Origin of the sequence: Dorea sp. YH-dor226, from assembly GCF_039832105.1 — a bacterium.
GTDB lineage: Bacteria > Bacillota > Clostridia > Lachnospirales > Lachnospiraceae > Dorea_A.
Genome location: NZ_JBDOHS010000003.1, coordinates 1 through 230,686, shown reverse-complemented (window position 1 = coordinate 230,686; position 230,686 = coordinate 1). Strand labels below are relative to the sequence as shown.

The 230,686-nt window shown below is 43.3% G+C and carries 193 protein-coding genes, 8 tRNA genes, 8 pseudogenes, 1 riboswitch and 1 other annotated feature (1 of these 211 cut by a window edge); of the genes and pseudogenes, 164 read left to right on the top strand and 45 right to left on the bottom strand.

Annotated elements, in window-relative coordinates:
* Positions 1-919 carry the 5' portion of an NCS2 family permease gene (locus ABE547_RS04375; protein WP_347377606.1) on the bottom strand. 140 nt of this gene lie to the left of the window's left edge, so the window shows 919 of its 1,059 coding nt (coding positions 1-919); the start codon lies at positions 917-919; its stop codon lies off the left edge, out of view.
* 160 nt (positions 920-1,079) lie between these two features.
* On the opposite strand from ABE547_RS04375, the gene ABE547_RS04370 reads away from it, so the two are divergent.
* The 6 genes and pseudogenes from ABE547_RS04370 (at position 1,080) to ABE547_RS04345 (ending at position 7,379) form a co-directional block, all read left to right on the top strand.
* The gene (locus ABE547_RS04370) at positions 1,080-2,003 is read left to right on the top strand and encodes a LysR family transcriptional regulator (RefSeq protein ID WP_347377605.1); all 924 of its coding nucleotides are present in this window, start codon (positions 1,080-1,082) and stop codon (positions 2,001-2,003) included.
* A 45-nt stretch (positions 2,004-2,048) separates the two neighbouring features.
* Positions 2,049-3,425: an ADP-ribosylglycohydrolase family protein gene (locus ABE547_RS04365; protein WP_347377604.1), complete on the top strand. Its 1,377-nt coding sequence runs from the start codon at positions 2,049-2,051 to the stop codon at positions 3,423-3,425.
* A 13-nt stretch (positions 3,426-3,438) separates the two neighbouring features.
* The gene (locus tag ABE547_RS04360; protein ID WP_347377603.1) at positions 3,439-4,035 is read left to right on the top strand and encodes a cyclase family protein; all 597 of its coding nucleotides are present in this window, start codon (positions 3,439-3,441) and stop codon (positions 4,033-4,035) included.
* A gap of 237 nt (positions 4,036-4,272) precedes the next feature.
* A pseudogene (locus ABE547_RS04355) lies at positions 4,273-5,556 on the top strand (extracellular solute-binding protein).
* Positions 5,557-5,653: 97 nt separating this feature from the next.
* Positions 5,654-6,544, top strand: coding sequence for a sugar ABC transporter permease (locus ABE547_RS04350; RefSeq protein WP_347377602.1), 891 nt, complete (start codon positions 5,654-5,656; stop codon positions 6,542-6,544).
* Position 6,545: 1 nt separating this feature from the next.
* The gene (locus ABE547_RS04345) at positions 6,546-7,379 is read left to right on the top strand and encodes a carbohydrate ABC transporter permease (RefSeq protein WP_347377601.1); all 834 of its coding nucleotides are present in this window, start codon (positions 6,546-6,548) and stop codon (positions 7,377-7,379) included.
* A gap of 76 nt (positions 7,380-7,455) precedes the next feature.
* On the opposite strand, the gene ABE547_RS04340 is transcribed toward ABE547_RS04345, so the two are convergent.
* Both ABE547_RS04340 and ABE547_RS04335 read right to left on the bottom strand, forming a co-directional pair.
* Positions 7,456-8,394: a helix-turn-helix domain-containing protein gene (locus tag ABE547_RS04340; RefSeq protein ID WP_347377600.1), complete on the bottom strand. Its 939-nt coding sequence runs from the start codon at positions 8,392-8,394 to the stop codon at positions 7,456-7,458.
* A complete protein-coding gene (locus ABE547_RS04335; protein WP_347377599.1) occupies positions 8,395-9,309 on the bottom strand; it encodes an AraC family transcriptional regulator in 915 nt (304 codons plus the stop codon).
* 212 nt (positions 9,310-9,521) lie between these two features.
* Between ABE547_RS04335 and ABE547_RS04330 the strand changes: the two genes are divergently transcribed.
* From ABE547_RS04330 to ABE547_RS04270, 13 genes are all read left to right on the top strand, one after another.
* Positions 9,522-10,337, top strand: coding sequence for a glycerophosphodiester phosphodiesterase family protein (locus tag ABE547_RS04330; RefSeq protein WP_347377598.1), 816 nt, complete (start codon positions 9,522-9,524; stop codon positions 10,335-10,337).
* Positions 10,338-10,471: 134 nt separating this feature from the next.
* A complete protein-coding gene (locus tag ABE547_RS04325; protein WP_347377597.1) occupies positions 10,472-12,052 on the top strand; it encodes a glucose-6-phosphate isomerase in 1,581 nt (526 codons plus the stop codon).
* A gap of 176 nt (positions 12,053-12,228) precedes the next feature.
* Positions 12,229-13,029, top strand: a complete 801-nt coding sequence (locus ABE547_RS04320) for a Uma2 family endonuclease (protein ID WP_347377596.1) — start codon at positions 12,229-12,231, stop codon at positions 13,027-13,029.
* 27 nt (positions 13,030-13,056) lie between these two features.
* Positions 13,057-13,674, top strand: a complete 618-nt coding sequence (locus ABE547_RS04315) for a bifunctional 4-hydroxy-2-oxoglutarate aldolase/2-dehydro-3-deoxy-phosphogluconate aldolase (RefSeq protein ID WP_347377595.1) — start codon at positions 13,057-13,059, stop codon at positions 13,672-13,674.
* A 63-nt stretch (positions 13,675-13,737) separates the two neighbouring features.
* On the top strand, positions 13,738-14,448 hold the full coding sequence (locus tag ABE547_RS04310) for a YARHG domain-containing protein (protein ID WP_347377594.1): 711 nt from the start codon (positions 13,738-13,740) through the stop codon (positions 14,446-14,448).
* Positions 14,449-14,475: 27 nt separating this feature from the next.
* Positions 14,476-15,390, top strand: a complete 915-nt coding sequence (locus ABE547_RS04305) for a serine hydrolase (protein ID WP_347377593.1) — start codon at positions 14,476-14,478, stop codon at positions 15,388-15,390.
* A complete protein-coding gene (locus ABE547_RS04300) occupies positions 15,387-16,220 on the top strand; it encodes an N-acetylmuramoyl-L-alanine amidase (protein WP_347377592.1) in 834 nt (277 codons plus the stop codon). Before ABE547_RS04305 ends, ABE547_RS04300 begins: the two co-directional genes overlap by 4 nt.
* 336 nt (positions 16,221-16,556) lie before the next feature.
* Complete coding sequence (locus ABE547_RS04295) at positions 16,557-18,680, top strand: hypothetical protein (protein ID WP_347377591.1); 2,124 nt, start codon at positions 16,557-16,559, stop codon at positions 18,678-18,680.
* A 117-nt stretch (positions 18,681-18,797) separates the two neighbouring features.
* Positions 18,798-20,993, top strand: coding sequence for a hypothetical protein (locus ABE547_RS04290; protein WP_347377590.1), 2,196 nt, complete (start codon positions 18,798-18,800; stop codon positions 20,991-20,993).
* Positions 20,994-21,021: 28 nt separating this feature from the next.
* On the top strand, positions 21,022-24,429 hold the full coding sequence (locus ABE547_RS04285) for a tubulin-like doman-containing protein (RefSeq protein ID WP_347377589.1): 3,408 nt from the start codon (positions 21,022-21,024) through the stop codon (positions 24,427-24,429).
* Positions 24,430-24,457: 28 nt separating this feature from the next.
* The gene (locus tag ABE547_RS04280; protein ID WP_347377588.1) at positions 24,458-26,494 is read left to right on the top strand and encodes a hypothetical protein; all 2,037 of its coding nucleotides are present in this window, start codon (positions 24,458-24,460) and stop codon (positions 26,492-26,494) included.
* Positions 26,491-30,711, top strand: a complete 4,221-nt coding sequence (locus ABE547_RS04275; RefSeq protein ID WP_347377587.1) for a hypothetical protein — start codon at positions 26,491-26,493, stop codon at positions 30,709-30,711. Before ABE547_RS04280 ends, ABE547_RS04275 begins: the two co-directional genes overlap by 4 nt.
* 13 nt (positions 30,712-30,724) lie before the next feature.
* Positions 30,725-31,936, top strand: a complete 1,212-nt coding sequence (locus tag ABE547_RS04270; RefSeq protein WP_347377586.1) for a hypothetical protein — start codon at positions 30,725-30,727, stop codon at positions 31,934-31,936.
* Positions 31,937-32,023: 87 nt separating this feature from the next.
* Here ABE547_RS04270 and ABE547_RS04265 read toward each other — a convergent pair whose 3' ends face one another.
* The 4 genes from ABE547_RS04265 to ABE547_RS04250 are packed head-to-tail and all read right to left on the bottom strand — an operon-like array spanning position 32,024 to position 35,945.
* Positions 32,024-32,662, bottom strand: coding sequence for a phosphoribosylanthranilate isomerase (locus tag ABE547_RS04265; RefSeq protein ID WP_347377585.1), 639 nt, complete (start codon positions 32,660-32,662; stop codon positions 32,024-32,026).
* 3 nt (positions 32,663-32,665) lie between these two features.
* Positions 32,666-33,979, bottom strand: a complete 1,314-nt coding sequence (locus tag ABE547_RS04260; RefSeq protein WP_235247972.1) for a prenyltransferase/squalene oxidase repeat-containing protein — start codon at positions 33,977-33,979, stop codon at positions 32,666-32,668.
* 5 nt (positions 33,980-33,984) lie between these two features.
* Positions 33,985-35,196: a toll/interleukin-1 receptor domain-containing protein gene (locus tag ABE547_RS04255; RefSeq protein ID WP_347377584.1), complete on the bottom strand. Its 1,212-nt coding sequence runs from the start codon at positions 35,194-35,196 to the stop codon at positions 33,985-33,987.
* 11 nt (positions 35,197-35,207) lie between these two features.
* Complete coding sequence (locus ABE547_RS04250) at positions 35,208-35,945, bottom strand: class I SAM-dependent methyltransferase (RefSeq protein WP_347377583.1); 738 nt, start codon at positions 35,943-35,945, stop codon at positions 35,208-35,210.
* Positions 35,946-36,111: 166 nt separating this feature from the next.
* Here ABE547_RS04250 and ABE547_RS04245 point away from each other — a divergent pair, with 166 nt between their 5' ends.
* From ABE547_RS04245 to ABE547_RS04160, 18 genes are all read left to right on the top strand, one after another.
* A complete protein-coding gene (locus tag ABE547_RS04245; protein WP_347377582.1) occupies positions 36,112-39,873 on the top strand; it encodes a TIR domain-containing protein in 3,762 nt (1,253 codons plus the stop codon).
* Positions 39,874-39,888: 15 nt separating this feature from the next.
* A complete protein-coding gene (locus ABE547_RS04240) occupies positions 39,889-42,171 on the top strand; it encodes a hypothetical protein (protein ID WP_347377581.1) in 2,283 nt (760 codons plus the stop codon).
* A gap of 131 nt (positions 42,172-42,302) precedes the next feature.
* Entirely contained in the window at positions 42,303-43,067 is a 765-nt protein-coding gene (locus ABE547_RS04235; RefSeq protein ID WP_347377580.1) for a sugar phosphate nucleotidyltransferase, read from the top strand.
* 2 nt (positions 43,068-43,069) lie between these two features.
* The gene (locus tag ABE547_RS04230; RefSeq protein WP_347377579.1) at positions 43,070-44,158 is read left to right on the top strand and encodes an NAD-dependent epimerase/dehydratase family protein; all 1,089 of its coding nucleotides are present in this window, start codon (positions 43,070-43,072) and stop codon (positions 44,156-44,158) included.
* A complete protein-coding gene (locus ABE547_RS04225) occupies positions 44,152-45,393 on the top strand; it encodes a nucleotide sugar dehydrogenase (RefSeq protein WP_347377578.1) in 1,242 nt (413 codons plus the stop codon). Before ABE547_RS04230 ends, ABE547_RS04225 begins: the two co-directional genes overlap by 7 nt.
* 18 nt (positions 45,394-45,411) lie before the next feature.
* Complete coding sequence (locus tag ABE547_RS04220; protein WP_347377577.1) at positions 45,412-46,875, top strand: radical SAM protein; 1,464 nt, start codon at positions 45,412-45,414, stop codon at positions 46,873-46,875.
* Position 46,876: 1 nt separating this feature from the next.
* On the top strand, positions 46,877-47,413 hold the full coding sequence (gene idi / locus ABE547_RS04215) for an isopentenyl-diphosphate Delta-isomerase (RefSeq protein ID WP_347377576.1): 537 nt from the start codon (positions 46,877-46,879) through the stop codon (positions 47,411-47,413).
* Complete coding sequence (locus ABE547_RS04210) at positions 47,410-48,432, top strand: UbiA family prenyltransferase (RefSeq protein WP_347377575.1); 1,023 nt, start codon at positions 47,410-47,412, stop codon at positions 48,430-48,432. The genes idi and ABE547_RS04210 overlap by 4 nt, the downstream gene beginning before the upstream one ends.
* Positions 48,422-49,495 carry a radical SAM protein gene (locus tag ABE547_RS04205; protein WP_347377574.1) on the top strand — a complete coding sequence of 358 codons (1,074 nt, stop codon included), beginning with the start codon at positions 48,422-48,424 and terminating at the stop codon, positions 49,493-49,495. The genes ABE547_RS04210 and ABE547_RS04205 overlap by 11 nt, the downstream gene beginning before the upstream one ends.
* A gap of 1 nt (position 49,496) precedes the next feature.
* On the top strand, positions 49,497-50,627 hold the full coding sequence (locus ABE547_RS04200; RefSeq protein ID WP_235247957.1) for a glycosyltransferase: 1,131 nt from the start codon (positions 49,497-49,499) through the stop codon (positions 50,625-50,627).
* Positions 50,628-50,637: 10 nt separating this feature from the next.
* Positions 50,638-51,747, top strand: coding sequence for a glycosyltransferase family 2 protein (locus tag ABE547_RS04195; RefSeq protein WP_347377573.1), 1,110 nt, complete (start codon positions 50,638-50,640; stop codon positions 51,745-51,747).
* A gap of 4 nt (positions 51,748-51,751) precedes the next feature.
* Positions 51,752-52,975: an AMP-binding protein gene (locus ABE547_RS04190; RefSeq protein WP_347377572.1), complete on the top strand. Its 1,224-nt coding sequence runs from the start codon at positions 51,752-51,754 to the stop codon at positions 52,973-52,975.
* Positions 52,976-53,015: 40 nt separating this feature from the next.
* Positions 53,016-53,861: a peptidase U32 family protein gene (locus tag ABE547_RS04185; RefSeq protein ID WP_347377571.1), complete on the top strand. Its 846-nt coding sequence runs from the start codon at positions 53,016-53,018 to the stop codon at positions 53,859-53,861.
* Complete coding sequence (locus ABE547_RS04180) at positions 53,858-54,610, top strand: hypothetical protein (protein ID WP_347377570.1); 753 nt, start codon at positions 53,858-53,860, stop codon at positions 54,608-54,610. Before ABE547_RS04185 ends, ABE547_RS04180 begins: the two co-directional genes overlap by 4 nt.
* Positions 54,607-55,467 (top strand): glycosyltransferase, encoded by an 861-nt coding sequence (locus ABE547_RS04175; RefSeq protein ID WP_235247952.1) that lies wholly within the window; start codon positions 54,607-54,609, stop codon positions 55,465-55,467. The genes ABE547_RS04180 and ABE547_RS04175 overlap by 4 nt, the downstream gene beginning before the upstream one ends.
* Before the next feature lie 35 nt (positions 55,468-55,502).
* Positions 55,503-56,525, top strand: coding sequence for an NAD(P)/FAD-dependent oxidoreductase (locus tag ABE547_RS04170; protein ID WP_328284189.1), 1,023 nt, complete (start codon positions 55,503-55,505; stop codon positions 56,523-56,525).
* Positions 56,492-57,541, top strand: a complete 1,050-nt coding sequence (locus ABE547_RS04165) for a macro domain-containing protein (RefSeq protein WP_347377569.1) — start codon at positions 56,492-56,494, stop codon at positions 57,539-57,541. Before ABE547_RS04170 ends, ABE547_RS04165 begins: the two co-directional genes overlap by 34 nt.
* Before the next feature lie 115 nt (positions 57,542-57,656).
* Positions 57,657-58,337, top strand: a complete 681-nt coding sequence (locus ABE547_RS04160) for a vWA domain-containing protein (RefSeq protein WP_347377568.1) — start codon at positions 57,657-57,659, stop codon at positions 58,335-58,337.
* A gap of 27 nt (positions 58,338-58,364) precedes the next feature.
* Here the strand turns inward: ABE547_RS04160 and ABE547_RS04155 are convergent, their stop codons facing one another.
* Positions 58,365-59,711 (bottom strand): MATE family efflux transporter, encoded by a 1,347-nt coding sequence (locus tag ABE547_RS04155; protein WP_347377567.1) that lies wholly within the window; start codon positions 59,709-59,711, stop codon positions 58,365-58,367.
* Between the two features lie 106 nt (positions 59,712-59,817).
* Between ABE547_RS04155 and ABE547_RS04150 the strand changes: the two genes are divergently transcribed.
* The 5 genes from ABE547_RS04150 to malQ all read left to right on the top strand — a co-directional run bounded on the left by ABE547_RS04150 (position 59,818) and on the right by malQ (position 64,908).
* Positions 59,818-60,810, top strand: coding sequence for a WYL domain-containing protein (locus ABE547_RS04150; RefSeq protein WP_347377566.1), 993 nt, complete (start codon positions 59,818-59,820; stop codon positions 60,808-60,810).
* Positions 60,811-60,827: 17 nt separating this feature from the next.
* Positions 60,828-61,787, top strand: coding sequence for a D-2-hydroxyacid dehydrogenase (locus ABE547_RS04145; RefSeq protein ID WP_347377565.1), 960 nt, complete (start codon positions 60,828-60,830; stop codon positions 61,785-61,787).
* Between the two features lie 61 nt (positions 61,788-61,848).
* Positions 61,849-62,475 carry a sugar O-acetyltransferase gene (locus ABE547_RS04140; RefSeq protein ID WP_235247941.1) on the top strand — a complete coding sequence of 209 codons (627 nt, stop codon included), beginning with the start codon at positions 61,849-61,851 and terminating at the stop codon, positions 62,473-62,475.
* Positions 62,476-62,595: 120 nt separating this feature from the next.
* The gene (locus tag ABE547_RS04135; protein WP_347377564.1) at positions 62,596-63,273 is read left to right on the top strand and encodes a helix-turn-helix transcriptional regulator; all 678 of its coding nucleotides are present in this window, start codon (positions 62,596-62,598) and stop codon (positions 63,271-63,273) included.
* Between the two features lie 132 nt (positions 63,274-63,405).
* Positions 63,406-64,908: a 4-alpha-glucanotransferase gene (gene malQ, locus ABE547_RS04130; RefSeq protein ID WP_347377563.1), complete on the top strand. Its 1,503-nt coding sequence runs from the start codon at positions 63,406-63,408 to the stop codon at positions 64,906-64,908.
* A 31-nt stretch (positions 64,909-64,939) separates the two neighbouring features.
* On the opposite strand, the gene ABE547_RS04125 is transcribed toward malQ, so the two are convergent.
* Together ABE547_RS04125 and ABE547_RS04120 are read right to left on the bottom strand one after the other, a co-directional pair.
* Positions 64,940-65,809 (bottom strand): YitT family protein, encoded by an 870-nt coding sequence (locus ABE547_RS04125; RefSeq protein WP_347377562.1) that lies wholly within the window; start codon positions 65,807-65,809, stop codon positions 64,940-64,942.
* Between the two features lie 406 nt (positions 65,810-66,215).
* Positions 66,216-66,803: a peptidylprolyl isomerase gene (locus tag ABE547_RS04120; protein ID WP_347377561.1), complete on the bottom strand. Its 588-nt coding sequence runs from the start codon at positions 66,801-66,803 to the stop codon at positions 66,216-66,218.
* Positions 66,804-67,011: 208 nt separating this feature from the next.
* Here ABE547_RS04120 and ABE547_RS04115 point away from each other — a divergent pair, with 208 nt between their 5' ends.
* The 3 genes from ABE547_RS04115 (at position 67,012) to ABE547_RS04105 (ending at position 69,600) form a co-directional block, all read left to right on the top strand.
* Entirely contained in the window at positions 67,012-68,013 is a 1,002-nt protein-coding gene (locus ABE547_RS04115; RefSeq protein WP_347377560.1) for an ABC transporter substrate-binding protein, read from the top strand.
* A gap of 99 nt (positions 68,014-68,112) precedes the next feature.
* Complete coding sequence (locus ABE547_RS04110; protein WP_347377559.1) at positions 68,113-68,790, top strand: hypothetical protein; 678 nt, start codon at positions 68,113-68,115, stop codon at positions 68,788-68,790.
* A gap of 12 nt (positions 68,791-68,802) precedes the next feature.
* Complete coding sequence (locus tag ABE547_RS04105) at positions 68,803-69,600, top strand: ABC transporter ATP-binding protein (protein WP_347377658.1); 798 nt, start codon at positions 68,803-68,805, stop codon at positions 69,598-69,600.
* A gap of 406 nt (positions 69,601-70,006) precedes the next feature.
* On the opposite strand, the gene ABE547_RS04100 is transcribed toward ABE547_RS04105, so the two are convergent.
* Positions 70,007-70,957 (bottom strand): 2-dehydropantoate 2-reductase, encoded by a 951-nt coding sequence (locus tag ABE547_RS04100; RefSeq protein WP_347377558.1) that lies wholly within the window; start codon positions 70,955-70,957, stop codon positions 70,007-70,009.
* Positions 70,958-71,129: 172 nt separating this feature from the next.
* On the opposite strand from ABE547_RS04100, the gene ABE547_RS04095 reads away from it, so the two are divergent.
* The 6 genes from ABE547_RS04095 (at position 71,130) to ABE547_RS04070 (ending at position 77,992) form a co-directional block, all read left to right on the top strand.
* Positions 71,130-72,059: a DMT family transporter gene (locus tag ABE547_RS04095; RefSeq protein ID WP_347377557.1), complete on the top strand. Its 930-nt coding sequence runs from the start codon at positions 71,130-71,132 to the stop codon at positions 72,057-72,059.
* Positions 72,060-72,196: 137 nt separating this feature from the next.
* The gene (locus ABE547_RS04090; RefSeq protein ID WP_347377556.1) at positions 72,197-72,913 is read left to right on the top strand and encodes a GntR family transcriptional regulator; all 717 of its coding nucleotides are present in this window, start codon (positions 72,197-72,199) and stop codon (positions 72,911-72,913) included.
* Between the two features lie 204 nt (positions 72,914-73,117).
* Complete coding sequence (locus tag ABE547_RS04085) at positions 73,118-74,485, top strand: aldehyde dehydrogenase family protein (protein ID WP_347377555.1); 1,368 nt, start codon at positions 73,118-73,120, stop codon at positions 74,483-74,485.
* Between the two features lie 20 nt (positions 74,486-74,505).
* Positions 74,506-75,423 (top strand): phosphate butyryltransferase, encoded by a 918-nt coding sequence (locus ABE547_RS04080; RefSeq protein ID WP_347377554.1) that lies wholly within the window; start codon positions 74,506-74,508, stop codon positions 75,421-75,423.
* Positions 75,424-75,434: 11 nt separating this feature from the next.
* Positions 75,435-76,544 (top strand): butyrate kinase, encoded by a 1,110-nt coding sequence (buk, locus tag ABE547_RS04075; protein WP_347377553.1) that lies wholly within the window; start codon positions 75,435-75,437, stop codon positions 76,542-76,544.
* Between the two features lie 68 nt (positions 76,545-76,612).
* Positions 76,613-77,992 (top strand): sodium:solute symporter family protein, encoded by a 1,380-nt coding sequence (locus ABE547_RS04070; protein ID WP_347377552.1) that lies wholly within the window; start codon positions 76,613-76,615, stop codon positions 77,990-77,992.
* Positions 77,993-78,113: 121 nt separating this feature from the next.
* On the opposite strand, the gene ABE547_RS04065 is transcribed toward ABE547_RS04070, so the two are convergent.
* Genes ABE547_RS04065 through ABE547_RS04055 form a run of 3 tightly spaced genes read right to left on the bottom strand, consistent with a single transcriptional unit; the run spans position 78,114 to position 80,660 of the window.
* Positions 78,114-78,851 (bottom strand): ABC transporter ATP-binding protein, encoded by a 738-nt coding sequence (locus ABE547_RS04065; RefSeq protein WP_347377551.1) that lies wholly within the window; start codon positions 78,849-78,851, stop codon positions 78,114-78,116.
* A gap of 20 nt (positions 78,852-78,871) precedes the next feature.
* A complete protein-coding gene (gene cbiQ, locus ABE547_RS04060) occupies positions 78,872-79,639 on the bottom strand; it encodes a cobalt ECF transporter T component CbiQ (RefSeq protein ID WP_347377550.1) in 768 nt (255 codons plus the stop codon).
* Entirely contained in the window at positions 79,632-80,660 is a 1,029-nt protein-coding gene (locus tag ABE547_RS04055) for an energy-coupling factor ABC transporter permease (protein WP_347377549.1), read from the bottom strand. Before ABE547_RS04055 ends, cbiQ begins: the two co-directional genes overlap by 8 nt.
* 211 nt (positions 80,661-80,871) lie before the next feature.
* On the opposite strand from ABE547_RS04055, the gene ABE547_RS04050 reads away from it, so the two are divergent.
* The 5 genes from ABE547_RS04050 (at position 80,872) to ABE547_RS04030 (ending at position 84,729) form a co-directional block, all read left to right on the top strand.
* Positions 80,872-81,951, top strand: coding sequence for a DNA/RNA non-specific endonuclease (locus tag ABE547_RS04050; protein ID WP_347377548.1), 1,080 nt, complete (start codon positions 80,872-80,874; stop codon positions 81,949-81,951).
* A gap of 51 nt (positions 81,952-82,002) precedes the next feature.
* Entirely contained in the window at positions 82,003-82,716 is a 714-nt protein-coding gene (locus ABE547_RS04045) for an HAD family hydrolase (protein WP_347377547.1), read from the top strand.
* Positions 82,717-82,788: 72 nt separating this feature from the next.
* Positions 82,789-83,298: a GNAT family N-acetyltransferase gene (locus ABE547_RS04040; protein ID WP_347377546.1), complete on the top strand. Its 510-nt coding sequence runs from the start codon at positions 82,789-82,791 to the stop codon at positions 83,296-83,298.
* A 15-nt stretch (positions 83,299-83,313) separates the two neighbouring features.
* Positions 83,314-84,450 (top strand): amidohydrolase family protein, encoded by a 1,137-nt coding sequence (locus ABE547_RS04035; RefSeq protein ID WP_347377545.1) that lies wholly within the window; start codon positions 83,314-83,316, stop codon positions 84,448-84,450.
* 123 nt (positions 84,451-84,573) lie between these two features.
* A complete protein-coding gene (locus ABE547_RS04030) occupies positions 84,574-84,729 on the top strand; it encodes a rubredoxin (RefSeq protein WP_235249138.1) in 156 nt (51 codons plus the stop codon).
* A gap of 84 nt (positions 84,730-84,813) precedes the next feature.
* Here the strand turns inward: ABE547_RS04030 and ABE547_RS04025 are convergent, their stop codons facing one another.
* Together ABE547_RS04025 and ABE547_RS04020 are read right to left on the bottom strand one after the other, a co-directional pair.
* Positions 84,814-86,178: a GH1 family beta-glucosidase gene (locus ABE547_RS04025; protein WP_347377544.1), complete on the bottom strand. Its 1,365-nt coding sequence runs from the start codon at positions 86,176-86,178 to the stop codon at positions 84,814-84,816.
* Between the two features lie 18 nt (positions 86,179-86,196).
* The gene (locus ABE547_RS04020) at positions 86,197-88,635 is read right to left on the bottom strand and encodes a glycosyl transferase (RefSeq protein ID WP_347377543.1); all 2,439 of its coding nucleotides are present in this window, start codon (positions 88,633-88,635) and stop codon (positions 86,197-86,199) included.
* Between the two features lie 307 nt (positions 88,636-88,942).
* Here ABE547_RS04020 and ABE547_RS04015 point away from each other — a divergent pair, with 307 nt between their 5' ends.
* The 12 genes from ABE547_RS04015 to iadA all read left to right on the top strand — a co-directional run bounded on the left by ABE547_RS04015 (position 88,943) and on the right by iadA (position 100,446).
* Entirely contained in the window at positions 88,943-89,950 is a 1,008-nt protein-coding gene (locus tag ABE547_RS04015) for a LacI family DNA-binding transcriptional regulator (protein ID WP_347377542.1), read from the top strand.
* Positions 89,951-90,010: 60 nt separating this feature from the next.
* A complete protein-coding gene (locus ABE547_RS04010) occupies positions 90,011-91,426 on the top strand; it encodes a carbohydrate ABC transporter substrate-binding protein (RefSeq protein ID WP_347377541.1) in 1,416 nt (471 codons plus the stop codon).
* An 87-nt stretch (positions 91,427-91,513) separates the two neighbouring features.
* Positions 91,514-92,473 carry a sugar ABC transporter permease gene (locus ABE547_RS04005; protein ID WP_347377540.1) on the top strand — a complete coding sequence of 320 codons (960 nt, stop codon included), beginning with the start codon at positions 91,514-91,516 and terminating at the stop codon, positions 92,471-92,473.
* Complete coding sequence (locus ABE547_RS04000; protein ID WP_347377539.1) at positions 92,473-93,321, top strand: carbohydrate ABC transporter permease; 849 nt, start codon at positions 92,473-92,475, stop codon at positions 93,319-93,321. Before ABE547_RS04005 ends, ABE547_RS04000 begins: the two co-directional genes overlap by 1 nt.
* Before the next feature lie 163 nt (positions 93,322-93,484).
* A complete protein-coding gene (locus ABE547_RS03995; RefSeq protein ID WP_347377538.1) occupies positions 93,485-94,738 on the top strand; it encodes a threonine/serine exporter family protein in 1,254 nt (417 codons plus the stop codon).
* A gap of 59 nt (positions 94,739-94,797) precedes the next feature.
* Positions 94,798-94,880, top strand: a riboswitch (ZMP/ZTP riboswitch).
* A 126-nt stretch (positions 94,881-95,006) separates the two neighbouring features.
* Positions 95,007-96,686, top strand: a complete 1,680-nt coding sequence (locus ABE547_RS03990) for a formate--tetrahydrofolate ligase (RefSeq protein ID WP_347377537.1) — start codon at positions 95,007-95,009, stop codon at positions 96,684-96,686.
* A gap of 150 nt (positions 96,687-96,836) precedes the next feature.
* Entirely contained in the window at positions 96,837-96,986 is a 150-nt protein-coding gene (gene rpmG / locus ABE547_RS03985) for a 50S ribosomal protein L33 (RefSeq protein ID WP_028086482.1), read from the top strand.
* A 17-nt stretch (positions 96,987-97,003) separates the two neighbouring features.
* On the top strand, positions 97,004-97,204 hold the full coding sequence (secE, locus tag ABE547_RS03980) for a preprotein translocase subunit SecE (protein WP_235249141.1): 201 nt from the start codon (positions 97,004-97,006) through the stop codon (positions 97,202-97,204).
* Positions 97,205-97,235: 31 nt separating this feature from the next.
* A complete protein-coding gene (nusG, locus tag ABE547_RS03975) occupies positions 97,236-97,751 on the top strand; it encodes a transcription termination/antitermination protein NusG (RefSeq protein WP_235249143.1) in 516 nt (171 codons plus the stop codon).
* A gap of 195 nt (positions 97,752-97,946) precedes the next feature.
* Positions 97,947-98,372, top strand: coding sequence for a 50S ribosomal protein L11 (gene rplK, locus ABE547_RS03970; RefSeq protein ID WP_235249144.1), 426 nt, complete (start codon positions 97,947-97,949; stop codon positions 98,370-98,372).
* Positions 98,373-98,430: 58 nt separating this feature from the next.
* Positions 98,431-99,123, top strand: a complete 693-nt coding sequence (rplA, locus tag ABE547_RS03965; protein WP_347377536.1) for a 50S ribosomal protein L1 — start codon at positions 98,431-98,433, stop codon at positions 99,121-99,123.
* 180 nt (positions 99,124-99,303) lie between these two features.
* Complete coding sequence (iadA, locus tag ABE547_RS03960; RefSeq protein WP_347377535.1) at positions 99,304-100,446, top strand: beta-aspartyl-peptidase; 1,143 nt, start codon at positions 99,304-99,306, stop codon at positions 100,444-100,446.
* A gap of 57 nt (positions 100,447-100,503) precedes the next feature.
* Here iadA and ABE547_RS03955 read toward each other — a convergent pair whose 3' ends face one another.
* Genes ABE547_RS03955 through ABE547_RS03945 form a run of 3 tightly spaced genes read right to left on the bottom strand, consistent with a single transcriptional unit; the run spans position 100,504 to position 103,180 of the window.
* Positions 100,504-101,562 (bottom strand): hypothetical protein, encoded by a 1,059-nt coding sequence (locus ABE547_RS03955; protein WP_347377534.1) that lies wholly within the window; start codon positions 101,560-101,562, stop codon positions 100,504-100,506.
* Positions 101,563-101,575: 13 nt separating this feature from the next.
* Complete coding sequence (locus ABE547_RS03950; RefSeq protein ID WP_347377533.1) at positions 101,576-102,328, bottom strand: class II glutamine amidotransferase; 753 nt, start codon at positions 102,326-102,328, stop codon at positions 101,576-101,578.
* A 9-nt stretch (positions 102,329-102,337) separates the two neighbouring features.
* Complete coding sequence (locus ABE547_RS03945) at positions 102,338-103,180, bottom strand: MurR/RpiR family transcriptional regulator (protein WP_347377532.1); 843 nt, start codon at positions 103,178-103,180, stop codon at positions 102,338-102,340.
* Between the two features lie 213 nt (positions 103,181-103,393).
* Here ABE547_RS03945 and ABE547_RS03940 point away from each other — a divergent pair, with 213 nt between their 5' ends.
* From ABE547_RS03940 to ABE547_RS03930, 3 genes are read left to right on the top strand one after another with little or no spacing between them, the layout of a single operon-like run.
* Positions 103,394-103,660, top strand: a complete 267-nt coding sequence (locus tag ABE547_RS03940; protein WP_235418089.1) for a hypothetical protein — start codon at positions 103,394-103,396, stop codon at positions 103,658-103,660.
* Positions 103,661-103,662: 2 nt separating this feature from the next.
* Positions 103,663-105,147: a sodium:solute symporter family protein gene (locus tag ABE547_RS03935; RefSeq protein ID WP_347377531.1), complete on the top strand. Its 1,485-nt coding sequence runs from the start codon at positions 103,663-103,665 to the stop codon at positions 105,145-105,147.
* A gap of 27 nt (positions 105,148-105,174) precedes the next feature.
* Positions 105,175-105,930, top strand: coding sequence for a creatininase family protein (locus tag ABE547_RS03930; RefSeq protein WP_347377530.1), 756 nt, complete (start codon positions 105,175-105,177; stop codon positions 105,928-105,930).
* 411 nt (positions 105,931-106,341) lie between these two features.
* On the opposite strand, the gene ABE547_RS03925 is transcribed toward ABE547_RS03930, so the two are convergent.
* Positions 106,342-107,295 (bottom strand): LysR family transcriptional regulator, encoded by a 954-nt coding sequence (locus tag ABE547_RS03925; RefSeq protein ID WP_347377529.1) that lies wholly within the window; start codon positions 107,293-107,295, stop codon positions 106,342-106,344.
* A 130-nt stretch (positions 107,296-107,425) separates the two neighbouring features.
* Positions 107,426-107,560, top strand: a sequence feature (ribosomal protein L10 leader region).
* Between the two features lie 31 nt (positions 107,561-107,591).
* Here ABE547_RS03925 and rplJ point away from each other — a divergent pair.
* The 5 genes from rplJ to ABE547_RS03900 all read left to right on the top strand — a co-directional run bounded on the left by rplJ (position 107,592) and on the right by ABE547_RS03900 (position 117,767).
* On the top strand, positions 107,592-108,149 hold the full coding sequence (rplJ, locus tag ABE547_RS03920) for a 50S ribosomal protein L10 (protein WP_347377528.1): 558 nt from the start codon (positions 107,592-107,594) through the stop codon (positions 108,147-108,149).
* Positions 108,150-108,230: 81 nt separating this feature from the next.
* Entirely contained in the window at positions 108,231-108,608 is a 378-nt protein-coding gene (gene rplL, locus ABE547_RS03915; RefSeq protein ID WP_347377527.1) for a 50S ribosomal protein L7/L12, read from the top strand.
* 288 nt (positions 108,609-108,896) lie between these two features.
* The gene (locus ABE547_RS03910; RefSeq protein ID WP_347377526.1) at positions 108,897-112,766 is read left to right on the top strand and encodes a DNA-directed RNA polymerase subunit beta; all 3,870 of its coding nucleotides are present in this window, start codon (positions 108,897-108,899) and stop codon (positions 112,764-112,766) included.
* A 15-nt stretch (positions 112,767-112,781) separates the two neighbouring features.
* Positions 112,782-116,465 carry a DNA-directed RNA polymerase subunit beta' gene (gene rpoC, locus ABE547_RS03905; protein WP_347377525.1) on the top strand — a complete coding sequence of 1,228 codons (3,684 nt, stop codon included), beginning with the start codon at positions 112,782-112,784 and terminating at the stop codon, positions 116,463-116,465.
* Between the two features lie 216 nt (positions 116,466-116,681).
* Positions 116,682-117,767, top strand: coding sequence for a Xaa-Pro peptidase family protein (locus ABE547_RS03900; RefSeq protein ID WP_347377524.1), 1,086 nt, complete (start codon positions 116,682-116,684; stop codon positions 117,765-117,767).
* A gap of 72 nt (positions 117,768-117,839) precedes the next feature.
* On the opposite strand, the gene ABE547_RS03895 is transcribed toward ABE547_RS03900, so the two are convergent.
* On the bottom strand, positions 117,840-118,601 hold the full coding sequence (locus ABE547_RS03895; RefSeq protein WP_347377523.1) for a TSUP family transporter: 762 nt from the start codon (positions 118,599-118,601) through the stop codon (positions 117,840-117,842).
* Between the two features lie 214 nt (positions 118,602-118,815).
* Between ABE547_RS03895 and ABE547_RS03890 the strand changes: the two genes are divergently transcribed.
* The 14 genes from ABE547_RS03890 (at position 118,816) to ABE547_RS03825 (ending at position 134,652) form a co-directional block, all read left to right on the top strand.
* Complete coding sequence (locus tag ABE547_RS03890; protein ID WP_347377522.1) at positions 118,816-119,379, top strand: HD domain-containing protein; 564 nt, start codon at positions 118,816-118,818, stop codon at positions 119,377-119,379.
* 35 nt (positions 119,380-119,414) lie between these two features.
* Positions 119,415-120,344 carry a sugar phosphate nucleotidyltransferase gene (locus ABE547_RS03885; protein ID WP_347377521.1) on the top strand — a complete coding sequence of 310 codons (930 nt, stop codon included), beginning with the start codon at positions 119,415-119,417 and terminating at the stop codon, positions 120,342-120,344.
* Positions 120,345-120,356: 12 nt separating this feature from the next.
* A complete protein-coding gene (locus ABE547_RS03880) occupies positions 120,357-120,842 on the top strand; it encodes a VanZ family protein (RefSeq protein ID WP_347377657.1) in 486 nt (161 codons plus the stop codon).
* 128 nt (positions 120,843-120,970) lie between these two features.
* Positions 120,971-121,390, top strand: coding sequence for a 30S ribosomal protein S12 (rpsL, locus tag ABE547_RS03875; protein WP_235249332.1), 420 nt, complete (start codon positions 120,971-120,973; stop codon positions 121,388-121,390).
* 149 nt (positions 121,391-121,539) lie between these two features.
* Positions 121,540-122,010, top strand: coding sequence for a 30S ribosomal protein S7 (gene rpsG, locus ABE547_RS03870; RefSeq protein ID WP_235249331.1), 471 nt, complete (start codon positions 121,540-121,542; stop codon positions 122,008-122,010).
* A gap of 17 nt (positions 122,011-122,027) precedes the next feature.
* Positions 122,028-124,145 carry an elongation factor G gene (fusA, locus tag ABE547_RS03865; protein WP_347377520.1) on the top strand — a complete coding sequence of 706 codons (2,118 nt, stop codon included), beginning with the start codon at positions 122,028-122,030 and terminating at the stop codon, positions 124,143-124,145.
* A gap of 116 nt (positions 124,146-124,261) precedes the next feature.
* Complete coding sequence (gene tuf, locus ABE547_RS03860; RefSeq protein ID WP_347377519.1) at positions 124,262-125,455, top strand: elongation factor Tu; 1,194 nt, start codon at positions 124,262-124,264, stop codon at positions 125,453-125,455.
* A 395-nt stretch (positions 125,456-125,850) separates the two neighbouring features.
* Positions 125,851-126,759, top strand: coding sequence for a carbohydrate kinase family protein (locus ABE547_RS03855; protein WP_347377518.1), 909 nt, complete (start codon positions 125,851-125,853; stop codon positions 126,757-126,759).
* Entirely contained in the window at positions 126,750-127,601 is an 852-nt protein-coding gene (locus ABE547_RS03850) for an AraC family transcriptional regulator (RefSeq protein ID WP_347377517.1), read from the top strand. Before ABE547_RS03855 ends, ABE547_RS03850 begins: the two co-directional genes overlap by 10 nt.
* A 105-nt stretch (positions 127,602-127,706) precedes the next feature.
* Complete coding sequence (locus ABE547_RS03845) at positions 127,707-129,191, top strand: L-fucose/L-arabinose isomerase family protein (RefSeq protein ID WP_347377516.1); 1,485 nt, start codon at positions 127,707-127,709, stop codon at positions 129,189-129,191.
* A gap of 25 nt (positions 129,192-129,216) precedes the next feature.
* Complete coding sequence (xylB, locus tag ABE547_RS03840) at positions 129,217-130,674, top strand: xylulokinase (RefSeq protein ID WP_347377515.1); 1,458 nt, start codon at positions 129,217-129,219, stop codon at positions 130,672-130,674.
* A gap of 132 nt (positions 130,675-130,806) precedes the next feature.
* Complete coding sequence (gene uraA / locus ABE547_RS03835; RefSeq protein ID WP_347377514.1) at positions 130,807-132,069, top strand: uracil permease; 1,263 nt, start codon at positions 130,807-130,809, stop codon at positions 132,067-132,069.
* A 197-nt stretch (positions 132,070-132,266) separates the two neighbouring features.
* The gene (locus ABE547_RS03830) at positions 132,267-132,791 is read left to right on the top strand and encodes a hypothetical protein (protein ID WP_347377513.1); all 525 of its coding nucleotides are present in this window, start codon (positions 132,267-132,269) and stop codon (positions 132,789-132,791) included.
* A gap of 127 nt (positions 132,792-132,918) precedes the next feature.
* Complete coding sequence (locus ABE547_RS03825) at positions 132,919-134,652, top strand: carbon starvation protein A (protein ID WP_347377512.1); 1,734 nt, start codon at positions 132,919-132,921, stop codon at positions 134,650-134,652.
* 27 nt (positions 134,653-134,679) lie between these two features.
* Here the strand turns inward: ABE547_RS03825 and rpiB are convergent, their stop codons facing one another.
* The 3 genes from rpiB to ABE547_RS03810 are packed head-to-tail and all read right to left on the bottom strand — an operon-like array spanning position 134,680 to position 136,604.
* A complete protein-coding gene (gene rpiB / locus ABE547_RS03820; protein ID WP_347377511.1) occupies positions 134,680-135,126 on the bottom strand; it encodes a ribose 5-phosphate isomerase B in 447 nt (148 codons plus the stop codon).
* Between the two features lie 46 nt (positions 135,127-135,172).
* The gene (locus tag ABE547_RS03815; RefSeq protein ID WP_347377510.1) at positions 135,173-135,820 is read right to left on the bottom strand and encodes an HAD family hydrolase; all 648 of its coding nucleotides are present in this window, start codon (positions 135,818-135,820) and stop codon (positions 135,173-135,175) included.
* 13 nt (positions 135,821-135,833) lie between these two features.
* Positions 135,834-136,604 carry an HAD family hydrolase gene (locus tag ABE547_RS03810; RefSeq protein ID WP_347377509.1) on the bottom strand — a complete coding sequence of 257 codons (771 nt, stop codon included), beginning with the start codon at positions 136,602-136,604 and terminating at the stop codon, positions 135,834-135,836.
* A gap of 110 nt (positions 136,605-136,714) precedes the next feature.
* Here ABE547_RS03810 and ABE547_RS03805 point away from each other — a divergent pair, with 110 nt between their 5' ends.
* From ABE547_RS03805 to ABE547_RS03790, 4 genes are all read left to right on the top strand, one after another.
* Positions 136,715-137,788 carry a Xaa-Pro peptidase family protein gene (locus ABE547_RS03805; protein WP_347377508.1) on the top strand — a complete coding sequence of 358 codons (1,074 nt, stop codon included), beginning with the start codon at positions 136,715-136,717 and terminating at the stop codon, positions 137,786-137,788.
* Between the two features lie 77 nt (positions 137,789-137,865).
* Positions 137,866-138,630, top strand: coding sequence for an N-acetylmuramoyl-L-alanine amidase (locus ABE547_RS03800; RefSeq protein WP_347377507.1), 765 nt, complete (start codon positions 137,866-137,868; stop codon positions 138,628-138,630).
* Between the two features lie 125 nt (positions 138,631-138,755).
* Positions 138,756-138,992 (top strand): hypothetical protein, encoded by a 237-nt coding sequence (locus ABE547_RS03795; RefSeq protein ID WP_347377506.1) that lies wholly within the window; start codon positions 138,756-138,758, stop codon positions 138,990-138,992.
* A gap of 135 nt (positions 138,993-139,127) precedes the next feature.
* Positions 139,128-139,832, top strand: a complete 705-nt coding sequence (locus ABE547_RS03790; RefSeq protein ID WP_347377505.1) for a sigma-70 domain-containing protein — start codon at positions 139,128-139,130, stop codon at positions 139,830-139,832.
* A 42-nt stretch (positions 139,833-139,874) separates the two neighbouring features.
* Here ABE547_RS03790 and ABE547_RS03785 read toward each other — a convergent pair whose 3' ends face one another.
* Positions 139,875-141,149, bottom strand: coding sequence for a hemolysin family protein (locus ABE547_RS03785; RefSeq protein ID WP_347377504.1), 1,275 nt, complete (start codon positions 141,147-141,149; stop codon positions 139,875-139,877).
* A gap of 161 nt (positions 141,150-141,310) precedes the next feature.
* Here ABE547_RS03785 and murB point away from each other — a divergent pair, with 161 nt between their 5' ends.
* The 28 genes from murB to ABE547_RS03645 all read left to right on the top strand — a co-directional run bounded on the left by murB (position 141,311) and on the right by ABE547_RS03645 (position 162,353).
* Positions 141,311-142,222, top strand: a complete 912-nt coding sequence (murB, locus tag ABE547_RS03780) for a UDP-N-acetylmuramate dehydrogenase (RefSeq protein WP_347377503.1) — start codon at positions 141,311-141,313, stop codon at positions 142,220-142,222.
* Position 142,223: 1 nt separating this feature from the next.
* Positions 142,224-143,105 carry an RNase adapter RapZ gene (gene rapZ / locus ABE547_RS03775; RefSeq protein WP_347377502.1) on the top strand — a complete coding sequence of 294 codons (882 nt, stop codon included), beginning with the start codon at positions 142,224-142,226 and terminating at the stop codon, positions 143,103-143,105.
* Positions 143,106-143,113: 8 nt separating this feature from the next.
* Entirely contained in the window at positions 143,114-143,995 is an 882-nt protein-coding gene (gene whiA, locus ABE547_RS03770; RefSeq protein WP_347377501.1) for a DNA-binding protein WhiA, read from the top strand.
* 16 nt (positions 143,996-144,011) lie between these two features.
* Complete coding sequence (locus ABE547_RS03765) at positions 144,012-144,269, top strand: HPr family phosphocarrier protein (protein ID WP_347377500.1); 258 nt, start codon at positions 144,012-144,014, stop codon at positions 144,267-144,269.
* A gap of 99 nt (positions 144,270-144,368) precedes the next feature.
* Entirely contained in the window at positions 144,369-145,304 is a 936-nt protein-coding gene (locus tag ABE547_RS03760) for a YegS/Rv2252/BmrU family lipid kinase (RefSeq protein ID WP_347377499.1), read from the top strand.
* A gap of 89 nt (positions 145,305-145,393) precedes the next feature.
* Positions 145,394-145,465 (top strand) — tRNA-Glu (locus ABE547_RS03755).
* 534 nt (positions 145,466-145,999) lie between these two features.
* On the top strand, positions 146,000-147,301 hold the full coding sequence (locus ABE547_RS03750; RefSeq protein ID WP_347377498.1) for a sugar ABC transporter substrate-binding protein: 1,302 nt from the start codon (positions 146,000-146,002) through the stop codon (positions 147,299-147,301).
* A 97-nt stretch (positions 147,302-147,398) separates the two neighbouring features.
* A complete protein-coding gene (locus ABE547_RS03745; protein ID WP_347377497.1) occupies positions 147,399-148,322 on the top strand; it encodes a sugar ABC transporter permease in 924 nt (307 codons plus the stop codon).
* A gap of 3 nt (positions 148,323-148,325) precedes the next feature.
* Positions 148,326-149,162 (top strand): carbohydrate ABC transporter permease, encoded by an 837-nt coding sequence (locus ABE547_RS03740; protein ID WP_347377496.1) that lies wholly within the window; start codon positions 148,326-148,328, stop codon positions 149,160-149,162.
* Between the two features lie 31 nt (positions 149,163-149,193).
* Entirely contained in the window at positions 149,194-150,519 is a 1,326-nt protein-coding gene (locus ABE547_RS03735; RefSeq protein WP_347377656.1) for an ADP-dependent glucokinase/phosphofructokinase, read from the top strand.
* A gap of 62 nt (positions 150,520-150,581) precedes the next feature.
* Positions 150,582-151,445, top strand: coding sequence for a ketose-bisphosphate aldolase (locus ABE547_RS03730; protein ID WP_347377495.1), 864 nt, complete (start codon positions 150,582-150,584; stop codon positions 151,443-151,445).
* 36 nt (positions 151,446-151,481) lie between these two features.
* Positions 151,482-152,330: a MurR/RpiR family transcriptional regulator gene (locus ABE547_RS03725; protein WP_347377494.1), complete on the top strand. Its 849-nt coding sequence runs from the start codon at positions 151,482-151,484 to the stop codon at positions 152,328-152,330.
* 113 nt (positions 152,331-152,443) lie between these two features.
* Positions 152,444-153,127 carry a D-lyxose/D-mannose family sugar isomerase gene (locus ABE547_RS03720; RefSeq protein ID WP_173901361.1) on the top strand — a complete coding sequence of 228 codons (684 nt, stop codon included), beginning with the start codon at positions 152,444-152,446 and terminating at the stop codon, positions 153,125-153,127.
* Between the two features lie 14 nt (positions 153,128-153,141).
* Entirely contained in the window at positions 153,142-154,014 is an 873-nt protein-coding gene (locus ABE547_RS03715) for an aldose 1-epimerase family protein (RefSeq protein ID WP_347377493.1), read from the top strand.
* A gap of 178 nt (positions 154,015-154,192) precedes the next feature.
* Positions 154,193-154,855, top strand: a complete 663-nt coding sequence (locus tag ABE547_RS03710) for a transaldolase family protein (protein ID WP_173901359.1) — start codon at positions 154,193-154,195, stop codon at positions 154,853-154,855.
* 195 nt (positions 154,856-155,050) lie between these two features.
* The gene (fba, locus tag ABE547_RS03705; RefSeq protein WP_347377492.1) at positions 155,051-155,917 is read left to right on the top strand and encodes a class II fructose-1,6-bisphosphate aldolase; all 867 of its coding nucleotides are present in this window, start codon (positions 155,051-155,053) and stop codon (positions 155,915-155,917) included.
* Between the two features lie 169 nt (positions 155,918-156,086).
* Positions 156,087-158,198 (top strand): glutamine synthetase III, encoded by a 2,112-nt coding sequence (locus tag ABE547_RS03700; protein WP_347377491.1) that lies wholly within the window; start codon positions 156,087-156,089, stop codon positions 158,196-158,198.
* Between the two features lie 103 nt (positions 158,199-158,301).
* The gene (locus ABE547_RS03695) at positions 158,302-158,757 is read left to right on the top strand and encodes a DUF1700 domain-containing protein (protein WP_347377490.1); all 456 of its coding nucleotides are present in this window, start codon (positions 158,302-158,304) and stop codon (positions 158,755-158,757) included.
* 272 nt (positions 158,758-159,029) lie between these two features.
* On the top strand, positions 159,030-159,248 hold the full coding sequence (locus ABE547_RS03690; protein ID WP_347377489.1) for a hypothetical protein: 219 nt from the start codon (positions 159,030-159,032) through the stop codon (positions 159,246-159,248).
* Between the two features lie 109 nt (positions 159,249-159,357).
* Entirely contained in the window at positions 159,358-160,515 is a 1,158-nt protein-coding gene (locus ABE547_RS03685; RefSeq protein ID WP_347377488.1) for a class I SAM-dependent RNA methyltransferase, read from the top strand.
* Positions 160,516-160,534: 19 nt separating this feature from the next.
* Complete coding sequence (rdgB, locus tag ABE547_RS03680) at positions 160,535-161,167, top strand: RdgB/HAM1 family non-canonical purine NTP pyrophosphatase (protein WP_347377487.1); 633 nt, start codon at positions 160,535-160,537, stop codon at positions 161,165-161,167.
* 7 nt (positions 161,168-161,174) lie between these two features.
* Positions 161,175-161,654 carry a metallophosphoesterase gene (locus ABE547_RS03675; RefSeq protein WP_347377486.1) on the top strand — a complete coding sequence of 160 codons (480 nt, stop codon included), beginning with the start codon at positions 161,175-161,177 and terminating at the stop codon, positions 161,652-161,654.
* A gap of 112 nt (positions 161,655-161,766) precedes the next feature.
* A tRNA-Pro gene (locus ABE547_RS03670) sits at positions 161,767-161,841 on the top strand.
* Between the two features lie 8 nt (positions 161,842-161,849).
* Positions 161,850-161,920, top strand: a tRNA-Gly gene (locus tag ABE547_RS03665).
* Positions 161,921-161,972: 52 nt separating this feature from the next.
* A tRNA-Arg gene (locus tag ABE547_RS03660) sits at positions 161,973-162,046 on the top strand.
* Between the two features lie 67 nt (positions 162,047-162,113).
* A tRNA-His gene (locus ABE547_RS03655) sits at positions 162,114-162,187 on the top strand.
* 14 nt (positions 162,188-162,201) lie between these two features.
* Positions 162,202-162,273: transfer RNA gene (locus ABE547_RS03650), tRNA-Gln, on the top strand.
* Between the two features lie 7 nt (positions 162,274-162,280).
* Positions 162,281-162,353, top strand: a tRNA-Lys gene (locus tag ABE547_RS03645).
* 105 nt (positions 162,354-162,458) lie between these two features.
* Here ABE547_RS03645 and ABE547_RS03640 read toward each other — a convergent pair.
* Positions 162,459-162,539 (bottom strand) — tRNA-Leu (locus ABE547_RS03640).
* Positions 162,540-162,706: 167 nt separating this feature from the next.
* Between ABE547_RS03640 and ABE547_RS03635 the strand changes: the two genes are divergently transcribed.
* From ABE547_RS03635 to ABE547_RS03625, 3 genes are read left to right on the top strand one after another with little or no spacing between them, the layout of a single operon-like run.
* Positions 162,707-163,429 (top strand): ATP-binding cassette domain-containing protein, encoded by a 723-nt coding sequence (locus ABE547_RS03635; RefSeq protein WP_347377485.1) that lies wholly within the window; start codon positions 162,707-162,709, stop codon positions 163,427-163,429.
* A 13-nt stretch (positions 163,430-163,442) separates the two neighbouring features.
* Complete coding sequence (locus ABE547_RS03630; RefSeq protein WP_347377484.1) at positions 163,443-164,369, top strand: SufD family Fe-S cluster assembly protein; 927 nt, start codon at positions 163,443-163,445, stop codon at positions 164,367-164,369.
* A 34-nt stretch (positions 164,370-164,403) separates the two neighbouring features.
* Positions 164,404-165,267 carry a hypothetical protein gene (locus ABE547_RS03625; RefSeq protein ID WP_347377483.1) on the top strand — a complete coding sequence of 288 codons (864 nt, stop codon included), beginning with the start codon at positions 164,404-164,406 and terminating at the stop codon, positions 165,265-165,267.
* Between the two features lie 77 nt (positions 165,268-165,344).
* On the opposite strand, the gene ABE547_RS03620 is transcribed toward ABE547_RS03625, so the two are convergent.
* Positions 165,345-166,124 carry a hypothetical protein gene (locus tag ABE547_RS03620; RefSeq protein WP_347377482.1) on the bottom strand — a complete coding sequence of 260 codons (780 nt, stop codon included), beginning with the start codon at positions 166,122-166,124 and terminating at the stop codon, positions 165,345-165,347.
* 190 nt (positions 166,125-166,314) lie between these two features.
* Between ABE547_RS03620 and ABE547_RS03615 the strand changes: the two genes are divergently transcribed.
* On the top strand, positions 166,315-167,205 hold the full coding sequence (locus ABE547_RS03615; RefSeq protein ID WP_347377481.1) for a hypothetical protein: 891 nt from the start codon (positions 166,315-166,317) through the stop codon (positions 167,203-167,205).
* Between the two features lie 52 nt (positions 167,206-167,257).
* On the opposite strand, the gene ABE547_RS03610 is transcribed toward ABE547_RS03615, so the two are convergent.
* On the bottom strand, positions 167,258-167,989 hold the full coding sequence (locus ABE547_RS03610; protein WP_347377480.1) for a hypothetical protein: 732 nt from the start codon (positions 167,987-167,989) through the stop codon (positions 167,258-167,260).
* A gap of 101 nt (positions 167,990-168,090) precedes the next feature.
* Entirely contained in the window at positions 168,091-169,182 is a 1,092-nt protein-coding gene (locus tag ABE547_RS03605) for a serine/threonine-protein kinase (RefSeq protein ID WP_347377479.1), read from the bottom strand.
* 117 nt (positions 169,183-169,299) lie between these two features.
* Here ABE547_RS03605 and ABE547_RS03600 point away from each other — a divergent pair, with 117 nt between their 5' ends.
* From ABE547_RS03600 to ABE547_RS03590, 3 genes are read left to right on the top strand one after another with little or no spacing between them, the layout of a single operon-like run.
* Positions 169,300-169,731 carry a helix-turn-helix transcriptional regulator gene (locus ABE547_RS03600; protein WP_347377478.1) on the top strand — a complete coding sequence of 144 codons (432 nt, stop codon included), beginning with the start codon at positions 169,300-169,302 and terminating at the stop codon, positions 169,729-169,731.
* Between the two features lie 41 nt (positions 169,732-169,772).
* Positions 169,773-170,390, top strand: coding sequence for a Gfo/Idh/MocA family oxidoreductase (locus ABE547_RS03595; protein ID WP_347377477.1), 618 nt, complete (start codon positions 169,773-169,775; stop codon positions 170,388-170,390).
* A 27-nt stretch (positions 170,391-170,417) separates the two neighbouring features.
* Positions 170,418-175,760: a DUF4062 domain-containing protein gene (locus ABE547_RS03590; protein WP_347377476.1), complete on the top strand. Its 5,343-nt coding sequence runs from the start codon at positions 170,418-170,420 to the stop codon at positions 175,758-175,760.
* A 490-nt stretch (positions 175,761-176,250) separates the two neighbouring features.
* On the opposite strand, the gene ABE547_RS03585 is transcribed toward ABE547_RS03590, so the two are convergent.
* The 6 genes from ABE547_RS03585 to ABE547_RS03560 all read right to left on the bottom strand — a co-directional run bounded on the left by ABE547_RS03585 (position 176,251) and on the right by ABE547_RS03560 (position 182,174).
* A complete protein-coding gene (locus ABE547_RS03585) occupies positions 176,251-177,072 on the bottom strand; it encodes an RNA methyltransferase (RefSeq protein ID WP_347377475.1) in 822 nt (273 codons plus the stop codon).
* 105 nt (positions 177,073-177,177) lie between these two features.
* Complete coding sequence (locus tag ABE547_RS03580; RefSeq protein ID WP_347377474.1) at positions 177,178-178,200, bottom strand: TRAP transporter substrate-binding protein; 1,023 nt, start codon at positions 178,198-178,200, stop codon at positions 177,178-177,180.
* Positions 178,201-178,211: 11 nt separating this feature from the next.
* Positions 178,212-179,501 carry a TRAP transporter large permease gene (locus ABE547_RS03575; RefSeq protein WP_347377473.1) on the bottom strand — a complete coding sequence of 430 codons (1,290 nt, stop codon included), beginning with the start codon at positions 179,499-179,501 and terminating at the stop codon, positions 178,212-178,214.
* Complete coding sequence (locus ABE547_RS03570) at positions 179,502-180,122, bottom strand: TRAP transporter small permease (RefSeq protein WP_347377472.1); 621 nt, start codon at positions 180,120-180,122, stop codon at positions 179,502-179,504.
* A 26-nt stretch (positions 180,123-180,148) separates the two neighbouring features.
* Positions 180,149-180,910 (bottom strand): type I 3-dehydroquinate dehydratase, encoded by a 762-nt coding sequence (gene aroD, locus ABE547_RS03565; RefSeq protein ID WP_347377655.1) that lies wholly within the window; start codon positions 180,908-180,910, stop codon positions 180,149-180,151.
* Positions 180,911-180,965: 55 nt separating this feature from the next.
* A complete protein-coding gene (locus tag ABE547_RS03560) occupies positions 180,966-182,174 on the bottom strand; it encodes an MFS transporter (protein ID WP_347377471.1) in 1,209 nt (402 codons plus the stop codon).
* A gap of 243 nt (positions 182,175-182,417) precedes the next feature.
* Here ABE547_RS03560 and ABE547_RS03555 point away from each other — a divergent pair, with 243 nt between their 5' ends.
* From ABE547_RS03555 to ABE547_RS03545, 3 genes are all read left to right on the top strand, one after another.
* Positions 182,418-183,323: a LysR family transcriptional regulator gene (locus tag ABE547_RS03555; RefSeq protein WP_347377470.1), complete on the top strand. Its 906-nt coding sequence runs from the start codon at positions 182,418-182,420 to the stop codon at positions 183,321-183,323.
* Positions 183,324-183,446: 123 nt separating this feature from the next.
* Entirely contained in the window at positions 183,447-185,468 is a 2,022-nt protein-coding gene (locus tag ABE547_RS03550) for an FAD-dependent oxidoreductase (protein ID WP_347377469.1), read from the top strand.
* 65 nt (positions 185,469-185,533) lie between these two features.
* The gene (locus ABE547_RS03545) at positions 185,534-186,424 is read left to right on the top strand and encodes a quinate/shikimate dehydrogenase (protein WP_347377654.1); all 891 of its coding nucleotides are present in this window, start codon (positions 185,534-185,536) and stop codon (positions 186,422-186,424) included.
* 147 nt (positions 186,425-186,571) lie between these two features.
* Here the strand turns inward: ABE547_RS03545 and ABE547_RS03540 are convergent.
* Positions 186,572-187,063, bottom strand: a pseudogene (locus tag ABE547_RS03540) (nitroreductase family protein).
* 260 nt (positions 187,064-187,323) lie between these two features.
* Here ABE547_RS03540 and ABE547_RS03535 point away from each other — a divergent pair.
* From ABE547_RS03535 to ABE547_RS03475, 13 genes and pseudogenes are all read left to right on the top strand, one after another.
* Positions 187,324-188,685 (top strand): solute carrier family 23 protein, encoded by a 1,362-nt coding sequence (locus ABE547_RS03535; protein WP_347377468.1) that lies wholly within the window; start codon positions 187,324-187,326, stop codon positions 188,683-188,685.
* 52 nt (positions 188,686-188,737) lie between these two features.
* The gene (locus ABE547_RS03530) at positions 188,738-189,715 is read left to right on the top strand and encodes a Gfo/Idh/MocA family oxidoreductase (RefSeq protein ID WP_347377467.1); all 978 of its coding nucleotides are present in this window, start codon (positions 188,738-188,740) and stop codon (positions 189,713-189,715) included.
* A 5-nt stretch (positions 189,716-189,720) separates the two neighbouring features.
* On the top strand, positions 189,721-191,874 hold the full coding sequence (locus ABE547_RS03525) for a WG repeat-containing protein (protein WP_347377466.1): 2,154 nt from the start codon (positions 189,721-189,723) through the stop codon (positions 191,872-191,874).
* Between the two features lie 182 nt (positions 191,875-192,056).
* A pseudogene (locus tag ABE547_RS03520) lies at positions 192,057-192,170 on the top strand (sporulation transcriptional regulator SpoIIID); the annotation flags it as partial.
* Positions 192,171-192,440: 270 nt separating this feature from the next.
* Positions 192,441-192,584, top strand: coding sequence for a hypothetical protein (locus ABE547_RS03515; RefSeq protein ID WP_347377465.1), 144 nt, complete (start codon positions 192,441-192,443; stop codon positions 192,582-192,584).
* Between the two features lie 225 nt (positions 192,585-192,809).
* Positions 192,810-194,405, top strand: coding sequence for an SWIM zinc finger family protein (locus ABE547_RS03510; protein ID WP_347377464.1), 1,596 nt, complete (start codon positions 192,810-192,812; stop codon positions 194,403-194,405).
* A gap of 8 nt (positions 194,406-194,413) precedes the next feature.
* Complete coding sequence (locus tag ABE547_RS03505) at positions 194,414-195,973, top strand: ATP-binding protein (RefSeq protein ID WP_347377463.1); 1,560 nt, start codon at positions 194,414-194,416, stop codon at positions 195,971-195,973.
* 27 nt (positions 195,974-196,000) lie between these two features.
* Positions 196,001-196,321, top strand: a complete 321-nt coding sequence (locus ABE547_RS03500) for a multidrug transporter (RefSeq protein WP_347377462.1) — start codon at positions 196,001-196,003, stop codon at positions 196,319-196,321.
* Between the two features lie 84 nt (positions 196,322-196,405).
* Positions 196,406-196,519: pseudogene (locus ABE547_RS03495) on the top strand (sporulation transcriptional regulator SpoIIID); the annotation flags it as partial.
* A 219-nt stretch (positions 196,520-196,738) separates the two neighbouring features.
* On the top strand, positions 196,739-198,292 hold the full coding sequence (locus ABE547_RS03490) for a transposase (protein ID WP_347377461.1): 1,554 nt from the start codon (positions 196,739-196,741) through the stop codon (positions 198,290-198,292).
* Positions 198,293-198,348: 56 nt separating this feature from the next.
* The gene (gene istB, locus ABE547_RS03485; protein ID WP_347377460.1) at positions 198,349-199,044 is read left to right on the top strand and encodes an IS21-like element helper ATPase IstB; all 696 of its coding nucleotides are present in this window, start codon (positions 198,349-198,351) and stop codon (positions 199,042-199,044) included.
* Between the two features lie 32 nt (positions 199,045-199,076).
* Positions 199,077-200,093 carry a hypothetical protein gene (locus ABE547_RS03480; protein ID WP_347377459.1) on the top strand — a complete coding sequence of 339 codons (1,017 nt, stop codon included), beginning with the start codon at positions 199,077-199,079 and terminating at the stop codon, positions 200,091-200,093.
* The gene (locus tag ABE547_RS03475) at positions 200,093-200,236 is read left to right on the top strand and encodes a hypothetical protein (protein WP_347377458.1); all 144 of its coding nucleotides are present in this window, start codon (positions 200,093-200,095) and stop codon (positions 200,234-200,236) included. The genes ABE547_RS03480 and ABE547_RS03475 overlap by 1 nt, the downstream gene beginning before the upstream one ends.
* A 26-nt stretch (positions 200,237-200,262) precedes the next feature.
* Here ABE547_RS03475 and ABE547_RS03470 read toward each other — a convergent pair whose 3' ends face one another.
* Entirely contained in the window at positions 200,263-201,888 is a 1,626-nt protein-coding gene (locus ABE547_RS03470; RefSeq protein WP_347377457.1) for an IS66 family transposase, read from the bottom strand.
* A 1,411-nt stretch (positions 201,889-203,299) separates the two neighbouring features.
* On the opposite strand from ABE547_RS03470, the gene ABE547_RS03465 reads away from it, so the two are divergent.
* From ABE547_RS03465 to ABE547_RS03455, 3 genes are read left to right on the top strand one after another with little or no spacing between them, the layout of a single operon-like run.
* Entirely contained in the window at positions 203,300-204,553 is a 1,254-nt protein-coding gene (locus ABE547_RS03465; protein WP_347377456.1) for a tyrosine-type recombinase/integrase, read from the top strand.
* On the top strand, positions 204,553-205,536 hold the full coding sequence (locus ABE547_RS03460; RefSeq protein ID WP_347377455.1) for a tyrosine-type recombinase/integrase: 984 nt from the start codon (positions 204,553-204,555) through the stop codon (positions 205,534-205,536). The genes ABE547_RS03465 and ABE547_RS03460 overlap by 1 nt, the downstream gene beginning before the upstream one ends.
* Entirely contained in the window at positions 205,529-206,551 is a 1,023-nt protein-coding gene (locus ABE547_RS03455) for a tyrosine-type recombinase/integrase (RefSeq protein WP_347377454.1), read from the top strand. The genes ABE547_RS03460 and ABE547_RS03455 overlap by 8 nt, the downstream gene beginning before the upstream one ends.
* A gap of 124 nt (positions 206,552-206,675) precedes the next feature.
* On the opposite strand, the gene ABE547_RS03450 is transcribed toward ABE547_RS03455, so the two are convergent.
* The 5 genes from ABE547_RS03450 to ABE547_RS03430 form a co-directional block, all read right to left on the bottom strand.
* Entirely contained in the window at positions 206,676-207,062 is a 387-nt protein-coding gene (locus tag ABE547_RS03450) for a transposase (RefSeq protein WP_347377453.1), read from the bottom strand.
* A gap of 199 nt (positions 207,063-207,261) precedes the next feature.
* Positions 207,262-207,447: a hypothetical protein gene (locus tag ABE547_RS03445; RefSeq protein WP_347377452.1), complete on the bottom strand. Its 186-nt coding sequence runs from the start codon at positions 207,445-207,447 to the stop codon at positions 207,262-207,264.
* 33 nt (positions 207,448-207,480) lie between these two features.
* Entirely contained in the window at positions 207,481-207,981 is a 501-nt protein-coding gene (locus ABE547_RS03440; RefSeq protein ID WP_347377451.1) for a cytidine deaminase, read from the bottom strand.
* Positions 207,982-208,067: 86 nt separating this feature from the next.
* Positions 208,068-208,745, bottom strand: coding sequence for a class I SAM-dependent methyltransferase (locus ABE547_RS03435; protein ID WP_347377450.1), 678 nt, complete (start codon positions 208,743-208,745; stop codon positions 208,068-208,070).
* 2 nt (positions 208,746-208,747) lie between these two features.
* A complete protein-coding gene (locus ABE547_RS03430; protein ID WP_347377449.1) occupies positions 208,748-209,644 on the bottom strand; it encodes a hypothetical protein in 897 nt (298 codons plus the stop codon).
* Between the two features lie 434 nt (positions 209,645-210,078).
* Between ABE547_RS03430 and ABE547_RS03425 the strand changes: the two genes are divergently transcribed.
* From ABE547_RS03425 to ABE547_RS03375, 11 genes and pseudogenes are all read left to right on the top strand, one after another.
* Positions 210,079-211,806, top strand: a complete 1,728-nt coding sequence (locus tag ABE547_RS03425) for an IS1634 family transposase (protein ID WP_347377448.1) — start codon at positions 210,079-210,081, stop codon at positions 211,804-211,806.
* Positions 211,807-212,372: 566 nt separating this feature from the next.
* Positions 212,373-212,744 (top strand): helix-turn-helix transcriptional regulator, encoded by a 372-nt coding sequence (locus ABE547_RS03420; RefSeq protein WP_347377447.1) that lies wholly within the window; start codon positions 212,373-212,375, stop codon positions 212,742-212,744.
* Positions 212,745-213,249: 505 nt separating this feature from the next.
* Positions 213,250-214,827, top strand: a pseudogene (locus ABE547_RS03415) (lactate permease LctP family transporter).
* A 44-nt stretch (positions 214,828-214,871) separates the two neighbouring features.
* Positions 214,872-216,284, top strand: a complete 1,413-nt coding sequence (locus ABE547_RS03410) for an FAD-binding oxidoreductase (protein WP_347375511.1) — start codon at positions 214,872-214,874, stop codon at positions 216,282-216,284.
* 53 nt (positions 216,285-216,337) lie between these two features.
* Positions 216,338-217,141 carry an electron transfer flavoprotein subunit beta/FixA family protein gene (locus ABE547_RS03405; RefSeq protein ID WP_347375512.1) on the top strand — a complete coding sequence of 268 codons (804 nt, stop codon included), beginning with the start codon at positions 216,338-216,340 and terminating at the stop codon, positions 217,139-217,141.
* Between the two features lie 12 nt (positions 217,142-217,153).
* Positions 217,154-218,164, top strand: coding sequence for an electron transfer flavoprotein subunit alpha/FixB family protein (locus ABE547_RS03400; RefSeq protein WP_347375513.1), 1,011 nt, complete (start codon positions 217,154-217,156; stop codon positions 218,162-218,164).
* Complete coding sequence (larA, locus tag ABE547_RS03395) at positions 218,164-219,441, top strand: nickel-dependent lactate racemase (RefSeq protein WP_347375514.1); 1,278 nt, start codon at positions 218,164-218,166, stop codon at positions 219,439-219,441. The genes ABE547_RS03400 and larA overlap by 1 nt, the downstream gene beginning before the upstream one ends.
* Positions 219,442-219,610: 169 nt before the next feature.
* Positions 219,611-220,318 (top strand): GntR family transcriptional regulator, encoded by a 708-nt coding sequence (locus ABE547_RS03390; protein WP_347375515.1) that lies wholly within the window; start codon positions 219,611-219,613, stop codon positions 220,316-220,318.
* A gap of 319 nt (positions 220,319-220,637) precedes the next feature.
* Positions 220,638-221,849, top strand: a complete 1,212-nt coding sequence (locus ABE547_RS03385) for a site-specific integrase (RefSeq protein WP_347377446.1) — start codon at positions 220,638-220,640, stop codon at positions 221,847-221,849.
* 1 nt (position 221,850) lies between these two features.
* A complete protein-coding gene (locus ABE547_RS03380) occupies positions 221,851-222,837 on the top strand; it encodes a tyrosine-type recombinase/integrase (RefSeq protein ID WP_347377445.1) in 987 nt (328 codons plus the stop codon).
* Between the two features lie 459 nt (positions 222,838-223,296).
* A complete protein-coding gene (locus tag ABE547_RS03375; protein ID WP_347377444.1) occupies positions 223,297-223,569 on the top strand; it encodes a hypothetical protein in 273 nt (90 codons plus the stop codon).
* Positions 223,570-223,675: 106 nt separating this feature from the next.
* Here ABE547_RS03375 and ABE547_RS03370 read toward each other — a convergent pair whose 3' ends face one another.
* Positions 223,676-224,434: a GntR family transcriptional regulator gene (locus tag ABE547_RS03370; RefSeq protein WP_347377443.1), complete on the bottom strand. Its 759-nt coding sequence runs from the start codon at positions 224,432-224,434 to the stop codon at positions 223,676-223,678.
* An 11-nt stretch (positions 224,435-224,445) separates the two neighbouring features.
* On the bottom strand, positions 224,446-225,474 hold the full coding sequence (locus ABE547_RS03365; protein ID WP_347377442.1) for a DegT/DnrJ/EryC1/StrS aminotransferase: 1,029 nt from the start codon (positions 225,472-225,474) through the stop codon (positions 224,446-224,448).
* 523 nt (positions 225,475-225,997) lie between these two features.
* On the opposite strand from ABE547_RS03365, the gene ABE547_RS03360 reads away from it, so the two are divergent.
* From ABE547_RS03360 to ABE547_RS03340, 5 genes and pseudogenes are all read left to right on the top strand, one after another.
* Complete coding sequence (locus tag ABE547_RS03360) at positions 225,998-226,759, top strand: creatininase family protein (protein ID WP_347377441.1); 762 nt, start codon at positions 225,998-226,000, stop codon at positions 226,757-226,759.
* Positions 226,760-226,771: 12 nt separating this feature from the next.
* Complete coding sequence (locus ABE547_RS03355) at positions 226,772-227,848, top strand: M42 family peptidase (protein WP_347377440.1); 1,077 nt, start codon at positions 226,772-226,774, stop codon at positions 227,846-227,848.
* 293 nt (positions 227,849-228,141) lie between these two features.
* Positions 228,142-228,566, top strand: a pseudogene (locus tag ABE547_RS03350) (GNAT family N-acetyltransferase).
* An 83-nt stretch (positions 228,567-228,649) separates the two neighbouring features.
* Positions 228,650-229,235: pseudogene (locus ABE547_RS03345) on the top strand (site-specific integrase); the annotation flags it as partial.
* A gap of 87 nt (positions 229,236-229,322) precedes the next feature.
* A complete protein-coding gene (locus ABE547_RS03340) occupies positions 229,323-230,423 on the top strand; it encodes a Fic family protein (RefSeq protein ID WP_347377439.1) in 1,101 nt (366 codons plus the stop codon).
* Positions 230,424-230,561: 138 nt separating this feature from the next.
* Here ABE547_RS03340 and ABE547_RS03335 read toward each other — a convergent pair.
* A pseudogene (locus ABE547_RS03335) lies at positions 230,562-230,686 on the bottom strand (IS3 family transposase); the annotation flags it as partial.

Below are 230,686 nucleotides of genomic sequence, written 5' to 3'. Positions count from 1 at the left end.
ATATTCCAAGCACGAATAAAAATCCGGCAATGGAAGAGGCCGGAACATATTTGCTGATTTTTGGCAGGATACCAAGAATCAGAATTACGCCGATCACAACCATCATTGCTACACCGGCCCAGACCGGATGCGGTGCGCTGGCAGTTGCGGAGATAATGGATTCTACAGGAGCCCCTCCAAAGAAGGAAGATCCCATATCAGCCAGAGAAGAGATTACTGTCAGATGATCAATGTTATAATTTCCGCTGGTTGCCATGCTGGCGGTGATGGATCCAAAAGAAATATTAGAACCGATATTCAGGCAGACCATACCGAGAGCACCCATGATAACATTTGTATTGATGGTAAATTTCTGACGGATGAATTTGTCGTCAACAACGACAATATTTTCTTTTTCTTTTTTGAAAAGGGCATTTGCGATACAGGATGCCACTACAGAGATAACGATGGTGTATACCAAAGTATTGCCATTGTTTCTGGTAATGTAATAAGTGATCATTGCAGCTGCAAGGGAGACCCCTCCTGCCAGCTTGTCCTTTGCAACCATATCGATGGCTGCTTTTGTCAAAATGATACCGACACCGGCCATCATTCCATAAGCGATATCCTCACCGACGAAGTTAACGATCTTTGTTAAAAGACCAAATACCCCGATCAGAGCCATGATGACTGCACCCAGAAAAATCATGGTGCATCGCTCGGAACGGTTTTTTCCGGCACTTCCGGCATAGGTGATTGTTTCTGCCTGGAATGAAATTGGTGCAACACTCTGCGTTACGGTGTTACCGATCGCGCCAATAAAAAAAGCCATTGCCGTAGGAATGGATGCAAATCCGAAAGTAAGGGCCAGTAATCCTTGTGGGAGTCCATTCAGTACAACTCCGATGACAGCCAGAACGTCTGTTAAAATGTTTGTCATATTTCCTCTCTTTCTGCATGTTTTCATGCTCTTTGGTATTCCGTGAATTCGGATAAATGATTAAATTCAAACGCTTGTATTATAATAGAAAGTGAATTATAATAAAATTACTAATATTACGTATGAAATATAATATTTTTATTATATGGAGGGTGATTGAATGACTCTGGAATCCTATCGGAATTTCGTTGCCATAGTAGAAAGCGGAAGTATTCTTGCAGCTTCAAAACGTCTCCTGATCGCACAGCCGTCATTGAGTAATCAGTTGAAAAATATTGAGCGTACCTACGGAGCGAAACTGATTAACCGGGGGAGTCGTTCCATTGAACTGACGGAAGCGGGTCGGATATTTTATATTAAGGCAAGGGAAATGTGCCGGATCGAAGAAAGTATTGGCACTTCCATTTCCTGCCAGCAGTCCGGATATCGGGAACAGCTCAAGATCTCTATCCCTGCCGGAAATTCGATTCATTATATCCATCGACTTTTTGAGAAGTTTGTGAAAAACAATCCGGACATCAATTATGATGTATACGAAATTCCCAGTGATTTTGTCGTTCCCAATGTTTTAAACGGCATCACGGAGATCGGATTAATCCGCGCCAGTATTCCTCAATATAACTCCCTTACAAGTTTCCCTTATGAAAAGGATGATATTGTGGCAATTATCCCAAAAGATCATCCTCTTGCGGCATCTGAGGAACCACTGGAAATTACAGATTTTATCGGAATTCCGCTTGCGATTCCATTTGATATTTTAAATATTGTTTATACGGTATTCGGGCAACATGCCGTTGCTCCAAATGTGTCCATTATCACATCAATTAACGAAACGGCTGTTGAATGGGCAAGATCCTTTCAAACGATTGCACTTATTCCATATGCAGAAGGTGATGAGAAGAAGACGTCCGATATGGTGGTACGATCTATTGCAAATGAAGGAATGTATGTTTTGAATGTTTTCCTGATTCGAAAGGACAGAGAACTTTCCCATGTCGGACAGATGTTTCTGCGGGAGATTGGAATTGAAGTGCAGCCATTGAGCGCTCCGGGAAAATCCCAAGACCCAGATGAAAGAATTTGACAGAAAATGATTGTACGATTCTAGAATAAATGAGGAGGAATAGCAATGTTAAAAGAAAAAATGTTGTGGATCTTTTATGAAGATATGTTGAAGGATGAGTATCGACAATGTATGGATGAAGGTCGGTGTGTGGAACCGTATGCACCGGAGATAGACCGAATCCTTGCAATCCAGGATGAAGAGGAGCGAAACCGGCAGGCGAAGGAGCTTCTGATCAGGATGGAAGAGGCGCCGATAAAGGAGGATTTCAGATATCAGGAACCGACAGCCCTTGAAGATATCAGAAACTGCCTGAGCAGCGAAGCCGAGAAAATCTATGCATATGATACAGAGGAACTTCGAAACAGAATCACCGGCGCGATCTATGGAAGGGTGATTGCCTGTGTGCTGGGAATGCCGGTGGAAGGCTGGATGCGCGGAAAGATTCATGCTTATCTGAAAGATACCGATCAGATGCCGCTTCAATATTATATCTCATCGTCCGGGAAGGAGGAGATCCGTCAGAAATACGACCTCAGGGAAATGGATCCCATGACCTCCTATGACAGACAGAAGGTATGCTGGTATCAGAATCTGAAGGGAACATTTCCAAACGACGATGATATCAATTATACAATGATTGCTCTCAAACTGCTGGAGCGTTATGGCAGGAATTTCACCAGAGAAGATGTTGCGGAAGCGTGGCTTCTGGGATTCCCGGCTTTCCATGCCTGTACAGCAGAGCGGGCTGCGATCCGTAATCTGATGAATGGAGTTCTGCCGCCGAAGTCAGCGGTGTTATGCAATCCGTACAGAGAATGGATCGGTGCGCAGATCAGGGGCGACTTCTTTGGGTACATCAATCCCGGAAACCCTGGCGAGGCTGCGCGTATGGCATATCTGGACGCATCTGTATCACACGTAAAGAACGGCGTATATGGAGAGATGTATATTGCAGCTCTGATCAGTATGTGCTTTGTACCGGAGCTTTCCATGAAGGAAAGGATCTGTGCGGCATTATTGCAGATTCCTCCCAGAAGCCGTCTGAAGGAAAGCCTGGATGAGGTATGCCGGTGGAAGGAAGACGGATGGACTTATGAGGCGATGGTCGATGAAGTACATAAGAGATACCGTGAGGAAGAGATGTATGACTGGTGTCTTACCATACCGAATGCGATGCTGGTAACTGCATGTCTGCTGTGTTATGAAGAGTTTGATGCTGCGATCACGGCTGCGGTACTGGCCGGGTTTGATACTGACTGTAATGGAGCGACCGTCGGCTCAGTGATGGGAGCACTGCATGGGTTTGAGGCAATCGATCCGAAATGGTATGAAGCGTTTGATGGAATTGCTCACACCAGTGTACATGGATATCACGAGATGTCATTAAAGGAGATGGCGGAACGAACCATTATGCAGGTAGAACACATGACGCGTATATAAATGGAGGGAATTCATGAAGATCTATGATATATCACAGGAAGTATTCGGATGCGAGGTATATCCCGGGGATCCGGTACCGGAAAAAGAGATGTTGTCCAGAATATCGGAAGAATCAGCGTGCAATCTGTCAGCATTCCGTATGTGTTCGCATAATGGAACACATGTAGATGCACCGTATCACTTTTTGGAAGACGGAAAAACCATAGATGAACTGGAACTTAAGCGATTTGTCGGGTATGCGTATGTGACAGAGCAGGAAGGAACTCTGACAGCGGAGGATGCGATCGGGATTCTCGAAAAGGCGAGGGAAGCGGACAGACAATCTGCAAAGCGAATTCTGATCAAAGGTGATGCTGTGGTGTCGGCGGAAGCGGCAGATGTCTTTGCGGAAGCCGGAATCCTGCTTCTTGGAAATGAATCGCAGACCTTTGGGCCGGCAGATGCACCGATGGAGGTACACCTGAAGATTCTGGGGGCGGAGATCGTACTTCTGGAGGGAATCCGCCTGGATATGGTGCCGGAAGGCGTTTATTTTCTGAATGCTGCTCCACTGAATCTTGGCGGAGGTGACGGGGCGCCGTGCAGAGCAATTCTGATGGAGATTGTGTGATATGTGGACAGAAATTGTATATGTGCAGTCGGTCATAGTTCGTTAAAAATTGTGCAATGCGCTGTAAACACGTTAATGTGGTAAAGATTTTTTGGTCAAATTATTACCCGTTGTAGGATAATTATATGTAATAACAGGACAATTATATGAAGCGCAGAGGGCCAAATGTATGTATAATTTATTATACAAGCAGCAGGGAGTGAGCTGGGCCCTGCACAAAAAAAGGAGGACAAAGATATGAAAAAGTTTTTATCAATGCTTCTTGTGACTGCAATGGTAGCTTCCATGTTAGTTGGATGCGGCGGAAAGAAAAGCGAGAGCGGAAGCGATGAATCTGGGGATGTGACATTAGATATTATCATTTCCCAGTATGGTAACTACACACAGGAGTGGTGGAAAGAGTTTGAAGAGAACTTTGAAAGCGCCAATGAAGGAATTGATCTTAACATCGAGATCGTTTCCTGGAATGACATTTATGAAGTTGTTAACACACGTATTTCTACACAGGAGCAGCCGGACATTCTGAACATCAGCGGTTTTGCTGATTATGTATCAGATGATCTGCTGATGCCTGCAGAAGAATATGTATCTGATGAATTATAGGCTAATTTCGTTCAGAGCTTCTGGGAGTCCAATGAAATTGACGGAACTGTATGGGCACTTCCGATTCTGGCATCCTGCCGTGCTCTGTTCTGCAACATGGATCTGTTAAATGGCGCTGGTATTGATGCTGCTCCGGAAACATGGGATGATGTTCTTGCAGCATGCCAGGCAATCAAAGATACTTATGGTGATGAGATTGTTCCTTGGGGTCTTGATATCTCTACTGATGAGGGTCAGGCTGCATTCTCTTACTATACATGGAACTTTGGCGGCGGATTTGTAGATGACAATGGTGACTGGGCTCTGAATTCAGAGGAGAACGTAGAAGCAGTTGAGTACATTAAGAACCTTATTGATTCCGGATACTGCAACTCTGCACCGTTCACAGATACACGTTATCCATTACAGGATGCATTCAGTGCAGGAACACTGGCTATGATGATCGGACCTATGAACATGGTTGCTGCAGATTCTACAGTAAATTATGAAGCTGCAGATATCCCGGGCGAGCATGTAGCACTTGGTGTATGTGACCAGTTAATGGTATTCAAGGATGAGGAAGCCGGCGACGCACGTACAGAAGCTATCACAAAATTCTTTGATGCATTCTATGAAGTAGAGACATATTCTGACTACATGGTATATGAAGGCTTCTTACCTGCAACTCAGGATGCTTCTGCAAACCTTGCTGAGAACGCAGAGAAATACATTGTAGGCGGAACAGAAGATACAACAGGAAACAGCGAATACTTCGCAACATTCTGTGCAGTTCTTCCTAACTGCAAGTTCTATCCAATGCAGAAGACAGAGTGGATGGATGTAAGAAATGGTGTTATTGATGTTGAGCAGCAGGTATGCAGCGGCACCATGGATGCTCAGACTGCTTTAGATAATCTTCAGGCTGAGGTTGCTGAGTAATTCGTTTATCAATAGTTGATATGATAATATAAATTGCGAGGGCCGGCAGATTCGGCCCTCGTTTTTTAAGAAAAGTGAATGAAGAGGAGGCGCTATAGTGAGTAAAAAGAACAAAGCATTGTTGGTACTTCAGCCGTATATCTGGCTGCTGCCAAGTGTGCTCCTGATGGTGACCATGATCGTAGTTCCGATTATTTCCGTATTCAAGATATCGTTTTCCGAGGTGGGACGAAGCGGTCTGATCAAAGGATTTAACGGTATTGAGAACTATCTGGAAGTATTTCGTCAGCCGGCATTCTTGACGACATTACGGAATACTTTCGTGTGGACGATCGCAGTTGTTGGTCTGTCGACGGTTATCGGATTTATCCTTGCGATGGTTTTGAATCAGGAGTTTTTCGGACGGAAGCTCGTCCGTGCAGTTGTCATCTTTCCGTGGGCAACCGCACTCGTAATTCAGTCTGTAATCTGGAAGTATATTGTGAATGCGGATTATGGTTCACTGAATGTTCTCTTGAAAAAATTAGGTGTTATCAAAAGTTTTGTAAACTGGACGGGAACTGCGCAGAGCATGTTTGCGTGGGAATGTTGGGTCGGTATCTTTGTAACATTTCCGTTTGTTACCTTCTGCGTGCTGTCCGGACTGCAGGGAATCGATGCTGCATTATATGAATCCGCGGCAGTAGACGGTGCCGGATTCTGGAGCAAGCTTTTCAAGATCACTCTGCCTCTGGTTCGCCCAAGTCTTACAGTATCTACAGTATTGAATATTATTTACGTATTTAACTCCTTCCCGATCGTATGGACGATCTCCAAGGGAGCACCTGCGGATCAGACACATACGCTGGTTACATACCTGTATAAGCTGTCATTTACAGAAGGAAAGAGCGGACAGGCAGCGGCAGTATCCGTGATCGGATTTGTGATTCTGGCAATCCTTGCAAGTATCTACATGTTCATGTCACTTCGCGGAGAGGGGGAAGATTAAGATGACAGCAAAGAAAAAAGGCTGGCAGAAAGTTGCCTTATATGTATTTGTAATACTTCTGTGTATCGTTATATTATATCCTTACTTCGTGATGTTTATTACGGCACTTAAGGACAAGAACGAAATGTACGCGATCGACCACATTCTCCCTGAGATATGGCGTTGGTCGAACTTCGTGGAGATCTGGGATGCAGCTCCGGTACTTCAGTACTTCATCAACTCCATGCTGATCGCGGGTGGAGCAACGCTTCTTGCGATCCTTTGCGGAATTCCGGCGGCATATGCACTGTCCCGTATGAAATTCAAGGGAAAAGGAATCTTCATGGGTGCTGTTATTATGAGTCAGATGTTTTCACCGGTTGTTCTTCTGGTTGGTATCTATAAGATGATGGTGAATATCAGTCTGAATAACTCGATCCTGGGTCTGATTCTTTTGAATGCGGCATTTAACCAGGCATTTGCCATCTGGCTGCTTCGTGGTACGTTTGTGTCCATCTCTCCTGAAATGGAACAGGCAGCGAAGATTGACGGATGTGGTACGGTAAAGGCACTGATCAAGGTTCTGCTTCCGGTAGCGGCTCCGGGTATTATTACCACTCTGATCTTTGTATTTATCAATTCATGGAATGAATATACGATCGCATTGACATTGATCTCTACAGATGCATTCAAACCGATCACGGTAGGTATCAATGTATTCTACGGCTTTAACTTCATACAGTGGCAGTATCTGTTTGCTACTTCCCTGTGTGCTACGATTCCGGTCGTTGTACTGTTCCTGCTGATCGAGAAACATCTGGTGGCAGGTCTTACATCCGGTGGAGTAAAAGGCTAAAACATAACATAATATAAAAGACTGTTGCAGAATCTGGATATCAATTCTGCAGCAGTCTTTTTTGTGGTAAGAAAATTTATTCTTCTGCCTGATTGGTATTGAAGTATTTGGTTGATGAACTGTATTCGGAAGGAGACATACGTGTATATTTTTTGAATTGCAAAGAGAAGTACTGGTAGGATGAATAGTTCAGAATATTCGCAATCTGTGAAAATGTATACTGGCCTTCCCGGATCAGCTGCTTTGCCGTCTCGATTTTCAGACGGGAAAAGAACTCGATGACACCACAGCCCTTGTGCTGATGGAATAATTGCTGAAGCTGTGTACGGCTGATGATGTTGTCACGGCATATGTCTGCGACAGTCAGAGTGTCATAGACATGATTGGAAAGGTAAAGAGTTACCTGTTCCAGTAGTTTTTTGTCATTTCGTTTGGTACGGGTAACTGCGCCCGTAGGAAATCGCTGAACATCTGTAGAATGCGCACAGCGGCGGAGCATGTTTAACAGAAGCAGTTCCAGGGAAGCCTTGATGATCTGCTCACTTCCGAAAGGTGTATTCGTGAATCGCCGGAGCCTGGAAACATAAGGGTGATTCAGCGGAGTGTAGAAGGTACGTTTCGCTTCCGTAATGATCTGGCTGAGGTACTGAGTCTCGAGATCATTTGCGCGAAGGACTTTATTTTCAAAAAAACTCATGCACGGAGCCGTACAGTCGAAGGAAACTACAATGAGGTTGGGAGCACTTTTCCCGTTGGAACGAAGTGCATGAAACTCATTGGGTTTGTGAAAGACGATCTCTCCGCTTTCGAGCGGAAACTTTTTCTCATCCGCCGTGACTTCGATCACACCGGAATCCACAAACAGCAGTTCCCAGAAGTTGTGGGATTCGCCTTCGAATACAAAGTCGCGGGAGTATTCAAAATAATGAATCGAATAGATATTGGTAATATTAATTTCCTGCTTGAGAATAATGCTCTGATATTCTTTCTGCTGCATAGATAATTTTTCCGCCATTTATTCAAAACCTCCTTTCGCCATTGCCTTAATAGAAGAAGCATACTCTGAAGGTGTCATACCGGCTATTTTTTTAAACTGCCGTGAGAAGTAGTGGATGGAAGAGTACCCAAGCTGTTGGGAAATCTGTGTAAAGTTCATATGCTCTGTGCGGATCATCTGTTTGGCCGCATCAATCTTCATCTCCGAAAAATACTCAATCACACCCTTTTGCGTCCTGTCGTGAAAGAGCTTCTGCAGCTGGGATCGCCCGATCAGATTGTCGCGGCAGATCTGTTCCAGCGAGATGTGACGGCTCAGATTCTGTTCCAGATAATGGATCACACGGTTGAATACCTCGCTGTCACTGTGACTTTTGGTGGTTTTCTGCAGTTGCCTTGGAATATCCTTCTGCAGAATTGCGGGCGTCGACAGGCGTCTTACAATATGGATCAGAAAATGTTCCAGAAGAATCCGGAGCATCTGTTCCGAACCGAAGACTTCCGGTGATTTTTTCACCATATGCGTAAGATATGGATCGTCCAGACGCATGGAAAAGCAGTTTCTGGCCTCCGTGATGATCTCTGCGAGCAGACTGCGTTCCGCCTCATCAATGTGGAAACATTTATTTTCAAAAAATCCCATTACCGGACTGGAAGAAGAGAAAGACACAACGACAAGATTCGGAGCAATCGTTCCGGTGGCTTCTACATTGTGAAATTCATTTGGCTTATGAAATATAATATCTCCTTTTTTCAGTGTTGTGCGAAGAGAATCGGCAGTGACGTGAATCTCGCCTTTGTCGACATAGAGAAATTCCCAGAAATCATGAGATTCTCCTGCAAATGAAAAGGTGCTCATGTATTCAAAATAATGGACGGTATATAATTCATCGATAGAAATAGAATTTTCCAGATGTACGCCGATGTATGCCATGGGGATCTCCTTTGTGTGTTGTTTTGTATTATTTGCACGTGATATTTGTACTATTATATCATGAATGAAAAAATTGTACAATAAATACATGCAGATAATGCAAAAACAAAACAATGTTACAAAGTGAAAGCATTTCTCTTTTTTTCCCTGTTTTTCAGTGCTATACTAGGTAACGACAATAAGAGACAATAAAATTGGATCAGAGGCGGAATATGAAGAGTTTGATGATTATTTTCGGGATTTTAATGATACTTTCGGCAGGTTATCTGTATATGATCTGCCCGCGGATATTCGGCAGGCCGGATATTTCCGGGTTTCTGGGCGTATATTATGCACACAGGGGTCTGTTCGACAATCGGACAAATGCGCCGGAAAATTCTGTAAATGCAATTCGAAAAGCAGTCGAAGCAGGATATGGGATCGAGTTTGACATTCAGCTTACAAAGGATGATGTTCCGGTGGTCTTTCATGATGCCTCCCTGAAAAGGATGTGTAATGTGGAGGGGAATATCTGGGAATATACGTGGGAAGAGCTGCAGAAACTAAGGCTTGCAGACTCGGATCAGACGATCCCTACGCTGGAAAAAGTACTCAGTGTAGTCAATGGAAAAGTACCACTGATCATTGAATATAAAATGGATCGGGCAGACACTGTCATCTGTGAGCTTGGCAACCGGATCCTGAAGCATTATAAGGGGAGATACTGTGTCGAATCGTTCCATCCGTTTGCGCTTCGGTGGTATCGGAAACATCGTCCCGATATCGTGAGAGGACAGCTGAGTGAAGACTTCGCAAAGGGTGGAAAAAAGAATCCGGTGCTGAAGATCGTGACGTATCTTCTCACGAATTTTGTGACCAGGCCGGACTTTATTGCTTACTGCCACAGGGATGCGGGAAATATTTCACGTCGTATCTGCCGGAAGCTCGGTGCACTGTCTGTTGCATGGACGGTGAAAAACCAGAAGCAGTACGAACGTGTAAGGTCACAGTTTGATCTGTTCATATTCGACAGTTTTCTGCTGCGGTAGTCTCTTCGGGAAGGATAGACGATTACAGGCTTTACTCTGTATTGACTTGAATTTGGGGATGTTTAATAGTATAATTTTTTTGTGAAATATTTCAGGAAGTAAAAGAACACTTTCGTAATGAGGAGGAATCTGATATGGTTACTTGGAACAATTTGGATACACTTGCTTCATATAAGGAGCTGCAGGCTGTGGAGCAGGTTAATCTTGCCGAGGCAATGTCCGGAGAAAACGGTGCAGAGCGTGTAAAAAAATACAGTGTGCCGATGGCAGAAGGTCTCGCATATAATTATGGGGCAAAGCAGGTGGATGATAATATCCTGAACGTCCTTGCAAAATTGGCGGAGGAAGCTCAGCTTACAGAAAAGTACGAAGCTCTTTATAATGGTGAGATGATCAATACCGGAGAAAAACGTCTGGTGCTTCATCAGCTGACCCGTGGACAGCTGGGAGAACCGGTTGTTGCAGATGGCGTTGACAAACGCGCTTTCTATGTGGAACAGCAGACAAAGATTGCAGAATTTGCTAATAAAGTACATGCCGGAGAGATCACCAATGCGGCCGGCGAAAAGTTTACAACGGTTGTTCAGATCGGTATCGGCGGAAGTGACCTCGGACCTCGTGCGATTTATATAGCGCTTGAAAACTGGGCAAAAGTAAATGATACATTGAAGATGAAGGCAGAATTCATCAGTAATGTTGACCCGGATGATGCATCCGGAGTTTTAAGTAAGATTGATGTTGCACATTCTATCTTTGTACTGGTATCAAAGTCCGGTACAACCCTTGAAACACTGACGAATGAATCTTTTGTGAAAGATGCTCTGGAAAAAGCAGGACTGGATCCGTCAAAGCATATGATCGCAGTTACCAGTGAGACATCCCCTCTGGCAAAGAGCGATGATTATCTTGCAGCATTCTTTATGGATGATTATATCGGCGGACGTTACTCTTCCTCATCTGCAGTAGGAGGAGCCGTACTGTCACTCGCATTCGGACCGGAAGTATTTGCACAGTTCCTGGCAGGTGCAGCAGCAGAGGATGAGCTTGCAAAAGAAAAGGATCTGTTAAAGAATCCGGCAATGCTGGATGCACTGATCGGAGTATATGAGCGTAATGTGCTTGGATATCCGGATACTGCTGTTCTTCCGTATTCACAGGCATTGAGCCGCTTCCCGGCACATCTGCAGCAGCTGGATATGGAATCCAACGGAAAGTCTGTAAACCGCTTCGGTGAGCCGGTAAATTACCCGACGGGTCCGGTGATCTTTGGTGAACCGGGAACAAACGGACAGCACTCCTTCTATCAGTTACTGCATCAGGGAACGGATATTGTTCCGCTTCAGTTTGTCGGATTTAAGAACAACCAGATGGAGCAGGATGTTGTGATTCAGGGCAGCACAAGCCAGCAGAAGCTGTGTGCGAACGTGGCAGCGCAGATTGTGGCATTTGCATGTGGAAAAGATGACGAAAACCGCAATAAGAAGTTTGAAGGCGGTCGTCCGTCCAGCATCATCATCGGAGAGAAGCTGACTCCGGAAGCACTGGGAGCACTCCTGTCACACTTTGAGAATAAAGTGATGTTCCAGGGATTCGTATGGAACCTGAACAGCTTTGACCAGGAAGGCGTGCAGCTTGGAAAAGTACTTGCAAAACGCGTACTTGCTCATGAGACAGACGGGGCGCTGAAGGTATACAGCGATCTGCTGAATATTTAAATTTACAGAAAAGTGATCTGAGATTGTAAAAACAGTCGTATAAGCAGGGTGTATGCTGTGGCATATGCCCTGCTTTGTTATGTCATGCGCCTGTGTGAAATGGATAAAAGATTGATAAATGGATAGAAATATGATAGAATATGGATAAATCAGAAAGTGATGGAGTGGTAAGGTATATGACAATAGAAGAAATGCGTGCCTGGAAAAAAGAATTGGGATATTCTTACGAAAAGATAGCTGAACTATCCGGACTCCCGGTCGGAACGGTACAGAAGGTATTAGGAGGCATTACAAAATCGCCGAGATATGAGACGCTGCAGGCACTGGAACTTGTCTTTCGTCCATTGCGATCCGTGCCGGATGCTTCTGTGATCAAAGAAGAATCGACAGAATATCAGGCGTCAAAGCGTCAGGGGGAATATGATGTTTTGGATTATCTGGCATTTCCACAGGAGGTGAGAGTGGAACTGATTGACGGAACAATCTATGAGATGGCTTCCCCCTCGGATGTGCATCAGCTGATCTGTGATGAGATTAATATGCGATTTCGTGAATATATCCGGAAAAAACATGGAAAATGTATTACAATAACTGCACCACTTGATGTACAATTGGATTGTGATGAAAAAACAATGGTTCAGCCGGATGTATCTATCATATGCGACCGGAGCAAGTTCCGGAATGGAAGAGTAGCCGGTGCACCGGATCTGGTGGCTGAAGTATTGTCTCCCGCAACACAGAGAAGAGACGTTTCACTCAAAATGGGGAAATATATGAATGCGGGAGTCAGAGAATACTGGATCGTAGATCCTGTAAAAAAAAGAGTGTATGTATACGAATTTGAAAAGGATATATTTCCGGTCATGTATACATTCGAGCACAAAGTACCGGTCGGGATCTTTGACGGTGAGTGTGAAGTGGATTTTACGGAAATATATGAATACGTCAGCTTTTTATATCCTGACAACAGTCTGTAAACAGAGAAGAAAAAGGAGGTAACGATAATGACATTTGGCAAGGTAACAATGATTCTCCGGAAATATACATACGAGCAGGTGAGGAGTGTGGCGGAAGTACTTCTGGACAGTCAGTATGTACGCAATATGGAGATCGCACTCAATACAGAGAATGCTTATGATATTATCCGGAAGATCTCCGCAGAATATCGCGGAAGACTGAATATCGGTGCCGGAACGGTTCAGACCTATGATGAGCTGTTAAAAGCAATTGACGCAGGAGCAGAATTTGTTCTGTCTCCGCGGATGATGACAGAGCAGATGCTGCAGCATTGCCGGGATCAGGGGATCCTCTCAGTGCCGGGAGCATTTACGCCGTCCGAGATCGCGGATCAGATAGAAAAAGGAGCGGACATCATCAAGGTGTTTCCGGCGAATGAATTAAGCTTCGGCTATGCAAAAAAGGTCTGTGAACCATTGGGAGATCTTGCTTTGATGGCAGTGGGAGGGATTCATCGGGATAATGTAAAGGAAGCCCTTGCATCCGGATATCGGTATGTCGGAACTGCCGGCGGTCTGTTTCCGAAGGAAGCGATTCTCTCCATGGATCAGGAGAAGCTGGCAGAAAATCTGAGATTATTTGAAACGGCGTTGAGTGGGGATTAGAGAAAGAGAAGAATACGAATCACAATATATCATGTGTCAGGTGTTTTATGAGGAGGAATGGATATGAGATGTACACAATGTGGAAAAGAGATGCCGGACGGCGCGAGATTCTGTACGAACTGTGGTGCGCAGATGAACCAGAATATGTATGATCAAAACACATATAACCAGAATACATATGATCAGAATCCGCCGGAACAGAATCTTTCTCCGATTCAGAAACTGAAGAAGGAATGGAAGGATCTGTATACGGTGGTTGCAATCGTTGTAGTTCTTCTGGTTGCTGCATTGATCGGTCTGGCGGTAAAGAAGATGAATGAACCAAAGAACACGAAGGAACTGGATGAGATACAGGCGATTCTGGATGAGGAAGACGAAGAGGAAGAGCCGAAAGAGGATGTGATGGAAGAGGAGACGGAAGAGGAAGAAATTGTGGAAGAGGAACCGGAGGTGCAGAGCCTTCTGGAGCAGGATTATATTCTTCCGAACAGTAATGCGACTTATCTGACACAGGCAGATCTTGCCGGAATGACGATACAGGAGATCAATTATGCCAAAAATGAGATCTATGCAAGACATGGAAGGCGGTTCAAGTCTCAGGAACTGACGAACTATTTCACTTCCAAATCCTGGTATCAGGGAACCTATGATCCGGATGATTTTGATGCGAATTACAGTGCTTCCGTGCTGAATGACTATGAGAAGAAGAATGCCGAACTGCTGCGTCAGGTGGAGTTCTCCATGAATCCAAACGGTTATCAGCTGGATCAGTAAGAGACAGACATATCAGGGGAGTTAAGTATGAAAAGGTATCTTGTAGGAATATTATGTGTGCTTATAGCGGTCGGAGGAGTCGGATGCGGTGCATCCGGATCCGGCGATGAGGATGCAGGAAAGAAGACGGAAAAACTGGTGATCGATACGCAGGAAGAGACAGAAGATTCGGCGGAGGAAACGACGAAAGAGCCGGAGTCTTCCGGGAAGCAGATGACAGATCTGGAACAAAAGATCACAGAGCTTTTAAATCCGTTGGCAGGAAAGGGAGATACGGCGGTATATATAGAAAAACCGGCGACCGGAGAATATGCATCGGTTTCGTCGCATCAGATGCAGGCGGCAAGTCTGATCAAGTTGTATATCGCCGGTTGCGTATACGAGAATTATGAGGAACTCTGTGCAAACGGGGTGAATGAAACACAGATCAGCAGTCTGATGCAGTCTATGATCACAGTAAGTGATAACGATGCTGCAAATCAGCTGGTAACGTATCTGGGGAAAGGAGACGGAGCTGCGGGGCGAGAAAAGGTAAATGCCTATTGTCAGTCCCACGGTTATGCAGAGTCGCATATGGGACGCATGCTTCTGGCGTCCAATGCCCAGGATGATAATTATACTTCTGTTGCGGACTGCGGAAAATTTCTGACGGATGTTTATCAGAATCAGATTGCCGGAGCTTCTCAGATTGTGGAATATATGAAGCAGCAGCAGCGTACCACGAAGATTCCGGCAGGCGTTCCCGCGGACGTTGTTGTAGCCAATAAGACCGGGGAGCTGGCGGATGTGGAAAATGATGTTGCAATCGTGTATCTGGAACAGCAGCCATACATTATCTGTATCATGACGCAGGGACTGTCAGATGTTTCAACAGCAAGACAGGTGATCGTCAACGTATCCGATGGTGTATATCAATATATGAAAGGCGGTGGGCAGTCATGAGAAAAAAATCTGCACGATATATTATGGTCATCTGTGTACTGGGAGCTGCGTTGTTCCTTGCTGCCTGTGGAAAGAAAGAGACAGAGCCGGAAGAGGATAAGGAGAGTACACAGGAGACAGCAGAAGAACTGGAAATCCAGGAAGAAGAACAGGAGACAGAAGAGGAAGAGCCCGGGGAGAGTGAAAAAAATCAGACAGAAGTCAAGGGAATCGTGGTGATTGATGCGGGTCATCAGAGTCAGGGGAATAATGAACAGGAACCGGTGGGACCGGGTGCGTCCGAGACGAAGGCGAAAGTAAGCAGTGGGACTTCAGGCGTAGCAACAGGTGTGCCGGAATATGAACTGAATCTGCAGGTGGCATTGAAGCTGAAGACGGAGCTGGAGAAGCGTTCTTACCAGGTCATCATGATCCGCGAGATGAATGAGGTGAATATATCCAATGCCGAGCGGGCAACAGTTGCCAATGAGGCCGGTGCAGATGTATTCGTCAGGATCCATGCCAATGGATCCGATGATCACAGTGTAAATGGAGCGATGACAATCTGCCAGACGCCGTCCAACCCATACAACGGAGCACTGTATGAGAAGAGTCATGCTCTGGCTGAGTGCGTACTGGAGGAATATGTTGCCGTGACCGGAGCAAGAAAAGAATATGTCTGGGAGACGGATTCCATGAGTGGAATCAACTGGGCGCAGGTTCCGTGTACGATTGTCGAGATGGGATATATGACCAATCCGGATGAAGATCAGAGGATGGCATCCGAGGACTATCAGAATCTGATCGTGACCGGAATTGCCAACGGAATCGACCGGTATATGACATTATAAAGTAACAATAACGTGTAATAAGGGACTGGAGCAAATATTGATGTGCTCATTTCGAAGTATATAATTTCCATAAGAACGCCTCGACGCTTACTCGCTTACCTCGGCTTTTCTTATGGAAATTATATATTCAGAATGATGACTCTATATTTTGCTCCAGTCCTTTATTTGCCACGGAACGCTGCATCAATATTGTATTTATGATATTCTGGCTAAGAGAAGATTTGCGATTCTTGTAATTTATGCGAGTTGGCAGTAATTACTTACAATTGCACCTTTTTGTTTAGATAAATGTGTTATAATAGCGACACTATAGTTGCATGAAATGGAGAAAATATTATGAAGAAGAAGAACCGTATTCGTGAGTGGCTGAGTGTACAGATTGCCAAGAGGCCGGCAACTGTGATTCTGGCAGCTATTTTCCTGCTCAATATCTGCTTTTTTATGATCGCTGCGGTGGTGATATCGAATCTTGCACCGGAGACACTGGAAAACAGAGGGTTTGGGGCATCTGTCTATTATACGATATCGATGATTCTGGACGCGGGATGTATCGGACTTGTCGTTGAAGATGTGGGAAAAGCCAATGTCTCCATCATCATTGCGTGTATTGTAGTCGCGGTTATCGGAATGATCACCTTTACCGGTGCAGTCATCGGTTATATTACCAATTATATTTCTGACTTCATCAACAGTGCCAATAAAGGTGAGAATAAGCTGTATGTTTCCAATCATATTGTGATCCTGAACTGGAATTCCAGAGCATCGGAGATTATCAATGATCTTCTCTACAGCGGACATCCGGAAAAAGTGGTCGTGCTGGTGGAGGATGGAAGAGAAGTCATTGAAAAAGAGATTGAAGAGCGCATCATGGCGACTCTGGAAAAGGAACGGAGTGATCTGCGCAGGGCCTGTGAGAAGATGGGCTGGATCAGAGGCAGAAGCTATTATCGGAAACATATGCTTCGAAACAGGATTACGGTGATTGTGCGGGAAGGGGATACATTTTCGGTGAAGAAGCTCAATGATATCTCCATCAGCAGAGCGCGGGCGGTGATTATTCTGGGAAAGACGTTTCAGAATAAATTGTGTAAGTACGATGTGCAGAAAGACATGGACCGATACCGTAAGGGCAATTCGCATACGGTAAAGACGCTGATTCAGGTGGCGGAGATGACGGGGAGCGCAGATTCGGCAGACAATCAGAAAGTTGTGGTAGAAGTGGAGGATGAATGGACTCTGGAGCTTGCGGGCAGAGTCATCCATCATAAAGAACAACTGGAAAAATGTAATATCGTGCCGATTGCCGTGAATAGAATTCTGGGCCAGATCTTGTCTCAGTTTGCGATCATGCCGGAATTGAATCTGGTGTACGGAGAGCTGTTTTCGAATAAGGGCGCTGCTTTTTTCAGCAGAAAATGTGACAGCCAGATAGAGGATATCGCTTACATTAACGAGTATATGAAAGAACATATGCATGCGATTCCGTTGACCTGTATGGATGGAAAAGAAGGAACGGAGTTCTACTACATTGCAGAAAAGGAAAAAGATCTGGATGATGTATCTGTCTGTGATACAGGAGAGTATCGGGTGAAGGTCAATCCGGATTACTGGCTGGAGAAGCGAAATATTATTATTCTCGGACATAACAGTAAGAGCGAGGCTGTCATGGAAGGATTCAACGCATTCCGTGCAGAATGGAACTATAAAGATCCGGAATGGATCCATGCAAACGGAGGACCTGAGATCCTGAATATCATGGTAATCGATGACGAAAAGAGTATGGAAAGAAATGGAGGATATCAGAAGTATCCGTATGTTAATCACAGGATTACGGCAGATGTATATGATAAACAGGCGATCTGTGATGCGGTCAATGAATTCGTGGACAACAGTGTCGGAGATACCAGTATTCTGATCCTGTCGGATGATCTGGTGGCAGTGGAAGAGCAGGATGCAAAAGCACTGACCTACCTGATCTATGTGCAGGATATCATCGCAGAACGGGTTGAGAAGAATCCGGATTTCGACAGAGAAAGTATCGATGTCATAGTTGAGATACTGAATCCAAAGAATTATGATATTGTGCGAAGCTACAGTATTAACAATATCGTTATCAGTAACCGGTATATCAGCAAGATGGTGACACAGATCGGAGAAAAAGAGGCAATCTTTAATTTTTACAGTGATATCCTGACCTATGATGAAGAGGGCGGTACCATATATGAAAGTAAAGAACTGTATGTAAAGAAGGTGAAGGATTTCTTTCTGGAAACACCGAAGCCATGCACTGCGGCGCAGCTGATCCGGGCAACCTACCAGGCATCCGGGGATGATAACAAGTCTATCATCTTCGGTTATGTACGCCAGGGAGGAGAACTGGTGATATTCTCCGGTGACCAGGAGGAGATCTGGGTGGAACTGAAGGATACTGATAAAATTATTCTGTTTAGTAATCATTAAGTAGTTGTAGAATATTTAGAAATAGTTTATAATTATTTTATGTGTTTTATACATTTTATACAATCGTGTGAGTATTATACAATTATTTTGGAATTTTTTATGAGGGTGGAGCAAAAGATGAAACGAATATTTTCAAAAGTTCTTAGTATTGTCATGGCTGTTGTTATGCTTGCCGGTATCGGATTTACCTCACAGGCGGAGAATACAAAGCAGGGCAAGACCAGAGCGATCTATGTAGTATTTGATAACTCCGGAAGTATGTATGGACCGGGGAATATGGCGTGGTCGCAGGCTACCTATGCAATGGAAGTATTTTCGGCGATGATGAATTTTGACAGTGGAGATGTGATGAAAATCTTTCCGATGCACGAAGTGACTACAGGTGGAAATAACGGGACAGACAGGACGTCTTCTATTACAATTCAATCCATTTCGGATATTGCTCAGATTCACAATATGTATACGCCTAGTCCTAAGGGAACTCCTTATACACAGGTAAATACAGCGGCCAATGAGCTTGCGGCTCTGATGGACGGAGGAGTGGTGAAAGAAGGCTGGCTCGTTGTACTGACAGACGGAGACTTTGACAGTGATGTACCTGCTGCAGGCCTGCAGGCGGATCTGGAGCAGAAGGCACAGCTGCGGGAAAATATGTATGTACAGTATCTGGCAATGGGAAGTGAGATCAAGAACGTGCCGGACGGCAATGAAGATCTGGGCTTTTACGCGCAGAAGGCAGGAGACAGTTCTGCGGTAATCAATGAACTTGCAGTGGTGAGCAATCGTATCTTTAAGCGAAATGAATATCAGGGATATAAAGAGGGACAGAGTATTGAGCTTGATATTCCGCTCAGTAAACTGATCGTGTTCGCGCAGGGCAGTCAGGTGAATATCAAGGGGCTTCAGAATAAAGAGGGCAGTGAAGTCAATATGGAGAGCTGCTATGAAGTGTCGTGCAGCAGTACAGATGGAGCAGGACTTACTTCTTATGTTACACAGACGCCAACAAAAGATACTTCATTAAAAGGTGCAGTTGCTGTTTTCTCAGATCCTTCTTCCATTATGGAAGGAAGTTATACGCTGGATGTGGAAGGAGCGGATTCCATTCAGATCTACTATGAGCCGAATGTAAAATTCGGCATGGAGCTTATCCGCGGAGATAAGAGTGTAGATGGGGATACCATTGAGGGCGGACAGTATAAAGTGCAGGTTGGATTTGTGAATCAGCTGTCCGGAAAGTTCATTAAGGATTCGAAGCTTCTGGGAGAACCGCAGTATAAGCTTGTTGTAAACGGAGAAGAATACGGGCTCGGAGGAGGAAAAGGGTCCACACAGTCGGTTGAGATCGAGGTGGATGGAGATACCCTGGAGCTTGGAGCAGATGTGGTCTATCTGAATGATTATACGGATCATATGGAAAAGTCTTATACGGTATGTACGCTGGATATGGAAGTGAAGGCGCCGTCCTCTGTGGCACTCAAGGCGATTGCAGACGATCCGGAAGAGATACAGATCAAGGCGATGAAAAACGGAGAGCCGCTGACGGAGGAACAGTGGAAGCAGGCAGAGGTCGATATCAGCAGCAAAGACAGTGAAGGCAATGAATTCCCGATTGAGTGGGAGATCAGTCAGGGCAGTGAGGTGTCAACCTGGCTGGCAACTCCAAAGTATAAAAACGGAGACATGTTTGATACAGGAACCGGAAAGGCGGATATTACCGTCAGCGTATCGACTGAGATTGACGGTGACAACTATGGAAAATCACAGACGGTTTCCATGGAGATCAAGGATGACAGAGGTCCGATTGATTATCTGAAGAAGTACTGGAAGCAGATTACGATCTGTCTGTTGATTCTGATCTTGCTGCTGGGATATGTACCGCCGTTTAAAAAACGGTTCCCGAGAAAGATGAAACGTCGTCCGACTATAGAGTGTACGGCGGAGAAGATCGGCATCCGTGATACGATGGTAAAGGGAAATTTTGAGAAGAATATGTTGTCGGTGATTCTTCCGTACAAAGCAGAGGTCGGAAGACTTACATTTTCACCGGCTCCGGTGAAGAAGACGGCACGGTTAAAGGCAGCCGGAGGTGGCGGAATGTGGATCCTCAATACGACGGCATTTGCAGGAAAAGAAGATACTACATTCAACGGAATGACGATCCAGGAGAATTACAAGGGCCACTATCGGATCTCGGCAAGTACGATCATTGTGGTATCGACTCCGGAATTTACATATACCTGTATTCCAAATGTACAGAGAACGGCAGATGGATCGATCAAAAAGAGTAAAGGGAAAAAGAAGAAAAAATAAAAGATATACTTAGTGAGGAGGAAATGACATGATTGCACCAACATTATTAGTGGGACTGGGAGGAACCGGATCAAAAATTGTATGCCGTGTATCGAAGATGGTTACGGAAGAACAGAGAAAGCGGATCGGGTTCGCTGTATTTGACACGGATATCAATGAACTTCGGGAGATTCGTGAAGAAAATCCGTATATTAAGACGATACAGACTTCTACCAAGCTGACGGTAGGAGAGTATCTGAATATTGATACACATGCAAGAGATACATGGTTTCCGGTAAACGGAATTCTGAACAGTAAGTCTCTTACAGAAGGAGCAGGACAGGTAAGAGCCATCTCCAGACTTGCCCTGGATACTGCGATTCGTGCCGGTAATATGGAACCGCTCCACAAGGCAATTGAAGAACTTTACAAACTGGAAGGAGACTCCGGTGAACAGGCACTCCGTGTTGTTATCGTAAGTTCACTTGCAGGAGGAACCGGATCCGGTCTGATTCTTCCGGTCGCTCTGTACCTGAAGAATTATCTGGCAACGAAGTTCCAGGCAAGTGCGAATATTACCAGAGGTTTCTTTATTCTTCCGGAAGTATTCTATGAAGTAATCCGCGGGCAGACCGAGAGAAACAATCTGAGATGTAATGCTTATGCAGCGCTTCGTGAGCTGGATGCATTCTTGATGAAGGGTGATAAGACACTGCCGGAAAAATATGAAAACAGTGTGCGCGTGGAATTTCCACGGGTAGGCTCTGCCGAAGTAGAAGAATACGATGTCAGACCATATGATTTCTGCTTCCTGTTTGATGCGCAGAATACAGAAGGCAAGAAGCTGAACAGCTTTAACCAGTATCTGGATCATGCGGCCAACTGTATCTATTCACAGTCCATTGGCCCAATGAATAAGAGAAGCAACTCTTCTGAGGATAATACGATCCGTGAACTGTGTGCACAGAGAGGCCGCAACCGTTATGCCGGTGCAGGATCTGCGATGCTGATCTATCCGACGGATGACGTGAAGGAGTATATTGCGCTGAACTGGGCAAAGGAATGTGTATCCAAGCAGTGGCTGGTATTTGATGATATGTACAGGGAAAAATGTCTGGCCAATTCAGAGATGCGTGCACAGGGATTCCATGTGCGTGATATTGATGCATCTGTAGATTACATTGAGTCGATCAATCAGCTGGCAAAGCAGAAGGATCCATTTGCCAAGGCCATTGAGGAAGCGTGTACCATCTATGATGACGGTGGCTATAAAAAGGTTGGTGACAAGTGGTCTGAGTACGTAGATCAGCTTAAGAAATTTGTAAAAGCAAGTACGACGACCGGACAGATGGATCTGGATTCCCAGAAGAGACAGGCAATCGGTCTGATCAATGATATTGAGGTGGGAAAGAAGGAGACGGCAGAAGATCTGCAGACAGCGTTTGGAGAAGTAGAAAAATACAAAGATATGGTGATGAAGCGCAGCGAGGATTCAGGAAGAACGATTGCCTATACGATCTTCAAGGCAAAGAATGATTCTGCGACCAAAGACAGACTGCCACACCAGATGGAGACATACTTAAGAGATCAGCACGGTGCATTTGTTCACCCGAATGCAGTCAGATATTTCCTGTATCAGGCGCTGGAACTTATGAAGCAGGAAAAGGTGCTCGTAGACAAAGAGAATAAGAAGAAAGAAAAATTCTTTGAAGATTTTTATAACATTTTTGATGATCCGAAGAGTGATGAAGTAGAGACTGTGGATCAGCTGACAGAGAGAAAACTTGACAAGAAGACGCAGCAGGAGATGAAGGATCAGTTCCGCTTCTACTTAAGTGAAGTGGACAAGTACAGAACCAGCAGCGTTCTTGCAGAGGTATTCCGTGAGGGTATTGACTATATCACCAGTCTCTGTGATGCATTCCAGACATTCTATGCTTCTTTTGAAGACAGAATCGGAAAACTGGATCGAAGAATCAGTTCTCTCCTGAAGAAATACGGCAATACAGCCGGCAAGACCACCCGATATGTCTGCGCTTCTCCGAATTGCTTTGCACGACTGTTAAAGGAGATGCCATATACCGGCAATACCATTACGATTGACAAAGAACTGGCAGAAAGCATCTATGCAAAAGTGCGCAGTTATTCCATGATGAAGGAAAAACCGGAGAACGGCGGCTATTTTGAAGAGTTGTTTGAAGACGGTATCATCGGCTATTTTGAAGATTCTCTGATGGAGATCTATGGAAGTACGGTGAATATGGACGTTCTTTCTGCACTGGAGAGAGAAGCAAAATATGAGGCAAATGAGTATGATTACGGACGGATCGAGCAGTATGTACGCCGTGTGATCGCAGAGACCAGAAATCTGTCGAACCCGTTCATCGAGCGTCCGCTTGGAGAACAGAGAGAACCAATTGCCGCATGTACATACAGCAAACAGCTGGATCCGAAGGATGATTCACCGAGATCTATGCTGATTGCTCAGGAACTGGGTAATTACGGTGGTAATCCGGATGAGGATATTCCGCTGAATATGATCATGTTCTATCAGGCTATCTACGGACTCCGTGCGAATGGATTATCCAAGTTCTCACCGGGAAGTGAAGCAGATGGAAGATGCGAAGGCGAGTATTACAAAGCATATTATGAACTGGTGAACCAGATTAAGCCGAAGTCCGATAAGACACCGGTCATCACTCCGCACATTGACCGTAACTGGCATATTGTTACCTGTCTGCCGGATCTGGACGATGAGAATCAGGAACGTCAGGAGAGAAGGATTTACCGTGCATTTATTCTGGGTCTGATCTTCAATCTGATCAGCTACAGAAAGATTGCAGAGGGCAAGTATCTGTACAGATTACAGCTGAATGGCATCGAGACAGAAGAATTTGTAGTGTCCAACGGTACACCTTGTGACCATTATTATGAGGTTCTGGACGCACTGATCATCAATCCGGTTGTGGTCAGAACGATCATCAGCTATATGGATAAGAAGTTTGCGGCAGAGAAAAACAGTGCAGGAAAGATCACACTGGAGACCAGTCTTCTCATGAAGAATCTTGGCAAATTAAAGAGTGATGAATTTAAGAAGGATCACCTGTCCGTCTTTGATCTTGCGCTTCTGCTTAAGGTATCTACTCCGGCTGCAGAATTTGATAAGAAGGTCGGCAAGGACATCATGAAAGAGACGCTTCAGATGATTTACGATTATATGAAGACGATCGTTCTGGGAGATGATCTTGACTGGGTATACGGCAACTTCGTATATGAACAGATCCAGTTGTTTGATAAAAATGTAGACTGGTATTTTGCAAACTGGAGAGATAATTTCAGCGATTATGTAGATGACCTGATGCAGATCGCAGCAAATGAACTTGAGAATAAAGGACAGGATGACCTTTGTGAAAAGATGCAGGTGCTGATTGAGGCTGCCAGAGAAAGAAGAGAGTAATTAGCTGATAATAAAGGCGGTGAAAGTAATGCATACAGTAATTATACTGAGTAAGCACTCATCGGATCTGCTGAGGGAGTTTCGATTTCTTTTTCAACCGTTCGTCAACAATGATACCATAAGTTTTTGTGATTGGAATGAGTCAGGAACAGATCTTTCTACATCTGTTCCCGACTTGTATAAGCTGATTAAGGGAAGAACAGAGTGGAGAGCTGTCATTATCAGTGCCGAGCCGGTATACGGGAAAAGGACCGGGCCGGTGCCGGATGAGAAGAATCCGTTTGATTTTCCGGGAGAGGTATCGGAAGATCCCATTCCGCGGGACAGTACGGTTCCTGTTATCCGACTGTCGCATATGATCTGCGGTTATCCTGCAGCCCCGGTCAGAAACTTTGAAGAGGGCTATGAGTATACAGATGAGATTACCGGGAAGACCTGCAGAGTGAGAGCATCGGAATTATCGAAAGAAGAGTTCTATTCGCTGTCAGAAACGTATAAGGACGGGCTCAGACCAATCTATTTGAAGGAAAAAGTATCAGAAGAGATTGAACAGACCAGAAAAGCACTGGAAGAGAAGTATTCTTTTACGGATGTACGTCCGCAGGAAGTATATCTGATCTCCATGCGCAGACATCCGGATGATGAAAATTATATATATGAATCGTGGAAATCACCGTTCGAGATCGAAAGTTCTGATTTTTGCCGCAGGAATAATTACCCTGGAATCTGTCGTTTTCTGTGTTACAGTATTACGAATCCGGAGAACAGCAGGTATGTGAAAGAGCTGACAGAATTCTGGCTGGCGGTTCTTTCGGTATCTGTGAATAAGATTCCGGCCAGTACACTGCAGGCTTATAAGCTGTACCGGCTGGGGGTAGATGTGTCAAAGGAAGAGTTGTCGGATCTGTTGAACAATCATCTGAATAAGATGGAGGCAGCTCTGACATTTGTTCAGCAGAGGCTTCGAATGAAGCCGGAAAATACCTTTGAGGAAGGCGCTGAAATCGTAGAAAAACAGCATATTCCGGTGATATTTTCGGAAAGCTCGGGAAAAGACCTGTATATTGACACGGGGCATGTCGGTCTGAGCAGGGATTATCCGAACGATGAGCTGGAATACTGGAATACACAGGTTCGGGAAAAGCAGGGAAGTGTGGATCGTTTCCTGAAGATGCCAAGACGTGCGATTGACAGGGCATCTTCGCATGTAAAAGGCCGCGCTGACAGTTTCTTTGAAGATGAATATGAACTGGACAGATTTCAGATTGAAGAGTTGCAGGATGAACTGGATATTCTGGAACTGGAACTGTTGACCAGCGATACACGCAGTGTGATCGATGAGCAGAGGATCCGAAAGGAGATGAAGAAGGTCGACAGTCAGGTGAAAAAAGACATTGCAGTGCGTATGCGAAGAAATGTTGTGATCAGCACAGGCGTTATCATCCTGCTGATCTACATGATTGGATATTTTCCTTATATTTTTAATTCGTTAAAGCTTGGAAAACAGCAGTTTTTTGCGTCTCTGGGACTTACTCTGGGAGCAACTGTCCTTGCATCGACCGGCGGAATTGCGGCACTGTTTCTGCTTCGGGGAAAGATCATTGCGAGTATGGAACGTTTTAATGATCTTATGAGAGAGCTGATTAACAGTGTGAACGGATCTGCCAAGAAATTTGAAGGATATTTTTCGACACTGTGTACTTACATGAAGGCACAGTCGATCTATGCAGGTCTGACAAAGAAAAATGATGCGGTTTCCGAGAGAACCTTAAGATTGAGAACACATAAACAGGCACTTAAAATGTCGATCGAGCGGGATGAGGAATTTGCTGCTGCATTCGGCGTAAAGCGAATTGCGGATTTTGAAAAAAATGTGACCCGTTTCTTTGATGAGGATAAGCTGCCAAAGGATAACAGACTCTATTATTATGAGCCGGATGGAGGAAAGTCCGAGATTCCACTGAATACGGCAGGCGATATGATTCGTCCGCCATATAAGTTTATCGCAGGTCTCGTGATTGAAAGAGAAGATCTGTACGAAGAAACGAAAGGAGAAGATTCATGACAGGGATATTACAGTTGATAAAAATCGTACTCTGTACGGCATCCTTCATCCTTCTCTGCACGGCTGCGTTGAAGATCAATCTGGATCAGACAGACAGGGCAAAGCAGTTTCTGATGCCGGTGGCAGCACTGGTGTATTGTGTGGTGGCGCTGATCTTTCTGAATCAAATGTATCATTCGGTGATACGTATGATCAATTTTATCGGGGGTGTGGTTCCGTTTATCAGCCGGATGAACCTGCAGAAATATCTGGTCTATATAGTGAATGTGCTGATGGCGGCCGGATTTTTACTGGTTAAGGTGATCATTCTCCCGATTCTGAAACGGATATGGGGATCTTCGGAAGAACTGACGGAAGCTACATCCGGCAGGTGTTATGAGTACGATAAAGAACTGGACAGGTGGTTCGTAAAGCCGGAGTATGGACAGATTAAGTTTTACTGTAAAGGGATCTATTACACGGCAGTTGCCGTATCAAGTATTGTCTTTGTTCTGTCGCAGTATTATCCGAAAATGCCGGCTTTTCAGACAACTTTTTATCCGATCTTCGGATTGCTTGTTCTGGGGGAAGTGCTGTGCTTCCTGTCCGGGCTTACGAAAAGTGAATTTATTGAAGATATCCTGGGTGAAGATGAGGAGTCCTATAAAGTGGCTAACTACGGGCTGCTTCGGGATATATTAAAGAGCCTGTTCGGAGATCATGTGCTGTATGATTCTACAGTGGACAATGGACTTGGCGTGCCGGCTACATTTGAGACGCTTGAGGAGATGTGCGAGAGCAAGGATGCTGCGGTCGCAAATCTGGGACAGTACTTCCGCGCTCTGAGGGAAAGTGGAAAAGAGATTGAGCCGGGATATGTGAAGAGCTGTATTAAGCTCATGAAAGGGCAGAGTGTACTGTTCTGCAATCCATTTTACCGGGATCTGACAGACTATCTCATGCTTCCTATGACCAGACAGCTGATGAAAAATCGAAAAAGCCTGATCGTTATGGGCAGAGATTCGGCTGTTGAGGATGTGGTGCAGTGGCTGAATGAAGGGATTGTCGAACAGATCAATACAGACAGTCTGTGGAAAGTTGAGATTCTGGATCAGAATGCCACAGAGGCAGACATTGGAATTCTGAAGTTCAGTGATCTGTTTAACATTGATATACAGAAAAATAATACAGAATTTTTTGAAAAAGTAGGATTTGTATTCATCGTAGAACCATCAAAGCTTCTGGCGACCGGTCAGATGGGACTGAACCTTCTGATCGGCAGATTCGACCGGCAGGACAGTGTAGTCTATGCGGCCTGTGACAGAAACTGTGACGGACTGGTGGATGCGTTATCACATACCCTGCGGACCAATATTACGGAGGTGGAGGCGACGAGCCAGAGCGGATCCGTTACTTCGATTATGTGCTGGGATGCAGATGGTGAATATATGCATCACAGAATCTTTTCCAATGTATCCCGGTATATGGGTATCGGAACAGAGATCAATGCAGTGGCTATGAAATACCAGATCGCCAATACAAGATGGATCAGCGGTGAGAAGTTTCCGGTATTGGATATGAAATGGATCGCGGGACAGTATTATAAAAAAATCTGTGGATACGCAGACCTTCCCGTGAGTCAGGAGAGCTTTAACAAAGCCTTTCAGGTAGATTCGAATCTCTGGAGTCCGAAGACACAGGAGAATTCCTTTCTGGTTGTAGAAGATGAGTTCCTGAATCTGTTTGAGATGGTGCGTCTGTACGCAACAAGGGCAAAACAGCAGGGATTTATCAATGTGATTAGCGAGAATTATCTTCTTCGTGATTATATGTTTGAAAATGCACAGACATTTCTTACGGATCCGAAGGCAATTCCGACGATTGTAGCTGATTACACACGCTCGGAACGTAATACGGTACTGAAGCTTCTGATGCGGATGGCCGGAGAACAGGTCAGTGAAGATGAGATTGCAGAGACACTGATGGTCAGCGGTATTGAATTTGACGTAGATGCTCCGCTTGAAACGTTGAAAACGCTGATCTACAAGCATTGTGATATTGAGGAGATCAACATCAGGATTTATTTCCGTGATGAGCTTCTGGCAGACGGTCTGAGGACAGAGACAAAGAAATATTATGCAATTGAAGAGCAGACGGAGATTGCGGAATTTGTCCGTAATCTGAAGAATGCATATTATATTGCGGAAGATGAAAAAGGGGAGACTTATTATATCGGAGCGAAGCTTTATGGACATGTGTTCCAGGCGTTGATTCCCGGACAGTTCCTGACTTACGCGGGCAAATATTATGAGGTGCAGTCTATCACTCCGCGTAACGGCGTAGTAGTAAGAAGAGCTGCTGATCATATTACAGAGAGAAAGTATTACCGGCAGATTCGGCATATCACGGTTACAAACTGGAAAGATGATACAAGTGTCGGAGGACAGAAGACACTGGGAGATATCCGGATTCTGAAGGGATACTGTCAGGTGGAAGTTCTGACTGATGGTTATCTGGAAATGTCGGATTATCACGATCTGAAACACGGACGTCACGTCTATGTCAGCAGTATTCCGAAGCGTTCTTATCGCAATAAGCTCGTGATGAAAGTAGAATTCCCGGGGGCTTCTGATCAGATTCGTTATACGATTGCACTGATGATGAATGAGATATTCCGGACCACTTATCCGGATGCATACCCGTATATCTGCGCGGTAACTCCGTTTGGTATGGAAAATGAGATTCCAAAGAATCTGAAGTATGCAATGTATTCTATGGAAAGTGATTCTGACATTCCGGGAATCTATTTTGTAGAAGACAGTGAGATAGACCTTGGTCTGATCGCTTCCGTGGAAAGAAATCTGGAGAGATATTTCGAGATTATCTCGGAGCTTCTGAACTGGCATGAGGTTAAGATGCAGGAAAAACCGGAAAAAGAACCGGAAGGTGAATTCGTACCGGAATTTCCGCCGGAAGAAGAGAGACCGGAGAATCAGACAAAGAAAAAAGGCTTTTTCCGACGTATCCTGGAGAAGATAAAATCCTTCTTTAAGAGAAAACCGAAAGCGGAGAAACCAAAAGTAGAAGAACCAAAAGCGGAGGAGCCAGAGTCAGAGGAGCCAAAAGTGGAGGAGCCAAAGACGGAAGAGCCAAAAGAGGAAGAGCCAAAAGCGGAGGAGCCAAAAGCGGAGGAGCCAAAGGCGGAAGAGCCAAAAGTGGAGGAGCCAAAGACGGAAGAGCCAAAAGAGGAAGAGCCAAAAGCGGAGGAGATAAAAGAAGAACCGAAAGAAGATGAAGCGACAGAAAAAGTGGGAAGATCCATGAGCATGCGCGATGTCAGCCCAACAGAGAAGCTTGATATTGAAGGAGAGGATGAAGAACTGATGCCGCAGGAGAGTGAGCAGACAGAATATCAGAAGCATTGTTTCCTGAAATACGGATATGAAGAGGTCGACAGCTTCCTGGATCTGTCCGGAACCGCAGCCTATCTGGCTGCATACGGATATGACCGCAACCCGCTTCAGCAGGTGCGGGACAATGAGAAAGCTGCGGAAGAATATGCAAAAGCATACGATCCGAATAAGGCAGGCGCTCATTTCTGCGATTTCTGTGGTGTTGAACTTGCAGGTGGAGAGTATGAAGTGTTAAAAGACGGAAGAGAGCGTTGTAATCACTGTTCCTCTACGGCACTTCGTACTGGAGAGGACTTCAAAGAAGTGTTTAAGATGGTACTTCGCAATATGGAGATCTTCTATGGAATCAAGATCAATGCTGCAATCAAAGTACGTATGACGGATGCAAAGAGTATTGCGAAGCATTTTGGAGAAGAATTCGTTCCGACACCGGGTGTGGATGGAAGAACACTTGGATTTGCACAGAAGGATGCTTCCGGATACAGTCTGTATATTGAAAACGGTTCTCCGAGGCTGGCAGCAATGGCGACGATTGCCCATGAGTTGACACATATCTGGCAGTACCAGAACTGGGATGACAAGGCAATTATTGCGGCATATGGTCCACAGAACAGGTTGGAAGTATACGAAGGAATGGCAAAATGGGTCGAGATACAGTATCTGTTGTACCTGAATGAGACTGCTTACGGAAAACGGGAACAGATTCGGACGATGCTTCGGCAGGACGAGTACGGAAGAGGATTTATTCAATATCTGAAAAAGTATTCGCTGTCTTATCAGCAGGAAAGAAAACGCACTCCGTTCCAGGAATTTCCGCCGCTGTAAGAGGAGAAATGTGATGAAAAGATTATTATCTTCTATCTCATATATTTTCATATCGATAGCCCTTTTTTTCAGTGGCGTGATGTTGGAGGTATCGCCGTCGGATCTCGTAAGGCAGGTGGTTCAGGATCAGATAGATATTGACGATCAGGATCAGGCGGATGACAGTAAAGATGCTTCTGATGATAAGGATGATGCGGTTGTTCAGGATGAAGCGGATAATCAGATCAACACGAGATACTATTATTCGCTGATGGACGATTCGAAAAAGGAGAACTATGACAGGATTCAGGAGGCTGTTGCCGGAGAGGAAAAATCAGTTGTCCTGGACGTAATGGATCAGGAGGAACTGAAACGGATATTTTTAAGTGTTTACTATGATTATCCGGAATATTTCTGGCTTGAATATTATTACAGCTACAAAAGTACTGATGAGGGCATGGAACTGATCTTTAATTATAACTGTACCGGATCTGAAAGAGAAAAACGAGAAGCAGAGATTGAACAACAGGCAGGAGCGATTCTTGCGGGACTTCCGGCCGGTGCGGGGGATTATGATAAGGTAAAATATGTGTTTGAGACATTGGTGGATATGACGAAATATGAGCTGGATGCGCCGGACAATCAGAATATCTACAGTGTCTTTGGAAATTGGACAACGGTATGTGCCGGATACGCCAAAGCAACCAAGTATCTTCTGGACCGTGCAGGAGTTGAGTGTTTCTATGTTACCGGATTGGCTGATGGAGAACCTCATGCCTGGAATATCGTGCAGTGTGACGGGCAGTATTATTATGTGGACACGACCTGGGGAGACCCTTTGTATCAGGAGACTCAGGGCGAAGAGATGCAAAAAAAGGGAACTGCCTATGAATATCTGTGTTGTTCCAGGGAGTTATTGTTCCGAACACATACTCCGGATGAGGAGTTTACGCTTCCGGAATGTACAGACAATTCTCTGGAGTATTACAGAATGGCGGGCAGATATCTGGAGTCCGCAGATCAGAATGCGATTCTGGAGATTATGAAAAAAGATATTGATAACGATGAGAAACAGACAGAGATCCAGTTTTCCGGAGGAGATGCGTTAGATCAGGCGGTGGCACAGATTGATTCAACCTTACAGCAGGTGCGAGAGTATACAAAATCAAAAAAAGGAAAATCACTGGGTGAACTTTGGTACACGTACAGGGATAACACGTCTATTTTGATTGTGTACTGGGAATAAGGCAATAAAGAGGGACTGCTGTAAGATCCAGAGATATATTCATGATGATATCTCTGGATCTTGCAGCAGTCCCTCTTCGTATGTCGATTAATATTGATGTGCAATTTCAATAAACTTGCGCACCTTTTCCGGATCCTTTTTCTGATCGGTTTCTACTCCGGAATTGACATCGACGGCATAAGGATGCACCGCATTGATGGCTGCTTCCAGATTATCCGGGGTCAGTCCGCCTGCAAGAATAACCGGGAGCGGCAATTCTTCGACGATCCTGCGGCTGATGCTCCAGTCATGAGTCAGTCCCGTACCGCCTAGACGGTCAGCGGTACGGCTGTCAAGAATGATGCCGTCCACTTCTCCGACAAAACGTTCGGCGTATGCAATGGCTTCTGTTCCGGTAACACTGACGGACTTTACAATTTTAAGGTAAGGAAGTGTTTCCCGGATTTTCCGGATCTCTTCCAGCAGGATGTCGTTATGCAGCTGGACGGTGTCGACAGCAAGCTCCTCCAGCATTGGGATGATGTCGGGAGCAGTCTGAAGATGAGTGACCGCAACCCTTGTAACGAAGGGAGGAATTGACCGGATCAGCTCTCTGGCTTTCGGGACGCTGACTTTGTCTTCTGCCAGATGTGTGATGCCTACAAGAAAACCAATGGCGTCACAGCCGGCGCCGAGGGCAATATTAAGTTCCTCAAGAGTATTCATTCCACATATTTTTGCTTTCATAGGCTAAGTGTCTCCTTTGATTAATATCATGATGGTGTCGATCAGAACCAGGATTCCAATCAGCAATGCGGCTTTCGGGCTGATCCATATGGCTGCCAGAAGAAGAAGATATTTCAGAATCAGAGCAATCCATGAAGGCTTTATTCCGAAGCGGATGTGTTCGTTCTGTTGTTGGGCACCGTCGGATGCTTCTTTGGCATCTGATGTTTTATCTGCGTGAAGATAGATGGACTGAATAACAACATCATTTACGTAATCCCGAAGTTCCGCACAGAATGCGTTGTCACAGATATACAGAAGCTTTGAAAGAATTGACAGCGCGTTAGCGGTAGACCATGTGTATACATCGGATTCCGGGGTACATTTCCATCCGCCGGTTGCATCATCCTGCAGCTGGATCAGATAATAGATCGCTTTGGAGATGCAGGGATCTGAAAAGGATACTTCGGTATTACGCAGCAGACCTTTTAAGGCCCATACAGTTCCAAAATGCCGGAAAGTAAAGACTACATCTTTCCGGATTCCGATCTCATAAAAGATGTCATAACTTCCGTCCGGATTCTGGGCAGAGCGCAGATAATCGACTCCACGGCGGATATTCTGATGATACTGATGGGGAAAGGTATGACCAAGTGCCATCAGTACATAGCCGGTAGAAACAGCCTGAGAGAGATACTGTTCAGAGATTGCTTTCCGGGAAAATGATTTTTCCATCTGGCTGAACTCTTTCACAATCTGCTGAACGGGCTGATTGCCCCATCCGCCATCTTCGTTCTGCGAACGAATGAGCCAGTCAACCGCTTTTTCGATTGCATGGTCGTATTTGTCGGCAGTTCCCAGACGCAGGGTATAAGACTTCAGACAATATACAACGAGGGCTGTTCTTGTGGAGGTGGAGTTTTCACCGTAATCATCGGCCCATCCACCATCTTCGTTTTGCAGGTCAGTGATAAGATCTGCACATTCTGTGGCAGCGATATAGATCTTTTCCAGAGGGAATTCAGGTTCGAATTCAGTGTATTTTTCACTGAACTGGATCAGAGCATACATGATCCATACATAATCAATTACGATCGCACCATTGATTGAAGGCTCCAAAAGCCAGTTTTCTATGGCCTCGCAGAGCAGTATCTTCTGGTTGGTATCGAGAAATTCAGATAACTGAGAACATACGCTTACGACTTCGGCAGTATTCTGTGAGTTGGGTGATACGTCGGAGATCCAGCTCCACCCGAAATTATCTTCATCCTGAACTGCGAACAGCCAGTTCAGAGCCCGGGAGATATTCCATTCAAACATGTTCTTTTGTGTTTTCATATCTTTTAGGTATCCTTTTCGTCGTTTAATATTAAAGTTGCGTTTTGTCGGAGAATGTACTGGCAGTATTTTCCGATCCCATTTCGTAATAATTCAAACACTTTATACTTTCGGAAAGGTCTGGGCATATTAATCTGCCGGATGTTATTGATCCCCAGATTGCATACATGACGATCCATACCCGAGAGAAGTTCCGGAATCTGCGGACAGCGGTAGCTTTCTTCGAAAAATGCCTCCAGAGTATTGGCAAGCAGGAGGATCTGGGACCAGGTTTTGTAGCTGTTTGCTTCTTCAAGGCTGGTGTCCCGGTTCAGGATACGGATTGTGCATTCCAGGTTGAAGAACTTCAGGATGTCCCGGATGCAGACAGCCATACATGCAACCGGAGATATCCGCAGGTTATTTTCTTCGAAAACAAGGAGCAGGATATTACCGTTCTGCGGGGCAGAGAGAATCTCTTTACTCCACCACTGATAAGCCTGACCAAGGAGTTCCTTGGATTTTCGGATGTCTCTGGAAGTGCCGTATCCCCGCCTGTACATTATGGAAGCCAGATAACCTCCCTTTACCGAATGAAGACGAAGCAGTTCCTGAAGAGCAGCCCAGCACTGATCAAAATTCCTCTGTCTGAAATAGTAATTTGCCTGGACAAAATGCATCATTTCCGGATATTCATCCAGATAAGCATTTACGGAAGTACAATCCATGGATTTCAGATGTCCGAAGATGCCAAATTCTCCATCCAGGATCTCCTGAGGTGTCTGCAGACTTCTGGACTCATGTGCGGATGCAGAGAGAGGGCTGGCTGTTTTCAGATATCGGATCGCTCTGTCCATGCCATTTTTGTGCTGGAATGACTGAAACGGTCCCAGCAAAGCAGGAAGATCGGATTCCTTCATATCGATCAGATAAGAAAAGAGTTTTTTGTTTTCATTAGTCATCATCAGATTCAGGAAAGCGCTCCATTCCTGAGCAACCCACCCGCTTAAGACATATTGCTTCTGACTGCACACCAGGAGAAAGGTACGGGCATCATTCAGTGCCTGGTTGATCTCTCCGATATACTTGGTGATTCCGTCTTTTTCCAGAATCTGTTCTGAGAAAAAGACATGATATCCCTCTGCTTCGAGCTGTCTGTAGAGGGCTTCGGCAATCTCTCGGTCTATGGTTGGCTTTCCGTTATCAGTACATTTAAAAGAAATAAAAAAATCATACATAATGTTTCCTTTTATCCGGCCTTGTGGCATCGGCACATCAGATAGCTTGGACGATGGATCTCCTGGTGCATTCTCGGAATCTGTTGCAGAAGTTTTGGATCAGGGAGAGGCTCTCTGATCTCGTCGATGAGAAAACCGGCACGAATCAGACTGTTTATGATATCTGAAACCGTACGGTGATACTTGATTACCGTAGTGTCCAGCCAGAGGACTTCTCTTCGTCCGGTATCTGCATAATGATCCAGCTTATAGTACACAGGTTCCCGATTGGCATCAAATTCACATACACATTCCTTTATGGCTGCAGTAACAATTGGGTGTTCCATGGAAAACAGAAGCGTACCCTTCGGGTTCAGAACACGGTAAATATTGGTGAACAGCAGGTCGAGATCCTGGATATAGTGAAATGCAAGAGAACTGAACGCAATATCCCAGGTCTGATCCAGAAGATGAAGATCATCCATATTCATACAGTGATATTCAATGCGATCCCGTTGATTCTCGGTGATTGCTTTATGAATCATCTTTTCGGAGATATCAAAAGCATATACGGATCTGGCACCCGCCTGGATGAATTTGATGCTGGTTGCGCCATATCCGCAGCCCAGTTCCAGAATGCGTTTTCCGGATACATCCGGGAGCATATCCATCATATGCGGCTGCTCGAACAGATCGTTGTAATTTTCCTCATCATTTCTAAGATCCAGATAATTTTGAAAAAAGACAGGATTATCATATAAATTTCCCAATCGAAACACCTCCTGGTCAATATACGACCGTTATCATAATTAATCATATTATACTATAAAAGGAAAAAAGATTCATTATCAAGATGAAAGAAAAGGCTTGGGTTTTCTGCTGGTAAGAGCATGAGCAACATGGTATACTGGAAACAGAAAATCTGAGGAGGGTGCTATGAAGAAAGCAAGGAAAAAGGCTCTGGTGATCCGGGCATTCAGACTTGGTGAAAAGAGCGAAGAGATAGAGAAACTGATGGCGGAAGGCAGAATCAGAAAGAAGAAAGACGGAAGCTTTGAGGTATTTTCACAGGAAGCAAAAAGCGGAGAGGGAGAGATCGCTTATCCTGGAGATTATATTAAGATCGATTCTTCTGGAACGCCATACCCGAACCGTGCAGAATATTTTGAAAAACATCACAGGCATTTGAAAGAAGAAACATATGAACAACTGCCGGAAGATCTTATGATCTGGACGGCGGAGGATGAGATATGTCCGGAAATCACATTTCTAATGGAAGAAAAGGGACTGACTTTGGAGCCGGGACATCCGGAATGCTTTTTTCAGGCACCGCTTTGGGGGACGAAGCTGTCTGCGGCCAGGGATGCTGTGCTGGTGTTTTATGAGACAGAGCGGGATTCGGAAGGAAATATCTGTGATGCAGAGTTTAACTTTGTGGACAGGGAAGAATTTGAAAAAACATATGAAGTGATTCCGGAAAAAGCAGCGGTTACTTATGATGCATTCATCAGCTACAGTCACAGTGAACCGGATGCTTTTGTGGCAAAGAAGCTGCATTCGATGCTGGAGCGTTACCGTGTGCCAAAGAAGATACAGGAATTGTCCGGAAAAAAGAAGATTGAAAGAGTGTTCCGGGACAGAGAAGAACTGCCTCTGTCTTCGAATCTTGCTTCCAATATCTGCGAAGCACTGGAGCATTCCGAGTATCTGATCGTGATCTGTTCTCCGCGTTCTCTGCGATCTGAATGGGTGCAGAGAGAGATCGAGACATTTCTTCTGACCCATGGAAAAGAGAAGGTGCTGACGCTTCTGGTGGAGGGGGAGCCGGAAGAGGCATTTCCGGAGATTCTCTGTTATGAAGAGGAGCGGATCCTTCGGATGGACGGAACAGAGGAAGTTGCGCGAAAAAAGATTGAGCCGATGGCCGCAGATGTCAGAGGGAAAGACAGGAAGGAGACAGAAAAGAAGTTAAAAGAAGAATTCCTGCGGATCCTTGCGCCGATGCTTTCCTGTACATATGATACTTTAAGGCAGCGGCACCGGGACTATGTGTTTCGAAGAATTCTTGCGGCAGTAGGAGGAATTGCAGTACTGGCAATCTTATTTACCATCTACGCATTTCATCAGGCGGCAGTTACGGATGAACAGTATCAGGAGGCAAGGCGTAACCAGGCAAGATATCTGGCGGGGATCTCGGGAGAGCTTCTGGATACCGGAGACAGGACGGGAGCTTTGAAGACGGCGCTTGCCATAGTGCCGGAGGATGAGGATGCCGAAGAGCCGGTGGTACCGGAGCAGATGTATGCACTAAATAATGCTCTGTATTCCTATAATAATACCCTTATGATAGATTTTAAAGCAGATAAATCTTATGAGATGGAAGGACAGACGGTGAATCTGATGCGTGACAAATCTCAGATGCTGAGTCCGGAAGGAACCGCATATTTCTGCCTGGATCAGATGGGAAATGCATATATTCTGGATATGGAATCGGGAGACTGTATCTGGAAGATACGTCCGGAAGACCTGGAAGATTACGACGACGGCGAGTTTGTATGGTTTGCACCGATGTCCGAGAAAGAGGCGGTTCTGGTATCGAAGCATGAGATCCGCTGTGTGAACTGGCAGGAAAAATGTGTGGAAAAGGTGATTCGGGAGAAAGATGGAGCTGCCTTTTACGCAGGATCTTTTCTGTGCACGGTTGATGATTCCTGCATCGCGCTGAGCAACGGAGAGACAGTCTGGGTGTATGATCTGGAGAGCGGAAGCTGTCTGCAAAAGGTGAATTATACAGAGGAAGAAACATATGGCTGCTATTCATCAAATGCGCTTTCCTTCAGTGACGACGGAACGATGCTGGCAATCGGTGTTTCTACGGATTATTCAAAACTGCCGGAAAAAGGACTGTTCCTGCTTTCGCTGGAAGATGGAAGTGTCCGGATGTTGTCATCTGTTGAAACGGCAGCTATGGTATGGATCAACAATGAACGGATCGCAGCGGTGCATTACCAGTATGTCAATGGTAAGGAGCAGATTGTAGATGATCCGGAATGGAGTTACCGTATCGCTGTGTATGATGCAAAATCCGGTCAGTGTCTCTGGACATCGGAAAGTTACAATATTCGTGCCTATTCCAAACCGTGTACAATGGTGGCGACGGATATGGAAGTTGATGGAGAGGTGCAGAAGGTTCTTGCGGTGTCGTTGAAAGACCGTCTGATCCTGATTCGGCCGGAAAGTGGAGAGATCCTTTGGGAGAAGAGCTATCCTGAAGATATCGTGGGAGTAGAAAAATACGATGAAAACCGTTACCTGATCGGGCTTTCGGATGGTCGGATCTATCTTGCGCTGATGGATAATACAACGACTGATTATGGAGTAGGAGACATTTCTTCAGAGACGATATGTATGTTATACAGTCAGAGTAAGGAGTGTGTGATCCTGCTTGTGGAAGACAGCAGAAATGTGGTGTTTTTGAGAACCATCCGGGATGAGCAGATGGAGCCGCTGTCTATGGAAAAAGAGATCAATAAAGTAGAATATCTCTCTGTTCCGGAAGGCTCCGGGGATACCAGGGTATATCGTTGTGTTTTCTATGATGCGTGCGGGGATATAGATTATTCGGGACTGCGTATCTATGAACCGGGAACTTCTGAAATGATATATGAATATGTCTGCCAGGAGGAAGATTCCTGGATCGATAATCTGCGGGCACAAAATATTGAGGGAGTGCCATGTATATTGTTTGAAAAATATGATGGAAGAGAGATTTCTCTGAACATTGTGGATCTGAATACCGGCAGAACACTCGTCGATCAGGAGAAACTGGCAGATACAGGATGGCAGGAATGGAATAGCCGAAGCTTTCATACGGTGGATCAGATGGCTCTGTATGCGCGGGAAGCGTTTGTGATTACAGAGGTTACAGCGGATGGAATTACTGTTCCGGATGATGAACGGGCGATTACTGTAGAGGAATATATACAGGATGTACAGATTACGACAGACGACAGGTACTTGATACTGGTAATGGAGGATATGGAGCAGGAAGAATACTGGCTGAAGGTTTGGAATGTGGAAGAAGAGTCGTGGCAGAGCATCGAAGGAGAAGAGACCATTCCTGTTTCAGACGAGGATGTTACACTTGGACAGGAAAGCTCTACGCTTGCAGTCTATTCCAGAGAAGGGAATGTTGATATCTATGATCTGGAGAAAGGAATACGCACACAGTCGATTCCGGTAGGGTATTTTGATAAGATTGATTTTGAATATATGAATCATGACAGATATCTGGTGGTCTGTGGAGATGATCAGTATCTGACGCTGTGGGACGTTGATACCGGAGAAGTCCGGATGCAGAACACGGATAACCAGAGGAACTGGGGAAATGACATCTATGTGGATGGAAATGAGCATTATTTCGGAATTACATTTGACGGCTATATGATCAGTGACGATTATTTTTTAACTTCTCAGATCAGCCTGTACTATGTGGATGATGAGGGACGCTTCTACCATTATGCGGATGTCCCGTATGGATGTGCAAGTTTTGAAGCAGGAGAAATATTTGTAAAGAACGCGGGAGGTTCCTACAGCCCGTTCTACAGTTACCGGGAACTGAGGGCACGTGCGGAACAGGTGCTGGACGGAGATACATTAAGTGATGCTGAGAAAAGGCAGTATTTTATATCCGAGTAACAGGAGGATGTACAGATGATATGGAGAGTTTGTTTCGGACTGGCGCTGATGCTGGTGGCAGTAGGAGCTGTGACATATCTGGTCGGTCGAAATCGTGGAGAAAATCAGGTAAAGTATCTTGGAGCAGGTGTGTTTCTGGCTTCGGTTGTGACGTGTTTTCCGGTCATGCTAAGAGGAGAGCATGCGGGATTTGCACTTGCGATGAGTATCTCCCACAGTATCCGCATGTTTGTGGTCGACACGGGAGTGGTGGATATTGCAGGGGAGCTTCCGGCACAGATGTTGGGAAATCTGTTGGTGCCATACAAAGTTCTGGTATGTAGCCTGTATCTTCTGGCACCGGTCTTTACACTGACTGTCGTTCTGCAGTATTTTTCCAACTCCTTTGAACGGCTTCGCCTGCGAATGAAGAGCAGAAGGAACCTGTTCGTATTTTCTGAACTGAATACGCATTCTCTTGAGATTGCATCGGATATGTGGCATTATGCGAAAAAAGAGGGACAAAAGGTAGAGATCGTATTTTGCTGTTCCAATAAGAAGGACAGTCTGAATATGGATCTGGAAGAGAGTGCAAGGGAGTTGAATGCCATTCTTCTTCCGGAAGAGATCACGCATCTCAGACTCAGGAATCAGGCGCGTTTTATTACATATTTCCTGATCTCGGATAACGAAGATGAGAATGTGGAACATACGCTGCAGATGGTGGATAACATGACGGGCGCTTCCGCCTGGTATACGCCTGCAAGACTGAATCAGAGAAATGTGGAGATTCACTGTTATGCGACGAGCGCAGAAGCGGAGATCCTGCTGGATGCAAAAGAAAAGCAGGAGCTGCGGGTGGTTCTGGTGGATGAAGTCAGAGATGCTGTGTATGAACATCTTTATCAGCATCCGCTGTATACGAATCTGCATCCGCATCGTGACAATGGAGCAAAGGAGACGCTCTCGCTTCTGATTATAGGCGGAGGAAAGGCAGGGACGGAATTCTTAAAAGCGGCGGTATGGTGTGGTCAGATGGAAGCGTATAATCTTGAGATTCATCTGATTGATCTCAAGGGCAATCTGATTCGGAAAAAATTGGAAGAAGAATGCCCGGAGTTATTTTCAGAGGCAGCAGGCTATAAGATTCACATTCACAAAGGGAATATTTTCAGCAGCAGGATCAGATCGTATCTGGATACGCTGGAGAACATCAGTTATTGTGTCTCGGCACTTGGAGACGATGAAGATTCTATCAGGGCTGCTGTGTGGATGAGAAGATATTTTTATTCGTCACGCCCGCAGAATCAGCCATTTATCTGTGCCCATATACGAAGCAGAAGAAAAAGAGCTGCAGTATGGGAGCTGTGTGAAAATACGAGAAATAAAACACGGATGTATTACGATATTGTTCCGTTTGGAAGTAGCGGCATGTATTACGGAAGCTGTTCGGATGCGGCATTTGTATCCGAATATCTGGGCCTTGGAGTACAGTCTCACTACTTCCGGCTGACGGGAGATTCCGGCGAGGAGGAGCGCAGATATGCGGTTCAGAACTTTTACCAGAAGCAGTGTAACCGCAGATCAAGCATCGCGAATGGAATGCATATCAACAGCAAGTTATGGGAAATGGGATATGGAGTCCTGCGGGTGCCGAAGGGCCGGAAAGAGAGGAAGCTGTACACGGATTGTATCCGGCCTGTGAATTTTTCCAAAGAAACAGCGGAAAAACGCGCCGTTTTCTATAATCTGGAGCATGAGAGATGGATGGCATATGTCCGGACAGAGGGGTGGCATCTGTCGACCAGAGGCGGCTCCTCGCTGGAGGATATCCGGGCATGTTATGAAGGATACTGTGAAGAGTTCAAGAATCAGAATTATCTGATGAAGATGCACCCGGCGCTTGTACCGATTGTGAGTGAAGACCCGGGAACTGCAACGCTTCAGGAAGTAGATGATATGATCGTTGCAGTAAATGAGGAGAAGGGAACAGGATCTTATTACCCGGATTACGTGCAGTCAGATGTTGAGCTGGTTGATCATATGGGAGAAATAGTAGGAGGAGCATGGTGCGGCCCACAGGGAATCCGTATCTTCGGAACACTGGCGATGGAAGGAGAGTATGTGATCTGTCGTCTGACAGACCTGCTTCACTATTATGGGAAGATATATGAAGAGGAAAAAGATGTGATTACTTCTGAAGAGAGAAGGAATCTTGCGGAAGAGATTCAAAGGTGCTGTTATGGAATTATTCGGACAGAAAAAGAGGAGAAATATCAGGAAGAAGTACATAGATATCTTAAAAATTACAGAGCATGAGTAAGGTGCCGCCGGGAGAGATCCCGGCGGCGCTTTTTGGTTAGTTTCTACTTTGTTGCAAAGCATGACAATGAAGGATATAATTTGCGTAAGTGTGTTTCGAAGGATGACGGAAAAAGGAGTATGAGGGTATGCTGACAGTGATACTGGCAGGTGGAAAAGGGACGCGCCTTCTTGAGGAGACGCAGTTTCGTCCGAAGGCATTAACGAAAGTCGGAGAAAAAACGATCATAGAACATATCATGGAAGGTTTTCAGAGCCAGGGATATCGGGATTTTCTGATTCTGACCGGCTATAAGAGTGAGATGATATCAGAATATTTCAGAAGCAGACAGGAAGTAGTGTCCTGTAAGTCGGAAGGTGCATGTATGACCGTGGATCTGCCGTATGCCCGGGTTCGTATACTGGATACGGGGGAGGACACAGGAAGTGCAGCCAGGCTGCGTATGGCAGAGCCTTATCTGGAGCATGAGACGTTCCTGCTGACTTACTGCGATGGTCTGTGTTCTGTAGAGATGGAAGATGTGATCAGGTTTCACAGGCAGCGCTGTGGCATGGTGACTCTGACGGCAGTACGGCCGGAACCCCGGTTCGGGATACTTGAGATTGCAAAGGACGGACGGGTCAATGCTTTGCGAGAGAAGGAGCGAAAGGATTCACCGGTGATCAATGGTGGGTTTATGGTCATGGAACCGGAGATTTTCGGGTTCCTGACAGATCAGATGGAACAACTGGAAAGGGATGTGCTGGTGCCGCTGTCGGAGACCGGGAAGTTGATGGCATACTACCATGATGGCTTCTGGCAGTGTATGGATACCCTGCAGGAGAAAAAATATTTGTGCGCGTTGTGGGAGAAGGGAAATGCGCCCTGGATCAATCAGAAGAAGGACAGATAGATATGAGAATACTGGAAGAAGATCTGAACACCATACGGTGTTCACTGAATACGAAGGAAAAAGAGTTTTATAAGGACAGTGTTATATTGATTACGGGATGTGCGGGATCCATCGGATATGAGCTTCTGCATTATCTGATCCGGTATGCTGACGCCCGGAGAATTATTGGAATTGATAATTGCTGGCTTGGCTATCCAAACTGGATGAGGCGTCTGGTAGAAGAAGGAAAACTGGAGTTTTATCAAAGGGACATTGCTGTGATGGATCTCGGGGAGATTGAAGCTGCAGAAGAAGTAACGCATGTATTTCACATGGCTTCGCTTGCATCTCCGGTTGCATACCGGGAGAATCCGCTTCTCACTATGGACGCCAATGTCGAAGGATGTCGAAATCTTCTGGAATATTACAAGGATAAAAACCTTCGGACATTTTGCTATTTCTCAAGCAGTGAGATCTATGGTTCTCCGGATGATTCTCAGATTCCGACCAGCGAAAAACAGTGGGGAAGAGTCAGTTGTGTGGGGCCAAGAGCCTGTTATGATGAGGCAAAGCGATATTCAGAGACGTTATGTCAGGTGTTTGCAGGCAGATATCAGGTTCCGTGTGTAATCTTAAGGCCGTTCAATATCTTCGGCCCGGGAATGAAACTGAATGATGGAAGAATTCCGACCGACTGTGTAAAGGCAGTGATTCTGGATCAGGATATTCCGGTCTATTCTGACGGAACTCCGACCAGAACTTTTTGTTATATATCGGATGCAATCACATGGATTTTGAAAGCAGCCGCCCAGGGAGCATTTGATGTCTTCAACATAGGAATGGATTCTCCTGAACTTACGATTCTGGAATATGCGAAGCTTTGTGCTGCGATTGGTCGGGAATCTTTTGACTATCATGGAAGCGTAGATTTCAGGATTTCAGAGGATCCGGATTTCCTGACGGACAATCCGAGGAGACGTTGCCCGGATCTGTCTTATGCTCAGGAAAAGCTGGGGTATCGTCCGGTCTTTTCGACGGAGGAAGGGGTGTACCGCTTCCTGACTTTTTTGTCGGAATACAGAGAGTGTCTTGAGGAGGAATGGGCATGGTAATTACAGTTGTCGGCATGGGTTTCGTAGGTCTGACCGCTGCGGTAGGGTTTGCCGCAAAAGGGCATCAGGTGTATGGAATTGAAAAAGATGAAGACAGAAGAAAGCGGATTGAAAGTGGGAAGCTTCCGTTTTATGAGCCGGGAATGCAGGAGTATCTGGAAAAGACGCTGAACCGGAATCTGCATATGCAGGGGGAACAAAAGGGTGCAGCAGAGAAAAGCGAGTGTGTATTCTATTGTGTGGGAACCCCGATTGGTGAGAGTGGAAGTGCAGACCTTACTTATCTGACAATGGCAATAGAAGAGACGCTGTCGCTGCTTCCGAAACATTCCGGGACGACGCTGATCGTGAAGTCTACCGTTCCTCCGGGAACGCTCAGGGATCAGGTGTGGCCGCTTGTTAACAGGTGCGGGCTGGAGCCGGGAATAGATGTGGAGCTTGCCAACAATCCGGAGTTTCTGCGGGAGGGCAGATGTTGGGATGACTTCATGAATGCGGACCGACTCGTCATCGGTGCATTTACAGACAGAGGATATGCGCAGGCAGCGAAGGTATATCAGAACTTTTCTGCACCGATTGAGAGAGTGAATCCGACAACGGCGGAATTCATCAAGTATCTGTCGAATACGATGCTTGCAACGATGATCAGTTATTCGAATGAGATGGCAGGTGCCGCAGATCAGATCCGGGATGTGGAGATCGGACGGGCCTTTCATATTCTGCATAAGGATCGCCGCTGGGAGCAGAATATGATGTCTTCTTATGTGTATCCGGGATGCGGATACGGAGGATATTGTCTTCCGAAGGATACGCAGGCAATGTGGTACGCGGGAACACAGGCGGGTGCTGATATGCCGATCCTCCGGTCTGTGATCCGGACGAATCAGGATATGCCGGAACGGATCTGTGAGCGGATTTTGAAAGAAAGTGAACCGGGAGAGACGGTTGGAATTCTGGGGCTGGCCTTTAAGCCGTTTACCGGCGATGTGCGGGATACACCGGCCGCCAGAATTATTGCATGTCTTAAGAGGCGGGGTGTGACCTCTGTTATGGCATATGATCCACTGGCAGAAGAGGAATTTTTAAAGCACTATCCGGAACTTCAGGTCACCTGTCCCGGAAGTCTGGATGCAATGCTTGAGAACTGTGACAGACTGGCGATCGTGACGGCCTGGCCGGAATTCGAGGCCTTAAGCGGCAGAGAGAATGTATGGGATTTCCGGTATATGCGGTAGGTATGGGAGGAAGCAGAGATGCTGATATATGGAGAAGAAAAACAGGTTTCCCGATTTTTAAAATTCGGGGAAACAAATATGCAGATTCGCGATGTGCTGAGCCGGGAGCATCGGATCCTGTCAGGAATAGATAAACTGAAAAAGCTGTCGGATCCGCAGACTGAGATTCTGGTTCTGGATACGACGGATATGAGTGCTTTACGTTTCCTTTACCAAAAGGGATGGCAACAAGTCTGTTTTCCGGTATGTGATGGAATCCTTTCTGTGAGTGATCCGGATGCGGACCATGTATTGGAAGAGACGCTTCGTCACAATACCAACTGGAGATGGCACAAAGAAGCCAACCGTTTCCGTATGCTGAGATCCTATCTTCTTCGAAGACCGGTGATAGATGCGCTGCCGAGCCACATTCAGCTGGAACATACCTCCTACTGCAATGCCAGGTGTATCATGTGCGGACATGCGATCTATGGGAACCGGGGAGCGCAGCATATATCGGAGCAGATGATAGATCGGATCACCTCTCTGCTGCCGTCCTGTGAGCTTATGGTCCTTCATGGATATGGAGAACCATTGATGACGAAGAATCTGGATGCGCTGCTGGAGTTATACCGAAAGTATGAGATTGAAGTAACGACGAATACGAATCTTTCTTATCTTCCGCAGAATATCCTGGAGCATCTGATTCCTGTAACGAAGCACCTGCGGATCTCCTGTGATGCCGTGACGAAGGAGATCTATGAAGGAATCCGACCGGGACTTTCCTTTGAAACATTTCTTGAGAACCTGAACCGGCTTCAGAAATATGCACCGGAGATCGAACTGATGATGGAAGTCGTGATCATGCGTCAGAATGTTACACAGATTCCGCAGATGGTTCGGTTTGCATGGGAGCATGGATTTTCCCAGATCAGCCTGAATCGCCTGGGAAGTCATCCGGTTCTGAATAATGAAAAGGATTGCCTGACTTATTATCCGCATCTGACCAGCCATTATCTCAGGGAGGGGATTGAGCTTGGGAGAAAGCTTGGAATCCGTGTATATTATCCGGTGGAATGGCTTCAGGAAGAAGACGCAGAAGTCATGGAAGAGGAAAAAAAGAGAGCAGATGCGCTGCCATTTCAGATGGAGCCGCTGTTCTGCGCAGAAGATCAGAAGATGATGATTCACAATGCAGTGCTTCTTAGCAGTGACGATGCTTCGCTGGTTCCGGGAAAATATGAGTGTACAGGCATGTGCGATTCTCTGCTTGGGCGTACGAACCTGGATCTGGAGGGAAATGTGTATGCATGTTGTATGAATACACTGCAAAAGGTGGGAAATCTCTTCGAGATGGATGACAGTGAATTTTACAATGCACCGGCATTGATAAGGATGAGAGAACAGTTTTACCGCGGTGAAGTTCCGGCTTATTGTGACCAGTGTTCTTATGTAATGAACCATACACTGGCGCTTGCAGATGTAAAGAGAAAGGATATGTGATATGAGTGATGAATTGATACTGGTAAATATGAAGGATGAAGAGACTGGTCATCAGGAGAAAATGGAAGCTCATAGAACTGCGAGTCTGCATCGCGCATTTTCTGTGTTTTTATATAAAGTAGTGAACAAAAAGGTATATATGCTTTTGCAGAAGCGTGCAGAAGGCAAGTACCATTCCGGCGGTCTATGGACGAACGCCTGCTGCTCTCACCCAAGAAGAGGGGAGACACTGGAAGAAGCAGTGCCGCGACGGATGATGGAAGAACTGGGAATCCGGACGGAAGTAAAGGAAGTATTTTCCTTTACGTATTATCACAGATTTTCGGATATCTGCGCAGAATTTGAGTATGACCATGTGTTTGTCGGAAGATGGGAAGATAAGGTTACACCGGATCCGCAGGAGATCTCGGAGACGGTATGGGTAGAACTATCCCGTCTGGAACAGCAGATGATGGATGCTCCGGATACATTTACGCCGTGGTTTATGATCGCTGCACCAAAGGTAAATGCAGTCATCCGTGAGGAGGTTTCCGTATGAAGATGCTGAGTGAATGGAATCAGCTGTTCCGTGTGGGAGAATGGTACGATTCAAAGGTACCGATGCTGATGCTCCCGGTGTTATATGCCACGATAGCTTCACAGGAAATCTATGCGGCAGACAAACTTAAGATGGTGCTTCTGCTGATTGTATTTGACAGTGTTTTTCTGGCATTTGGATATCTGATCAATGATTATGCGGATATGGAAGTGGATCAGAAAGCTGGAAAAAAGAAGATCATGCATCGTCTGCCGAAACATGTGCCGTTTCTGCTGGTTGTGGGTTCCGTGGTTCTCGGGTGTCTTCCGGTTCTGCTCGTTTCACATGGATGGAAGACGATACTGGTGCTGGCCGTGATCTATTTTTTTGGCGGATCTTATTCTGCGCCGCCGTTACGTTTTAAAGAGCGGGGAGTACTCGGGCTTCTGGTATCATCGACGGCGCAGAGGTGTTTTCCGCTTCTGCTGATTCCGGTGTTGCTGGATATGCCGGTCGATAAAGGATATGTGCTGTGGATGATGTTAAGTTTCTGTGTGGGAATCCGGTACATACTGGTACATCAATATATCGATGCAGAAAACGACCGCAGGGCAGGTGTGGAGACATTTGCACTGGAGCATCAGCCACAGGTGGCTGTATTGATCCAGTGGTCATTTGTGGCAGAACTGCTGATTATTGCAGTCTTGCTGATGCCGGTCTGCAGACTTCATCGATGGACGATCGTGTTTCTGGCAGGTTATGCCATCCTCTCCCTGATTCGCTGGAGAGGATGCAGGATGGTATATGGACACGGCGGATTGTATTCTTTTGATCAGGTTCCGCTGGAGGATTTTTATAATCATTACCTGCCGCTTATATTTATTATCCTGCTGATGCAGCAGAATCCGTGGTGGACGGTCCTGCTTGCAGCCTGGATACTGATTCTGCTGCGGCCGGCAGTCAGACATCTGGAATTCCCGGTGAAGATACTGACGGATCAACGAAAAGGAAAGAGTGAGGAGAGGAAATATGAAAGATAATCTGTTTAGTGCAGTCTATGAGGTGGAGAAGATCCTGTTTGGTGACAGTGATAAAAGCAGCATGCGAAGGGAAGTCCGGCAGTGTATTCTGGAACACAGAGTGCCGGAAGGCCCGAAGTATCTGATGATGAAGATTACCAACAGATGTAATTCCAATTGTGCGTACTGCTCGCATGCGTATTCGAATCAGGAGGAAGAAAAGAGTGACATCAGCTTGGATCTGATTAAAAAGACGATCCGGGAGGCAGGAGATATGCACGTGACAGCAGCATCTATCAATGGAGGAGAGCCGCTGGTGCGCCAGGATATCGATGAGATCATCCGTGCTCTGATCGCGGAGCATATTACGCCGGTTCTGATGACAAACGGGCTGTTGCTTCCGAAACGCTGGGATGAGCTGGGTGCGGCAGGACTTCGTTATATTATCATGTCTTTTGATTCTCTGGATCCGGAGACATATAACAAGCAGCGGGGTGCGGATTTTCAGGATGCCATGGCGGGAATCGATGCTGCAGTGGCGCTGAAGGAAAAGTATGGAGACGCGCATATTCATGTAACGACCGTACTTACGAAGAACAACGCAAAAGAACTGCCTGGATTCATCGAGTATATGACGAGTCGTGGAATCTATGTGCAGATCAGCCCATATCATCATTTCAATCCGTCGGTTCCAAATGAACTGCGTATTACGGATCCGGAAGAGATATTTACTCTGACGGGAACTTTATTAAAAATGAAACGAGAAGGAATGCTGATCGCCAATTCGGAAGGATTTATCGCACACCTTCCGGACTTTTTCCTGAAGGATCAGAGGGTCCCTTCTGATTATCGTTGTCTGATCGGATATACGAACGTCTTTGTCGATGCGTACATGAATGTACACTGCTGCTGGGACGGATGCTTCAAACCGATCGGTAATCTGCAGGAACGTTCTCTGAAGGAGATCTGGAACAGTGAGGAATACCAGGAGGCGAGGGAACAGATGATGAACTGTGATTGCAGCGGCTGCTGGTATCTGTGTACCGGAGAAGTGACGATGTTTTTATTAGACCAGGAGATGTAACATGGAACAGAGATTAAACCTTTCAATTGTGATTCCGACAAACGGCAGAACGAATCTGGTGGAACGGCTGCTCCAGAGCCTGGTTCCGGAGAGACAGTCTTACCCATATGGAGAGACCGAAGTTCTGATTGTAAACAGTGGCAAGGCAGAAGATGCCACACGGATAGAAGAACTTTGTGAAACTTATCAGGCGATATTCATTCCGGGAGAAAACAGTGTCCGGAAAAAGAGGAATCTGGGAATCGAAAAGGCACAGTATGAAGTAGTACTGTTTCTGGATTCTGATGTTGCGGCCGAAGAGGGACTGCTGAGATACCACGCAGAAGGATTCCTGAATGCCACAGAGAAAAATCTCGGAGGCGTCTTCGGCCTTACCCGATTTGTCGGAAGAAAGACATGGTGGTGGAAGGTCGTAGAACAGACCACTTATCTGGATTCGTTTTCTTTTGCTGAGCGGTTCCCCTATAATTCCTGGACGATTGGGAATAATGTATCGTTTTACAGACGGGTGCTGCTTGAAGTCGGAATGTTTGAAGTGAATTTTCCATTTCCGCTGGGCGGGGATGACCTTGATATGACCTATCGGATCACCAAATCCGGATATCTGATCAAGTCCTGTCCGCAGGCGGTTACGCTGCATTCAACTGAGACCTGGAATCACCCGAAGGCAATCTATGACCGTACCCATCGCTGGGGAAGTATGGATTACTTCCTGAGTCAGAGACATCCGGAGATCTTTGTAGACTGTATACCAAAGAGCGGAGTGTTGTTTACCGCTTCGTTTCTGGCAGGTGGGATCCTGTCTGCGGGATTTCGAAGCCTTGAACCGCTGCTTTGTGTATTGATCTGGCTTGCGCTGCATGTGATAACCGTGTATGTCTATGATTGTGTTCACAAGGAGGGCGGACATCCGCTGTATTATGCTATGGGCAAGATGATCCGTACCTTTTACAGACTTTATTATCAGATTGCAGGTTTAAAAAATCATGATATCCGGTGTCTGCATAAGGAGATGTCATTCTCACTGGAGCAGACCAAGTATATGCAGCGGCGTGAGATTGCAATGTTTTCCATCTACCTGATCACATTCGCAGTCATGCTGCTGGGCGTATGTATCCGACGGTTGATATAAAGGAGCAGATATGGACGGTATTAGTATAGTGATCATTTCGCGCGGACGCGAAAAATTATTGGATGAGCTTCTGCAGTCAGTACAAAAGGCACAGGAGCAGGTGGATTTTCCGACAGAGATCATCCTGGTGGACAGCAGTCTTGGAGACAGCATAGAGAATGTGCGTGCACTCAGTGAAAAATATCATACAAAGTATTTTTATCAGGACATCACAGTGTCTGCAAAAAGAAATTATGGAGCGAAGAAGTGTCAGTATGAGGTCATACTGTTTCTGGATTCAGACTGTCTGGCAACTCCGGAGATACTGAAGCATTATGCAGAAATATACAGGGAATATCCCGAGGCCGGAGGCGCAGCCGGCCCGTTGGAATTTGTCGGAGAGGATACCTGGTTCTGGAAGGTGGTAGAAAAAACACCTTATACCATATTCTTTTCCACGCCGAAGTGGGGGAAGACGCTGACCTGGTCCCCGACGGCTAATTTTTCGGTAAAGAAGGATGCATTCCTGTCTGTCGGAGGGTTTGATGAGTCATTTCCAAAGAACCCGGGAGGCGAAGATGTGGATATGGGACTTCGGCTCTCAAAGGCAGGGTATACACTGTACAGTGTCCCGGAGGCGCTTGTGTATCACAGTAAATCCACCTGGAGTCCTGTAAAATCCATGTTCCGCAGAGTCTTCCATTATGGAGCCGGAGATCTGTATCTTCTGGAACGGTATCCGCAGATGGGATGCTGTTGTATGCCGAGGAGGATATTGATGATTTTGTACGGAATCCTGCTGTATCTGATATTGGGATGTATGGTAAATCCGTGGTTTTTTGCCGGAGTTGTGGTTATTCCACTGTGGGAAATGGGAATGACAAGTCTGTGTGTCAATCATCTTATGAAATACAAAGGAACCACTTTTGGAAAACAGTTTGTTGTACAGGCACTGCTTCTGTGGAATGAAGCGGGTTTTTTGTGGGAGTGTATCCGGAAAAGGGAGTTTTCCAGTATGGGGAAACAGATCATTTATTTTAAACCACAGATGGACGGAACCTGTTATCAGAATGTGGTTACTGCTGTGATATACAGCCTGTTTCTGTTGATAACTTATATACTTGTAATGTTAGGAGTCTGATCGAATGATGAAAAGAGCAATTGAGGCGATACATAAGGGATATTTTGATCTGCCGTTTTATACAGAGCACTGTAAAAAGAGTGGGGTAAATCTGACAGAAGTACGTACGGAAGAACAATTTCTTAAAATTCCATTTACGGTAAAAGAAGACCTGCGGAATTCATCTGCATACAGCAGAACCAGAACGGCACCTGAGGAGATCTATGGACTGTATTCCAGCAACGGAACAACCGGGAAAAAAACATTCTATGTTCACAGCCAACTGGATCATAGGAAACAGGCAGAATATGTCCGGACCTTTTATTCCGCGCTGGGAATGAAAGCGGGAGGTCTGGGTGCTGTATTTGGGCCGATCGGAAGTCCGGTGATGGGACATTGTATGATATGGCAGTTTCATGCGATGAGGATGGGGATGACACTTTGCCCGCAGCCGTCTCCGGAGAATATCATAGATGTGATCCAGAGTCTTCCGGTGACAGACATTGCAACGCTTCCACAGGTAGCTTCTTTTCTGGCGGCAAGTCCCGAGTGGAGGGAGATTGCCGCGAAGTCTTCTGTAGAACGTCTGATTCTGGGCGGAGATTTTCTCTCAGAAGCCAGACGGAAGCTGCTGGAAGAGACATGGGATGCTAAAGTCTACAATTCCTTTGGAATGAGTGAGGTGTTTGGTCCGATTGGCAATGAATGCATGGAACAGAACGGTTTCCACTATTTTGATCAGGATCTTTATATCGAAGTGGTGTCTCCGGAGACGGGAGAACCGGTAGAGCCGGGAAAGGTCGGCATCGGTGTGTATACAACTCTCTGGGACAAGGGGTTCCCACTGCTTCGTTACTGGTCCGGAGATCTGCTTCGGATCATGCAGGAACCATGTCCGTGCGGCAGCAGGCTTCCACGGTTTGAATATTTTGGAAGGATGGATGACTGTGTACAATTGCCGGACGGGACATGGATCTCTCCGAAACAGGTGGAAGAGATTACACTGCCGGCAGGCCTTGTACATTGCCAGGTACAGCTTCATGAAGATGGAAGAGTATGTCTGATATATGATGAAGCGGGCGTTTCGCCGACAGAAGAGTTATTGTGCCAGCTGAAAGAACTGTTGTCCTGCGATACTGTTTCTGCCCGACCGATGCTGTTGGAGCACATGAATCTGCGGGGACTGAAGCCAAAGTATCTTGTAGAAGCAGATAAACCGGTACAAAACAGCGGAGGGATGTTCTTATAATATTTTCCATGCGCAGTAGATCTGTGAGGGAGGAGAAAGAATGAAACAATACGAAATACTTGCTCCGGCAGGAAACTTAGAGGATCTGAAACTGATGATCCGGGAGGGCGCAGATGCCATCTATATCGGGCTTGAGGGATACAGTTCCCGTCCGGACAGCGCGGACTTTAACCTGGAACAGATTCAGGAGGCAGTGACACTCTGTCATGAAAAAGGCGTTCTGTTATATGTTGCAATCAATGCAAATGTGGGGCAGGATCAGATGGAACGTCTGATTGGGCAGATCTTTGAATTAGACCGGTTGGGTGTGGATGCAGTGATATTCTCGGAATTCGGTCTGGTTCAGTATTTTTCGGGACGACTCAAACATGCCCACATGCATGCGAGTACACTGATGGGGGTCTACAACATAGAGACAGTCAGACTTTTGAAAGAGTTAGGCGTGACCCGCATCATCTTTTATGCCAATCTGTATTTTGAAGAAATGGCCGGGATCATCAGTGCGGAACCGGATCTGGAATATGAACTGGTTGCGGAAGGCGGTACCTGCTTTAATGATATCAGGCAGTGCAGGATTCCGCACGGGGTTCAGAATGGAGAGCACATCCTTTTCTGCAGAAAACCTTTCGTACTGCAGGAAGATGGGAAAGTGACCGGTGAGGCAAAGCCGATCTCGGAGCCTCCGACACGTACTGCGGAAGTGGCGGGACTGTTTCTGGCGATCGGAATCTATTCTTATAAGATTGAAGGGCGGACGGTACCGGGAAAACTCAGAGTGCCGATGGTACATGCTCTGAAAGAAAATCTTGAAAAATATCAGAAGGAAGAGAGCGTGGATGCTTATCTGCATTTCTTTACCCGTGGAAACAGGGGGTGGAATCAATGATTATTTCGCTGGAAACATATGATGAGAATACGGTGGCCAAAATTGGTGCCAATATAGAGATTGATGGTGTCGTTCTGGGAGATATGTACTGTAATTACCGGATGTTCCCCGGAGGAAGTGCAGAGCTGGAAGACCGGATGAGACAGTTGAAAGAAAGCGGGAAAAAGGTCTATTACCAGACCCCGTGTTATCTGACGGATACGGTGTTCGATCAGGTGGTTCAGCATATCTGTTACTGGAATCATCAGGGCCTGCTTGATGGAGTATTTCTTCAGGATATCGGACTTCTGCGCAGGCTTGGCAAGCTGGATACCGGGCTTTTGCTTGTATGGAGTTATATGGGGATAGCCAGAAATCGTGCAGTGAATCTGTTGCATTATCAGTTCCTTGAATCACTGGCGCCGGTAGTGATTGCGACGGATCAGCCAAGACATTGCCGGCTTCTGCGGGAGCAGGGAATCGATGCGATGCTGATGTATGGAAGAATTACGTACGCAACGGTAAACCGGCTCTGTTATTATACTTATGAGAACAATCTGTATGGAACAGACTGCAGACGGGCCTGTCTTGACGGAAAGCAGCACATGGTAAATGAAAAGTTCAGTCTGGATATGTCTGTGGATGGATATATGCTGGGAAAGAAGTATGTCTATGTGGAATCAGAAGAATCCCCGGATCTTCTGTATGCACAGAATTATGACGTATGTCTGGAACAGATGCACAGACTGAAGGAAAGAGAGCAGAGATGAAAATATCAGTAGTAATTCCGGTTTATAATGAAGAAAAACATATCACAGCATGTATAGATGCGTTGGTTCACAATACGCGCAAGCCAGATGAGATCCTGCTTGCAGACGGGGGATCTTCAGATCGCACCCGTATGCTGGCCTCCAGATTTCCGGAGGTGACGATACTGGAAAATCCGAAAAAGACGGCAGCTGCGGGAAGAAATGTCGGAATCAGACGTGCAAAAGGAGATATCATTGCATTTACAGACGGAGACTGCATCGTTGAGAAAAACTGGCTGGAAGAGATAGAAAAAGCATTTGTAAAATACGAGCTGGACGGTCTGGGAGGAAAAGTGACAACGGCTCCTTTTGAGAATAAATATGAGGAATACTGGGGAACACTTGCCTGGAGACTGATCATGAGTTTTGGGGATGAGGCTTATCAGGTAAAAGAAAAAAAACTGAATGATGCATTTGTCACGGCAAACTGTGCCTATACCAGAAAGCTTCTGAAGCAGATCAAAGGGTTTGACCTGTGGTTTGCCAATAATGCGGAAGATGTGGATCTGTGCTGGCGTGCACTGGAACAGCAAGCGAAGCTGATGTATATTCCGTCGGTTGTTATCCGGGCACACAGTGTCAATACGCTTAACGGAATCCGGAAAAAAAGCTTCCGAAACGGGGTGTCAAGCAGTAAATTGCAGAAACGGTACGGATCCTGGTTTAACTATGATCTGAACATATACAAAATGTGGATACAGAATTTCCGTGGTCTGTTCACGAAGAAGCCGAATGCAAGGCTGAATCTGACGGAGCTGACCTGGCATCTGCTCGGGAAATATTATGGAAGCATCAAGGCACATGTGATCAATATATAGGCGGCAGCCTGTTTTGGTAAGAATTGCAACGTGATGTGTATGCACTTGAATGGGACAGAGATATGAATTATGATATAATTATTATAGGTGCCGGGCCTGCAGGACTTGCATGTGGACTTACGCTTGCGCGGGCAGGAAAAAAATGCCTGATTCTGGAACGGCGAAGAGAGTTGACCGGGAAAGTCTGCGGAGACGGACTGTCAAGCCACTGTATGCAGGTACTGAAGAACATCAATATTCAGGAAAAGGACCTGATATCCCTTGGCGGGAAAAAAATATATCGTAATGTTACTTCCAACTTTGGAGAGATAGAGGAGAGGCGCTATTGCCGAAATGAAGGATATGAAGATTATGCCTATGGATTATCCAGAGATGTATTCGATGGGTATCTTCTGCGGCTTGCAAGGGAGGCCGGATGTGAGGTAATGACGGACAGGACGGTCTTATCTGTAAGAAAGAACGGATCCGGTTATCTGGTGGATGGAAGTCTTACGGCAGACCGGGTTGTCCTTGCCTGTGGGGCAATCGGAGGGCAGAAGCTTGGTGTTGCAAAACCGGATGATGTGCCGGTGGGAATGTCGGCCAGAGTATATGGGGATTGTCGCCTTCCTTCGGATACCTTTTATTTCAAATATGACTGGCAGTATGGAGAAGGCTATGCCTGGCTCTTTCCGGTGGGAGAACGTCTGTGGAACTACGGAGTGTGGAGTGCAGACCGCCGGGAAGAGGTGAAGCGGTTATTTGCGGAGTTTGAAGAGCAGATGAAAAAGACTTATTTTTCAGACTGCAGCTATGAGAGGAAGCCGAAAGGAGCGGTGATCGGTGCGACCCGGCATATGCCGACGGATGGAACGAAGATTCCACGGATCGGAGACTGTGCATATATTTCGTGTTTCGAAAGTGGGGAAGGAATCTCCTACGCTATAGAAAGCGGGCGTCTTCAGGCAGAAGCAATCCTCCACGACCGGGATCCGGAAAAGGTACCTGTTCCTGAGAAAAATGCATATGCAAATGAGGTGAAAAAGTGCCATTTAAAATCGTTCGAAATGATATTGTAAATATGGAAGTGGACGCAATTGTGAACACGGCCAATGATCATCCGACCGTAGGAACAGGCTGTGATTATGCGGTATATAAAGCTGCGGGATATGAACAGCTTCTGGAATGCAGGAAAAAGATTGGTTATGTAAAAGAAGGGGAAGCATTTCTGACTCCGGGCTTCCGGCTTCCGGCAAAGTATATTATCCATGCGGTCAGTCCCCTTTATCGGGGTGGATTTCTGGGAGAAGAACGCAAACTCAGATCCTGTTACCGGAACAGTCTGCGGATTGCGGCAGAGAATCAGATTCGCTCAATTGCATTTCCGCTGATCTCAACCGGTGGATTCGGCTATCCGAAAGAAGAGGGAATGCGGATTGCTGTCGATGAGATCCATTCATTTCTGCTTCATCAGGAAATGATGATCTATCTGGTTGTATTCGATGGAAAGGCAACCGGACTTGGAAAGCAGATCTGTCCGGATCTGGAAACCTACATTGACCGGAATTATGTGCAGAAAAAGCGGGAAGAGGAATATGTATATCCTTCCTTCCCGGGAAATATGTATCCTGCGGCAAGACAAAGGGCGGCAAGAGCTGCAGAGGTTGAGAGCGGAGGACTGATCCGGGAATCCGTTGATGAATATACCTTCAGTGAAGCACATGAAAGCGCACTGGAAGAACGGATGAAGCATCTGACGGATACATTTTCGCAGTATCTTCTGTACCTGATTAAATCCAAAGGAATGACGAATGCAGAAGTCTATAAACGTGCTATTGTGGACAAAAAAACGTTCTCAAAGATTAAGAACAATCCGAATGCGCACCCGCAGAAAATGACAGCGATGTGTCTGTGTATCGGAGCAAAGCTCAATATGGATGAAACAAGAGATCTTCTTGCCAGGGCAGGATATGCATTATCGCCCTGTGATAAGACGGATGTGATCTTCTCCTATTTTATTGAAAATCAGATCTATGACATGATTGAACTGGATATACAGCTGGAGGAACATGGACTTCCCTGTCTGATTTCATAGTTTAACGCATGATGATGTTTTTAAGGTCGCCTGTGTGGCGACTTTATTTTTTTCTGTGTATGTTATGATTCTGACATCAGATAGGAAAACAGTATTTCAGAAGGGAGTCATACATATGAAAAAAGGATTAACAGAATTAGTATTTGTATTAGACAGGAGCGGATCAATGAGTGGTCTGGAAAGTGACACGATCGGAGGATTCAATTCTCTGATTGATAAGCAGAAAAAGGAAGAAGGAGAGGCTGTTATTTCTGCTGTATTATTCGATGATACGACAGAAGTATTATATGACAGAGTGCCGCTTGACAAAATAGAACCAATGAATGACAGACAATATTATGTGCGGGGATGCACAGCGCTTCTGGATGCAGTCGGAGGAGCGATCCATCATATTGGAAATGTTCACAAATATGCGAGAGAAGAAGATCGCCCGGAAAAAACATTATTTATTATTACAACAGATGGTATGGAAAATGCAAGTCGAAGATATACCTATGAGAAAGTAAAGCATATGTTAGAGCGTCAGAAAGCAAAGTATGGCTGGGAATTTCTGTTTCTTGGAGCCAATATTGATGCAATTGCTGTCGCAGGCAGGTTTGGAATACAGGCGAATCGAGCAGTCAAGTATGAGTGTGACAGAGAGGGAACTCAGTTAAACTATGAGGTGCTCAGTAAAGCGGTATCCAGGATGCGCTCCTGTGCAGCAACGACAGCTGCCATGGCGTTTGAAGAGAATGACAGATGGGCAGATGAGATACGGGAGGATTATGCACTGCGTCATCAGAAAAAGGAATAGAATTGTTAAAGATAGTTTGTGCTGGCATTATAATTTTGCCAGCACAGTTTTTCTCATGGTAATGTAGCAGGCCAGTCCTCCGATAAAGCTGGAGATTGGTTCTGCGAGAAATACTCCGACGACACCAAGACCTGCAATATGTGGGAGTATGAAGGTAAGCGGTGCTACGATGATCGCCTTTCGCAATATGGAAAAGAATACGGCCTGTTTGGCCTTATTGAGTGCTTTGAATACACATTGTCCGGTAAATTGAAAAGCCATCATAAAGAATCCGAAGAAATATATATGCAGTGACGGAACCGCCTTTTCAATGAGTAACGCATCATGATTAAAGATTCTGATAAACAATTCGGGAAAAGCGGATATCATTCCCCAGATAGACAGAGTATATCCAAAACAGGTAATAGTCATGAAGCGGATTGCTTTTTTCATCAGATCTGTCTGCCCGGCACCGTAATTATAGCTGATGACAGGGGAAGACCCTTCGGCAAGAGACATGACAGGAGTCTGTGCAATTTCGCGAATCGAATTGATTACCGTCATGACACTGATATAGATGTCGCCTCCGAAGATCTGAAGCATGGAATTGCATGCAACCTGCACCAGTCCATTGGTGAAGGACATGACGAAAGAAGAAGTTCCCAGTTTTGTAATCTCACAGATGCAGGTAAAGTCCGGATGGAATTCATGAAAAGTTAACTTCAGTTCTGTCTGCGCCCCGGTCAGAAACCGGAGCACCCATAGGGCGGAAAAAAGCTGAGAGATAATCGTAGCGAGAGCCGCACCTTTTACACCCAGATGCAGTAAAAAGATAAAGACCGGGTCGAGGATAATATTGCTGATCGCACCGAGTGTTACTGTCTTCATACCGATTTTGGCAAAACCCTGACAGTTGATATATGGGTTGAGGCCCAGAGCGGTCATGACAAAAACTGTCCCCAGAAGGTAGATCACCATATAGCCGGCGGCATATGGATAAGTAGTATCACTTGCACCAAACAGATAGAGAATGGGTTTGTGGAACAGAATTCCCAGAACTGTAATCATGATTCCGGTAAGTATCAGCATAAAGTATGCATGATTCATTATTTTCTGGGCTCCTTTTGTGTCTCGTTTTCCTCTCGCGATGGAACACAGTGGAGCACCGCCCTGTCCAAACAGATTGGCAAATGCAGTTACCATGGTAATAACCGGAAAACACAGACCGAGCCCGGCAAGAGCAACGGTGCCTTCGCCCGGAAGTTTTCCGATATAGATACGGTCAATAATATTGTAAAGCAGGTTTAGGATCTGAGCGACCAGCATTGGGGCAACTACAGAAAGGATATTGTGCCTGACATTGCTGCCACCAAAGTCTATTTGTTGAGAATTCATACTGATTTCGTCCTTTCTATCGATGCCTTTTATTGTATCACAAAAACTGTCCACATGTGTTATACTAAGAAAAAATGTGTAAGTAATGTGTAAACAGGAGTACGATATGGCTAAAGGAGCAAATCAGAAATTTAAATTATATTATCTGGCGAAAATCATGACGGAAAAGACAGATGAGGAGCATTACATTACGATGCCGGAGATTATAGATAGTCTTGAAAACTATGGGGTGACAGCCGGACGAAAGAGTATCTATAATGATCTGAAAGATCTGGAAAAACTGGGAATTGAAGTGGAGGGAGAGCCGGTCGGCAACCGCTATCATTATCATGTGGTGGATCGTCAGTTTGAGCTTCCGGAACTGAAGCTGCTGGTGGATGCGATTCAGTCTTCGAAGTTCATTACTGCAAGAAAATCCAATGAACTGATCAAAAAGCTGGAGACGCTGGTCAGCAGATTCGATGCGGCAAAGCTGCAGCGGCAGGTATTCGTATCCGGTCGTATCAAGACCATGAATGAGAGTATCTATTACAATGTGGATGAGATTCATAATGCAATTGCGGAAAACAGAAAGATTCGTTTTCAATATTTTCAGTGGAATGTAAAAAAAGAAATGGAACTTCGGCATGGAGGAGCTTATTATCATATCAGTCCATGGGGGCTGTCCTGGGATAATGAGAACTATTACCTGATCGGTTATGATTCTGATGCAGGCATGATCAAACATTACCGGGTGGATAAGATGCTTCATATACGGATGTCGAAGGAAATGAGGGAAGGAAAGGAACTCTTTCAGAAGCTTGATATGGCGGCTTATGCGAAGAAGAGTTTTGGAATGTATGGAGGAAAGGAAGAACGTGTCAGACTTCTGGTAAAAAACAGTTTTGCGGGAGTTATGATTGACCGGTTTGGTAAGGATATAATGATGATTCCTGCAGACGAAGAGCATTTTACAGTAAATGTGGATGTGCAGGTGAGCAGTCAGTTCCTGAGCTGGGTATTCGCACTGGGAGATGGAGTGAAGATCATCGGACCGGAACATGTGGCGGAGAGAATGAAGACGGAACTTGGCAGGATGCTTGAGCAATACAGTGAATAATGATGAGGAGAAGGGAAATGGAAAAAAAGGTTTTGGTTGTAATACCGGTACAGGAAAGACATAAAGAAAAACTGGAGAAAGCAGGAAAAGGATGCAGATTTATCTATTCTTCACCAACGGAGGTGGAAGAGTCTGTGATTGCCGATGCAGAGTTCATCATCGGCAATGTTCCGGCAGAAAAAATCAGGGCATCGAATCGACTGGAGTTTTTGCAGTTGAACTCTGCAGGAGCGGATCCATATGTAATACCTGGGATCTTAAGTGACGGAACTATTTTGACGAATGCAACCGGAGCATACAGTAAAGCTGTTGCGGAGCATATGTTTGGTATGATGTTCATGTTACAGAAAAAGCTGCATCTTTACCGGGATGCACAGGCGAGAACTGAATGGACAGATGAGGGAACGGTAGTATCTATTACAGATGCAACGGTGCTGGTTGTCGGCCTGGGGGATATCGGACTTCATTTTGCTCGTATGGCAAAAGCACTGGGAGCTTATACACTTGGCATAAAACGCAGAAAATGTGAATGTCCAGACGGAGTGGATGAATTATATACGACGGAGCAGCTGGATGAAGTATTGCCGAGAGCAGATGTAATTGTTTCATTTTTGCCGGGAACAAAGGAGACGCATCACATTTATACAAAAGAAAGGTTTGCGTTGATGAAAAAGCAGGCAATCTTTTTGAATGGAGGAAGAGGAAGCGCCGTTGACACGGATTTATTATATGAAGTTCTTAAGAATCATCAGATCATGGCGGCAGGGATTGATGTAACGGATCCGGAACCTCTTCCTGCAGAACATCCGCTGTGGAAACAGGACAATGTGATGATCACACCTCATATTTCCGGACAGTATCATCTTCCGGAGACATTTGAACGGATTGTTGATATTGCGGCTGAGAATCTGGAAGCATACCTGAATGGCCGATCACTTAGGAATGTCGTTGATTTTGCGACCGGATATAAGAAATAATGATCATAAAATGTGTCTTGTTGCTAATATGACAAATGTTCAGAGGAAAGGAAGGCGTGCAATGAATCAGGCCGAAAGAAGAGACCGGGGGATGGCATACATCTCAGATGAACAGATTATGGAAGAGCAGAAAGCCTGCAGAAAAATTCTGCAGAGATTAAATACGGCAGATTGTTCTGATTTTGAAGGAATTGCGGAAATTGTAAAGGAACTGCTGGGGAAATCGGAAAATGCATTTATCAATCCGCCTTTTCACTGCGATTATGGATTTCATATCGAGGTTGGAAAGAATTTCTATGCGAACTATAACTGCACGATCTTAGATGTTGCGAGGGTAAAGATCGGAGATAACTGCCAGCTGGCACCGAATGTTGCAATCTATACGGCTGGGCATCCGGTGCATCCGGTATCCAGGAATTCCATGTACGAATATGGAATTGAAGTTACGATCGGAGATAATGTATGGATCGGAGGAAGCACTGTGATCCTTCCGGGAGTACATATCGGGAGCAATACGGTGATCGGAGCCGGAAGTGTAGTGACCAGAGATATTCCGGACTGGGTGGTGGCAGCAGGTAATCCATGCAGGGTGATTCGGAGTATTAAAGAAGAAGATAAAGAATATTATTACCGGGACAGAAAATTCGACGAAGAAGCCTGGAATGTCATCAAAGGTCTGGAAGAATAAAGTTGTAGAAAATACTTTCGCATCCGATGACGGGAAAACTCCGACTCTACTGACAGTATGGTGCATTTTTTAGAAAGATATGCCATAATTAACATATAACAGAGGAGGGAGGTCACGGCGATGATTGATGTGAAAAAAGTCGGACTGTTTATTGCCGAATGCAGAAAGTCTAAAAACTGGACGCAGAAGCAGCTTGGTGAAAAATTAGGGGTAACGGATCGTGCTGTTTCAAAATGGGAAACGGGGCGTTCTTTGCCGGATATATGTCTGATAGAAGATATCTGCAAATTATTTGATCTGCAGGTGAGTGAACTCCTCGCGGGAAGAAAAATAGAAGAAGAAGATTACAAAAAAGAAACGGAGCAGATGTTAATTCGGACGATCGGAGAAAATCAATTGTACGGATTTCAGGTCGTTCTTCACTTGTTGGAAATCAGTGCACTTCTGGCATTTTATGTTCCTTTTTTCCTTGCTCAGGGAGGGATCCCGAATATGACGGTGGAGAATGTTTTTTGCTGGCTTGCCGTGGTTCTTTTAATGGGTTGTACGATTTATCTGGATGCAAAGCTTCCGGCTAGAAGATATCGTTCCTCGAATATCTGGATTGAAGCATTGAATGCAGGTATAGCATTTCTTATTATGGTGTTTTACGTTTTTTATATTAATGATATTGCGGATATGATAAAACAAGGAGAAAGTGTCGAAGTACTGTACGCAACTGCGTTCATAGGATTGGCATTGGTAGTAGGGACGCGTGTTCTTGCAGTTTATAAAAGAAAAAGGGAAGAGGGATTATAAAATCGTATTATTGTATTATAATTGAATAAGATATTACAAGAAAAATGGAGAAAATTAGTTTATGGTAATAGTATAATACAAAAAATAAGCAAAGAGCCGACGGATGATGTCCGGCGTGATAAGGAGTATGTTATGAACAGAGCAGCAGGTATATTATTACCGATATCCAGCCTGCCATCAAAGTATGGAATTGGCTGTTTTTCAGAAAGTGCGTATCGTTTTGTAGATTGGATCAAAGAGGCCGGACAGACTTATTGGCAGATTCTTCCCCTGGGACCTACCAGTTATGGGGATTCTCCTTATCAGTCTTTTTCTACATATGCCGGCAATCCGTATTTTATCTGTCTGGAAACGTTGATTGAAGAAGGGGTCTTAACAAAGGAAGAGTGTGATGCGGCTGACTTTGGGGAGAAAGCAGATGATATCAACTATAAAAAAATGTACGACCATCGCTTTCCGCTTTTACGAAAAGCGTATGAAAGAAGTAATATCAGTGAGAATTCCGAGTATCAGAAGTTTGTAAAAGAGAATCAGTGGTGGTTATCTGATTATGCGTTATTTATGGCTCTGAAAGACTGGTTTGGCGGAGAAGCATGGACAGAGTGGCCGGAGGATATCCGTCTGAGATATGGATATTCTCTTGATTACTATCGGGAACAGCTGTATTTTGATATTGAATTTCATCAGTATCTTCAGTTTAAGTTTTTTGAACAGTGGTATCGGTTAAAGAGTTATGCGAACAGTAAGGGAATCCGGATTATCGGAGACATCCCGATTTATGTCGCAATGGACAGTGCAGATACCTGGTCTCATCCGGAACTGTTTCAGCTGGATGAGAATAACATGCCGACAGCAGTAGCGGGATGTCCGCCGGATGGATTCTCCGCAGATGGACAGCTCTGGGGAAATCCGTTGTATCGCTGGGATTATCATAAAAATACAGGATATCAGTGGTGGGTTACCAGACTGTGGTATTGTTTTAAGCTTTATGATGTGGTAAGAATTGATCATTTCCGTGGATTCGATGAGTATTTTTCGATTCCGTTTGGAGCGAAGACTGCTGCAGGAGGACATTGGGAGAAGGGTCCCGGAATTGAGTTGTTCCGCCAGGTGGAGCAAAGCCTCGGATGGCATGAGGTCATCGCGGAAGATCTTGGATATATGACAGATTCTGTGCGGCAGCTCGTAAGAGAAAGTGGCTTCCCGGGCATGAAGGTGCTGGAATTTGCTTTTGATTCCCGTGATTCGAGTTCGGCGAATGACTATCTTCCGCACAATTATCCGGAAAATTGCGTAGCTTATACGGGAACGCATGATAATGAGACGATTAATGGATGGCTGGACAGTATTACGAAGGAAGAACTGGCATCCGCAAGAGATTATCTCTGCGATCATTATACACCGAAGAAATGGCTGCACAGATCATTTGTTGCTCTGGCTATGAGAAGCAATGCCAGAACCTGCATCATTCCGATACAGGATTACCTGGGAATGAATAATAAAAGCAGAATCAATCAGCCGTCTACGATAGGAACAAACTGGCGCTGGAGACTGACCGTGGAAAATCTGTCGGAGGAACTTCAGGAAGAGATACTTAAGACTACAAAGATATATGGACGAATGAACTGGAATTAGAGAGACGGGAGGTCAGTTGACCTCCCGCCTTTTATCTGTATTTCTTTTTCATGGAGAATCCGCGCCCACTGACTTCATTGACGCGGCTGACTACCATAAAGCTTTCCGGGTCAATGGAGTGAACCAGTCTTTCAACCTTGGGGAGCTCGCGCTTAGAGATTACGCTGAGTAATACCTGAGTCTTTTCGTGAAAGTAACCGCTTTCGCCATCCAGTAAAGTCACTCCGCGGTCAATCTGTTCCAGGATTGCATTTCGGATTTCGTCAGATTTCTGACTGACAATCTTAAGTTCGGTTCTTGTTGTACCAATCAGCAGCAGCTTATCCAGTACAATCGTGTATATCATAACTAATACGATACCGTACAGTATATTTTCTGCCGGGCGAAACAGAGCCTGTCCTAACAGTATGAGGACATCAAAGGCATACATGCTGCCGGAGACGGGAATCCGAAAAGCCTTATGCAGAATCAGAGGAGGAATATCCATACCCCCGGTAGATGCACCGGAACGAATGACAATTCCGAGTGCGATTCCGATTCCAAGTCCGGAAAAGATGGTGCACAACAGCAGATCGTCCGTTATGATGTAGTCTCCAAATACATGGTCAAAGATCTCCAGTGCGAATGGATAGAGAAAAGTGCTGGCCAGAGTTGTGGCAGCAAATTGCCGGCCGAGGATCAGATAGCCTGCAATTAACATAAGGACATTAAAAGCAAGCACAAACTGTGTGACGGAGACCCCGAAGAAATGCTGGATCGTAAGTGCGATTCCGGTGGTTCCTCCCGTTACAAGGCCGGATGGAAGCAGGAATAATTTTACTGTCAGTGCATACAGAAAATTACCGACAATTACAAAGGACAAAGAAGATAACATTTGAAAAAAATCTTGTTTTTGTTTCATGAAAAGACCTCCAGAGTTTTGAAAATAAAAAACACGTTTGTCAGAGAGATTTTCCCTAACAAACGTGGATCAAGGCATTGCCTAATACACGATTATTATATCGGCAACCAGCCTGTTCGTCAAGAATGATAGAAAAATTTGACGGATGGAGGGTGTATGTAAAAAAATGAAATGGAATTACCCGATGAATTTGTTCAGAAAGCCTTGAAAATGAAAAGATTGGGCGTAGATATAAAACAATCGTGACAATGCCCGATTTTTATAAAAAATTGAAGAAACATATGAAGAAATTCCGGGGAAAAAGGGTGTATAGTTCGCAAAATGTCTTATACACCCAATCCCCAAAATGGAAGAGTAAAAGAGAGCAGAAGAGTCACAATCTGACAATGTGGCAGATTCAAATCTGCTATCTTTCCCAGAACTGTGCCCAGGAAGGTGTCAGTACGCCTTCGTGTATGCGGATTGGTTCCGGATAAGTCTGTCCTTTCAGGTCGAGCTCTACGTGATCTATGATCTCCGGTTCTACAGGGGTATTCACCACGAGACCGGGAATCGGGAAGTCCTCTACCGGTCGGATATCTACATGTTCCAGACGAAGGATTTCCTCAAGCCCGGATATTACTTTCCCGAATACCGGATAATGGCCCTTGTGTTCCGGGCAAGGTCTCAGAGGAAAGAAAAATTCACATCCGGCTTCGCCAAGGTTGTCATATCCACCCATACACACACTTCCGACTTCTGAATCCAGAGGTGTAATCTCAGGATGAAGCTCATACTCAAATGGTATCAGGTATTGTCCTTCTTTTTTGCGAAATCCGGTATAGCTCATGTCAACCCAGTGACCAGGAACGATTCGCTCGATCGGATGTCCGTCAAAGACGCCATGGCTGGCGGCATAGATAAAGCTGGAAACTGTGTTTGGTGCGACTTTCGGAAAGAGTTCAATCACGATGCGGGATTTATTAGCCATATATATGGTTGCAGTCGGGTTCATACATAATTCTCCTTTTTTGTAGATATTTCTGGATTCATTATAAGATAGAGCAGGTGAGTTTGAAAGAGAAAAAAGAAAAAAATAACTCTTGACGAATACAAGGCATAAGAATATAACAGGGAATATCGAAAAGGCACTTTCATGAGTTGAAGTGTAAAAACGTGACGCTTTAATGCGAGAAAGAGGTATTCGCTGAGGAGGAAAGACAATGAAAAAGAAATTAGTATCAATTTTTATGGTAGCTGCAATGGTGCTTTCCATGACAGCATGCGGTGGCAATTCAGACAGTAGCGAGGAAGGGTCATCTGCAGAAGAATCTTCCGGTGAAGCATATAACATCGGTATCTGTCAGCTGGTTCAGCATGAAGCTCTTGATGCAGCAACACAGGGATTTGAAGATGCGCTCACAGAACTGTGCGGAGAAGGAAATGTAACATTTGATGAGCAGAATGCACAGGGCGAGCACAATATGTGTGCGACTATTATCAATCAGTTCGTGTCTGACAATGTTGATCTGATTCTTGCAAATGCAACGGATCCGCTTACAACAGCAGCAACTGCTACAGCAGACATTCCGATCATCGGAACTTCCATCACCGATTATGCAATAGCTCTTCAGATTGAAGACTGGACAGGAGCAACCGGTATTAACGTATCCGGAACAAGTGATCTGGCTCCGATTGATGAGCAGGAAGCAATGTTAAAAGAACTTCTTCCGGATGCCAAGACAGTGGGTATCCTGTACTGTTCCGCAGAGCCAAACTCCAAATATCAGGCAGAGAAGTTTGAGGAGGCTCTTGATAAGGACGGCATTGCATACAAAGAATATACAGCAGCTGATTCCAATGAGATTCAGTCCGTTGTTACAAGTGCTGTATCAGAAGTAGATGCAATCTATATTCCTACAGATAATACCATGGCAGCCAATACAGAGATTGTTAAAAATGTATGTGTACCTGCAGGAATTCCTGTCATCGCAGGTGAGCAGGGAATCTGTACCGGATGTGGTATTGCTACATTATCCATCAGCTACTACGATATCGGATACAGAGCCGGTGAAATGGCTTATGAAGTATTGGCAAACGGTGCTGATATTTCTACAATGGAAATTGAATTTGCACCTGAAGTAACAAAGATGTATAATAAAGAAATCTGTGATGAACTCGGAATCACAGTACCGGATGATTACGAAGCAATTGAAGCTGAATAATCAAAAAGAACAGAGATAATATGGAGTACGCCGCGGCAGATCTGCTTCGGCGTACTTAAGGTTATAAAAATAAGAAAAAAAAGAAAGGAACAAGATAAAATGGTGGCTTATTTTGCAGCATTAGATCCAATGACGCTGGTCCGTGCACTGCCGGGTAATGTGGCACAGGGTCTGATATGGGGAATCATGGGAAAAGCAAACCAGAGTATCGGAATCGGACAGAAAGGACTGGTGGCTTCCCTGAGATTTGTATCTGCACAAGACAGTTATTTGTTCTTTATTCGTTTGATCGTGATCTGCCTTGCACTGGTGGCAGTGGTGTACTGGATCTTCGGTACAGAGATCGGATCTGCGATCCGTGCGACCGGATGTAATGAGCAGATGGCCCGTGCACAGGGCATCAATACCAACTTTACAAAAGTAATTGCACTTATGATCTCAAATGGACTGGTGGGTCTGTGCGGAGGAATCTATGCACAGTATCAGGGATCTGCGGATGTGAACTTCGGACGTGGAGCAATTGTCATCGGTCTTGCAGCCGTGATTATCAGCGAAGTCATATTTGGAAAGCTGTGTGCAGGCAAAAAAATTGCATTTGCATATACACTTGCTTCTTTATTTGTGGGTGCGATCCTGTATTACATAGCATATACACTTGTATTATGGCTGAAGATGCCGTCTGATTACATGAAGTTATTCTCTGCAATCGTTGTGGCAGTTTTCCTTGCAATTCCGTATCTGAAGGAAAAATATTCTACGAAACGCAGGAGGGCATAAGGCATGGCATATATGTTGGAAATCAAAGATCTTCATAAGACATTTAATAAAGGTACAATTAATGAAAAAGTTGCATTGGACGGAGTGGATCTTCAGCTGAATCCGGGAGATTTTGTTACGATCATTGGTGGAAACGGTGCGGGAAAATCCACGATGTTGAATGCGATTGCAGGAGTATGGCCGGTAGATCAGGGTAATATTATCGTAGACGGAGTAGATATTACAGATCTTCCGGAACATAAGAGAGCATCCTATCTTGGACGCGTATTTCAGGATCCGATGACCGGAACGGCAGCGACAATGTCAATCGAGGAGAATATGGCGATTGCCGCAAGACGTGGACAGAGACGTGGCTTGGGATGGGGAATTACCAAAAAGGAAAGAGAGGATTTCAGAGAACAGCTGAGAGAATTGGATCTTGGTCTGGAAGATCGCATGAGCAGTAAGGTTGGTCTGCTGTCCGGTGGTCAGAGACAGGCGATCACTCTTCTCATGGCAGCGATCAAAGAACCAAAGCTGCTTCTTCTGGATGAACATACAGCGGCACTTGATCCAAAGACGGCGGCGAAGGTACTGGCGCTTTCCGACCAGATCATTGAAGAGCATCATTTGACGGCTATGATGGTCACACACAACATGAAAGATGCGATTGCACATGGCAATCGTCTGATCATGATGCATGAAGGAAAGATCATCTATGATGTCAGCGGAGAAGAAAAGAAGAATCTGAAGGTGGCAGATCTTCTTCGGAAGTTTGAAGAGGCAAGTGGCGGTGAGTTCGCAAATGATCGTATGATGCTTGCAAATTAAGCAGAATAGAATGTAAAAATAGGAGGCGCTTCTCAAGGCAAGGTGACTTGGGAGGCGTCTTTTTATGCAAAATGAAAAGACAGACTCCGGAGAACCTGTCTTGCTGCATCTTTCTTAGAATCGAATGCTCTGATGGGCATATACAATATATTTTACTTCTAATATCCTCTTTTTTCACTTTTATTTAGAATGTTTCAATTTGTTTGTACTATAATTGGGCAAGCTTTGCATAATCTCATATCAATGCCCAATTATAGGCATATTTTTAATTACACCCTCAGGTTTATTGGGGTGAATCGTTCAACTTTTTTCAATACGCCCAAAATGCATATCCTGGTATCGAGCCATGATGTCGGCATTTTCTCCAGCTTATCCAATTAATAATCAGTTGCCGGTTTTCTGCTATTTACAATAGTCCTGTTTTTTCTTTCAGTATTTCATACATTTTTCTGGAAACAGGTACAGATATTCCATACTTTTCTGCCTCGCGTACAATATATCCGCTGAAGGTATCCAGCTCTGCCTGCAGTCCCGCGCGGATATCCCGCTGCAGAGAGCTGGTAGCATCGTCGGCATAGTCGTTGTGGAATTTGTCGATGATGATCTCGATGTGTTTTGGGCGGATGTTTACTTGCTTGGCAAGAGCGATCTGGTAGGCTTCCTGTACGAGAGCCTCATATTCTGCAGTTTTTTCAGGATCTGCGCGCAGCTCGCCGATGGTATTGTCATAGGCTGCGGTTGCAACATTATAAGCGCAGTTTAAGATGTACTTTCTCCAGATGGCCTGTTCAATGTCAGGAGCACATTTGTGATCAATGCCTGCACCTGTAAGAATGTCGGAAACCTCGGATACAGCCTGTGCCTGTAAAGCATCGGCATTTTTAATTCCTATGTACAGATTGGCAAACTTACCCTGCTGTGTAATGGAATAGTCGGTGTTGGCAAATGCAACGATATAGATCAGAGAATCTACAACCGTTCCTTTGTGCAGAATGTTTCGGATCCGGTCTCCAGGATCAGTTCCGTTCATAACAGGAATGATCACAGTATGATCCGTGACGGCATGCGCAATGCTCTGACATACTTCTTCCAGAGAGTAATTTTTTACACAGACAAAGATGTAGTCCTGCTCTTCCATATCTTCTACAGTGACAATCTTTTCCGGAAAAGCGGTAATCTCTCCGTTATAGTCACTATGAAGGACCAATCCGTGATTCTGAAGGGATTCCTTTCGTTTTCCTCTGGCCGCCAGTGTAACGTGCGGATAGTGCTTTGCAAGCATTCCGGCCATGTATCCGCCGACTCCACCGATGCCGACAACGGCGATCTTTTTATCTGTTAATAATGTCTGATTCATATTTTTTTCACTCCTTTTCCGCTTTATTGTACTACATCGACAGCGAAAATGTACAGGAAAAGAATCACCCTTCAAGAAAGAGGTTGAAAAATCTTTGTTTTCCATATATATTTTTAGGGTGAGCAACTGTGAAAATAGTTTATAATTCAAAAGTAATAAGGATGGTCATCTTATGAAAAAAGATACATTAACGATTACAAAACCGGGTATGGTCTGCGCTGTAGCTCTGCTGTGCTGCCTGCTCTGGGGAAGTGCATTCCCGAGTATCAAAATAGGATACCGACTTTTTGAGATTGCAGAAAGTGATTCGATGTCACAGCTTCTGTTTGCAGGATACCGGTTTTCACTGGCGGGAATCATGGTGATCGTGATTGGCAGCTTTATGAGCGGACGTATTCTGTGCCCGAAATGTTCTTCCTGGTCGATGGTGATCAGGCTTGGAGCGGTGCAGACGATCTTTCAATATGTTTTTTTCTATATGGGACTGGCACATACAACAGGGGTGAAGTCTTCGATCATTACCGCCTCCAATGTGTTCTTTGCTATTTTTTTGTCAGCAGTGGTCTTTCGTGAAAAGATTACTCCCGGCAAAATGACAGGCTGTATCATCGGATTCGCAGGGGTTGTGCTGATCAATCTTACAGGTGCCGGAATCGATCTGAATCTGTCATTTGCAGGAGAAGGAGCCATTATGCTGTCGGCGTTTGCGTCTGCGTTATCTTCGGTATTGATCAAACGGTATTCGGCGAAAGAAGATACATTTACCCTGTGCGGTTATCAGTTTTTGTTTGGCGGAGTTGTGCTTTCTGTGATCGGACTTGCCGGCGGCGGCAGGGTGAGTGGTTTTACAGCTGCGTCAGCAATACTTCTTGCATACATGGGCCTGATATCTGCGGTTGCATACTCGCTCTGGAGTCTGCTGCTTTCCTGTAATCCGGTAGGAAAAGTAGCGATCTTCGGGTTCAGTAATCCGATGTTTGGAGTGATTCTGTCAGCATTATTGCTGGGAGAAAAGAATCAGGCATTCACTATTCGGGGAGTAACAGCTCTGTTTCTGGTGTGTGTCGGCATCTGTATGGTGAATAAAAGTCAGAGTGCTTAGACTGGAGACAGGGATGGATATTAAGATAATTTCGGATATTACTTGTAAATCGTCTGAACAGTCTGCTATAATAGATTCAATGTTGCATGTTCCGGGCGGGGGCATGAATGAGAATATGGTATGGAAAGTGATGACACATGGAAAATAATAATTTGTTTGCGGAGCTTCCGAAGGGATCCATCTCAGAGATCCTCGTGAAGAGAATTACGGATGCGCTGATCAGCGGTGAACTGAAGCCGGGAGACAAGATCCCAACAGAAGTGGAATTCAGTGAAAAGCTTGGGGTAAGTCGTAACGCAGTCAGAGAGGCGCTGAAGGTCCTGGTTGCTTTTGGTGTTCTTGAGATCCGTCGTTCGGAGGGAACCTTTGTTGTGGAAGAATACAATAATAAGCTGCTGGATCCGCTGTTGTACGGACTGATTCTGTCAGAACATTCGATGGAGGAGCTTCTGGAAGTGAAGATTGCAGTTGCAAATTCAGTGTTGTATCTGGCAATTCTGAATGCCTCCGACGAAGAGGTACGTAAGCTTAGAGAGTACGGACTGGAATTTCAGAAGATTATGAATGAAGAGCCTGCGGATATTGAGGGAATGTATCAGGCAAGTAAAAGATTTAACGAATATCTGAGTGAGATCTCCAAGAACCGCATGCTGTATCAGCTGGACAGTATTGTGCGAAAGATTGCATCGTTTACCAGACACAAGGCAATCGAAGTATCTGTTGAGAGGAATATGCTGAATGCACTTCCGGATAATTATCTGAAAGAGGTGGATATTCTGGAGGCAAGAGATAAGAAAGCAATTGCGGACTTCATGGACGAGCGACTGAGATTGTGGCAGGAGTTGTTATTATAGAGTTTTTGAAAAACGCAATACGGATACGAATTGATAAAAAAATAGCAAAAATGTTAAAAAATAAACACAAATAACCTTGGGAAATTGTACAAAATGCACAATTTTTTGAGGTTATTTTTTTATGTAATGCCGATTGAAATGATATGTACAATGTAGTACATTGTACATATAACGTTTAGAGCTTACGCTTAAGGAGGAGTCGAAATGGAAGCAAAGGAATATGTATTAGATCTCATTCAGAAGGGAAGAGTTGCACAGCAAGAATTTGAACAGTTCTCACAGGAAGATGTAGATAAAGCAGTACGTGCTATCGGAAAGATCATCTATGACAACGGAGAGATGCTGGCAAAGATGGCTGTAGAAGAGACACGTATGGGTGTCTATGAAGATAAGATCAAGAAAAACAAAGGAAAAGCAAAAGCCGTATGGGCAAAATTAAAAGGTGTTAAGAGCCGTGGAATCATCGAGTATGATGATGCAGAAGGTATTGTAAAGGTTGCGAAACCGATTGGTGTAATCGGTGTTGTATCTCCGACAACAAACCCGACCATGACACCGATGCAGAATGCAATGATCGCATTAAAAGGTGGTAATGCAATTATCGTTGGACCACATCCACGTGCAAAGAAGACAGGTGTTGAGACTGTTAACTTAATGAGACAGGCTTTAAAAGAGGTTGGAGCTCCTGAAGATCTGATCCAGATCGTACCGGAACCGACCGTTGAAATCTCTGGTCTGATCATGTCAGAATGTGATGCATGTATCTCTACTGGTGGTCCTGGAATGGTAAAAGCTGCATACTCAAGCGGAAAACCGGCATTCGGTGTTGGAGCTGGTAACGTTCAGACACTGGTTGACAGAGATGCTGATATTGCAGACGTAGCTCAGAAGGTTGTAGTAAGCCGTATCTATGATAACGGTGTTCTCTGTACCTGTGAGCAGTGTGTACATGTTCCGGCTGAGAAGTATGATGAGCTGGTAGCAGAGCTTGTAAAACTGGGTGCTCACTATATCAGCGAGCCTGCAGATGTAGATGCTTTAAGAAAGGGTATGTTCCCGACAGGCGCTATCAATAAAGATGTTGTTGGTGCATCACCGGCATTTATCGCTAAGACAGCAGGACTTGAGTGTCCGGAAGAAGCAAAACTGCTTCTTGTTAAGATCGAGAAATATGGTGCTGACGAATACCTTGCAAAAGAGAAACTTTGCCCGGTACTTGCAATCAGAGCTTATGACACATGGGAAGAGGCTGTAGATGTAGCTGTTACAAACCTGAAGAACGAGGGTGCAGGACACAGTGCAGTTGTTCACTCCAATACAAAAGAGCATGTGGAATATGCAGCAGAGTTACTTCCGGTATCTCGTGTTGGTGTTAACATGATCGGATCATCCGGACTTGGCGGAGGACTTGACAACGGTCTGAATCCGACAGCTACTCTTGGATGCGGAACATGGGGCAATAACTCTATCTCTGAGAACTTATGGTGGCATAATCTTGTTAACATCGCAAGAATCGCATATAGATTACCAGACAAACCGATCCCGACAGACGAAGAGATCTGGGCAGAATAGGCAGCACAGGAGACTGGATTATGATTCGTAGTTTTGAAGAATTAATTGAGAAAGTACAGAATGGGGAGCCACAGACGTTGTCTGTGGCTGTTGCCCAGGATGCAGACGTTCTTATGTCCGTCTGGAATGCATATCAGAACCGCATTATTAAAGGTGCATATCTGGTAGGAAATGAAAAAGAGATCCGGGAAATTGCGGCAGAACATGAGATTGACCTGTCAAAATTTGAAATCGTAAATGAGGAAGAAAAACCGGAAGCATGTGCAACGGCAATTAAGCTGGTAAGAGAAGGAAAGGCTTCTCTTCCGATGAAGGGATTTGTTGATACTTCAGTTGCACTGAAGGCTTTACTGAATAAAGAGTATGGACTTCGTACAGGAAATCTGATCTGCCATGTGGGACTGATGGAGGTTCCTGGATTTGACCGGATGTTCTTACTCAGTGACTCTGCCATGACGATTGCGCCGACATTGGAGCAGAAAGTGGATCTTATCAAGGCATGTGTTGACATTGCACACGCAATGGGTAATGAGAATCCGAAGGTTGCAGTTCTCTGTGCCGTAGAAAAGGTAAACCCGAAGATGCCTGCAACACTGGATGCTGCAGAGCTTACCAGAATGAATGAAGAAGGCGAGATTACCGGATGTATGGTAAAAGGACCTCTTGCAATGGACAATGCAGTTTCTGTGGAGGCTGCACATCACAAGGGAATCGATCATCCGGTAGCCGGAAATGCAGATATTCTGATCACACCGGATATCGAAGCCGGAAATATTCTGAATAAGTCAATGGAATATTTTGCAAAATGCAGAAAAGCCGGATGTATTATGGGCGCTGCCAAACCAATGGTACTTACTTCACGTGCAAGTTCTGATGAGTCCAAGATGAATTCTATTGCACTTGCGGTTCTTGCAGCGCAGGAAATGAATAAGAATTAAGGAGCAATTTTATGTATCGAGTGATTGTATTAAATCCCGGATCAACCTCAACAAAGGTAGCGCTGTACGAGGATGATAAGAAGATTTTTTCAGAAAATATTGCACATCCTGCCAGTGATCTGGCGGTATTTCCGAATATCGTAGATCAGCTTCCTTACCGTAAGGAGATCATTATCAAGACTCTTCAGGAAAAGGGAGTAGATCCGCATACGGCAGATGCGTTTTCTGCAATCTGTACCGGTTTGTTGCCGATGGATGGCGGCGTATATGAGGTAAATGATAAGATGTATGCCGATGGCCAGGTAGGACCGGGAAGTAAGCATCCTGGTAACCTTGGACCGCTTCTTGCGAAAGATTTTGCAGAAGAGTTTGAGGGACGCGCATTTATTGTAGATGCAAGCAGCGTAGACGAATTTGAGGAAGAAGCCCGTATGACGGGATTTGCTGAACTTTTACGTACCAGCCGCGGTCATCCGCTGAATCAGAGAGCAGCTGCAAGAAAATATGCAGCTGACTGTGGAACCCCATATGAAGAATTGAATCTGATCGTGGCACACCTTGGAGGTGGAATCTCTGTCAGTGCACACTGCCAGGGAAGAATGATTGATACGGTCGACAGCACACGTGGTGAAGGACGTATGGCTCCGACCAGAAGTGGAACAGCACCGCTTGCAGATGTTGTAGAGATGTGCTATTCCGGAAAATATACAAAGCAGGAAATGTTTACCAAGATCATGAAGACCGGAGGATGGGTTGCCCACCTTGGAACTTCAGATGCGATCGAGGTAGAACGCAGGATAGAAGAGGGTGATCAGTTCGCTGAACTGGTATATCGTGTAACTGCTTACCAGATTGCAAAAGATATTGCGGCAATGGCATCCGTAATGAAAGGTAAAGTGGATGCGATCATTCTGACAGGCGGAGTTGCATACTCTGATATTATGGATGAAATGATCAGAGAGCGTGTCGAATTTATTGCACCGGTAAAATTATATCCGGGTGAATATGAGATGGATGCGCTGGCAGCAGGTGCAATTCGTGTCCTGGAAGGAAAAGAGGAACCAAAATCCTATACCGGAGAGCCGGTATTCCCGGGTTTTGATGTTCTGTATAAGAGATAAAGGATTGACGCCCGCCGCCGCAGACGGCGGGCGAATCTTAATATTAGATAGGAAATGAGGATAAAAAGATGACATTCATGCATTATATAGGGGCGGCTCTGGTTATTCTGATTATCATAGGAGTCGGTGTATATTCAGGAAAACAGGTAAAATCTGCTTCAGATTATGATGGTGGACATAACGCTTCCGCAGGGCTGGTTATGGGAGCGATTATCGGAACTCTGGTTGGGGGTTCTTCCACGATAGGAACTGCTCAGCTGGCATATACATATGGATTTTCTGCATGGTGGTTTACACTGGGCGGAGGTATCGGAGTACTGGTTCTTGGTCTTGCGTTTGCAAAGCCGTTATTCAACAGTGAAATCACGACTCTTCCGCAGTTGTTTGCCAGAGAATACGGAGAAAAGAGCAGTACAGTCATGGCTCTTTTGAACTCTCTTGGAACATTCTTAAGTATTGTGGCACAGATTTTATCCGGTGTTGCTTTGATCACAGCAGTAAGTTCACTGTCTCCGATTGTCGGTACGATCCTGACGATTGTATTAATGCTTGCTTATGTATTATTCGGCGGCTCATTGGGAGCAGGATACGTAGGAATTGTTAAGACGATATTGATGTATGTATCTGTCGGTGCCTGTGGTATTCTGGCAGTTGCAGTTTCAGGAGGATTTGGAACATTCTGGAGTAATCCGGAATTACCGCATGCGACATATTTTAATCTGATCGCAAGAGGTGCGACGGTAGACCTGGGAGCAGGAATCTCCTTATTACTTGGTGTATTAACGACACAGTCTTATATCACAGCCATACTTTCAGCAAAAAATCTGAAAGTATCGAAAAGAGGAGCGCTTCTCAGCGCAGTTCTGATTCCGATCATTGGCGTGGCAGGAATCTTTGTAGGTATGTATATGAGACTGAATTATCCGGATATTGATACGAAGATGGCTCTTCCACTGTTTATTCTGGATCATATGCCGCCGTTAGTCGGAGGTATTATGCTTGGAACACTTCTGATTGCAGTAGTGGGAACCGGAGCAGGACTTGCACTTGGAATGTCTTCCATCTTCTGCCGGGACATTTATAAAGTATATGTTAATAAGAATGCCTCTCCGGAAAAGTCACTGCAGGTGACCAGAATGATTATTGTAGTGATTCTGGTTGTATGTGCGATCTTCAGTCTTGGAGATCTCGGAGATCTGATCCTGGGATGGAGCTTCATGTCCATGGGACTTCGTGGATCTGTAGCATTTATACCGCTCTGCACGGCATTATTCATGCCTGGAAAGATCCCGCCGAAATATGCGATGGCTTCCATGATTGCAGGACCGGTATTTACCCTGATCGGAAAATTCATATTACCTGCTACGATAGATTCTCTGTTTTTGGGAATTGCAGTGACGATCGTCATTACGGCAGCAGGATACATAACCAATCAATCAAAAAAATAATATTCAATACGGTATATAAAAATTTCCACAAGAACGCTTCGACGCTAAATCGCTTACCTCAGCTTATCTTGTGGATATTTTTTTATGCCAGAATTGTATATTATAGTGTAAAGACGCTTCCCTACTGCCTCCTTTGCAGGCAGAGAGGCAGTTCCAGTCCATTTTCTTCCAGAAGGTTCTGGTCGTTCAGAATAGCAGAAGTATCTCCATCAGCTGCAATCCGGCCATTGCTGAGCAATATCGTGCGGTTACAGGTATCCAGGATCAGGTCAAGATCATGGGATGCTATGATCTTGAGATGATCGAACTGATTCAGTATGTGGATCAGGTTTCTACGGTTCTTTGGATCCAGTGCAATGGATGGTTCATCCATCAGGATAATGTCCGGAGTCATGGAGAGAATGGTTGCAATGGAGACCAGTTTTTTTTCGCCGCCGGACAGCTTGTAGATTGGCTTATCCTTCAGGGAAGTAATGTGTACGGCATCCAGAGCCTGAAGAACTCTCCTTTGAACCTCGGATTCAGACAGGCCATAGTTTCGTGGCGCGAAAGCAATGTCCTCATATACCGTCGGCATAAACAGCTGGTTGTCAGAATCCTGAAAGACGTATCCGATACGCTCGCGGATCTTTGGAAGCGTATCCTTCTCAACAGGTATTTCTTCCACCCGGATACTTCCGCTATAGTTCAGATTCAGGCCGACCAGAAGTTTTAAAAGTGTAGACTTTCCGACGCCATTGGCTCCGATCAGACCGATAGAATCATGCTCATGTGCGGTGAAGCTGATATGGTCTAATATCTTTCGACCTTTTTCGTATTCAAATGAAACATCTTCCAGGTCTATATGTATATGACTCATGGATTGGTTTTCCTCCTGTTCTAACAATGTTTTATGGCAGCAAATACAGCGGTCCAAAGCAGAAGATAGATAATGTCCTGCGTTCGGAGTCTTTTTTTCTGCCCATAATAAAATTCTCCGGTATAGCCTCTCATAACCATACTTTCATATAATGCGGATGCCCGGTCCATACTTCGAAGAAGAAGTCCTCCAACGAGAGATCCCCAGGCTTTGATGTGGATTCCCCTCTGACCCGGAGCCCGAAGGGAATAAGCCTCCATGATCTTTTCAGCTTCTGTAAGAAGCAGAGAGATGTAACGGTAGGTCAGCAGGAGCTGTGTGACCAGAATAGTGGGGATATGGAGCATTCGGAGGGCATAACAGATACTTTCCAGGCTGGTGGATGCAATCAGAAGATAAGACGACAGTATACACAGAAAGCCTTTCAGCATAAGTGTAGCCATGGAAATCATTCCGGCGGTAATGATGAATCCTCCAATGGTAAAAGCAGGCTGTCTGTCAAGGAAGGGATTAATGATACCGACCAGGCAGACAAAGGGCAGCACAATCCGGAGGCTCCGGATGCTGTATACAAAAGAAAGGTCTCCGATCATGAACAGAACGACAGGATAGACTGCCATCAGAAGTACACCCGATAGATTATATCTGGAAAAAGAAACTGTAATGATAATGTAGAGCAAAGTTACAAGCAGTTTTACCAGTGGGTGCAGACGGTTCAGCCATGTGTCCCGCGCAGCTGACTCATCCATATGATATAGTTCTTTTACAGTTCCATTCATCTTACTCATGGTCGCGATCCCTTCTGTGTGTCTGGTCTTCGCGGAAGCGACTGTGGAAGAAACGGAAAAGATAACAGCCTCCGATGCATACAAATACGACGATAGCAGATCCAAGAATACCGGAAAAGGATGTTCCGATTGCCTGATCTGAATGTGAAAAAGCATAATCCGGAAACAGAGCTGTCTTCTCCTGTACCTTTGCCGCTGTCTCATATGCGGAGTTTTCGGCCGTGATCTCTTCAGAACCGGTCAGACGTTCTATGGACCATTCCAGACCATCCGGATATTGTGAAGCGATAAGAGAGAGGCATCCCCCAATCAGTACAGTGCAGATTCCGAGGACTGTCAATATCTTTTTTCGGCTCAGCCGGTTCTGAATCTCAGAAGAATTCCCGAATGTGAGCAATTCAGGCCGATTTTCATATATAAACAGCAGAACGGCCGAGGTGATCAGACCTTCGATGAATCCGATTGCCAGATGGATCGGCTGCATGGTTAAGACAAATGCGCGAAAAGGAAGAGCGGTTACACCGGAAAAATATGTCTCCAGTGTGACAGAAAGTGCGCCCAGCTGCAATGAAAGGATACAGCCAAGGACAGAAGCTGACATGATCTTTCTTTTGGACAGACCTTTCTGCATGAACGGTTTCCAGAATAAAAAATATCCCAGAAAGCACCCATAAAATGCCATGTTCCAGATGTTGCACCCCAGAGCCAGTAGTCCTCCGTCTGCGAACATCAGACACTGAATCAACAAAATGGTGATCATCGTGAGAAAAGAGGCATAAGGGCCCAAAAGTGCCGTAAGAAGCATCCCTCCACACAGATGTCCGCTGGATCCGGTTCCCGGAATGGTGAAGTTGATCATCTGGGCGGCAAATACAAATGCTCCCATAACGCCCATGACAGGAACCTTCTTCAGATCATTTTCAGATTGTACTTTTTTTATAGAATAGATGGCTGCCGCCGCAGAAACTGTATACATTGCAGCTCCGATCTGCGGTGATACCAAAGCATCTGCCATATGCATAAGAAACCTCCCTGAATGGACTACTTTCGCAGTGCCGTGATTCTTACATCATAGCAAGAAATGATAAAATATTCAACCTTCGCCGAGGTGAATTCCCATGTGGAGTGACAGAAGTGACTGGACGATCGTGAAATAAATTTTGGGGATTGACTTCTGCAAATGGCAGATGAATAATGTTGATATTGGGATTTCATGAAAAGGACGGAGGAGAATGATGAAAAGAAAGATGTTGAATAAACTGCTGATTGCCTTCCTGTTGTCTGCCAGCCTGTTTGTAACGGGATGTGGAGAAAAGACCACGGATGAGGTGTCTGATACAAATACAGAATCGACAGAAGAAGCGAATTCCGTGATTCCGGAGGAGGCGGAGAAAGAAACGCAGGAGGACATTGCGGATGTTGGTAATACAGAAGGAATCGCAGATGCTGAGGATGTGGATTCTGTTCCGGAATATGAGGGAGATGCCTATGTGACACTGAATCAGAATGAGCCGGAATTTGAGCAGGCAGATATGACAACCGAAGCATTTGAAGAGTACAGCGAACTGGATGATCTCGGGAGATGCGGAGAGGCATATGCGAATATCTGTCAGGAGATCATGCCGACAGAAGAGCGAGGTGCCATCGGAATGGTGAAGCCTTCCGGATGGCATACGGTGAAGTACAATGATCTGATCGACGGCAATTATCTGTATAACCGCTGTCATCTGATCGGATATCAGCTCGCAGGCGAGAATGCGAATGAGGAAAATCTGATCACCGGAACAAGGTATCTGAATGTAGAAGGCATGCTGCCATTTGAAAATATGGTTGCAGACTTTGTGGAAGAGACCGGATATCATGTACTTTACAGGGTTACGCCGGTGTATGAAGGAGATGATCTGGTTGCGGTAGGCGTACAGATCGAGGCTTTGTCTGTTGAAGATGAGGGCGAGGGAATCTGCTTTAATGTGTATTGTTACAATGTACAGCCGGGAATTACGATAGATTATTCCGACGGAGAAAGCAGCAGATCGGAACATGCGGAGGAAGAAGTCAGACTGGCGGAAGAGAAAAAAGAGGAAAGACGGGGCGATCAGGAAACGCAGGCGTCGGTTCAGGAAAAAGCGGTGTCTGGGGAGACGGTGTCTGAGGAGACAACGTATATTCTGAATACGAATACAAAAAAATTCCACAGACCGGACTGCGGAAGTGTTGATACCATAAAAGAACAGAATAAAAAAGAAGTGGCACAGAGCCGTGAGGAACTGATAAAAGAAGGATACGATCCCTGTGGAAGATGTAATCCATAGTGTGTGACAAGATATACAGAGGACAGTATAGAAAGGCAGGAGAATGTGAAGATGAGTATCAGACATATATTATTTGATCTGGACGGGACCTTGCTTCCCATGGTACAGGATGAATTCGTGTCTTATTATATGCCGCTGCTTGCGAAGGCATATATTGCGAATGGAGTTCCGGTAGAACCGAAACCGTTTATTGAGGCAGTGTGGAAAGGGTATTATGCCATGGTAAAAAATGACGGAAGCTGTACAAATGAAGAGGCATTCTGGAAGGCCATGGAGGGAAAGCTCCCGGTGGATGGAGAAAAATCAGCAAAGATTGCACTGGAATTTTACGGAAATGAATTTAATCGGGCAAGTGTCACAACTTCACCGACACCGCTGGCGAACCAGATTGTAAAGACGGCAAAGAGAAAAGGAATTCAGGTGTATCTTGCGACAAATCCTGTATTTCCGCGTTGTGCGACGATGAACAGGATCCGCTGGGCCGGACTTCAGGCAGAAGATTTCCGGATCATTACGACCTATGAAGACCAGTGTTATTGTAAGCCGAACGTAGAATATTTCCGGGGAATTCTGGAGCAGTTTCAGCTGGATCCGGCCGAATGTCTGATGGTTGGCAATGATGTGGAGGAAGATCTGGCGATCCGTGCACTCGGTGTTAAGACATTTCTTCTGACGGATACTGTGGAAAATAAAAAGGGACTTGAATATGAGACAGATTATGCGGGGGCGATGGGCGAACTGCTCGCATTTGTCGATTCATTATAAATCAATGCTCCGGTGCGAGGCTGTAGACCGGTGTTCCGGATCGATGCGGAAAAAAGAAAGGGTAATGGACATATGATAATCAGAAATGCAACAATCGAGGATGTAAAAGCCGTGACGGAGGTAGAGGCAGTCTGCTTCCCGGCAGCAGAAGCTGCAACAGAACAGGAATTTCGGGAGCGTTTGACGGCATATCCGGAATGTTTCTGGCTGCTGTATGACGGGGATGTACTGATAGGATTTGTGAATGGGATGGCTACAGATGAGGCGGATCTGACGGACGAGATGTATGCAAAAGCAGATATGCATGATCCGGACGGAAGATGGCAGATGATCTTCGGTGTCAATACCATTCCTGAATATCGCAGGCAGGGATGCGCGGAAAGGCTCTTAAGACGGGCAATTGCAGATGCGAAAGAACGCGGAAAAGCAGGTCTCGTTCTGACCTGCAAGGACAAACTGATGCATTATTATGCAAAGTTTGGCTTTGAAAATGAAGGCGTATCTGAGTCGGTACACGGAGGAGCTGTCTGGTATCAGATGCGCCTGACCTTTGAAAAAGATAATGGGACAGGGAATTCTTAAAAAAGAATCACGAAAATGACATGTTACATTGCCTGGATCATAGATGAATACTATAATTATAGAAAATATATTTACATAATCTATAAAAGGAGAAGGAACAATCTTTCCGGGAATGTGCGACATGCATTGTCATTCGGTTACTGGTACAGTCAGCCGGACAGCTTTAATTATAATGAACAGATGATCATGCTCTATGCGCTGCAGCATGCGCAGGCGGCATTTACCAAGGGAATTACGAGTGTGCGTGACTGTTATTCACCGCACGGAGTCTGTCGCAGCCTGAAGCTTGCAGAAAGCAAAGGCTTTATCACGATTCCGAGGATCACACATGTGGGAGAGGGAATGTGTATGAGCGGCGGCCATTGCTGGGACGAAGTGGTACAGGTGGATGGCCCGTGGGAGATTCGTAAAGAGATCCGTAAGCAGGTAAGAGATGGGGCAGAATGGGTCAAACTGCTTTCCAGCCACAGATCCCATATTCCGGAATATACACAGGAAGAACTGGATGCGGCAGTGGATGAATGTCACAGAAGGGGAATCAAGTGCGTGGTTCATGCAGGAACACATCCGACGATTCAGATGTGTATTGATGCCGGATTTGATACTATCGAACACGGAACCTTCCTCAAAGTAGAACAGGCACAGCAGATGAAAGAAAAAGGAATCGCATGGACACCGACAATATTTGCCTATACATATCTGTATGAGACCTGTAAGAAGAACATTGAAGAAGGAAACGCAGACGTATTCAGTGATCCGGTAGCGGCAAAAGAGCAGAGAGACTTTGCGTTCTATCAGCCGGCATATGAGGCGTATCGTGATAATTTCAAAAAGCTTTACGATACAGGTGTTACGGTATGTACCGGAAGTGATATGGTTATGTACGGTGCTCCGGTATTGCCGGTGCAGCAGGAACTGACCTACATGGTGAAATATGGAATCACACCTGTCCAGGCAATTCAGACCGCAACGGCGAATCCGGCAAAGGTTCTGGGAAAAGAAGAAGAACTGGGAATGATCAAAGAAGGACTGATTGCTGATATTGTTGTTGTAGATGGTGATCTGAGCCAGGATATTAACTGCATATTTAATACAAACACCGTATTCCTGGGAGGCAAAAAAGTCTATGAACAGGGCGTAAGATACGTTTAAGACAGGCCCTCATTTTTGAGTGATTTTATAAAATTGTAAGATATAACCGCTTGTTTTTGTGGCATAGGAGGACTATAATAAGTTCAGTTAACAGAAATCATTCAAAAAAAGGAGAGATAACTTATGAAATATGTATGTGACGTATGCGGATGGGAATATGATGAAGAAGCCGGATATCCAGAAGGCGGAATCGCACCGGGAACCAAGTGGGAAGATGTACCGGAAGATTTTGTATGCCCACTGTGTCAGGTGGGAAAAGACGAGTTTTCAGAAGCTTAGATCTATATGATATGATCAGGAAAAGACCTGCGATACAATTGTATGGCAGGTCTTTTTACGTGGAAGAAAATTCCTGTTGGTTTCTCATAGATTTTCGCCATTTTGCTGAATGGTTTCCTGATACCAGTAAGCACTGTCCTTTGGAATCCGTTTTTGGTTACGATAATCAATATAGACCAGTCCGAAACGCTCTTCGTATCCACTGTGCCATTCATAATTATCGGTAAATGCCCAGTGCAGGTAGGCCAATACCGGGATTCCTTCTGCACATGCCTGGCGAAGTTCCCTCAGATAACGATGCAGGAAATCAATCCGATCCGGGTCGTGGACTTTTCCATCCAGATAGATCTTGTCATTGCAGCTCAATCCATTCTCGGATATGATCATCGGAAGATGATAACGGTCATAGATCAGCCGTGGTCCCCAGTAGAGAACTTCTGGAGTTACCGGCCATTTGAGTGCCGTTCGTGGATAGCCTGGATATTTTTCGGTAATCTGATAGATTCCATTTTCGTCCAGGTGCATTTCATGCCCGTTGTAAATATTCAAAGCAATAAAATCCAGTGGCTGTGAGATAATCTTTAAGTCATCGTCAGATACGCCTTTGGAACAGGATGCCCACGGAGAGTCCGGATCGTCTGGATAATGTCCCAGACAGAGCGGATCCAGGAACCACTGGTGATTGAAAAACCATCCGGGATTCTCAGAAGCAGGAAGCGATTGAAAGCTTGCGTTTTTTGCTTCTTGAGGAATCTCATTTTGTTTTTGGTTCGGATAAGTAAGATTTCCGGTGGATGCAGCGCCAATCTGTGCATCCGGTATATGGTTTCGGATTGCCTGGCATGCAAGCCCGTGAGCAAGCATCAAATGATGCCAGGAGATAAACATTTCTTTTTCGGAAAGAGGAATGCCGGGAGCATGATTGGCAAATCCATGTCCCATTCCGATAATACACTGTGGTTCATTGATCGTAAGAAAGCGTGTAACGCGTCCTTTGAAATGAGAGGCGATCAGGTCACAGTAATCGGCAAATGCATAAGCTGTCTTACGGTTCATCCATCCTCCCTCATCCTGTAAAGCCTGTGGAAGATCCCAGTGATACAGGGTGATCCATGGTTCGATCCCTCGCCGGATACATCCATCTACCAGGCGGTCATAATAATCCAGCCCGTTGGGATTGATCGTTCCGGTCCCTTTTGGGAGGATACGGGACCAGGCAATACTAAAACGGTAATGCCTGATTCCGAAGTTGTGCATAAGATCCAGATCGGTTTCATACCGATGATATGCATCGCAGGCAATATCGCCGGTATGTCCGTTATATGTTTTCCCTGGGATATGACTAAATGTATCCCAGATGGAAAGGCCTCTTCCATCTTCATAGGCGGCGCCTTCAATCTGATAAGCAGCACTTGCTGTGCCCCACATAAATGTTTCTGGAAATTTCATGATAGCAGTCTCCTGTAATTAAGCCCCCATGGTTACATATACTTCGCAGTTGTCCTTGTCAGTCGGAATCGGAATCAGGTTTCCGGATACAGAACTTCCGTCGACTGTCATGTGGGTAACTCCTTTCTGCACCTTTGCGGAATTATCTACGTGAATATGATAAGTTACGCCACGATAGATACGATCGCAAGTGAAGGATTCCAGATCATCCGGAATACATGGGTCGATTTTCAGACCGTCCAGAGTCGGCTGAATACCGAGGATATACTGGCTGATACAGGTGAAGGTCCAGGCAGCAGTGCCTGTAAGCCAGCTGTTCTTTCCTTCGCCGTGGGTTGGTGCATCGCATCCGGCTACCATCTGACAGTATACGTAAGGTTCGGTCCGATGGATTTCACTGATGTCCTCCAGATAAGCCGGACAGGTTTTACGATATACTTCAAACGCTCTGTTTCCATGTCCGAGCATGGTCTCTGCACATGCGATCCAAGGATTGTTATGGCAGAAGATACCTGCATTTTCTTTATATCCAGGTGGATAAGAAGTAATCTCACCTAATTCTACATGATAACTTGTGTAAGCCGGCTGAAGAAGTACGATTCCGTATGGAGTCTCCAGATGTTTTTGAACACTTTCCAAAGCAGTCTGTGCTTTTCCGTTTTCAACACCGATTCCGGCCATGACACACATTCCCTGTGGCTCGATAAAGATCTGTCCCTCTTCGCAGACATGACTTCCAACAGGATAAGAGTAAGCATCATAAGCCCGGATAAACCATTCTCCATCCCAGCCCGCATTTAATACAACTTCTTCCATCTCAGCTACTTCTTTCTCTACTTCACAGGCTTCTGATTCAAGACCGAGATGTCTGCATAATTCAGCATATTCTTTACCATATTTTACGAACATACCGGCAATAAATACACTTTCTGCAACAGGACCTTCGCTTGGACCCGTTGTCTGGAAGCTTTCGCCAGGAACCTCTGAAAAGCAGTTCAGGTTCAGACAGTCGTTCCAGTCAGCACGACCGATCAGAGGAAGTTTATGTGGTCCTTTGTGAGTTACTGTATATTGGAAACTGCGGCGCAGATGTTCCATCAATGGTTCTGCCTTGGAAAAATCACTGTCAAAAGCGCAAGGCTCATCCAGGATTGAGAAGTCGCCGGTTTCGCGAAGATAAGCACAGGTTCCGGCGATCAGCCATAACGGATCATCGTTAAATCCGCTTCCGACATCCATATTTCCTTTTTTGGTCAGTGGCTGATACTGATGATAGGTACTTCCGTCTTCAAATTGTGTATTGGCAATGTCAATGATACGTTCTCTTGCGCGGTCCGGAATCAGATGGACGAAGCCAAGAAGATCCTGGCAGGAATCACGGAATCCCATACCGCGACCCATTCCACTTTCGTAATAGCTTGCGCTGCGACTCATGTTAAATGTAACCATACACTGGTACTGATTCCAGATATTTACCATACGATTCAGTTTTTCGTCTGCAGTATTTACTGAAAAAGCACTGAGAAGCCGGTTCCAGTAATCCTTCAGATCCTGAAACGCTTTTTCTACTTGTTCATCTGTCTGGTATTTTTCAAGCAGCCGATCAGCAGGTGCTTTGTTAATGATACCAGGAGCTTCGAATTTCTGGTCGTTCGGGTTCTCACAGTATCCAAGAACAAAGACGTAAGACACGGATGCTCCGGGAGAAAGCACAGCTTTCAGATGATGGCTTCCGACAGGAGCCCAGCCGTGTGCGACACTGTTCTTACTTTGACCGGTAAGAACTGCTTCCGGGTTAGAAAAACCACGGTAGGCACCCATGAAGGCGTCTCTGCTTGTGTCATATCCACAGATCTCTTTGTTTACGGAATATACAGCATAGTGATTGCGGCGTTCGCGATATTCTGTCTTGTGATAAATGGTGCTTCCGCAGACTTCTACTTCACCGATGGAGAAGTTACGCTGGAAGTTTGAAGAATCATCCATTGCATTCCAGAGACAGAATTCTATATAACTGAACAGATCGATGTTCTTTTCGGAATTGCTATGGTTGATCAAAGTCAGCTGATTGATCTCGCAGTTATCATTTACCGGAACAAAGGCAGTCAGTTTTGCCTCCAGCTGGTCTTTACTTCCTTCGATGACGGTATATCCAAGTCCGTGTCGACAAGAATAAGAATCCAGAGGCGTCTGCGTTGGCTGCCAACCCGGATTCCAGACATTTTCTCCATCTTTAATATAGTAATAACGTCCGCCGACATCCTGTGGACAGTTATTATATCGATATCTGGTCAAACGGAGAAGCTTTGCATCTTTATAGAAAGAATACCCACCGGCGGTGTTTGAGATCAAGCTGAAAAAATCTTGTGAGCCGAGGTAATTAATCCATGGAAGAGGCGTTTTCGGATTGGTTATGACATATTCTTTGTTAAGATCATCAAAATATCCATAGTTCATATATGTTTCCTCCATAACTATAACATTGTTTATTGTTTCGCAGAATCGTATTTTGGAAAGCTAGATAGATGTACCTACTTTCCGAATACGTTTTCGGTCTATTTTATCCCAATTATAGAGCCGGTTGTTAAAAATGTAAATAACAAATGAAATCCAAAATCAAAATTAGTAAAAATAACCAAAAAAAGCGGGAAATAATTGTCGGTTTATTCGTATTGACGAAATGGCGAAAACGTTTTAGAATAAAATTACGAAAACGTATTCGGGATATCCGATCAGGAATCCGGAGTGCGGGAAGGGAGAAGACATGGTAACGATCAAAGACATTTCCAAACAATGTGGTGTGTCGCCGGCTACGGTTAGCAAAGCACTTAACGGTTATGGAGATATCAGTACCGAGACAGCGGAGATGATCCGAAAGACAGCGCAGGAAATGCATTACATGCCAAATGCGGCAGCAAGGCAGCTGAAGACGAATATGTCTCATAATATAGGAGTCTTGTTTGTAGATGATACCATGTCGGGCCTGACACACGAGTACTTTTCAGCAATCCTGAACAGTGCGAAGGAAGAGGCGGAACGTCTTGGATACGATATCACATTTATCAGCCGCAATGTCGGAGGAAATAATTCTTCTTTTGTAGAGCATTGCAGATATCGAAAATGTGATGGAGTGCTGATCGCCAGTGTAGATTTTTTGAGTGATCAGGTAAGAGAACTGGTGGAAAGCGAATTTCCGACAGTGACCATCGATTATTCCTTTAATAATCAGAGCAGTGTGGTGTCCGATAATGTGGAAGGCGCATACAGATTGACGGAATATCTGCTGGAAAAAGGACATCGTAAGATTGCATTTATCCACGGAGAAAAAACTTCCGTAACGGAAAAGCGTCTGGTAGGATTCTTTCGGGCATGTGAGGATTATGGGATTGATATCCCGGAAGAATATGTTCTGGAGGCGCGATATCATGATCCGAAAGTCTGCGAGGTGTTGACAGAACAGCTGATGAAGATGGAAGATCCGCCAACTGTGATTATGTATCCGGATGATTATTCTTATCTTGGAGGGCTTAGACAGCTGGAAAAGATGGGATTATCAGTACCGGAAGATGTAAGTGCTGCGGGATATGACGGAATCAATATTTCTCAGGTTTTGCGTCCGAGACTTACAACATATTATCAGGATGCTGAGATGATTGGGAAAAAGTCGATGCAGAAGCTGGTAGAAACCATTGAAAACAAAAGAACTTGTATCGTAGAACAGATTATGGTATCCGGAAAACTTCTGGAAGGACATAGTGTAAAACAGTTATAGCAACGGCGCTATGCTGAAAAAAATACAATCATAAAAACATTTAAACAAGGAGGAAGTATTATGAAAAATCGCATGAAAAAGATTGCAAGCTTATTTTTGGTTGCATCAATGACTCTGTCACTTGCAGCTTGTGGCTCAAGTGAGAAAGAAGAGACCAGCGGAGAAGACACAGCACAGGAGGAGAGTGCAGAAGAGGGTGAAGTCCTGAATATCTGGTGCTGGAACGACGAATTCCAGAGCCGATTCAATGATTACTATCCGGAAGTTAAAGAAGTTGCAGAAGACAAATCTACAACGACTCTGAATGACGGAACAGTTGTAAAATGGACGATCAACCCGAACGAAAACAACAACTATCAGAACAAACTGGATGAAGCTCTTCTGAATCAGGAATCTGCTGATGCAGATGATAAGATTGATATCTTCTTGATCGAAGCAGACTACGCATTAAAATATGTTGATTCTGAATACACACTGGATGTTATTAATGACATCGGAATGACAGAAGATGATATGGCTGATCAGTACCAGTACACAAAAGACATTGTTACAGATTCTGAAGGCGCGATCAAAGGTACAACATGGCAGGCAACACCTGGATTGTTCGCTTACCGTCGTTCTATCGCAAAAGATGTTCTTGGAACAGATGATCCGGATGAAGTACAGGCTGCACTTTCTGATTGGGATAGCTTCAATGCAGTAGCTGAGCAGGCAGCAGCAAAAGGATATAAGATGCTTTCTGGTTATGATGACTCTTATCGTACATTCTCTAACAACGTATCTGCACCATGGGTAGATGGAACATCCGTTGTTGTTGATGAGAATCTTATGAAATGGGTTGAACAGACAAAAGACTTTACAGACAATGGTTATAACAACAAGACATCTCTTTGGGATGACGGTTGGGCAGCAGACCAGGGTCCGGACGGCGATGTATTTGGTTTCTTCTATTCTACATGGGGAATCAACTTCACTCTGTTAGGAAACTCTCTGGCAGATCCGGATGGTGAGCAGGCAGTTGGCAATGGTATCTATGGAGATTACGCAGTGTGTGAAGGACCAGAAGCTTATTACTGGGGCGGAACATGGATCTGTGCAGCAGCTGGAACAGATAATGCAGCAACAATCAAAGACGTTATGGTAAAATTGACTTGTGATGCTGAAATTGACAAACAGATCACTCTGGATACACAGGATTACACAAACAACAAGACAGCTATGGACGAAATTGCAGCTGATCCTGAGTTTGGTTCAGACTTCCTCGGTGGACAGAACCACATCGCGCTGTTTGCTGAAGCAGCTGGAAAGATTGATATGAGCAATGCAGGCAAATACGATCAGGGATGTAATGAGAAATTCCAGGCAGCATTCAAAGATTACTTTGATGGATCCGTTGATATGGATACTGCAAAAGCGAACTTTGAGACAGCTATCATGGAACTGTATCCAAACTTAACAGAAGTTGTATGGCCATAGTTCATAAACAGTAATGCACGAGGTGGGCTTGCCCACCTCGTTTTTTAAAAAATATGCAGGGTATAGTTTTGAAAGGAGGATGAGAAAATGGAAGTACCAGCTAAGAGGACCAGGAAAAGAAAACAAAATGTAAGCTATGGAAAATGGGGATACATTTTTATCCTTCCTTTCTTTCTTACGTTTTTTGTTTTTCAACTGATTCCGTTGATCTCAACTGTATATTATAGCTTCTTTGAATATTATCGTGACGGTTTGACCGTTGTAGGACCGAATTTTGTGGGTCTGGAAAATTATAAAGCATTACTTGCATCCGATATGCCAAAATACATGGGTAATACCGTGATCATGTGGCTGATTGGATTTGTTCCCCAGATTATTGTATCTCTGGTGCTGGCAGCATGGTTTACAGATGTCAGACTGAAAATTAAAGGAAAACAGTTCTTTAAAGTTGTAATTTATATGCCGAACCTGATCATGGCTAGTGCGTTTGCAATGTTATTCTTTGCACTGTTTTCTGATAATGGACCGGTGAATTCAGCACTGATGTCCATGGGATTGATTGATGCACCGATTCGTTTCTTCTCTTCAGTACTTGGAACGAGAGGACTTGTCGGATTAATGAACTTCCTGATGTGGTTTGGTAATACTACAATTCTTTTGATGGCGGCTGTAATGGGAATCAGCCAGTCGTTATTTGAAGCCGCAGAGCTGGATGGATGTAATCACAGACAGATCTTCTTTAAGATCACACTTCCGATGATTCGTCCGATCCTGGTATATGTATTGATTACTTCTATGATCGGTGGTATCCAGATGTTCGACGTACCGCAGATCTTAACTAACGGAAAAGGAAGCCCGAATCGTTCGACTACTTCTATTATCATGTTGTTGAACAACCATTTATATAGTAAGAACTATGGTATGGCGGGTGCACTTTCTGTAGTATTGTTTATTATTTGTGCGATTCTTTGCGTTGGTGTATATTTCACATTGAACAAAGATGATGGAGATGGATATAAGAAGAAAAAGAAGGGAGGAAAAAGATAATGAAGAAAAATAAGAAAATTCATAGCGGCCGAACAATTTGGGCATACATTGTACTTATATTTTTAACGTTCCTTTGTTTGTTCTTCTTCTATATATTAATTATCAATTCAACCAGAAATCATTTTCAGATTCAGAGAGGATTTTCATTCCTTCCGGGGAAAGCATTTTTGAAAAATCTGAATAATGTATTGAATGATGCGAATATCCCAGTTTTGTCTGGAATTAAAAACAGTTTGATCGTATCAACGATGACAGCGATCCTGGCAACCTACTTTTCGGCAATGACGGCATATGGATTGTATGCTTACAAATTTAAGCTGAAAAAACCGGCATTTATCTTTATCCTTCTGATTCTGGTAATGCCGACACAGGTGACCGCTCTGGGATTTGTTCAGTTGATCACGAAGATGAAGCTTCTGGATACATTGTATCCGCTGTTTTTACCATCGATCGCTTCTCCGGCTATCTTCTATTTTATGTATAGCTATATGCAGTCAAGTCTGCCGCTGGAATTGGTAGAAGCTGCTCGAATTGATGGAAGTGGAGAATTTCATACATTTAACCATATTGTAATTCCGGTTATGAAGCCGGCACTGGCAGTACAGGCGATTTTTGCTTTCGTCAATGCATGGAACAATTACTTCCTTCCGGCTCTCATACTTTCGAGCAATAAGAAAAAGACACTTCCGATCCTGATTGCCGCTCTTCGAAGTGCAGATTTCTTGAAGTTTGATATGGGAAAGGTATATATGCTGATTACGATCGCAATCGTTCCGATTATTATAGTGTATATTCTGTTGTCCAAGTATATCGTGGCAGGTGTAACGCTTGGTGGAGTAAAAGAATAATCGTTAGAAGGTATTAATGATTGTAATTTAACCATAAGAAAATGTCATTTGAGTTTATGGAAAAACAGATTGACATCTTAAAAATCCGTGTTATGATTCATATTGTGACTTTTTGAGGAATCGTATTTGAGACTATTTATAAGAGAATTGAGAGGGCGTGAATATGGATTATAACAGGATTTTACAAGGGATTCTCGATATCGGAGAGGCAATGCTGGAAAGCGGCGCGGAAAATTTCAGACTGGAAGACAGTCTCTACAGAATGTGTAAGGCTTATGGATGTAAAAGGTATGATGTGTATGCGATCCCGAGTAACATTCAGATCACGATTGAGACACCGGAGGGTGAGATTATCACGCAGATCCGGCATATTGAATCCACAGAGCTTGACTGTGACAGACTGGACTATCTGAATAACCTGTCCAGATATGTCTGTCAGAACAAACCGGATGCAGATGAGCTTCATGAGAAGTATATGGAGGTTATGAACCGGAAGAAACAGCATCCTGCTGCAAAATATTTTGCCGGCGTTATGGGAGGTACCGGATTCGCGGTATTCTTCGGATGTAATTTTATGGACGCGATCGTGGCAACCATTGTGTCGCTGATGATCGTTGCTGTTGGAAAATGGTTGAGTAAACGTGAGAGTAACCTGATGTTCTACAATACAATTCTGGCATTTCTGTCGGAAGTGATCATTATATTAATGGTTCGTGTGGGAATCGGCGAACATCCGGATCGTATTATGATCGGTATCGTGATGTTGTTGATCAGTGCGCTGGGAATTACGAACGGAATCCGTGATCTTCTGCAGAGGGACTTTATCTCCGGATTTCTGAATATTATGAACTCCCTGCTTGGAGCTGCAGGTATCGTGTTCGGAATCGCATTTGCCATGCTGGTACTGGATGGCGTATCTTCGGATGGATTTATCATCTCACACAGTATCACTGTGCAGCTGGTTTCCTGTACGATCGCATGTACCGGATTTGCACTGTGGTTCCAGGTTCGTGGAAGACAGGTATTTTATTCCAGTGTCGGCGCATTCTTTACATGGGCAATTTATCTGATTGTATTTGAGATTGAGCCGAGCAATTTTCTTGCCACACTGGTTGCGGCAGTTTTTGTGGCTACATATGCGTTTATTATGTCAAGGATCAATAAAGCACCGTCTACGATTTTCCTGACAGCGCCGGTATTCCCGCTGATTCCGGGACCGAATCTGTACTATATGATGTACGGATGTCTGACAAGAGATATACCGCTGGCGTTTAATGAGACGGTTGTTCTGCTTGCGACCTGCCTGGCTATCGCGCTTGGTTTTAATATTGTAGATATTGGATCCAGAATGGTGATGCACGCATTAAAAAGAGAGTTTCGTATCGGAAAAAAAGATCCTTTTGCACGCCGGTCTTAAGAAAAGAAGATATTTACAGTTGACAATTTGAAATACATATAATATGATATGAAATAATTGAGGGTTCTGGTTACTGACGGATAATTGTGGAGTACCACAGGGGAATCAGAATTTATGAAAGCCGACCGTCTGGGCAGCATTTATCACACATGATAAATGTTGTCCTTTTTTGTTCTGCCAAAGATCGTGAGAATATCGCCATGATCCTGGAAGGGTGAAGAAGGATGTATCTGCAAACAAATGATATTCCAAAGGAGGAAGTAAAAAGATGAAAACAGATATCGAAATCGCACAGGAATGTACCATGGAACCAATTACAGAGATTGCAAAGAAGGCGGGGATCGCAGATGAATATCTGGAGCAGTATGGAAAATATAAAGCGAAGATCGACTATAATCTGCTGAAGCAATCTGACAGGAAAGACGGGAAACTGGTGCTTGTGACGGCAATTAATCCGACTCCGGCAGGAGAGGGAAAGACGACAACGACGGTAGGACTTGCGGATGCGATGCAGAGACTGGATAAGAAGGTGATGGTTGCTCTGCGTGAACCATCACTGGGACCGGTGTTTGGTGTTAAGGGAGGTGCTGCAGGCGGCGGATATGCGCAGGTAGTTCCGATGGAAGATATTAATCTTCATTTTACAGGAGATTTTCACGCGATCGGAGCGGCGAATAATCTTCTGGCAGCTATGCTTGATAATCACATCTATCAGGGAAATGAACTGAACATCGATCCGAGAAAGATCGTATGGAAACGCTGCGTAGATATGAATGACCGCCAGCTTCGTTTTGTGACGGACGGACTGGGCGGAAGAGTCAATGGGGTTCCGAGAGAAGATGGATATGATATTACGGTTGCTTCCGAGATTATGGCAGTGCTGTGTCTGTCTAAAGATATTACGGATCTGAAGGAAAGATTGGGACGTATCATTGTAGGATATACTTATGGAAAGGTATCTGAACAGAAACCGGTTACCGCGCATGACCTTCATGCGGAAGGTGCGATGTGTGCGCTTTTGAAGGATGCATTGAAGCCAAATCTGGTACAGACACTGGAGCATGTACCGGCAATCGTTCATGGCGGACCATTTGCAAATATTGCACATGGATGTAACTCTGTAACAGCAACGAGAATGGCAATGAAGCTCTCTGATTATGCAATCACAGAGGCAGGATTCGGTGCTGACCTGGGTGCTGAGAAGTTCCTGGATATCAAGTGCCGTATGGCGGGAATTCATCCGGATGCAGTAGTGATTGTGGCAACAGTACGTGCTCTGAAGTATAACGGCGGCGTTCCAAAGGCAGAGCTGAATCAGGAGAATCTGGAAGCACTGGAAAAAGGACTTCCGAACCTGATGAAGCATGTGAGCAACATCAAGAATGTATATGGACTTCCGTGCGTTGTGGCAATCAACGCATTCCCGACAGATACAAAGGCAGAGCTGGATCTGGTAGAAGCAAAATGTAAAGAAGTCGGTGTAAATGTAGCACTTTCTGAAGTGTGGGCAAAAGGCGGCGAAGGCGGAGAGAAGCTTGCACAGGAAGTGATTCGCCTGTGTGAAGAACCGAATGACTTCCATTATAGTTATGAACTGGATGGAACGATCGAAGAAAAGCTGGATCAGATCGTGCAGAAAGTATATGGAGGCAGAAAGGCAGTTCTGACACCTGCGGCTCAGAAGCAGGCAAAGCAGCTTACGGATCTTGGATTTGGTAATGCGCCGATCTGTGTGGCCAAGACGCAGTACAGTCTGACGGATGATCCGACAAAGCTTGGGGCACCGAAGGACTTTGATGTGACGGTACGTAATCTGAAGATGTCTGCCGGAGCCGGATTCATCGTGGCACTGACAGGTGACATCATGACGATGCCGGGTCTCCCGAAGGTACCTGCAGCAGAGAGAATTGATGTGGATCCGGAAGGAAAGATCACTGGATTATTCTAAAAACAGAGAAAAGGACTTGCTTTTTGAAGCTGGGTATGATACACTATCCTAGCGAATGGAAGTAGGTCTTTTTTTTTATGCCTAAAATCAGGTAGCCTCGCAAGCTACCAAGAAACACGTTAACTAAGATTATAAAGCGAGGTGGAAGTTGTGCGTACAAGAATCACATTGGAATGTACAGAATGCAAGCAGCGTAACTACAATATGACAAAGGATAAGAAATCTCATCCTGAGCGCATGGAGACCAAGAAGTACTGCAGATTCTGCAAGAAACACACATTGCACAAAGAGACAAAATAGTCGCTGCAAAGGAGTGAATGTCAATGAGTAGTAATAAGACTCAGAAACAAAGCTGGTTCAAAGGTCTAAGCAAAGAGTTTAAAAAAATCATTTGGCCAGATAAAATGACAGTTGCAAAACAGACGGCGGCAGTGGTTTCTGTATCCGTAGTTGTGGGAGCAATCATTGCGATCATTGATTTTCTCACCCAGTACGGAGTGGATTTATTGGTAAAATAACTGATAAACTGCAGGCAAGAAAGGTGAGTTTATGTCAGAGGCAAAATGGTACGTAGTTCATACCTATTCAGGGTACGAGAACAAAGTAAAAGCCAACATTGAGAAGACGATTGAAAACAGACATCTGGAAGACCAGATTCTGGAAGTCAGAGTTCCTCTGGAAGACGTTGTTGAGACAAAGAACGGTGTCCAGAAGGTTTCTCAGAGAAAGATGTTCCCGAGTTATGTACTGATTCATATGATTATGAACGATGATACATGGTATGTTGTTCGTAATACAAGAGGTGTGACAGGGTTTGTAGGACCTGGATCCAAACCGGTACCGCTTACAGATGCTGAGATGGCACCACTTGGAATCAAACGGGAGAACATTGTGGTAGATTATGAGGAAGGCGATACTGTTCAGGTGATTGCCGGAGCATGGGCAGATACGGTTGGCGTTGTTCAGTCGATCAACATGCAGAAACAGACCCTTACGATCAATGTTGAGCTCTTCGGCCGCGAGACCCCGGTTGAAATTGGTTTCGCAGAAGTTAAAAAGATGTAATTGCTACAAGCAGTGCACGATTTACATCATTGGCTGCGCGAGCTCGCTCGCAGGCAGACATATGATGGGAATCGTATAGGGCGCCAGCCCTCAGCGAGATGAAGCGAAGCGCAATCGAGCTGGCACTGTGGGAGAAGTAAAACAAAAACGTGGGAGGGACACTGTTCCCGCCAACACCACAAGGAGGTAATTAAAATGGCAAAAAAAGTAGAAGGTTATATTAAGTTACAGATTCCTGCCGGCAAAGCAACTCCGGCACCACCGGTTGGACCTGCTCTTGGTCAGCACGGTGTAAACATTATGGAATTTACAAAGCAGTTCAACGCTAGAACAGCAGATCAGGGAGATATGATCATCCCTGTAGTTATTACAGTTTACAATGACAGAAGTTTCAGCTTCATCACGAAGACACCACCGGCAGCAGTTCTGATCAAGAAGGCCTGCAACATCAAGTCCGGTTCAGGTGTTCCGAACAAAACAAAAGTTGCTAAGATCACAAAGGCTCAGGTTGAAGAGATCGCAAAGACAAAGATGCCGGATCTGAATGCTGCTACACTCGAGAGTGCTATGAGCATGATCGAAGGAACATGCCGCAGCATGGGTGTAACTGTTGTAGAATAATTGTAAATGAAGAATTGTGGGAGGGTTATCCCGCCATTACCACTAGGAGGTTTTATAAATGAAAAGAGGAAAGAAATACGTTGAAGCTGCAAAAGCAATCGACAGAGGAACACTCTATGAGGTAGCAGATGCGGTAGCATTAGTTAAAAAGACTGCAGTAGCAAAATTTGATGAAACTATTGAAGCTCATATCAGAACCGGATGTGACGGACGTCACGCTGACCAGCAGATTCGTGGTGCAGTAGTACTGCCACACGGAACAGGTAAAAAGGTTCGTATCCTTGTATTTGCTAAGGATGCTAAAGCTGATGAAGCAAAGGCAGCAGGAGCAGATTATGTTGGAGGAATGGAACTGATCGAGAAGATCCAGAAAGAAAACTGGTTTGAATTTGACGTTGTAGTTGCTACACCAGATATGATGGGTGTAGTTGGACGTATCGGTCGTGTACTTGGACCTAAGGGACTTATGCCAAACCCGAAGGCTGGTACAGTTACAATGGATGTAGCAAAAGCTATCCAGGAGATCAAAGCCGGTAAGATTGAGTACAGACTTGACAAGACAAACATTATCCATGTGCCAGTAGGTAAAGCTTCCTTTACAGAGGAACAGCTTGCGGACAACTTCCAGACGCTTATCGATGCAATCAACAAGGCAAGACCGGCAGCAGTAAAAGGTCAGTTCTTAAAGAGCGTGACACTTACTTCTACTATGGGACCTGGTGTAAAGATCAACCCAATGAAGCTAAACTAATCAGATTGCGTATGATAATATAAAATAATGCAGAGGTAGGAATGTGTATTCCTGCCTCTGTTTGTTGTTGAAAAAAAGAAGCGTGTTGGCTTTTCAGAGTTTCTGAAAAATATATTGACAAATCATTGAAAATCGTTCAACATGAAAATAGATTTCTGAAAAAAGAAGAGGTTTAATAATATGATATTAATAAAAAATGCAGAGATTTATTCTCCAGAGTATATAGGGAAAAAAGATGTTCTAATATGTGGTGAGAAAATCGAATGCATCAAGGATTCAATTGAGAATTTGCCTGAATGGTGTGAGATTATTGATGGGGAAAATAAGATATTAACACCTGGGTTGATTGATCAGCATGTTCATATTACTGGTGGTGGGGGTGAAGGAAGTTTTCATACAAGAACGCCGGAACTTAATTTGTCAGAAATGATAAAAGGCGGAATTACAACAGTAATTGGGCTTCTGGGAACCGATGGCCTTACGAGAAGTGTAGAAAATTTATATGCAAAAGCGGTAGCTCTTACCGAAGAAGGGGTGAGTGCATATATACTAACTGGCGCATATGGATATCCATCGCCGACAATTACAGGAGAGATTGATAAAGATATAGTTTTTATTAAAGAAATATTGGGGTTAAAATTAGCTATTTCTGATCATCGTGCGCCGAATGTTACGGAAGATGAGTTGATTAAGATAGCGAGTAAGGCAAGAGTTGCAGGCATGCTGAGTGGAAAGCCGGGAATTGTGGTACTGCATATGGGAGATGCTGAGTGCGGGTTAAAACCAGTTTTTCGCGCGCTTTCAGAAAGTTCTGTTCCAATACGTATTTTTAGACCGACACATGTTAATAGAAATGAAAATCTCTTGGAAGAGGCATATAGATTTCTTGAAAAAGGCGGTTATATTGATCTGACGTGCGCAATCAATGAGCATTTTGCTCCTGGCAAATGTATTGTGAAAGCTGTTGAAAGAGGACTTTCGACGGAACGTATTACAATAAGTTCGGATGGGCATGGAAGCTGGTCGGAATATGCCCAAGATGGAACTCTTCTGAAAATCGGTGTGTCCAAAGTGGATGCGTTATATAATGAGTTGATTTTTATGGTTAAAGAGCTGGGAATGCCTCTTGAGAAGGCGTTACCGTACATGACCAGTCAGGTTGCAGAAGCACTCGATTTGTTGCCTGAAAAAGGAGTGGTTAGAGAAGGTTCGGATGCAGACCTGCTTTTGTTTGAAAAAGATATGACTTTGAGCACATACATTGCAAAAGGGAAAGTCTTTATGAAAGAGAAAAACCTGATGCGAAAAGGGACATACGAATAGGAGATACTTAGTTACAAAAGGGAGAAGCTGTGGTGATGCTTCTCCCTTTTGTGATGATTAATTATATTCCTTAAAAACGTCTACGATTTTTTGCATATCTTCAATTGAAAATCTCTGATCACAACTGATGGACATTATATGATTGTATATGTATTGTGCTCCGGGATATTTTTCAATATCAATAAATGGAGGGACGGGCCAATATACTTTTGGTACAATTTGATTCTTTTTCAAATGGTCAATCAAAGAACTGCGATCGTCTACGAGAAAAGGAAAGAACATAGGGCACACATCATCCGGAAGGTATGGAAAGACAGGACGTACGGATGGATTGTGTGGCAAATGTTTCAGAAGATAATTGTAATTCTCTCGTCTCTTAATGATTGAATTGTCTAGCGGATAGTATTTAATGGTTTCCAGTGATTCATCGTCTCCGGCTTGCATATCGAATATTTCACGCAGCATGAATTCAGCTTTCCAGAAAGCATCGTCACTTTCTTTGTTTAGAGATTCATCACCTGTTTTTTCATATTCTGCTCTGTATTTCAAAGCTTTGTCTCTCATAGATAACTGTGTTTGATTTGGTGGGATAGGTAAAACGTTAAACTTTCCAGTCCGTTTAATTGCCAGGCCACCCGAAATGACGCCCATCCATTTTCGGAGACTTACAGAAATATAGTCGGCATCTTCGCAGGCTCCAATCGGCGAAAACGCGGTATGAGTTGTGTCCTGCATGATTGTGACTCCACTATTTTTACATTTTTTTACAAATTCTGTGTCAAAAGTCGAATACCCATAGTATCCACAGATGAGTAAGAAACTGATTTTGGGGATTAAGGATTCATCAAATTGTGGGATCAGGTTATTGTCAAAATCATAGTAATGGATCTCGTATCCTGCTTTTACAAAACATCCAATGACTGTTTCGCAATCGTAGGCAGGGAGATATGCCACACGCTTTTTGTCGGTTAGCATGATGTCTTGCAAACAATAATAGATGGAACAACGTCCGGACATCAAATGAACCACATCGTCCGCATCAGGGCATGTGCGCGTAATATAATCGTTTTCGGTTTCAAGGGTTGGTTCGTAAGGGAAAAATCCGCCTATTTCCATAATAGTTTACCTCCTATAAAGATTGTATATTTTGTGTGTCGTTTTTATACTCTTCACCATGATTCGTTCCGATGAAGAGCTTCTTACCTTCTTGATATGCAAGCAGAGTAGTGAATGTAACTGGTTGCCATGCTTCTTTCCCTAACGGAACTGTTGAAAAGAGAATCTGTTTTTCTTTTTTAAGTTCATATAAAGAATTTTTGTAATTTGTATGTACATATAACAACTCTCCGTCATATACTATCAAATTCAGTTTGTTTCCTTGGGATAATCTGGTAATTGCAAGATCCAGAAGGTTAAATCGTTCTTCTTTTGTCATTTTACACTTTCTTCTACTCTCTGCCTGGTTGATTTGATCAACTAAATAGAGTAAAATCCTTTCGCTATCTGTATCCCCGTTTTGAATATCTACATATTTATTTAATAGTTTACCATTAAAAATTGTGCCGTTATGAATTAAAGTCCAAGTTCTTCCCTGCTGATCTTTGTAAGTAAAAGGATGACAATTACTATAGTCGATATTTCCGATTGTAGCATTGCGGATATGTGCAAGTGCGGTTTTTACTATTATCGGATTGGAAAGTCTTTTCCTCAGCTGATTACTTTTACTTGCCTGAATCGGTTCTTTTTCTATATGAAAGTTATTTTCCTCCAGACAGGCAAGTCCCCAGCCATGAGGATGGGCGTTACTGTGGGAAAAAAACTCTTTTAAATCGTCATTAATTTCATGACTTTCGGCTGAAATAATTCCAAATAATTCACACATAAGAAACCTCTAAGAAGATAAAGTGTCGATAAAATCTTGGCGTTCTGATGGGGCTACACTATCTATGACAAGACAGGATGCCAACAGATTCAGTGCTGCCATGGGTAATGTCAACGAGTTATAAAATAATTCTGTAGAAGTCGGACAAATCAAAAGGTGCGTGCTGTGCTTGGTTGCCGGAGAAGACTTGCTGTCGGTTATGGTTAATACCGGAACTCCAGAATCAGAAGCTTTTTTGGCAATATTTCCAATTGGGAAATAATATCTTGGAAATGAAAAGAAAATAACCAAATCGCCCTCTGAAAGCTGTTTTATAGTCAGTTGTGTTTCGTTCAAATCAGATAGATCGATGAGGGTTGCGTTAAAATATAAAATGCGTAACCTTGATTCTAGAAATTCGCCCAATACTTTTGAAATATCATGAGCAAAAATAAATATTCGATTACTTTTTCTGATTTCATCTGACATTGCAATGATTGGAGTGAGTGAAAGTTTTGAAAAGAAATCGGAAAAAGCAGATGCTTCTGCACTACAGATTTCACGAAGCAGTGCAGCGCGCTCGGAAGCTTCTCCAGAGGCGATGTTAGGAGTGAAAAAAGTAGGTGTAGAAGTAAGTTTAATCATTTTTTGCGTATAATCGCGAAATTGCTCTTTTAATTCTAAAAAAGTATTGCATCCTATTTTGTGGCAGAATCTGAGAAGTGTAAGTTCAGATGCAGATGTCTGATGGCTTAACTGCGCAAGTGTTATATAGCTGATTTCTTCTGGATTGGCTTTTAAATAGTCAGCAATATATTTTTGCTTTCGAGTTAAGCTGGGATATAATTGTTCGATTCGTTCTAAAATATCCATTTTCTGTCCTTTCTTTATGTTTGAAAACATAAATATTTTATATAAAATTAAAAAAATAAGTAATAGCTTTACAAAATCATTATAACATGTATAATAAAAAATATAAAGTAAAGTATACACTTTACATAAAAAGAAACGTGACAATATTGTGAAGTATTTTTTTACTTATTGTACAGAAAATTACTTCGAAAGTAAAGGAGGAGAGAAATACCTATGAAGAAACTATTTGATGAACATTTTGAGCGGACATGGCTGATTATCTTTTTGTTTATGTTTTTCCTGATTATGATTCCGTTCCCATTTTTCTACAGTGAGACGTATATACCGTTTGTAGGTGGCATTCCGAGTTATCTTTTCGGATGGTTTGCACATACAGCTGTTACATTTACGTTGATCATTGTATATTTTCGCATGTGTATGAAGAGAAAAGAATACCATGTTTATGATGAAGATGAAAAAGAGAAAAAGGAGGAAAAATAAATATGAATGGAGCAATTCAGCCATCACCAATACCGTTTTATTCTGTACTGGTGATTTATCTTGGAATCATGGCATTTATCGGATGGTATGCAAGTCGTAAGACAAGCAGTCTTGGAGACTTTTTTGTGCTTAGCGGAAAAGCTGGTGTGATTGTCAGCGGTATTGCATATTTTTCAACTCAGTTTTCTATGGGAACATTCCTTGGAACTCCTGGAACAATTTATGGAGTGGGATATGCAGGAATGGCAATTTCTGTACCGGGTGCAGTATTTTGTATGATTTTACCTGCTGTTTTGATTGGACGAAAATTGATTACTCTTGGACACGAATATGGATTTCTCACAATGGCTGATTATCTGACTGACCGTTATCATTCAAAAAGTATGAGTGGAGTGTTGGGAGTTATGATGTTGTTCTTCCTGGTTCCTATGATGGGAGCGCAGATCATTGGAGCAGGAGTTATTGTTCATGTATTTACTGGACTTCCTGAGTGGGCAGGAGTTGTAGGAATGGGTATAATTGTTATATTATATTGTATGGCAGGTGGAATGAAAGGCGCGATGATGACAGATGTCATTCAAGGTTCTCTTATGATAGGAACCGCAATTGTTACGTTTATTGTGTCAATAGTGATGGGAGGCGGTTTTGAAAACATTAATCATACATTGCAGAATATGAATGAGGCTTATTTGACATTCCCGGGTGCAAATGGTTATATGCCGTGGACATATTATGTTTCTAACATTGTACTGTGGTCATTTTTTACTATGGGACAACCACATTTGTTTACGAAATTCTTCGCTATGAAAGATCACAAAACAATGTTTAAGGCGGTTCTCTTGGGTACAGGCGGCATGTTTTTGTCAGCAACTTTGATTGAGTGGGCTGGTGTAAATGGAATAGCATCGATCCAGAATATTGAGAAGGCAGATCAGATTGTTCCGATGATTCTTCAAAGAGGACTAAATCCATTCCTTGCGTCGATTTTTATTTCTGGAATTGTTGCGGCAGGTATGTCTACAATTGATGGTATTTTGGTTACTACAACTGGTGCGGTAACAAGAGATATTTATCAGAAGCTTATTAATAAGAAAGCGACAGATGAAAGTGTCATGAAGTTATCAAAAGTTGTAACAGTATTTATCGGTATCATTGTAATTTGTTTTGGAGTATTTCAGCCAGGAAGCATTTTTGAAATTAATTTATTTGCGTTTTCTGGAATGGCAGTGTTTGTAGTGCCGATTTTGTTTGGAATGTATTGGAAAAAATCAACGGCAAAGGGTGCAATTGCGGCGGTTGTAGTAGGAGTAATTGCTCTTTTGTGCTTTACATTGATTCCATCTGTGAAGGCGATGGCGTTTGGGTTTCATGCATTATTCCCGTCAACAATTCTGGGAGCAATTGCTATGGTTATTGTTAGTAATATGACTCAGGCACCGCCACGGGAAACAATTGAACGTCATTTCGCAATTTTTCAAAAAAAGTAAAAGCGGAGACAAGAAGGAGGAAATGATATGTATCTTGGAAAGATGACGACAGCTCAGGCGAAAGAAGCATTCAAAAATGATCCGATTATTGTGATTCCGGTTGGAAGCACAGAACAGCATGGGACACAGAGTGCACTTGGAACGGACTATATGGTTCCGTCATATTTGGCAGATCATATTGAAGATGTGGACAATGTGATCGTAGCACCGACTGTTCCCTATGGCGTATGCCCGTATCATTTGAGTTTTGAAGGTAGTATTAATATTGGATATGAGGGCTTATATCTTGTGCTTCATGGAATAATGGACTCATTGATGCAACATGGTGTACGAAGATTTGTAGTTCTCAATGGACATGGCGGAAATACTCCTTCTATTGATAGGGCGGCACTTGAGGTATATCATAAAGGTGGTGTGTGTGCCAGTGTAGACTGGTGGAGTTTGGTGGCGCAGCTTGATGATAGATTCCAGGGAGGACACGGAGATGTTTTGGAGACGTCTGCCATGATGGCGATTGCTCCAGAATCAGTACATTTGGAACTTGGTAAACCGATTAATGCGCAAAATCCGACAAGCGAGATGAAAGCTGCATATATTCAGGCTGTGAATTTTAAAGGTGGTACAGTCAGACTTGTGCGAGATACAAAAGAAATTGCGCCGAGTGGGTGGTTTGGTCCGTTTGACCCAAAAGATTCTTCGGTAGAGCTCGGACAGGCAGCACTTGATCTTGCGGTGGATTATATTCGGGAATTTCTCGAAGAAATGAAGAAAATAGAACTGTAATCTTCCGGAAGGCGTATCTGATTCTGATCAAGCAGTATTTTCGTGTTTTTAGGAGAAACTTCTTGTAAATCTTAGTAAGATAAGAAAAGAAGGGAGATAGCATGAGATGTTTTATGCGCTGAGTGGGAGCCTAAGAAAAAAACATAATACAGATCAACTTTTAGATTTTGCTTTAAACGGGATAAAGGATATTATACCGGATGCAAAAATAAAGAAAATATATGTTTATGATTACATCTATACAGGTTGTATCAGTTGTTATGCGTGTAAGAGAATGAACGAAAAGTCATATGGAAAATGTGCGAAAAAGGATGGTATTTCGGAACTTCTATATGAATTGTCGAAAGCGGATGGTATTGTAATCGGTTCTCCGGTATATTTTCATGACATTCCAGGACGAAGGACGAGGATTTATTCCCCGTCCTTTGTTTGTATACGCATCATGGAGAGAAATTCTTCCATGGCGCGGGTTTTATATTTGTGGTTTTTGAAATAAAAGAATACCTGCCTTCTGGCTGCATCTCCGTCAAGTTTATAATATACAAGGTTTTCGAAAGAAGGCAGTTGACTGACCAGAATATCACTGATAAAAGTTGCTCCGAGCTGTGTGGAGGCTGCCATATAAGCCGTGGACTGCTGATTGAGCTCAAGAATAATGCTGGGATGAAAGCCGGCTTCCTGGCACAGCCGGTCTCCTCGAAGGCGTGTATCATTGCCTGGAGTGAGCATGATAAAAGGAAGTTCGGAAAAAGCAGCCAGTGGGACGGTAGGGTATGATTCATTCAGGTAGCTCTTGTTTTTGATGTTGTTGTACGAGAGCTGATATTCCTCCAGACCCTGATGGACGGAAAAATGTTTGGGCACTGCAAGAAGAATGTTTTCGCTGCAGTACAGTTCCTTATTATATAATGTGCTGTCATAATGATAGTTGTCGATGACAAAGTCGAGGGAGTTGTTACCCAGCATGGCTTCCAGCTGTGTGGTGTTTCCCTCGGTGACCTGGATGTTGACATCGGGAAAAGACTGTTTGAAACGTGTGACCAGTCCCGGAAGTACATATGCGGCAAACAGATTGCTGGCACCCAGTGCGAGATTGCCGGTTTTTAATGTGCTGAGATTATTGATATAATTTTCCATGCGATGTTCGATCTGGAAGATCTCCTCGGCTGACTTGATATATGCTTCGCCTACCTCTGTTAACTGGAGAGGACTGGTACTTCTGTCGAACAGAGGGAAACCGATCTGCTGTTCGATCTTTTTGATACGTGCGCTCAGGGAAGGCTGACTGATATAGAGATTCTGTGCGGCTTTGGAAAAGCTTTTTTCCCGATATACTTCGTAAACATATTTTTTCCAGGTAAACATAATAGACTCCTTATAGTTGGTTTGATATAACATATAAGATGTTATAGGTTATTGTCTGTATTATACAGCTACAGTAAGCGGAAAGCAAATAAAGAGTAAAAAAATCTTGACAGAACTGAGTTTGTATGCTATCTTAATCAAGTAACTGCCGAAGACAGTAGGTGCTGTGAAGCGTAAGGATAAAACGCCTACCGAGGAAGAATTAAATTCGAGAATAGAATTTATACCTCTGTGTCTTTGGATACGGAGGTTTTTTTGGCAGCATACCTAAAATAATATAAGGAGGTGCACCATTCGTGGCAAAAGTTGAATTAAAACAACCGGTTGTACAGGCAATTGCAGATGATATCAAGGGCGCTACCAGCGTGGTACTGGTAGATTATCGCGGATTAACTGTTGCTCAGGATACAGAGATGCGTAAGCAGTTAAGAGAAGCAGGTGTCATTTACAAAGTCTGCAAAAACACAATGATGAAGAGAGCTTTTGAAGGAACTGAATTTGCAGCATTAGATGAGCACTTGGAAGGACCAAGCGCAATCGCAATTTCTAAAGATGATGCGACAGCTCCGGCAAGAATCCTTTGCAAATTTGCAAAAGATGCAAAAGCGCTTGAATTAAAAGCAGGTGTAGTTGAGGGTACAGTATATGATGTTGCTGCTCTTACAGAGCTGGCTCAGATCCCATCAAGAGAAGTATTACTGTCCAGATTGCTTGGAAGTATGCAGTCACCTATCGCTAACCTGGCTCGCGTTCTTAATCAGATCGCAGAAAAAGGCGGAGCAGACGCTTGTGAGGCAGAGGCTCCGGCAGCAGAGGAAGCTCCGGCTGAAGAAGCAGCAGCTACAGAGGAGTAATCCGAACCGACAGGCATGTGCCTGAATCTGACGTAACAAAAGTTACAAATTGAAAAATATTTTATAATGGAGGAAAATAAAATGGCAAAATTAACAACAGCTGAATTTATTGATGCTATCAAAGAATTATCTGTATTAGAGTTAAATGAACTTGTAAAAGCTTGTGAAGAAGAATTTGGTGTTTCTGCAGCAGCAGGTGTAGTAGTTGCAGCAGCAGCTGGAGACGGAGCTGCAGCAGCAGAAGAGAAAGATGAGTTTGATGTAGAATTAGTATCTGCAGGCGCTTCTAAGGTTAAAGTAATCAAAGTTGTTCGTGAAATCACAGGACTTGGATTAAAAGAAGCTAAGGCATTAGTTGACGAAGCTCCAAAGGCAGTTAAAGAAGGCGTTTCTAAGGCAGAGGCTGAGGAAATCAAAGCTAAACTTGAGGCTGAAGGCGCAGAAGTTAACCTTAAATAATTATTTCAGGTATGACAGGACCGTTCCGATTGTGGAGCGGTCTTTTTGTTTCTATTACATATTGTACACAACTGTGCCATTATCTGTTGTATACAAGATGATTTTTTAGTAATAAAAGGTGTTGACAAGCTCTCATGCTTTGTGCTATAGTAAAAAATGCGCTATTGTGGAAAGCTATGCCATACTAACGCAAGAAAACAGCCGGGGAGTGCTGTTTTCGGAGACTCTGCAAGTTATATGGGCAGCTCTAAGCCCAACAAAAAAATAAATGAGGAGTGAAACGTCAATATGGAGAAAAACAGAATTCGTCCCATTAAAAGTGGAAAAAGCTCACGCATGAGTTATGCCAGACAAAAAGAAGTTCTTCAGATGCCTAACTTAATTGAAGTCCAGAAGGATTCTTACCAGTGGTTCCTGGATGAAGGATTAAATGAAGTATTTGATGACATTTCGCCGATTACAGACTACAGTGGACACCTGAGTCTGGAATTTGTTGACTTTACATTGTGCGAAGATGACGTGAAATACACGATTGATGAGTGTAAAGAGCGTGATGCTACTTATGCTGCACCATTAAAGGTGAGGGTAAGACTTCATAACAAAGAGACTGATGAAATTAATGAGCATGAAATATTCATGGGTGACCTGCCGCTTATGACCAGCACCGGTACGTTCGTGATCAACGGTGCCGAACGTGTTATTGTAAGTCAGCTGGTTCGTTCCCCTGGTATTTATTATGCAATCGCACATGATAAATTAGGAAAGAAGCTGTATTCCTCTACAGTAATTCCAAACCGTGGTGCATGGCTGGAATACGAGACGGATTCGAATGACGTTTTTTATGTACGTGTAGACAGAACAAGAAAGGTGCCGATTACGGTACTGATTCGTGCATTGGGAATCGGCACGAATCCTGAGATCGTGGAACTGTTCGGTGAGGAACCGAAGATTCTCGCAAGTTTTGAGAAGGATGCTGCTACGAATTACCAGGAAGGTCTTCTGGAATTATATAAGAAGATACGTCCGGGTGAGCCGCTTGCAGTGGACAGTGCTGAGAGTCTCATTACAAGCATGTTCTTCGATCCAAGACGTTATGACCTTGCAAAAGTAGGAAGATATAAATTTAATAAAAAACTGGCATTAAAGAATCGTATCTCAGGACAGATTCTCGCAGAAGACGTTGTAAGTCCGCTGACAGGGGAGATTGTAGCGGAAGCAGGAACAAAAGTAACAAGAGCAATCGCGGATCAGATCCAGAACAATGCGGTTCCGTATGTATGGATTGCCCGTGAAGATGAAGAAAGAAATATCAAGGTTCTTTCCAATATGATGGTGGATCTTGATGCCATCGTTGATATTGATCCTAAGGAAGTCGGAGTTACCGAGCAGGTATATTATCCGGTGCTTGCAGGAATTCTGGAAGAGACTGCCGGAGATATCGATGAGCTGAAGGATGCAGTTAAGAGAGATATCCATGATCTGATTCCGAAGCATATCACGAAGGAAGATATTCTGGCTTCTATTAACTACAATATGCATCTGGAATATGGACTTGGCAATGATGATGATATCGACCACCTTGGAAACAGACGTATCCGTTCCGTAGGTGAGCTTTTACAGAATCAGTACAGAATCGGTCTTTCCAGACTGGAGAGAGTGGTTCGTGAGAGAATGACGACACAGGATCTGGAAGGCATTTCTCCGCAGTCACTGATCAATATTAAGCCTGTTACAGCTGCTGTAAAGGAATTCTTTGGTTCTTCTCAGCTGTCACAGTTCATGGATCAGAACAATCCGCTTGGTGAGCTGACACACAAGAGACGTCTGTCTGCACTTGGACCTGGTGGTCTGTCAAGAGACCGTGCCGGATTCGAGGTACGAGACGTTCACTACTCTCACTATGGAAGAATGTGCCCGATTGAGACCCCTGAAGGTCCGAACATTGGTCTGATCAACTCTCTTGCAAGCTATGCAAGAATTAATCAGTATGGATTTATCGAGGCTCCGTACCGTAAGATCAATCATGATGACCCGGCTAATCCGGTTGTTACGGACGAAGTTGTATATATGACCGCGGACGAAGAGGATAATTACCATGTGGCACAGGCGAATGAACCTCTGGATGCAGAGGGACATTTTGTTCATAAGAATGTATCCGGTCGTTATCGTGAAGAGACACAGGAATACGAAAGAAAGATGTTTGATTACATGGACGTATCTCCTAAGATGGTATTCTCTGTCGCAACTGCATTGATTCCGTTCCTGCAGAATGACGATGCGAACCGTGCGCTGATGGGATCCAACATGCAGCGTCAGGCAGTGCCGCTTCTTATGACAGAGGCACCGGTTGTCGGAACAGGTATGGAAGAAAAGGCAGCGGTTGACTCAGGTGTCTGCGTAGTTGCGGAACAGGGTGGTACAGTAGAACGCTCTACATCTACAGAGATCACGATCCGCCAGGATGATGGCAGTCTTAAGAGATATAAGCTGACTAAATTCCAGAGAAGTAACCAGAGCAACTGTTACAATCAGAGACCAATCGTATTCAAGGGTGACAGAGTTGAGGCCGGTGATGTAATCGCGGATGGACCGTCTACATCTAACGGAGAGCTGGCACTTGGAAAGAATCCGTTGATCGGATTCATGACCTGGGAAGGTTACAACTACGAGGATGCTGTATTATTAAGTGAAAGACTGGTACAGGATGATGTATATACGTCCGTACACATTGAAGAATATGAAGCAGAAGCACGTGATACCAAGCTGGGACCAGAAGAGATCACCCGTGATATTCCGGGTGTCGGAGATGATGCCCTGAAGAATCTGGATGAGAGAGGAATCATCCGTATCGGTGCTGAAGTACGTGCCGGAGATATTCTGGTCGGAAAAGTGACTCCGAAGGGAGAGACCGAGCTTACTGCAGAAGAGAGACTGCTTCGTGCAATCTTTGGTGAGAAAGCCCGTGAAGTCAGAGATACTTCTCTGAAGGTTCCGCATGGAGAATATGGTATTGTTGTTGATGCAAAGGTATTTACCAGAGAAAACGGAGATGAGATGTCTCCGGGAGTAAACCAGTCTGTCCGCATCTATATTGCGCAGAAGAGAAAGATCTCTGTTGGTGATAAGATGGCCGGACGTCATGGTAACAAGGGTGTTGTTTCCCGTGTGCTTCCGGTAGAGGATATGCCGTTCCTTCCGAACGGACGTCCGCTGGATATCGTCCTGAATCCGCTGGGTGTGCCTTCACGTATGAACATCGGTCAGATTCTGGAGATTCACCTGTCTCTGGCTGCAAAAGCACTGGGATTCAATATCGCAACACCAGTATTCGACGGTGCTAACGAGAATGATATTATGGATACACTTGACCTGGCAAATGACTATGTCAACTTAAGCTGGGAAGAGTTTGAAGCAAAACATAAGGAAGAACTTCTTCCGGAAGTTCTGGATTACCTGTATGAGAACAGAGAACACAGAAAACTGTGGAAAGGTGTTCCAATCTCAAGGGACGGTAAAGTACGTCTTCGTGACGGACGTACCGGTGAGTATTTTGACAGCCCGGTAACGATCGGACACATGCATTATCTGAAACTGCATCATCTGGTTGATGATAAGATCCATGCACGTTCTACAGGTCCTTACTCTCTGGTTACACAGCAGCCATTAGGTGGTAAAGCACAGTTTGGTGGTCAGCGTTTCGGAGAGATGGAGGTATGGGCACTGGAAGCATACGGTGCATCCTACACACTGCAGGAGATCCTGACAGTGAAGTCCGATGATGTGATCGGACGTGTGAAGACATACGAAGCAATCATTAAAGGTGAGAATATTCCTGAGCCGGGAATTCCTGAGTCTTTCAAGGTGTTGCTGAAAGAATTACAGTCTCTGGGTCTGGATGTTCGCGTGCTGCGTGATGACAATACAGAAGTAGAGATCATGGAAACAGCTGATATGGGTGAAACTGATTTCCGTTCACTGATTGAGGGAGACAGAAAATACCGTCAGGATGATGATTTCGGTGAGCATGGATACACAGAACAGGAATTCCAGGGTGAAGAACTGGTAGACGTGGAAGAAGAACCGGAGGATGAAGACTTCGATATCGATTTTGAAGAAACTGATGATTTTGGATTTGATGATTTATCAGATGATGAATAGGAAGGGGTGCTACGTATGCCGGAAAACAATAAGGAACAAACATACCAGCCAATGACTTTTGATGCGATCAAAATCGGGTTGGCATCACCTGAAAAGATTCTGGAGTGGTCCAGAGGCGAAGTAACCAAGCCTGAGACCATTAACTATAGAACCTTGAAGCCGGAGAAAGACGGTCTGTTCTGTGAACGAATCTTCGGACCAAGCAAGGACTGGGAATGCCACTGTGGTAAGTATAAGAAGATACGTTATAAAGGCGTGGTCTGCGACCGTTGTGGCGTTGAAGTAACGAAAGCAAGTGTGCGTCGTGAGCGTATGGGGCATATTGCCCTTGCTGCTCCGGTGTCTCACATCTGGTATTTTAAGGGAATCCCGAGCCGTATGGGGCTGATTCTTGATCTGTCACCACGAACACTGGAGAAGGTACTGTATTTTGCTTCTTACATTGTTCTTGATAAAGGAGAGACAGACCTGATGTACAAGCAGGTACTGTCTGAGGCAGAATATCAGGAGGCAAGAGAAAAATGGGGAAGCGCATTCCGTGTGGGAATGGGTGCGGAGTCCATTAAAGAACTTCTGGAGGCTATTGATCTGGATAAGGAATACGAAGAATTGTCAGAAGGTCTTAAGGGCGCTACCGGACAGAAACGTGCAAGAATCGTAAAACGTCTGGAAGTCGTAGAGGCATTCCGTGAATCCGGTAACAAGCCGGAATGGATGATCATGACGAATATCCCTGTTATCCCGCCGGATCTTCGTCCAATGGTACAGCTGGATGGCGGACGTTTTGCAACTTCTGATCTGAATGATCTGTACAGAAGAATTATCAACAGAAATAACCGTCTGAAACGTCTTCTTGAATTAGGCGCACCAGACATTATCGTAAGAAATGAAAAGAGAATGCTTCAGGAAGCGGTAGATGCTCTGATCGATAACGGCCGTCGCGGACGTCCGGTAACAGGTCCTGGTAACCGTGCACTTAAGTCTCTTTCTGACATGCTGAAAGGTAAGTCCGGACGTTTCCGTCAGAACCTGCTTGGTAAGCGTGTTGACTACTCCGGACGTTCTGTTATCGTCGTTGGACCGGAACTTAAGATCTATCAGTGTGGTCTTCCGAAAGAGATGGCAATTGAGCTGTTTAAGCCATTTGTTATGAAAGAACTGGTTCAGAATGGAACTGCGCATAATATTAAAAATGCGAAAAAGATGGTGGAAAGACTTCAGCCGGAAGTGTGGGATGTTCTGGAAGATGTAATCAAAGAGCATCCGGTTATGCTGAACCGTGCCCCCACACTGCACAGACTTGGTATCCAGGCATTTGAACCAATCCTGGTAGAAGGTAAAGCGATCAAGCTTCATCCGCTGGTATGTACAGCATTTAATGCCGACTTCGATGGTGACCAGATGGCGGTACATCTTCCGCTGTCAGTAGAGGCACAGGCTGAATGCCGATTCCTGCTTCTGTCACCAAACAACCTGCTGAAACCGTCTGACGGTGGTCCGGTTGCCGTTCCTTCACAGGATATGGTACTTGGTATCTACTATCTGACACAGGAACGTCCGGGAGCAGTAGGAGAAGGAAAAGCATTTAAGAGTATTAATGAAGCAATTCTGGCTTATGAAAATGGGGCAGTTACACTGCACTCTCGTGTGAAAGTGCGTGTATCCAAGACAATGCCGGACGGAACGGTTAAGACAGGAACCATCGAGTCTACCGTCGGAAGATTTATCTTTAACGAGATCATTCCGCAGGATCTTGGATTTGTAAACCGTGATGTGGAAGGCAATGAACTTCTTCTTGAGATTGACTTCCATGTAGGAAAGAAACAGCTGAAGAAGATTCTGGAAAAAGTTATCAATACACATGGTTCTACTGCAACAGCAGAAGTACTGGATGCGGTAAAGGCAATTGGTTATAAGTTCTCTACAAGAGCAGCCATGACCGTATCTATCTCCGATATGACGGTTCCTCCGCAGAAGCCTGAGATGATTCAGCAGGCACAGGATACCGTTGATAAGATTACAAAGAACTACAAGCGTGGTCTGATCACAGAGGAAGAACGTTATAAGGAAGTTGTAGAGACATGGAAGGCAACGGATGACGCTCTGACAGAAGCGCTGCTTGGCGGTCTTGATAAATATAACAACATCTTCATGATGGCTGACTCCGGTGCCCGTGGTTCTGATAAACAGATCAAACAGCTGGCTGGTATGCGTGGTCTGATGGCGGATACAACCGGTCGTACGATCGAGTTGCCGATCAAGTCAAACTTCCGTGAAGGTCTGGACGTACTGGAATACTTCATGTCTGCGCATGGAGCTCGTAAGGGTCTGTCAGATACCGCTCTTCGTACAGCGGATTCCGGATACCTGACCAGACGTCTGGTAGATGTATCTCAGGAACTGATCATTCATGAAGTAGACTGTGTGGAGAAGGGTGCAGAGATTCCGGGAATGTATGTAAAAGCATTCATGGATGGAAATGAAGTGATTGAAAGCCTGCAGGATCGTATCACAGGACGTTATCTCTGCGAAAACATTGTGGATAAAGACGGAAATATTCTTGTAAAGGCAAACCATATGGTAACTCCGAAACGCGCAGAAATGATCGTGAATAACGGAGTAGACGAAAATGGTAATCCGCTTAAGAAGATTAAGATCCGTACCATTCTGACCTGCAGATCTCATAATGGTGTATGTGCAAAATGCTATGGCGCCAACATGGCAACCGGTGAGCCGGTACAGGTTGGTGAGGCTGTCGGAATCATCGCAGCTCAGTCTATCGGTGAACCTGGTACACAGCTGACCATGCGTACATTCCACACCGGTGGTGTTGCCGGTGACGATATTACACAGGGTCTTCCTCGTGTCGAAGAGCTTTTTGAGGCAAGAAAGCCAAAGGGACTTGCAATTATCACAGAGTTTGCGGGAACAGCCAATATCAATGACACAAAGAAGAAACGTGAGATCATCGTGACCAATCGTGAGACCGGTGAATCCAAGGCATATCTGATTCCGTACGGTTCCAGAATCAAAGTTCTGGACGGTGCAGAACTGGAAGCTGGTGATGAACTGACTGAAGGTAGTGTCAATCCGCATGATATCTTAAGGATCAAAGGACTTCGTGCAGTTCAGGATTACATGATCCAGGAAGTACAGAGAGTATATCGTCTGCAGGGTGTTGAGATCAATGACAAGCATATCGAAGTGATCGTACGCCAGATGCTGAAGAAGATTCGTGTTGAAGAGGCTGGAGACAGCGAATTCCTTCCGGGAACCAATGTGGACAGACTGGAATTTGAAGACGTCAATGAGGCACTTGTAAAAGAAGGAAAAGAGCCTGCTACCGGTGAGCAGATCATCCTTGGTATTACAAAAGCATCTCTTGCAACCAATTCATTCCTGTCAGCTGCATCCTTCCAGGAGACTACGAAAGTTCTTACGGAAGCTGCGATTAAGGGCAAAGTCGATCCATTGATCGGATTAAAGGAGAACGTAATTATCGGTAAACATATTCCGGCTGGTACAGGTATGAGAAAATATCGTGATATCAAGCTGAATACAGAAATGTCTATGGATGATGAACTTGTTCTGGATGAAGATTTTGACTTTGATGAAACGATCGCAATGGATGAAGATATGGATCTGAATGATAACATTGATCTGGAAGAGGATACAGAAGAAGTTACAATAGAAGAATAGGAACAGTTATTAAGGATTGTTGCAAAATTTGCGACAATCCTTTTGTAATGGATTTTAAATTAAAGATTATAGATTGTTCATAGTATACAATATGGAGGTAAAACAAGTATAGGAATTGACTTTTTTGGTACAAGAGTCTATAATTGAATTCAACAGAAATCGGTAATGACTGATTGCCGAATCGTAATATTTGACAAAGAAAGGTTGGGGACAATAATGGACCAAGGAAAAGTATCAAGAGTATTAAAATCTATGGAGGAGCACGGAATTCCGCAGATGATCGTATCTGACCCGGTTGCAATCTTCTATCTCACAGGAAAGTGGATCATTCCAGGAGAGAGACTTCTGGCATTATACCTGAATGTAAATGGTAATCACAAACTGATCATCAACAAACTGTTTCCACAGGAAAAAGATCTTGGTGTAGAGCTTGTATGGTATGATGATATCGAAGACGGCGTAGAGATCTTAAGCAGATACGTAGAAAAAGACAAAGTCATGGGTATTGATAAGACATGGCCGGCAAGATTTTTGATTCGTCTGCAGGAACTGGGCGGCGGAAGCAAGTTCGTAAACGGATCTCCTATCATTGATTACATCCGTATGGTAAAAGATGAAAAAGAGCAGGAACTGATGAGAGAATCTTCCAGACTGAATGACATTGCTATGGAAAGACTGATTCCATGGGTTGTTAAGGGACTGACAGAGAGAGAACTGAACGCAAAGATCCGTGAAATCTACAAAGATCTTGGATGTGAGGATGTATCATTTGATCCGATCACAGCATATGCAAAAGGTGCTGCAGATCCACATCATGTAACAGACGATTCCAAGGGAAAACGCGGCGACTGTGTAATCCTTGATATCGGAGCATTCAAAGACAATTACGCATCAGATATGACAAGAACCGTATTTATCGGAGAAGTATCTGATCGTGCAAGAGAGATCTATGATATCGTAGTAGAGGCTAACAGACGTGGTATCGAAGCTGCAAAACCGGGTAACAGAATGTGTGATGTTGACCTTGCGGCAAGAAACTACATCGAAGAAAAGGGTTATGGACAGTACTTTACACACAGAACAGGACATTCTATCGGACTTGAAGATCATGAGTTCGGTGATGTATCATCTGTAAATACAGATATTATTCAGGTTGGACAGTGCTTCTCTGTAGAACCGGGTATCTATATCGCAGAGGAAGGCATCGGTGTTCGTATTGAGGACCTTGTAATTATTACAGAAGATGGATGTGAAGTTCTGAATGACTTTACAAAAGATCTGATCGTAGTACCGGAAGAATAAGAAGAGATGAAAAAGGCATCGAAACAGTGAAAACTGCGTCGATGCCTTTTTTAGCCGTTTTTTATAGCAGACTTAATAGAAACCTGCAAATTTAAAGCCGAGAAGAATCAATACCAGGATGATACTGGGTCTTGCGATTTTTGAACCATTTTTCATGACAAGTCCTGCGCCGAGATAGCCGCCGAGCATATTACAGGCGGCGGCCGCGAGTCCAAGAGGAATGAAAACCTGCCCGTTGATCAGGAAGACGGCCAGAGAGGTGATGTTTGTTGTCAGATTGATTACCTTTGCCTGGGCATTGGCTGTCCGGATACTGAGTTTTGCGAAAACAGTAAAGGCAATGATCAGGAAAGTTCCGGTCCCGGGACCGTAGAAGCCATCGTAACAACCGATCACAAAAGCAGCAATCGCAGCGGTAAGATAGGTGCGACGGTTCAGAATAATGGTGTCTGTGCCGTGATCGTTGAAAAGCTTTTTGTTCAGAACAAAAAACGCAGACAGCGGCAGGATAGCGATCAATATGCAGGTCATGATATCTGAAGGAACCATCAAAGAAAAATGAGAGCCGATGGAGGATCCGGCAATAGCAACGATCACAGAAGGAATTGCTAATTTTATGTTAATCAGATGGTTTCGTGCAAACCGTAAAGTTGCCAGTGTTGTCCCGAATGAGGAAGAAAGCTTGTTGGTAGCGACTGCCGTGTGTGGCGGAAGTCCTGCGATCAGATAGGCGGGAAGTGAAATCAGGCCGCCTCCCCCTCCAATGGCGTCAACGAGACCGGCGAGAAAGACCAGCGGGCATACGATGAAAAACATTTGTGGTGATAAGTGCATGGTAAAAACCTCTCAGTATGTATGGTATATGCATGTCTGAAAAATATACATATTCAGACGAGCCGCTTAAAATTATACCGAAGATACAGAAGAAAATCAATTCCGGAAAAATACGAATGCAAACTGCGGCAGATGGAAAACTTCACAGAAACATAATTCTGTGTTACAATAACTATAAATGCGATGATATGGTAGACGACAGGGAGGAAGAAACATGAACAGAGAAAAAGCACATGAAATTTTAATGAAATATATGAAGGGGGAGAATTATATTACCCATTCTTACGCTGTTGAGGCGATTATGAAAGGTCTTGCGAAAAGGCTTGCTCCGGATGATGTTGAATATTGGGGGATTGCCGGACTTCTGCATGATCTGGATGAAGAACAGTGTGACTGGCAGCATGATCTGAGTGTTCACGGACCTACATCAGTGGAGATACTGAAAAAAGAAGGGATTGAAGACAAGGTACTTTTTGATGCCATCTGTGCACACAATCCAAAGAGCGGAGTAAAGGCAAAGACAAATATTCAGTATGCATTACTTGCCGCAGATCCGATGAGCGGATTTGTGAAAGCAGTGGCACAGATTTATCCGGATAAAAAAATTGCCAGTGTAAAGCACAAATCTGTCATGAAGAGATTTAACGAGATGCGTTTTGCGGCAGGAGCAAACAGAGATTATATGGAGGCAATTGAGTATACAGGACTTAGTCTGGACGATCTGATCGATGTTGCTCTTGAAGAAATGGGAGCAATTGCGGATGTGCTGGGGTTGTAACATTTACTGATGTATGAAAAGATAAGGAGAAGCAGATGGATACAGCATTAGTGATTATGGCAGCCGGAATCGGTTCGCGATTTGGCGGCGGTATTAAGCAGTTGGAGTCCGTTGGACCAAATGGAGAGATTATCATGGATTATTCGATCCATGATGCAATCGAAGCGGGATTCAATAAGATTATCTTCATTATTCGGAAAGATATAGAAGAGGCGTTTAAAGAAGCGATTGGCGATCGGATCGAGAAGATCTGCAGCGGATTAAATGTAGAAATACAGTATGCTTATCAGGATCTGGATGATCTTCCAAAGGGAATTACGCGACCAAAGGGAAGGACAAAGCCCTGGGGAACGGGACAGGCAGTCCTGGCCTGTAAGGGAATTATACAGGAACCTTTTGTCGTGATCAATGCGGATGATTATTACGGAAAAGAAGCCTTTGTTAAGATACATGATTTTCTGGCCGGTTATACACCGGCAAGGGCATCCAATCTGTGCATGGCAGGCTTTATTCTGGGAAATACGCTCAGTGAAAACGGAAGTGTAACCAGAGGAGTGTGTACGGTTGATAAAAAAGGTTATCTGACAGATGTGGTTGAAACATATCATATTGTAAAAACAGAAAATGGAGCAAAAGCGGGAGAGATGCCGATAGATACCAGCTCTTTTGTATCCATGAATATGTGGGGACTGACTTCCGAGTTTGTGGATCTGCTGGAAGAAGGATTCGTTGATTTCTTCCATGAGATCGAGGGAGACGAGGAGAGGGAACTGAAAGCGGAATACCTTCTTCCTACCTATATTGACCGCCTGCTTCAGAAGGGCAAGATGTCTGTCAAAGTCCTTCAGACACAGGACCGCTGGTTTGGCGTTACTTATAAAGAGGACAAGCCGGTGGTAGTAGAATCATTTGCAAAACTGATTGCGGATGGTGTATATCAAAATGATTTGTTTGGAGATCTGTAGATATTGAGAAAAATGATATTTCCTCTTCTGACTTTTTTGTGGATGGTAGTTATATTTTCCTTTTCCGCCAACCTGGCAGAAGAGTCAACTCAGATAAGCCGGTCCGTCGGACGGATGATCGGCGAGATATGTATCAGTGAATTTCAGGAATGGCCAAAAGAACGGCAGGATGCATTTGCGGAGCGGATTGATTATCCGGTCCGCAAATGTGCACATGCGTCGGAGTATGCAATCCTGGGAATGCTTCTGTGGTTTTCTTTTTCGGGTATTGCCGGCCGGAAGGCCGGTCTGTATTCCTTTGTAACCGGAACCTTCTATGCGGCGAGCGATGAGATTCATCAATTGTATGTTCCGGGAAGAAGCGGACAGATCTCAGACGTCATACTGGATGCATCCGGGGTCCTGATCGGACTTCTTCTTATATATATTTTGCGGACAGGAATAAAAAGATATAAAAAGCATACGTCAAATCGTCAAATTCAGATAAAAATCAAGTAAAATCCCTTGACAAGCGGCAAAATACGTAATAAACTAATCTAGCGTGCACAAAAGCAAGCGATATATTTGTGTGCGTTTATTCAGAAGATGAATAAGCAACTTATTATAATCGTAGGAGGTGAAAGAGAATGCCAACATTTAACCAGTTAGTAAAAAAAGGACGTCAGACATCTGTAAAGAAGTCAACAGCTCCTGCTCTTCAGAAAGGGTATAACTCTTTAAGAAAGAGAAGTACGGACGCTTCTGCTCCACAGAAGAGAGGTGTATGTACAGCTGTTAAGACTGCTACACCTAAGAAGCCTAACTCAGCTCTTAGAAAGATCGCCAGAGTTCGTCTGTCTAACGGTATCGAAGTAACAAGCTATATCCCGGGAGAAGGACACAACCTTCAGGAGCATAGTGTTGTACTTATCCGTGGAGGAAGAGTAAAAGACCTTCCGGGTACAAGATATCACATCGTAAGAGGAACACTTGATACAGCAGGTGTTGCTAAGAGAAGACAGGCTCGTTCAAAATACGGCGCTAAGAGACCAAAAGATAAGAAATAATTCTATATTGAATGTAGTCACAAACAGAACTATGATTAAGTAAGTTGCAAGGTATATAGATATGTATGCCCTATGCACTACACAGTATCATTAGAAAGACACATGTGAGTACCGATGAATTAATCAGAATGTTTAAGGAGGGAAGAACCGTGCCACGTAAAGGACATACTCAGAAGAGAGACGTATTAGCGGATCCGGTATACAATAATAAAGTGGTTACAAAGCTTATCAACAACATCATGCTTGATGGTAAGAAAGGTGTAGCTCAGAAGATTGTATACGGAGCGTTTGAAAGAATTGAAGCAAAATCCGATAAGCCGGCAATTGAAGTATTCGAAGAGGCTATGAACAATATCATGCCAGTTCTCGAAGTAAAGGCAAGACGTATCGGTGGAGCAAACTATCAGGTACCAATCGAGGTTAGACCTGAAAGAAGACAGACATTGGCTCTTCGTTGGCTGACTATTTTTTCTCGTAAAAGAGGAGAAAAGACAATGGAAGAAAGACTGGCCAATGAAATTCTTGATGCAGCTAACAACACAGGCGCATCTGTAAAGAAGAAAGAAGATATGCACAAGATGGCAGAAGCAAACAAGGCATTTGCTCACTATCGTTTCTAATTTTTTAGGAGGCAACAATGGCTGGAAGAGAATATCCATTAGAGAGAACTAGAAATATCGGTATTATGGCACATATCGATGCTGGTAAGACTACACTGACAGAGCGTATTCTTTACTATACCGGTGTAAACTATAAGATTGGTGATACTCATGAAGGTACTGCTACCATGGACTGGATGGAGCAGGAGCAGGAAAGAGGTATCACAATTACTTCTGCAGCTACAACATGTCACTGGACACTGGAAGAGAATTGCAAACCGAAGCCGGGTGCACTGGAGCATCGTATCAACATCATCGATACTCCGGGACACGTTGACTTTACCGTAGAGGTTGAGCGTTCCCTTCGTGTACTGGACGGTGCCGTAGGTGTGTTCTGTGCAAAGGGTGGTGTTGAGCCGCAGTCAGAAAACGTATGGCGTCAGGCAGACACATACAACGTACCAAGAATGGCATTCATCAACAAGATGGATATCCTTGGTGCAGATTTCTACAATGCCGTTGAGCAGATTAAGACAAGACTTGGTAAGAACGCAATTGTTCTTCAGCTGCCAATCGGTAAGGAAGATGAGTTCAAAGGAATCATCGATCTGATGGAAATGAAAGCTTATATCTACAATGATGATAAGGGTGATGACATTTCTATCGTAGATATTCCGGAAGACATGGCTGATGATGCAGAACTGTATCATGATGAACTGATCGAAAAGATCTGTGAGCTGGATGATGATCTTACACTGATGTATCTGGAAGGTGAGATCCCATCTGTAGAAGAACTGAAGGCTACACTGAGAAAAGCAACATGTGAATGTACAGCTGTTCCGGTATGCTGTGGTTCTGCTTACAGAAACAAAGGTGTTCAGAAGCTTCTGGACGCAATTCTTGAATATATGCCGGCTCCGACAGATATTCCGGCTATCAAGGGTGTAGATGAAGATGGTAACGAAGTGGAAAGACATTCTTCCGATGAAGAACCATTTTCTGCACTGGCATTTAAGATCATGACAGACCCGTTCGTAGGTAAACTGGCATACTTCCGTGTTTACTCAGGAACAATGAATTCAGGATCTTACGTACTGAATGCAACAAAAGGAAAGAAAGAACGTGTTGGACGTATCCTTCAGATGCATGCAAATAAGAGACAGGAACTGGATAAGGTATACTCCGGAGATATCGCTGCAGCAATCGGATTCAAGTTCACTACAACAGGTGATACAATCTGTGACGAGCAGCATCCGGTAATTCTGGAATCCATGGAATTCCCAGAGCCGGTTATCGAGCTCGCAATCGAGCCTAAGACAAAGGCTTCTCAGGGCAAACTTGGTGAATCTCTTGCAAAACTTGCAGAAGAAGACCCGACATTCCGTGCTCATACTGATCCGGAAACAGGTCAGACAATCATCGCCGGAATGGGTGAGCTTCACCTTGAAATCATCGTAGACAGACTTCTTCGTGAATTTAAGGTAGAGGCTAACGTAGGTGCTCCTCAGGTTGCATACAAAGAAGCATTTACAAAGGCTGTTGATGTTGACAGTAAGTACGCAAAACAGTCTGGTGGACGTGGACAGTACGGACACTGTAAAGTTAAGTTTGAACCAATGGACATCAACGGCGAAGAGACATTCGTATTCGAGTCTACCGTTGTTGGTGGTGCAATTCCGAAAGAATACATTCCAAAGGTTGGAGAAGGTATCGAGGAAGCTATGCAGTCCGGTATCCTTGGCGGATTCCCGGTTGTTGGTATCAAAGCTAACGTATATGATGGTTCTTACCATGAAGTCGATTCAAGTGAAATGGCATTCCACATCGCAGGATCTCTTGCATTTAAGGATGCTATGAAGAAGGCTGCTCCGGTACTTTGTGAGCCAATCATGAAGGTTGAAGTTACAATGCCGGAAGAGTACATGGGAGATGTTATCGGTGATATCAACTCTCGTCGTGGCCGTATCGAAGGTATGGACGATCTGGGCGGCGGAAAGATCGTACGTGGATACGTTCCGTTGTCAGAAATGTTCGGATACTCTACAGACCTTCGTTCCAGAACACAGGGACGTGGAAACTACTCAATGTTCTTTGAGAAATATGAGCCGGTTCCGAAGTCTGTACAGGAAAAAGTATTGTCAAGTAAAAATGACTAATTAAATAGTAAAAAGGCTTGAAAAACTGCTGGATTTGAAATATAATCAGAGATAGCCGAGTAAACGTAAATAATTAATTATGCCATAAGGCGCTAAAAATAAGGAGGATATTCAAAATGGCAAAAGCTAAATTTGAAAGAACAAAACCACATTGTAATATCGGTACAATCGGTCACGTTGACCATGGTAAAACTACTCTGACAGCTGCTATCACAAAAGTTCTGTCTGAAAGAGTAGCTGGAAACGCTGCTGTAGCATTTGATAACATCGACAAGGCTCCAGAAGAGAGAGAGCGTGGAATCACTATCTCTACAGCTCACGTTGAGTACGAGACAGACAAACGTCACTATGCACACGTTGACTGTCCGGGACATGCTGACTACGTTAAGAACATGATCACTGGTGCTGCACAGATGGATGGTGCTATCCTCGTAGTTGCTGCAACTGATGGTGTTATGGCTCAGACAAGAGAGCACATCCTGCTTTCTCGTCAGGTAGGTGTTCCTTACATCGTTGTATTCATGAACAAATGTGATATGGTTGACGATGAAGAACTTCTTGAATTAGTAGAAATGGAAATCCGTGAACTGCTCGACGAGTATGAGTTCCCGGGTGATGACACACCGATCGTTCAGGGATCTGCTCTGAAGGCTCTTGAAGATCCATCAGGAGAATGGGGAGACAAGATCATGGAACTTATGGAAGCTGTTGACAGCTACATTCCAGATCCAGAGCGTGCTGTAGATCAGCCATTCCTTATGCCTGTAGAGGACGTATTCTCTATCACAGGACGTGGAACAGTTGCTACTGGTAGAGTAGAGCGTGGAACACTTCACGTATCTGATGAAGTAGAAATCGTTGGTATTCACGAAGAATCCAAGAAGACAGTTGTAACAGGTGTTGAGATGTTCCGTAAGCTTCTTGATGAGGCTCAGGCTGGTGACAACATCGGTGCTCTTCTTCGTGGTGTTCAGAGAACAGAGATCGAAAGAGGACAGTGTCTGGTTAAACCGGGATCAGTAAAATGCCACAGCAAATTTACATCTCAGGTTTACGTATTAACAAAAGATGAAGGTGGACGTCATACTCCATTCTTCAACAACTATCGTCCACAGTTCTACTTCAGAACAACAGACGTAACTGGTGTTTGCGGACTGCCAGAAGGAACAGAAATGTGTATGCCTGGTGACCACGTAGAAATGACATGTGAACTGATCCATCCAGTAGCTATGGAGCAGGGACTTCGTTTCGCTATCCGTGAAGGTGGACGTACAGTAGGTTCAGGTGTAGTTAAGGAAATCCTTGAATAATCTGAATTTCATTAATTGAAATATGTATAATAAGCCCTGGAAACTTCGGTTTCCGGGGCTTTTTTGATAATAGCTTGGATGGGCATATATCATATTATCTTCTACTTATCTCCCCTTTTTTCTCTTTTATTTGTAAAGATTCAATCCATTTTCTACAGAATTGGGCGATCTGCAAAAGTTTGTATGTTAATACCCTATTTTATCCCTGGATGTAACTATAATCTTAAAATTATTGGGCGGTAACATTTACCTTTTCATGATATGCCCAAAAGCAACTACAATGTGAAACCGTAGAGGGTGGTTGTTAACATGGGGATTGAGTGATATAATTTTTTATAATATCTATATGAAAAAGGGATCAAAAGTGATAGATGAGGAAGGGAGATATTAACGATATGAACATAACAGAACCAGAGATTGAAGTAATTGGTGCATCGATCATAGATGTACTCGTGCGTCCTGCCAGGGAAGAGGTATTTGAGTCTGGCTCATATGAAGCAGAAGACATCAAGATGTCGATCGGTGCCGATGCGCTGAACGAAGCGACGATTCTTGCGAGAATGGGAAAAAAGGTGCGGCTTGAGACGATCATAGGAAAAGATCAGGCGGGACGGTTTATTTATCGACATTGTGAAAAAGAAGGAATACAGCTTGGCGAGGGCTGTCTCAGAGACGATGAAACAACGGGAATCAATGTGGTGCTTGTGGAGCCGGATGGTAATCGGGATTTCCTGACGAATGGAAACGGCACACTCAGAAGTCTGACCATTGATGATATACATATGCCCTTCCCGGACAGTGTAAAGATTATCTGTTTTGCAAGTATCTTTGTGTTTCCGAAGATTGGCACAAAAGAAATGCAGGAGATATTCGAGACGGCAAAGAAGCAGGGAAAAATCGTATGTGCGGATATGACAAAATGTAAGCACGGAGAGACTGTAGAGGATCTGGCTCCTGCACTTGCGCATATTGATTATCTGCTTCCGAATGATGAAGAGGCTATGCGTTTTACGAGAACCGATTGTGTGGAGGATGCCGCTGACAGGCTGAAGGCTGCCGGAGTCGGTAATGTGATCATCAAGTGTGGAAAACGAGGCTGTTATATAAGGACAGACGAGGAAGCACGGTGGATGTCTGCGGTGGAGGGAGCTCATTGTATTGATACAACGGGCGCCGGAGACAGCTTCGTGGCGGGATTTCTCTGCGCACTGCTAGAAGGGAAAAATGTGATCGAGTGTGCAGAGAACGGAGGTATATGTGGCGCGAAAGCAGTAGAAGTAATGGGTGCGACAGAATGGATATAAACAGAATGCAGAAAACAGAGTATACGCATGAGATCATCATGCCGAATAATGATATCCCCTTTAAGATGTTTTTATTCGAGGGAAAGGACGGTAATTACATCCGTAATAAGCACTGGCATCGTTCTGTGGAGATATTTGCCCTGTTTGAAGGAGAACTGGAATTCTTCCTGAATGAGGCAAGTTACCCGCTGAGTCCGGGAGAATTCATGCTGGTGAATTCCAATGAGGTACATTCCATTCATTCTCCAAGGAAGAATATGACGGTTGTATTGCAGATCCCACTTTCCACTTTTGAGAGATATTATACAGATGAGCGCTTTATCTACTTTACACACAGTTCTAAAAATCAGGATGAAGAAGTCATGCGCCTGATCCGGGATATGTATGAGACTTATGCCGGAGGACAGACCGGATATGAATTCAAGGTACAGAGCCAGTTCTATATGCTGGTCTATCTTCTGGTCAGCAAGTACCGTGAGACGGAAGTGGATGAAGAGATGCTGAAGGCCAATCGGAAACTGAATAAGCTCTCGCAGATTACGGAATACATGAAGGAAAATTACAGTCAGGAATTGCCGCTAGCACAGGTAGCGGAGAAGTTTCATTATTCACCGACGTATCTTTCGAGAATGTTTCAGAAATACGCGAAGGTCAATTATAAGACATATCTGGATAATCTGCGGCTGAGCCATGCGTATCAGGATCTGATGAATACAGGATATACAATCGGTATGATTGCAGAGATAAATGGATTTGCCAACAGCAAAGCATTTTCAAAAGTCTTTCAGTCTCGCTACGGAATGCTGCCGAGTCAGTTTCGTAAAAAACAGGGGGAACTGTAAAAAAGACAAAAAAGTGCTATAAAATGGCTAATTATTTGGTGGTATACAGAGAAAATGGTTGATATAATGACATTATAATAAATATCGTTTAGGAGGATGGAAACTATGAATAACATGCCAGAAGTAAAAGTGGGAATTGTAGCAGTAAGCCGTGACTGTTTTCCGGAGAGTCTGTCCGTAACACGCCGTGAAAACCTGATGAAAGCATATACCGAGAAATACGATGCAAAGGAAGTATATGAATGTCCGATCTGTATCGTTGAAAGCGAGATCCATATGGTGCAGGCACTGGAAGACATCAAAAAAGCAGGATGTAATGCACTGTGCGTATATCTTGGAAACTTTGGACCGGAGATCTCTGAGACTCTGCTTGCAAAGCATTTTGAGGGACCGAAGATGTTCGTTGCAGCAGCAGAAGAGACCGGAAACAACCTGATCCAGGGACGTGGAGATGCATATTGCGGTATGCTGAATGCAAGCTACAATCTTCAGCTTCGTAACATCAAAGCATATATCCCGGAATACCCGGTAGGAGATGCAGAAGAATGTGCAGATATGATTCATGAATTCATTCCGATCGCAAAGGCAATCGTAGGACTGAACGATCTGAAGATCATCAGCTTCGGACCTCGTCCGCTGAACTTCCTTGCCTGCAATGCTCCGATCAAGCAGCTTTACAATATCGGTGTAGAGATCGAAGAGAACTCTGAACTTGACCTGTTTGAAGCGTTCAACAAGCATGCCGGAGACGAGAGAATTCCTGCAATCGTAAAAGAGATGGAAGAAGAACTGGGAGCAGGTAATAAGAAACCGGAGATCCTGGCAAAACTGGCTCAGTATGAACTGACTCTGAAAGACTGGGTAGAAGAGCACAGAGGATATCGTAAATATGTTGCAATCGCAGGAAAGTGCTGGCCGGCATTCCAGACACAGTTTGGCTTTGTTCCATGTTATGTAAACAGCCGCCTTACAGCACAGGGAATTCCGGTATCCTGTGAAGTAGATATCTATGGCGCACTGAGTGAGTTTATCGGAACTGTAGTAAGTAATGATACCGTAACCCTGCTGGATATCAATAACTCTGTACCGAAAGATATGTTCAAAGAAGATATCGAGGGCAAATATCCATATACACATAAAGATACATTTATGGGATTCCACTGTGGAAATACTGCATCAAGCAAGCTTTCTTTCTGCGAGATGAAGTATCAGATGATCATGGCAAGAGCATTGCCGGAAGAAGTAACACAGGGAACACTGGAAGGCGATATCGTGCCTGGAGACATCACATTCTTCCGTCTGCAGAGCACCGCAGACTGCAAGCTTCGTGCTTATATCGCACATGGTGAAGTACTTCCGGTTGCAACCCGTTCCTTCGGAGCAATTGGTGTATTTGCAATTCCGGAGATGGGAAGATTCTATCGTCATGTATTGATTGAGGGTGGATATCCGCATCACGGTGCAGTTGCATTTGGTCATTTTGGAAAGGCATTATTCGAAGTATTCAAGTACATCGGTGTTCCGGTAGAAGAGATTGGATACAATCAGCCGGCAGGAGTAAGATATCCGACAGAGAATCCGTGGGCATAAGAGAAAACCAGGCAGGAGGCGTCATATGTTATATATAGGTGTAGATCTTGGGACATCCGCAGTGAAACTTCTTATGATGGATGAAACAGGAAAAATTCAGAAAATCGTATCAAAAGAATATCCACTGTTTTTCCCACATCCGGGCTGGTCGGAACAGAAACCGGAAGACTGGTTTGCTCAGTCTATGGAAGGAATCAAAGAACTAACTGCTGAGTGTGACAAGTCACAGGTGGCAGGTATCAGTTTCGGAGGACAGATGCATGGTCTGGTTGCGCTGGATGCAGAGGATCAGGTGATCCGTCCGGCAATCCTGTGGAATGACGGAAGAACAGGAGAAGAGACGAACTACCTGAATGAAGTAATCGGAAAAGAAAAACTGTCTGAATACACAGCAAATATTGCATTTGCCGGGTTTACAGCTCCGAAGATTCTCTGGATGAAGAAACATGAACCTGAAAATTTTGCAAAGATCGTAAAGATTATGCTTCCAAAGGATTATCTTGCATATCGTCTGTCCGGATCCTTCTGTACAGATGTATCTGATGCGTCAGGTATGCTTCTCATGGATGTGAAGAACCGCTGCTGGTCAAAAGAGATGATGGACATCTGTGGAATTACAGAGGACATGCTTCCGAAATTATACGAGAGCTACGAGGTAGTAGGTACTCTGAGACCGGAGATTGCGGAAGAACTTGGACTGTCACCGGAAGTGAAGATCATTGCCGGAGCAGGCGATAATGCGGCAGCTGCCGTAGGAACCGGAACAGTAGGGGATGGAATGTGCAACATTTCTCTTGGAACATCCGGAACCATCTTTATCTCCAGTAAAAAGTTCGGGGTAGATGAGAACAATGCGCTGCATTCTTTTGCACATGCAGATGGCAATTATCATCTGATGGGATGTATGCTGAGTGCCGCATCCTGTAATAAATGGTGGAATGAAGAGATCCTGAAAACAAAGGATTTTGCTGCTGAGCAGGCAGGTATCACCAGGCTTGGAGAGAACAATGTGTTCTATCTTCCTTATCTGATGGGTGAGCGATCACCACACAACAATCCGGATGCACGTGCAATGTTTATCGGAATGTCTATGGACACAACGAGAGAAGATATGACGCAGGCAGTTCTGGAGGGTGTTGCGTTCGGGCTGCGTGATTCACTGGAAGTCGCAAGAAGTCTTGGAATACAGATTGAACGTACCAAGATCTGCGGCGGAGGTGCAAAGAGTCCACTGTGGAAGAAGATGATTGCGAACATTATGAATCTGAAAGTGGATGTGGTTGAAAGTGAAGAAGGCCCTGCTCTTGGAGGAGCAATGCTGGCGGCAGTCGGATGTGGAGAATATCCGGATGTAGAAAGCGCGGCTGCTCAGATCGTCAAGGTGATTGATACCGTAGAACCGGAAGAAGAGCTTGTTGCAAAATATGAAGAAAGATACCAGAAGTTCAGAAAGATCTATCCAACAGTAAAAGCATTATTTTAATAAATATTTATGATGAAATGGCGTCGGTGTATGGATGAGACACATTTGCGTGTGTTCCATCTGTACACCGACGTCTTCGTATGTTAAAATATAAACGGTTGTAAATAGAATCTATTATCAGGAGGAAATGAGATGGAAGATCATAAGATTATCCAGGTTGAGGACAAAGTACCGTTTAAGCTGCTCGTTCCGTTAAGTATTCAGCACATGTTTGCGATGTTTGGAGCATCCGTACTGGTGCCTTTTATCTTCGGAATTAACCCGGCAATTGTGTTGTTTATGAATGGAGTAGGAACGCTGATATTCATTGCGGTGACGAAAGGAAAAGCACCGGCGTATCTGGGATCCAGTTTTGCGTTTCTGGCACCGGCTGGAATTGTAATCAGTGAGATGGGATACGAATACGCATTGGGCGGATTTGTGGCAGTAGGTTTCTGCGGTTGTATTTTATCTTTTATTATCTATAAATGTGGAACCGACTGGATTGATATTGTTCTTCCGCCGGCGGCGATGGGACCGGTAGTTGCACTGATCGGACTGGAACTGTCAGGCTCGGCTGCAAGCAATGCAGGCCTTCTGGATGAACAGATTGATATGAAGAATGTAATTGTATTTGCTGTAACTCTGGGAGTGGCAGTATTTGGAAATATTCTGTTTCGTGGATTCCTTTCTGTAATTCCGATCCTGATTGCGGTGATTGCAGGATATATTGCAGCATTTGCCTGTGGTATGCTTGATTTTTCACAGGTTGCGGCAGCCGGATGGTTTGCGCTTCCGAATTTCCAGACACCAAAATTCGACCTTGGTGCAATTATGATGATTCTTCCGGTATTGCTGGTAATTGCGTCTGAACATATCGGTCATCAGGTGGTAACGAGTAAGATTGTCGGACGCGATCTTTTAAAGGATCCGGGATTACACAGATCTTTATTTGGAGATAATTTTTCTACCATGCTGTCCGGTCTGATCGGTTCTGTTCCGACGACGACTTATGGGGAAAACATCGGGGTCATGGCAGTAACAAAAGTGTATAGTGTTCGTGTCATTGCAGGAGCGGCAGTTCTTTCCATCATCTGTTCTTTTGTAGGAAAGCTTTCCATGCTGATTCAGACAATTCCGGGGCCGGTAATCGGCGGAATCTCATTCCTTTTGTATGGTATGATCGGAGCATCCGGAATCCGTATCCTGGTTGATTCAAATGTGGATTATGGACGTTCAAGAAATCTGATGCTGACTTCGATCGTATTTGTAACAGGACTGTCAGGAGTCGCTGTAAAGCTTGGAAATATTCAGCTGACCGGAATGGTGCTGGCATGCGTGGTCGCAATGATACTGAGTCTGATTTTCTATATTCTTGATAAATTGAAACTGACGAATGACAGGGACGAAGCATAACATAATAATTGAGGAAGGCATTTGTTGGGCGGAGGAAACAATTAATCCTCCGCCTTTTTTGATGTAATAGTTTGAGATTAAAAAAAATTACAGAGTGTGCTCTAAAAGTGTTGCATTTTGGGTGCTATGGTGCTATACTTTATAAGATTTTTAGAAAAAGTTTAGCACGTTACTCTGGCAAAGGGGGAGGGCTTTCTATGACAGGAAAAGAACTGTTGGAGAAATTACTGGTGTCTTACAGATCCAGTTTTGATATAGAGCGGAACTACGATATTAATGGAGATATTTACGATGCATATGCTGGCTTTAATGTAACCAGTGCAAAGTATGTCCTCGTTAAGAAGGCAGAGCTTTGGCGGGCCGAATGCTTTGAGCATGTGTTTTTTCGTGTTACGGATGAGCTGAAGGCTGAAGAGATAGAAAGATTCCGAAAAGAGATTGATACTTACATTGAACCACAGCTGGTTAGAGGCGGTGAGAAGCTCCCGAAAAAGGATCATATGTATACATACATGACAGCGGTCTACATCTGTGAGAACGGTGTGTCAGATGATGTGAAAAAGATGGTAAAGCAGTTCAGATATGTAAAGAACTATCTGCTGACGATCCGCGGATACAGTGAAGTGAGGATTCTGGTGTTTGACCTGAAAACTCAGAAAGTATTTGGAAATCGGGCGGCAAAAGACCTGGTAAAGGGATATAAAAAATCTGGTCTGATCTGACAGAGAGAGCTGGCGTACATGCTGGAATATACTGTCGGGTTTTAAAAAAGCATACAAGGAAATGCGTTCTGCGCTTCCTGTATAGATACAATAACATTATACAAAGGAAAATGAGGAGGAATTAACTATGAATGGTGTTGTAGTATTGGTAGTTGGTATTGCAATCCTTGTCGGTGCTTATCTTACATACGGCAAATGGCTTGCAAAACAGTGGGGAATCGATCCGTCAAGAGAGACTCCTTCACACACAGAAGAAGATGGTGTGGATTATGTGCCTGCAAAAGCACCGGTCCTGATGGGACATCACTTTTCTTCTATCGCCGGAGCAGGTCCGATCAATGGTCCTATTCAGGCTGCAGTATTTGGATGGGTTCCGGTACTTCTGTGGGTTCTGATCGGTGGTATCTTCTTTGGTGCGGTTCATGACTTTGGTGCACTGTTTGCATCTATCCGTCATAAAGGACAGTCTATTGGTGAGGTTATCGCTGATACCATGGGATCAAAAGCAAAGAAGCTGTTTATCATCTTCTCTTATCTGACATTGATCCTGGTAGTAGCAGCATTTGGTTCTATCGTAGCAAATACATTTATGGCAACATACACAGAAAGCGGTGCAGTTGACTATGCAGCAAGTGCGGCAAATGCAACAACAGCAATGATCTCTATTCTGTTCATTCTGATCGCTATTGCATTCGGTTTTCTTGTATATCGCAGAAATGCAGGACTTGGCGTATCAACAATCATAGGTGTCGTTGCAATTGTGATCTGTATGGTAGTTGGAATGAACTGGCATCCGATCTACTTAAGCAACAAGGCATGGATGGTAATCGTAGGTATCTACATTCTGGCAGCATCTGTTGCACCGGTATGGATCCTGCTTCAGCCGCGTGATTACTTAAGTTCATTCTTACTTTACTTCATGATGATCGTGGCAGTTGTTGGTATCGTTGGATGCGGATTAACAGGTGGAGCACAGATGGATATTCCTGCATTTACAGGATTTAAAGATACAGTTGCTCCGACAGGAACTTCTCTTGGATATATGTTCCCGGCATTGTTTGTAACAATCGCATGTGGTGCTATTTCCGGTTTCCATTCACTGGTAGGTTCCGGTACAACAGCAAAACAGCTGAACAGTGAAAAAGATGCACAGCCGATCGCGTACGGTGGAATGTTAATCGAGTGTGCACTTGCTATTATCTCTCTGTGTGCTGTAGGTTATATCTGGTCCAGCTATTCTGCCGGTGAAACTGTAGTTCCAACTGCAGTATTTGCAACAGGTATCTCCAAGATGCTTGGTTCCATTCCTGGACTTGCCGGAACAGAGAAGATTGCATATACATTACTGGTACTTACCGTATCTGTATTCTGTCTGACATCTCTGGATACAGCAACACGTCTTGCACGTTACATGTTCCAGGAATTCTGGCTTGAACCAGGAGAAACATACAAAGACGTTACAGGATATAAGAAAGTCCTGACCAATCCATTCGTGGCAACACTGATTACTGTTGTACTTGGAATCGGACTTGGAATTACAGGTTATGCGAACATCTGGCCACTGTTCGGTGCAGCAAACCAGCTGCTTGCAGCTCTTGGACTTCTTGCAGTTGCAACATGGCTTGGAAAAGCAGGAAAGAATAACAAGATGTTCTACATTCCGATGGCATTTATGCTGATCGTAACAATTACATCACTTTGCTTCACAATCAAGAGCAACGTTCTTGGAGTTATGGCAGGCGGTGAAGGCACAACATGGTGTCTGGTACGTGCAGTGATTGCTGTTCTGCTGGTTGCACTTGCAATTGTACTTGCAGTAGATGGTGTTAAGACCATGATGAATCAGAAAAAAGAAGCATAATATATAAAGAGCAATAAAAAAGAGGGGTTATCCCCTCTTTTTTTCGATTGCCATAATCATGTCTACACGAGTCTGATGTCTTCCGCCCATAAACTCGGCGTCCAGCCATTCGTCAACGATCATCTTGGCCATTTCAGAACCGACCACTCTTGCACCGAGGGCAAGGACATTGGTGTTGTTATGTTCTTTTGACAGCTTTGCGGAATAAGGTTCCGAACATACGACTGCCCGAATGCCTTCTACTTTATTGGCTGCAAGAGAGATTCCAACACCGGTGCCGCAGATGAGAATTCCAAGATCAACTTCTTTCGAAGCAACTGCACGTCCCACTTTTTCACCGTATTCCGGATAGTTACAGCGGTCATGTGTATCCGTGCCAAAGTTCACAACTTCACAGCCCCGTTCCTGAAGATGAGCTACAATTTCATTCTTCAGCTCTACACCTGCGTGGTCATTACCAATTCCAATTTTCATGTTACCAACCTCTTCTTCCTGTTTGTATTGCCTATTTATTATAGTATTAAGGAATTGGTTTGGCAATATGTGAATCAAAATCAATTTCCAATAATTCATCAAACCGATGAATGGTCAAAAATGGCTCCTTTACAGTACCAAATCCATAAGAAACATATATCATGGGAACATCTGCTTTCTGACAGGCATCCGCATCCCCCTGTGTATCGCCGACATATACCGCGGACGCAAGGTGGTTACGATCCATGATCAGGCGGATCGTATCCTGTTTCTGAAGACCGGTGTCACCATGGCAGGTATAGTCGGTGATATATTTCGAAAAACCGGTGTTCTTTAAAAAGGACTCGATATAGCCACTTTGACAGTTGCTTACAATGAACAGCGGATAGCGTTTGGACAGCGCCTCAAGGGTATCCGGCACGTGTTCGTAGATAGGACAGGGAGCCGTTTCCAGCCAGCGGTTCTCATAATCGAATAAATGAACTGACAACTGTGTCTGTTCTGTAGGGCTGAGCTCCGGAAACAGAGCGTTGATGATAACGTCCAGAGGTTTTCCGAATTCTCTCCTTAACTGGGCTCCGGTGATGGTTCTGGAAAGTTTTGTACACTCCCGAATCGCCTGATTCCATGATTTTGCTACTTCATCTGTGGGATTCCACAGGGTTCCGTCTATATCAAATATGATTCCGTCCATAAAAGACCTCCTGCTATAATAATTTCTCCAGTTCTTTTTCTACGCTGTCTGTTACACCGGTACAGTAATCTGCGATTCCGGGTGCGGCATTGGCCATGGCAAAGCTGGTTCCGGCGAGTTTCAGCATGGGAAGATCGTTCCACTGATCGCCGAATACCATGCACTCATCGGGAGAGATGGACATTTGCTCGAGAATTGCATTGAGTGCAAAGCCTTTGTCTGTACCTGACGGGATAAAATCAACCCATCCGCTGCCTGCGTGTACAACGGTGATCACATCGCTGAATAATGCATGATATCGCTGAAATACGGCATCGACTTCCGGTGGATTATACACGGCCATCTTCATGACCGGACCGGGAATCGACAGCAAGTCATCGACAGTCATGATGTCATTTTTCACAATGTTGCACATGTGATGTGTGAAAGAGGGGGTGTGCCCTTCGATATACATATGATCCGTGCAGGAAGCGGTCAGCTCGCAGTCACGGTATCTGTGTACGGCTTCGGTAATACTGCGGACGATGGAAGGATCGATCATGTGAGGGATGTGAATCTGATCGTTATGAACGTACATGGATCCGCCTTCACAGATGTAGGAGATATCATCCTGAACTTTATAAAAGAGATTCCGGAGGTTCCAGTATTGACGCCCGCTGGCGGCAACAAAATGAATTCCCTTTTTCTGAAGTTTCTGTATGACCGGGAAAATGGATGGATTGAGAGCCTGAGCACCGTTCTGCAGAAGGGTGCCGTCGAGGTCGCTTGCAACTAATTTTATCATAAATGTATGCCTCCTGAATTGATACCTATATTATAAAGGAAAGTATTGAAAAAGAGTAGGTGGTTTTGGTATTATATAGTAAGATTATTATGACATAAGGAGAGGTTACTGTGAACGAAAGAATTAATCGAGTATTGGCAAAAATGGAGGAAAAGGGATTGACACAGCTGATCGTATCAGATCCGCTCAGTATTCGCTTCCTCACAGGAATTATGGTAAATCCGGGAGAAAGACTGTATGCGCTGCTGCTTCGAACAAGTGGAAAGCATACGTTATTCCTGAATTATCTGTATTATGTATCTGATACGGGATTTGAAGAAGTGTGGTTCAGCGATATGGATGATCAGATTGGGGTGCTGATGGAACATATCGATACGGAAAGTGTGCTTGGAATCGATAAGACATGGCCGGCACGTTTCCTGATTCCGCTTCAGGAGCGCTGCCCACAGATGAAAACAGTGTGGGGATCCGACTGTGTAGATGGCGTTCGTGCAGTAAAAAATGAAGAAGAGATTGCAATCATGAAAGAAGCATCTGTGATCAACGACAGTGTGATGGAAAAAGTGTCTGCATTCATCAAAGAGGGAATGACAGAAAAAGAGATTGCAGATTTTATTGATTCTGAATTCTTTGCGGCGGGAGCAAGCGGACTGAGCTTTGACACTATTGTATGCTTTGGCCCGAATGCAGCAGATCAGCATCACACACCAAGTGATACAAGAACTCTGAAAGAAGGAGAGTGTGTATTGATTGATATGGGATGTGTATGGAAGGGATATTGTTCTGATATGACAAGAACCTTCTATTGCAAGTCAGTAGATGAGGAACAGAAGGCGATCCACGACCTTGTTCGTACAGCGGTAGAAAAGGCTGAGTCTGTCATCAAACCGGGAGTGCGTTTCTGCGATATTGATGCGCAGGCGAGAGACCTGATCGATGAGGCGGGATACAGTGAGTACTGGAAGATCCGTCTTGGTCATTTTATCGGACAGGAAGATCATGAATACGGAGATGTAAGTCCGATCAATAAGAATGTTGCAGAACCGGGTATGATCTTCTCGATTGAACCTGGAATCTATATAGAAGGAAAGTACGGAGTTCGTATTGAAGATCTGGTACTTGTTACAGAAGAAGGACATGTACTTCTGAATGCAGTTGATAAAAAGTGGAAGATTGTAGGCTAACATTAGAAAAATAAGGTTGCAGAATGTGATTTGGGGCATATCTTAACATGAGAGAATATTACTCGAGGTGTTAAGATATGCCTTATTCAATTATGCTGGATGCGGGTCATGGAGGAAGAGATCCCGGAGCTGTCTATCAGGGAAGGCAGGAAAAGGATGACACTTTGAATCTGGTCCTTGCAATCGGACAGATCCTGCAGGAACGTGGAATAGATGTAGAATATACAAGGACTACAGATGTATATGAGACACCCTATGAAAAAGCAATGGAAGCAAATAATGCAGGAGTTGATTTTTTTGTGTCCATTCATAGAAATTCATTTCCGATCGATAATGAAGTATCGGGGGTGGAAAGTCTTGTGTATGCCCTTACCGGGATAAAATACCAGATGGCTTTAAATATCAATGAGCAGCTGGAAGGGATTGGATTTGTGAATCTGGGTGTACATGCGCGACCCAATCTGGTGGTACTCCGAAAGACGAAGATGCCGGCAGTTCTCGTAGAAGTGGGATTTATTAATTCGGAGACAGACAATATCCTGTTTGATAATAATTTTCAGGATATTGCGCTGGCAATTGGGGAAGGGATTCTGGATACCATATATATGGAAGAGGAAGAATCAGAACCGGAGTATTATCGGGTGCAGACCGGTGCGTTCCGCAACCGCAGATATGCCGAGCGGCTGCTGGATGAACTGCTGGAACAGGAATATCCTGCATTTATCGATGATACCGGTCCCTATTATCGGGTGCAGGTAGGCGAATATGATAATCTGAACGAGGCGGCCCAGATGGAGAGAAGACTGAAACGCGCAGGATATCAGACGGTACTTGTGCGATAGATGACATCGCTTAGGTGACAGAATTTAACATGGATTTTTCATTTGCCTTTGCAAAGATTTTACATTGCTTCGATATAATACGCTAAGAACAAGATAGGAGAAAGCGTGCAGGAGGCGATGAGAAGATGAAAAAATTGTGGGAAATGGTTTGCAGATATTCTGGAAATAAATGTGTGGAAGGAGTATTTCTGGGAGTAAATATCATCAGATGGACGATAGGGACACTGGTTCTTGGTCTCTTTTTCTGTGTTGTAACCGGGACGGATATCGTTCTTTGCATTGCAAATCTTATGTGTGTGGCTATCTATGCAGGAATTATCATGGGACTGTTTGGAGGAATTTTTTTCCTGATGAGAAAGTAATGATGTTCAATCAGACTCTGAAAACCGCTGTTTACGTGCGGACCGGACTATGCTAATATATCAGATGTAGAGTGACTTCCTTGTCGGGTGATGAGAAGTTGCCGGGATGAGCAATGTATGGAGGCGTAGAAGAGAATGTCTGACAGACTGCAATTTAAAGAAAAACTGGACGGAGTTCTGGGGCTTGCAAAGTCGCAGGAGCATCATATTTCATTAGAGGAAGTGGAAAAGTATTTTGAAGAGGATCATCTGTCACAGGAGCAGATGAATCTGGTGTGCGAGTACCTGATGTCGCAGAAAGTGGCGGTAGCCGGATATGTAAGAGAAAAAGGGACGGTAAAGGAAGAAAATACGGAAGAGGATATCTATCCGCTTGGTGAAGAAGAACGTGCATATGTTGAAACATATATGAGTGAGATTGAGCAGATGGCAAAGGGAACTGCTGATGATGCAAGGATGGCGGGATATCTTCGCATGGTGGTTGAAGGAGCTGTAAAGCTTCACAGCCCGGATGTCTTTATCGGAGACATGATCCAGGAGGGAAATATGAGTCTGATGCTTGCTCTAGGGGCGAATCCGGACCATGCGAAAGAGGAGGCCTGTGTCCTTGAAGAAGTCCGGGCAGGAATGCTTGCGATGGCAGAGGCACAGAATGAAACGAAGCGCCAGGATCACAAGATGGTGGAACGTGTAAAAGAGCTGGATGAAGTCATTAAAGATATGAAGGAAGAGTATGGAAGAAAAGTGTCGGTAGAGGAAGTTGCGGAACGCATGGGTGTTACCGAAGACGAGATAGAGGATATCCTGAAGCTTGCAGGAGAAGATACGAAAGAAGAATAAGTAACAGGGACTGTATGATGATACAGTCCCTGTTGTTGTATATTAATCTTCTTTTTTGGTTGTTTCGGGTTCCGGAAGATATACGTGGACGCTTTCAATCCGGTTTTTATCAAGCTTTTCTACGATCAGCCGAATTCCGGTCTCGGTAGTAATGTGGTCGCCGACTTCAGGAAGACGATCCAGACGTTCGATGATAAATCCGCCGAGAGAGTCGTATTCGTCAGATGTCAGATCCAGATCCAGCCGGTCATTCAGATCGTCCAGATTCATGGAGCCTTCTACAATATATTCGCGTTCGTTTATTTTCTGAACAAAATCTTCTTCATTTTCATCATACTCGTCGTGAATTTCCCCGACGATTTCTTCGAGAATATCTTCCAGTGTGATGAGACCGGCTGTCTCGCCGTATTCATCCAGTACAATAGCGATATTAAAGGAAGCTTCGCGCATCTCGACAAGAAGCTCAGAGATGCTCTTGTACTCATATGTGAAATATGCTTCCCGCATGATGTCGCGGATATGAAATTCCCCTGTGTTGTCATATAACAGCAAGTCTTTCATATTGATCGTACCGATCACATTGTCAGTCGTTTCTTCGAAAATAGGAAGTCTCGTGAATTTGTCTTCCCGGAAGATTTCGATTAATTCTTCATAAGTGCTGTTCACATCTGCAAATGTAACGTGTACACGAGGTACCATAACGTCTTTGGCGCGTGCATCGCCCAGATCGAACACATTATAGATCATTTCCTTTTCATCAGATTCAATCACACCATCTTCGTGGCTTACATCTACGATTGTACGCAGCTCTGATTCTGTCATCATGTCGGTTCTGGCATTCGGATCTACCCGAAGAATAAAAAGGATGCCACTGGACAGTCCATTGATCAGGATGATGGCAGGAGTCATGACCTTCATATACAGATGAATCACAGGAGCATATGCAAGAGACATCTTTTCGGCGTGAAGAGTTGCCATTGTTTTTGGCGTAATTTCTCCGAATAAGATGATCAATACAGTTAAAAGAGCGCTTGCCATCGCGATCATGGAGCCTCCAAGCCTGTAGGCAAGGCTGGTTGTCAAAGATGCGGCAGACAGGTTCACGATGTTGTTACCGATCAGGATCGCACTCAGCATCTTGCTGGAATTGTCTGTAATGTTCATAACAGTCTTTGCGCGTTTGTTTCCTTCATCGGCAAGTCCTCGGATTCGCATGCGGTTAACGGTTGTCAGTGCGGTCTCTGCAGACGAGAAGAAAGCAGAGAGTCCTAATAAAATTAATAAAATAATTAGTTGTGAGACGTCACTCGAGTCCAATTGATAAGTTCACTCCTTTTTGAAATAATACTTGGAACTAATATAACGCATTTAAGGTAAATTTGCAAGTGTACGTTGAATTTAGAAGATGTTTAGTGTATGATGAACGGTGATGACAGGTATCATGGCAGTTGAAATTGACGAAGAATATGGAGAAGAAGATGAATCAGATTATTTATAATGAGTTAAAACATATATTAACAGAAGAACAGATCAGAACAGAGGAACCGATGAGGGATCACACGACATTTCGCATCGGAGGACCGGCGGCTTTTTTTGTAATGCCAAAAACGGCAGAAGAAGTGAAAAATACGGTCCGCTTGTGCCGGGAAAGGAAAGTTCCTTATTATATAGTAGGAAATGGCAGCAATCTTCTGGTATCGGATCAGGGATATGAGGGTGTGATCATTCAGATATTTAAGCAGATGAACCGGATTGAAGTGGAAGGAACTGTGATTCGTGCACAGGCAGGTGCACTTCTGTCGGCAATTGCGAACAGAGCACTGGATATGGGGCTTGCAGGATTTGAGTTTGCTGCAGGAATCCCGGGAACGCTGGGAGGCGCCTGTGTGATGAATGCCGGAGCGTATGGTGGAGAGATGAAGGATGTGCTTAAAGAAGTAACTGTACTCAATGAAGAAGGAGAGATTGTTACAATTCCGAAGGACGAACTGGAACTCGGATATCGTACCAGTGTGATCGCCAGAAAAGGATATGTAGTTCTGGAAGCGAGGATAGATCTGCAGAAAGGTGATAAGACAGAGATTAAGGCGGTCATGGATGATCTGAAGGAAAAGAGAATCAGCAAACAGCCGTTGGAGTATCCGAGCGCGGGAAGTACATTTAAAAGACCGGAAGGATATTTTGCCGGTAAGCTGATACAGGATGCAGGGCTTCGCGGATTTCGTGTCGGTGGTGCGCAGGTATCTGAAAAGCACTGTGGTTTTGTGATCAACAGAGAACAGGCTACGGCTGCGGATGTTGCTGAACTGATGCGCCGGGTGGCTGATACTGTGGAAGAAACATCAGGTGTAAGGCTGGAACCGGAAGTAAAAAGACTGGGAGAATTCTAAGATGAGATGTGTGATTGTGACAGGTATGTCGGGCGCCGGAAAAAGTACGGCATTGAAAATGCTGGAGGATATGGGGTATTTCTGTGTGGATAATCTGCCGGTACCGCTGATACCGAAGATGGCAGATCTACTCCGTGTACCGGGGACAGAGATTAATAAAGCGGCGCTTGGCGTGGATATACGAAGCGGGCAAAACTTTCGGGAACTGGAGAAGGTGCTGGAGGAACTGGACGCTTCCGGAATGAGATATGAGATACTCTATCTGGAGTCCAGCGAAGATGTCCTGATCAAGCGATATAAAGAAACCAGACGTTTTCATCCTCTGTCAGGGAAAGACGGACGGGTGGATCAGGGGATCAGAGAAGAACGTAAGCGTCTGACATTTCTGAAGCAGAGAGCAGATTATCTGATCGACACGAGTCACATGCTGACAAGAGAACTTCGTGCGGAACTTACAAAGATTTTTGTTGAAAATAAAGAATATAAGAATCTGTATATCTCTGTTCTGTCATTTGGGTTCAAATATGGAATTCCGGCAGATGCAGATCTGGTGTTTGATGTCCGTTTTTTGCCGAATCCATATTATATAGAAGAATTGAGACCAAAAAGCGGTAATGACAAAGAAGTAAGAGATTATGTCATGGAAAATGACAAAGCGAAGGAATTTTTAACAAAGCTGACGGATATGGTAGAATTTTTGATTCCGAATTATATCCAGGAAGGGAAGACTCAGCTGGTAATCGGCATAGGATGTACAGGAGGGAAACACAGGTCGGTGACACTGGCGAATGAGTTGTATACCGCTTTAAAACATAATGAAAATTATGGCATCCGGATTGAACATCGTGATATTGGGAAGGATGCCATTACCAAAGCAAGATAGGGGTAAAAATGTCATTTTCAGGTGAAGTAAAAGAAGAATTGATACAGCATTATCCGAAGGCGAGACACTGTGAGCTGGCAGAATTATCTGCGATCGTACATATGAGCGGTGTGTTTGGTGAGGATAAAAAAGGTGTATGCGTTTTAAAAGTACATACGGAAAATCCTGGAGTTGCAAGAAAATGCTTTACATTATTGAAAAAAACATTTAATATAAGAACTGATATCGTTGTCCGACGAAACACTTCAAAAGAGAGCAGCAGCTATTTCTTATATGCAAAAGGAGAAGAACTGCTTGCGATCCGGGATACGATCGTGCATGCGGTATGCTGTAAGAGAGCGTATATCAGGGGTGCGTTTATTGCTTCGGGATCTATGAGTGATCCGAGTAAATCGTACCATTTTGAGATTGTCTGTACAGAGAGCAGACAGGCGGAGTATCTGCGGGATATGATCAACAGCTTTGAGATGGATGCAAAGATTGTTGGCAGAAAAAAATCTTATGTTGTGTATCTGAAGGAAGGCTCACAGATTGTAGATATACTGAATGTCATGGAGGCTCATGTGGCTTTGATGGAACTGGAAAATGTACGGATCATGAAAGAGATGCGTAATTCAGTAAATCGTAAGGTGAACTGTGAGACAGCCAATATTAACAAAACCGTATCTGCTGCAGTAAGGCAGATGGAGGATATTATATATATCAGAGATACCATCGGTTTTGACAAGCTGCCGGAAGGACTAAAAGATGTTGCCCTTACACGTCTTGCATATCCGGAAGCGGCTTTAAAAGAGTTGGGACAGCTTATGGAGCATCCGCTCGGAAAGTCCGGAGTGAATCACCGGCTCAGGAAGTTAAGTGAAATAGCAGAAAAGTTAAGGGATCAATAAGGAGGAGCAGTTTGTTATGATTAAGAAGCCTGTTACTATTCAGAACAATATGGAGATGGAAGATCGTCCGATTGCGCATCTTGTTCAGGAAGCAAGCCAGTATTCAAGCCAGGTTTATCTTGAGATGGGAAGCAAGAAGATTAATGCGAAAAGTATTATGGGTATGATGAGTCTGAAGCTTCAGAGGGGTGAAGCGGTTACGATAGTAGCAGAAGGACAGGATGAAGATGCTGCGGTAAAAGGTGTAGCTGATTTTTTGTCTGCTGTAAATTAAATTCATGATATGTAAAAACTGATTACATATGAAGGGGCTGTTGCTGAAGGGTTTTCTGCGACAGTCCCTGTACTATAAAAGGAGATGTGAGAATTCGATATGAGACGTTTGCTTTTTATCTATAATCCGCGTGCGGGAAAAGAAATTCTGAAACCTCACCTTTCGGATGTGATTGATATCTTTGTGAAGGCGGGATATGAAGTTGTGATCTATCCGACACAGTCTTATCGGGATGCTTATAAAAAAGTAAGAAAGTATAAAGCAGATGAATATGATCTGATCGTGTGCAGCGGCGGGGACGGAACACTCGACGAAGTTGTTACGGGGATGATGAAGCGTCCGAAGGATAAAAGAAATCCAATTGGTTATATTCCGACCGGGACAACCAATGACTTTGCAAGCAGTCTGCATATTCCGCGAGGGCTTATGGAGGCGGCAGATAATGCGGTGAATGGTACGGTATTCTCATGTGATGCCGGTAAGTTTAATGATGGAATCTTTGTATATGTGGCGGCGTTTGGCCTCTTTACGGATGTGTCCTATCAGACGAAACAGTCCATGAAGAATGCGCTGGGGCATCTGGCGTATGTGTTGGAGGGGGCAAAAAGACTTTTTAATATCCCTTCTTATAAGGTAAAAGTGACACATGACGGAGAAGTGATCGAGGATGAATTTATCTATGGAATGGTGACGAATTCGAGATCGGTCGGAGGTTTCCGTAATATGATCGGCAAACAGGTAGGATTTGATGACGGAGTGTTTGAGGTTACATTGATCAAGGCACCGAAAAATCCGATTGAATTGCAGGAAACGATCGCGTCACTGATGACAAAGCAGATGGATTCCAAATATGTATACGCATTTAAGAGTGGCCATGTGACTTTTGAGTCGATCGAAGAGATCCCCTGGACGTTAGACGGTGAGTATGGCGGAGAGCATGATGAAGTTGTGATTGAGAATCTGAATAAAGAACTTCAGATTATGGTCCCGAGTGAAGAGAAAATAGAGCTTGAGTGGGAAGAAGAAAACGAATAAAAAAATAAAACAAAATAAATAAAAAAAGTAAAAAAAGTACTTGCTTATTGCTGACATGTTTGTTATAATAGGCAAGTACGAAACAGCAAGGCTCCCTGGTCAAGCGGTCAAGACGCTAGCCTCTCACGCTGGAATCAGGGGTTCGATTCCCCTGGGAGTCACTGTAAGAAGTCGTTGAATACTTATAAAAGTATCCAACGGCTTTTTTGTTGTTAGAGCAAGGTTCTGTTTGTGATATGACTTTTTTGTGTTCCGAAAAAGGGAATAACATCGCCACTGGTTTTAGCTTTTAAACAATACTACTTAATACTACAGGGAGGTGAACACTAAGGATCTATCATTCAACCATGGATAGTCTAACGCATGGTAGTATGAGAGGACAGTAGATAAAATAATAATTTATCTCCTACTCGATTTTTTGTTGGTGAACATGAAATACATTTTCATAATGCCAAGATAATGAGCGGAATTACTGACGAAAAAAGAAAATTTCATTCAAATAATTTAAATTTAAGATAATACATATTGACAATATGAAAAAATATTTTATAATATAATTAAAACAGCATAAAAAAAGAAAGAAAAACAAAGATAAATTAGCGAATATAAACAGAAAAAAGTTAGATGTTTGGAATTTACTTTTGCTTTTTTTAAAATGTGCTGAAATAAAATTTCATTTAAAGGAGGAACTATTAATGAAAAAGAGAACAATCATGAAGAAAATGCTTTCAATGGGTCTGGTTGGCGCAATGGTACTTTCATTAGCAGCTTGTGGATCTAGCAGTAGCGGAGATTCAGAAGAAGCTAGTGGAGACAGCGGAGATGGCGTAACACTTGAATTCCAGCAGTGGTGGGGCGTAGAGCTTCCGGATGGAGCACTTCAGGAGATCTGTGATGACTTCACAGAGGAAACAGGAATTAATATTGAGCTTCTGAGCAATCCTTATGCAGATACTAAGACTCAGATTGCAGCTGGTGCAGCAGCGGGAACTATGGCTGATGTAGTTGGTCTTGATGGATCTTGGGTATATGATTTTGCAAAACAGGAGTCTATCGCAAACTTGACAGATTTGATGTCAGGTGCAGGTTATGATGATAGTCAGTTATCAGATCAGATTCAGGTAGATGGAAGTACATACATGATTCCAGTTGTTAACTTTGCATATCCATTATATGTAAATATGGACATTCTTGAAGCAGCTGGGGTTTCTGAGGTTCCAACAACATGGTCAGAGTTCTTGGATGCATGTGATAAGATCGTATCTAATACAGATGCAGCTGCATTTGCAATTCCATTATCTTCTGAAGCTCCTAACGGTATTCAGAATCAGTTCATGACATGGCTGTGGGCATCAGGCGGAGCTATGTTAGAAGATGGAAAACCGAACCTTGAAGGTAATGAAAATCTTGAGAAAGTTGTTGATTTCGTAAAAGAAATGAAAGACAACGGATACCTCTCTGATGGTGCTGAAGCTATGAAAGAGCAGGATATGGTTAACGAGTTCGAGAACGGACGTCTTGCATTCATGGTAGATGGAATTTCTCACTTGACACTGATCAAAGAAGAAAGTCCAGACCTTAACTTTGACTATGCTAAGATGCCTGTAATGGATGGTTATGAAGGCGAAAGCGGAATGGACGTTGCTAACTGGGGTATCGGTATTGCAGAAAACTGCGAGAACAAAGAAGAAGCATGGCAGTTTGTAGAATATCTTATGAGCCCAGAAGTAAATGCTAAATTAGCTCAGCTTGCAAACGCTTTCCCAGGAAATGCAACTGCAGAGCCTGATTATTCTGAAAACGATGAATTATTCCTGAAAGCATACGATATCTTCCAGACAGGTTATGCTATCAACGAATTCACAGGTGCTCCTACATCTGAAGATTTGATGAGAAGCTTCAATGAGCAGCTTGTATTATATCTGGATGGAGATATAGCATCTGCAGCAGATATGTTGAGTGCAGCACAGGAAAGCTGGGCACCTGCTTTTGAATAAAAATCGGACAGAACTATAAGGTAAAGAGTTAAAGAATATAGGCTGCGCGTATATTCGCGCAGCCTATATTTCTCAAAAAATGAAGGAGGTGGGATGATTGGCAAAGGGGAATAAAGTAATGACAAGGCCGGCAGGAAGCAAAAAGGATGTTTTGAGGAAACAGGCAACACCATATTTATATCTTTTACCAACAGTTGCATTAATGATTGTTCTGCTGGTTGTACCTATTATCATGGTTATCGGATATTCCTTCTTCGATAATGTGATTGTTAATAAGAATCCTGTTTTTGTTGGATTGCAGAACTATAAGGCAGTACTGACGGATCCAACATTCCTGGTTGCAATAAGGAATACGCTTTTCTTTGTTATCGTCAGCATTGTAGCACATCTTTTGATTGGTATGTTATTTGCAATGGTATTGAATACCAGATACCTTGGTGTTAGAGTAAAAGGTATTTTTCGAGTAATCTATGCTTTGCCGTGGATGTTTACAGCATCTGTTATAGCAATTCTCTGGAGAATGATGTTAGATCCAAATGGTGTAATCAACTATCTTATTACATCGATGCACATAGTTGATAAAAACATTTCGTTCTTGGCAACGAGAGATATTGCGCTTAAGGCAGTTACAGTGATTAATATTTGGTCGGGATATCCTTTCTATATGATTAGTATTTTGGCGGGATTACAGGGGATTTCAACAGATTTATATGAGGCATCCGCATTGGATGGCGCGAATGCTATTCAGACATTTTTCAGAATTACAATTCCTCAACTAAAACCAATTCTTGTCAGTCTTCTGATGTTAGATTTTGTTTGGACATTGCAGCAATTTGCTTTGATTTGGATGACTACAGGAGGCGGACCGGTCAATGCAACCGAGACAATTAGTACATATATATACAAACAGGGCTTTACGAAATATCAGTATTCAATGGCATCGTCTGCAGCCGTAATTCTTCTTATTGTATGTACGATTATTGGAATCTTCTATGTCAGACAACAAAGATCGGAGGATTAAAGTATGATAGGAAAGAAAAAAATTTCAGTTCAGATTTTAGTTATCATAGTATTGATCATTGGTACTTTGTGGGCGGGTTTTCCGATTGTCTGGATGTTCTTGAACTCATTTAAGCCTAATGCGGAGATTTTTGCGTGGCCGCCGACATGGATTTCTGAAAATTTTAGTTTGGATGCTTATAAAGCAATCTTTACAAACCCGGAACAGGTAAGGTTTTTTATTAATAGTTACATTATAGCTGGACTGGTAGTAGTGATTACTCTTATTATTGGAATTATGGCATCTTATGCATTTAGCCGTTTTGACTTTAGAGGAAAGGGTGTTATCAATACAGTTATTGTTGCTGTACAGGCTGTACCGCCGATTACTTTGCTGATTCCGTATTTGAGCTTGATCGTAAGTTTAAAATTATACAACACATATGCAGCACTTGTTCTGACATATTTGGTATTTACGCTTCCATATTGTATTTTAATGACAACAGGATATCTGAATACTCTTCCAAAAGAATTGGATGAAGCTGTTATGATCGATGGCGGTTCTCGTTGGAAGGCGTTATGGAAGATTTTGGTTCCTACAGCTGTTCCTGGTCTGGTATCAGTAGGAATGTATACGTTCATGCAGGCATGGAATGAATATTTGTTTGCTCTGGCATTGACAAAGACGAATGAAATGCGTACGGTTCCGGTAGGTATCAATTTATTGATGGGACAGCATTCATATGAATGGAATCAGATGATGGCAATGAGTGTACTTGGATCATTACCGATACTTGTATTATTCTTATTCTTCCAGAGATACTTTATCGCTGGTATGACGGCAGGATCAGTAAAGAGTTAAGACAGATGATATTAGGAGGATTTCAATAGTGATGAATGTATTACAGATTGAACAAAAATACAGGCAGGCATATGAGACAATGGATGAGACAGTGGAAAAGCGCGTGTCTGAGAAGCGTTATACAGCAATGGGCTATACCAGCAACTTAGATATTTTGTGCGATTTTCAGGTTGAAAGATTGAATGAATTGCTTGCAGAATACCTTCCAGATGGCGATCTTTCACAGATGGAGGTTCCGGAAAAGGTTCACACTATGGAAGAATTGCTCCAGACAATCGTGTATTATTGTACCCGAGGAATAGGCGGAGAAGCAGACATAGAGAATACAAAACTCTTGGAAGAGTGTTTTTCTGCACAGTATGGAATGGGCGGAACGGCAGTTCAGGCTGCTTTGGCACTTGCTCAGGTGGGGTGTCCGTCTGTTGTGCATCTTACAGATGACTCAAAAGAGGTATGTAAGTTGTTAGAGTCTCCATATGTTTATACAGTTTCTGAAACGGGAGAATTGGTACATACGGATGGAATTGTCCAGACTCAGGATCAGGAAATACACTGTATTATACAGTTTAAAAAAGGTGATGTGATCTGTCTGGGCAATCAAGAAGCAGAGATTCCTTGCTCGAACCGATTGATTTTAACAAAGATTACGGTAAATGAGTATGTTCCGTTTTATAAACCTTATTTTAAATGGGTTGAAGAAAATGCAGAACATGTAAGCAGTAATGTATTGTCCAGCTTTAATGCGCTTTTAGATCCGGAAGTTTTGAAGGAACATTTGGATTTTGCAGGACAGCATGTCATGAAATATCGAGAAAATAATCCGGAAGGCATAGTATTCTTTGAAGATGCACACTTCCATGATATTTCAGTAAGAAAGCTTTGTCTCGAGACGGTATGCTCTTGTGTAGATATTGTCAGCCTGAACGAAGAAGAGCTGAAGTATACATTAAAAGAAATGTATGATTTTGATGTGGATATTAGTGACATTATTTCCTGCGTTGAAGGTGCAAAATTTATTCGGGAAAAATTTGGTATCCGTAAGGGTATTATCATTCATACTAAAGATTATTCTATGTATGTAGGTGAAAAACTGAAAGCAGATATTGAGAAAGGGCTGATGTATGGAAATATGTTGGCTACTGCGAAGGCACAGAACGGAAGCTATGGTACGAAGGAACAGATTGGAGAAGTTCTTACCTTTGAACTGAGCCCGAAGGGGATCGAGAATTACAGTAAAGTCATAGAAAGCAAATATGCGGATGAAGTAACATTAGTACCGTCTAAATATATTGATAAACCAAAGTACACTATCGGATTAGGTGATTCATTCTTAGGCGGTGTACAAATGTGTTTTTAAAAAATATTTTATAGAAAAAAGTGATAATGTATAGTATTATATTTCTAGAGGAGGACTAAATTATGTTAATGAATATGAAAGACATCTTGGCAGTAGCAAAAGAGAACAAATTTGCGATTCCGGCATTTAATATTTCCGATTACTCAATGTTTTTGGGAATTATGGATGTTTGCGAGGAAACTAATTCACCGGTTATCATTGAGATTCATCCAGATGAATTAAGCTTTACTGGACCAGAAATGGTTTTAGCTATTAAGGAAAGAGCATATAAGTCACCAGTGCCAGTATGTATTCATCTGGATCACTGCAGTGATTTTGGAACAATCATTTATGCGATCCAGTCAGGATTTACATCTGTAATGTTTGATGGTGCAGAGCTTCCTTTTGAAGAAAATATTGCAGGTGCTAAGAAAGTAGTAGAAGCAGCACATTCTGCAAATGTATCTGTTGAGGCAGAACTTGGAACTATCGGATCTACTGATCCGGCAGATTTTGAAGGCGGAACAGCAAAAATCATTTACACAAATCCAGACGATGCAGCAAAATTCGTTGCAGAGACAGGCGTAGATACACTTGCTGTTGCAATTGGAACATGTCATGGTTTATATCCAGCAGGAATGAAACCAGAACTTAAACTGGATATCTTGAAAGAAATTGAAGCAAAAGTGGATATTCCATTGGTTCTTCATGGTGGATCGAACAATCCGGACAAAGAAATTGGAGAATCTGTAACACTTGGAATCAATAAGATTAATATTTCTTCTGATATCAAGGTTGCATATTTCCAGAAAATGAGAGAAGTATTAAAAGATGAAGGGGTAAGAGAGCCAAATGTAATTGAGCCTCAATGTATGGAAGCTATGAAAGAGTGTGCAAAACATAAATTAGAACTCTTCCAGACAATTGGAAAAGCTTCTTTATACTAAGCCTTTTGGGCTCTCCCTTCAAGGAAAGGTGTCAAAGTGAAAAAAGAGAGTATGCTGAATAAGGGGGTTCTCGAGGTAATAAAAGAGAACTATAACTGCATTTTTTCAGCCGAAAAAAAAGTGGCGGATTTTGTCTTAAAAAATCCACAAAAGACGGTGGATTCTAATGTGTCTGAACTGGCAAAGCAAAGTGGTGTGAGTGATGCAACGGTTGTAAGGATGTGTCACCATATAGGATATACTGGATATTATGAATTCCGTATTACGCTGGCGAAGGATCTGGGAAGACAGCAGTATGAGACGGTTAATCGCGTACAGACGCATGATGAAGTGGAAAAGCAATTTCGGGAATATGCGGAGAATATTATCGCAATAGGGCGAAGGATAGATGCCGATGTCATGTGGAATTGCGTGAATCTATTGAAGTCATGTAAGCAGGCGCATCTTCTGGCCGTAGGAAATACATGTCCATTAACTCAGTATATGGGATTCCGTCTTGGAAGATTAGGAATTAAAAGCACATATAATGTTGCCGCAGAATATTTTTTGAATAATGTAAATTTAGCTGATTCAGATGATATATTGGTTGCAATTTCTCAATCAGGTACATCCAAGCAAGTGATTCAGGGATTGGAGCTTGGAAAGGAAAAAGGATTAAAAGCGATTGCGATTACTGCTTATGCGAATTCACCAGTAGCGAATCTTGCGGATTACGTACTGCTTTCGGCAGGAACAGAAGGACCTTTTAATTATTATAAAGGTTTTGCGCATTTGAATGAAACTGCAGTCATAGATGCTCTTTTGAACTTTGTCACAAATGCGGAACTAATTAAAAAGAAGCAGGCTGATAGGCCTGAGATTATATTATCAGAATACAAGATGTAAAAGTGATAATGTAGAACAGCGGGGCTCTTTTGAATGCTTCATGCATGAAAGTGTCTTGCTGTTCGTTTTTTATAGTAAATTTTAAAAAGAATAAAATGTTTGGAGGAAATAATATGAAACGTTCAAGAATTAATCAGGTTATTAAAGACATGGAGCAGTTGATCAATGAGCACAGATTTGAGATCCCTCCATTTGCAAAGTGGACAGCAGAAGAATGGAACAGCATAGGACATGAATATGATGAGATCCGTGACAATAAACTGGGCTGGGATATTACGGATTACGGCCTTGGCAAATTTGATGAGGTCGGTTTCGCGCTCCTTACAATTCGAAACGGAAATCAGAAGATGCCAGAGAAGTATCCAAAGACATACGCAGAAAAATTGTTAATGCTCTACGAGGGACAGACAGCTCCATTGCACTATCATGTATCTAAGATGGAAGATATTATCAACCGAGGTGGAAATGATATCTATATCACTGTTTATAACGGAACTAAGGATATGGAAAAACTGGATACAGATGTGGTTGTATATAAAGATGGTAAGAAAGAAATTGTTCCGGCAGGAACAAAAGTACTTTTGACACCTGGAGAGAGTATTACAATTACACCTTATATGTTCCATGATTTTGTAGTTCCGGAAACTGGCGGATCTGTTCTGTTAGGAGAGGTATCTATGTGTAATGATGACGATAACGATAACTTCTTCTATGAGAGAATGGGAAGATTTCCGACGATCGAAGAAGATGAGCCGGCATACCGTCTGCTGTGTACCGAATATCCGGATGCAGAATAGTGGGAGGAATGAACGTGAATTATGAGATTAGTAATCGATGCATGACGGTTAAGATAGCTGCTACCGGTGCAGAGATGCAGTCTGTCTCAAAAGATGGCGTTGAGTATCTCTGGAGTGGAGATCAGAAATACTGGCCGGAAAGAGCTCCGATTCTGTTCCCTTTTGTAGGAAGATTTACAGAAGGAAAGTACACTCTTAATGGAAAAGAATACTGCATGGGGATTCATGGATTCGCAAGAAGCCTTCCGTATCGGGTAGTAGAGCATGACCGAGAAAGAATCGTTATGGAACTGGAGGATACAGAAGAAACATATGAGTCCTATCCGTATCATTTTGTTTTGCGCGTGAGTTATGAACTAGATGAAAATCAGATTAATATAGGATATCAGGTTCGGAACAATTCAGATAAGATGATGTATTTTGGAATCGGCGGACATCCCGGATTCAAGGTACCGCTGGAAGATGGCCTGGAATTCTCAGATTATTATCTGGAGTTTTCGGGAAAAGGTTGCCCGGACAGGGTTGGTCATACAGAAACTTGTTTCCTGAATGGAATCAATAAAGAATTTCCATTAGAAGATGGGCAGAAGATAAGAATGAGACATGATATGTTCGATGATGATGCTATTGTTCTTCAGAATATGCCGGGGGAAGTGACATTAAAATCGGACAAAGGAACAAGAAGTGTTACGGTATCTTATCCTAAGATGTCTTATCTGGGATTCTGGCATGCGCCGAAAACCGAAGCGCCCTATATTTGTATTGAACCATGGACTTCCCTTCCATCCAGACAAGATGTGGTAGAAGAGTTCAGCAATAAGAGTGATCTGGTACGTCTGGGAACTGGTGAGACTTATTGCAATCAGTGGAGTATAACAATCCGTTAAGGATCTGCAGATATATTGATATGCCCTTTAAGTTGTCGTAGTGGTTAAAGGGCGTATCTCTCCAATTTTAGAGTTGAAATAAATATTTGTAAAAAAAGTCCTTGCAAAATAGATTGCGGAGAGTTGGATATTGACCTATAGGTTTTTTGTTGTAAAGGATTATTTTAGGAGGTTTATTATGAGATTATTAGCAGATACAGCAAATATAAAGGAATTAGAAATTCTAAAAAATAAAAATCTTATCGAGGGAGTTACAACGAATCCTTCGATTATTTCAAAAGAAGGAAAAGATGGTATAAAAATACTTAGAGCGATTACAGAATTACTCCCTGATATGCCAGTATTTGGTCAGGTTGTTGGGGAAACAGTTGAAGATATGGTCGCAGATGGGAAGCGTATTAATTCTGCAGGAGATAATATGGTCGTAAAGATTCCTGCTAATTACCATGGAGTAGAAGCAATTGCAAGGTTAAGTGAGCTGGGAATTAAAACATGTGCAACTTCGATATTGACTGCCGCAGAAGCCGTTCTGTGTGCACAGGCCGGAGCCACATATGTTGCGCCATACACAGGACAAAATGACATCATAGGGTATAAAGGTGTCGATACACTTTCGCAAATATCAACGGTATATAAAAAATTAAATATAGATACAAAGATTGTAGCTGCATCTATAGAAAAATCACAGGAAATTGTCGACTACTTTATGGCAGGAGCAGATTGCCTTACACTTCCATATCATGTTTTTGAAGATACCTTTACTTCACCGAATCCATTAACAGAGCATTATATCAATAATTTTAAGCGAGACTGGATGAATGCAGAATGCTTTTTTGAATAATAATAGATAAAAATGACGGGCGCTTGGCGAGCGCACGTATTCCCAAAAATATTGAAGATATGGTAATACCGATAAATGACCGGAAATACCTTTCTCCTTGTTTTTTTCGCGTTAATGAGATATAATGGAAAAAGCAAATAAATATGTCGTGTAAACACAGTGATTTTCATGACTAGGAATTGGAGGAATACAATTATGTTAGTATCAGCAAAAGAAATGCTTGATAAAGCGGTAGCAGGCCATTATGCAGTAGGACAGTTCAATATTAACAACCTTGAGTGGACAAAAGCTATCCTTCTTACAGCAGAAGAGTGCAAGTCTCCTGTTATTCTTGGTGTATCTGAGGGTGCAGGAAAGTATATGACAGGATTTAAGACAGTTGCAGCTATGGTATCATCAATGATCGATGATCTCGGAATCACAGTTCCGGTTGCTCTTCATCTGGATCATGGTACTTACGATGGATGTTATAAATGTATTGAAGCCGGCTTCTCTTCCATTATGTTTGACGGATCCAAGTATCCGATCGAAGAGAACGTTGCAAAGACAAAAGAACTGATTGCAGTATGTAAAGAAAAAGGATTATCACTGGAAGCTGAAGTTGGTGCTATCGGCGGAGAAGAAGACGGAGTTATCGGACAGGGTGAATGTGCTGATCCTAACGAGTGTAAGATGATCGCTGATCTTGGCGTTGATATGCTGGCAGCAGGTATCGGTAACATTCATGGAAAATATCCGGCTAACTGGGCAGGATTAAGTTTTGAGACTCTGGATGCAATTCAGCAGCTGACAGGCGATATGCCGCTGGTTCTTCACGGTGGTACAGGAATTCCGGAGGATATGATCAAGAAAGCAATCGATCTTGGAGTTGCAAAAATCAATGTTAATACAGAGTGCCAGCTGGCTTTTGCAGATGCTACACGTAAGTATGTAGAAGCTGGAAAAGACCTGGAAGGAAAAGGATATGATCCTCGTAAATTACTGAAACCAGGATTTGAAGCAATCAAAGAAACAGTTAAAACGAAGATGGAATTATTCGGTTCTGTTGGAAAAGCTGAATAATTAGTGAAAAAATTCACTTGCCTTTTTAAACCGTTTGAGTTATACTAACTGGCATAGAAAGAACAAAGGCGTTCCAGCGAAGGTTGGAGTGCCTTTTTCCAGTTATTCTTCATGGTCATGCGGAAGAATAACATTCTATAATACATAATAAGAAAGGAAACGAGGAGACATGAGTGAAGCATTTAATGTAGCCGATATTTTTGGCGAGGACGTATTTAATGACACTGTGATGCAGGAGCGTCTTCCTAAAAAAGTCTACAAAGATCTGAAAAAAACCATTGAAGAAGGTAAGGAGTTAGACCTTGCCACAGCAGATGTAATTGCACACGAGATGAAAGAATGGGCAATTGAGAAAGGGGCTACGCATTATACTCACTGGTTCCAGCCTCTTACCGGCGTGACTGCTGAGAAGCACGATTCCTTTATCTCCGCTCCACTGCCAAGTGGAAAGGTATTGATGAGCTTCTCCGGAAAGGAACTGATCAAAGGAGAACCAGATGCATCATCCTTCCCATCCGGAGGACTTCGTGCAACGTTTGAAGCAAGAGGATATACAGCATGGGATTGTACCTCTCCTGCATTTGTAAGACATGATGCAGCAGGTGCAACGCTTTGTATTCCAACAGCCTTTTGCTCTTATAAGGGTGAGGCACTTGACCAGAAAACTCCTCTTCTTCGTTCCATGCAGGCAATCAATGAGCAGTCTCTGAGACTGATCCGTCTGTTTGGAAATACAACATCTAAGAAAGTTACTCCTTCTGTAGGACCAGAGCAGGAATATTTCCTTGTAGATGCTGAGAAATTTTTACAGAGAAAGGACCTGATTTATACCGGTCGTACATTGTTTGGTGCAATGCCTCCAAAGGGACAGGAATTAGATGATCATTATTTTGGAACGATTCGTCAGAGAATCGCCGGATTTATGAAGGATGTTAATGAAGAACTCTGGAAAGTCGGAGTATCTGCCAAGACACAGCATAACGAAGTGGCACCGGCTCAGCACGAGCTTGCTCCGATCTATGCAGAAGCAAACGTAGCTGTAGACCACAACCATCTGGTAATGCAGACATTAAAGAGAGTTGCATGCAAGCATGGTATGAAATGCCTGCTTCATGAGAAACCGTTTGCAGGAGTCAATGGTTCCGGTAAACATGATAACTGGTCTCTGACTACAGATGATGGAAAGAATCTGCTTGATCCGGGCAAGACGCCTCATGAGAACGTTCAGTTCCTTCTGGTACTTACCTGTATCCTGAAGGCAGTGGATGAACATGCAGACCTTCTTCGTGAATCCGCAGCAGATCCGGGAAATGATCACAGACTGGGAGCAAATGAAGCACCACCGGCAATCATCTCTGTATTCCTTGGCGAGCAGCTGGAGGATGTGCTGGATCAGCTGATCAGCACCGGTTCAGCTACACACAGTCTGAAGGGCGGCAAGCTGGAAACAGGTGTAAGCACTCTTCCGGATCTTGCAAAAGATGCGACAGACCGTAACAGAACATCACCGTTCGCATTTACAGGTAATAAATTTGAATTCCGTATGGTAGGCTCCCGTGATTCTGTTGCAGGACCAAACGTTGTATTGAATACCATCGTTGCAGAAGCATTTGCAGAAGCATGTGATGTACTGGAAAATGCAGAAGATTTTGATGCTGCAGTGCATGATCTGATCAAAAAGTATGCGACAGATCATCAGCGTGTGGTATTTAACGGTAATGGATATTCTGATGAATGGGTAGAAGAAGCTGAAAGACGTGGACTTCCGAATATCAAATCCATGGTTGAGGCAATTCCTGCACTTACAACAGAAAAGACGGTATCCATGTTTGAAAAATTCAAAGTATTTACAAGGGCTGAGCTTGAGTCCCGTGCAGAGATCAAGTATGAGAATTATTCTAAGGCAATCAATATTGAGGCACGTACTATGATCGATATGGCAAGTAAGCAGATCATTCCGGCAGTAATCAAGTATACAAAATCTCTTGCAGATACTGTTGTAGTTGTAAATCAGGCAGGCGCAGATGCGTCCGTACAGGCAGAGCTGCTCACAGATATCTCCGGACTTCTTGCTGAGACTAAAAAAGCACTGGAAGAACTGATCGTGATCACAGATAAGGCAGCAGAGATGGAAGAGGGAGAAGATCAGGCAAGATTCTATCACTTTGATGTAGTGCCTGCAATGGAAGCTCTTCGTGCTCCGGTAGATAAGCTTGAGATGATCGTAGATAAGGAAGCATGGCCAATGCCTTCTTATGGAGATCTGATGTTCGAAGTATAGTCTGTTAAGAAATACATTAGAAAAATTTAAGAACCCCGGACTTGGAATGGTTATGTGAATATGCTATTCTAAGTTCGGGATCTTTTATATCAGGAGGAAATCCATGACGAAAATAGTATTTCTGGACAAACTGAAAAAAGCGTTAGGTAACGATCTTCCGGGGGCTGTCGTTCAGGAGCATGTGAATTATTATCATAATTATATTAATGAAGAGATGGGAAAAGGCAGAAGTGAAGCAGAAGTCATTCGCGAACTGGGCGATCCATGGGCAATTGCCAGGAACATCATTGCTTCAGAAGAGATCAAAGGGAATGCAAAAGAAACATATGACAGTTATGAACCGGAGCGTCAGGCGGATCATACATGGAATCGGAATACAGCTGTACATGTATTTGGAATAGACAGCTGGTGGAAGAAGCTGCTGCTCATACTGGGTGTGATCGGAGTAGTTCTGGTGATCGGGGCCGTCATTGGAGGACTGCTCAGTCTTCTCATGCCTTTGATTCCTGTGTTGATCGTAATCTGGGTCGTAATTCGTGTACTGAACAGACGACGATGAAGGATGAAGTAGCCGGAAACGGGATTATAGTGCAAAAAAAGATCGATGGGGGAGCCATCGATCTTTTGAGGGGAGTATAAATAATTAATAAGGGGTTGTAGAAAGTTTTCTTTCTACATGATTTAGTATAATATAGCAGAAAATAAAAAGCAAGAAAAATATAAAAAAAACTTAATATATTTATTTTTTTTGTTTTTGCGGAAAACAGCACATAAAAATTCCGAAACAGGACAGAATATGTCTTGTAACAAAATTGATTAGGAGGAATTGATATGGCTAAGAATTATAGTTCATCTAACAACAGCCAGAATGCATCCGGTAGAAATGCATCTGACAGAAACGCATCTGACATGAACTCAACGAACAGAAATGCATCCAATAAGAATGCATCTCAGAATTCAACAAACAGAAATGCATCCAATAAGAATGCATCTCAGAGTTCAACCAACAAAAATTCATATAACACAGGCAACGAAGGTAATCATTATTAAGACGGCGACAGGAGTGCAGGGACATGCAGACAGGCATGTCCCTTGCGCTGTCGGCAATATTATGATATAAGTAAAGATAGCAAAAACGAAAGTACATATGGAGAACAGAATGAAAAAAACAGAATTGATCGCGCCGTGTCATTTTGGCCTGGAGGCGGTGTTGAAAAGGGAAATACAGGATCTGGGATATGAGATATCGGAAGTGGAAGATGGAAGAGTTACATTTTACGGAGATGCAGAAGCTGTCTGTCGTGCAAATGTATTTTTGAGGACGGCGGAGAGAATCCTGTGGAAAGTAGGAGATTTTCGGGCAGAGACATTTGACGAATTGTTTGAGAAGACCAGAGCACTTCCGTGGGAAGAGTTTATTCCGAAAGACGGGAAATTCTGGGTTGCCAAGGCTGCTTCCGTCAAGAGCAAGCTGTTCAGTCCTTCAGACATTCAGTCTATTATGAAAAAAGCAATGGTGAGAAGGATGGAGGAACACTATCATATGAAGTGGTTTCCGGAAGATGGTGCCTCTTATCCTGTGAGAGTGTTCCTGAAAAAAGATATTGTGACGGTTGGAATCGATGCATCCGGTGTGTCTCTTCACAAAAGAGGATATCGTGAGGTGGCGGGAAAGGCACCGATCACGGAGACGCTGGCAGCGGCACTCATCATGCTGACTCCATGGCACAAAGACAGAGTGCTGGTAGATCCGTTCTGCGGAAGCGGAACATTTCCAATCGAAGCTGCCATGATGGCGGCAAACATTGCACCGGGGATGAATCGGAGCTTTACGGCAGAGACGTGGACGAATCTGATTCCGAAAAAGTTATGGTATGATACGATAGATGAGGCGAATGATCTGATTGATGATCAGATCGATACCGATATACAGGGATATGATATTGACGGCTCTGTGATTAAGATCGCAAGGAGAAATGCAAGAGAAGCCGGAGTAGATCATCTGATCCATTTTCAGGAGCGTGATATCAAAGATCTGAGTCATCCGAAAAAGTATGGATTCATCATCACAAATCCACCTTACGGAGAGAGACTGGAAGATAAAAAAGATCTTCCGGAACTGTATGGAACGTTTGGAGAGAGTTTTAAGCGTCTGGATACATGGTCTGCGTACATGATTACTTCTTATGAGGATGCAGAAAGGTATTTTGGGAGAAAAGCAGATAAAAATCGCAAGATATATAATGGAATGCTGAAAACGTATTACTATCAGTTCCTCGGACCACGTCCGCCGAAACAGAAGAGAACAGACAGATAGAATGAAAGGAAGTACCATAATGGAAAAGATCATATTTGCAACCGGAAATAAAAATAAGATGATAGAGATTAGAGCAATTCTAAGTGATCTCGGTGTAGAGATTCTGTCTCAGAAGGAGGCAGGAATCCATGCGGATGTAGTAGAGAATGGAACAACTTTTGAGGAGAATGCGCTGATCAAGGCAACAGAGATCGCAAAGGCGGCAGCCCGGATGCCGGAATATCAGAATACAGTGGTACTGGCAGATGATTCCGGACTGGAGATCGATTATCTGAATAAAGAGCCGGGAATCTATTCCGCTCGATATATGGGAGAAGACACTTCCTATGATATCAAGAATCAGGCACTGATTGATCGCCTGGAGGGAGTTCCAGACGAGCAGAGAACTGCGAGATTCGTGTGTGCGATTGCAGCAGCATTTCCGGATGGTTCGCACGAAGTTGTGCGTGGCACTATGGAAGGGCGGATCGGATACGAGATCATCGGAGAGAATGGATTTGGCTATGATCCGATCTTTTTCCTTCCGGAATATGGCTGCACCAGTGCCGAGCTGTCTCCGGAAAAGAAAAATGAACTGAGCCATCGTGGAGAGGGATTAAGGAAAATGAGAGCCATCCTGAGTAAGAAGGCAGAGAATGTGAATAATAAGTGAGGTCCATATGAAAATACTGATTGTAAGTGATACACACAGGCAGCACAGAAATCTGGAAAAGGCGATTGAAAAAGAACGCCCGTTTGATATGCTGATTCATCTGGGAGACGTAGAAGGCGGAGATGATTATATTGCCGCTCTCGCAGAATGTCCGACGTATTTTGTGCGTGGAAATAATGATTTCTTTTCGGATTTACCGGCAGAGGATGAGCTTATGGTAGAGGGATACCATATATTCATTACCCACGGGCATGCATATTATGTGTCTATGGGAGAGGAACGTCTGATACAGGAAGCAAAAGAGAGGGATGCAGACATTGTAATGTATGGGCATACCCACAGACCATCATGCAGAAAAGATGAGAATCTGCTGATCCTGAATCCGGGAAGCATGTCCTATCCGAGACAGGAGGGGAGACGGCCGAGCTATATGTTAATGCATATTGATGACCAGGGACGTGTAGAGGTATCCCAGGAGTATTTATAGGGGAAAATCAAAAAAGAAAAATTTATAAAAAAAGTTGTTGACAAGCTGAGTGGGTTCGGATATAATAAGTCATGTGCCACGGAAAAGAACAGTGTGACATGAAAATTAAAACCGGGGTGTGGCTCAGCTTGGCTAGAGCGCCTGGTTTGGGACCAGGAGGTCGCAGGTTCAAATCCTGTCACCCCGATCTGATATGCGGGTGTAGTTCAATGGTAGAACACCAGCCTTCCAAGCTGGATACGTGGGTTCGATTCCCATCACCCGCTTTCTTAAAGCCTTTAAGCTTTAAGATAGATAGTTCTAAGGAGCTAGTCTTATGAGTCTGTAGCTCAGCTGGATAGAGCAACGGCCTTCTAAGCCGTAGGTCGAGGGTTCGAATCCCCCCAGGCTCGTTAGAACCACACAATTGAATAAGGTGGTACTTAGTTGGACAAGATAGTTCGATAAGTAATATATATGGTGGGTATGGTGCAGTTGGTTAGCGCGCCAGATTGTGGTTCTGGATATCAAGGGTTCGAGTCCCTTTACCCACCTTTTTTTCTTTTATTGGGCTATCGCCAAGCGGTAAGGCACAGGACTTTGACTCCTGCATTCGTTGGTTCGAATCCAACTAGCCCAGGTATTATGGGCGTGTAGCTCAGTCGGTAGAGCACTTGACTTTTAATCAAGTTGTCCGGGGTTCGAATCCCCGCACGCTCATTGAATATGAATCCGTGGATGGAGAATCCCCGGATTTTTTTTGTTCATTTTCCGGGAAAGAAAAAAAGCCCCATCCCCCTGAAGACCGTAAGGATAAGACTTTCATGCGGATGACAGGACTTGAACCTGCACGCCGAGGGCACCAGATCCTAAGTCTGGCGCGTCTGCCAATTCCGCCACATCCGCAAAACGTATTGTCTTAATACGCTTTATTAGATTATCATTAAAAAGTCGAATTGTCAATCATTTATTGTATATCGCATATATCCGGTTGCGTGAATATTAAAAACAGATTATAATGTAGAGTATCTGTATGTGAGAAGTAAACATAAGAGAAAAGGAGAATATCGGATATGCTTGAAGTGAAGAATCTGACATTCAAAGTGAATGAAAACGGAATAGAGAGAAGTATTGTGAAAGGTATCAGTTTTGACGTGAAAGACGGCGAGATGCTGGTGATCACGGGACCGAATGGTGGCGGCAAGTCTACGCTTGCCAAAGTTCTGATGGGAATTGAGGAAGCGGATGAAGGAAGGATCATTCTGGACGGAGAAGACATTACCTCTTACGATGTCAATCACAGAGCAAATGCAGGAATCGGATTTGCTTTTCAGCAGCCTCCAAGATTCAAGGGAATGACTGTGAAAAAACTGCTGTCTCTTGCTGCAGGACGCTCTCTGGAGGAGGGAGAATGCTGCCAGATGCTTAGCAGTGTGGGACTGTGTGCGAGAGAATATATTGATCGTGAAGTAGACGGAACCTTGTCCGGAGGAGAGATGAAGCGTCTGGAGATCGCAACGGTTCTGGCTAAGAAACATAAGCTGTGTATTTTTGATGAGCCGGAAGCGGGAATTGATCTGTGGAGCTTTTCTATGCTGATCCAGCAGTTTGAAAAGATCCATGGTGCGAAGGAAGAAAGTCTGATTCTGATCTCCCATCAGGAGAGAATTATTCAGATGGCAGATCGGATCATGGTGATTGAAGATGGAAATATCGGTGCAATCGGGCCAAAGGATGAGATTTTGCCGACCTTGATGGATAAGGGCGAGAGATATTCCTGCCTGGACAGAATATAGGAGGTGTGAGACAATGACAGATTTAGACAGAATTACAGAACAGGTGCTGCGTCAGATCGATGCCTCTGGTTTTAAACAGACGGGCGCGTTTAATCTGCGGCACAATGGAATCGCTTTGTGTCATGGAGACAGTGAACATGTCAAGATTAAAAAGAAAACGGAGAAGTCCGGAATAGATATATTTATCGACGGAAAGACGAACGGAGAACAGGTGCATATTCCGGTTGTGGTTGATGCGTCCGGAATGACGGATGTCGTATATAACGATTTTTATATAGAAGAAGGTGCAGATGTAACGATCGTTGCCGGATGTGGAATTCATAACAGTGGATGTAATGAAAGCCGTCACGATGGAATTCATGCATTTCACGTAGGGAAAAATGCGAATGTGCGCTATGAAGAAAAACACTACGGAGAAGGGGAAGGTACCGGGGCAAGAGTATTGAATCCGGTGACACAGATCTATCTGGAAGAAGGTGCAGTGTTTACTATGGATACCGCTCAGATCAGAGGGGTGGATTCTACGCATCGTGAGACAGAAGTTAAGCTGGCAGCAGGTGCAAAGCTGTATGTGGTTGAGAAGCTCATGACACACGATAAGCAGTCTGCCAGGTCCAATATGGCCATCGAATTGAATGGTGACGGAAGCTCAGCGCAGATTGTATCAAGATCCGTTGCCAAGGGGGAATCCAGACAGGTATTTCATCCAAAGGCGATCGGCAATGCAAGCTGTCATGCGCATGTACAGTGTGATTCCATTATTATGGACCATGCAGAAGTGAGTTCGATTCCGGAGATTAATGCAAGGCACCTGGATGCAGCAATCATTCACGAGGCTGCAATCGGAAGAATCAATGATGAGCAGCTGGTAAAGCTTCGTACACTGGGAATGACAGAAGAAGAAGCAGAAGCGGTAATCATTGAAAATTTCCTGAACTAGACAGATCACCATTATATTGTGACAGGGAGATAGAATGAAGAGCAGATTTCAAAAGAAGAAAGACATAATGAAACGTGCGATTAAGATGGAGATGCGGGAGCACAGAAGTTCTTTTATCGTATACATGGTGCTTCGGGCACTTGTGATATTGATGATGGTTCTTCAGATATTTAACAAAAATTATGAGAATGTATTCCTGTGTGTGCTCACATTATTGTTATTTATTGTTCCAAGTTTTATCCAGGTAAACCTGAGGATAGAACTGCCATCTGCACTGGAGATTACGATACTGCTGTTTATATTTGCAGCAGAGATTCTGGGGGAGATACAGGCTTATTATATAAAGTTTCCGTTCTGGGATACGGTGCTTCATACGATCAATGGTTTTTTGATGGCTGCGATCGGGTTTGCACTGGCAGATATCCTGAATCGGAGCAAGCGGATTTCGTTTCAGCTGTCACCGGTGTTTCTTGCAATTGTTGCCTTTTGTTTTTCTATGACGATCGGTGTTCTGTGGGAGTTCTTTGAATGTAGTATGGATATGTTCTTTGGACTGGATATGCAGAAGGATACGGTCCTGAACAGCATTTCTTCGGTCATGCTGGATCCGACCGGCGGAAATACACCGACTTCGATCCGGAATATTACGAGTGTAACGGTAAATGGGCAAGATCTTGGACTTGGAGGATATCTGGATATCGGTCTTCTGGATACGATGAAGGATCTGTTTGTTAATTTTATCGGAGCGGTGGTATTTTCGATTATCGGATATTTTTATGTTAAGAACAGAGGAAAAGGAAAATTCGCGAAACGTTTTATACCGCAGGTGAAGAATAAGAGTACGGATTATCTGCAACAGGCAGAAAAAGAGGCGGTTGAGGTGTCGAAGGAAGAATAAGAATATGATCTGATAATCAGGGAATTCGCAGATGTGTGGATTCCCTGATTCGTTTTGATCATCTTTTATGCAGGATGCTATCGCACAAACCTGCGGATGATGCAGCTGATTACACCGGCAATGCAAAGCGGCAAAAGAATATGATTGAGAGATCCATAGACCTGAAGAGCTGTTCCAATACCGTATAATGGAGCCGGACTTTGCGGAATCAGGCCGGAGAACATGTATGCAAGTGCAGAGCCTGCATATATAACAATAAAGCTCATGAGTCCGCGTCCGCAGTCATAGCGTGTGCCCTTGTGGTCGCGTCTGTTACTTGTGCATATAACAGAAAAAAATGCGATGACCTCATAAAGGATCAGTGCTGCTGCAATCAGAAGATAAGAGATCATAACGGGATCCTGTGTCTCGGCAATGGAAGCCAGGCTGCCAAGAGAACTTGAGTGAACCAGGAAGCATTTGCTAAGTAAAAAAGTAATGATTGCAATCAGGATCAGAGTTGCAGAACGAAGCGTCAGCTGAACCGTCCTGGTCAATGCTTTCCCACCTGCTTTCACGATGCTTGCCAGCGGCTTTGCAAGGTTAGGAAGATGCAGGTTCCATCCACGTTTGCTGTCAGTTTTTTCTTTCTTTCCGGAGCGCTTAAGTGCCTCGGTAACGTATTTATCATAATCGTTTTTTCGAATATAATCGGTATCATCAATATCGGATAAACCGCGAAGGACATCCCGATAGTCATCTTCTTCTATGGAAATATCAGGAAGCTCGCCTTCATAGATTACTTCAAAGTCATCGTCAAAAATATCAGGTTCTTTTTTCGGTTTTATATGAATTCTTTTTGTTTTACTCATGCTCATGTCTGTCCCTCCTTGTTGAAACGTTTCCTATTGTATAATGTTTAGTCAAAAGACTCAAGAGATATCACAAAATGTTCACGAAGACGTAAGGAAATCTTTAGATTTATATGAGATTATAAGTTGAGATATAAAAGGTTTTCCATTATAATAACACTATTAAATATAGAAATAAGTATAGGAGTGTTAACAGATGCAGTTTTATTTTTTTGCGCTTTACTTTTTTGTATATGGTTTCCTGGGATGGTGTACGGAAGTCGGCTATGCGGCAACTCAACAGGGAAGATTTGTCAATCGAGGCTTCTTAAATGGCCCGATCTGTCCGGTATATGGGATAGGAGTCGGTGTCGTGGTGCAGTTCCTGACACCGGTGGAAGATCATCTGCTCTTATTATATCTGTCCTCTACGATACTTGTTACATTGATCGAAGGATTTACCGGATATCTTATGGATAAGATCTTCCATCATAAATGGTGGGACTATTCCAATCGTCCTCTTAACATAGGCGGATATGTATGCCTGAGCTTTTCTCTGGTCTGGGGTGTTGCATGTGTAATGATCGTAAAACTGATTCATCCGGTGATACATAAAGGGCTGTCTTTCATCCCTGTTACAGTCGGAATGATTCTGATTATCATTCTGGGAATTGGATTGTTTGCGGATCTGTATGTGACTGCATCCGGTATCCTGAAGATGAACCGGCGTCTGGAAGCGATGGAAAAGATTGCAGCAGAGCTTCGAGAGCTATCCGACAAGGTGGGAGAGAATATCTACGAAAATGTGATGGATACGATGGAGTTCAAGGAAGAGAGGAAGGAACAGCTGGATTCTGTTGCGGAAGAACTGCGTGAAGGCATTCGGGAACGTATGGAAGAGCAGAAAGCCCGCATGGAAGAGCAGAAAGCCCGCATGGAAGAGATCAAAGCACATATGGAAGAACTGCGTGTTCGTTATGAAGAGATGGCAGAGAACCGCACCAGAGTCGGAGAGCGTCTGGTAAAGGCATTCCCGGGAATGGAGTCAAGGCTGCATAAAGAGATTCTGGAAGAACTGAAAGAACGCGTGAAAAATGCAAGAAAGTAAGAGATAATTTTACGGGGCAGGCATCGAAAAGATGCGCTGCCCCTTATATTGGTTATTCGCCGACCGGTACAAGTTGTACGCTGGTTCCGGAGATTTCCAGCGTCACTTTGTCATCCAGGCGGGCATTGTTGTACTGGGCAATCCCAAATCCATCCGTTCCCATAATCTCGTTCAGCCCTTCGTCATACATATTAGATGAAGAGACGTTTCCGGAAGGTCCGGTTGCGATGATGTTGTAAGTACCGGCAGGGAAATCTGTTCCTGCGGTATAATTGCCGGGCTGCAGATCTACAGGCGATCCTTCGGACGGACTTCTGGGAGTTACTTCCTGTGTCCTTGCATTATCGGAGACCAGATGGATCGTCACATCACCGCCAAGAGATAATATGACGCCTTCTTCCATCTTCAGACCATTGAAGGTTTGCTGATTGTACCCGTCATTTTCCAACCCCATGATCTCATTCAGGCCGCCGTTGTACATATTGGATGAGGAAACGTTCCCGGATCCGGCGGTGGCGGTCAGATTGTAAGTGCCGACCGGGAGATCGATGCCTGCTGTATAGTTTCCGGCAGTCAGATCTATTTCATAGTGTTCTTCGATGACTTCCGGAAGGGTGTCTTTTTCCGTATCCGATGTCTGACTGCTGTCGGATTTTGTGCTTTCAGAGCTCTCGGATGAGCTTTTATCAGAATTGCCGCTCATTCCGACAGCGATGATGATCAGTACGACGATTCCAATGATGATCCATTTTAATTTTCCTGTCTTTTTTTTGTTGTTATTCATAGCCTTTCCTCCATTTCCATCAGCAAAGGAGCATTGATGGTGTTATTCTCCTTTTACTCTACAGGATGTGATACAGGAATTGGTATGCCGGCAGCATACACTTACAATGGAGAAAGATCGAACAACGCACAGATAGCTGCAGCAAGGAACAATAACAGGAACTCTGCGATTATGTATCCAAGGATTCGAACCCCGGGTCTGTCACTCCTGACCAGAGGGAATCTGTGCCGGAAGCCCCGGTAATTAAAGATGAGTCCCACCAGTATGAGTTGGGAGATCCATATGACACCCTGTTCAAGGCGCAGAAGAGTTCCGGTTACAGGTCTGCCGTTGGAGGTCATTTCCACGGAAAATGCAATATCAGTAATGAGAAGATAACCGATGACGGAGAGGATCATCTTCCAGGGAGTATGACTTCGAAAACCGGGCGGGACAAAGCTGTGAGTCACAGGTGTTTTTTCAGAAGTCTGAGGTAATGCTGGAAAATGTGCCTGTAGATCAGACATTAATTCTTCCACGGATTGATAGCGTTCTTTCGGATCCAGACAGGTACATTTTTTTACAATATCGGAAAGAGCACCGGATATCATCTGTTCCACCGGAAACTTTCCGGTCACCATATAATTGACCAGTATGCCAAGAGCGTAGATGTCGGTCCGGTTGTCCGTCTGAAAGAATCCAAACTGTTCCGGGGCAGCATACTCGGCGGTACCCATCAGCTTTGTATCTCTCTTTTTCCCGTCCTGATAGGTTCTGGCGATATTAAAATCGATGATTTTGACATTACCGTTTTGATCGATCATGATATTTTCTGCTTTCAGATCACGGCAGATGATGGGAGGAGTTGCATTGTGGAGTGTCTGCAATGCTTCACATAGTTCCATCATGATGCGGACCGTTTCACTTTCGCTTATCAGCTGTTCCTGTATGCGTGCTTCCAGAGTTCTGCCCTGGATATATTCTTCTATGATGAGCAGTTGATCCCCGGCAGCAATACATTCGTAGATTGCCGGAATATATGGGCCGGGATGTTCTTTCAGATAGGTATAGATCGGGGAAAGGTCGGAAGGAATGTGCTTTTCAACACAGATGATTCCTGTGATACTGTGCCGTTTCAGATGAATCTGGTCCATTCCGTCGAGAGGTCCAAGATCCTGATATAATGATAATTGATACTTTTCTCTTACTTGCATATGGCGTCACCTTGCTTTTATTCTTACAAAATAATATAATGAATTTCAATAATATGCAAGAAGAGCAGCGACGCAGGAGTATGAACTGTAACAAATCGCACGGGAAGGAAATGCAGGATGGAGCCAAAGACGACGGATGAACTGATGAAAATATTAAATTCAATGGATGGATTATCGGAACTGGAAGCATATGCACAGATAACCGTGAAGGAGACTTCAGATACGACATTTCCGGAGTATATCGGACACCGGATGGAAGATGCGGGGATGTCATTAAGTCAATTGATCTGTGAGGCCCAGATTCAGCGGAATTATGGATACCAGATTCTGAATGGAACCAAAAAGCCGGGGCGTGATAAGGTGATCGCGTTATGTATGGCCCTGAAGCTTCCAGTATCAGAAGTGCAGAGGGCACTTACCATTGCACAGGCCGGCGTGCTCTATCCCAAGCACAGAAGGGATTCGATTGTGATCTTCTGCATCAATAACGGGATGTCGGTTCTGGAGACAAATGATCTTCTGGATCAGTTGGGGGAAGCAATACTTTAGCAGTGAAGGAGAAGTGGAATAAGATACGGAGAGGATAGAATATGGAGAAGAAAAAGATATGTGTTGGTGTTGTGGGAGCCGGAGTCTGTTACGATTATGCGGTTTATTATATGACGGCTCTTGTGAGTCTCTTAGGTGCGGTGGAGGAAACGGCAGCATTTGTCAGTACACCGTTCCCGACACACAGGAATATTAATCCGGATAGTCCGGATTACGGTAAGGTTATGAATACGCCGAATGAAAGTCGTGTTTCTGCGATCTTAAAGTTTCGAAGTGGGGTAACCGGAACTTTTCATATGGATCAGGATTCTGTATGGAAAGACCAGGCAGATATGGTAATCTACGGGACGAAGGGAATGCTGTATCTGGGCAATCCGGACCGGTTTGGGGATCAAGTACGGCTTCTGAGCAATCCGGAGGATCGTCAGGAAGAACCCCGTATGCAGGTGCTTCCATTTGCCAATGATTATATTGAAAATGCCAGGGGAATCGGACCATCGGAGATGGCGGAGGCGATTCTGAGAGGTACACCCGCCCGTGTGGGAAAAGAACTTGCCTGTCATGTGCTGGAAGTGTTGAGTGCAATCTTAAGAAGCGGGAAACAGCAATCTGTGGAAAAGATACATTCTGTCTGTGAGAGACCGGAGTGTTATTATTAAAGAACGAACAGGACAGGAGGGCATACTATGAGGTCGGTATTTATTTCCAGTACGTTTAAGGATATGCAGGCAGAACGGGATTATCTTCATGAAAAAATATTCCCGAGACTCCGACGCCTGGTGGGGCAGTATGGAGAAGATATTCAGGAAGTGGATCTTCGCTGGGGCGTGGATACCTATCATATGAGTGAGGAAGAAAGCAACTATCAGGTACTTCGCGTCTGTATTGATGCGATTGATCGCTGTAAGCCTTATATCATTGTATTATTAGGGGATCGGTATGGCTGGATCCCGGATGTGGACGTTGTGGAGTCGCTTCGGGATGAGCGTGTGACGGCGCAGTATGAAGAGTCAATGAGCATTACAAATCTGGAAATAAAATACGGTGCCCTCAGTGAAGAAGAGACGCTTAAGAGATGTATTTTCTGTTTCCGCAACCCTGATTTTCTTGAGCGTATTCCTGAGGATAAGAGGGGCATCTATCTGGCGGAAAGCCCTGAACATGAACAGAAGCTCAGGAGACTGAAGGAACAGATCCGTGCAAAAAAGAATGCGAAAGTACTGGAATATGAGGTGGAATGGGATGAAGAACGACAGACTCTGACAGGTATGAAAGAGCTTGGAGAAAGTATCTATCGTATGATGGAAGACATGCTGCGTGTGGAACTGGGAGACCGGAAAGCGAAAAATTCTGTTCAGCAATATCTGCTGGATGCACAGTATACGAAAGAAAGATATCTGTCTGTCTATACACCGAGATTATATGAAGAAAATAAAGCAATGGAAGGGTTGTGGTTCATGGCAGGAGACAAATACAGCCGTTACCACAGCAAGATCAAAAACGAGCATGGGAATGAGCAGTGCATCCATCTGTCAGGAGGTGCCGGAAGTGGAAAAAGTGCGCTGATCGCTTATCTGGAACAGCAGGTAAAGGATGCGGGAGCACAGACGATTCTGTACTTTAGCGGGAATCCGGGATGTCAGAATGTGATGACGCTAAAATCTGTGCTGATCTATCGAATGGAAGAAATTCTGGGGATGGAGCATGATTTTCAACCTGAAAACCAGAATGTGTATCTCAGAGAACTGGACAGGAAATTTGTAAAGCAGCCGGTGTTTTGCTTTATTGATGCACTGGATCAGCTGTTCCCGGACTATAAAAAGGCATATCTGGATATTATGGATCTGTGCCCGAATCTCTTTGTGATTACTTCTTCACTGGATGATTTCCCATATGAGCACGTGCTGCTTAAAGCAAAGAAAATCCGGCTCATTAAAGTAAAGCGTTTTACAGAAAATGAAAAAAAGCAATTGATCCAAAAGACGAGTGCACATCGAGGCAAGAAAATAGATGATATTGTAGAGACGAGAATATGTGCCAAAGAGGGATCCGGAAATCCACTTTTCCTGTCGCTTCTTTTGCAGCGTTTATTTGCCATGCGCCAGGAAGAATTTCAGGAGGCAGAGAAACTTGCTCCCGGCATGGATGGACTGCATCTGTATATGCAGAAGATCATTGAAGAGACACCGGAACAGGTGACGGAGTTGTCGTCAGCGTTATTTGACCGTATCGGTGAGATGTTTGAGAGTACATTTTTTAAAAAGGTTGCTTATCTGATTGCGCTTTCCGGTACGGGACTTTCCGAACGGGAGATCGGTGACATCTTAAGGCAGCAGTCTTTCGAATTTTCACAGCTTAAGTTTCAGGAAATTCTGTATTATCTGTACGATGTATTTACGGAAAAGGAAGATGGAAAATGGATCTTTGCACACCGCATCTATTATGAGGCAATGATACGGGACATGGGCAAAGAGGCAGCTGAGATACGCCGCTGTTTTATTGAATACAGTGCTGTTAATCCGGAGTTTATGGAGCGGGAAGGCTATGTACATATCCTGAAGAGCAAGGATGTGCTCGGGGCAAAAGTGCTGAGAGAATGTAGGAACTGGGATACATATCAAAAGGTACAGGAGCTGGCAGCGCAGATGCTGAGAGATGATGAAGATGCGGCGGCATATTTTATGAAGATGCCGGATGAAATGGATCACACAGGTGTAGAGCGTCTGTTTGCCTTCTGGAAATCCGCAGGCAGGTACGAGAGAGAGCAAAGGACAGAGAACTTTAGAAGAAATATCTGTGAAAAGATCTGTCGGATTGCAGATCTTCCGGCGGAACTGAAAGTAGATGTTCTGATGGAGCTTTTATATGGGGATGCGCCGGAAGAGAGTCAAAGACATATTCAATTGGCAAGAAGCTTTCTTTCCCTCATGCAGGATTGCGATAGAAAAAGATTAAGAAAAATTGAGATTGATTCTGTGGAGATGAGGAATCTGTTCGAGACGGATCATATAGATGAGGGATTCGGGATACTTAAGGAGCTGCTGCGAGATGCGGAAAACCTGTCCGACAGTGAGGCTGCAGGAGAGGATGCAGTTGTATGGTATCTGTATTTCTGTAGATTGTTTGCAGAAAGAAGTCGTAAATATAGAAATGAATATGTGCTGGAATATCTGGAAAAAGCGCTGGTATTATGTGAACAGCATCCGGAGCTTGCACGGAAAAGAAGAGTTCGGATGGCAAAAATTGAGGTCTGTCTGGAAGCCACAAGGCATTATGAAAAAGAGGATCCGTACCGGGGCGCGTGTTGTGCAAAGGAAGCGCTGGAGCTTGCGCGAGCATTAAGTGAGGAAGATACCAGTGTGGAGACTTTGAGACTTTTATCACGGACGTTGAACTTTTACGGACATGATGTGGACAGAGAACACCGTTATCAGTATCGGTATGAGAGTCTGAATGTGTGTAAACGGGCATATCAGGTCGCACATACAGATTACTGGCAGCAGGAGGTGGCGGTTCAGGCATCCTTTTTTGCAAAAGACGTTGCGGCTCTGCACGGGCAGCAGGAGCTGGAAGATAGGGAGAAGTGGATTCGGCGTGAACGGGAAGCGTGGGACCTGAGCTTTGCCTATTTTGAAGAACTGTGTGAGAAAGATTATGTTTATGTAGACTGGGCATATTATGAAGATATGCTGCTGGAACGTGCACAGGAGGAAGTGGCGGAATATCAGATAGAGCAAGCGTTAAAACACGCAAAGAGAGCGTATGATCTCCTGCAGGAAGAGGGAAGAAACGTCCGGAGATCCCGGGAGAAAAAGGCGGAAGAGCGGCACTGGCTTGCAGCGGCGCTCCTTGCGGAAAATCTGGATGATAAGCTCTGTGTCAATGAAGCGGTTCCGTACGCTTATGAACAGATAGATTCTGCGAAAAAACTGTGGGAGAGAAAACGGACACGGCAGAACTTCGGAAAGCTTCTGGCCGGTCTGCAGATTGCAGGACGTGTGCTTTATCACGCGGGAGAGGATGAGGATGCGTATAGATTTGCAGCAGAAGGGAAAGCACTGCTGGCACAGTATAAAACAGAAAGTCAGCAGACAATTCCGAGTGTGGAAGCAGAGCTTGACTATATTCTTGGCCGGATCGCATTCAAGAGAAGTGATTTGGAAGAAGCGAAAGAATATCAGATTCTTCTGGAGCAGTGGAAGGAACAGGGACATCTGGACTTCTGGATGAAAGGGCAGCTTATGCTGCTGCAGGGGGATCTCCTGCTTGCCGAAAAAGAGTATGTGTCGGCAAGGGATATTTACAGTACAGCGATCCACTACTGGGAAAGCGTGTGTGAACAGATGCAGAGGCGTTTTGAGGAGCGAAAGTGGCACGTAAAATCTCTGTTCTATAATCTGTATGCGGTATGGCAGAAAGCAGAAGCCATGCGCATGGGAAATCTGACAGGGCAGTGCAGCGGACAGACGGATGACGGACATACCAGATTCCGGGATCAGATAGATGTCTACCATTTTTATCCCGGGACGTGCCGGGAAGAATACAGATATGCGTTTAAGATCTGCATGGAGAAGGCGAAAGAGAAAGATTATGCTTCTGTCATCGACAGTTACGTCTTTCGGACGATGGACCGGATGCTTGAACTGGGAAATCAAAACAGATGGAACGACTGGAAATACATGGATATCTTTGCATTTTTATGCCAAATGGCAGGCTACTGTAAAAAACGGAATCTGAATATGGATCGTCAGCTGCAGGTATTTACTGAGGCATTGTGCAGGTATGACCTGAGGGGAGTTGCCATTGCTTTGTCTCTGGTTCCGGACATGGCAAACTATTGGATCGATATCTATGGATATATTAGGAAGCAGATGGATGCAGGAATCGTCATCCTGCCCTGTAACAAATTATTGATTGGGCGGATGTGGATGTATTTTGGATGCTTCGAAGAGGCAGACCGCTGGTTCGTACAGATACCGGAGGAGAATGAGGTTCATGAGGAAGCAAAGCTGTATCGCCTGTACAGTCAGGCCATGTGTGTGCTTAAGGAAAAAGATGAAAAGAAACTATCCGGCCTTCTTTCGGAAATTGATAAGCGTCAGAGTACGGATACCGGCGGTATTGACGAGTATATGTTAAAGACCTTATATCCGGAACTGACCAGAGATGAATGGAAGATACTGGAAAAGAAGGGGCCGATGATTGTGAGGCAAGAACAGGCACAGCGATACCTTCATGTATTAAAAGCAGTTTCCGGGGAAAAGAAATATTTTTCTGTGGATCAAGAACGAAGAGAAGCATATTGGGGGAAACTGGAAAAAGTGCGCCTGGCCTATGAAAAAGGAAATACAGTGATAAAAGGACAGGAAGATGTAACCGATACATGGGAAGATCGTGCCCTGGCACTGAAGGATCTGACATCTGACGGAATGACCTGGCAGACAGATTATAAAAATCTGGATGAAGAGATATTTGCGATGATCCGCGAGCTGTATGATTCCTGTACCACGGAGGAAGAAAAGAAGGAGATAGCGGAACATGCCATGGAATTATGGCGTAACAATTACCAGAATGTCAATTTAAAAGGGCTATCTGTGGAAAATCTGAATATGCTTTCTGAAGTGGAGAAAATATGTGGATACGCCCCACTTCCTGCACTTGTAGAGGAACGATCTGTTCGCCTGAACGATAAAGAACTTCTTCATGATTTCTTCCGGAAGATTCCGGAATATTCCTGCATGGAGGAATGGAGAAGTGTGGACAGGAAAAGGAAAATGGAAGTAAAGGACATATTTGACCGGCTGCTTGCACAGAATGTGGATGAGTGGGTGAGTGATCTTCGAAATTGGCTGAATGGTACAGAGAATCTGTGGATTGTGAGCGAGATGAACTTTTTCCGGGAAGCAGATGAAACAGCTGAGGATCCAAAGAAGCATAAACTATATGAGATTTATCAGGAATATCTGATGTACTTTACGGAAAACTCCCGGAAACAGCTGGCGGAAAGAATACGGGGATGTGGAGTGTAATCAGGCAAACAAACAGGTTGACGAGGAAATCCGATTTCCTGACAGCATCAGGAAAATAGGAAGCGAATGTTTTGCTGTCATGACAATTCTTGTCACTTATTAAAATGATAGATGTCTTTTTTGTGCATTATGTAGGGTGCCTTATGTCGCTCTGACGCTTGTATAGTGTAGAAAGATGACTGTATTTGAGAATATTATGCTGGAGGTCAATTAAATGTGTGTAAAGAATTGACCGTGATAAAGAATAATTGAATGGAGGCCAATAAAATATGCATTGAGAAATGACTGCAATCATGAAAATATAAATTGCAGTCAATCAAGTAAGTGAAAAGAGATGACTGTGATCAGGATATTTTGAAATACAGTCAATCAGGCATACAAAAAAGGTTGACTGTAATTGAAATAGTATAAGTTGCAGTCAATCAAGCAGTGAAAAAGAACCCCGCATCTTTGCCGGGGTTCTTTTTCACTGCTTTTTTGGGGCAATCTTTTACCTGGAAAGCTGCCAGAAGGCAACTGCACTGGCGGCAGCAACGTTCAGAGAGTCTACGCCGTGGGACATGGGAATCCGTACGGTGTAATCACACGAGGAGATGGTAGACGTGGCAAGACCATCACCTTCTGTTCCAAGGACGATGGCCAGCTTTTCTTCTGACAACAGTTGTTTATCATCGATGGATACAGAATCATCTGTCAGTGCCATTGCAGCGGTTCGGAAGCCGAGACTCTGCAGAAGGGAGATGCCGGATTGCGAAGAATCACCGGTTTCCGGGAGGAACGTCCAGGGAATCTGAAATACGGTTCCCATGCTGACTCGAATCGCACGTCGATACAGGGGATTGCTGCAGCCGCAGGTCAGTAGAACGGCGTCCATATTCAGAGCAGCGGCGGAGCGGAAGATCGCACCGACGTTTGTAGGGTTCATGACATTTTCCAGTACGGCGATTCTGCGGGCATCCCGGCATACGAATTCCACAGAAGGCAGAGAGGGACGTTGCATGGCACATAGCATTCCGCGCGTTAACTTATACCCGGTGAGCTGTGTGAGTACGTCAAAATCTGCAGTATAGACAGGAATATCGCCGCATCGGACAAGGATTTCCCGTGCCTGCGTCTGAATATGCCTGCGCTCAAGGAGAATGGATATGGGGACACACCCGGCATCCAGTGCGCGTTCAATGACTTTCGGGCTCTCAGCGATAAAGATTCCCTGTTCCGGGTGATCTCGATTCAATAATTGTGCTTCTGTAAAGCGGGCGTAGATGTCCAGCTCCGGTGCGGAAAAATCAGTGATTTCTATGATATTTGCCATAAATTGTCTCCTTTGATATCAGTGGTATACAGAATATTATAGCTGTGGAAGAAAAAAGGAGCAAGGTCGGATGTGAAGAACCTTGCTCCTTAATATAAGGATTATTTATTGACTTCCCAGATATGCATTGTAAATGTCTTCTGAGATATTTTCCTCAACGGAATCATACACGGTCTGTGATTTTTTGCGGATTTCATTTCTTACCTCATCAGAAAGTGTGATAATCTGCGTTCCACTGTCTTCGATAGCTGCAATCCGGTCGGTGATTCGTTTATCAGACTGCAGGCGTGCGTATTCGGTCGCAATCTGCGCCGCCTGTGTCATGATCTCACGCTCCTCTTCGGAAAGATTCTGGAAAAAGGAATCATTGACGATCAGGGAAATGAGATGCGGCAGATGATTGGTCTCGATGATGTAATCCTGTTGTTCATACAGCTTGTTGGATACGATAACCTCATAGGGATTCTCCTGGGCATCAATGGTGTGCTGTTGGAGCCCGATATAGACTTCGCTGAAGCTCATCGGTGTCGGGCTGGCATTCAGACTTTCCCAGAATGCCAGATGATAGCTGTTTTCCATGGTCCGGATCTTCTGCCCTTTGAAATCATCGGCTGTGGTTATTTTTTTATTGGTGCTCATCACACGGAATCCCTGATCAGCCATTCCGAGAAGGTGATAACCTCCATTGGTGTAGACTTCACTAATCAGTCCGTAAAAAGCGGAATCATCGATGGTTTCTCTGCATTCCTCCAGTGTATCGAACACACAGGGAAGATCAAATACCGCAAGATCGGGCATGAAAGTTACCTGCGGTGCCGTGTTTTGTACAATAAATGGAATGTCACCGTCCGCGCAGGTTTCCAGAAGGTCCCGGTCCCCTCCGAGTGTGGAGTTGGGATATACCTGAATCTTCATCTGTCCGTCGCTGAGTCTGGATACTTCTTCTGCAAATTTCTCTGCAAAGATCTGAGTTACAGTATCTTCCGGACTTGCAGTAGCCAGCGGCCATGCATAACGCTGTACATCGGATTCTCCAAAACTTCTGCATCCGGTAAGCGGAAGTGCCAAGGCCATTGTAAGAATGAGCCCGGCAGAGACGATGCGTGCCTGTATCTTTTGAAAGTTCATATCGATTCCTCCTATAACAATGCCAGCGAAATTGCCGGGATAAATGTGATCAAAAGCAGTGCGATCAGGAAATATATGATCATCGGCATTGCTTTTTTGGCAATCGTCATAACCGGAACGTCCGTTAAGGAGCTGGCAACGAAGAGGTTGACTCCGATCGGAGGGGTTACAAATCCAATCGCAAGATTAACGACCATGATCACACCAAACTGAACCGGATCCATGCCAAGATTCGTTACGATTGGCAGCAGGATCGGTGTCAGAATCAGGATAGCTGGTGTAGTATCCATTACCATACCTACGATCAGGAGGAACAGATTGATTACCAGAAGAATCAGAACCGGACTCTGGAAGTGACCGCTGATGAATCCGCTTACTGTCTGTGGAACCTGCATAAGAGTCAGAACTCTTGAGAATGCAGTGGAAGTTGCAAGGATGAAAAGAATCGGAGTAAAGGTTCTGACGGCTTCTTTCAGGATGTCCCAGATATCTTTTACGCGAATGCTCTTGTATACGAACAGACTGATAAGTAAAGCATAAAATACGGAGATAACAGCAGCTTCCGTTGGCGATGCGATTCCGCTGTAGATGCATCCGAGGATGATCACCGGGCTTAAGATCGCAAAAAAGCTTTCCTTTACTACCCGAAACAGACCCTTGTCATGTAAATGCTGTACTTCAGCGTGGATTTTTTCTTTATCCTCTCCGTTGCGTCTGCAGTACCAGATGGCATAGAACATAAGGAGCCCGCCAATCATAAGGCCGGGGATGATGCCGGCCAGAAACAGATCACTTACAGAAGCTCCGGAAGCCGTTCCGTACATGATAAAGGGAATGCTTGGTGGAATGATGACTCCAAGACCTCCGGCAACGGCAACGATGGCTGTAGTAAAAGTAAGATCATAGCCGAGCCCGGTCAGGATCGGAATCGTCATACTTCCGACGGCAGCAACGGTAGCCGGAGCAGATCCGGAGATCGCGCCGTAAAACAGACAGGTGACGATGACGGCGCAAGGCATTCCTGCCGTCAGTTTGCCGAGAAAGTATGCGAATATATCAAAGAGTTTCCGGGAAATACCTCCCTTTGCCATGATGATACCGGACAGAACGAACATCGGAACGGCCAGAAGGGGAAACGAATCCAGACCTCCGAACATTGCACGGATTAAGTATTTTGCGCCGACCGTAAAAGACGGGTCGCAGATGGACGGAAGAACAGATGTAATTCCCAGTGTAATGGATACGGGGATTGCAATGATCAGTCCGATGACAAAGATGATAAATAATAATGCGACTGGCATTTACGGGACCTCCTTACCTGAGTCTTTGATGTTACGGATACGGTTGTCGATGCTTGTATCTGCTGCAGAATCGGCATCTGCATTGGCCTGAATGAATGATTCCGGAGTGTTGCGTTCCGGATGTGCCGGATCATACACATTTTCGCCTCTGGCAATACGGAATTCGATGATCCAGCGCTGCAGGATGCGAATTGCAACAAGGATGAATGACACAAAAGGTGCCGCCTGTACATAATACATCGGGATGGAGCAGGCAGGGGAAACCTGCCCGCTGGTTACGGCTGACATCATGTAAGACCAGGCAAAAGGAATCATATACAGGAAGAAGATGAGTTCAAATGTATGATTGACTACCTTGAAGAGTGCTTTCCCACGGCGTGGAAACAGTGCAACAAACTGTTCGATTTTGATGGATAAGCATTTTTTGCTACAGTAGCTGACACTGATGAAACCGCACCATATGAACAGATAGCGCGTAAGCTCTTCAGACCAGGACAATGACATTCCCAGGACATAACGGGAAAACACCTGAATGCCCATGATGAGTGTCATGCCGATCAAAAGGAGTATGAGGATACATTCTTCCAGATTTTCATCCAGCCAGTGAATTACTTTTTTCATGTCTGCCTCCCTATTGGTTTTCATGATTATAATGCGTTGTGTAGTAACTGAAGGACGGTATTCAGATCATTAACACCCATCTGTCCAGGAGCAGATGCTTTCTTTGCAGCGCCAAATGTAAGAGCAGAACCAAATACTTCACCACAGAGACGGCTGATCACACCGGTGCCGGCCATGGACATGGTAATGATTGGTCTGTCGGCATATTCGGATGCCATTTCTTCCGTTGCAGCTAAAAGAGTAAGAACGTCTTTTTTGTTTTGCGGCATAACTGCAATCTTCGGAATATCAGCGCCTAATTCCTGCATTTTTCTAAGACGAGATACAATCTCCTCTTTTTCTGGTGTCTTGAAGAAATCGTGATTAGATGCAACGACTTTTACACCAGCTGCATGAGCGCCTTCGATGATTTCTTTTACGATCTCGTCACCGGTAAAGACTTCTACGTCTACCAGATCTACATATCCGGACTGAGCGGCTTTGATGTTCAGTTCTGCATATGCAGCATCTTCGATGGCCTTTTCGCCACCTTCTTTGGAGGTACGGAAAGTCATAAGAATAGGGGTATTGCCAAGAACTTCCCGTAAGTCTTTCAGAACATCCAGAACTTTTTCGAAATCAAATACGCCTTCGAACCAGTCGACACGCCATTCCACAACATCGACAGGAATATCATCAAATGTCTTTGCTTCTGCAATAATGTCTTCTTTGGTAACACCTACGATCGGTACACAGATCTTTGGAACACCGGCACCAATTTCAATATCTCTAACATGAACCGTTTGTATCATAATCATTAATCCTTCTTTCTTATTGTATATATGATGTAAATTATATAACAGGTTACTCTGCTGAGGCAAGCTCAACCATTTTTGCATAGCGAAGATTCACAAATACTCCAAGAAGCACGCCGATTGCAGTAAGTACAATGTTCATGGTCATAACGCCGGAAGGAGTCATTTTGGATGCAGCCGTTAAAATTGTGTAGTTGCAAAGGGAGGATGCAATCATAACCAGTGCAGTAACCGTTCCCTTGATCTTCGGGAAAAGCATGTTGCATACAGAGGTTGCGATCTGGAGAAGTCCGCCAGCGCCGGCCCATCCGATGATGAATGCACCTGCAATACACAGTGGCTGTGATTTTCCTATAAGAACAACAATCAAAGCTGCAAGGCAGATTGCCGGGTAAGCAGCGATAAAGCGAACGTCCTTGATCTTACGTGTCAGTAATGCAGTTACAATCAATGCAAGTAAAGTTCCCATAGAGTAGTATGTCTGCATGATAGAAGGATCTGCCCAGCCAACTACTTCTTTTGCGAAGTTCTGTGCACAGTTCAGCCATAACTGGAAAGTACCTGTACATGTGAATCCGATCAGGATCATTGCGACAGATTCGATTGAGAAATGTGTTTTCTTCAGACTTTCGATTAATCCTTCTTTTTTCTCTTTCTTGGCATCAGAATCCGGAAGCGGAGCAAAGAGAATCAAAACTGCCAGCACGATGTAACATACACCGCAGACAATGAATAACGGGTTGTAAGATACGAGACCGGAAGCAGTTGTTGTTATTGCGATACCAAGAACAAATGGAAGCAGCATCTGGGAGATAGCGATAAAGAACTTGATTCCCATCGTAGCAACACCCGGAGCAGCATAGAATACTTCTGCAACACCCGGATAGATTCCTGTATCAAGGAAGGAGTTTGCAATACCACCGAGGATTGCACAGATATAAGCAATCTGATATCCGCCATTGGTACCTGCGTTGAAAGCCAGTGCAAGACCAATTAAATAAATAGCGTAAGAGCCACCTCCGATGACGCAGGAAATGCGGCGGCCTAATTTATCAGAAAGAGGACCGGCAAATGGAAGAGCGATCAGTCGTCCGAGACCAAGTGCAGCAGAGATTGCAGTGATTGCCATTGCTTCAACACCCCAGCTTGCGGCAAGAGCTTCTTTGATAACAGCCTGTCCCAGGACAGAACATCCAACACCGTGGATAAAATAGTTTAAGTACATGATAAGTGCACTTGGAAGATATTTTTTGTTCATTTTTAAGGTTCTCCTTTTTGTTTTTTTGTCTTTGTTTTTCTTATTATTCTGTCACAAACATAAGAAACACGGGGGTTCTCGTTAAAAATCTAACGATTTGTATGTTTATATTTTATCAATGTCTGTTTGGAATTTCCAATACTTATATATGTGAAAATTGATGCATTCAGGCTATCAAAATGCTATAATTAAAAATAAGGAAATTATCGGAAATGGAAAACTTCACTTTATAAGGAGGAGCATATGACACTCAATCAGCTTTACTATTTTCAAACAGTTGCAAGATATGAGAATTACCGGAAGGCAGCAGAGGAGTTGTACCTGTCTCAGCCATCCTTGAGCCGTTCCATCGCATCTTTGGAAAATGAATTGGGGGTTCAGCTGTTCGAGAAGAATGGAAGAGGAGTGAATTTGACAAAAGGCGGGAAACTATTTCTGGAATATGCGGAACGCATTATTACTGAGTGTGAGATTGCAAGCAGTAAGATGAAGGAAATGGCGAGTGACGGAGGAAAGATCGATATCGGATATGTGTTCCCTCTGGCCAGTCACTATATTCCTCATAATGTAAGAAACTTTCTTAATATGAAAGAAAACAGGAACGTAACGTTTAATTTTTTTCAGAATCATACCAGTGCGATTGCGAAAAAGGTCAAATCAGGGGAACTGGATGTAGGGTTTGGAGGATATATGGAACGGGAGGAATTTGAATTCTTTCCGGTCTTATCAGAAGAAATGGTCGTGATCACACCAAAGGGCCATGAACTGGAAGGTCAGGAAGCTGTCTCTATCCAGGAGATCCGTCGTTATCCGGTGATCGGATATGACAGAGAGTCCTGGCTTGGAAACTATACCCGGCAATTATACAGAAGACTTTCGATCCGTCCCAATATTGTAGTGGAATGTCCGGACGAGCATTCGATCGTAGCTCTGGTAAGTGAAGATTTCGGAATCGCGCTGGTTCCGGGAATCAGAGAGATTGATGAAAAACGAGTAAATATCCACAGGCTGAATGATATCGAATTAATGCATCATACGTTTATGTTCTGGATGAAAGACCGGTATCAACTGCCGGCGGTGGAAAGATTTATTGAATATATGAAGCAGAAGTCTTCTTCGAGGGTACTGCCTGCATCAGAAACAAAATGATAGCATAAAGCTATCGATGAATAACATAAAATGTATTTTACGTTATGGGTTGTTTGGATTATAATGAAACCGTCACAAACAGAAGAAATGCCTTACACGAAAAATTGATAAGGAGAAGGATTCATGAAAACAAATTATTCCAAGATTTTTGAACCTTTAACAGTAAAAAGAATGACGATTCGTAACCGTGTTGCGATGACACCGATGGGGACAAATTACGGAGAGACAAGCGGTGAGATGAGTAATCGTCATATGAATTATTATTCATTACGTGCAAAAGGCGGAGTTGGTCTGATCATTTTAGAAAATGCCAACGTAGAGTATCCTGTAGGTTCTAATGGTACAAGCCAGATTCGTATCGACCACGACAGCTTTATGCCTCGTTACTATCAGCTGGTTGAGAACCTTCATAAGAATGGTGCGACAGTTGCAATTCAGATCAATCATGCAGGTGCATCTGCATCTTCTGCAAGAACCGGAATGGAGACAGTGTCTTCTTCCAATGTTCCAACAAAAGTCGGCGGGGAGATTCCACGTCCGATGACAAAAGAAGAAATTCTTACAACTGTAAAGAAATATGGAGAAGCTGCAAAAAGAGTACAGGCAATCGGTTTTGATGCAGTAGAGATCCACTGTGGACATTCTTATCTGATGAGCCAGTTTATCTCTCCATATTATAATAAGAGAACAGACGAATTCGGAGGTTCTGTAGAGAATCGTCTTCGTTTCCCGAGAATGGTATTAGAAGAAGTTCGTAAACAGGTAGGACCATGGTTCCCGATCATCGTTCGAGTATCTGCCGAGGAGCGTGTTCCGGGAGGAAACACACTGGAAGATACGTTGGAGTATCTGGAGTATCTGGATGAGTTCGTAGACATGTATGATGTGTCCTGTGGATTGAATCCATCTCTTCAGTATCAGATTGACTCTAATTATCTGCCGGATGGATGGCGTGCTTATCAGGCAAGAGCAGTCAAAGAAAAATTTGGAAAACCGGTCATCAATGCCGGAAATTACCGTGACCCTGAAGTAGTTAAAAAGGTGCTGGAAAGCGGCGATGTAGATATGGTAGGTATGGGCCGTGGGCTGATTGCTGATCCGGACTGGGTCGTAAAAGTACAAAAAGGTGAAGCTGAGATGATCCGTAAATGTATTTCCTGTAACGTAGGATGTGCAGGAAACCGTATCGGTGTTAACCGTCCAATCCGTTGTACAGTGAACCCTGCTGTTCCGGAAGGAGATATTTATAAAAAATTAAAAGTAAAGAAAAACTGTAATGTTGTAGTAGTAGGTGCAGGTACAGCAGGACTTGAAGCTGCATGTACAGCGGCCGAAGTCGGATGTAATGTATTCGTACTTGAGAAGAAAGACCATGTGGGCGGACTGTCTACATTTATCTCTGATCTTCCAAGCAAGACACGTATGAAAGATTTCCCAAGATATCTGGAGAAACGTGCAGAGAAGCTTCCGAATCTGTATATGTTCCTGAATACAGAAGCTACCATTGAGAAAATCAAAAACTTCAAACCGGATATTGTTGTGAATGCGACAGGTTCTGTACCGTTGGTACCGCCGATCCCGGGACTGAGAGAAAACATTGCAGCAGGCAACGTTTCTACAATTTTTGATATGATCAACAACCTGAATGCAGGAAAGTATCCGGATGACTTCTGTAAAGGAAAGAAAGTCGTTGTTATGGGCGGTGGATCCGTAGGACTTGATGTGATCGAATACTTTGCACCACGTGGAGCAGAATGTTCTATCGTTGATATGCTTCCGCAGATCGGTATGATGGCAGATCCGATCACCAAGTGTTCTATGCGCGAGACACATGATACATATGGCGTAAAAGAATATGTAAATACAGCACTCCAGGAAGTAAAAGAAAATGCTTTTGTCGTAAAGACACCGGAAGGAGAGATCAAAGAGCTTACATTTGATCTGGGATTCAACTGTCTGGGAATGAGAGCAAACAATCCAATCCTTGCAGAAATCGAGGAAGCATTTGCCGATACAGATACTTATGTATATCCGATCGGAGATTCTGTTCGTGCCCGTCGTATCATGGAAGGAACCATGGATGGACGTGCAATCCTGAATGTACTTGAATTTAAAGGATTGTTAGACCTGGATGAAATAAAATAATACTTTTACAATCAACTTTGAAACATATAAAACGAGATAAATATAGATAGAAGAAAGAGGTAATAATTATGCCAAATATTACAGGACACACAGAATTAGTTGGATTAATGGCTTATCCAATTCGTCATACACAGTCACCGACAACACATAATCTTGCATACGATAAGAACGGAGATGATGTAATTCAGCTTGCATTCGAGGTGGATAATGATTCTCTGGAAGCAGCTGTAAACAGTATCCGCGCATTGAAGATGTTGGGATCTAACATTTCCATGCCGAATAAGACGGTAGTACACAAGTACCTGGAGGAAGTAGATGAAGCTGCACAGCTTTGCGGAGCCATCAATACCGTTGTGAATATGCGCGACGAGAATGGACAGGTCACAGGAAAATTAAAAGGATATAATACTGACGGCATGGGATACTGGCAGGGGATCAAAGAAGAAGGAATTGATTATAAAGGTATGAAGATGGTTCTGATCGGAACAGGTGGAGCTGCTACCGCTATTGCTGTTCGGGGAGCATTGGACGGAATTGCAGAGTTACATATCTTTAATATCAAAGATAAATTCTACGCCCGTGGAGAAGAAATTGTTGAAATAATCAACAATAACACAGAATGTAAGGCAACTATGAACGATCTTGCCGATCTGGATCTTCTGAAAGAAAAAATGCAGGAAGCTGATATCTTCTGTGACGCGACAGGCGTGGGGATGCACCCACTGGAAGATCTCTCAAATATTCCGGATGCATCCTTCTTCCGCCCGGATCTGATCGTAACAGACACCGTATATGCTCCGCGTGAAACTGTTATGATGAAGCAGGCAAAAGAGGCCGGTTGTACAAAAGTGTACAACGGAATGAGCATGATGCTCTTCCAGGCATTGATTGCCATTGAGCTCTATACCGGAAAAGCTACCGATGTAGAGTACATGAAGGAGAAATTAGGAATCTAATTCAATTGTCCCTCCATAAAATGAGACTGCTGCATAATCCCTGGTTATGCAGCAGTTTTATTTTGGGAGCGATTGAATGATATCCGGATCAGTAGAGTTATTTCCAGTTGAAGTTGTCTTTGCCGGCTCCGATTTCAAAATGGTATTTTACAATGCCGAGATCGATCTTACTGTAAAATCCCATTCCGGAGCCGATCCGTCAGTTTTTGCCACGTCTTCAAAAGATTTGGACTTATGGGGAACTCCCTGAGTCTTTCCATAGCCAAGTGCAATAACGATACAAAGCTTTTCGCCGGGAGCGGTGGAAAAAGCAGTTTTGATCTTTCGGTAGGTCATCGCCACCCAGCAAGTATTCAGTCCCAGCTGCTGTGCCTTCAGAACAAGGCGTTCTCCGTAATAACCGGCCATCTCATCAAGGGAGGGCGATTTTGTTCCGATGATAGCAAGGTAGCTGGTAACACCGCTGAATTTTCAGTAGTGAGCCATAAAACTGTCAAAAGCCTGCGGCTCATTTGTGATCAGCTGAATATGCATTCCGCTTTCCCGGTGGCAGGCAGAGATTTCCTTCTGCAGTTCATCAACCGTTTCTCTGTCTATTGGTTTCTTATCATATTGACGAACGCTGTGTCGAGCGTTCATTGCTTCTGTCAAATTCATATTTCAGACCTCCATTTCATGTCATTCATCACTTTTTTTGCATGCTCCAGCATTAAGTACTTAAACCACTATACCATATTTCGAGAGAAAAAGTTCATTGGGAAAGAAAATCGAGACGATTAATAATATCCGGATGAATAAATCTGAAAGTATGATGCTTAGATTGAATTGTATATAGGTAGATGTTATACTTTGCTTAAGCAGGCAATTGCCTGTAATTATAATAAAAGAGGAGAACAAAAATGGCAAAAGAAAAGAACGCAGCAAATGTCAGTAACATTTACCGATTGGAGGGGCGGGTTCCTGTTGCAAAAGCAATTCCATTTGGCTTTCAGCATGTATTAGCAATGTTTGTAGCAAATGTGACTCCGTTAATAATTATTGCAGGTGTTGCTGTATATAACGGACAGGCGTTTACGCAGACAGAGACGGCACAATTGATTCAAAATTGTATGCTTGTGGCAGGAATCGGTACATTGATTCAGCTATATCCTATCTGGAAAATAGGATCCGGGCTGCCAATTGTTATGGGGTTAAGCTTTACTTTTCTGGCTGCATGTCTTGCATCGGCTTCCCAGGATTACGGATATATGATCGGTGGCATTATTGTCGGAGGATGTCTGGAAGGTGTCCTGGGACTTACTGCAAAATACTGGAGAAAATTGATCCAGCCTATCGTTGCAGGCTGTGTAGTTACGTCCATTGGTCTTAGTATTTTGAATGTAGGCGTTTCTTCTTATGCCAGTTCTGCAAAATATGAAATCGGTGCATGGCAAAATCTTCTGGTCGGTACCATTACATTGGTTGCCTGTCTGACATTTCATGTGTTTGCCAAAGGCGTACTGAAGCAGCTGAATGTATTATTCGGTCTAATCGTTGGATATATGGTTGCCATTTGTTTCGGAATGGTAGACTTTTCCGCAATGGGTACCACGATTTCACAACTTGGAGTGTTTTCCTTTCCTTCATTATTTGCCTATGCACCTAAGTTTAACATCGGTATCATTATCTCGTTCGTTATCGTCTTTTTAGTGTCTGCAGTGGAAACGATCGGAGATACTACGGCCGCATGTACAGGTGCTCTCGGAAGAGATATCACTGATGAGGAAATCAGCGGCTCTCTGGCTGTGGACGGATTTATGTCAGCAATTGCCGGAGGTGTTTTCGGAGTATCGCCAATCACGTCATTCAGCCAGAATGTCGGTCTTTTGAAAATGACTAAAGTCGTCAATCGCTTTACGATCATGTTTGGGGCGCTGCTGTTGATCCTGGGAGGTTTGTTCCCGCCGATCGGTGCGTTCTTATCGACTCTGCCGGATTGTGTTCTCGGCGGATGTACCGTTATTATGTTTGGATCCATCGTTGTTGCCGGATTCGAGATGATCGCAAAAGTAGGCTTTAATCATAGAAATATGATCATTGTTGCCACCTCTTTATGTGTAGGGGTAGGCGTAACACAGGTAGAAGGTTTCTTCTCAGGATTGCCATCCATTTTCGGGGATATATTCGGCTCAAATATGGTTGCAGGGGTATTCATAATAGCTCTTGTTTTGAGTTGGGTGCTTCCAAAAGATATGGAAATCGAACAAGATAACAAAATGTAGATAACATTCAGGTATAATAGACTGTATAGAAAATAGAAAAGAGGTATGAAAAATGAATGTTGGAATATTAGGAGCGGGTGGTATTGCCCGTAAAATGGCACTTACTTTAAATGGAATGGAAGGAGCGAACGCATATGCGGTCGCTTCGCGTGATCTTCAAAAGGCACAAACATTTGCAAAAGAGGAGCATGTGGAGAAAGCGTATGGTTCTTATGAGGAAATGTTGGCTGATGAGAAGGTAGATCTTGTTTATGTTGCGACTCCGCATTCTCATCATCTGGAACATGCAAAATTATGTATTTCTTATGGTAAGCCGGTGTTGTGTGAGAAAGCTTTCACTGCAAATGCAAAGCAGGCAAGAGAGCTCCTTGAGTATGCAAAAGAAAAACAGGTATTCGTCACAGAGGCAATCTGGACCCGTTATATGCCGTCCCGGAAGATCATTTCAGAGATTTTGGAAAGCGGAGAACTCGGAGAACTTCAGCTGTTAAGTGCGAATCTGGGGTATGAGCTTTCTGGTGTAGAACGTCTGATTAAACCGGAACTTGCCGGTGGTGCACTTCTGGATTTGGGCGTATATCCGATTAATTTTGCAAGTATGTTTTTCGGAAATGAGATCGAGAAGGTCACCTCAACTTGTGTAAAACTGGAGTCTGGAATGGACGCAGAAGATGCAATGATTTTTACTTACAAGGATGGACGTCTCGCAACACTGCACGCAGGGATGTTGGCTGCAACGGAACAGTATGGCATGATCTACGGCACGAAAGGATATCTGATTGCTCATAATATCAATAATATTGATAAGATTGAAGTATTTACAAAAGACAGAGAATTAGTCCGCTCCATAGAAGTGCCGAAGCAGATCACCGGATATGAGTATGAAGTGGAGGCCTGCATGCGTGCATTAGAAGCCGGACAACTGGAATGTGAAGAAATGCCGCATAGCGAGACCGTAAAGATTATGGAACAGATGGATGCTCTCCGGGAAGAATGGGGAGTGCGGTATCCATTTGAAGAGATACTTTAAACGGCATGGAAACAGGAATTGCGCTGGAAGGAGAAGAAGGTATGAGCTATTGTAGTGAATGTGGAAATAAGTTGGAAGAGGGCGCAAAGTTCTGTGGAAAATGTGGGAATGCTGTGGAGGAAAGTGTTCCGCAGAATCCGAAGAAAATACGTAAGTCTGGAAGTGTTATAGCGATTATTTTCATTGTTCTTATACTGGTGGCAGTTGTGGTGGAAGGAATTTTTGTGTTGCAGGATAAGAAAGAAAAGCAGAAGTATCAAAATTTATTAGAGGACGGAGCAAAGTATCTGGAAGAGATGGATTATGACAGGGCAGAGACTTCATATCTGAAAGCGATTACCATAGACCCGAAACGGAGTGAGCCATATTTGAAGTTGGCAGATATCTATGTTGTACAGGGAGACCGGGAAAAGGCATTTGATATATTGACACAAGGACGGGAAAATGTTGGCAATGATGATGACGCATCTGAAATCGACTCAAAAATAGAAGAAATAGAAGGATATATTAGTTATAGATGGGTGGTTGATCCACAGATAGAAGCGGATGATATTTACTATACATCGGAAGGTGGAGAGATATATTCTTATAACGAGATGTACCGTCAGTTTGAATCCCCTTATGCAATAATCAGACGAGGAAAATCGTTAGGTTTGATTGGCATGGATGGAAATATAAAGGGGGGAATGGATTATAGTAAGATATTAAGTTTTAATGAAGAGTATATGATGGAAGCTATAACAGATGGGCAACAGTATACTATAGAAAATGATGAAATCACGTTATTTGAAGGCAGAGGCTATGCTCCTTATGCGTATTATTACAATAAGGGGATTCAGGGATTATTTTCTGAAGATTACACAAATGAGTTTTTCAGAGATATTCCTCTTCCTGTGAAAAATTCAGAAGAAAAATATCAAGAGGGAAAAGACGGATATTGGATATCCTGGTGGAATTCTTTATCCGCTCCATATGCGATTTATTATAATGATAAGTTGAAAACAGACTTTATTTATGACGAATGCGGTTCGAGTTCTGATAACAGAATGGCTGTCTGCAAAGATGGTAAATGGGGATATGTAAATGAAGAGGGAGAAGAGATTATCCCTCTGGAGTATGATGCTTCGTGGAAGGATTTTCCTTTCTGGAAAGATATAGATGAGTCTAAAGCGTATTGTTATGCATATTCAGAGGGCTATGTTCCTCTGTGTAAAGATGAACAATGGGAATTGAGAGATATGCAGGGAAGAGTCGTGATCCCATCAGGTATCTTTGAGGCGATTCGTCCAGTATACGATGGAAAGTGCTGGGTAAAAACGCATGGTAAATGGGGAGTTATCGAATTAGAAAAAACAGAATCAAAAACTGTAGAATCAGAAATCACAGATGAAATGTTAGAGGGAATATGGATACAAGATGAGTCTTCAGATGCAGTACAGATTATATTTGATTCAAATGGAAAAGTGAAATATTCTGCGACGATTAGCGGAGAATCAGATTATACAACTACATACAATCTGGAAAATAATGAACTAACAATCAAACTGGTTAATATGGATGAAAGTGGTGTAACACAGTTAAAGTATGATTTGAGTTATTCAGAAAGTGGATCGATCAAAATGCTTAATATTACAACTTCTGAAAAAAGTAAAGATGTTGATGTCAGCAAATTATATGGCTGGGATGATTTTATCTGTGGTTCTTATATTCAAATTAAGCAGGAAGCAGTTAGAGAGCAATTAAGTGTACCTGCTGATCTTGAAGTAACTGTCCGACAGTCTGAAGTATCATATTGGGATGCCGGACAAATATATACAACTAACATAGCATTTGAAAAAGATGGCGCCGAGGTAGCGGGGGCAACAGTCAATGCACTGACAGGGGAGTTGGTAAAAGATATATTAATGTATAGTAATAACACAAAAACTGTGACTCCAGAGGAAATTCGTAAAATTGTTGCAGAGCACTATAACGAGGAACATAATACAGATGAGTACGTGGTGTACGAGGAGGATTGTTCGGAGACTGACGAGGGGTATTTTCTTAAATTACGTACAAAGAAAGAACATAATGCATGGGTGTATTATGTAATGGTTGATCTTACAACGGGAAAAGTTGTAAATGATATAGGAGAAGAGTGGTATTTGGATTTGGATTAAAATGTAATGGTGATTTGACATAAGAACAGCAGAGGAAAATCCATTCGTAAAGATACAGATATTATTGCGCCTGAGTGGGTCAAAAAAGAAGAACAAACAGGATGAAAAAGGAAAAGACAGAGTCCGCATATTGCTACTCACCCCTGCATACATTGTAAAAACAATGAATGCAGGGGTTTTGTATGAAAGATTATATTGAGGAACGGGCAGTAGAGATCGCATATTATATCATTGAACATAAGGCGACTGTGAGGCAGACTGCGAAAAAATTCGGGGTGAGTAAAAGTACCATACATATGGTGGTGATAAAATAGAACGGTTTGTAAAAGCAGTGTATGTGGTGAAATGAATAGGGTAGAGGGAAAGGTCGGAGAGTTTCGGCCTTTTCTTTGGATGTACATATTAAGGGACGGCTAAAGGTTTATAATTATACCCAGCAAAAGAATGATACACGTGACATTCTTTAGAGGGAAGAGATAACATTCATTTGTAAATAGAGTTGTGATATAATTATGACGGTGAATATATGTACAAACCAATGGATTTTAAGGAATTGGAGAAAGAGTATGAGAAAGATAAAAATTATCAGCAATCCGTATAAGAAAGAAATAAAGTATCAGGATTGGAATGAACATACATCAGTATGGGATGATATTATTGCAGAAACCCATCCACATGTGATGAGGGGGATTCTGCAATTGTATAATTAGTGATGAGAATAGGAGATATCATCTCAAATTTTGTTCGCAAAATCTGAAAAGAGAATGTAATATAGAATGTAGACTAAGTAAAATTTGAAACTGATTTTATGAACTACGCAAATTCGGATTTTCGTGTGGAGGATATTACAAATGCTAAAGTCGTGGGAATGTTTATTTAAAACACATATTTTAGCTCGAGGATGGGATTATTACGAAAACGGGGCGGTTAGTTCCTTGGAAAGAACAGGAACCGGTTATAAGGCCACAGTTGAAGGCAGTTATGATTATGAAGTAGAAGTGGAAATCTATGATAATGAAATTGTAGATATGTTCTGTGACTGTCCGTATGCAGAAGATGGGAATTATTGCAAACACATGGCTGCGGTCTTATATGAGATTGAAGAAAAGTCTGCTCAGATGACAAGTGAAGTAAGAGAGAATTCGACTGATATCAAAACAGAATTAGAGGATGTAATAAAGAATATAGATGAATCTGAAGTGAGAAATATATTATTGGAGCTTGCTCTAAAAGATGATTCTCTACAAAATCAGATTTTAACAAAATATGTTGATAAAATCAGTCCGGTTCAGATGAACCGATTGAAGCAAGAAGTTGAAATGATTGCGTGGAAGTATTCTGACAGAAGTGGATACGTTGACTATTATCATGCAATGGATTATGTACATGATCTGGAGGCGTTCCTGGATGAGAATGTGCAGAATTTAATTGATAAAAAACTTATAATGCAGGCGTTTGAGCTTACAAATGAAGTGTTCCATATGGTTGGAAATCAGGATATTGATGATTCAGATGGTGGTACTACATGGATTGCGAATAGCTGTTATGAATATTGGAAACAGATTCTGGATCAGGCAACAGATGAACAGCGTGATCAGATGTTTCAGTGGTTTAAAGGACGTCCTCAAAACTATGTTATAGATTATATGGAAGACTATATCAGCGACTTCTTAATGGACGAGTTTCATGATACAAGCATGTTGCTGGAAAAGTTACGAATGCTGGATGAGTTGATTGAACGCGCAGGGGATAAGACTGACTGTGGAAGCTTGTATTCATCATATTATGGCTTTGAAAATATTATTCTTAAACGGTTGCAGATTATGAAAGAGTTAAATTACTCGGAGAATGAAATCAATGAATACAGGACAAAATTCAGACATTTTTCTGCAATAAGGGAATTGGAAATCAAAGAATATCTTGATAAGAAAGCATATGATAAGGCAATTGAAGTTCTGGAAGAAAGCAAAAAACTGGATAAGGAATATGCAGGTCTTGTCTCAAAATACAGTGAACAGTTAATTCAGATATATCACAAAACTGGACAACAAGAGGATTATAAAAAAGAATTAATTTGTCAGGTTTTTTCCTGCAGACAGGATAATCTTGAAAATGTAAAATTGTTAAAGGCGACGTGTGATGAGGAAGAATGGTGTACATATCGGGAACAGATTTTAAATTCAAATTCATGTTTAGGAATAAAGTTTCGTTTTCTGGAATTTGAAGAACTATATGATAGATTGCTGAAAACGATTGTGGAAAGTGGTTCGATTTATACATTAGATCAATATGAAAAGGTATTGAAAAAGAAGTTTCCGGATATCGTCAGAGATACATATGTAAATTATGTACGGAAACATGCGGAAAGCGTATGTGACAGAAAAGCATATAAAGGGCTGATGACTTATTTGAAAAAGATTACAAAATATCCGGACGGAAGGGGAAAAGCAGATCAGATTGCCAAAGAGTGGAAAGTAATTTATCGTAGAAGACCTGCAATGATGGATGAGCTGAGGAAAGCGGGATTTTAGAATGATTTATGTATTGTTTTATGTGTAAAGTTGGGCTAAAATCATTAATACAAATATGTGAAAGAAAGGTGATTGCAGTGCAAGATGTATTTGATATTTCACAGTTCGATGAATATAGAGAAGATAACCGAAGAGAAGTGAAAAAGGCAAATGGTGGTTTGCCGGTTTCTTTATGGGATACTTATTCTGCATTTGCAAATTGCTATGGCGGTGTCATTATTCTTGGTGTTAAAGAAGAAAAAGATGGCAGTTGGAGAACTACAGGATTACAAAATGAAGCGAAATTGCGCAAAGATTTTTGGGATACCATTAACAATCCGAAAAAAGTAAACATTAATCTTTTGTCTGATGAAGATGTAAAAACTTATGTGGTAGGCGAAAATAAAGATGTTGTTATGGTTATTTATGTGCCGATGGCAAAGAGAGAACAAAAACCGGTGTATATTAATAATGACATTTTCAATGGAACATTTCGCAGGAATTATGAAGGCGACTATCATTGTACCAGATTACAGGTAAAGACAATGCTCCGTGACCAGACGGAGAGAACGATGGATATGGAAGTGCTTGATAAAGTACCTATGGAAGATTTAAATTATGAGACAATCCATGGTTACCGTAATAGTCATAGAACTTTGAAAGAAGGACATCCTTTTGAACGGCTCAATGACCATGAGTATTTAAGAAGTATTGGTGCCGCAGCCATTTCGGAGGAAGATGGACAGTTACATCCGACTGCAGCAGGTATGCTTATGTTTGGCAATGAGTATAACATTGTCAGACATTTTCCGGAATATTTTTTGGATTACAGGGAAGAACTCGACTCCACGATTCGTTGGACTGATAGATTACATTCCAGTTCTGGTGAATGGTCGGGGAATGTTTGTGATTTTTACTTTAGAGTTTACAATAAGCTTATTAAGGATATCAAAATACCATTTAAGATGGTAGGCGGAGAGCGTGTTGATGATACTCCGGTACACAAGGCACTTCGTGAGGCATTGGCAAACTGTTTGATTAATGCTGATTATCATGGAGTTCGTGGAGTAGTAATCAGAAAAGAACCAGATAAAATTATCTTTGCGAATCCAGGATATGTTAGAACCGGTAAAAAACAGATGCGCTTAGGTGGTGAGTCTGATCCGCGAAACAAATCTCTCATGAAAATGTTCAATCTCATTAATATAGGTGAACGTGCCGGAAGTGGTGTTCCGAATATTTTCAATGTATGGGAAGATGAAGGATTCATAGAACCGGAGATTGAGGAGCGATTTGATCCGGACAGGACAGTATTGTCACTTCCTTTTGTGAAAAAGGCGACGGAAAAAAGCGACGGAAAAAAAACGACGGAAAAAAGCGACAGAAAAAAAGTGACGAAAAAAACGCAAGAACAATATGAAAAGATTCTTGCTTTTATGAAACCAGATATCTGGTATAAAGCAAATGAGTTAGTAGAGGTACTTGGAGTGAAAGAAACTAGGACTAAGGAATTGCTTCGCGCATTAGTATCTGATGAAAAACTTGAAGATAATGGAGCAACTAAGGGAAAGCGTTACAAAAAAAGATAAATAGTATTGCGAGGTGCTGTGACTGATATGAACAGATTTTCGGAAAAAGACTGGAAATTATTTCGGAGTAAGATTGTTGGATGGCAAGAAGCATATATGGATAAACTGAATAAAGAGTACATCGAAATCCTTAGTGGAGAGGGAAATCCATCAGATAAATTCTGGAAGCTTGAGAAACGCATCAAAGAGGATAAACGGGATTGTGGTGTTCAGTGTGAAATGAGCAGATCCAACCAGTTCCATATCATAATGTCGTTATTGAATGAAGGTGCGATTACGTTGGAAGATCTTGATGATTTCAGTGATGATTTGAAAGAGACGATTAAATTCTTTTCAGAGAGAATTTAAGAATATTTTTTTGAAAATATTACTACCGCATATTGCTACTCACCCCTGCATACATTGTAAAAACAATGAATGCAGGGGTTTTGTATGAAAGATTATATTGAGGAACGGGCAGTAGAGATCGCATATTATATCATTGAACATAAGGCGACTGTGAGGCAGACTGCAAAAAAATTCGGGGTGAGTAAAAGTACCATACATATGGTGGTAATAAAATGGAACGGTTTGTGTGGGTGGCACAGTAAGAAAAATAGAAAAAATTTAAAATTTGATTGCAAATTTCGGCTGAACTGACCGCTTGTTTCATTAACGGCTGACCAGCCCTTTCAATAGAACTGACCACGCATTTCGGATGCTGACCAACTTTGATATAGTGATTGATGTAGCTATTGCTACACATCATTCAAAGGAGGTAACGAAATGCAAAGTTACACAGTTATTATTGGTGTCCTTGAAATGCGGGAGAAACATTTCTCCTATCGAGATATCAGATTTCGGTATGGCATTGGTCAGGGCACAGTCAAGCTCATCCTTGACAGAGCAAATGAGCTTGGGCTCCCACTTGCCGATATCCGACAGATGGAGCCGGAGAAGGTTGAAACAGCCTTCTATCCGCCGGAAAATATCCGGAGAAAGGAAATCCCGTTGCCGGACTATCAACTGATTTATGACCGCCTTACTGCCAAGGGCAGTAAAGCCAACCTTTTCTATCAGTGGGTAGATTATAAAAAGGATAATCCTGACGGTTACCAGTACACGCAGTTTGTACATTACTTTCATGACTTCGTAAAGCATAACTACGGTTCAGAAAAAGTCTCCATGCCGGTAGAACGGATTCCCGGTGAGCGGGTCTATATCGACTGGGTTGGTGACAAGCCGGAGCTGGTTGTCGATCCCGAGACTGGAGAAATCTTTAAAGTCCATGTATTCGTGACCACGATAGGTGTCAGCAGCTGTATATATGCAGAGATCTTTCCGGATGAACGTATGGCAAACTTTATTGCTGGGACAGTTCATGCACTTGATTATTATAAAGCTGTTCCCAAATACCTTGTGCCGGATAACTGCAAAACAGCTGTAACAAAGCACACAAAGGATGAAATTATCATCAACGCATCCTATCAGGATCTTGAGAACTTTTATGATGTTGTCATCCTACCGCCACCGGCACGCAAACCGAAAGGAAAGCCCACTGTCGAAAAATATGTCCAGTATCTGGAAACATGGCTGCTGGAAGAGTTAAAGAAAAATATCTATCCAAACTTTGAGGCTATTAACCGTGCCTGTCGCAAGATAATAGAAGCCATCAACAGAGAAGTTCCCAAAGGCTGGAAGTATTCTCGTATGGATTCATTTCTCAGGTATGACAAGCCCCAGATGAAGACTCTTTCCGACGGATCCTTCACGCTGTGCGACTATAAACCATTTGCACACATACCGAATAACTACCATCTTCTCTATGATGGCCACTATTATTCTGTATTGTACACGTATTATAACCAGCCTGCAATTCTTAAAGCTACGCCGACCGAGATTCGGATCTGTGATAAAAACAACCGCCTGATCTGTACTCATAAACGCAGCTATAACGAATACCCGAAATACATCACCGATGACTCCCATATGCCACCGGGACATCTCTATTACAAAGAGATCAACAGCAGGGATGGAGATTACTACAGGAGCCGGGCTAAAGTATTCGGACCATATATGGTAAAACTCATTGATACAGTTTTGCATTCTGCGATTCATGAGGAACAGACTTATAACAGTTGTAATGGAATCATCCATTGCTGTGACGGAGTTTCACGTCTTGTGGTCGAAGAAGCTGCCAAGACCTGTGTCACATGCAATGCCTGCCGTTATTCATATTTTAAACGAGTCCTAACTGACATGCTGAACAAGAACAGCAGCCCCGGAAGCGAAAAGCTTCCAGAACACACAAATATCAGAGGAAAGGACTTTTATAAATGATGAATACTACAACAGTTGACATTAACTTTCATGAGCTTTGTGGAAAGCTTAGATCGATGAAACTTTCAAGCATGGCGGACACTCTGGAGAAACAGCTTGCCAATCCCAACAGTGGTCTTCAGAGTTTTGATGAACGAATTTCCGAGATTATCTGTTCAGAGTGGGATACCCGCTACAATAAGAAATTCAACCGTTTTTTAAAGAAAGCAACCCTGAAATACCCGGCCGCGGACATTGATGAATCCATTTATGATGCAGACCGTTTCCTAGATACAACTACCATTGAAAGGCTTGCTGCCTGTAACTGGATTGATGAAGGAAAGAATCTTCTGATCACCGGAAGCACTGGTTCTGGTAAAACCTACATATCCAATGCTCTATGCATCAGCGCATTGCGGTTATTCCATACCGTAAGATACGTCAAGGCCAGCACACTGATTTATGAGTTAGAACAGGCTCAGGTTACAGGCGAATATCTGAACTATACCAAGAAGCTGGCCGCTCTTGATCTGCTTGTTATAGATGACTTTGGATTGATGGAACTGGACATTGATAAATGCCGCAACCTCTTCGAGGTCATCGACAGTAGAGACTGCCGTCATTCTACAATGGTGATTTCGCAGATTCCTGTATCCAGCTGGTACGAATTATTTCAGGATAACACTTATGCGGATGCCTGCATGGACCGTATCATCCACAACGCATATCGGCTTGAATTTAACGGAAGGAATATGAGAAATCCTTCCAAGTAACCTGCAAATTGATCTACAAGTGGTCAGATAAAATGAACTCGCGGTCAGCTCATCCGAGCTGGCCGGTCAGTTCGACCGAATTTAGCAGATCTACCGAGACCAAATCGCTCATCATGGGTATGCTTGTTCTAAAATTGCAGGAACATCGTATGTCCTCTGCTGAAGGCATGAACCTTGAACTTAACCATCTGACAGTTCTCGAAGAAGCTCATAATATTCTTAGAAGAACATCAACAGAACAGAGTTCAGAAAGTGCTAATCTTCTTGGAAAGAGCGTTGAAATGCTTGCAAATGCAATTGCTGAGATGCGTACCTACGGAGAAGGATTTATTATTGCTGACCAGGCACCTGGACTCATGGATATGTCAGTTATCCGAAATACGAATACAAAGATTATCATGCGTCTTCCGGATGAAAGCGACAGGAATCTCGTTGGAAAAGCAGCTGGCTTAAATGAGGATCAGATTATTGAATTAGCAAAACTTCCGAGAGGCGTAGCTGCAGTTTATCAGAACGAATGGGTTCAGCCGGTACTCTGTAAAGTCGATAAATTTGAAGGAAATTCAAGCCTGTTTAAATTTGTTCCGGGTGAGAAAGACTATCCAAATTATGATGAAACAGACGTGGCTACAGAATCTCTTCTTGACTGCATTATGAATCAGGAAGTGACCCAATCCGGACATCAGACTGACATTGTAAAACTGAAGGAAATCGTTTTGAAATCTCGCCTGAGCAGTATGGTAAAGAAAGATTTTATGGAGTATCTTTCTTCAGGAACCGATAATGCAGTTAGTTCATTAAGGACATTGATTTACGATTTCTTAAAAGCAGAAGAAGCAATTCGTATATCTCAGTCTAGCAGTGATATTCATCAATGGACCAAGACAGTCGTAGATTCTTTGCAACCTTCTGTAATGGAATATACAAAAGACCAGATTAATCTGGCGGTTGCACTAATAATCTACGAGAAGGCAACTCGAGATGCTTCCTATAATGATATTCTGACTCGTTTTACGGAAGTGTATATGGAAAAAGGTTGGGTTTACTAATGAACGAAGTAAAAACATCAGACATTAAAGAACAAAAAGAACTTCCATATCAGGAAATAAAGCCGAAGACAGATCTTACAGCTGAGCAGAAATGGAAAAAGAAGAATGGTAAACGTTCAATAGCAAGTACCCCGAAAAAGTAAGAGCTGCCTCACGGCAGCCCTGGTCATCAGTTCTTGCGAATCCCGTCCGGTAGATTTGGTGACCACGGTAACAGATCATCCAGAAAGGACCGGTCGGTATCATCCATATGTTTCGGAATCTCTTCTAAGAGATATACGAAGTAATCATATGGCTTTAGGTTGTTTGCCTTTGCTGTTTCCGCAATGCTGTAGATGATTGCGGATGAATGGGCACCGTTGATAGTGTCGATCATCTGCCAGTTCTTTTTGCCAATGCAGAAACCTCGTATAGCACGTTCCGATGCGTTGTTATCGATAGGAACTTCGCCATCTTCCAGAAATACCCGGAGATATTTCTCCTGATTCAAGATATATGTGTATGCCTTTCGAAGCTGTCCGCTAGTGGGAACAGTTGGTTCCATTTTTTTGAGGTACACAAATAAGGCATCAACCAATGGTTTTATAACCAGTTGTCGCTGCATAAGTCTCTCATCAGGTGAGAGTTCTTGTAGTTTCCCCTCCTCGCGGTAGATTGCCTGAATCTGTTTCATTACCAGATAGGCGTTGGACTTCTTGCGCTGTTCTTTTGGAACAACGTTCATCGCCTCGTCAAACTTTCTTCTGGCATGAACCCAGCAGCCTGCGATCCGCAGATCTTCGCGTTCCTTTTCCACTTTGTGGTAGACCTGATATCCATCCGTTACACAGATGCCGGAATAGTTCTTGAGGAATTCTCTTGGATGGGAGCTGTTGCGAGTTTTATGGTAATCATACAGGACAATCTGTTTGTCTTTGTACAGATGCCCGGAGCGATACACCCACATGTAGCTCTTGGATCCGGCAGGACGACCATCTCGATGTACCAAAACAGGAGTTTCATCTGCCTGGATCACATGATAATCATACAGCTTTTGGTGGAGATAATCGTACAGGATTGCCAGGTAGCTTTCACCCAGTCGGATCATCCAGTTGGCCATGTTTTGGCGTGTGATGCTAAGACCATAACGGGAAAACTCCTGTTCCAGGCGATAGAGCGGAACAGCATTCACATACTTGCCATTCATAATCGCTGCAGCAAGTGTTGGAGATACCAGACTTCCGTGAAGCAATGCCTGTGGGTGGTCTGCTTTTATAATTCGTCCATCTTTCTTGCTGGCATACACACCAACATGATGCTCATCTACTTCAACCTTTGCAGGAATGAAACGGTAACGTTTGGAAATCGCATCCGGAAGCTGCTTCCAACCGTTTTCTCCAAACTCAGCCACTAATTCTTCCTCGGTCATATAGTGCGTAATGATGTTCACCGGAAGACCTGACAGATCGGCATTCTTCTTACCAACAGATTTTGCTTTGCGAGCTGGTTTTGGTTCCAAAGTCTCAGGTTCTTCGGCATCCAGATCAGATACCGCCTCGGCTTCATTGAAGAAAACGATGGTTCCATCTATTTCCATGAAACAGATCTGACTGGCATCCTCCATCTTCTCAGAAGATCTGCCGAATCTGTTCTTATTGGAAAGAGTGACCTGTTCAATGAGGAGTTCGATTTTTTTATTTAAATCTTGTATCTCGCCAGAAAGCTTATCGTTCTGTTCCTGAAGCTGGAGGAATAACTCTACGATAAAAGACTTATCCAATGTATTCAGTTGTTCTTCGGTGAATTTAAATGCCATTGTTCAAACTCCTTTTATTTCTGAAGTCATTATAGCAGAAAACTGGAGTTTAGGCGAATTCACCACGTATTGTTATTCGTCATTTTGACGGTGGATAACAATCATGAATATCCCAGAATTTATGAGATACTCATGACTGTTATCCACAGACTCTGCGAGGGATTTTTCTTTGGCAAAAAGAATTACTCTCACAAAAAACGATTTTGTGGATAACTATTAAAATAATAATTTATATTGTTTTTACGCGTAAAAAATAGAAATGTTATTTTCTACGAATTGCACAATTACATTGTTTTTGGAGGATCTGTCAGTTCCTCTATTGGACGTTTGGCAACGATTTCAAGTCCCTGCATCAACATGCGATATTGTTCAGGAGTAACCTCCAATGCCTCTTCCTTCGTACGAGGCCAACTGAATCCACCAACATTTAATCGCTTGTAAAGAAGAAGGAATCCATCTCCTTCCCAAACCAGCCCTTTGATTCGGTCGGTACGTTTGCCACAGAAGAGAAATAGGATGTTTTTCTGAAAAGGATCCAGTTCGAATTGATATTTAATAGTGGATGCTAAGCCGTCAATTCCACGCCTTAAATCAGTGTAGCCACATTATCCTAACATTCGAATAATGTGGTTTATCCTCACGACATTTTTATCCTCATCTTTTCTGAATATAGAGATATTTACTCACTTCCTCGCAAATAAGATGAGGATAACATATTTTATGTGATAATGGAATCGCATTAAAATCGAAAGGATGTGATTTCATGAATTATGTTGATACCGTCGAAAAGGTAATGTCACTACTTAAAGAAAAGAAGGTGTGTTCAAGCAGTAGAAAGTCGCATAGGGACTGTTATGAATCTCTTGGATCGTATCTCGACCAAAATAGCACCGAGTATACGGTCAAAGCGCGTGATGAATGGTTTGCTGAGATTAAGAAAAGCCTACCTTCACAGCGATGTGTCATATGGATCCGGTATGTATATCAGTTAGAGGAAATGGATTCTTCAGGAACAGTATCTGACCGCAGGCTATATTTAAATCAATCAATATACGATAAACTTCCAGTTTCATGGAAAGATGATCTTGATTTCTATCTTGAAGACTGTTGTAAACGTTATACAAAACGTACAATAGAATTAACACGTATATATTGTTCCGAAGGGTTACTCATTTTTGATGAAATTGGAGTTGTCAATATATCAGATATCTCATACGAAGCAGTACTGATACTTGTAAATACAAAAATGTATCAATCAGATGAAACCAGAAACGTGATCCTTAATTACACGGCTCGGATGATACAGTTCTATGAAAAGATCGGGAAATGCACAAAGCCATACAGTCTTCTCTTTAACAGTCAGATTTATCCTCATATCGGGTTGATCGATACGTTTTGTTCAGAGAATAAAGTGGCTTTACAGAAAACGATAGATGTAATTATGTCGGCCGCAGACTTTAAAGGAAAGATTGAGCCTTTTATCGAATGCCTGCAAGCCCATGGATATATCGGTACTACATTGAAACTGGCAAAACATGCTTTAACAGCTTTTTATCTGTTTCTGGATATACATGACCTTGGTTATCATCCGGATATCGTTTGGATATGGTTCTCTGAGGTAAAAAATACACTGGGAGCTTCCTGGCTTCACTGGAGAAGAATTCTGAGTTTTTGTAATGAATATCTTCTTAGCGGCGATATCCACCCGGGCGGGAAATATAAATACATTCCTACCATATATGATGAACTCCCTGAATGGTGTAAGGAAGCCGTCGCAGGTCTTTTAGAACAGAAAAAACGTGAATATCGCGAAAGCGGTACACTTAAATCTTATCGATGTTCCTGTGCAAGCTTTTGTCTGTTTTTGATCGATCATGGGTATGACAGTTTCAAACAGATTTCTCCAGAGATAATCAAAGAATTCTCAATCCAGGATGAACATTCCACATTTAAAGGCCGTGCCACCCGCTTTGTAATCGTAAGAGCCTTCCTACGCTATCTTGATGAACATCGATATACAGAAAGACATGGTCTGGATCAATGCCTTATATCAGGAAGTGCACCCGTAGATAAGATTGTGGATGTTTTGTCCGATGAACAGATTCAGAGGATCCAGAAGTACCGGCTGACTCATAATGCCCCTGTAGAACTTCGCGATATTGCCATTGTTTTGCTTGGTCTAAAAACAGGACTGAGGGCCTATGATATCCTGGCACTCCGTTTTCAGGATATCGACTGGAAGAAATGCCAGATCTCAATCATCATGAAAAAAACTAAAACACAGATTACTCTTCCAATGCCTGTTGAAGTGGGAAATGCTATATATTCATACCTGAAATACGGCAGACCTGATGCAGAAAGCGATTTTATTTTTGTAAGATCCAAAGCCCCGTATGGAAGATTGACTGGTAAAGTATGTACCAGAGCGCTTTATCGTATCCTGCCCGAAAGAAATGATGTAAAGGGCGGCGGTTTTCATGTGACACGCAGGACTTTTGCTACAAATCTGCTGAAAAATCATGCCGGCATCGATGATGTAATGGATGCACTCGGTCATCGTGATCCGACAAGCGTAATGAAATACCTTCTTCTGGATGATGAAAGAAGCAGAAAATGCGGATTATCATTGTCAGGTACCGGACTGATGTTGGAAGGAGGTCTGTAATGAAGATCATCGGATATGAATATCAAAGCTGTTTTGCTCCGTATATTAAACAGTTTCTACAGGAAAAGCGGTCTGTTGGATTCACTTATGAAACTGAAGAATGGAAACTGAAACATTTTGACGATTTTTGTGTAAAAGAATCCGTTATACAGCCATATCTCAGCAGGGAACTGGTCAAAAAATGGGGGACATTGCGTGAAGGAGAAGCATTATCTACCTGTTCAGCACGTACTTCTATAATCCGTCAGTTTGCGTTATTCATGATCTCCCTCGGTGAGGAAGCCTATATTCCGTCGAATTTTTATAAATGTGAAAAAAGACTGGTGCATGTCTTGTCAGATGATGAAATATCAGCATTCTTTCATGAAATCGACAGTTATTCTCCCGAAATAAAAGTTCCCTCGTTTTTGCGTCTGTCTACAGAGTATAAAGTGATCTTCAGATTGATCTATTGTTGTGGCTTGCGTATTTCAGAAGCGAGAAAACTGAAGTGGAGTGATGTAGATCTTGAAGCGGGAACATTAAAAATCATGCAGTCAAAAGGTCATAAAGACAGGCTGATATATATGTCTGATGATCTTGCTGTGTTAATGAAGGAATATAAGACAATACTGAATGATCATCATAGATGCGTATCAGAATGGGTTTTCCCTGCAAGAGAACCGGGCAACTGCCTGTGTTCTGTCACTATAAACGCAGCATTTCGCAGGGCATGGAATGCGACACCATATGCAGAAGGCTGTGACAAAACTCCTACTGTTCACTGCCTCAGACATAGCTTTGTAGTAAAAAGGATGAATCTCTGGATGGAAGAAGGTATCGCGCTTAAGGAAATGCTTCCATTTCTGAGCCGGTATCTGGGACATCAGAGTACGGATGATACTTTTTATTATTACCATCAGGTCAGCGAAGCTTTCCGGATCATCAGAGACAGGGACAAAACTTCAGGTTTCGTTATCCCGGAGGTGACTGACCATGAGTAGAAAAAAAGCGGAAAAGAAACTGTTTTTCTCAAAAACACTGGATTTCCTTGAGCATTACCTGCCCGAACAGTCATTGAAAAGCCGGAATACAATAGAAACCTACCGCGATGCTTTGACCGTGTTCAGAAGATATATAACCGATACTATGAATTTATCACTTCGTACCTTTGGCTTTGAGGATTGTACACATGATTTTCTGTTATCATACATTGAGTTCCTACATAAAAACGGTAACAGCGAAACCACTTGTAATAACAGGCTTGCTGCGATCAGAGCTTATCTCTGGTATGCTGCTGATTGCGATATATCGTTACAGTCAGTAGCTCTCACAGCTTCCAGAGTTCCTTTTCTTAAAGTACCAAAGCTGACACGTGAAGTCATCCCTGATGATGCCCTTAAGGCACTGCTCTCTGCGCCGCCGGATACTAAGACAGGCCGAAGGGACAGACTGATCCTGATATTGCTTTATGACTCTGCTGTCAGGGTTTCCGAATTATTGTCTATGAATGTATCTTCTGTAAATCTGGAGGCCGACATACCGTATCTTCGGATTTGTGGAAAAGGTGATAAAGAAAGGATCGTTCCGATCACAGATAAGACCGCTGATCATCTGAAGAACTATTTAAAAGTTTACCATGAAGTGATAGAGCCTGATGCTCCGCTGATTTATACAGTGATCAAGGGTCACAAAGGCAGGATGTCAGTTGGAAATGTTGAGCGCATTATCAAAAAATATGCAGCTCAAATCCGCTCAGTGTATCCGAATCTCCCGGAACGATGCTATCCCCATATGTTCCGCAGGACCAGGGCAACCAATCTGTATCAGGATGGGACAGAACTTGAACTTGTTTCCCGTATACTGGGGCATTCCTCAACAGAAACAACACGTATTTACGCAGTCCCTTCAGTTGATATGATGCGTAAAGTGATGGAATCAGGTAATCTGGAAAATGATGAGAAGCCATTATGGTCAGATGATGAAGCTGAAATGGCACGTATCTGTGGTTTAAGATAAATAATGTTATCCTCATCTTTTTTGCGAGGAAATGAGTAAATATCTCTATATCCAGAAAAGATGAGGATAAAAATACTCTGAGGATAAGCCTGTTGCGATAAAAATCTTGTCAAAACCAGTTGCATCATTCAGCATGTAAGAGGCCTCCGATCCTGCTTAGCAGTTCCGCAGAAGCAGTATTTGAAATTTCCAGCGAAAAGGAGTCCTTTCGAATGACCACATCTGGTCTGAATGTAGCAGATGATACGGTGGATTGTTCAGGTAACCTTAATTCAACAAAATCAACCGGCGTCTCTGCAGGTAAACTTACAGATTTGACTGCTGGCGGCGAAGAAGATTCTATCGTAGAGATATAAGCCTCTTCGCGTAGGCGACGTTGCCAGTAAAAGAATGACTTGTCAGAAATACCATGTTCTCTACACCAAGCGGTTTTATTCATTCCGCTAGCCAGGCATTCTTTTATAATCTTAGTCCATTGTTCGCAGCGGACTTTATGAGTAATTTTATCCATGAGATAACCCTCCTTGAAAAACCTTAGATTTTTTAGAGTAATTATCTCACAAAAACTAGTAAGCGACACGGTACCGGCTATTTACCGTTTACGAAGAATGGGATAGAGCTCTCTGTTTTGAACGGATAATGCTTCAGTTATATCTATATGCCGCTCAAATGGGCGGCATATAGTATCAGAGAACGTTTCCGAAAAGAGACTATTCTTCTTTTGTAATCAATTGTAAAATATTTGAAAAAACACGTGCTTTAGAAAGGCTTTCGTAAAAAGGTTCATCCCATTTACTATTATTTTCTAAGTCTTTATAACAACTATCAATTTCGGATAATAGTTGTGCGTATTTTTCTTGTAGACGAATCAGTTTTTCTTTATTTTCATTATTCATACTATTTGCTCCTTCTTATGCCATGAAAAATGTTTAATACCCCATTGTTCCAACTATCGATTCATCGTCTTCAACCCAGTCGGATATTCCTATTAATCGATATTCATTTTTTGAATCTCTAACATAAAGATTATCAATTCCGGAATTAATTAACATTCTTTTACACATTGAACAACTGTTTGCGCTTTCGACGTAATTGCCAGAACCAACTTCTATTCCAACTAAAAACATTGTGCTTCCAATCATATCTGCTCTACTAGCACAAATAATAGCATTAGCTTCCGCATGTACACTACGACATAATTCATATCGTTCCCCTCTTGGAATATTCATTTTTTCGCGTATACAATGTCCGAGATCTGTACAATTTTGTCTTCCTCTTGGTGCCCCAGAGTATCCAGTGGATATAACGACATCGTTTTTTACAATGACAGCGCCAAAACGTCTTCTAAGGCAAGTACTTCTTTGCGAAACAACTTCCGCAAGGTCTAAATAATAATTTATTTTATCTCGTCTCTCCTTCTTTTCTAACATATTCTCTCCTTCACCTCCCGTTCACTTGTTACATAACTCGTATATTTCAATTAAAGAGGGGTATTAAATCTTAAGTTGTGCAACTATTACAAGCTGCTATCTTTGTGAGTCTTTCTTTTTTTTATTGAAACGATATTTATCCAAGTTTTATTACGATCAATTTCGTCATTTATAAAGTAATCAACTACTTCAAATCCTTGTTCATTAAGAAATGAGAGTAAATCTGTTTTTTTCCACCTTCTTCGGAATCTTTTGATTTGGGTTTTATAATCGCTTTTTATTTCAAAACCTTCCGAGGATTTTTCATGAAGAGTTGTATACATAAAAAAGGCACTTTTGGCAGATAACCATTTCGCTATTTTCTCTAATACAATCTTTTCTTGGTCCATAGAAAAGAGATGCAGAAATGCTCCGGCAAAAATTATATCAAATTTACCATCAGTAATGTCTTCTACATTAATTATATCTCCTTCAAATATATGCGTGTTTGGACTATTTTCTTGAGTAAGAAGAGCCATTTTATGAGATATTTCTAAAGCACTTGTATCAATTCCTCTAATCGAAAATTCCTTTACCACTTCCCCCGCGCCTGGTCCAAGTTCTAAAACATTCCTTGGCATGGTGGAGTATACTCTATAATATACTTCTAAGACATATTCCACTAGTTTAGAAAAATCAATTTCATAACTACTTTTCTGAAGAATTCTTTTTTGATATTCTTCAGCTAACATATCGTAGATAAACTTATTATTATCAACATTCATGACTACTTCTTAAAAAACTTTGATAATCCTCCTACAAGCATAATAACAATTCCAGAACAGCCAACATTCCAGAACCTATCAACCCATATAGTGTTTCCATTTTTGACATCGATATAGTGAGCACCATTAAAAAGTCCTACTAAAATTCCAATGATAAGTAGTAGCACCATAAAATTTTGCCAATTAATAAACCTTCTAATATCGTCGATTACATGTTTCGCACGTCTTTTCTTAAAACTGATATATGTTGGATCATCCATCATTTTTTGTTTAATTTCATTTTTATCTTGTTTCCAAGGTGCAAATAATGAAAATTTTTCTTCGTCTGACAGAAGAATTCCAGTGGTTGTAATAATATCAGATCTACCTCCTGTAGCAGCATGCGTCGTTGTTAATACCGGTGTATCTAAATAGAAAAAAGTAATTGATGCGATAACTTCATTAACTTTTAATAGCAATGGCTCATCGTTCATATAATGTATTGCTATTAGAGAGTGACCATTATAGTTTGGTTCAAGATATGTACCTATATGACATGTACCTTTTGAAACAAAATATACTTTTGAGTGATATTCTCCGCCGATATTAGGGCCTATAGACAAAACTTCATTTGTTTCAATTAGTGTTGTAGAATAAGGCAAAAATACAATTTGCTTCTGGCCGTTATGCTCGATAAGTGCAGATTTTTTATCATTAAGTTGATATTTTGTCGAATTAGCTCCCAAATCTGAAGCACTTACATTTCCATTGTCATCAATCCATATTTCACCAGATTTTAAGGTCCAAGCATATTCACTTGCTGTTAGATTTAATGCATTAGCTTTAATACAATCTTCTCTAAAGGGAACAATACAAATTCCGTTGCCCAATTCTTTAATAATATCGTTTTTACTAAACATTATTTAGCCCCTTATTAAAAATGAACCTGATTTATAAAAAACTGTAATATACTATACGTTTATGTAATGCGAATCTACAAATATTACATATATATGGGTCAGTATGAATATATAATTAATCTCCATTGCTGAATATAGAGTAGTGTAATATTTTATATAGAGGTAACAATCATTCAACGCAATAAATCCAATATATATTTGTATAGTAGCACATTTTTATTGTTTTTTCCACTGAAAGCTGCTAAGTATGCTCTTTATCGAATTGAATCATTGATATAATTTTTTATTTCATTATCCGGGAGTTTGACAGTTAAACAATAGGAAAAGTACTTGCAGGCCGCATAAAACCTGCTTTTTTTGTGTCAACTTTTTGGTTTTATTGTATTGTATTTTATTGCAATGTATGGTATAATGTGGAAAAGGGGGTATTTCCTATGAGAGTTATTACATCCAAATCAAAAAATGCTGAATCCTTTTATATCTCAAAAGGATACATCAACGATAAAGGTGTAAGCACTTCTGTTATTGTTCGGAAATTGGGAACTTTAAAAGATCTTTTACCTGAACATGGGCCAACTCGTGATGATGTGATGGCTTGGGCTAAAGAAGAAGCCAGACTTGAAACCTTAAAGTACAAACAAGAACAGGAAAACAAATCGATCCAGATTACTTTTCATGCTGACAGACAACTGGATTATGAGAAACAAGTTTTCTATCACGGCGGTTATCTTTTTTTACAATCCATCTATTATCAACTCCATATAGATAAAATTTGCCGCAAATTAAAATCAAAATATAAATTCAAATATGATATCAATGCAATCCTTTCCGATTTAGTTTATGCCAGGATTCTGGAGCCTTCCAGCAAACGCTCTTCTTTTAAAGCAGCGTCAGAATTCTTAGAGAAGCCTTCTTATGAACTCCATGATGTTTATCGTGCATTGGACGTTCTTGGGAATGAATGTGATCTCATACAATCAGAAGTTTATAAAAACAGTCCTTTTTTAGGATCCAGAAATGATAAAGTCCTTTATTATGATTGTTCGAATTATTACTTTGAGATTGAACAGGAAGATGGCAGCAAAAAATACGGAAAAAGCAAAGAACACCGACCAAATCCTATTATCCAAATGGGATTATTTATGGATGGGGATGGCATTCCACTTGCTTTTTCACTCTTCCCCGGAAACGCAAACGAACAAACCTCACTAAAACCATTGGAAAAGAAAGTTCTTGGAGAGTTTGGCTGTCAGAAATTTATCTATTGTAGTGATGCCGGACTGGGATCTGAAGATATCAGATCCTATAATCATATGGGAAAAAGAGCCTATATCGTAACCCAGTCTATCAAGAAACTGAAAAAAGAAGAAAAAGAATGGGCTTTGAATCCACAAGGGTTTAAAAGAGTTTCGGATGATACACCCGTTGATATCACGAAACTACCTGCAGATGATAAAGGCCTTTATTATAAAGATGAACCCTATACTACAAAGAAACTTCACCAGCGCCTGATCATTACATACTCACCTAAATATGCGATTTATCAGAAAACGCTTCGCGATAAACAAGTGGAACGTGCACAAAAAATGTTAGATTCAGGAAACACAAAAAAGAATCGTAAAAACCCAAACGATCCAGCCCGTTTTATCGAAACCACAGCTTCTACCAAAGAAGGTGAAGTCGCTGATATCCATCATTACCTGGACGAAAATAAGATTGCAGAAGAATCTCAATATGATGGACTTTATGCTGTATGCACAGATCTTCTGGATGATGAAGTTGGAGATATTTTAAAAGTCAGTGAAGGCAGATGGCAAATAGAAGAATGTTTTCGAATTATGAAAACGGATTTTTCGGCAAGACCTGTTTATCTACAGGATGAAAACCGTATTAAGGCACATTTTCTGATTTGTTTTCTCGCACTGATAATCTATCGTTTTCTTACGAAAAAGCTCGAATCAAAATATACCTGTGAAGAACTGTTAGATACCTTGAAAACAATAAATTTTGTCGAGGTTCAAGAACAAGGATTTATTCCTACATATAAACGCGAGTCCATTACAGATGATCTTCATGAAGCTTGTGGATTTCGAACAGACTATCAATTCATAACCAAAAGTAAAATGAAAACAATTCAGAAACAGAGTAAAGGAAGGAAATAAATTACAATACTCTATAACAACGATAAAAATCGCTGTACCCAAGTAAGCGCAAGGGATACAGCGATTTTTTCTTTTGCTAACTGTCAAAGACAGGATTTTTATTGTTTTTTCCACTGAAAGCTGCTAAGTATGCTCTTTATCGAATTGAATCATTGATATAATTTTTTATTTCATTATCAACTGATATCTGTTTTTCTATATGCGAATAGGCATGGCTGCCTCTGAACTAACACTAACAGATGGATAATATCTCATTCACTATGACACTTCAAAAAACCTACCCTAAAATATAAATAATCTGCCTATAAGCAAGGTTCCGTAGACCTCCGGTTGCATCCGGCTGGTTTGCGGATTTTTTTGTTTAGGCAGCAATATATACGGAGGTAGTGGAACAATGAAAGACCAATGTACAACGTGTAACAGGCATGTATGTATATCCTACAGAAGGTGTAGAACCATGTACCAAGGTGCGGATGCATATCCCATCAAAAGCACTATTTTGAATTATAATAGGTACAAGAAATTATCCCTTGGGATAGAAAGTGATACGAATGGAGGTGAGACCAGTGGCATTAATAATTGAATTATCGGATGATGACTTCAATAACAGATTAGCGAAACGGCTCAAAGAATACCGTGAATCTATGCATCTTACTCAGAAAAAGGTTGCCGAAGCTACTGGTTTTTCCGTAAACACTGTTAAAAATATGGAGAGTGGGAAAACAACTATTGATTTTGCTAAACTTCGTACAGTGTGTAGATACTATAAGAAAACAATTCATGACTATTTGCCAGAGTGCCCGGAAACACAATTTGAATTCGAGGCGTATAAAGAAATCAGTGACATGATTCTATTGATTTCTAAAATGCCACCGGCGAAGCAGGAATTTGCTCGTAAGTTTTTACAACAGTTGGATGAATTTAATGATGCTGAGTAATATCAAGAAACAAACATAATATCACATTTTTTGAACCGTAATACAGAGGCGTTGGTATCTGCAGAACCTCTGTTTACAATCTGGTCAATTCCGGTGCCTTCCGATGTGTAAGAATCGGAGCACATATCAGAATCCCTTGCAAGTCATGTGAAAACTAAAGAACCGCCGTGTACGGAACCGTATGCACGGTGGTGTGGGAGGACGGTAAATAAAATAATTATTTACCTCCTACCCGATCTAATAGAATATGCAACAAATGGATGACCCAATAAATGATAAAAATTGACAAATTGTGGATTTTTTGATGTACAAAATAGATAAAAACAAATTTAAAATATTTAGCTAATTGATGAAAATGTTAAATTGGCTTGAAAATTGATTTTGTTGTGATAAAATTATATATAGGAAATGGGTGACCCAAAATATCGAAAATAAGATGTATGAAGACATATAAATATCGAAAAACGGCCATTCTGATTATGATTAATGATAATAATTAAACAAAATGGATGAGCCAATTCAAGGAGGATTACCATTGTTATTTATACGATTTATTCTGGCAATGCTGCCGATTATCTGGTTGATCGTTGCACTCTGCAGACTTAAGATGGCGGGGCACAAGGCTTGTGTGATTGCTTTGCTGATCACTATGGTGGAAGCAATCGGCTACTGGAAATTAGATGCCGTCTGTACAGCGACCGCTGCTGTGGAAGGAATATTGAACGCATTATGGCCGATATGCCTTGTGATCGTCGCAGCACTCTTTACCTATAATCTGACAATGAAGACCGGTGAAATGGAGCAGATCAAAAAAATGCTCGCCAGTGTATCGAAAGATAAACGTGTTCTGGCACTGATCATCGGGTGAGGATTTGGAAGCTTCATGGAAGGTATGGCAGGATTTGGAACAGCCGTTGCGATTCCGGCTTCCATGCTCGCAGGAATCGGACTTGATCCATTTAGTGCTGTTATCGGATGTCTGGTTGTTAATTCGACACCGACAGCATTTGGTTCCGTAGGTGTTCCTACAGTAACGTTGGCATCTGTAACAGGAGTGGATCTTCTTTCCTTATCGGGAAATGTAGCCGTGATCCAGAGTGTACTGACATTTATCTCACCGTTTCTTATGGTCTGCATCTGCGGGCGGGGGATTAAAGCGCTGAAAGGAATGATTCCTACAACGCTGGTTGCGTCTTTATCATTTTTGATCCCATGGTTTGCAGCAGCGAAACTTCTCGGACCGGAACTTCCGGATATTATCGGCTCTATCTGTTCCATGGTATGCGTGATTATTGCAGCAAGGATTTTTAACAATAATCCGGATTGTAATTACTCCATAGATGTGGATGAGCAGCAGGATGCAAATTCAAACAACGCGCTGACTGCCCAGGAAGGCGTAAAAGCCTGGAGTCCTTTTATTCTCATTTTTCTGCTGCTCATGCTTACATCAACACTCTGACCGCCGATCCACAACGCGATCGCAGACATCAAGACAACGGTTGTTGTGTATGCAGGTGAAAATGGGAATTCACTTGGGTTCAGCTGGATCAATACACCGGGCGTGATGATCTTCATCGCAGCGATCATCGGAGGATTTATCCAGAAGGCATCTGTAGGAGAAATGGTGCAGGTGCTTGGTGAGACATTAAAGAAATACTGGAAGACGATCCTGACGATCTGTTCCGTCATGGCAACGGCAAAGATCATGGGATACAGCGGGATGATCTCTGACACCGCAGAACTTCTGGTAGTAGTAACCGGTTCATTCTATCCGGCAATCGCTCCACTTATCGGAGCACTGGGAGCATTTGTCACAGGGTCCGGAACTTCCACATGTGTTCTCTTTGGGGGATTGCAGAGCCAGACAGCTGCATCACTGGGACTTGGCGAATCGTGGATGGCAGCAGCCAATGTCATGGGCGCAGGAATCGGTAAGATGATCTGCCCACAGGGAATTGCGATCGGTGCAGGAGCGATCAGTATGGTAGATTCTGAGAGCAAGATCCTAAGTTCCGTATTCAAATATTTTCTTTTGTATGTAGTGATTGCAGGCATCATCTGCTTTGCAGGGTCTGTGATCTGATAAAATAAAACATAAAAACCATTTCAATAAAGGAGGCAAATAAAATGTACAATCAGTTGACACCTGAAATCGTTGCTCAGATCAAGGCGGTTTCTGACCATGTGTTTGAGGGAGCAGACATTAATCCTGATTACGCGAAAGATGAAATGCCAATCTATGGCACAAAGATGCCGGATCTCGCAGTTCAGCCACGTTCCACAGAGGAAGTTGCTGCTGTTGTGAAGATCTGCTATGAGAATAATATTCCTGTAACACCAAGAGGAGCCGGTACAGGACTTGCAGGAGGAGCTGTTCCGCTTTACGGAGGTGTCCTCATTGATATTTCCAAGATGAACAGAATCGTTTCCTATGATATGGAAAACTTTGTAGTAAATATTGAGGCAGGTGTTCTTTTGAACGATCTTGCTTCTGACTGCCAGAGCAGAGGCATGCTGTATCCACCGGATCCAGGTGAGAAATTTGCATGTGTGGGCGGTAACGTTGCTACAAATGCAGGCGGTATGAGAGCTGTCAAATATGGTGCAACACGTGACTATGTAAGAGCAATGACAGTTGTTCTTCCTACAGGTGAGATCACACATCTTGGAGCAACCGTATCCAAGACATCTTCCGGATATTCTCTTCTGAACCTGATGATCGGATCAGAGGGAACACTTGGAATCATCACAGAGCTGACTCTGAAGATCATTCCGGCACCAAAGAAAGTCGTATCCCTTATCATTCCTTACAAGGATCTTGATACAGCACTTTCAACAGTACCGAAATTCAAGATGGCTCATATGGATCCTCAGGCAATCGAGTTCATGGAAAGAGAGATCGTTCTTGCATCCGAGCGTTATGTTGGAAAAGCAGTATTCCCACAGAAACTGGAGGATACAGAGATCGGAGCATACCTTCTTGTTACACTGGATGGTAATTCCGAGGATGAGGTTGAAAATATGATCGATCAGGCAGCAGAGATCGTTATGGAAGCAGGTGCGATCAATGTTCTGATCGCAGATACACCAACCAGAATCAAAGATGCATGGGCTGCACGTTCTTCCTTCCTGGAAGCAATCATGGAAGAGACAAAACTTCTCGACGAGTGCGACGTTGTTGTACCTGTAAATAAAATCGCTGAGTACCTTGCATTTGTAAATAAGACAGGAGAGGAATGCGGTCTTGTGATCCGTTCATTCGGACATGCAGGAGACGGAAACCTTCATATCTATCAGTGCTCCAATGATCTGTCGGAAGAAGAATTCAAGGAGAGAGTGGATAAATTCTTTGAGATTATTTACAAAGCTGCTACAGACTGTGGCGGTCTTGTATCCGGTGAGCATGGAATCGGATCCGGAAAGATCAAATATCTGGTAGATTCTGTCGGAGAGACAAATATGGCTCTGATGGAAGGTATCAAGAGAGTATTTGATCCTAAGATGATTCTGAATCCGGGAAAGGTTTGCTACAAACTGTAAGATTTCGTATAGAGTAACAATGATGACAATGTTTGAATTAATAGGAGAATAAGATGAATATTTGTGTTTGTATTAAACAGGTGCCTGATACAAATGAAATTAAGATCGATCCGGTGAAACATACACTGATCCGTACAGGCGTACCAAGTATTGTAAATCCATTTGACACATATGCCCAGGAGGTTGGTGTCAGATTAAAAGAGAAACTCGGTGGAAGACTTGTAGTAATCACAATGGGACCTCCGCAGGCAAAGGAAGCGATCAGATCCTGCCTTTCAGTTGGAGCAGATGCAGGTTATCTGATTTCTGGAAGAAAATTCGGTGGATCCGACACACTTGCAACAAGTTATATTTTATCCGAGGCGATCAAAGCAGTAGAAGAAAAAGAGGGAGTAAAATTTGATCTGATCCTCTGCGGAAAACAGGCTATCGATGGTGATACAGCTCAGGTTGGCCCTGAGATCGCAGAGCATCTTGGAATTCCGCAGGTTACCTATGCACTGGATATTCAGGAAGTAGACGGAGATCTGCAGGTAAAACGTGAGTGTGACGCAGGATATGACATTATCTCTGTGAAACTTCCGGCAGTAGTAACTGTTGTGAAGCTTCCATATGAGCCAAGATATCCAACGTACAGAACAAGAAAAGAAGCCAGGACAAAAGAGATTCCTGTCCTTGCAGAAGCAGATCTGACAACGATTGATCTGGACCGCTGCGGACTGGGCGGTTCTCCGACAAAAGTAAAGTCTACATATACACCGGTGAGAGAGAAGACAGGTATGACGATCCGTGGTATGGGAGCAGAGGCTGCTGCAGCTAAACTTGTAGAATTGGTTCATGATGCAAAGATTTTATAGGAGGACGAGAGAATGAGTAATCTTGGTGATTATAAAAATATGTGGATATTCATTGAGACAGAGTGCGGCAAAGCCAAGAATGTCGGATATGAATTGTTGAACGCTGCAAAACCTCTGGCTGAGCAGAAAGGCTGCGAGCTGGTTGCAGTGGTTATTGGAAATAACGTGGAAGGCGTTGCAAAGGACGCAATCGCATACGGTGCAGATTCTGCAATCGTTGTGGATGGATCGGAATATGAATATTATACAACAGACGCATTTACTAATGCGATCGTTACACTGATCGAGAAACATAAACCGGAGACACTGATCATCGGAGCTACAAACAATGGCCGTGATATGGGACCGAGAGTTTCCTGCCGTATCAAGACAGGCCTGACAGCAGACTGTACAGAGATCGGCATCGATGAAGAGACCGGAAATATGGCATGGACACGTCCGACATTCGGCGGTAACCTGATGGCTACAATCATGTGTCCGGATCACCGTCCACAGATGGGAACTGTACGTCCGGGAGTGTTCAAAAAAGGTGCTTATGATGAGAGCCGTACAGGAAAGATCATCAAAGAAGATGTTCATGTTCCGGAAGAAGATATCCGTACTTCCCTCGTAAAGCGTGTACAGGAAGTTTCTGAAGCGGTTGATCTTGCCGAGGCAGAAATCATCGTTTCCGGCGGACGTGGAGTTGGATCAGCAGATAACTTTAAGATTCTCGAAGAACTTGCAGATGTACTGGGAGCTACGATCGGATGCAGCCGTGCAGTTGTAGATGCAGGCTGGAAACCGCAGGTATTTCAGGTTGGTCAGTCCGGAAAGACGGTTGCACCGAAGGTATATTTTGCAATCGGTATCTCCGGAGCTATCCAGCATTTGACGGGTATTTCAGGATCTGATACGATTATTGCAATTAACAAAGATCCGGAAGCTCCGATCTTTGATGTTTCAGACTATGGTATCGTAGGAAACCTGAACGAAGTTGTGCCGGCATTGACGGCAGCATTTAAAGAAATGAAGGAGAAATAATGAAAATCAATCTTCCGTTTTCAACAACAGGAATGATGCTTGATCTGGATGACAGTCTGGATTATGAGATACTGGAATCGGCGATTGTCTCTATGCCGAAACCGGAGAAGACAGAGGATGAACTGGTGCAGGAGGCCATGGAGCATCCCATCGGTTCTCCGAGACTGTCTGAACTTTCCAGAGGAAAGCAGAATATAGTGATCATCTGCTCAGATCATACAAGACCTGTTCCGTCTAAGCATATTATTCCATTTATGCTGAGAGAAATCAGAGAAGGAAACCCGTCCGCAGACGTTACACTTCTTATTGCGACCGGTTTCCACAGAGAGACGACCAGGGAAGAGCTGGTCAGCAAATTTGGTGAGGAGATTGTGGATCATGAGAAGATCGTGATCCATGACAGCCGGGATATTAGTCAGATGGTGGATCTCGGAGTTCTGCCATCCGGAGCACCGCTTCTGATTAATAGAGTGGCGGCCGAGGCTGATCTTCTTGTGAGCGAAGGCTTTATTGAAACCCATTTCTTTGCAGGATTTTCAGGAGGACGAAAGAGTGTCCTCCCGGGAGTCTCAAGCAAAGTGACAGTGCTTGGAAATCATTGTTCCAAATTCATCGATTCTCCGTACAGCCGTACCGGAATACTGGAGAATAACCCGATTCACCGGGATATGGTTGCTGCAAGCCGTATGGCAAAACAGCAGTATATTGTGAATGTGGTCATTGACTCTGATAAAAAGGTCGTCCATGCCGTTGCCGGAGATGCGATCAAGGCACATGAGGCAGGATGTGATTTCCTCAGAAAGTACTGTCAGGTCACACCAAAGGAGAAAGCAGATATTGCCATTTCCACAAATGGAGGATATCCTCTTGATCAGAACATGTATCAGTCCGTGAAGGGTATGACTGCAGCTGAGGCGGCAGCGAAAGAGGACGGAATTATCATTATGGTTTCAAACTGTGGCGACGGTCATGGCGGAGAGGGCTTTTATAAGGCGCTTCGGGACTGTGAGAGTCCACAGGCACTCATGGATGAGATTCTGAAAGTTCCGCAGGATAAGACGAAGCCTGACCAGTGGGAGTATCAGATCCAGATCCGGATACTGATCCAGCACAAGGTCATCTATGTAATGTGTGAAGAGTACCGCGAAATGGCAAAAGAGATGGGATTTGAAGTAGCAGCAGATGTGAATGAGGCGCTTTGGATGGCCATCGCAGAGAAAGGGCACGATGCCCACATTGCAGTGATACCGGACGGAGTATCTGTAATGGTGCATTAATTCAGGTTGCTCATATTTATTATATATTAATAGGACGGCGGTCGGATTACATTTTTGTATCCGATCGCCGGAAACAATAAAAGCAAATGCGAGGATAGCACTTGCTTTTTTTTTAACAATCATATACAATTACAATATTGCATAAGAACAGATTTTGAGGGAGATTGCCATGGATATTACCAGAGTTGCGGGAACAAAGACATATGAATATGTTTTTAACTATTTTTCTGAGCAGATCTTATCAGGGGAACTGAAGATGAATGATAAGATTCCTCCGGAGAGAGAGATTGCAGAGAAGCTCGGGGTTAGCCGTAATTCTGTCCGTGAGGTTATGCATATGCTGGAGATCAGCGGATTGATCGAATGTCTGCAGGGGAGCGGCAATTATATCCGCTGTGATACGAATGAATACATGACCCGTACAGCCAATATGGTTATGGCTCTTCTGGATATTGACTACACAGAGATCTTCTATCTGAGGCAGGGATATGAGATTGTAGCTCTGAAGCGTGCGATGGAAGAGGCAACACCCGAAGAACTGGAGAAGATGCATCAGATCCTTCTTAAGATGGATGAAGCTGTCGGAATTAAAGAGAGTACGGATCTGGATATACAGTTCCATGCAGTACTCATGGAAGCATCCCATAATCGGCTTCTGCAGATGTATTACAGTATGCTTGGGAATCTTATGGATCAGTTCATCAAGGATTTCCGCTCAAGGATACTGGTGGATAAGAGGCGCGCGGAGAATCTCCGGAAATCGCACTGGGGGATTTATAATTCACTGATGGAGAAGAACCGCAGGGCAGGAATGGAAACACTGGAGAGACACTTTGAAATCGTCGGAGAGCAACTGAGAAAATATGAAGATAAATAGATTATACTGCAAGAGGTAAATGTCCCCTTGCAGTTTTTTGTGGTGCGCCTTGCGGCGCACGTTTCTAACGGGTGAAAGTCCCTAATCCGCCCTAGTAGTGGGAAGGATACAGCCAAGACCAAGGGTGTCCTTTTCATAGCAACGACTATGATTAACGCAAGGGGAATCTGAAGGAAGGTGGAGGTTATGAAAAGCTACACATTATGCAAAGTTGGCGATAGAAATCCTTATGAATAAAGGATTCTTTGGTTGATTTACTTTCCATAATCTATCACGATTTAAGTGTATTTTTATCAAATCACTTAAGGAGGAACACAAGGTGGAAAATTCAACTTTGCAGCAACTAATCAACCAGACTGAGGAAGCACTCATTCAGGCAGGTGCATCCAACTATTACCAAAACGTATTTAAAACTCTTACAAAACAACTTTTACTCTACGCCGAAGAACACGACACAGATTCTTTCAGCATGGACTTTGGATTACAGTTTTTAGAAGATCATTATTCCATGTCATCTAAAATCAAGCAGAAAAAATGGTGTGCAACCTATTCCCGTTGTATAAATGCTTTGGCAGAATACCAACGTTCGGGAAATGTCACTCTCTATCTTGTTATGGATAAAAGAGCATACACCTTTCCGGAAGGATTCAAAAACAGCGCAGAAGCATATATTTCCCATCGGGAGAAAATCGGAATCATCAAAAAATCGAATAAGATTTCCAGTTTATATCTGGAACGTTTTTTTGCCTTTTTAATGAAGAAAAATATTTCTTCTCTGGATACGTTGTCTCTTAAAGATGTTTTGGATTTCATGACATCTTTGAGCTGTTATGAAAAACCAACCATAAATCATACAATGCGTGCGGTACGATATTATCTGAAATACTGCTATGAGAATGGTTTTATGGAAAAAGAGATGTTCTCAAAGCTTCCAAACCCTCATTACAACAGACAGAGTCGCTTGCCTTCCTCGTATTCTGCGAACGAGGTAACAAAGCTTCTTGATTCGATTGATCTTGGAAATCCTTGTGGAATCCGTGATTATGCCATCATTCTGCTCATTGCAAGACTTGGTCTGCGTAGCAGCGATGTTGCAAATCTCAGATTTTCTAACATCGACTGGGAGAAAGAAGTCATCCGACTGACCCAGGTAAAAACTGGAAATCCATTGGAACTTCCCCTTCTTGAAGATGTTGGTGAAGCAATCATCAATTATCTGAAGAACTCAAGACCAAAAACTGATTCGGATCATGTGTTTGTGAGACAGGTTCCACCTTATACGAATTTCAATCCGGGTGCAGTCGGTGCTCTTGTAAGAGTCCATCTCCAGAAATCCGGAATTCATCTTGAAGGGAAAAAGAAAGGTTCTCATACGCTTCGTCATAGCCTTGCGAGTCGTCTGTTGGAACATGAGATTCCTCTTCCTGTTATTTCAGAAATCCTGGGACATACAACTACCGAAACAACGATGGCCTATCTTCGTATCGATATCAGTGAACTTAGGAAGTGTGCATTGGAGGTGGCAATCTAACATGACAAGAATTAGAAAATCTCCAACAATGACAGGCCCTTTTGCTGAAACCATTCATGAATTCATTCAATACAAAAGAAGTGCCGGTTTTAAATACGCAGATGAACCGAAATGCTTATCTCGATTTTGTCGTTTCAGTGAAGAACAGGGTGTCACAGAAATAGAAATATCCCGTTCTCTTGCTGAAAAATGGATGGCCCCTCGGGAAGGTGAATCTGAAAAAAGTCGCTCACACCGCATTACCGGCATAAGACAGTTTGCCATCTACTTGAATAACCTCGGATATGATGCTTATATCGTGCCGGAAGTAAAAGGATTGAATCATAATTCATTTGTACCTTATATATTTACACACGAACAGATAACTTCTGTGATCAAAGCCGCAGATGAAACAGAACCTCGAGAGGTTGCGAGAAACATGCATCTGGCATTGCCAGTAATTTTTAGAATTCTTTATGGCTGTGGACTTCGGGTATCAGAAGTTGTAGGACTTCGCTACAAGGATGTAAATCTCGAAGAGGGGATTCTTACAATCCGTGAAGCAAAAACTGATCGTGATCGATATATCCCATTATCAGATTCCGTGAAAGAAGCGTGTATATCCTATGCAGATAAAATCTGGTGGGAAAAAGACAGTGACTTTTTCTTTCTTGCACCAGATAAGACCATGATCAGTCCCATGACTGTATATCAAAGATATCGCAGATATCTAGAAGTTGCTGGTATTTCACATGGTGGAAAAGGTCAGGGACCTCGCTTGCACGATATCCGTCATACATTCGCAGTTCATGTTTTACAGAAATGGATCAAGGAAGAAGCCGATTTATCTGCTATGCTTCCAATCCTCTCCACTTATATGGGACACAAATCAGTACGCTCAACGGCACAATATCTACGTCTGACAGCAGAAGTTTATCCCGATCTGATGAAAAAAGTGGAGAAATCCTGTGCATACGTCATTCCGGAGGTATGCCATGAAAGAAACTGATTTTGCACGATATCTAACTCGGTTTTTATCAGTATATCTTGTATATTTCAACTGAATCCATATTCGTTTGAAGTATTCTGAAATGCCTTCATAATCCTCTGTCAAATCATCAACATTGATTTTATATCCAAGTTCTTTGGCATTGTCAGAAACCCCTTCTAGCGATCGGTCAATTTCTCGCTTGTGGTATAGATAATCCACTTGGTACAAAACAGCTTGTAAGAATACTTTTCTTTTCCGAATTCCACGATATTTCTTTTCTATAATCCACCTGTTTTCATCCCAAATATTGGAAGAACAATTAATCCGCTATATGTTCCTTTTTCTTCATCAAGTCTTGTAAGTGCAGCCATAGCCTCTTTTTGATGATCATACGGAATTCTTGTGTTCTTTCCTTGTTTTGGCTTTGTTATTCCATTTGAAATAGTTTCTACATATAAAGCAAAGGAACGAAGGGCAATGAAAGGTTTCAACACAGAGAAGCTGTTTGATCTGTCTGGGGAAATATATAAAGCATTTTGCGATATTCCCGAGACAACGTTGAGTGAATATTATAAGCCTTTTTCATGGCTGCCACATATAACTCTTGGAAAAACATTGGATAAAGTGCAGATGCAGAAGGCATTTCAGACGATGCAGGAAAATTTCATACCATTTACAGCACGATTTGGAGAGATTGGTTTGGCAAAAGTAAATCCACATGAAGATGTAGCTAAGTTTACATTATTATAAAAACTATTTCACAATTGAAAAATCTTGACTTACAGCTGTAAAGGATAATCAAAGTTCAAGAGGGTCCGGAATTATTCCAGGCCCTCTTGAATATTAATGAAACGAATTAAAAGCTCTGTTCTTTCATGAGTGAAAGTCTGTATACACGTCTGCCGGTTTCTTCATAATGCTGATCCAAAAGAGCACAGGCTGCCTGGAGGTCGCTGCTTCGGATGGCTTCCAACAAGCTTTGGTGTGTCCATACTGCAGCACCTCCGTTATGAGAGGTGCGTGAATCCGGAGTGTTTGGTTCTAAGCATTTAGCATTCTGAAGCGTTTCAGTATCTCCGTTTAACTGTCCAAAGTGGTTAGCATTTTGAACCGAGAGAAACATGGCACCATTCAGGGGGCTTAGAAGCTCCCACATTTTAGTCAATCGGTCAAGATGGGCAGAGCGAATGATCTGCTGGTGGAATGTCTCATCTGCGTGAACGGCCTTCATGGTATTACCTTCGAGAACAGCCTTTCGAAATTCTTCAATGCTGGCTTCCATTATCAGGAGACTATAATCACTAAGTCGACAGTTGCTTTTTTGAATTGCCAGTTTTTCGAGGCTGCCGCGTAAAAAGAAGACTTCATACGCATCCTGCGGAGAAAGCAGTGCGACTGTACATCCTTTGTTAGGACAGTAATCGACTAAACCTTCGACGGCAAGCTGTCGCAGTGCTTCGCGCACAGGTCCTCGGCTGAGTCCGAATTTCTGGGCAATTTCAGCCTCTACCAGTTTTTCCTGAGGCTGAAGGGTTCCGTTAATAATCTGCTCACGCAGAGATTCAAGAACAATTTCTGATGTAGTTGTGTTTGATGCTTTTCGTTGTTCCTGCATATTTACCTCATCTAATTTCCAGAATAATCCATTAAGACTTGCGCAACATATTGCATATCAGAAGGTGTGAAGCGCTGATCGCAAGGAACGGATACAATGTGGTCATAAATGTATTGTTCTGATGAATCTGGCAGTGGATGAACCAGAGGCCCCACTGGCCAGTAGACAGTCGAGCGAATCTGGTGATCTGTCAGGTATTGCTGAAATCTCTCACGATTTTCGGCATATAGGCAGAAATGGCTTGGAACAGTAGCCTCTGGAAGCTCAGGAAAGACTACTTGCACACCATGAAGAGGTGCGGTAAGAGCGTCTAAAAGTGCAGCGTAGTTTTCACGTCTTGTCTTGCAAATGGAATCAAAGTCAGCATGGCGAAGGAGATATTCTGAATTATCATCTCCAGCAAAGCTGTCAAATATCTGACGAAGTCGCAGCTCTCCTTCCCAGAAAACATCACCGTCTCCTGTCTCGTAGTATTCTTTTCGCTGTTTAAGATGTGTTGCTTCTACTGGCAGAAGAGGAGTTTCAAAGGTTCCGTTTCGTTTAACGGCGAATCCACCGCAATCAACCCCCATCCATTTTCGGAAGCTTCCGGCAAAATAATCACAGAGAGGATCGATACCGTCAGCTGAGAGCATGGAATGAGTTACATCTTCAAAAATTACAACTCCTTTTTCTTTGCAGGCTTTAACGAAGTCGTGATCATAGTTGCAGAAGCCATAGTAGCCACAAAGAGATAAAACACTGATTTCATCGATAACAGAAGTATCGAAAATGCTGTGCAAATCTTTGTCCAGCTCATAAAATTTCAGCTGATATCCAGCTTTTTCAAAAGGAGCAAGGACTGTCTCACAGGTATACAAAGGCACATATGCTACTTTACGCGTATCGTGCAGTGCAATATCCTGTAAACAATAATATATAGCGCATCGTCCAGACATGTTAAATGCCAGATCGTCACTAGGTGAGCAGATACGTGAAAAGTATCCGTTTTCGATAGGTTTGCTTGGTTCATAGTTGAATAAACCGCCAATTTTTCGCATGTTTTGTTTCCTCCTTACTAATAGAAAAGTTATACGTGTGTCTTTTGTCCGTTATTTAAAACTAATTACAATTATAGTGGATTGTTAACAAAAGCGAAAGTATTATTTTTTTGCAAAAAAATACATGAAAAGTCACACAATAACATTATTAACAATTATTATTTTAAAAAATTGGTACAACTGCATAAAAAAGCATGTTATGCAGTTGTAAAAAGTTTTAAAAATATTGTTTAGAGAAAAAAATATGGTGAAAATCAACAAAAATACTGACATTTTTTTGTTGTTAACATCAATTCGAAATTGTTGACAATCATATTTGCCTAAACTATACTTATTTTATCAAGAGCGGCTCGAATATTATAGGCGTATCTGTTCAGATATTACGAAATGAGGATAATAATGGACACTATAGCCTGGATAAAGTTAAAGTAGCACAGTAACGAACGGATGTCGGACTGTCCGGTTTCCGGATAGTCCGATTTTCAGAAGAGAATAATTATTATATGTGAAAGGAAAGAAAACTATGAGACTTACAGATTTGACTTGGCCGAAAGCCCAAGAATATTTTGAAAAAAATGATATGGTACTTATTTCTATCGGTAGTATTGAGTGTCACGGTCGTCACATGCCACTTGGAACCGATACACTGATTCCGGATCATTTGTTAGAAAAAATTGAAAAGAAGAGTGATGTTTTGATTGCTCCGACCATTCCATATGGTTCTTGCGAGTGTTTAGCTCCGTATCCGGGTACAATTGATATTGACGGCGAGGTACTCTATCAGTTTTGCCGACAGATTTTCCTGAGTCTGTATCGTCACGGCGCAAGAAAATTCGTTTTCCTGAACGGTCATGGCGGAAATGTTAAGATGATTGATCGCCTTGGCATGGAATTCGAAGATAAAGGCTGTCTGGTTGCTATGCTTAACTGGTGGCTGATGGCATGGGATATGAACCCAGCATGGAAAGGCGGCCATGGCGGCGGTGAGGAAACAGCTGCAATTCTTGGAATTGATCCATCTTTAGTTGATAAGAGTGAGATCGGTGGGGAACTTAAGTTTAAGCACCTGACTGATAACCTGAAGACAACCGGTTTCCGTTCTGTTGAGTTCAAGGGAGTTAACGTTGATATTGTACGTCATACTCCGAACGTAACAGACAGTGGCTGGATTGGACCAGATCATCCAAGCACCGCTACAGAAGAATGGGGCAAGGAGATGCTTGAGACTACAGCAAACTATATTGTTGATTTCATGGAAGAATTCAAGAAAGTAGAACTTTCATAAAGGGGTATTAAAATGGATAAAAAAACGACGCTGGAAATGATTGCAGCAATTTCAAATGCAAACGGTACATCCGGTTTCGAAGATGAAGTGGTTGCAGCGATTCGTCCTTACGCAGAAGGACTTGGAGAAATTAAAGAAGATCGCATGCGCAATCTGTATATCCGCCGCAAAGAAAATAATGGCAAACGTCCGGTTGTTCAGCTTGACGCACATAGTGATGAGGTTGGTTTTATGGTGCAGGCTATCTGCCCGAACGGAACACTTCGCATTATTCAGGTCGGAGGATGGGTTAACCATAATATTCCGGCACATAAAGTCTGGGTGCGCAACCGATTTGGAGAATATATTCCGGGTCTTACTGCCAGCAAGCCTCCTCATTTCATGACAGAGCAGGAGCGTAAAGCACCTTTGGATATGAAAGATATTACGGTAGATGTTGGAGCTGTTTCTAAAGAAGAAGCAGTTGAAAAGTTCGGCATTCGTATCGGTGAACCGGTAGTGCCGGATGTGACATTTACATATTCAGAAAACACAGATCTGATGGTGGGCAAGAGCTTTGACTGCCGTTTGGGATGTGCGGCAATTCTTAAGACTATGCATACACTGGCTGGTGAGGATCTGAATGTTGATATTGTTGGCGCTTGTGCAGCACAGGAAGAGGTAGGTGTACGTGGTGCCACCGTGACAGCACAGGTGATTAAGCCGGATATTGCAATTGTTTTTGAAGGATGCCCGGCAGATGATACTTGTGTTGAAGAGTATATGGTTCAGACAGCTATCAAGCGCGGACCGATGCTGCGTCACATTGATTCCCGTATGATCACGAATCCACGTTATCAAAGATATGCGTTGGATTTGGCAGAAAAGCTTGGTATCCCGGTTCAGGATTCAGTTCGTAGTGCTGGTTCAACTAATGGTGCAGCTATACATTTGACTGAAAAAGCGGTTCCGGTTATCGTTATTGGAGTTCCGGTTCGCTATGCACATACGCATTATGGAATTTCAGCTTATGCTGACTTTGATAACGCTGTTAAGCTGGCGTGCGAAATTCTCAAAAGACTTGACGAAGAACAGATTATGAGTTTTTAAAAAATTATGGTGTGTTCTACATATAATATGTAAAACAAATTCTGGATTTTATGCAGGAGCTAAGATAAGCAGAAACTGCATAAAATCCTTTTTTTATTTCAGTCGAGAAGACTCCCACCTCTTTCAGATGCGCGAGTAATAACAAATTTGTTTATCACGTGCCAAGTCTCGCGGATGCTCGACTTGAAAGTGCGCAAAAGAAAAATATCAATAAAATTACGAATAAAGATGAGCTTATGATAGAATGAAAAAAGAGAAAAACATAAAGGATGTAGTTGTGGAGAATATTTATTATGATTAGAAAGTTGATGAATGAAGATGTCGATAGAGTTGCTGACATATGGTAGAGATAAATCTGAAAGCACATTATTTTATTTACAATCAATACTGGAAAAGTAATTATGAATTAGTGAAAGAAATGATGTCACAATCCGAAGTCTATGTGTTTGAAGCGGATAAAATGATACAAGGATTTGTAGGACTAAATGATGGATATATCGAAGGTATTTTTGTCTCTGATGAAATGCAGTCATGTGGCATAGGTAAGCTTTTATTGGATTATATTAAGGATAAAAAAATCAGCCTACAATTAAATGTATACCAGAAGAATGCCAGAGCAATTTCTTTTTACCAAAGAGAAGGGTTCATTATTCAATGTGAAGGTTTGGATGAAGCTACTGGTGAAAAAGAGTACATCATGCTATGGAAACAAAAATAGAAATCGGGATTTGTAGGGATGGTAAATTGCGATTTCCAGAGCGAAGAATATTCAATATCATAAAAGGAAGCAGCTGCTTTTAATTGTCAGCTGAGGCAATTGAAGAAAACCGTGCATATGTCTTCATCAATAAAGAATCACAGCGTATAAGAAAAGAATCTTTAAATGCACTGGATGGAAAAGATGTATTGTTGGTATTTCCGACAAATCATAAGAAGAATTCTACAGTACGTATTCTGAAAACACCGAAGACAGAAAGCAGTGTGCGTAAGATATTCTTACCGAAGAGTGTTGCTAATATGCTGGTAGACTGGAAAGCTGAGCAGGATGAAATGAAAGAAATCCTGGGTGATGGAGCAATCCGTGGTCCTTTAAAAAAACTGATAGAGGACTATAATCTCCCACCGGTTGTATTTCACAGTTTCCGTCATAGCAGCGTTACTTATAAGCTGAAATTGAATGGTGGAGATATCAAAGCGGTACAGGGTGATTCCGGTCATTGAAGAAGCATTTTATGAGAAAAAGAATCTGGATCCACAGATGCATGCACAGCAGGAAAATAATAATGTACCCGTTGCTGATGAAGTCGATCCGGAACTTCTGGCAAAAGTATTGGCTAATCCAGAGATGCGGGCATTGCTCAATTCACTGGCGAAGACGATGAAGTAATGAAAAATAGTGAAAAAATAGTGTAATTTTAGTGGAAAAACAATTCATAAAACGATATAATATATGGATGAAATGGAGGTGGATCATGTGATTAAGGTTACGCTAACAAATGAAATTTTAAAAAGAATATCGGAAATAGACGAAAAGCGTTTTTCTCTTAGTACGATAGAAATGCCACCTGTTATAAAAAACAGACTTAGAAAAAACTCTAAGAAAAAAAGTTCCTATGCTTCTAATAAGATTGAAGGAAATCCATTAACTGAAAAACAGGCAAATGAGGCTATTGATAGTGATCCTCACAAACATTTTTTAAAGCCAGAACAGGAAGTTCGTAATTACTTTTTGGCTTTAAATTTTTTAGAAGAAAAACTGAAAAAGAAAGAAGTTTTTTCAAAAGAAATGATTTTAGAAGTGCAGGCAATGGTTGAAAAAGGTGCGTCAAAAGAAAAGATAGGCTTAAGAGGCCCTATGCCACCTGGAATGTTATTTGCAGTATATGATTCCGAAACAGGCGCAGCGGAATATATTCCACCAGAGTATATTGATATTCCAGACTTGTTGGATGAACTTGTTGAATATGTAAATACTACAGATGATCATCCGCTGATTATTGCTGCTGTAGTTCATTATCAATTGGTTACCATTCATCCTTTTGGAGATGGAAATGGAAGAACCGCCAGATTAATGTCAGGCTATATTCTTGATTATTATGGATATGGTTTTAATGGAATAGGTTCTCTGGAAGAGTATTTTGCCTATGATCCAGATGAGTATTATGCATCACTGCAAATGGGGTTACCGGCGTTATATTATTCAGGAAGAGAAAATCCTCCTCATCCGGAAATTTGGATCAATTATTTTTTGCGGATGATGGAATTGTATTCTAAAAAGGTATATGAATTATCAAAAACATCCGAAAACGACGAGTTAGATGGAAGTCTATCTTATTTAAATGCAAAAGAAAAAGAATTCTTAGCATTTCTGTTAAAAAAGCGATTATATGAGTTTACACCAATTGAAGTAAGCAAAATGCTTGGTGTAACCAACAAAACGATTATTAATCGATGTGCAAAGCTGGTAAATAATGGTTTGTTAATTCCAATCATTGTAAAGACACGAGTCCGATCTTATCGGTTAAGTGATTTTTCAAAGACAAATGAGAAAAAGATTTTGAAAAAAATATCGTAATAAAATATAAAATTTGCCAGTCAAAAACGCATGAACAAACCGTCTCGTATGCGGTATATTAATTGTAGACAAGAAAATTTCTTGTACTTACGATAGGAAAGTTTAATTGAATACTGTTTACCATGATCGAACGTACGAAGCATCAGATTTGAAATCTCGCTTCAGAAGATCATCTGACTTACGAGCTTCCCGATCGGCCTTGGTAATACCATTCGGCTTACGCTTTGGTTGATGACTAAGGCCTATTTCATCCATGACCCTGT

Excerpts from the sequence above, each read along its gene's own strand:
- ABE547_RS04370 (WP_347377605.1), top strand. The coding sequence starts at position 1,080 with ATGACTCTGGAATCCTATCGGAATTTCGTTGCCATAGTAGAAAGCGGA.
- ABE547_RS04365 (WP_347377604.1), top strand. The coding sequence starts at position 2,049 with ATGTTAAAAGAAAAAATGTTGTGGATCTTTTATGAAGATATGTTGAAG.
- ABE547_RS04360 (WP_347377603.1), top strand. The coding sequence starts at position 3,439 with ATGAAGATCTATGATATATCACAGGAAGTATTCGGATGCGAGGTATAT.
- ABE547_RS04345 (WP_347377601.1), top strand. The coding sequence starts at position 6,546 with ATGACAGCAAAGAAAAAAGGCTGGCAGAAAGTTGCCTTATATGTATTT.
- ABE547_RS04340 (WP_347377600.1), bottom strand. The coding sequence starts at position 8,394 with ATGGCGGAAAAATTATCTATGCAGCAGAAAGAATATCAGAGCATTATT.
- ABE547_RS04335 (WP_347377599.1), bottom strand. The coding sequence starts at position 9,309 with ATGGCATACATCGGCGTACATCTGGAAAATTCTATTTCTATCGATGAA.
- ABE547_RS04330 (WP_347377598.1), top strand. The coding sequence starts at position 9,522 with ATGAAGAGTTTGATGATTATTTTCGGGATTTTAATGATACTTTCGGCA.
- ABE547_RS04325 (WP_347377597.1), top strand. The coding sequence starts at position 10,472 with ATGGTTACTTGGAACAATTTGGATACACTTGCTTCATATAAGGAGCTG.
- ABE547_RS04320 (WP_347377596.1), top strand. The coding sequence starts at position 12,229 with ATGACAATAGAAGAAATGCGTGCCTGGAAAAAAGAATTGGGATATTCT.
- ABE547_RS04315 (WP_347377595.1), top strand. The coding sequence starts at position 13,057 with ATGACATTTGGCAAGGTAACAATGATTCTCCGGAAATATACATACGAG.
- ABE547_RS04310 (WP_347377594.1), top strand. The coding sequence starts at position 13,738 with ATGAGATGTACACAATGTGGAAAAGAGATGCCGGACGGCGCGAGATTC.
- ABE547_RS04305 (WP_347377593.1), top strand. The coding sequence starts at position 14,476 with ATGAAAAGGTATCTTGTAGGAATATTATGTGTGCTTATAGCGGTCGGA.
- ABE547_RS04300 (WP_347377592.1), top strand. The coding sequence starts at position 15,387 with ATGAGAAAAAAATCTGCACGATATATTATGGTCATCTGTGTACTGGGA.
- ABE547_RS04295 (WP_347377591.1), top strand. The coding sequence starts at position 16,557 with ATGAAGAAGAAGAACCGTATTCGTGAGTGGCTGAGTGTACAGATTGCC.
- ABE547_RS04290 (WP_347377590.1), top strand. The coding sequence starts at position 18,798 with ATGAAACGAATATTTTCAAAAGTTCTTAGTATTGTCATGGCTGTTGTT.
- ABE547_RS04285 (WP_347377589.1), top strand. The coding sequence starts at position 21,022 with ATGATTGCACCAACATTATTAGTGGGACTGGGAGGAACCGGATCAAAA.
- ABE547_RS04280 (WP_347377588.1), top strand. The coding sequence starts at position 24,458 with ATGCATACAGTAATTATACTGAGTAAGCACTCATCGGATCTGCTGAGG.
- ABE547_RS04275 (WP_347377587.1), top strand. The coding sequence starts at position 26,491 with ATGACAGGGATATTACAGTTGATAAAAATCGTACTCTGTACGGCATCC.
- ABE547_RS04270 (WP_347377586.1), top strand. The coding sequence starts at position 30,725 with ATGAAAAGATTATTATCTTCTATCTCATATATTTTCATATCGATAGCC.
- ABE547_RS04265 (WP_347377585.1), bottom strand. The coding sequence starts at position 32,662 with ATGAAAGCAAAAATATGTGGAATGAATACTCTTGAGGAACTTAATATT.
- ABE547_RS04260 (WP_235247972.1), bottom strand. The coding sequence starts at position 33,979 with ATGAAAACACAAAAGAACATGTTTGAATGGAATATCTCCCGGGCTCTG.
- ABE547_RS04255 (WP_347377584.1), bottom strand. The coding sequence starts at position 35,196 with ATGTATGATTTTTTTATTTCTTTTAAATGTACTGATAACGGAAAGCCA.
- ABE547_RS04245 (WP_347377582.1), top strand. The coding sequence starts at position 36,112 with ATGAAGAAAGCAAGGAAAAAGGCTCTGGTGATCCGGGCATTCAGACTT.
- ABE547_RS04240 (WP_347377581.1), top strand. The coding sequence starts at position 39,889 with ATGATATGGAGAGTTTGTTTCGGACTGGCGCTGATGCTGGTGGCAGTA.
- ABE547_RS04235 (WP_347377580.1), top strand. The coding sequence starts at position 42,303 with ATGCTGACAGTGATACTGGCAGGTGGAAAAGGGACGCGCCTTCTTGAG.
- ABE547_RS04230 (WP_347377579.1), top strand. The coding sequence starts at position 43,070 with ATGAGAATACTGGAAGAAGATCTGAACACCATACGGTGTTCACTGAAT.
- ABE547_RS04225 (WP_347377578.1), top strand. The coding sequence starts at position 44,152 with ATGGTAATTACAGTTGTCGGCATGGGTTTCGTAGGTCTGACCGCTGCG.
- ABE547_RS04220 (WP_347377577.1), top strand. The coding sequence starts at position 45,412 with ATGCTGATATATGGAGAAGAAAAACAGGTTTCCCGATTTTTAAAATTC.
- idi (WP_347377576.1), top strand. The coding sequence starts at position 46,877 with ATGAGTGATGAATTGATACTGGTAAATATGAAGGATGAAGAGACTGGT.
- ABE547_RS04210 (WP_347377575.1), top strand. The coding sequence starts at position 47,410 with ATGAAGATGCTGAGTGAATGGAATCAGCTGTTCCGTGTGGGAGAATGG.
- ABE547_RS04205 (WP_347377574.1), top strand. The coding sequence starts at position 48,422 with ATGAAAGATAATCTGTTTAGTGCAGTCTATGAGGTGGAGAAGATCCTG.
- ABE547_RS04200 (WP_235247957.1), top strand. The coding sequence starts at position 49,497 with ATGGAACAGAGATTAAACCTTTCAATTGTGATTCCGACAAACGGCAGA.
- ABE547_RS04195 (WP_347377573.1), top strand. The coding sequence starts at position 50,638 with ATGGACGGTATTAGTATAGTGATCATTTCGCGCGGACGCGAAAAATTA.
- ABE547_RS04190 (WP_347377572.1), top strand. The coding sequence starts at position 51,752 with ATGATGAAAAGAGCAATTGAGGCGATACATAAGGGATATTTTGATCTG.
- ABE547_RS04185 (WP_347377571.1), top strand. The coding sequence starts at position 53,016 with ATGAAACAATACGAAATACTTGCTCCGGCAGGAAACTTAGAGGATCTG.
- ABE547_RS04180 (WP_347377570.1), top strand. The coding sequence starts at position 53,858 with ATGATTATTTCGCTGGAAACATATGATGAGAATACGGTGGCCAAAATT.
- ABE547_RS04175 (WP_235247952.1), top strand. The coding sequence starts at position 54,607 with ATGAAAATATCAGTAGTAATTCCGGTTTATAATGAAGAAAAACATATC.
- ABE547_RS04160 (WP_347377568.1), top strand. The coding sequence starts at position 57,657 with ATGAAAAAAGGATTAACAGAATTAGTATTTGTATTAGACAGGAGCGGA.
- ABE547_RS04155 (WP_347377567.1), bottom strand. The coding sequence starts at position 59,711 with ATGAATTCTCAACAAATAGACTTTGGTGGCAGCAATGTCAGGCACAAT.
- ABE547_RS04150 (WP_347377566.1), top strand. The coding sequence starts at position 59,818 with ATGGCTAAAGGAGCAAATCAGAAATTTAAATTATATTATCTGGCGAAA.
- ABE547_RS04145 (WP_347377565.1), top strand. The coding sequence starts at position 60,828 with ATGGAAAAAAAGGTTTTGGTTGTAATACCGGTACAGGAAAGACATAAA.
- ABE547_RS04140 (WP_235247941.1), top strand. The coding sequence starts at position 61,849 with ATGAATCAGGCCGAAAGAAGAGACCGGGGGATGGCATACATCTCAGAT.
- ABE547_RS04135 (WP_347377564.1), top strand. The coding sequence starts at position 62,596 with ATGATTGATGTGAAAAAAGTCGGACTGTTTATTGCCGAATGCAGAAAG.
- malQ (WP_347377563.1), top strand. The coding sequence starts at position 63,406 with ATGAACAGAGCAGCAGGTATATTATTACCGATATCCAGCCTGCCATCA.
- ABE547_RS04125 (WP_347377562.1), bottom strand. The coding sequence starts at position 65,809 with ATGAAACAAAAACAAGATTTTTTTCAAATGTTATCTTCTTTGTCCTTT.
- ABE547_RS04120 (WP_347377561.1), bottom strand. The coding sequence starts at position 66,803 with ATGAACCCGACTGCAACCATATATATGGCTAATAAATCCCGCATCGTG.
- ABE547_RS04115 (WP_347377560.1), top strand. The coding sequence starts at position 67,012 with ATGAAAAAGAAATTAGTATCAATTTTTATGGTAGCTGCAATGGTGCTT.
- ABE547_RS04110 (WP_347377559.1), top strand. The coding sequence starts at position 68,113 with ATGGTGGCTTATTTTGCAGCATTAGATCCAATGACGCTGGTCCGTGCA.
- ABE547_RS04105 (WP_347377658.1), top strand. The coding sequence starts at position 68,803 with ATGTTGGAAATCAAAGATCTTCATAAGACATTTAATAAAGGTACAATT.
- ABE547_RS04100 (WP_347377558.1), bottom strand. The coding sequence starts at position 70,957 with ATGAATCAGACATTATTAACAGATAAAAAGATCGCCGTTGTCGGCATC.
- ABE547_RS04095 (WP_347377557.1), top strand. The coding sequence starts at position 71,130 with ATGAAAAAAGATACATTAACGATTACAAAACCGGGTATGGTCTGCGCT.
- ABE547_RS04090 (WP_347377556.1), top strand. The coding sequence starts at position 72,197 with ATGGAAAATAATAATTTGTTTGCGGAGCTTCCGAAGGGATCCATCTCA.
- ABE547_RS04085 (WP_347377555.1), top strand. The coding sequence starts at position 73,118 with ATGGAAGCAAAGGAATATGTATTAGATCTCATTCAGAAGGGAAGAGTT.
- ABE547_RS04080 (WP_347377554.1), top strand. The coding sequence starts at position 74,506 with ATGATTCGTAGTTTTGAAGAATTAATTGAGAAAGTACAGAATGGGGAG.
- buk (WP_347377553.1), top strand. The coding sequence starts at position 75,435 with ATGTATCGAGTGATTGTATTAAATCCCGGATCAACCTCAACAAAGGTA.
- ABE547_RS04070 (WP_347377552.1), top strand. The coding sequence starts at position 76,613 with ATGACATTCATGCATTATATAGGGGCGGCTCTGGTTATTCTGATTATC.
- ABE547_RS04065 (WP_347377551.1), bottom strand. The coding sequence starts at position 78,851 with ATGAGTCATATACATATAGACCTGGAAGATGTTTCATTTGAATACGAA.
- cbiQ (WP_347377550.1), bottom strand. The coding sequence starts at position 79,639 with ATGAGTAAGATGAATGGAACTGTAAAAGAACTATATCATATGGATGAG.
- ABE547_RS04055 (WP_347377549.1), bottom strand. The coding sequence starts at position 80,660 with ATGCATATGGCAGATGCTTTGGTATCACCGCAGATCGGAGCTGCAATG.
- ABE547_RS04050 (WP_347377548.1), top strand. The coding sequence starts at position 80,872 with ATGATGAAAAGAAAGATGTTGAATAAACTGCTGATTGCCTTCCTGTTG.
- ABE547_RS04045 (WP_347377547.1), top strand. The coding sequence starts at position 82,003 with ATGAGTATCAGACATATATTATTTGATCTGGACGGGACCTTGCTTCCC.
- ABE547_RS04040 (WP_347377546.1), top strand. The coding sequence starts at position 82,789 with ATGATAATCAGAAATGCAACAATCGAGGATGTAAAAGCCGTGACGGAG.
- ABE547_RS04035 (WP_347377545.1), top strand. The coding sequence starts at position 83,314 with ATGACATGTTACATTGCCTGGATCATAGATGAATACTATAATTATAGA.
- ABE547_RS04030 (WP_235249138.1), top strand. The coding sequence starts at position 84,574 with ATGAAATATGTATGTGACGTATGCGGATGGGAATATGATGAAGAAGCC.
- ABE547_RS04025 (WP_347377544.1), bottom strand. The coding sequence starts at position 86,178 with ATGAAATTTCCAGAAACATTTATGTGGGGCACAGCAAGTGCTGCTTAT.
- ABE547_RS04020 (WP_347377543.1), bottom strand. The coding sequence starts at position 88,635 with ATGAACTATGGATATTTTGATGATCTTAACAAAGAATATGTCATAACC.
- ABE547_RS04015 (WP_347377542.1), top strand. The coding sequence starts at position 88,943 with ATGGTAACGATCAAAGACATTTCCAAACAATGTGGTGTGTCGCCGGCT.
- ABE547_RS04010 (WP_347377541.1), top strand. The coding sequence starts at position 90,011 with ATGAAAAATCGCATGAAAAAGATTGCAAGCTTATTTTTGGTTGCATCA.
- ABE547_RS04005 (WP_347377540.1), top strand. The coding sequence starts at position 91,514 with ATGGAAGTACCAGCTAAGAGGACCAGGAAAAGAAAACAAAATGTAAGC.
- ABE547_RS04000 (WP_347377539.1), top strand. The coding sequence starts at position 92,473 with ATGAAGAAAAATAAGAAAATTCATAGCGGCCGAACAATTTGGGCATAC.
- ABE547_RS03995 (WP_347377538.1), top strand. The coding sequence starts at position 93,485 with ATGGATTATAACAGGATTTTACAAGGGATTCTCGATATCGGAGAGGCA.
- ABE547_RS03990 (WP_347377537.1), top strand. The coding sequence starts at position 95,007 with ATGAAAACAGATATCGAAATCGCACAGGAATGTACCATGGAACCAATT.
- secE (WP_235249141.1), top strand. The coding sequence starts at position 97,004 with ATGTCAATGAGTAGTAATAAGACTCAGAAACAAAGCTGGTTCAAAGGT.
- nusG (WP_235249143.1), top strand. The coding sequence starts at position 97,236 with ATGTCAGAGGCAAAATGGTACGTAGTTCATACCTATTCAGGGTACGAG.
- rplK (WP_235249144.1), top strand. The coding sequence starts at position 97,947 with ATGGCAAAAAAAGTAGAAGGTTATATTAAGTTACAGATTCCTGCCGGC.
- rplA (WP_347377536.1), top strand. The coding sequence starts at position 98,431 with ATGAAAAGAGGAAAGAAATACGTTGAAGCTGCAAAAGCAATCGACAGA.
- iadA (WP_347377535.1), top strand. The coding sequence starts at position 99,304 with ATGATATTAATAAAAAATGCAGAGATTTATTCTCCAGAGTATATAGGG.
- ABE547_RS03955 (WP_347377534.1), bottom strand. The coding sequence starts at position 101,562 with ATGGAAATAGGCGGATTTTTCCCTTACGAACCAACCCTTGAAACCGAA.
- ABE547_RS03950 (WP_347377533.1), bottom strand. The coding sequence starts at position 102,328 with ATGTGTGAATTATTTGGAATTATTTCAGCCGAAAGTCATGAAATTAAT.
- ABE547_RS03945 (WP_347377532.1), bottom strand. The coding sequence starts at position 103,180 with ATGGATATTTTAGAACGAATCGAACAATTATATCCCAGCTTAACTCGA.
- ABE547_RS03940 (WP_235418089.1), top strand. The coding sequence starts at position 103,394 with ATGAAGAAACTATTTGATGAACATTTTGAGCGGACATGGCTGATTATC.
- ABE547_RS03935 (WP_347377531.1), top strand. The coding sequence starts at position 103,663 with ATGAATGGAGCAATTCAGCCATCACCAATACCGTTTTATTCTGTACTG.
- ABE547_RS03930 (WP_347377530.1), top strand. The coding sequence starts at position 105,175 with ATGTATCTTGGAAAGATGACGACAGCTCAGGCGAAAGAAGCATTCAAA.
- ABE547_RS03925 (WP_347377529.1), bottom strand. The coding sequence starts at position 107,295 with ATGTTTACCTGGAAAAAATATGTTTACGAAGTATATCGGGAAAAAAGC.
- rplL (WP_347377527.1), top strand. The coding sequence starts at position 108,231 with ATGGCAAAATTAACAACAGCTGAATTTATTGATGCTATCAAAGAATTA.
- ABE547_RS03910 (WP_347377526.1), top strand. The coding sequence starts at position 108,897 with ATGGAGAAAAACAGAATTCGTCCCATTAAAAGTGGAAAAAGCTCACGC.
- rpoC (WP_347377525.1), top strand. The coding sequence starts at position 112,782 with ATGCCGGAAAACAATAAGGAACAAACATACCAGCCAATGACTTTTGAT.
- ABE547_RS03900 (WP_347377524.1), top strand. The coding sequence starts at position 116,682 with ATGGACCAAGGAAAAGTATCAAGAGTATTAAAATCTATGGAGGAGCAC.
- ABE547_RS03895 (WP_347377523.1), bottom strand. The coding sequence starts at position 118,601 with ATGCACTTATCACCACAAATGTTTTTCATCGTATGCCCGCTGGTCTTT.
- ABE547_RS03890 (WP_347377522.1), top strand. The coding sequence starts at position 118,816 with ATGAACAGAGAAAAAGCACATGAAATTTTAATGAAATATATGAAGGGG.
- ABE547_RS03885 (WP_347377521.1), top strand. The coding sequence starts at position 119,415 with ATGGATACAGCATTAGTGATTATGGCAGCCGGAATCGGTTCGCGATTT.
- ABE547_RS03880 (WP_347377657.1), top strand. The coding sequence starts at position 120,357 with ATGATATTTCCTCTTCTGACTTTTTTGTGGATGGTAGTTATATTTTCC.
- rpsL (WP_235249332.1), top strand. The coding sequence starts at position 120,971 with ATGCCAACATTTAACCAGTTAGTAAAAAAAGGACGTCAGACATCTGTA.
- fusA (WP_347377520.1), top strand. The coding sequence starts at position 122,028 with ATGGCTGGAAGAGAATATCCATTAGAGAGAACTAGAAATATCGGTATT.
- tuf (WP_347377519.1), top strand. The coding sequence starts at position 124,262 with ATGGCAAAAGCTAAATTTGAAAGAACAAAACCACATTGTAATATCGGT.
- ABE547_RS03855 (WP_347377518.1), top strand. The coding sequence starts at position 125,851 with ATGAACATAACAGAACCAGAGATTGAAGTAATTGGTGCATCGATCATA.
- ABE547_RS03850 (WP_347377517.1), top strand. The coding sequence starts at position 126,750 with ATGGATATAAACAGAATGCAGAAAACAGAGTATACGCATGAGATCATC.
- ABE547_RS03845 (WP_347377516.1), top strand. The coding sequence starts at position 127,707 with ATGAATAACATGCCAGAAGTAAAAGTGGGAATTGTAGCAGTAAGCCGT.
- xylB (WP_347377515.1), top strand. The coding sequence starts at position 129,217 with ATGTTATATATAGGTGTAGATCTTGGGACATCCGCAGTGAAACTTCTT.
- uraA (WP_347377514.1), top strand. The coding sequence starts at position 130,807 with ATGGAAGATCATAAGATTATCCAGGTTGAGGACAAAGTACCGTTTAAG.
- ABE547_RS03830 (WP_347377513.1), top strand. The coding sequence starts at position 132,267 with ATGACAGGAAAAGAACTGTTGGAGAAATTACTGGTGTCTTACAGATCC.
- ABE547_RS03825 (WP_347377512.1), top strand. The coding sequence starts at position 132,919 with ATGAATGGTGTTGTAGTATTGGTAGTTGGTATTGCAATCCTTGTCGGT.
- rpiB (WP_347377511.1), bottom strand. The coding sequence starts at position 135,126 with ATGAAAATTGGAATTGGTAATGACCACGCAGGTGTAGAGCTGAAGAAT.
- ABE547_RS03815 (WP_347377510.1), bottom strand. The coding sequence starts at position 135,820 with ATGGACGGAATCATATTTGATATAGACGGAACCCTGTGGAATCCCACA.
- ABE547_RS03810 (WP_347377509.1), bottom strand. The coding sequence starts at position 136,604 with ATGATAAAATTAGTTGCAAGCGACCTCGACGGCACCCTTCTGCAGAAC.
- ABE547_RS03800 (WP_347377507.1), top strand. The coding sequence starts at position 137,866 with ATGCCTTATTCAATTATGCTGGATGCGGGTCATGGAGGAAGAGATCCC.
- ABE547_RS03795 (WP_347377506.1), top strand. The coding sequence starts at position 138,756 with ATGAAAAAATTGTGGGAAATGGTTTGCAGATATTCTGGAAATAAATGT.
- ABE547_RS03790 (WP_347377505.1), top strand. The coding sequence starts at position 139,128 with ATGTCTGACAGACTGCAATTTAAAGAAAAACTGGACGGAGTTCTGGGG.
- murB (WP_347377503.1), top strand. The coding sequence starts at position 141,311 with ATGAATCAGATTATTTATAATGAGTTAAAACATATATTAACAGAAGAA.
- rapZ (WP_347377502.1), top strand. The coding sequence starts at position 142,224 with ATGAGATGTGTGATTGTGACAGGTATGTCGGGCGCCGGAAAAAGTACG.
- whiA (WP_347377501.1), top strand. The coding sequence starts at position 143,114 with ATGTCATTTTCAGGTGAAGTAAAAGAAGAATTGATACAGCATTATCCG.
- ABE547_RS03765 (WP_347377500.1), top strand. The coding sequence starts at position 144,012 with ATGATTAAGAAGCCTGTTACTATTCAGAACAATATGGAGATGGAAGAT.
- ABE547_RS03760 (WP_347377499.1), top strand. The coding sequence starts at position 144,369 with ATGAGACGTTTGCTTTTTATCTATAATCCGCGTGCGGGAAAAGAAATT.
- ABE547_RS03750 (WP_347377498.1), top strand. The coding sequence starts at position 146,000 with ATGAAAAAGAGAACAATCATGAAGAAAATGCTTTCAATGGGTCTGGTT.
- ABE547_RS03740 (WP_347377496.1), top strand. The coding sequence starts at position 148,326 with ATGATAGGAAAGAAAAAAATTTCAGTTCAGATTTTAGTTATCATAGTA.
- ABE547_RS03735 (WP_347377656.1), top strand. The coding sequence starts at position 149,194 with ATGAATGTATTACAGATTGAACAAAAATACAGGCAGGCATATGAGACA.
- ABE547_RS03730 (WP_347377495.1), top strand. The coding sequence starts at position 150,582 with ATGTTAATGAATATGAAAGACATCTTGGCAGTAGCAAAAGAGAACAAA.
- ABE547_RS03720 (WP_173901361.1), top strand. The coding sequence starts at position 152,444 with ATGAAACGTTCAAGAATTAATCAGGTTATTAAAGACATGGAGCAGTTG.
- ABE547_RS03710 (WP_173901359.1), top strand. The coding sequence starts at position 154,193 with ATGAGATTATTAGCAGATACAGCAAATATAAAGGAATTAGAAATTCTA.
- fba (WP_347377492.1), top strand. The coding sequence starts at position 155,051 with ATGTTAGTATCAGCAAAAGAAATGCTTGATAAAGCGGTAGCAGGCCAT.
- ABE547_RS03700 (WP_347377491.1), top strand. The coding sequence starts at position 156,087 with ATGAGTGAAGCATTTAATGTAGCCGATATTTTTGGCGAGGACGTATTT.
- ABE547_RS03695 (WP_347377490.1), top strand. The coding sequence starts at position 158,302 with ATGACGAAAATAGTATTTCTGGACAAACTGAAAAAAGCGTTAGGTAAC.
- ABE547_RS03690 (WP_347377489.1), top strand. The coding sequence starts at position 159,030 with ATGGCTAAGAATTATAGTTCATCTAACAACAGCCAGAATGCATCCGGT.
- ABE547_RS03685 (WP_347377488.1), top strand. The coding sequence starts at position 159,358 with ATGAAAAAAACAGAATTGATCGCGCCGTGTCATTTTGGCCTGGAGGCG.
- rdgB (WP_347377487.1), top strand. The coding sequence starts at position 160,535 with ATGGAAAAGATCATATTTGCAACCGGAAATAAAAATAAGATGATAGAG.
- ABE547_RS03675 (WP_347377486.1), top strand. The coding sequence starts at position 161,175 with ATGAAAATACTGATTGTAAGTGATACACACAGGCAGCACAGAAATCTG.
- ABE547_RS03635 (WP_347377485.1), top strand. The coding sequence starts at position 162,707 with ATGCTTGAAGTGAAGAATCTGACATTCAAAGTGAATGAAAACGGAATA.
- ABE547_RS03630 (WP_347377484.1), top strand. The coding sequence starts at position 163,443 with ATGACAGATTTAGACAGAATTACAGAACAGGTGCTGCGTCAGATCGAT.
- ABE547_RS03625 (WP_347377483.1), top strand. The coding sequence starts at position 164,404 with ATGAAGAGCAGATTTCAAAAGAAGAAAGACATAATGAAACGTGCGATT.
- ABE547_RS03620 (WP_347377482.1), bottom strand. The coding sequence starts at position 166,124 with ATGAGCATGAGTAAAACAAAAAGAATTCATATAAAACCGAAAAAAGAA.
- ABE547_RS03615 (WP_347377481.1), top strand. The coding sequence starts at position 166,315 with ATGCAGTTTTATTTTTTTGCGCTTTACTTTTTTGTATATGGTTTCCTG.
- ABE547_RS03610 (WP_347377480.1), bottom strand. The coding sequence starts at position 167,989 with ATGAATAACAACAAAAAAAAGACAGGAAAATTAAAATGGATCATCATT.
- ABE547_RS03605 (WP_347377479.1), bottom strand. The coding sequence starts at position 169,182 with ATGCAAGTAAGAGAAAAGTATCAATTATCATTATATCAGGATCTTGGA.
- ABE547_RS03600 (WP_347377478.1), top strand. The coding sequence starts at position 169,300 with ATGGAGCCAAAGACGACGGATGAACTGATGAAAATATTAAATTCAATG.
- ABE547_RS03595 (WP_347377477.1), top strand. The coding sequence starts at position 169,773 with ATGGAGAAGAAAAAGATATGTGTTGGTGTTGTGGGAGCCGGAGTCTGT.
- ABE547_RS03590 (WP_347377476.1), top strand. The coding sequence starts at position 170,418 with ATGAGGTCGGTATTTATTTCCAGTACGTTTAAGGATATGCAGGCAGAA.
- ABE547_RS03585 (WP_347377475.1), bottom strand. The coding sequence starts at position 177,072 with ATGGCAAATATCATAGAAATCACTGATTTTTCCGCACCGGAGCTGGAC.
- ABE547_RS03580 (WP_347377474.1), bottom strand. The coding sequence starts at position 178,200 with ATGAACTTTCAAAAGATACAGGCACGCATCGTCTCTGCCGGGCTCATT.
- ABE547_RS03575 (WP_347377473.1), bottom strand. The coding sequence starts at position 179,501 with ATGCCAGTCGCATTATTATTTATCATCTTTGTCATCGGACTGATCATT.
- ABE547_RS03570 (WP_347377472.1), bottom strand. The coding sequence starts at position 180,122 with ATGAAAAAAGTAATTCACTGGCTGGATGAAAATCTGGAAGAATGTATC.
- ABE547_RS03560 (WP_347377471.1), bottom strand. The coding sequence starts at position 182,174 with ATGAACAAAAAATATCTTCCAAGTGCACTTATCATGTACTTAAACTAT.
- ABE547_RS03555 (WP_347377470.1), top strand. The coding sequence starts at position 182,418 with ATGACACTCAATCAGCTTTACTATTTTCAAACAGTTGCAAGATATGAG.
- ABE547_RS03550 (WP_347377469.1), top strand. The coding sequence starts at position 183,447 with ATGAAAACAAATTATTCCAAGATTTTTGAACCTTTAACAGTAAAAAGA.
- ABE547_RS03535 (WP_347377468.1), top strand. The coding sequence starts at position 187,324 with ATGGCAAAAGAAAAGAACGCAGCAAATGTCAGTAACATTTACCGATTG.
- ABE547_RS03530 (WP_347377467.1), top strand. The coding sequence starts at position 188,738 with ATGAATGTTGGAATATTAGGAGCGGGTGGTATTGCCCGTAAAATGGCA.
- ABE547_RS03525 (WP_347377466.1), top strand. The coding sequence starts at position 189,721 with ATGGAAACAGGAATTGCGCTGGAAGGAGAAGAAGGTATGAGCTATTGT.
- ABE547_RS03515 (WP_347377465.1), top strand. The coding sequence starts at position 192,441 with ATGAGAAAGATAAAAATTATCAGCAATCCGTATAAGAAAGAAATAAAG.
- ABE547_RS03505 (WP_347377463.1), top strand. The coding sequence starts at position 194,414 with ATGTATTGTTTTATGTGTAAAGTTGGGCTAAAATCATTAATACAAATA.
- ABE547_RS03500 (WP_347377462.1), top strand. The coding sequence starts at position 196,001 with ATGAACAGATTTTCGGAAAAAGACTGGAAATTATTTCGGAGTAAGATT.
- ABE547_RS03490 (WP_347377461.1), top strand. The coding sequence starts at position 196,739 with ATGCAAAGTTACACAGTTATTATTGGTGTCCTTGAAATGCGGGAGAAA.
- istB (WP_347377460.1), top strand. The coding sequence starts at position 198,349 with ATGAAACTTTCAAGCATGGCGGACACTCTGGAGAAACAGCTTGCCAAT.
- ABE547_RS03480 (WP_347377459.1), top strand. The coding sequence starts at position 199,077 with ATGAACTCGCGGTCAGCTCATCCGAGCTGGCCGGTCAGTTCGACCGAA.
- ABE547_RS03475 (WP_347377458.1), top strand. The coding sequence starts at position 200,093 with ATGAACGAAGTAAAAACATCAGACATTAAAGAACAAAAAGAACTTCCA.
- ABE547_RS03470 (WP_347377457.1), bottom strand. The coding sequence starts at position 201,888 with ATGGCATTTAAATTCACCGAAGAACAACTGAATACATTGGATAAGTCT.
- ABE547_RS03460 (WP_347377455.1), top strand. The coding sequence starts at position 204,553 with ATGAAGATCATCGGATATGAATATCAAAGCTGTTTTGCTCCGTATATT.
- ABE547_RS03455 (WP_347377454.1), top strand. The coding sequence starts at position 205,529 with ATGAGTAGAAAAAAAGCGGAAAAGAAACTGTTTTTCTCAAAAACACTG.
- ABE547_RS03450 (WP_347377453.1), bottom strand. The coding sequence starts at position 207,062 with ATGGATAAAATTACTCATAAAGTCCGCTGCGAACAATGGACTAAGATT.
- ABE547_RS03445 (WP_347377452.1), bottom strand. The coding sequence starts at position 207,447 with ATGAATAATGAAAATAAAGAAAAACTGATTCGTCTACAAGAAAAATAC.
- ABE547_RS03440 (WP_347377451.1), bottom strand. The coding sequence starts at position 207,981 with ATGTTAGAAAAGAAGGAGAGACGAGATAAAATAAATTATTATTTAGAC.
- ABE547_RS03435 (WP_347377450.1), bottom strand. The coding sequence starts at position 208,745 with ATGAATGTTGATAATAATAAGTTTATCTACGATATGTTAGCTGAAGAA.
- ABE547_RS03430 (WP_347377449.1), bottom strand. The coding sequence starts at position 209,644 with ATGTTTAGTAAAAACGATATTATTAAAGAATTGGGCAACGGAATTTGT.
- ABE547_RS03425 (WP_347377448.1), top strand. The coding sequence starts at position 210,079 with ATGAGAGTTATTACATCCAAATCAAAAAATGCTGAATCCTTTTATATC.
- ABE547_RS03410 (WP_347375511.1), top strand. The coding sequence starts at position 214,872 with ATGTACAATCAGTTGACACCTGAAATCGTTGCTCAGATCAAGGCGGTT.
- ABE547_RS03405 (WP_347375512.1), top strand. The coding sequence starts at position 216,338 with ATGAATATTTGTGTTTGTATTAAACAGGTGCCTGATACAAATGAAATT.
- ABE547_RS03400 (WP_347375513.1), top strand. The coding sequence starts at position 217,154 with ATGAGTAATCTTGGTGATTATAAAAATATGTGGATATTCATTGAGACA.
- larA (WP_347375514.1), top strand. The coding sequence starts at position 218,164 with ATGAAAATCAATCTTCCGTTTTCAACAACAGGAATGATGCTTGATCTG.
- ABE547_RS03390 (WP_347375515.1), top strand. The coding sequence starts at position 219,611 with ATGGATATTACCAGAGTTGCGGGAACAAAGACATATGAATATGTTTTT.
- ABE547_RS03380 (WP_347377445.1), top strand. The coding sequence starts at position 221,851 with ATGACAAGAATTAGAAAATCTCCAACAATGACAGGCCCTTTTGCTGAA.
- ABE547_RS03375 (WP_347377444.1), top strand. The coding sequence starts at position 223,297 with ATGAAAGGTTTCAACACAGAGAAGCTGTTTGATCTGTCTGGGGAAATA.
- ABE547_RS03370 (WP_347377443.1), bottom strand. The coding sequence starts at position 224,434 with ATGCAGGAACAACGAAAAGCATCAAACACAACTACATCAGAAATTGTT.
- ABE547_RS03365 (WP_347377442.1), bottom strand. The coding sequence starts at position 225,474 with ATGCGAAAAATTGGCGGTTTATTCAACTATGAACCAAGCAAACCTATC.
- ABE547_RS03360 (WP_347377441.1), top strand. The coding sequence starts at position 225,998 with ATGAGACTTACAGATTTGACTTGGCCGAAAGCCCAAGAATATTTTGAA.
- ABE547_RS03355 (WP_347377440.1), top strand. The coding sequence starts at position 226,772 with ATGGATAAAAAAACGACGCTGGAAATGATTGCAGCAATTTCAAATGCA.